This window comes from Virgibacillus dakarensis, assembly GCF_900155625.1.
In the GTDB taxonomy this organism is placed as follows: domain Bacteria; phylum Bacillota; class Bacilli; order Bacillales; family Amphibacillaceae; genus Lentibacillus_C; species Lentibacillus_C populi.
On the sequence record NZ_LT732554.1, the window covers coordinates 864,282 to 1,094,967 of the forward strand.

The 230,686-nt window shown below is 39.7% G+C and carries 239 protein-coding genes, 5 tRNA genes, 6 rRNA genes, 4 pseudogenes and 2 other annotated features (2 of these 256 only partly in view); of the genes and pseudogenes, 215 read left to right on the plus strand and 39 right to left on the minus strand.

The features are described from left to right. The 7 genes and pseudogenes from dusB to CZ382_RS13875 all read left to right on the plus strand — a co-directional run. Nucleotides 1-610: pseudogene (gene dusB / locus CZ382_RS13845) on the plus strand (tRNA dihydrouridine synthase DusB); it begins 376 nt to the left of the window's first position. 160 nt (nt 611-770) lie between these two features. Then, nucleotides 771-2,252, plus strand: coding sequence for a lysine--tRNA ligase (gene lysS, locus CZ382_RS13850; RefSeq protein ID WP_088051794.1), 1,482 nt, complete (start codon nt 771-773; stop codon nt 2,250-2,252). A gap of 439 nt (nt 2,253-2,691) precedes the next feature. Next, a 16S ribosomal RNA gene (locus tag CZ382_RS13855) occupies nt 2,692-4,254 on the plus strand. Nucleotides 4,255-4,484: 230 nt separating this feature from the next. Then, nucleotides 4,485-7,507 (plus strand): 23S ribosomal RNA (locus CZ382_RS13860). Between the two features lie 175 nt (nt 7,508-7,682). Next, nucleotides 7,683-7,798, plus strand: a 5S ribosomal RNA gene (gene rrf, locus CZ382_RS13865). The 16S, 23S and 5S rRNA genes sit together here, the layout of an rRNA operon. Before the next feature lie 379 nt (nt 7,799-8,177). Then, nucleotides 8,178-8,999 carry a DUF6597 domain-containing transcriptional factor gene (locus CZ382_RS13870; protein ID WP_088051795.1) on the plus strand — a complete coding sequence of 274 codons (822 nt, stop codon included), beginning with the start codon at nt 8,178-8,180 and terminating at the stop codon, nt 8,997-8,999. A gap of 127 nt (nt 9,000-9,126) precedes the next feature. Further along, the gene (locus tag CZ382_RS13875; protein WP_088051796.1) at nt 9,127-9,567 is read left to right on the plus strand and encodes a VOC family protein; all 441 of its coding nucleotides are present in this window, start codon (nt 9,127-9,129) and stop codon (nt 9,565-9,567) included. 392 nt (nt 9,568-9,959) lie between these two features. Here CZ382_RS13875 and CZ382_RS13880 read toward each other — a convergent pair whose 3' ends face one another. Beyond that, a complete protein-coding gene (locus CZ382_RS13880) occupies nt 9,960-10,577 on the minus strand; it encodes an NUDIX hydrolase (protein WP_088051797.1) in 618 nt (205 codons plus the stop codon). Between the two features lie 1,236 nt (nt 10,578-11,813). On the opposite strand from CZ382_RS13880, the gene ltrA reads away from it, so the two are divergent. The 67 genes from ltrA (at nt 11,814) to rpsI (ending at nt 67,349) form a co-directional block, all read left to right on the plus strand. After that, entirely contained in the window at nt 11,814-13,112 is a 1,299-nt protein-coding gene (gene ltrA, locus CZ382_RS13890) for a group II intron reverse transcriptase/maturase (protein WP_088049344.1), read from the plus strand. Between the two features lie 364 nt (nt 13,113-13,476). Continuing rightward, the gene (locus CZ382_RS13895; protein WP_088051798.1) at nt 13,477-14,175 is read left to right on the plus strand and encodes an MgtC/SapB family protein; all 699 of its coding nucleotides are present in this window, start codon (nt 13,477-13,479) and stop codon (nt 14,173-14,175) included. Between the two features lie 305 nt (nt 14,176-14,480). Beyond that, nucleotides 14,481-14,948, plus strand: a complete 468-nt coding sequence (locus CZ382_RS13900; RefSeq protein ID WP_088051799.1) for a CtsR family transcriptional regulator — start codon at nt 14,481-14,483, stop codon at nt 14,946-14,948. 29 nt (nt 14,949-14,977) lie between these two features. Beyond that, entirely contained in the window at nt 14,978-15,514 is a 537-nt protein-coding gene (locus CZ382_RS13905; RefSeq protein WP_088051800.1) for a UvrB/UvrC motif-containing protein, read from the plus strand. Beyond that, complete coding sequence (locus CZ382_RS13910; protein ID WP_088051801.1) at nt 15,511-16,575, plus strand: protein arginine kinase; 1,065 nt, start codon at nt 15,511-15,513, stop codon at nt 16,573-16,575. The genes CZ382_RS13905 and CZ382_RS13910 overlap by 4 nt, the downstream gene beginning before the upstream one ends. Nucleotides 16,576-16,595: 20 nt before the next feature. After that, complete coding sequence (clpC, locus tag CZ382_RS13915; RefSeq protein ID WP_088051802.1) at nt 16,596-19,022, plus strand: ATP-dependent protease ATP-binding subunit ClpC; 2,427 nt, start codon at nt 16,596-16,598, stop codon at nt 19,020-19,022. Between the two features lie 186 nt (nt 19,023-19,208). Beyond that, on the plus strand, nt 19,209-20,582 hold the full coding sequence (gene radA / locus CZ382_RS13920; RefSeq protein ID WP_088051803.1) for a DNA repair protein RadA: 1,374 nt from the start codon (nt 19,209-19,211) through the stop codon (nt 20,580-20,582). 196 nt (nt 20,583-20,778) lie between these two features. Further along, nucleotides 20,779-21,876, plus strand: a complete 1,098-nt coding sequence (locus CZ382_RS13925) for a PIN/TRAM domain-containing protein (RefSeq protein ID WP_088051804.1) — start codon at nt 20,779-20,781, stop codon at nt 21,874-21,876. Between the two features lie 176 nt (nt 21,877-22,052). After that, nucleotides 22,053-23,522: a glutamate--tRNA ligase gene (gltX, locus tag CZ382_RS13930; RefSeq protein WP_088051805.1), complete on the plus strand. Its 1,470-nt coding sequence runs from the start codon at nt 22,053-22,055 to the stop codon at nt 23,520-23,522. Between the two features lie 43 nt (nt 23,523-23,565). Beyond that, nucleotides 23,566-23,784: a binding site (T-box leader), on the plus strand. Between the two features lie 98 nt (nt 23,785-23,882). Continuing rightward, a complete protein-coding gene (cysE, locus tag CZ382_RS13935; RefSeq protein ID WP_188725420.1) occupies nt 23,883-24,551 on the plus strand; it encodes a serine O-acetyltransferase in 669 nt (222 codons plus the stop codon). Beyond that, nucleotides 24,532-25,944: a cysteine--tRNA ligase gene (cysS, locus tag CZ382_RS13940; RefSeq protein ID WP_088051806.1), complete on the plus strand. Its 1,413-nt coding sequence runs from the start codon at nt 24,532-24,534 to the stop codon at nt 25,942-25,944. Before cysE ends, cysS begins: the two co-directional genes overlap by 20 nt. After that, nucleotides 25,934-26,332 carry a Mini-ribonuclease 3 gene (locus CZ382_RS13945; protein WP_088051807.1) on the plus strand — a complete coding sequence of 133 codons (399 nt, stop codon included), beginning with the start codon at nt 25,934-25,936 and terminating at the stop codon, nt 26,330-26,332. The genes cysS and CZ382_RS13945 overlap by 11 nt, the downstream gene beginning before the upstream one ends. Before the next feature lies 1 nt (nt 26,333). Continuing rightward, on the plus strand, nt 26,334-27,077 hold the full coding sequence (gene rlmB, locus CZ382_RS13950) for a 23S rRNA (guanosine(2251)-2'-O)-methyltransferase RlmB (protein ID WP_088051808.1): 744 nt from the start codon (nt 26,334-26,336) through the stop codon (nt 27,075-27,077). Between the two features lie 3 nt (nt 27,078-27,080). Then, nucleotides 27,081-27,590, plus strand: coding sequence for an NYN domain-containing protein (locus CZ382_RS13955; RefSeq protein WP_088051809.1), 510 nt, complete (start codon nt 27,081-27,083; stop codon nt 27,588-27,590). Nucleotides 27,591-27,726: 136 nt separating this feature from the next. Then, nucleotides 27,727-28,377, plus strand: coding sequence for an RNA polymerase sporulation sigma factor SigH (gene sigH, locus CZ382_RS13960; RefSeq protein WP_200809531.1), 651 nt, complete (start codon nt 27,727-27,729; stop codon nt 28,375-28,377). Between the two features lie 223 nt (nt 28,378-28,600). Further along, on the plus strand, nt 28,601-28,750 hold the full coding sequence (gene rpmG / locus CZ382_RS13965) for a 50S ribosomal protein L33 (RefSeq protein WP_088053475.1): 150 nt from the start codon (nt 28,601-28,603) through the stop codon (nt 28,748-28,750). Between the two features lie 31 nt (nt 28,751-28,781). After that, nucleotides 28,782-28,955 carry a preprotein translocase subunit SecE gene (secE, locus tag CZ382_RS13970; protein ID WP_088051811.1) on the plus strand — a complete coding sequence of 58 codons (174 nt, stop codon included), beginning with the start codon at nt 28,782-28,784 and terminating at the stop codon, nt 28,953-28,955. Between the two features lie 206 nt (nt 28,956-29,161). Beyond that, a complete protein-coding gene (gene nusG, locus CZ382_RS13975) occupies nt 29,162-29,695 on the plus strand; it encodes a transcription termination/antitermination protein NusG (RefSeq protein WP_088051812.1) in 534 nt (177 codons plus the stop codon). Between the two features lie 227 nt (nt 29,696-29,922). Beyond that, entirely contained in the window at nt 29,923-30,348 is a 426-nt protein-coding gene (gene rplK, locus CZ382_RS13980) for a 50S ribosomal protein L11 (RefSeq protein ID WP_140392735.1), read from the plus strand. Between the two features lie 423 nt (nt 30,349-30,771). Next, nucleotides 30,772-31,464, plus strand: coding sequence for a 50S ribosomal protein L1 (gene rplA, locus CZ382_RS13985; protein WP_088051813.1), 693 nt, complete (start codon nt 30,772-30,774; stop codon nt 31,462-31,464). A 58-nt stretch (nt 31,465-31,522) separates the two neighbouring features. Beyond that, nucleotides 31,523-31,671: a sequence feature (ribosomal protein L10 leader region), on the plus strand. A gap of 27 nt (nt 31,672-31,698) precedes the next feature. Then, the gene (gene rplJ / locus CZ382_RS13990) at nt 31,699-32,205 is read left to right on the plus strand and encodes a 50S ribosomal protein L10 (protein ID WP_088051814.1); all 507 of its coding nucleotides are present in this window, start codon (nt 31,699-31,701) and stop codon (nt 32,203-32,205) included. 61 nt (nt 32,206-32,266) lie between these two features. Then, nucleotides 32,267-32,632, plus strand: coding sequence for a 50S ribosomal protein L7/L12 (gene rplL / locus CZ382_RS13995; RefSeq protein WP_088051815.1), 366 nt, complete (start codon nt 32,267-32,269; stop codon nt 32,630-32,632). A gap of 141 nt (nt 32,633-32,773) precedes the next feature. Then, nucleotides 32,774-33,373 carry a class I SAM-dependent methyltransferase gene (locus CZ382_RS14000; RefSeq protein ID WP_088051816.1) on the plus strand — a complete coding sequence of 200 codons (600 nt, stop codon included), beginning with the start codon at nt 32,774-32,776 and terminating at the stop codon, nt 33,371-33,373. A gap of 667 nt (nt 33,374-34,040) precedes the next feature. Then, entirely contained in the window at nt 34,041-37,577 is a 3,537-nt protein-coding gene (rpoB, locus tag CZ382_RS14005; protein WP_088051817.1) for a DNA-directed RNA polymerase subunit beta, read from the plus strand. A gap of 347 nt (nt 37,578-37,924) precedes the next feature. Further along, nucleotides 37,925-41,527 (plus strand): DNA-directed RNA polymerase subunit beta', encoded by a 3,603-nt coding sequence (gene rpoC, locus CZ382_RS14010; protein WP_088051818.1) that lies wholly within the window; start codon nt 37,925-37,927, stop codon nt 41,525-41,527. Nucleotides 41,528-41,664: 137 nt separating this feature from the next. Further along, the gene (locus tag CZ382_RS14015) at nt 41,665-41,919 is read left to right on the plus strand and encodes a 50S ribosomal protein L7ae-like protein (RefSeq protein WP_088051819.1); all 255 of its coding nucleotides are present in this window, start codon (nt 41,665-41,667) and stop codon (nt 41,917-41,919) included. Between the two features lie 143 nt (nt 41,920-42,062). Continuing rightward, entirely contained in the window at nt 42,063-42,476 is a 414-nt protein-coding gene (rpsL, locus tag CZ382_RS14020) for a 30S ribosomal protein S12 (RefSeq protein ID WP_088051820.1), read from the plus strand. A gap of 44 nt (nt 42,477-42,520) precedes the next feature. Continuing rightward, a complete protein-coding gene (gene rpsG, locus CZ382_RS14025) occupies nt 42,521-42,991 on the plus strand; it encodes a 30S ribosomal protein S7 (RefSeq protein ID WP_088051821.1) in 471 nt (156 codons plus the stop codon). 39 nt (nt 42,992-43,030) lie between these two features. After that, a complete protein-coding gene (gene fusA / locus CZ382_RS14030) occupies nt 43,031-45,109 on the plus strand; it encodes an elongation factor G (protein WP_088051822.1) in 2,079 nt (692 codons plus the stop codon). Nucleotides 45,110-45,228: 119 nt separating this feature from the next. Continuing rightward, a complete protein-coding gene (gene tuf / locus CZ382_RS14035; protein WP_088051823.1) occupies nt 45,229-46,419 on the plus strand; it encodes an elongation factor Tu in 1,191 nt (396 codons plus the stop codon). An 866-nt stretch (nt 46,420-47,285) separates the two neighbouring features. Beyond that, entirely contained in the window at nt 47,286-47,594 is a 309-nt protein-coding gene (gene rpsJ, locus CZ382_RS14040; RefSeq protein WP_088051824.1) for a 30S ribosomal protein S10, read from the plus strand. Between the two features lie 30 nt (nt 47,595-47,624). Next, nucleotides 47,625-48,254, plus strand: a complete 630-nt coding sequence (rplC, locus tag CZ382_RS14045; protein WP_088051825.1) for a 50S ribosomal protein L3 — start codon at nt 47,625-47,627, stop codon at nt 48,252-48,254. 26 nt (nt 48,255-48,280) lie between these two features. Further along, on the plus strand, nt 48,281-48,904 hold the full coding sequence (gene rplD / locus CZ382_RS14050; RefSeq protein WP_088051826.1) for a 50S ribosomal protein L4: 624 nt from the start codon (nt 48,281-48,283) through the stop codon (nt 48,902-48,904). After that, entirely contained in the window at nt 48,904-49,191 is a 288-nt protein-coding gene (gene rplW / locus CZ382_RS14055) for a 50S ribosomal protein L23 (RefSeq protein ID WP_088051827.1), read from the plus strand. Before rplD ends, rplW begins: the two co-directional genes overlap by 1 nt. Before the next feature lie 28 nt (nt 49,192-49,219). Beyond that, on the plus strand, nt 49,220-50,050 hold the full coding sequence (gene rplB, locus CZ382_RS14060; RefSeq protein ID WP_088051828.1) for a 50S ribosomal protein L2: 831 nt from the start codon (nt 49,220-49,222) through the stop codon (nt 50,048-50,050). A gap of 57 nt (nt 50,051-50,107) precedes the next feature. After that, the gene (gene rpsS / locus CZ382_RS14065; RefSeq protein ID WP_088051829.1) at nt 50,108-50,386 is read left to right on the plus strand and encodes a 30S ribosomal protein S19; all 279 of its coding nucleotides are present in this window, start codon (nt 50,108-50,110) and stop codon (nt 50,384-50,386) included. An 18-nt stretch (nt 50,387-50,404) separates the two neighbouring features. Continuing rightward, entirely contained in the window at nt 50,405-50,746 is a 342-nt protein-coding gene (rplV, locus tag CZ382_RS14070) for a 50S ribosomal protein L22 (RefSeq protein WP_088051830.1), read from the plus strand. A 3-nt stretch (nt 50,747-50,749) separates the two neighbouring features. Next, on the plus strand, nt 50,750-51,391 hold the full coding sequence (rpsC, locus tag CZ382_RS14075; protein ID WP_088051831.1) for a 30S ribosomal protein S3: 642 nt from the start codon (nt 50,750-50,752) through the stop codon (nt 51,389-51,391). 19 nt (nt 51,392-51,410) lie between these two features. Then, nucleotides 51,411-51,845, plus strand: coding sequence for a 50S ribosomal protein L16 (gene rplP / locus CZ382_RS14080; protein WP_088051832.1), 435 nt, complete (start codon nt 51,411-51,413; stop codon nt 51,843-51,845). Beyond that, the gene (gene rpmC / locus CZ382_RS14085) at nt 51,835-52,035 is read left to right on the plus strand and encodes a 50S ribosomal protein L29 (protein WP_088051833.1); all 201 of its coding nucleotides are present in this window, start codon (nt 51,835-51,837) and stop codon (nt 52,033-52,035) included. Before rplP ends, rpmC begins: the two co-directional genes overlap by 11 nt. 29 nt (nt 52,036-52,064) lie before the next feature. Beyond that, nucleotides 52,065-52,328, plus strand: coding sequence for a 30S ribosomal protein S17 (gene rpsQ, locus CZ382_RS14090; RefSeq protein ID WP_088051834.1), 264 nt, complete (start codon nt 52,065-52,067; stop codon nt 52,326-52,328). A gap of 45 nt (nt 52,329-52,373) precedes the next feature. Beyond that, nucleotides 52,374-52,742, plus strand: a complete 369-nt coding sequence (rplN, locus tag CZ382_RS14095) for a 50S ribosomal protein L14 (protein WP_088051835.1) — start codon at nt 52,374-52,376, stop codon at nt 52,740-52,742. A gap of 39 nt (nt 52,743-52,781) precedes the next feature. Further along, nucleotides 52,782-53,093 (plus strand): 50S ribosomal protein L24, encoded by a 312-nt coding sequence (gene rplX / locus CZ382_RS14100; protein ID WP_088051836.1) that lies wholly within the window; start codon nt 52,782-52,784, stop codon nt 53,091-53,093. 27 nt (nt 53,094-53,120) lie between these two features. Continuing rightward, nucleotides 53,121-53,660: a 50S ribosomal protein L5 gene (gene rplE / locus CZ382_RS14105; protein ID WP_088051837.1), complete on the plus strand. Its 540-nt coding sequence runs from the start codon at nt 53,121-53,123 to the stop codon at nt 53,658-53,660. A 31-nt stretch (nt 53,661-53,691) separates the two neighbouring features. Further along, nucleotides 53,692-53,877 (plus strand): type Z 30S ribosomal protein S14, encoded by a 186-nt coding sequence (locus CZ382_RS14110; RefSeq protein WP_019375521.1) that lies wholly within the window; start codon nt 53,692-53,694, stop codon nt 53,875-53,877. A 29-nt stretch (nt 53,878-53,906) separates the two neighbouring features. Then, entirely contained in the window at nt 53,907-54,305 is a 399-nt protein-coding gene (gene rpsH, locus CZ382_RS14115) for a 30S ribosomal protein S8 (protein ID WP_088051838.1), read from the plus strand. Nucleotides 54,306-54,336: 31 nt separating this feature from the next. Beyond that, on the plus strand, nt 54,337-54,873 hold the full coding sequence (gene rplF / locus CZ382_RS14120) for a 50S ribosomal protein L6 (RefSeq protein ID WP_088051839.1): 537 nt from the start codon (nt 54,337-54,339) through the stop codon (nt 54,871-54,873). A gap of 32 nt (nt 54,874-54,905) precedes the next feature. Next, the gene (gene rplR, locus CZ382_RS14125) at nt 54,906-55,268 is read left to right on the plus strand and encodes a 50S ribosomal protein L18 (protein ID WP_088051840.1); all 363 of its coding nucleotides are present in this window, start codon (nt 54,906-54,908) and stop codon (nt 55,266-55,268) included. A gap of 20 nt (nt 55,269-55,288) precedes the next feature. Further along, nucleotides 55,289-55,792 carry a 30S ribosomal protein S5 gene (rpsE, locus tag CZ382_RS14130; protein WP_088051841.1) on the plus strand — a complete coding sequence of 168 codons (504 nt, stop codon included), beginning with the start codon at nt 55,289-55,291 and terminating at the stop codon, nt 55,790-55,792. A gap of 13 nt (nt 55,793-55,805) precedes the next feature. After that, nucleotides 55,806-55,988 carry a 50S ribosomal protein L30 gene (rpmD, locus tag CZ382_RS14135; protein WP_088051842.1) on the plus strand — a complete coding sequence of 61 codons (183 nt, stop codon included), beginning with the start codon at nt 55,806-55,808 and terminating at the stop codon, nt 55,986-55,988. Between the two features lie 30 nt (nt 55,989-56,018). Next, nucleotides 56,019-56,459 carry a 50S ribosomal protein L15 gene (gene rplO, locus CZ382_RS14140; protein ID WP_088051843.1) on the plus strand — a complete coding sequence of 147 codons (441 nt, stop codon included), beginning with the start codon at nt 56,019-56,021 and terminating at the stop codon, nt 56,457-56,459. Next, nucleotides 56,459-57,748, plus strand: a complete 1,290-nt coding sequence (gene secY, locus CZ382_RS14145; RefSeq protein WP_088051844.1) for a preprotein translocase subunit SecY — start codon at nt 56,459-56,461, stop codon at nt 57,746-57,748. Before rplO ends, secY begins: the two co-directional genes overlap by 1 nt. Before the next feature lie 37 nt (nt 57,749-57,785). Beyond that, nucleotides 57,786-58,430 carry an adenylate kinase gene (locus tag CZ382_RS14150; RefSeq protein WP_088051845.1) on the plus strand — a complete coding sequence of 215 codons (645 nt, stop codon included), beginning with the start codon at nt 57,786-57,788 and terminating at the stop codon, nt 58,428-58,430. Between the two features lie 180 nt (nt 58,431-58,610). Continuing rightward, nucleotides 58,611-58,946: a KOW domain-containing RNA-binding protein gene (locus CZ382_RS14155; protein WP_088051846.1), complete on the plus strand. Its 336-nt coding sequence runs from the start codon at nt 58,611-58,613 to the stop codon at nt 58,944-58,946. Further along, nucleotides 58,924-59,142: a translation initiation factor IF-1 gene (gene infA / locus CZ382_RS14160; RefSeq protein WP_010095735.1), complete on the plus strand. Its 219-nt coding sequence runs from the start codon at nt 58,924-58,926 to the stop codon at nt 59,140-59,142. The genes CZ382_RS14155 and infA overlap by 23 nt, the downstream gene beginning before the upstream one ends. Before the next feature lie 33 nt (nt 59,143-59,175). After that, on the plus strand, nt 59,176-59,289 hold the full coding sequence (gene rpmJ / locus CZ382_RS14165) for a 50S ribosomal protein L36 (protein WP_010095733.1): 114 nt from the start codon (nt 59,176-59,178) through the stop codon (nt 59,287-59,289). A gap of 93 nt (nt 59,290-59,382) precedes the next feature. Further along, nucleotides 59,383-59,748, plus strand: coding sequence for a 30S ribosomal protein S13 (gene rpsM, locus CZ382_RS14170; RefSeq protein WP_088051847.1), 366 nt, complete (start codon nt 59,383-59,385; stop codon nt 59,746-59,748). 20 nt (nt 59,749-59,768) lie between these two features. After that, nucleotides 59,769-60,158: a 30S ribosomal protein S11 gene (gene rpsK, locus CZ382_RS14175; protein ID WP_077324021.1), complete on the plus strand. Its 390-nt coding sequence runs from the start codon at nt 59,769-59,771 to the stop codon at nt 60,156-60,158. A 325-nt stretch (nt 60,159-60,483) separates the two neighbouring features. Further along, a complete protein-coding gene (locus tag CZ382_RS14180; protein ID WP_088051848.1) occupies nt 60,484-61,428 on the plus strand; it encodes a DNA-directed RNA polymerase subunit alpha in 945 nt (314 codons plus the stop codon). Between the two features lie 116 nt (nt 61,429-61,544). Then, nucleotides 61,545-61,898: a 50S ribosomal protein L17 gene (gene rplQ / locus CZ382_RS14185; RefSeq protein WP_088051849.1), complete on the plus strand. Its 354-nt coding sequence runs from the start codon at nt 61,545-61,547 to the stop codon at nt 61,896-61,898. Nucleotides 61,899-62,136: 238 nt separating this feature from the next. Continuing rightward, nucleotides 62,137-62,823 carry a hypothetical protein gene (locus CZ382_RS14190; RefSeq protein ID WP_088051850.1) on the plus strand — a complete coding sequence of 229 codons (687 nt, stop codon included), beginning with the start codon at nt 62,137-62,139 and terminating at the stop codon, nt 62,821-62,823. A gap of 233 nt (nt 62,824-63,056) precedes the next feature. Next, complete coding sequence (locus tag CZ382_RS14195) at nt 63,057-63,896, plus strand: energy-coupling factor ABC transporter ATP-binding protein (protein ID WP_088051851.1); 840 nt, start codon at nt 63,057-63,059, stop codon at nt 63,894-63,896. After that, a complete protein-coding gene (locus CZ382_RS14200) occupies nt 63,872-64,744 on the plus strand; it encodes an energy-coupling factor ABC transporter ATP-binding protein (protein WP_088051852.1) in 873 nt (290 codons plus the stop codon). The genes CZ382_RS14195 and CZ382_RS14200 overlap by 25 nt, the downstream gene beginning before the upstream one ends. After that, entirely contained in the window at nt 64,737-65,537 is an 801-nt protein-coding gene (locus CZ382_RS14205) for an energy-coupling factor transporter transmembrane component T family protein (protein WP_088051853.1), read from the plus strand. The genes CZ382_RS14200 and CZ382_RS14205 overlap by 8 nt, the downstream gene beginning before the upstream one ends. A 17-nt stretch (nt 65,538-65,554) precedes the next feature. Beyond that, nucleotides 65,555-66,295, plus strand: coding sequence for a tRNA pseudouridine(38-40) synthase TruA (gene truA / locus CZ382_RS14210; RefSeq protein ID WP_088051854.1), 741 nt, complete (start codon nt 65,555-65,557; stop codon nt 66,293-66,295). A 204-nt stretch (nt 66,296-66,499) separates the two neighbouring features. After that, complete coding sequence (rplM, locus tag CZ382_RS14215; protein ID WP_088051855.1) at nt 66,500-66,937, plus strand: 50S ribosomal protein L13; 438 nt, start codon at nt 66,500-66,502, stop codon at nt 66,935-66,937. 19 nt (nt 66,938-66,956) lie between these two features. Then, nucleotides 66,957-67,349: a 30S ribosomal protein S9 gene (rpsI, locus tag CZ382_RS14220; RefSeq protein ID WP_088051856.1), complete on the plus strand. Its 393-nt coding sequence runs from the start codon at nt 66,957-66,959 to the stop codon at nt 67,347-67,349. A 147-nt stretch (nt 67,350-67,496) separates the two neighbouring features. Here the strand turns inward: rpsI and CZ382_RS14225 are convergent, their stop codons facing one another. From CZ382_RS14225 to CZ382_RS14235, 3 genes are all read right to left on the minus strand, one after another. Then, the gene (locus CZ382_RS14225; RefSeq protein WP_088051857.1) at nt 67,497-68,519 is read right to left on the minus strand and encodes a tyrosine-type recombinase/integrase; all 1,023 of its coding nucleotides are present in this window, start codon (nt 68,517-68,519) and stop codon (nt 67,497-67,499) included. 90 nt (nt 68,520-68,609) lie between these two features. Further along, the gene (locus CZ382_RS14230) at nt 68,610-69,059 is read right to left on the minus strand and encodes an ImmA/IrrE family metallo-endopeptidase (RefSeq protein ID WP_088051858.1); all 450 of its coding nucleotides are present in this window, start codon (nt 69,057-69,059) and stop codon (nt 68,610-68,612) included. Between the two features lie 8 nt (nt 69,060-69,067). Then, nucleotides 69,068-69,535, minus strand: coding sequence for a helix-turn-helix domain-containing protein (locus tag CZ382_RS14235; RefSeq protein ID WP_088051859.1), 468 nt, complete (start codon nt 69,533-69,535; stop codon nt 69,068-69,070). Nucleotides 69,536-69,702: 167 nt separating this feature from the next. Here CZ382_RS14235 and CZ382_RS14240 point away from each other — a divergent pair, with 167 nt between their 5' ends. From CZ382_RS14240 to CZ382_RS24820, 32 genes are all read left to right on the plus strand, one after another. Continuing rightward, entirely contained in the window at nt 69,703-69,942 is a 240-nt protein-coding gene (locus tag CZ382_RS14240; protein ID WP_088051860.1) for a helix-turn-helix transcriptional regulator, read from the plus strand. A 32-nt stretch (nt 69,943-69,974) separates the two neighbouring features. Continuing rightward, nucleotides 69,975-70,187: a hypothetical protein gene (locus CZ382_RS14245; RefSeq protein ID WP_088051861.1), complete on the plus strand. Its 213-nt coding sequence runs from the start codon at nt 69,975-69,977 to the stop codon at nt 70,185-70,187. A 10-nt stretch (nt 70,188-70,197) separates the two neighbouring features. Continuing rightward, nucleotides 70,198-70,989 (plus strand): phage replisome organizer N-terminal domain-containing protein, encoded by a 792-nt coding sequence (locus CZ382_RS23780; RefSeq protein WP_159457804.1) that lies wholly within the window; start codon nt 70,198-70,200, stop codon nt 70,987-70,989. A gap of 10 nt (nt 70,990-70,999) precedes the next feature. Continuing rightward, nucleotides 71,000-71,779 carry an ATP-binding protein gene (locus CZ382_RS14255; RefSeq protein WP_088051862.1) on the plus strand — a complete coding sequence of 260 codons (780 nt, stop codon included), beginning with the start codon at nt 71,000-71,002 and terminating at the stop codon, nt 71,777-71,779. A 1-nt stretch (nt 71,780) separates the two neighbouring features. Next, a complete protein-coding gene (locus CZ382_RS14260; protein ID WP_088051863.1) occupies nt 71,781-71,969 on the plus strand; it encodes a hypothetical protein in 189 nt (62 codons plus the stop codon). Then, a complete protein-coding gene (locus CZ382_RS14265; protein ID WP_088051864.1) occupies nt 71,956-72,159 on the plus strand; it encodes a hypothetical protein in 204 nt (67 codons plus the stop codon). Before CZ382_RS14260 ends, CZ382_RS14265 begins: the two co-directional genes overlap by 14 nt. A gap of 13 nt (nt 72,160-72,172) precedes the next feature. Then, nucleotides 72,173-72,445, plus strand: coding sequence for a hypothetical protein (locus tag CZ382_RS14270; RefSeq protein WP_235000432.1), 273 nt, complete (start codon nt 72,173-72,175; stop codon nt 72,443-72,445). 16 nt (nt 72,446-72,461) lie between these two features. Next, nucleotides 72,462-72,944 (plus strand): ArpU family phage packaging/lysis transcriptional regulator, encoded by a 483-nt coding sequence (locus tag CZ382_RS14275; protein WP_088051865.1) that lies wholly within the window; start codon nt 72,462-72,464, stop codon nt 72,942-72,944. A gap of 399 nt (nt 72,945-73,343) precedes the next feature. Beyond that, on the plus strand, nt 73,344-73,652 hold the full coding sequence (locus CZ382_RS14285; RefSeq protein ID WP_088051867.1) for a hypothetical protein: 309 nt from the start codon (nt 73,344-73,346) through the stop codon (nt 73,650-73,652). Between the two features lie 5 nt (nt 73,653-73,657). Further along, nucleotides 73,658-73,891 (plus strand): pilin, encoded by a 234-nt coding sequence (locus tag CZ382_RS14290; protein ID WP_088051868.1) that lies wholly within the window; start codon nt 73,658-73,660, stop codon nt 73,889-73,891. 11 nt (nt 73,892-73,902) lie between these two features. Continuing rightward, nucleotides 73,903-74,091, plus strand: a complete 189-nt coding sequence (locus CZ382_RS14295; RefSeq protein ID WP_235000433.1) for a hypothetical protein — start codon at nt 73,903-73,905, stop codon at nt 74,089-74,091. Between the two features lie 50 nt (nt 74,092-74,141). After that, nucleotides 74,142-74,477: a hypothetical protein gene (locus tag CZ382_RS14300; RefSeq protein WP_235000434.1), complete on the plus strand. Its 336-nt coding sequence runs from the start codon at nt 74,142-74,144 to the stop codon at nt 74,475-74,477. 26 nt (nt 74,478-74,503) lie between these two features. Next, complete coding sequence (locus tag CZ382_RS14305) at nt 74,504-75,223, plus strand: hypothetical protein (protein ID WP_088051869.1); 720 nt, start codon at nt 74,504-74,506, stop codon at nt 75,221-75,223. Continuing rightward, on the plus strand, nt 75,162-76,202 hold the full coding sequence (locus CZ382_RS14310) for a toprim domain-containing protein (protein ID WP_088051870.1): 1,041 nt from the start codon (nt 75,162-75,164) through the stop codon (nt 76,200-76,202). Before CZ382_RS14305 ends, CZ382_RS14310 begins: the two co-directional genes overlap by 62 nt. Then, nucleotides 76,186-78,468: a VirD4-like conjugal transfer protein, CD1115 family gene (locus tag CZ382_RS14315; RefSeq protein ID WP_088051871.1), complete on the plus strand. Its 2,283-nt coding sequence runs from the start codon at nt 76,186-76,188 to the stop codon at nt 78,466-78,468. The genes CZ382_RS14310 and CZ382_RS14315 overlap by 17 nt, the downstream gene beginning before the upstream one ends. A 20-nt stretch (nt 78,469-78,488) precedes the next feature. Then, nucleotides 78,489-78,743: a YdbC family protein gene (locus CZ382_RS14320; protein ID WP_088051872.1), complete on the plus strand. Its 255-nt coding sequence runs from the start codon at nt 78,489-78,491 to the stop codon at nt 78,741-78,743. Nucleotides 78,744-78,812: 69 nt separating this feature from the next. Beyond that, nucleotides 78,813-79,406, plus strand: coding sequence for a hypothetical protein (locus CZ382_RS14325; RefSeq protein ID WP_235000435.1), 594 nt, complete (start codon nt 78,813-78,815; stop codon nt 79,404-79,406). A gap of 78 nt (nt 79,407-79,484) precedes the next feature. Then, a complete protein-coding gene (locus CZ382_RS14330; RefSeq protein ID WP_088051874.1) occupies nt 79,485-81,431 on the plus strand; it encodes a pLS20_p028 family conjugation system transmembrane protein in 1,947 nt (648 codons plus the stop codon). Continuing rightward, on the plus strand, nt 81,403-81,768 hold the full coding sequence (locus tag CZ382_RS14335; protein WP_088051875.1) for a DUF5592 family protein: 366 nt from the start codon (nt 81,403-81,405) through the stop codon (nt 81,766-81,768). Before CZ382_RS14330 ends, CZ382_RS14335 begins: the two co-directional genes overlap by 29 nt. After that, nucleotides 81,740-82,390 (plus strand): hypothetical protein, encoded by a 651-nt coding sequence (locus CZ382_RS14340; RefSeq protein WP_088051876.1) that lies wholly within the window; start codon nt 81,740-81,742, stop codon nt 82,388-82,390. Before CZ382_RS14335 ends, CZ382_RS14340 begins: the two co-directional genes overlap by 29 nt. Before the next feature lie 14 nt (nt 82,391-82,404). Next, entirely contained in the window at nt 82,405-84,339 is a 1,935-nt protein-coding gene (locus CZ382_RS14345) for a VirB4 family type IV secretion system protein (RefSeq protein ID WP_088051877.1), read from the plus strand. Next, nucleotides 84,339-84,974: a hypothetical protein gene (locus tag CZ382_RS14350; RefSeq protein ID WP_088051878.1), complete on the plus strand. Its 636-nt coding sequence runs from the start codon at nt 84,339-84,341 to the stop codon at nt 84,972-84,974. The genes CZ382_RS14345 and CZ382_RS14350 overlap by 1 nt, the downstream gene beginning before the upstream one ends. Beyond that, nucleotides 84,971-86,098: a peptidoglycan DD-metalloendopeptidase family protein gene (locus CZ382_RS14355; protein WP_088051879.1), complete on the plus strand. Its 1,128-nt coding sequence runs from the start codon at nt 84,971-84,973 to the stop codon at nt 86,096-86,098. The genes CZ382_RS14350 and CZ382_RS14355 overlap by 4 nt, the downstream gene beginning before the upstream one ends. Before the next feature lie 25 nt (nt 86,099-86,123). After that, nucleotides 86,124-87,215, plus strand: a complete 1,092-nt coding sequence (locus CZ382_RS14360) for a hypothetical protein (RefSeq protein ID WP_088051880.1) — start codon at nt 86,124-86,126, stop codon at nt 87,213-87,215. Between the two features lie 233 nt (nt 87,216-87,448). Next, nucleotides 87,449-87,772 carry a hypothetical protein gene (locus tag CZ382_RS14365; RefSeq protein WP_235000436.1) on the plus strand — a complete coding sequence of 108 codons (324 nt, stop codon included), beginning with the start codon at nt 87,449-87,451 and terminating at the stop codon, nt 87,770-87,772. A 14-nt stretch (nt 87,773-87,786) separates the two neighbouring features. Continuing rightward, nucleotides 87,787-88,248, plus strand: coding sequence for a hypothetical protein (locus CZ382_RS14370; protein WP_088051882.1), 462 nt, complete (start codon nt 87,787-87,789; stop codon nt 88,246-88,248). Between the two features lie 3 nt (nt 88,249-88,251). Then, nucleotides 88,252-89,496, plus strand: coding sequence for a MobP2 family relaxase (gene mobP2, locus CZ382_RS14375; protein ID WP_088051883.1), 1,245 nt, complete (start codon nt 88,252-88,254; stop codon nt 89,494-89,496). A 78-nt stretch (nt 89,497-89,574) separates the two neighbouring features. Continuing rightward, nucleotides 89,575-90,036, plus strand: coding sequence for a restriction endonuclease (locus CZ382_RS14380; RefSeq protein ID WP_088053478.1), 462 nt, complete (start codon nt 89,575-89,577; stop codon nt 90,034-90,036). Nucleotides 90,037-90,190: 154 nt separating this feature from the next. After that, nucleotides 90,191-90,415, plus strand: a complete 225-nt coding sequence (locus tag CZ382_RS14385) for a hypothetical protein (protein WP_088051884.1) — start codon at nt 90,191-90,193, stop codon at nt 90,413-90,415. Nucleotides 90,416-90,595: 180 nt separating this feature from the next. Further along, nucleotides 90,596-91,135 carry a hypothetical protein gene (locus CZ382_RS14390; RefSeq protein WP_140392736.1) on the plus strand — a complete coding sequence of 180 codons (540 nt, stop codon included), beginning with the start codon at nt 90,596-90,598 and terminating at the stop codon, nt 91,133-91,135. Between the two features lie 52 nt (nt 91,136-91,187). Then, the gene (locus CZ382_RS14395; RefSeq protein ID WP_088051886.1) at nt 91,188-92,792 is read left to right on the plus strand and encodes an LPD25 domain-containing protein; all 1,605 of its coding nucleotides are present in this window, start codon (nt 91,188-91,190) and stop codon (nt 92,790-92,792) included. 88 nt (nt 92,793-92,880) lie between these two features. Then, complete coding sequence (locus CZ382_RS24820; RefSeq protein ID WP_373308339.1) at nt 92,881-92,961, plus strand: putative holin-like toxin; 81 nt, start codon at nt 92,881-92,883, stop codon at nt 92,959-92,961. Nucleotides 92,962-93,460: 499 nt separating this feature from the next. Here CZ382_RS24820 and qoxD read toward each other — a convergent pair whose 3' ends face one another. The 4 genes from qoxD to qoxA form a co-directional block, all read right to left on the minus strand. After that, nucleotides 93,461-93,742, minus strand: a complete 282-nt coding sequence (qoxD, locus tag CZ382_RS14400) for a cytochrome aa3 quinol oxidase subunit IV (protein WP_088051887.1) — start codon at nt 93,740-93,742, stop codon at nt 93,461-93,463. Nucleotides 93,743-93,745: 3 nt separating this feature from the next. Beyond that, a complete protein-coding gene (qoxC, locus tag CZ382_RS14405; RefSeq protein WP_088051888.1) occupies nt 93,746-94,342 on the minus strand; it encodes a cytochrome aa3 quinol oxidase subunit III in 597 nt (198 codons plus the stop codon). After that, nucleotides 94,339-96,288, minus strand: coding sequence for a cytochrome aa3 quinol oxidase subunit I (qoxB, locus tag CZ382_RS14410; protein ID WP_088051889.1), 1,950 nt, complete (start codon nt 96,286-96,288; stop codon nt 94,339-94,341). Before qoxB ends, qoxC begins: the two co-directional genes overlap by 4 nt. 92 nt (nt 96,289-96,380) lie before the next feature. Then, on the minus strand, nt 96,381-97,259 hold the full coding sequence (gene qoxA, locus CZ382_RS14415; protein WP_088051890.1) for a cytochrome aa3 quinol oxidase subunit II: 879 nt from the start codon (nt 97,257-97,259) through the stop codon (nt 96,381-96,383). Between the two features lie 630 nt (nt 97,260-97,889). Here qoxA and CZ382_RS14420 point away from each other — a divergent pair. The 5 genes from CZ382_RS14420 to CZ382_RS14440 all read left to right on the plus strand — a co-directional run bounded on the left by CZ382_RS14420 (nt 97,890) and on the right by CZ382_RS14440 (nt 102,191). Then, complete coding sequence (locus tag CZ382_RS14420) at nt 97,890-98,795, plus strand: F510_1955 family glycosylhydrolase (RefSeq protein ID WP_088051891.1); 906 nt, start codon at nt 97,890-97,892, stop codon at nt 98,793-98,795. 16 nt (nt 98,796-98,811) lie between these two features. Continuing rightward, nucleotides 98,812-99,543 carry a cytochrome c biogenesis CcdA family protein gene (locus CZ382_RS14425; RefSeq protein ID WP_088051892.1) on the plus strand — a complete coding sequence of 244 codons (732 nt, stop codon included), beginning with the start codon at nt 98,812-98,814 and terminating at the stop codon, nt 99,541-99,543. A gap of 11 nt (nt 99,544-99,554) precedes the next feature. Then, nucleotides 99,555-100,958: a sensor histidine kinase gene (locus tag CZ382_RS14430; RefSeq protein ID WP_088051893.1), complete on the plus strand. Its 1,404-nt coding sequence runs from the start codon at nt 99,555-99,557 to the stop codon at nt 100,956-100,958. After that, entirely contained in the window at nt 100,936-101,604 is a 669-nt protein-coding gene (locus CZ382_RS14435; protein ID WP_088051894.1) for a response regulator transcription factor, read from the plus strand. Before CZ382_RS14430 ends, CZ382_RS14435 begins: the two co-directional genes overlap by 23 nt. 353 nt (nt 101,605-101,957) lie before the next feature. Continuing rightward, on the plus strand, nt 101,958-102,191 hold the full coding sequence (locus CZ382_RS14440) for a DUF2933 domain-containing protein (RefSeq protein ID WP_140392737.1): 234 nt from the start codon (nt 101,958-101,960) through the stop codon (nt 102,189-102,191). A 119-nt stretch (nt 102,192-102,310) separates the two neighbouring features. On the opposite strand, the gene CZ382_RS14445 is transcribed toward CZ382_RS14440, so the two are convergent. Beyond that, nucleotides 102,311-102,427, minus strand: a complete 117-nt coding sequence (locus CZ382_RS14445) for a YjcZ family sporulation protein (protein ID WP_088051896.1) — start codon at nt 102,425-102,427, stop codon at nt 102,311-102,313. A gap of 359 nt (nt 102,428-102,786) precedes the next feature. Here CZ382_RS14445 and CZ382_RS14450 point away from each other — a divergent pair, with 359 nt between their 5' ends. After that, on the plus strand, nt 102,787-104,955 hold the full coding sequence (locus CZ382_RS14450) for a heavy metal translocating P-type ATPase (RefSeq protein WP_088051897.1): 2,169 nt from the start codon (nt 102,787-102,789) through the stop codon (nt 104,953-104,955). A 160-nt stretch (nt 104,956-105,115) separates the two neighbouring features. Here CZ382_RS14450 and CZ382_RS14455 read toward each other — a convergent pair whose 3' ends face one another. Further along, a complete protein-coding gene (locus CZ382_RS14455; protein WP_088051898.1) occupies nt 105,116-105,931 on the minus strand; it encodes a ZIP family metal transporter in 816 nt (271 codons plus the stop codon). A 258-nt stretch (nt 105,932-106,189) separates the two neighbouring features. On the opposite strand from CZ382_RS14455, the gene CZ382_RS14460 reads away from it, so the two are divergent. The 6 genes from CZ382_RS14460 to CZ382_RS14485 all read left to right on the plus strand — a co-directional run bounded on the left by CZ382_RS14460 (nt 106,190) and on the right by CZ382_RS14485 (nt 111,940). After that, the gene (locus tag CZ382_RS14460) at nt 106,190-106,900 is read left to right on the plus strand and encodes a cytochrome c biogenesis CcdA family protein (protein ID WP_088051899.1); all 711 of its coding nucleotides are present in this window, start codon (nt 106,190-106,192) and stop codon (nt 106,898-106,900) included. A gap of 106 nt (nt 106,901-107,006) precedes the next feature. Beyond that, complete coding sequence (locus tag CZ382_RS14465) at nt 107,007-107,708, plus strand: response regulator transcription factor (RefSeq protein WP_088051900.1); 702 nt, start codon at nt 107,007-107,009, stop codon at nt 107,706-107,708. A 1-nt stretch (nt 107,709) separates the two neighbouring features. Further along, a complete protein-coding gene (locus tag CZ382_RS14470) occupies nt 107,710-109,086 on the plus strand; it encodes a sensor histidine kinase (protein WP_088051901.1) in 1,377 nt (458 codons plus the stop codon). Between the two features lie 9 nt (nt 109,087-109,095). Next, nucleotides 109,096-109,302 (plus strand): hypothetical protein, encoded by a 207-nt coding sequence (locus tag CZ382_RS14475; RefSeq protein WP_088051902.1) that lies wholly within the window; start codon nt 109,096-109,098, stop codon nt 109,300-109,302. A gap of 369 nt (nt 109,303-109,671) precedes the next feature. Continuing rightward, nucleotides 109,672-110,256 carry a class I SAM-dependent methyltransferase gene (locus CZ382_RS14480; RefSeq protein WP_088051903.1) on the plus strand — a complete coding sequence of 195 codons (585 nt, stop codon included), beginning with the start codon at nt 109,672-109,674 and terminating at the stop codon, nt 110,254-110,256. Nucleotides 110,257-110,374: 118 nt separating this feature from the next. Beyond that, entirely contained in the window at nt 110,375-111,940 is a 1,566-nt protein-coding gene (locus tag CZ382_RS14485; RefSeq protein ID WP_088051904.1) for a multicopper oxidase family protein, read from the plus strand. A 42-nt stretch (nt 111,941-111,982) separates the two neighbouring features. On the opposite strand, the gene CZ382_RS14490 is transcribed toward CZ382_RS14485, so the two are convergent. Then, nucleotides 111,983-112,612, minus strand: coding sequence for a YdhK family protein (locus CZ382_RS14490; protein ID WP_088053479.1), 630 nt, complete (start codon nt 112,610-112,612; stop codon nt 111,983-111,985). Nucleotides 112,613-112,958: 346 nt separating this feature from the next. On the opposite strand from CZ382_RS14490, the gene CZ382_RS24265 reads away from it, so the two are divergent. The 18 genes and pseudogenes from CZ382_RS24265 (at nt 112,959) to CZ382_RS14580 (ending at nt 131,117) form a co-directional block, all read left to right on the plus strand. Continuing rightward, entirely contained in the window at nt 112,959-113,120 is a 162-nt protein-coding gene (locus tag CZ382_RS24265) for a four-helix bundle copper-binding protein (RefSeq protein WP_235000501.1), read from the plus strand. 112 nt (nt 113,121-113,232) lie between these two features. After that, entirely contained in the window at nt 113,233-114,672 is a 1,440-nt protein-coding gene (locus tag CZ382_RS14500; protein WP_088051906.1) for an MATE family efflux transporter, read from the plus strand. A 590-nt stretch (nt 114,673-115,262) separates the two neighbouring features. Then, a complete protein-coding gene (locus CZ382_RS14505) occupies nt 115,263-115,565 on the plus strand; it encodes a metal-sensing transcriptional repressor (RefSeq protein ID WP_088051907.1) in 303 nt (100 codons plus the stop codon). Between the two features lie 13 nt (nt 115,566-115,578). Further along, nucleotides 115,579-117,963, plus strand: coding sequence for a heavy metal translocating P-type ATPase (locus tag CZ382_RS14510; RefSeq protein WP_088051908.1), 2,385 nt, complete (start codon nt 115,579-115,581; stop codon nt 117,961-117,963). A 35-nt stretch (nt 117,964-117,998) separates the two neighbouring features. Then, nucleotides 117,999-118,202: a copper chaperone CopZ gene (gene copZ / locus CZ382_RS14515; RefSeq protein WP_088051909.1), complete on the plus strand. Its 204-nt coding sequence runs from the start codon at nt 117,999-118,001 to the stop codon at nt 118,200-118,202. A gap of 114 nt (nt 118,203-118,316) precedes the next feature. Then, entirely contained in the window at nt 118,317-119,846 is a 1,530-nt protein-coding gene (locus CZ382_RS14520; RefSeq protein ID WP_088051910.1) for a multicopper oxidase family protein, read from the plus strand. A gap of 512 nt (nt 119,847-120,358) precedes the next feature. Then, nucleotides 120,359-120,976: pseudogene (locus CZ382_RS14525) on the plus strand (HAD-IC family P-type ATPase); the annotation flags it as partial. Nucleotides 120,977-121,169: 193 nt separating this feature from the next. Then, the gene (locus CZ382_RS14530; RefSeq protein ID WP_200809533.1) at nt 121,170-121,595 is read left to right on the plus strand and encodes an OsmC family protein; all 426 of its coding nucleotides are present in this window, start codon (nt 121,170-121,172) and stop codon (nt 121,593-121,595) included. A gap of 1,174 nt (nt 121,596-122,769) precedes the next feature. Next, complete coding sequence (locus CZ382_RS14535; protein WP_088051911.1) at nt 122,770-124,203, plus strand: MATE family efflux transporter; 1,434 nt, start codon at nt 122,770-122,772, stop codon at nt 124,201-124,203. 301 nt (nt 124,204-124,504) lie between these two features. Beyond that, on the plus strand, nt 124,505-125,428 hold the full coding sequence (gene trxB, locus CZ382_RS14540; protein ID WP_088051912.1) for a thioredoxin-disulfide reductase: 924 nt from the start codon (nt 124,505-124,507) through the stop codon (nt 125,426-125,428). 40 nt (nt 125,429-125,468) lie between these two features. After that, nucleotides 125,469-125,780, plus strand: a complete 312-nt coding sequence (locus tag CZ382_RS14545; protein ID WP_088051913.1) for a thioredoxin family protein — start codon at nt 125,469-125,471, stop codon at nt 125,778-125,780. A gap of 163 nt (nt 125,781-125,943) precedes the next feature. After that, nucleotides 125,944-126,017: transfer RNA gene (locus CZ382_RS14550), tRNA-Cys, on the plus strand. 141 nt (nt 126,018-126,158) lie between these two features. Next, nucleotides 126,159-126,632 carry a CopY/TcrY family copper transport repressor gene (locus CZ382_RS14555; protein ID WP_088051914.1) on the plus strand — a complete coding sequence of 158 codons (474 nt, stop codon included), beginning with the start codon at nt 126,159-126,161 and terminating at the stop codon, nt 126,630-126,632. A 39-nt stretch (nt 126,633-126,671) separates the two neighbouring features. Beyond that, nucleotides 126,672-126,887 (plus strand): copper chaperone CopZ, encoded by a 216-nt coding sequence (gene copZ / locus CZ382_RS14560; protein ID WP_088051915.1) that lies wholly within the window; start codon nt 126,672-126,674, stop codon nt 126,885-126,887. A gap of 18 nt (nt 126,888-126,905) precedes the next feature. Continuing rightward, a complete protein-coding gene (locus tag CZ382_RS14565) occupies nt 126,906-129,353 on the plus strand; it encodes a heavy metal translocating P-type ATPase (protein WP_088051916.1) in 2,448 nt (815 codons plus the stop codon). A gap of 15 nt (nt 129,354-129,368) precedes the next feature. Then, nucleotides 129,369-129,650, plus strand: coding sequence for a glutaredoxin family protein (locus CZ382_RS14570; protein ID WP_088051917.1), 282 nt, complete (start codon nt 129,369-129,371; stop codon nt 129,648-129,650). 201 nt (nt 129,651-129,851) lie between these two features. Beyond that, entirely contained in the window at nt 129,852-130,103 is a 252-nt protein-coding gene (locus CZ382_RS14575) for a copper ion binding protein (protein WP_088051918.1), read from the plus strand. 339 nt (nt 130,104-130,442) lie between these two features. Beyond that, nucleotides 130,443-131,117, plus strand: coding sequence for a hypothetical protein (locus tag CZ382_RS14580; RefSeq protein WP_088051919.1), 675 nt, complete (start codon nt 130,443-130,445; stop codon nt 131,115-131,117). Nucleotides 131,118-131,531: 414 nt separating this feature from the next. On the opposite strand, the gene CZ382_RS14585 is transcribed toward CZ382_RS14580, so the two are convergent. From CZ382_RS14585 to CZ382_RS14595, 3 genes are all read right to left on the minus strand, one after another. Next, nucleotides 131,532-132,794, minus strand: coding sequence for a glycoside hydrolase family 18 protein (locus CZ382_RS14585; protein WP_088051920.1), 1,263 nt, complete (start codon nt 132,792-132,794; stop codon nt 131,532-131,534). A gap of 432 nt (nt 132,795-133,226) precedes the next feature. Further along, complete coding sequence (gene poxB, locus CZ382_RS14590) at nt 133,227-134,951, minus strand: ubiquinone-dependent pyruvate dehydrogenase (protein ID WP_088051921.1); 1,725 nt, start codon at nt 134,949-134,951, stop codon at nt 133,227-133,229. Between the two features lie 50 nt (nt 134,952-135,001). Further along, on the minus strand, nt 135,002-135,580 hold the full coding sequence (locus CZ382_RS14595; protein WP_088051922.1) for a DUF4396 domain-containing protein: 579 nt from the start codon (nt 135,578-135,580) through the stop codon (nt 135,002-135,004). Between the two features lie 627 nt (nt 135,581-136,207). Between CZ382_RS14595 and CZ382_RS14600 the strand changes: the two genes are divergently transcribed. Next, nucleotides 136,208-136,633 carry an OsmC family protein gene (locus CZ382_RS14600; RefSeq protein ID WP_200809534.1) on the plus strand — a complete coding sequence of 142 codons (426 nt, stop codon included), beginning with the start codon at nt 136,208-136,210 and terminating at the stop codon, nt 136,631-136,633. Between the two features lie 59 nt (nt 136,634-136,692). Here CZ382_RS14600 and CZ382_RS24270 read toward each other — a convergent pair whose 3' ends face one another. Further along, nucleotides 136,693-136,848 (minus strand): cupredoxin domain-containing protein, encoded by a 156-nt coding sequence (locus tag CZ382_RS24270; RefSeq protein ID WP_235000438.1) that lies wholly within the window; start codon nt 136,846-136,848, stop codon nt 136,693-136,695. A gap of 103 nt (nt 136,849-136,951) precedes the next feature. Next, nucleotides 136,952-137,131 carry a hypothetical protein gene (locus CZ382_RS24275; protein ID WP_088051923.1) on the minus strand — a complete coding sequence of 60 codons (180 nt, stop codon included), beginning with the start codon at nt 137,129-137,131 and terminating at the stop codon, nt 136,952-136,954. Nucleotides 137,132-137,473: 342 nt separating this feature from the next. Here CZ382_RS24275 and CZ382_RS14610 point away from each other — a divergent pair, with 342 nt between their 5' ends. Then, a complete protein-coding gene (locus tag CZ382_RS14610) occupies nt 137,474-138,160 on the plus strand; it encodes an urease accessory protein UreH domain-containing protein (protein WP_088051924.1) in 687 nt (228 codons plus the stop codon). Between the two features lie 178 nt (nt 138,161-138,338). Here CZ382_RS14610 and CZ382_RS14615 read toward each other — a convergent pair whose 3' ends face one another. Next, nucleotides 138,339-138,518, minus strand: coding sequence for a hypothetical protein (locus CZ382_RS14615; RefSeq protein WP_088051925.1), 180 nt, complete (start codon nt 138,516-138,518; stop codon nt 138,339-138,341). Nucleotides 138,519-138,746: 228 nt separating this feature from the next. Here CZ382_RS14615 and CZ382_RS24825 point away from each other — a divergent pair, with 228 nt between their 5' ends. The 8 genes from CZ382_RS24825 (at nt 138,747) to CZ382_RS14655 (ending at nt 145,983) form a co-directional block, all read left to right on the plus strand. Next, nucleotides 138,747-138,818 carry a hypothetical protein gene (locus CZ382_RS24825; protein ID WP_088053482.1) on the plus strand — a complete coding sequence of 24 codons (72 nt, stop codon included), beginning with the start codon at nt 138,747-138,749 and terminating at the stop codon, nt 138,816-138,818. Between the two features lie 74 nt (nt 138,819-138,892). Next, nucleotides 138,893-140,455, plus strand: coding sequence for a multicopper oxidase family protein (locus CZ382_RS14625; protein ID WP_088051926.1), 1,563 nt, complete (start codon nt 138,893-138,895; stop codon nt 140,453-140,455). A gap of 425 nt (nt 140,456-140,880) precedes the next feature. Continuing rightward, entirely contained in the window at nt 140,881-141,078 is a 198-nt protein-coding gene (locus tag CZ382_RS14630) for a thioredoxin family protein (RefSeq protein ID WP_407701324.1), read from the plus strand. Nucleotides 141,079-141,237: 159 nt separating this feature from the next. Beyond that, complete coding sequence (locus CZ382_RS14635; protein ID WP_200809535.1) at nt 141,238-141,663, plus strand: OsmC family protein; 426 nt, start codon at nt 141,238-141,240, stop codon at nt 141,661-141,663. 322 nt (nt 141,664-141,985) lie between these two features. Next, the gene (locus CZ382_RS14640; RefSeq protein WP_235000440.1) at nt 141,986-143,449 is read left to right on the plus strand and encodes a multicopper oxidase family protein; all 1,464 of its coding nucleotides are present in this window, start codon (nt 141,986-141,988) and stop codon (nt 143,447-143,449) included. A 107-nt stretch (nt 143,450-143,556) separates the two neighbouring features. Continuing rightward, the gene (locus CZ382_RS14645; protein WP_088051927.1) at nt 143,557-143,811 is read left to right on the plus strand and encodes an SHOCT domain-containing protein; all 255 of its coding nucleotides are present in this window, start codon (nt 143,557-143,559) and stop codon (nt 143,809-143,811) included. Nucleotides 143,812-143,905: 94 nt separating this feature from the next. Then, nucleotides 143,906-144,595 (plus strand): response regulator transcription factor, encoded by a 690-nt coding sequence (locus CZ382_RS14650; RefSeq protein WP_088051928.1) that lies wholly within the window; start codon nt 143,906-143,908, stop codon nt 144,593-144,595. Then, nucleotides 144,592-145,983, plus strand: a complete 1,392-nt coding sequence (locus tag CZ382_RS14655; protein ID WP_088051929.1) for a sensor histidine kinase — start codon at nt 144,592-144,594, stop codon at nt 145,981-145,983. Before CZ382_RS14650 ends, CZ382_RS14655 begins: the two co-directional genes overlap by 4 nt. Nucleotides 145,984-146,008: 25 nt before the next feature. Here CZ382_RS14655 and CZ382_RS14660 read toward each other — a convergent pair whose 3' ends face one another. Both CZ382_RS14660 and CZ382_RS14665 read right to left on the minus strand, forming a co-directional pair. Next, nucleotides 146,009-146,197: a hypothetical protein gene (locus CZ382_RS14660; protein WP_088051930.1), complete on the minus strand. Its 189-nt coding sequence runs from the start codon at nt 146,195-146,197 to the stop codon at nt 146,009-146,011. 234 nt (nt 146,198-146,431) lie between these two features. After that, on the minus strand, nt 146,432-146,857 hold the full coding sequence (locus CZ382_RS14665; protein WP_088051931.1) for a cupredoxin domain-containing protein: 426 nt from the start codon (nt 146,855-146,857) through the stop codon (nt 146,432-146,434). 201 nt (nt 146,858-147,058) lie between these two features. Between CZ382_RS14665 and lgt the strand changes: the two genes are divergently transcribed. The 3 genes from lgt to CZ382_RS14680 all read left to right on the plus strand — a co-directional run bounded on the left by lgt (nt 147,059) and on the right by CZ382_RS14680 (nt 149,383). After that, nucleotides 147,059-147,844: a prolipoprotein diacylglyceryl transferase gene (lgt, locus tag CZ382_RS14670; protein ID WP_088051932.1), complete on the plus strand. Its 786-nt coding sequence runs from the start codon at nt 147,059-147,061 to the stop codon at nt 147,842-147,844. 72 nt (nt 147,845-147,916) lie between these two features. Further along, entirely contained in the window at nt 147,917-148,699 is a 783-nt protein-coding gene (locus CZ382_RS14675) for a YwmB family TATA-box binding protein (protein ID WP_159457805.1), read from the plus strand. A gap of 117 nt (nt 148,700-148,816) precedes the next feature. Next, nucleotides 148,817-149,383, plus strand: a complete 567-nt coding sequence (locus CZ382_RS14680) for a hypothetical protein (protein ID WP_088051934.1) — start codon at nt 148,817-148,819, stop codon at nt 149,381-149,383. Between the two features lie 313 nt (nt 149,384-149,696). On the opposite strand, the gene CZ382_RS14685 is transcribed toward CZ382_RS14680, so the two are convergent. Next, entirely contained in the window at nt 149,697-151,160 is a 1,464-nt protein-coding gene (locus tag CZ382_RS14685; RefSeq protein WP_140392738.1) for a M1 family aminopeptidase, read from the minus strand. A gap of 104 nt (nt 151,161-151,264) precedes the next feature. Beyond that, complete coding sequence (locus tag CZ382_RS14690; RefSeq protein WP_088051936.1) at nt 151,265-151,567, minus strand: AbrB/MazE/SpoVT family DNA-binding domain-containing protein; 303 nt, start codon at nt 151,565-151,567, stop codon at nt 151,265-151,267. A gap of 174 nt (nt 151,568-151,741) precedes the next feature. Between CZ382_RS14690 and CZ382_RS14695 the strand changes: the two genes are divergently transcribed. Beyond that, the gene (locus CZ382_RS14695; RefSeq protein ID WP_088051937.1) at nt 151,742-152,422 is read left to right on the plus strand and encodes a hypothetical protein; all 681 of its coding nucleotides are present in this window, start codon (nt 151,742-151,744) and stop codon (nt 152,420-152,422) included. A 57-nt stretch (nt 152,423-152,479) separates the two neighbouring features. Here the strand turns inward: CZ382_RS14695 and CZ382_RS14700 are convergent, their stop codons facing one another. Continuing rightward, nucleotides 152,480-153,373, minus strand: a complete 894-nt coding sequence (locus tag CZ382_RS14700) for a cupredoxin domain-containing protein (protein WP_088051938.1) — start codon at nt 153,371-153,373, stop codon at nt 152,480-152,482. Between the two features lie 240 nt (nt 153,374-153,613). Here CZ382_RS14700 and resA (CZ382_RS14705) point away from each other — a divergent pair, with 240 nt between their 5' ends. The 7 genes from resA (CZ382_RS14705) (at nt 153,614) to CZ382_RS14725 (ending at nt 159,436) form a co-directional block, all read left to right on the plus strand. After that, nucleotides 153,614-154,177: a thiol-disulfide oxidoreductase ResA gene (resA, locus tag CZ382_RS14705; protein WP_088051939.1), complete on the plus strand. Its 564-nt coding sequence runs from the start codon at nt 153,614-153,616 to the stop codon at nt 154,175-154,177. A 30-nt stretch (nt 154,178-154,207) separates the two neighbouring features. Next, a complete protein-coding gene (locus CZ382_RS14710; RefSeq protein ID WP_088051940.1) occupies nt 154,208-155,845 on the plus strand; it encodes a cytochrome c biogenesis protein ResB in 1,638 nt (545 codons plus the stop codon). A 30-nt stretch (nt 155,846-155,875) separates the two neighbouring features. Further along, nucleotides 155,876-157,066, plus strand: coding sequence for a cytochrome c biogenesis protein CcsA (gene ccsA / locus CZ382_RS14715; protein ID WP_088051941.1), 1,191 nt, complete (start codon nt 155,876-155,878; stop codon nt 157,064-157,066). A gap of 329 nt (nt 157,067-157,395) precedes the next feature. Next, on the plus strand, nt 157,396-157,761 hold the full coding sequence (locus CZ382_RS24280) for a Mur ligase domain-containing protein (protein WP_235000441.1): 366 nt from the start codon (nt 157,396-157,398) through the stop codon (nt 157,759-157,761). Next, nucleotides 157,755-158,486 (plus strand): Mur ligase family protein, encoded by a 732-nt coding sequence (locus CZ382_RS24285; RefSeq protein ID WP_235000442.1) that lies wholly within the window; start codon nt 157,755-157,757, stop codon nt 158,484-158,486. The genes CZ382_RS24280 and CZ382_RS24285 overlap by 7 nt, the downstream gene beginning before the upstream one ends. 7 nt (nt 158,487-158,493) lie before the next feature. Further along, nucleotides 158,494-158,760: a hypothetical protein gene (locus CZ382_RS24830; protein WP_407701325.1), complete on the plus strand. Its 267-nt coding sequence runs from the start codon at nt 158,494-158,496 to the stop codon at nt 158,758-158,760. A gap of 163 nt (nt 158,761-158,923) precedes the next feature. Continuing rightward, nucleotides 158,924-159,436 (plus strand): GNAT family N-acetyltransferase, encoded by a 513-nt coding sequence (locus CZ382_RS14725; protein ID WP_088051942.1) that lies wholly within the window; start codon nt 158,924-158,926, stop codon nt 159,434-159,436. Between the two features lie 526 nt (nt 159,437-159,962). On the opposite strand, the gene CZ382_RS14730 is transcribed toward CZ382_RS14725, so the two are convergent. Next, complete coding sequence (locus CZ382_RS14730; protein ID WP_088051943.1) at nt 159,963-160,145, minus strand: hypothetical protein; 183 nt, start codon at nt 160,143-160,145, stop codon at nt 159,963-159,965. Between the two features lie 411 nt (nt 160,146-160,556). Here CZ382_RS14730 and CZ382_RS14735 point away from each other — a divergent pair, with 411 nt between their 5' ends. The 5 genes from CZ382_RS14735 (at nt 160,557) to CZ382_RS14755 (ending at nt 164,435) form a co-directional block, all read left to right on the plus strand. Beyond that, a complete protein-coding gene (locus CZ382_RS14735; RefSeq protein ID WP_088051944.1) occupies nt 160,557-160,964 on the plus strand; it encodes a MerR family transcriptional regulator in 408 nt (135 codons plus the stop codon). A 2-nt stretch (nt 160,965-160,966) separates the two neighbouring features. After that, a complete protein-coding gene (locus CZ382_RS14740) occupies nt 160,967-161,227 on the plus strand; it encodes a thioredoxin family protein (protein WP_088051945.1) in 261 nt (86 codons plus the stop codon). Nucleotides 161,228-161,287: 60 nt separating this feature from the next. Then, nucleotides 161,288-162,184: a hypothetical protein gene (locus CZ382_RS14745; protein ID WP_088051946.1), complete on the plus strand. Its 897-nt coding sequence runs from the start codon at nt 161,288-161,290 to the stop codon at nt 162,182-162,184. Between the two features lie 418 nt (nt 162,185-162,602). Next, complete coding sequence (locus CZ382_RS14750; protein WP_235000443.1) at nt 162,603-163,778, plus strand: D-alanyl-D-alanine carboxypeptidase family protein; 1,176 nt, start codon at nt 162,603-162,605, stop codon at nt 163,776-163,778. A gap of 297 nt (nt 163,779-164,075) precedes the next feature. Next, on the plus strand, nt 164,076-164,435 hold the full coding sequence (locus tag CZ382_RS14755; RefSeq protein ID WP_088051947.1) for a hypothetical protein: 360 nt from the start codon (nt 164,076-164,078) through the stop codon (nt 164,433-164,435). Between the two features lie 1,200 nt (nt 164,436-165,635). On the opposite strand, the gene CZ382_RS24290 is transcribed toward CZ382_RS14755, so the two are convergent. Beyond that, nucleotides 165,636-166,361: a ZIP family metal transporter gene (locus tag CZ382_RS24290; RefSeq protein WP_235000444.1), complete on the minus strand. Its 726-nt coding sequence runs from the start codon at nt 166,359-166,361 to the stop codon at nt 165,636-165,638. 222 nt (nt 166,362-166,583) lie between these two features. Between CZ382_RS24290 and CZ382_RS14770 the strand changes: the two genes are divergently transcribed. The 8 genes from CZ382_RS14770 to CZ382_RS14810 all read left to right on the plus strand — a co-directional run bounded on the left by CZ382_RS14770 (nt 166,584) and on the right by CZ382_RS14810 (nt 176,689). Further along, nucleotides 166,584-166,913 carry an ArsR/SmtB family transcription factor gene (locus CZ382_RS14770; RefSeq protein WP_088051949.1) on the plus strand — a complete coding sequence of 110 codons (330 nt, stop codon included), beginning with the start codon at nt 166,584-166,586 and terminating at the stop codon, nt 166,911-166,913. A gap of 85 nt (nt 166,914-166,998) precedes the next feature. Beyond that, nucleotides 166,999-167,952 (plus strand): cation diffusion facilitator family transporter, encoded by a 954-nt coding sequence (locus CZ382_RS14775; protein ID WP_088051950.1) that lies wholly within the window; start codon nt 166,999-167,001, stop codon nt 167,950-167,952. Between the two features lie 236 nt (nt 167,953-168,188). Then, entirely contained in the window at nt 168,189-170,105 is a 1,917-nt protein-coding gene (locus CZ382_RS14780; RefSeq protein WP_088051951.1) for an LTA synthase family protein, read from the plus strand. A gap of 292 nt (nt 170,106-170,397) precedes the next feature. Next, nucleotides 170,398-171,000, plus strand: a complete 603-nt coding sequence (locus tag CZ382_RS14785; RefSeq protein ID WP_159457807.1) for a copper resistance CopC family protein — start codon at nt 170,398-170,400, stop codon at nt 170,998-171,000. A gap of 17 nt (nt 171,001-171,017) precedes the next feature. Next, entirely contained in the window at nt 171,018-172,163 is a 1,146-nt protein-coding gene (locus tag CZ382_RS14790) for a copper resistance D family protein (RefSeq protein ID WP_088051953.1), read from the plus strand. Between the two features lie 107 nt (nt 172,164-172,270). Then, on the plus strand, nt 172,271-173,755 hold the full coding sequence (locus CZ382_RS14795; protein WP_088051954.1) for an alpha-amylase family glycosyl hydrolase: 1,485 nt from the start codon (nt 172,271-172,273) through the stop codon (nt 173,753-173,755). Between the two features lie 813 nt (nt 173,756-174,568). Further along, nucleotides 174,569-175,942 (plus strand): IS4 family transposase, encoded by a 1,374-nt coding sequence (locus CZ382_RS14800; protein ID WP_159457808.1) that lies wholly within the window; start codon nt 174,569-174,571, stop codon nt 175,940-175,942. Between the two features lie 480 nt (nt 175,943-176,422). Next, nucleotides 176,423-176,689: a hypothetical protein gene (locus CZ382_RS14810; protein WP_088051957.1), complete on the plus strand. Its 267-nt coding sequence runs from the start codon at nt 176,423-176,425 to the stop codon at nt 176,687-176,689. A 163-nt stretch (nt 176,690-176,852) separates the two neighbouring features. Here the strand turns inward: CZ382_RS14810 and CZ382_RS14815 are convergent, their stop codons facing one another. Continuing rightward, nucleotides 176,853-177,275, minus strand: coding sequence for a disulfide oxidoreductase (locus CZ382_RS14815; RefSeq protein WP_088051958.1), 423 nt, complete (start codon nt 177,273-177,275; stop codon nt 176,853-176,855). 3 nt (nt 177,276-177,278) lie between these two features. Beyond that, nucleotides 177,279-177,956, minus strand: coding sequence for a DsbA family protein (locus CZ382_RS14820; protein ID WP_088051959.1), 678 nt, complete (start codon nt 177,954-177,956; stop codon nt 177,279-177,281). A gap of 180 nt (nt 177,957-178,136) precedes the next feature. Here CZ382_RS14820 and CZ382_RS14825 point away from each other — a divergent pair, with 180 nt between their 5' ends. The 6 genes and pseudogenes from CZ382_RS14825 to CZ382_RS14850 all read left to right on the plus strand — a co-directional run bounded on the left by CZ382_RS14825 (nt 178,137) and on the right by CZ382_RS14850 (nt 186,175). Further along, complete coding sequence (locus CZ382_RS14825) at nt 178,137-178,457, plus strand: ArsR/SmtB family transcription factor (protein ID WP_088051960.1); 321 nt, start codon at nt 178,137-178,139, stop codon at nt 178,455-178,457. Nucleotides 178,458-178,470: 13 nt separating this feature from the next. Continuing rightward, complete coding sequence (locus CZ382_RS14830; RefSeq protein ID WP_088051961.1) at nt 178,471-181,131, plus strand: heavy metal translocating P-type ATPase; 2,661 nt, start codon at nt 178,471-178,473, stop codon at nt 181,129-181,131. A gap of 117 nt (nt 181,132-181,248) precedes the next feature. Continuing rightward, on the plus strand, nt 181,249-181,779 hold the full coding sequence (gene resA, locus CZ382_RS14835; RefSeq protein ID WP_088053486.1) for a thiol-disulfide oxidoreductase ResA: 531 nt from the start codon (nt 181,249-181,251) through the stop codon (nt 181,777-181,779). A 17-nt stretch (nt 181,780-181,796) separates the two neighbouring features. Continuing rightward, on the plus strand, nt 181,797-182,504 hold the full coding sequence (locus CZ382_RS14840) for a cytochrome c biogenesis CcdA family protein (protein WP_088051962.1): 708 nt from the start codon (nt 181,797-181,799) through the stop codon (nt 182,502-182,504). Nucleotides 182,505-182,522: 18 nt separating this feature from the next. Next, nucleotides 182,523-183,564 (plus strand): annotated as a pseudogene (locus CZ382_RS14845) (flavin-containing monooxygenase). Between the two features lie 118 nt (nt 183,565-183,682). Continuing rightward, entirely contained in the window at nt 183,683-186,175 is a 2,493-nt protein-coding gene (locus tag CZ382_RS14850) for a DEAD/DEAH box helicase family protein (RefSeq protein ID WP_088051963.1), read from the plus strand. Between the two features lie 798 nt (nt 186,176-186,973). Here the strand turns inward: CZ382_RS14850 and CZ382_RS14855 are convergent. Continuing rightward, a complete protein-coding gene (locus CZ382_RS14855; RefSeq protein WP_159457809.1) occupies nt 186,974-187,420 on the minus strand; it encodes a protease complex subunit PrcB family protein in 447 nt (148 codons plus the stop codon). A gap of 484 nt (nt 187,421-187,904) precedes the next feature. Then, nucleotides 187,905-188,705 carry a protein kinase domain-containing protein gene (locus CZ382_RS14860; RefSeq protein WP_088051965.1) on the minus strand — a complete coding sequence of 267 codons (801 nt, stop codon included), beginning with the start codon at nt 188,703-188,705 and terminating at the stop codon, nt 187,905-187,907. Nucleotides 188,706-189,065: 360 nt separating this feature from the next. On the opposite strand from CZ382_RS14860, the gene CZ382_RS14865 reads away from it, so the two are divergent. The 3 genes from CZ382_RS14865 (at nt 189,066) to cwlD (ending at nt 191,930) form a co-directional block, all read left to right on the plus strand. Further along, entirely contained in the window at nt 189,066-189,740 is a 675-nt protein-coding gene (locus CZ382_RS14865; protein ID WP_088051966.1) for a hypothetical protein, read from the plus strand. Next, entirely contained in the window at nt 189,737-190,972 is a 1,236-nt protein-coding gene (locus CZ382_RS14870) for an efflux RND transporter periplasmic adaptor subunit (RefSeq protein WP_088051967.1), read from the plus strand. The genes CZ382_RS14865 and CZ382_RS14870 overlap by 4 nt, the downstream gene beginning before the upstream one ends. Nucleotides 190,973-191,213: 241 nt before the next feature. Next, on the plus strand, nt 191,214-191,930 hold the full coding sequence (cwlD, locus tag CZ382_RS14875; RefSeq protein ID WP_088051968.1) for an N-acetylmuramoyl-L-alanine amidase CwlD: 717 nt from the start codon (nt 191,214-191,216) through the stop codon (nt 191,928-191,930). Nucleotides 191,931-192,894: 964 nt separating this feature from the next. Here the strand turns inward: cwlD and CZ382_RS14885 are convergent. Then, nucleotides 192,895-193,587 carry an aspartate/glutamate racemase family protein gene (locus CZ382_RS14885; RefSeq protein WP_088051970.1) on the minus strand — a complete coding sequence of 231 codons (693 nt, stop codon included), beginning with the start codon at nt 193,585-193,587 and terminating at the stop codon, nt 192,895-192,897. Between the two features lie 322 nt (nt 193,588-193,909). Here CZ382_RS14885 and CZ382_RS14890 point away from each other — a divergent pair, with 322 nt between their 5' ends. The 3 genes from CZ382_RS14890 to CZ382_RS14900 all read left to right on the plus strand — a co-directional run bounded on the left by CZ382_RS14890 (nt 193,910) and on the right by CZ382_RS14900 (nt 197,078). Continuing rightward, nucleotides 193,910-194,776 (plus strand): helix-turn-helix domain-containing protein, encoded by an 867-nt coding sequence (locus CZ382_RS14890; RefSeq protein WP_088051971.1) that lies wholly within the window; start codon nt 193,910-193,912, stop codon nt 194,774-194,776. A gap of 195 nt (nt 194,777-194,971) precedes the next feature. Further along, nucleotides 194,972-195,880, plus strand: coding sequence for an Rpn family recombination-promoting nuclease/putative transposase (locus tag CZ382_RS14895; protein WP_235000445.1), 909 nt, complete (start codon nt 194,972-194,974; stop codon nt 195,878-195,880). 127 nt (nt 195,881-196,007) lie between these two features. Then, complete coding sequence (locus CZ382_RS14900; RefSeq protein ID WP_250889888.1) at nt 196,008-197,078, plus strand: Mrp/NBP35 family ATP-binding protein; 1,071 nt, start codon at nt 196,008-196,010, stop codon at nt 197,076-197,078. A 71-nt stretch (nt 197,079-197,149) separates the two neighbouring features. Here the strand turns inward: CZ382_RS14900 and gerD are convergent, their stop codons facing one another. Beyond that, entirely contained in the window at nt 197,150-197,755 is a 606-nt protein-coding gene (gene gerD, locus CZ382_RS14905; protein WP_088051972.1) for a spore germination lipoprotein GerD, read from the minus strand. A gap of 167 nt (nt 197,756-197,922) precedes the next feature. Here gerD and CZ382_RS14910 point away from each other — a divergent pair, with 167 nt between their 5' ends. Continuing rightward, nucleotides 197,923-198,603 carry a KinB-signaling pathway activation protein gene (locus CZ382_RS14910; RefSeq protein ID WP_088051973.1) on the plus strand — a complete coding sequence of 227 codons (681 nt, stop codon included), beginning with the start codon at nt 197,923-197,925 and terminating at the stop codon, nt 198,601-198,603. A gap of 72 nt (nt 198,604-198,675) precedes the next feature. On the opposite strand, the gene pdaB is transcribed toward CZ382_RS14910, so the two are convergent. Continuing rightward, nucleotides 198,676-199,437, minus strand: coding sequence for a polysaccharide deacetylase family sporulation protein PdaB (pdaB, locus tag CZ382_RS14915; protein WP_088051974.1), 762 nt, complete (start codon nt 199,435-199,437; stop codon nt 198,676-198,678). A gap of 311 nt (nt 199,438-199,748) precedes the next feature. Between pdaB and CZ382_RS14920 the strand changes: the two genes are divergently transcribed. From CZ382_RS14920 to CZ382_RS14965, 9 genes are all read left to right on the plus strand, one after another. Beyond that, nucleotides 199,749-199,970, plus strand: coding sequence for a hypothetical protein (locus CZ382_RS14920; RefSeq protein ID WP_088051975.1), 222 nt, complete (start codon nt 199,749-199,751; stop codon nt 199,968-199,970). A 1,095-nt stretch (nt 199,971-201,065) separates the two neighbouring features. Then, a 16S ribosomal RNA gene (locus CZ382_RS14925) occupies nt 201,066-202,628 on the plus strand. A 105-nt stretch (nt 202,629-202,733) separates the two neighbouring features. Further along, nucleotides 202,734-202,810 (plus strand) — tRNA-Ile (locus tag CZ382_RS14930). Nucleotides 202,811-202,826: 16 nt separating this feature from the next. Continuing rightward, nucleotides 202,827-202,899 (plus strand) — tRNA-Ala (locus tag CZ382_RS14935). 79 nt (nt 202,900-202,978) lie between these two features. Continuing rightward, nucleotides 202,979-206,435, plus strand: a 23S ribosomal RNA gene (locus CZ382_RS14940). Nucleotides 206,436-206,518: 83 nt separating this feature from the next. After that, nucleotides 206,519-206,634, plus strand: a 5S ribosomal RNA gene (rrf, locus tag CZ382_RS14945). Between the two features lie 57 nt (nt 206,635-206,691). Further along, nucleotides 206,692-206,766 (plus strand) — tRNA-Asn (locus CZ382_RS14950). 7 nt (nt 206,767-206,773) lie between these two features. Continuing rightward, nucleotides 206,774-206,846: transfer RNA gene (locus tag CZ382_RS14955), tRNA-Thr, on the plus strand. Nucleotides 206,847-208,106: 1,260 nt separating this feature from the next. Further along, complete coding sequence (locus CZ382_RS14965) at nt 208,107-209,009, plus strand: endonuclease/exonuclease/phosphatase family protein (protein WP_230856193.1); 903 nt, start codon at nt 208,107-208,109, stop codon at nt 209,007-209,009. A 483-nt stretch (nt 209,010-209,492) separates the two neighbouring features. Here the strand turns inward: CZ382_RS14965 and CZ382_RS14975 are convergent, their stop codons facing one another. Both CZ382_RS14975 and CZ382_RS14980 read right to left on the minus strand, forming a co-directional pair. After that, nucleotides 209,493-210,446 carry a nucleoside hydrolase gene (locus CZ382_RS14975; protein ID WP_088051979.1) on the minus strand — a complete coding sequence of 318 codons (954 nt, stop codon included), beginning with the start codon at nt 210,444-210,446 and terminating at the stop codon, nt 209,493-209,495. Nucleotides 210,447-210,690: 244 nt separating this feature from the next. Continuing rightward, nucleotides 210,691-211,713 (minus strand): Gfo/Idh/MocA family protein, encoded by a 1,023-nt coding sequence (locus tag CZ382_RS14980; protein ID WP_088051980.1) that lies wholly within the window; start codon nt 211,711-211,713, stop codon nt 210,691-210,693. Nucleotides 211,714-211,958: 245 nt separating this feature from the next. Between CZ382_RS14980 and CZ382_RS14985 the strand changes: the two genes are divergently transcribed. From CZ382_RS14985 to CZ382_RS15000, 4 genes and pseudogenes are all read left to right on the plus strand, one after another. Continuing rightward, nucleotides 211,959-212,144 (plus strand): carbon storage regulator, encoded by a 186-nt coding sequence (locus tag CZ382_RS14985; RefSeq protein ID WP_088051981.1) that lies wholly within the window; start codon nt 211,959-211,961, stop codon nt 212,142-212,144. A gap of 81 nt (nt 212,145-212,225) precedes the next feature. Next, nucleotides 212,226-213,227 carry a flagellin N-terminal helical domain-containing protein gene (locus CZ382_RS14990; RefSeq protein ID WP_088051983.1) on the plus strand — a complete coding sequence of 334 codons (1,002 nt, stop codon included), beginning with the start codon at nt 212,226-212,228 and terminating at the stop codon, nt 213,225-213,227. Nucleotides 213,228-213,577: 350 nt separating this feature from the next. Further along, nucleotides 213,578-213,691, plus strand: a pseudogene (locus tag CZ382_RS14995) (flagellin); the annotation flags it as partial. A 269-nt stretch (nt 213,692-213,960) separates the two neighbouring features. Next, complete coding sequence (locus CZ382_RS15000; protein ID WP_088051986.1) at nt 213,961-214,236, plus strand: hypothetical protein; 276 nt, start codon at nt 213,961-213,963, stop codon at nt 214,234-214,236. Between the two features lie 703 nt (nt 214,237-214,939). Here the strand turns inward: CZ382_RS15000 and CZ382_RS15005 are convergent. The 5 genes from CZ382_RS15005 to CZ382_RS15025 all read right to left on the minus strand — a co-directional run bounded on the left by CZ382_RS15005 (nt 214,940) and on the right by CZ382_RS15025 (nt 219,036). Continuing rightward, a complete protein-coding gene (locus CZ382_RS15005) occupies nt 214,940-216,055 on the minus strand; it encodes an IS4 family transposase (protein WP_088049901.1) in 1,116 nt (371 codons plus the stop codon). 122 nt (nt 216,056-216,177) lie between these two features. Next, nucleotides 216,178-216,375 (minus strand): hypothetical protein, encoded by a 198-nt coding sequence (locus CZ382_RS15010; RefSeq protein WP_088051988.1) that lies wholly within the window; start codon nt 216,373-216,375, stop codon nt 216,178-216,180. Between the two features lie 171 nt (nt 216,376-216,546). After that, the gene (locus tag CZ382_RS15015) at nt 216,547-217,458 is read right to left on the minus strand and encodes an endonuclease (RefSeq protein WP_088051990.1); all 912 of its coding nucleotides are present in this window, start codon (nt 217,456-217,458) and stop codon (nt 216,547-216,549) included. 255 nt (nt 217,459-217,713) lie between these two features. Then, nucleotides 217,714-218,091, minus strand: a complete 378-nt coding sequence (locus tag CZ382_RS15020; RefSeq protein ID WP_088051991.1) for a PH domain-containing protein — start codon at nt 218,089-218,091, stop codon at nt 217,714-217,716. Between the two features lie 597 nt (nt 218,092-218,688). Further along, nucleotides 218,689-219,036 (minus strand): DUF4064 domain-containing protein, encoded by a 348-nt coding sequence (locus CZ382_RS15025; RefSeq protein WP_088051993.1) that lies wholly within the window; start codon nt 219,034-219,036, stop codon nt 218,689-218,691. A 413-nt stretch (nt 219,037-219,449) separates the two neighbouring features. On the opposite strand from CZ382_RS15025, the gene motA reads away from it, so the two are divergent. The 18 genes from motA (at nt 219,450) to gvpU (ending at nt 229,048) form a co-directional block, all read left to right on the plus strand. Beyond that, nucleotides 219,450-220,250 (plus strand): flagellar motor stator protein MotA, encoded by an 801-nt coding sequence (gene motA / locus CZ382_RS15030; protein WP_088051994.1) that lies wholly within the window; start codon nt 219,450-219,452, stop codon nt 220,248-220,250. Continuing rightward, a complete protein-coding gene (gene motB, locus CZ382_RS15035) occupies nt 220,228-221,004 on the plus strand; it encodes a flagellar motor protein MotB (protein WP_088051996.1) in 777 nt (258 codons plus the stop codon). The genes motA and motB overlap by 23 nt, the downstream gene beginning before the upstream one ends. Before the next feature lie 26 nt (nt 221,005-221,030). Beyond that, nucleotides 221,031-221,492 (plus strand): chemotaxis protein CheX, encoded by a 462-nt coding sequence (locus CZ382_RS15040; protein ID WP_230856194.1) that lies wholly within the window; start codon nt 221,031-221,033, stop codon nt 221,490-221,492. A gap of 138 nt (nt 221,493-221,630) precedes the next feature. Beyond that, a complete protein-coding gene (locus tag CZ382_RS15045) occupies nt 221,631-222,080 on the plus strand; it encodes a GNAT family N-acetyltransferase (RefSeq protein ID WP_088051997.1) in 450 nt (149 codons plus the stop codon). Nucleotides 222,081-222,733: 653 nt separating this feature from the next. Then, a complete protein-coding gene (gene gvpA / locus CZ382_RS15050) occupies nt 222,734-222,994 on the plus strand; it encodes a gas vesicle structural protein GvpA (protein WP_088051998.1) in 261 nt (86 codons plus the stop codon). Nucleotides 222,995-223,109: 115 nt separating this feature from the next. After that, entirely contained in the window at nt 223,110-223,673 is a 564-nt protein-coding gene (gene gvpQ / locus CZ382_RS15055) for a gas vesicle protein GvpQ (protein WP_088051999.1), read from the plus strand. A gap of 28 nt (nt 223,674-223,701) precedes the next feature. Continuing rightward, a complete protein-coding gene (gene gvpJ / locus CZ382_RS15060; RefSeq protein WP_088052001.1) occupies nt 223,702-223,962 on the plus strand; it encodes a gas vesicle protein GvpJ in 261 nt (86 codons plus the stop codon). A 58-nt stretch (nt 223,963-224,020) separates the two neighbouring features. Further along, complete coding sequence (gene gvpO, locus CZ382_RS15065) at nt 224,021-224,287, plus strand: gas vesicle protein GvpO (protein ID WP_088052002.1); 267 nt, start codon at nt 224,021-224,023, stop codon at nt 224,285-224,287. Between the two features lie 36 nt (nt 224,288-224,323). Then, nucleotides 224,324-225,250 carry a gas vesicle protein GvpN gene (gene gvpN / locus CZ382_RS15070; RefSeq protein WP_088052003.1) on the plus strand — a complete coding sequence of 309 codons (927 nt, stop codon included), beginning with the start codon at nt 224,324-224,326 and terminating at the stop codon, nt 225,248-225,250. A gap of 15 nt (nt 225,251-225,265) precedes the next feature. Beyond that, a complete protein-coding gene (locus tag CZ382_RS15075) occupies nt 225,266-226,033 on the plus strand; it encodes a GvpL/GvpF family gas vesicle protein (RefSeq protein ID WP_088052004.1) in 768 nt (255 codons plus the stop codon). Next, nucleotides 226,033-226,290 (plus strand): gas vesicle protein GvpG, encoded by a 258-nt coding sequence (locus CZ382_RS15080; protein WP_088052006.1) that lies wholly within the window; start codon nt 226,033-226,035, stop codon nt 226,288-226,290. The genes CZ382_RS15075 and CZ382_RS15080 overlap by 1 nt, the downstream gene beginning before the upstream one ends. A gap of 7 nt (nt 226,291-226,297) precedes the next feature. After that, entirely contained in the window at nt 226,298-227,104 is an 807-nt protein-coding gene (locus CZ382_RS15085) for a GvpL/GvpF family gas vesicle protein (RefSeq protein WP_088052007.1), read from the plus strand. Nucleotides 227,105-227,122: 18 nt separating this feature from the next. Beyond that, nucleotides 227,123-227,413 carry a gas vesicle protein gene (locus tag CZ382_RS15090; protein WP_088052009.1) on the plus strand — a complete coding sequence of 97 codons (291 nt, stop codon included), beginning with the start codon at nt 227,123-227,125 and terminating at the stop codon, nt 227,411-227,413. Continuing rightward, nucleotides 227,367-227,651, plus strand: coding sequence for a gas vesicle protein K (locus CZ382_RS15095; RefSeq protein ID WP_088052011.1), 285 nt, complete (start codon nt 227,367-227,369; stop codon nt 227,649-227,651). Before CZ382_RS15090 ends, CZ382_RS15095 begins: the two co-directional genes overlap by 47 nt. Before the next feature lie 31 nt (nt 227,652-227,682). After that, a complete protein-coding gene (gvpJ, locus tag CZ382_RS15100; protein ID WP_088052012.1) occupies nt 227,683-228,024 on the plus strand; it encodes a gas vesicle protein in 342 nt (113 codons plus the stop codon). A 23-nt stretch (nt 228,025-228,047) separates the two neighbouring features. Continuing rightward, nucleotides 228,048-228,200 (plus strand): periplasmic substrate-binding domain-containing protein, encoded by a 153-nt coding sequence (locus CZ382_RS23790; RefSeq protein WP_155555313.1) that lies wholly within the window; start codon nt 228,048-228,050, stop codon nt 228,198-228,200. A 75-nt stretch (nt 228,201-228,275) separates the two neighbouring features. Then, nucleotides 228,276-228,614 carry a hypothetical protein gene (locus tag CZ382_RS15105; RefSeq protein ID WP_088052013.1) on the plus strand — a complete coding sequence of 113 codons (339 nt, stop codon included), beginning with the start codon at nt 228,276-228,278 and terminating at the stop codon, nt 228,612-228,614. 26 nt (nt 228,615-228,640) lie between these two features. Then, complete coding sequence (gvpU, locus tag CZ382_RS15110) at nt 228,641-229,048, plus strand: gas vesicle accessory protein GvpU (protein ID WP_088052015.1); 408 nt, start codon at nt 228,641-228,643, stop codon at nt 229,046-229,048. Between the two features lie 458 nt (nt 229,049-229,506). Here gvpU and fabI read toward each other — a convergent pair whose 3' ends face one another. Then, a complete protein-coding gene (gene fabI / locus CZ382_RS15115) occupies nt 229,507-230,283 on the minus strand; it encodes an enoyl-ACP reductase FabI (protein ID WP_088052016.1) in 777 nt (258 codons plus the stop codon). A gap of 106 nt (nt 230,284-230,389) precedes the next feature. On the opposite strand from fabI, the gene CZ382_RS15120 reads away from it, so the two are divergent. After that, nucleotides 230,390-230,686 carry the 5' portion of a hypothetical protein gene (locus tag CZ382_RS15120; protein WP_088052017.1) on the plus strand. Its footprint extends 150 nt past the window's final position, so only the first 297 of its 447 coding nucleotides appear in the window; its start codon is at nt 230,390-230,392; its stop codon lies beyond the right edge, outside the window.

A 230,686-nucleotide genomic window follows, 5' to 3' on the forward strand; every position in this document is an offset into this window, starting at 1 on the left:
TGGTATCTGCTGTTGTTGCAAATGTTGCTAAGCCGGTTACGGTTAAGATGTGGACAGGATGGGATGAAGATCATATTTATGCAGTAGACAATGCCAAAGCGATTGAAGCCGCCGGAGCTAGTGCTGTCGCATTACACGGCCGGACGAGAAAGCAAATGTACGAGGGTTATGCGGATTGGGATATTATTAAGCAAGTAAAACAAGCTGTCAACATTCCTGTTATTGGGAATGGGGATATTGACAGTCCGCAGATTGCGAAACAACGTCTTGATGAAACAGGAGTTGATGCGGTCATGATTGGGCGTGCGGCTTTGGGAAACCCATGGATTGTTTACCAAACAGCTAAGTATTTGGAAACAGGAGAACTAATTGATAATCCGACACCGAAAGAAAAAATAGCAGTATGCTCGCTTCATATGGAACGATTAATCAAAAAGGTGAGCGTGTAGCAATTATGGAAATGCGTAAGCACGCTGCATGGTATTTAAAGGGACTAAAGGGCAATGGTAAGGTAAGGTCTCGCATCAATCAAGTGGAAACAAGGGAAGAATTATTGGAAATTTTATATACGTATGCCCAGGAGTTGGAAGCGGCTATAAAGGCATCGTAAATCTGTATGATTGACACTGCCTGCTGATTTTTCTATACTAATAACGATGAGAGACCCTGCCAGTGGCTTGCTGGCAGCTTTTTGTTTTATCGTAAAATGATCTATTTTTATATAATCTTGATTTATTAGCTACGACAGTAAAATAATTGGAGTGATGACGGTGACAGAGGAACTAAACGATCATATGCGGGTCAGACGGGAAAAGCTTGATGCTTATCGTGCACAGGGAATTGATCCATTTGGCGGTAAATTCAATCGGACTGATTTTGCCGAAAAGCTAATTGAAAAGTACGATCAATTTTCTAAAGAAGAGCTTGAGGAAAAGACGGACAAGGTTACAATTGCAGGACGAATGATGACAAAACGCGGAAAGGGAAAAGCAGGATTCGCACATTTACAGGATTTAAGTGGGCAGATTCAGATATATGTGCGGAAAGATTCCATTGGCGAAGAAGCTTATGAAATATTTAAATCGACTGACTTGGGTGATATTGTCGGTGTAACAGGCGTCATGTTTAAAACAAAAGTAGGTGAATTGTCCGTTAAAGCAACTGAATTTCAATTACTGACAAAATCATTACGTCCTTTGCCGGAAAAATATCATGGACTAAAGGATGTTGAACAACGTTACCGTCAGCGCTATTTAGATTTGATTACCAATTTAGATAGCCGCGAGACATTCGTATTGCGAAGTAAAATTATTCAATCCATGCGCCGTTATTTAGATGGCAATGGATTTTTAGAGGTTGAAACACCAATGATGCATGGAATACCGGGTGGCGCAGCAGCACGTCCGTTTGTCACCCATCATAATGCATTGGATATACCACTGTATATGCGTATTGCAATTGAATTGCATTTGAAGCGATTAATTGTTGGCGGTATGGAAAAAGTTTATGAAATTGGTCGTGTATTCCGTAATGAAGGTGTATCAACACGCCACAACCCGGAATTCACCATGATGGAATTGTATGAAGCATACGCTGACTTCCACGATATTATGACATTAACGGAAAATATGATTGCTCATATTGCGAAGGATGTATTAGGAAAAACAACAATAATTTATGGGGATGAAGAAGTTTCGCTGGAACCGCAATGGAAGAGACTGCACATGGTTGATGCAGTAAGAGAATACACTGGCGTAGACTTCTGGACGCAAATGAGTGATGAAGATGCCCGAAGCTTAGCAAAAGAACATGGGATCGAAATTAAAGAGACCATGACATTCGGTCATGTCGTAAACGAATTTTTCGAACAACGGGTCGAGGAAAAGTTAATTCAGCCAACATTTATTTATGGTCATCCGGTCGAAATTTCACCATTGGCAAAGAAGAATAAAGAAGATGACCGATTTACCGATCGTTTTGAATTGTTTATTGTTGGCCGCGAGCATGCGAATGCCTTTAGTGAACTAAATGATCCGATTGATCAGCGTGAGCGCTTTGAATCACAATTAAAAGAACGAGAACAAGGAAATGATGAAGCACACCTAATGGACGAGGACTTCTTGGAGGCATTAGAATATGGAATGCCGCCAACTGGTGGGCTTGGTATTGGAATGGACCGGCTTGTTATGCTGCTGACAAATTCACCGTCTATCCGTGACGTGCTCCTATTCCCACAAATGCGGAATAAGTAATATGGTTTTAGTGTATATTGCCAGATGACCTGCTGATAAGATGAGTTGCTCCATCTTATTTAGTAAGATCATCTGGTTTTTTGCTAGAGAGCCTTCTGTTTAGATTGGATTTATTTTTTCCATTCACTTCCTCTTGCGTTTAGGGAATAATCGTGGTAAATTAGTAAACGTTGCGCTGCTGATGCAGCAAAAACATATTTCCAAACCTAAAAAAAAGTTATTGACAAATGCTTGTTAGGTTGATATAATGATCAAGTCGCCAAAATTAGAGCGACAAAACATTTGCTCTTTGAAAACTGAACAAAACAACCAGTATGTGAACGGATGTCAGCAGTCAGAAGCCGGAGGTCAGATTCCGATGAAGTGCTTTTGACACTGAAATCAATTTTTGAAGCTAAGACATTTCATAAGATTAATTGGTGTTAGTCTTATACAAACTTTTTTGGAGAGTTTGATCTTGGCTCAGGACGAACGCTGGCGGCGTGCCTAATACATGCAAGTCGAGCGCGGGAAGCAAGCGGAATCCTTCGGGAGGACGCTAGTGGAACGAGCGGCGGACGGGTGAGTAACACGTGGGCAACCTGCCTGTAAGATCGGGATAACTCCGGGAAACCGGGGCTAATACCGGATAATACTTTTTCTCGCGTGGGGAGAAGTTGAAAGATGGCTTCGGCTATCGCTTACAGATGGGCCCGCGGCGCATTAGCTAGTTGGTAGGGTAACGGCCTACCAAGGCAACGATGCGTAGCCGACCTGAGAGGGTGATCGGCCACACTGGGACTGAGACACGGCCCAGACTCCTACGGGAGGCAGCAGTAGGGAATCTTCCGCAATGGACGAAAGTCTGACGGAGCAACGCCGCGTGAGTGATGAAGGTTTTCGGATCGTAAAACTCTGTTGTGAGGGAAGAACAAGTACCGTTCGAAGAGGGCGGTACCGTGACGGTACCTCACCAGAAAGCCCCGGCTAACTACGTGCCAGCAGCCGCGGTAATACGTAGGGGGCAAGCGTTGTCCGGAATTATTGGGCGTAAAGCGCGCGCAGGCGGTCTTTTAAGTCTGATGTGAAATCTCGCGGCTCAACCGCGAGCGGTCATTGGAAACTGGAGGACTTGAGTGCAGAAGAGGAGAGTGGAATTCCACGTGTAGCGGTGAAATGCGTAGAGATGTGGAGGAACACCAGTGGCGAAGGCGACTCTCTGGTCTGTAACTGACGCTGAGGTGCGAAAGCGTGGGGAGCGAACAGGATTAGATACCCTGGTAGTCCACGCCGTAAACGATGAGTGCTAGGTGTTAGGGGGTTTCCGCCCCTTAGTGCTGAAGTTAACGCATTAAGCACTCCGCCTGGGGAGTACGGCCGCAAGGCTGAAACTCAAAAGAATTGACGGGGGCCCGCACAAGCGGTGGAGCATGTGGTTTAATTCGAAGCAACGCGAAGAACCTTACCAGGTCTTGACATCCTCTGCTAGCGCTAGAGATAGGGTGTTCCCTTCGGGGACAGAGAGACAGGTGGTGCATGGTTGTCGTCAGCTCGTGTCGTGAGATGTTGGGTTAAGTCCCGCAACGAGCGCAACCCTTGATCTTAGTTGCCAGCATTCAGTTGGGCACTCTAAGGTGACTGCCGGTGACAAACCGGAGGAAGGTGGGGATGACGTCAAATCATCATGCCCCTTATGACCTGGGCTACACACGTGCTACAATGGATGGAACAAAGGGCAGCGAAGCCGCAAGGTGAAGCAAATCCCATAAAACCATTCCCAGTTCGGATTGCAGGCTGCAACTCGCCTGCATGAAGCCGGAATCGCTAGTAATCGCGGATCAGCATGCCGCGGTGAATACGTTCCCGGGCCTTGTACACACCGCCCGTCACACCACGAGAGTTGGCAACACCCGAAGTCGGTGAGGTAACCATTTGGAGCCAGCCGCCGAAGGTGGGGCCAATGATTGGGGTGAAGTCGTAACAAGGTAGCCGTATCGGAAGGTGCGGCTGGATCACCTCCTTTCTAAGGATAACTACGGAACGTGAAAGAGTCATCTTTCATAAGCCATACTGGGTTGTTTGGTTCAGTTTTGAGAGAGCGAATGCTCTCAAAGGAACTTCTGTTAAAAGCCGTCACGTCCTGTGACGAACACAGAAGTCACCACATCCTGTGGAACTTGTACCTTGAAAACTAAATAAGAGAAAGACAAACAACGACATCAAACGTAATAGCGTTTTTAGAGCTTAGAAAATAGTTAAGTGAAGAAGGGCGCACGGTGGATGCCTTGGCACTAGGAGCCGAAGAAGGACGGGACTAACACCGATATGCCTCGGGGAGTCGTAAGTAGACTGCGATCCGGGGATTTCCGAATGGGGGAACCCATTGCTCGTAATGGAGCAGTACCTGTATCTGAATACATAGGATACAGGAGGCAGACCCGGGGAACTGAAACATCTCAGTACCCGGAGGAAGAGAAAGCAAACGCGATTTCCTGAGTAGCGGCGAGCGAAACGGAATCAGCCCAAACCAAAAGGCTTGCCTTTTGGGGTTGTAGGACACTCCACCAGGAGTTATCAAGAAATGTGTTAGACGAATCGATCTGGAACGATCAGCCAAAGCAGGTAAGAGCCCTGTAGTTGAAAAGGCATTTCCTCCGGAGTGGATCCTGAGTACGGCGGAACACGTGGAATTCCGTCGGAATCCGGGAGGACCATCTCCCAAGGCTAAATACTCCCTAGTGACCGATAGTGAACCAGTACCGTGAGGGAAAGGTGAAAAGCACCCCGGGAGGGGAGTGAAAGAGAACCTGAAACCGTGCGCTTACAAGTAGTCGGAGCACATTGATGTGTGACGGCGTACCTTTTGTAGAATGGACCGGCGAGTTACGATCGTATGCAAGGTTAAGTGGAAGACACGGAGCCGCAGCGAAAGCGAGTCTGAACAGGGCGAATGAGTATGCGGTCGTAGACCCGAAACCGTGTGATCTACCCATGTCCAGGGTGAAGGTCAGGTAACACTGACTGGAGGCCCGAACCCACGTATGTTGAAAAATGCGGGGATGAGGTGTGGGTAGGGGTGAAATGCCAATCGAACACGGAGATAGCTGGTTCTCTCCGAAATAGCTTTAGGGCTAGCCTCAAGGATAGCGAGTACTGGAGGTAGAGCACTGATTGGACTAGGGGCCCTCACCGGGTTACCGAATTCAGTCAAACTCCGAATGCCAGCTACTTCCCCTTGGGAGTCAGACTATGGGTGATAAGGTTCATAGTCGAAAGGGAAACAGCCCAGACCGCCAGCTAAGGTCCCTAAGTATACGTTAAGTGGAAAAGGATGTGGCGTTGCCCAGACAACCAGGATGTTGGCTTAGAAGCAGCCATCATTTAAAGAGTGCGTAATAGCTCACTGGTCGAGTGACACTGCGCCGAAAATATACCGGGGCTAAACGTATCACCGAAGCTGCGGATTGTTCCGATGGAACAATGGTAGGAGAGCGTTCCAAGTGCTGCGAAGTCAGACCGTGAGGACTGGTGGAGCGCTTGGAAGTGAGAATGCCGGTATGAGTAGCGAAAAAAGAGTGAGAATCTCTTTCACCGAATGCCTAAGGTTTCCTGAGGAAGGCTCGTCCGCTCAGGGTTAGTCGGGACCTAAGCCGAGGCCGAAAGGCGTAGGCGATGGACAACAGGCAGATATTCCTGTACCACCTCATGACCGTTATGTAGCGATGGGGAGACGCAGTAGGATAAGGAAAGCGCACCGATGGATGTGTGCGCCCAAGCAGTAAGGGAGCTGGATAGGCAAATCCGTTCAGCAATCTCAAGCTGTGATGGGGAGTGAACATGAGTAGCGAAGTTCCTGATTTCACACTGCCAAGAAAACCCTCTAGCGAGGTCACAGGTGCCCGTACCGCAAACCGACACAGGTAGGCGAGGAGAGAATCCTAAGGTGATCGGGAGAACTCTCGTTAAGGAACTCGGCAAAATGACCCCGTAACTTCGGGAGAAGGGGTGCTTCATTTACATGGAGCCGCAGTGAATAGGCCCAAGCGACTGTTTAGCAAAAACACAGGTCTCTGCGAAGCCGAAAGGCGAAGTATAGGGGCTGACACCTGCCCGGTGCTGGAAGGTTAAGGGGAAGCGTTAGTACCTTCGGGTGCGAAGCGCAGAACCGAAGCCCCAGTAAACGGCGGCCGTAACTATAACGGTCCTAAGGTAGCGAAATTCCTTGTCGGGTAAGTTCCGACCCGCACGAAAGGTGCAACGACTTGGGCACTGTCTCAACGAGAGACCCGGTGAAATTATACGATGCGTGAAGATGCGCATTACCCGCGACAGGACGGAAAGACCCCGTGGAGCTTTACTGTAGCCTGATATTGCATGTTGGTACAGCTTGTACAGGATAGGTGGGAGCCTTAGAACCCGGAGCGCCAGCTTCGGTGGAGGCACCCGTGGGATACCACCCTGGCTGTACGGACATTCTAACCCAGGACCGTCATCCGGTTCGGAGACAGTGTCAGGCGGGCAGTTTGACTGGGGCGGTCGCCTCCTAAAAGGTAACGGAGGCGCCCAAAGGTTCCCTCAGAATGGTTGGAAATCATTCGTAGCGTGTAAAGGCAGAAGGGAGCTTGACTGCGAGACCTACAAGTCGAGCAGGGACGAAAGTCGGGCTTAGTGATCCGGTGGTTCCGCATGGAAGGGCCATCGCTCAACGGATAAAAGCTACCCCGGGGATAACAGGCTTATCTCCCCCAAGAGTTCACATCGACGGGGAGGTTTGGCACCTCGATGTCGGCTCATCGCATCCTGGGGCTGTAGTCGGTCCCAAGGGTTGGGCTGTTCGCCCATTAAAGCGGTACGCGAGCTGGGTTCAGAACGTCGTGAGACAGTTCGGTCCCTATCCGTCGTGGGCGCTGGAAGTTTGAGAGGAGCTGTCCTTAGTACGAGAGGACCGGGATGGACACACCGCTGGTGTACCAGTTGTTCCGCCAGGAGCATAGCTGGGTAGCTACGTGTGGCAAGGATAAGTGCTGAAAGCATCTAAGCATGAAGCCACCCTCAAGATGAGACTTCCCACTTCCAGAGGTCAGAGTTCAGAAGCCAGAAGTCAGAGAAAAAGCTTTGGCTGGGAAGGTTCAGGATGAATGAATCCGACCTCCGGTTTCTGACATCTGACCTCTGGAAGGTAAGATCCCTCAGAGACGATGAGGTAGATAGGTTCGAGGTGGAAGCGTGGTGACACGTGGAGCTGACGGATACTAATCGATCGAGGACTTAACTATAACCATCTAATCTGATTTCGTTGCTTGTGGATCTCTTATTTAGTTTCCAAGGTATAAAATATATGAAAAAGGACTTGCATTTTTCTAGAGAAGTGCATATAATATATCTTGTCCTTGATTTTAACCCATAAGGAAGTTCTGTTAAGCATATTGTGATCACGGAACACCCTATATGTCTGGTAGCAATAGCGGAGAGGTCACACCTGTTCCCATGCCGAACACAGTAGTTAAGCTCTCCAGCGCCGATGGTAGTTGGGGCTTTGCCCCTGCAAGAGTAGGACGCCGCCAGGCTAGAGAAAATAGCTGTAATGCAATTAGTGCATTACAGCTATTTTGTTTTGACAAAGGTATTTACAATTGCTCTTTATCTATTTGGAATATAGTAGCACTTCATCATGAAGATTATGCTAATTGATTTTTGCTAACTAAGAGTAAATCACACAGGATTTTCTCAACAAATAAGCCAAATTGCTGACTAGGAATGTTAAGCTAGCGGGAGTAGTATTTAATCATTCTATTTAATATTTGCACTTATTTTTTTCTGTAAAAATCCCTTTCATTAGTGTTTCGAAGGATAGCTCTGCAACGAACAGTTTAAAAAATTCATGTTTTGAAGTAAACTGTAAATAAGGTATGTGTTTTTTAGAATCAATTGAAGGTAGTGATCGCCGTGGCCCTTTTTCGTGTATACAAGCCTCAGCCACCCTTGTCAGCTTTTATACATATTTTTTGGTTATACAAAGGCTACCACCCGTCCCATGAAATGGAGCGTGTCCTACCGGATGGCTCTATGGAATTGGTTATTAATCTTGAAGATGACTTGATTAAGGTATACGATCAAGAGAATCATGACCGGTTCAAAAGTTTTCGTGGGAGCCTGATCTCCGGCCCGCATTCAGACTTTGCTGTTATCGACACAGCATGTCAAGCATCAACAATTGGGGTTCATTTTAAGCCTGGTGGTGCATTTCCATTTTTTAAATTGCCAGTTAATGAATTGCGCAATGAGCACGTGTCGTTGGATACACTTTGGGGGGCAAAAGCGACGGATATACGAGAACAATTACTTGAGGCAGAAACGCCGGTTGCCAAATTTAGAATTCTTGAACACTGCTTAGTGGAGATGATAACTAAAGACTCGGTACACCATCCCGCAGTTGTATTCGCACTAAAGAAATTTCAGGCTTTCCCTCATCAGCGGAAAATTGCTGATGTGACTGAACAAATCAGTTTGAGTTCACGGCGATTTATTCAGGTATTCAAGGAAGAAGTCGGATTGACACCTAAACAATTCACCCGTATTCAACGCTTTCAGAATGTGCTTCGGCTCATCAAAGGTGAAAAGCAAGTCGATTGGACAGATATTGCTTTTAACTGCGGTTATTATGACCAGGCACATTTTATCCGCGATTTCCAATCTTTTTCCGGTCTTAGTCCAACAACATACCATTCGCATCAAGGTAAACAACAAAATCATGTTCCGCTTGGTTAATGTTAATAGGGTCATTTTTTTACAATACAACGCCTTCCAACCTGACTTAGAATATATTTGATGCAATAGTTCCAGTAATACTTTTGGAATGAACGCATCTAAATTAACTATATTGGAGGAATGTTTCATGACACCTGACACAAAGGCCATTCCTAAAGGTCATCATGCTGTGACACCATACATGATTACCAAGGGGGCAGTCGATGCCATTACGTTTTACAAAAAGGCGTTCGGAGCCACTGAATTAATGCGTCTAACTGACGACAGTGGAAAGGTTCGGCATGCAGAGATCAAGATTGGAGATTCACCAATCATGATCGTTGACGAGTTTCCGGAATACCCTATTATGCAGAGCCCGCAGTCTCTTGGAGGAGCTACGATGCATATATTTCTTTATGTTGAGGACGTGGATGCAATTTTTGCCCAAGCTATTGATGCAGGCGCAAAGGAACTAGAGCCTGTGGAAGAACATTCTGAAGGTGATCGACGCGGAGGAATAATGGATCCTTTTGGACACATTTGGTGGATTGCGACACATGTAAAGGACGTACCACTTGAGGAACTGTAGCAACCTGATTCTGTTGTTGGTTTCTCCCTTCAAGGCCCAGCGACTTCCGCAATCGGGTGCTTTTCTGTAAAAGAAAGGCACCTATTTACATATTCGGATAGGTTTTGTGGAATAGGACCCATGTTGAAATTGATATTTTTTAATTATATGGCACGATTGTTAAAAAGTAGAACAATTTGGTCATAATTCCACACCTTTTCCGATTACCCACTAATAAAAAGTAATGTGAAACCTGAATAAATATAAAAGCAATTCTCCGTACACCTACGAGGAATTAAAGGTAAAGGATACGTTCGGAACATTTTTTAAGGTTGAAGGCCGCATTCTATTGCGACTTAACATGTAAAAGTGTTATGGAATATAGAAAAACGATGTTAGCCCTATAAAATGATTCAATCAAACACAGCGGCCTTATCGGGATTACGTAAAAATTCAAAAAGCATTTTTAGTTGATGTTCGGTATTTCTGCCGGTGGATAATGTCGGCAGATCGTGTTCCGGAAAAAAATTAATGTCCTTTGTTTCAATTCCAGTTTTAGCATTACCGCCGACTATCTTACACCGTATAAATAACTTATAATAGTGATATGGCTGTGGTGGATGGGCATGGTGATTCATGTCCAGAATCGCGAGTAACCTAGTTGCAGTCACATCAAAACCAGCTTCCTCTTTTATTTCCTTTACAGCATTTTCTGATGCAGATAGACCTATATCACAAAATCCACCGGGTAGTGACCATTTATCATCAATTTTTTCTTTTACCATCAAAATTCGGTCCTCTTTAAATACTACTCCACGCACATCTACTTTAGGTGTCTGATATCCTGTTTCATTGGAGAAAAGGTTCATTACCTTTTGAAAGTTGAGTTCTGTGTATTCTGCCATAATTTCGGCACTTATCTCATGTAATTCCAGATATCGCTCCACATCAAATTTATCTTTTGAAAAGGCTAATCCTGACTGAGAAAGGGCTTGTATCCGCTGTGCCCATTTGAGCCATTTATAACTCAACTTTACCCACCTGCTTCCCAATAGCGTTTTTCGCAAATTCCTTTTTAAAAAGATAAGAAACCAACATGGCTCCGCATTCGCGCAGCCACCGTCTATGATGAAAAAGAATTTCTAGCCTGGATAGGAGGTATATCACATTCATTTATTGCCAATACAGTTTAATAACAATACAACAAGGCCGAAAATACTCTGGTGGATCCTGAAAGGGGATACCCTGTATAAGAAACGGGTTGTGACAGTATAGAAGTACCATCTATTGTGACTAGAACACGTATACAAAAGTTTTTCAATAATACTACTGTCATTTGTATTGTTATATTGGTAATGTGGTCATCCTCCATTAACTATAATATAAAGGAGACCCTAACCAAAATTGCTAAATTTGTTCAAAGAAAGGACATAGTATTTTATCTTTAGATCACAAATAAAGCCCGTAGATAATTTAACCCCTTCAAAAAATTGAATGATGAAGGGTCTAGCTTTGTATTGGCTTTTCTCGATAAGTGTTTTCATACAAAAGTATATAAATTTAGGCTCTATTCTGATCTCGGCAGGGTAAGCCACGTCCGGCTCCAGTGCCCAGCGACTAGTGGACTTCCCTCACCTCCGTACGATAAGTCAACATCGGTTCGCTTTTAGCTCACCGTGTTTCCTTTATCTCCTACGGCTCAGTCCAGTCCATACGTCGCTAAACGGGCGCTTGCGCCTTTGGCGTGCCCAGCACGCTGTTAATTGCGAGTTGGTGAAAGTCCAACCCAAGTAAGTACCAAGACGCTTGGTAGCTGACAAGTGACTGGTGGAGAAATCCTAAGGTTGAAGCCTTGTGACAAAGCACACTCAGTAGTGCGAGCAACCTAACAGGTCGTAACATAAAAGTGAATCCTGCCGCCTCGTCAGCAGACCCACACGTGGACAAGGAGAAGTCGATCCTGGCAAAGGAAGGAGAAGACCATGGAAGGTGTCAAGAACTTGGAAGAGCAGCACTGAAGAATCTCTCGGGGTAAGGGGAGCGACATGTTAGGAAAGTAATTAACGGAACTGGGGATACCCTCCTCGGTCACTCTACGGAGTAAAACAGAAACCTATAAGCCGATGGTGAAGTGGTGGAAGGGCTGAGAGGGAGTCGGAGGGGGTCATAGTACCGATGATGACGATGACAACACAACATTGTCTAGGGAAGGACGGCATAAGCCAATACCCTACTTCGTTCACAAGTTTGAAAGGAGGTACGAGTAAGTGAATGCCGGAAAACTGGCTAACTACACCAATGGAAAAGCTCAACGACTCCGATCAACTTTATATCTTTGTGCCAAGGAAAGTCCTACGAGACGATTTCACGCACTATATGATAAGATCTATCGTCCTGATATACTGGCGGAAGCATGGAAAAGAGTCAAATCCAAGAATGGAAGTGGTGGAATCGACAGGCAAACAATCGATGAGATTGTATATGACTATGGGGAAAGGGAATTCTTAAATGAGTTATACCTTGAACTAAAGGAAAATCAATTCCGTCCAAATCCAGTCAGAAGAACCTATATTTCAAAAGGAAATGGGAAAACAAGACCACTGGGAATCCCAACCATTAAGGACAGAGTGGCACAGATGGCAACAAAACTGGTACTAGAACCCATATTCGAAACAGATTTTCAAGATTGCTCGTATGGATTCAGACCAAAACGCAATGCCCATCAAGCCATAGCGAAAATCAAGAAAGCCAGTAAGAAGTCTGCTTGGGTGGTAGATGCCGATATTAAAGGGTATTTTGATAACATCAACCAAGATAAACTGATGAGGCTAGTGAAAATGAGAATTAGCGATAGAAGAGTACTAAAACTCATTCGCAAATGGTTGCGAGCAGGAATCATGGAAGATGGCCATTTTCGTGATTCTGTAACCGGGGTTCCGCAGGGTGGTGTGATCTCGCCACTATTATCGAACATCTATCTAAATGTATTGGACTCACTCTGGAATAAGAAGTTTGCACACCTGGGGCAAATTGTTCGCTATGCAGACGACTTTGTTATTATGTGCTCTACGAAGCAACAAGCGTTGGAAAGTATTCAGGTATTAAGAGGTATCATGAAGAAACTGAACCTTACACTTAGTCCTGAGAAATCAAGGCTTGTCAATATATGGGATAATACAGATGGATTTGACTTCTTGGGACTTCATCACAGAAAATTCCCTATTCTTATTAAAGGCGGTTACAAAATACATGTGATGTCGCACATACCGAGTAAAAAGGCAATGAAGAAAATGCGAGAGAAGATCAAGGAATATGTGGGAAAGAACAATAAATTGTCCCTAGACATAGAAGATCTCATAATAGGGCTGAATCGAAAGCTGCAAGGGTTTAAGAACTACTATCTTACTTCCCCGATAGCTAAGAAATGGCTTAATCGTATCGACTGGTATGTACTTGAACGACTTACAATATTTTGGAACAGGAAACGAAATAAACGCCACAAACACAGTAAAATGGGCGAGGTAATAGAAATGACCAAATATAAATTAGTGAAATTGGCGAGTTAGACAAGTACGTAATGCCAAAGAAAGAAGAACGTCGGAAAGCCGTATGAGGGAAAACCTCATGTACGGTTTGATGAGGGGGAACAGGAAGAGGAATTGCCCTCAAGTCTGGCTTAGTAAGGTGGAAAACCCTGAAACCCGAGGACAAGAAGGCAATATCTAACTCCTGTTTTCTACTCTACTTCGTTCCATCTATATTGTAATTCGATAATACTGATAAAAATCCTTTTCCAATCTTATATTTTTTCTGGAACAATCATATATTTGTAAGCAATGTATGTTTGGAACTGGTGCGTTAACTGTCTATTTTACGAATTTTCCTGTAAAATAAAAGGTCCATCAACAAATTTTAAGGAGGTGCATGCTTATGACAGACTATTTTGACCAGATATTTGGGGACCATTTTCTTTTAATCATGCTGCGTGTTTTTGTTGCCTTGGTATTATCCGGGGTCATTGGCTTTGAACGGGAGCTTAAAAATCACTCAGCAGGCTTTCGCACTCATATATTGGTTGGAATCGGTTCCTGTTTAATGATGTTATTATCATTATATGGATTTGAAGCATACATAGATCGTTACGATAATATCCGTTTTGATCCGACGCGTATCCCTTCCTATGTTATTAGCGGTATTGGTTTTCTTGGAGCTGGAACAATCATTGTTTATGGAGGAACGGTTCGCGGACTAACAACAGCTGCTTCCATTTGGGCAGTAGCAGGTCTTGGGCTGGTTATCGGGATAGGTATGTATGGAACAGCTGTTTTTACAACACTCGTAATTTTGCTTAGTTTAATTTTCCTGAATAACTTTGAAAGGCTATTTCGAAAAGGACGTTCCTCTTCTTTGATTGAAATTGTAGCATTGCCCGATTTGCAAATAAGCAATATTGTATCCATTTTGGAATCGTATCATATAACCATTAAAAAAGTAGAAATTGTCCAAGTCGAAAATAATTTAAGAAGTATTTTTATTAAAGTGAATAAAGATACGGAATTAGATAAAATTTCTTTGTTTGAGGAAATGTCCAGGGTAGAGTTTGTAAAAAATATTAGCGAGAGAAGCTAACGAATAAAGCAAAACATCATTCAGTGGTGGTTTTCGACGCACAGGACGTGACGGTTTTCGCCTGCCCTTCCTCCTCCACCTTTACGTTTTGGTACTCATGCTAAAGGTGGAGGTATTGCAGACCGTTATACGTGATAAAATTTCCGGGATAGTGTGTTTTGATTCTGCTGACATTGTCTAAAATAAATAAGAACAATGTGTTTGCATCTCTGCCAATTTGTCGTATAATAAAAATAAAGTCAAAGATAGTCAAAGTCAAATGCAATAGACATTGGTTCGCATTGAAGGAGAAGGAGGCTTCGCTTATGAGCAACATCTCGGACGTGATTGAGCAATACTTAAAACAAATACTCAAGCAGGCTCAACAGGATGCGATTGAAATTAAGCGCAGTGAAATAGCCGATCAATTCCAATGTGTTCCATCACAAATAAATTATGTGATTAACACAAGATTTACGATTGAAAAGGGGTATATCGTAGAGAGTAAGCGTGGCGGCGGCGGGTATATTCGGATAATGCGTGTGAAACATCAGGAAAAATCTGAACTGATTGATGAAATCATTCAGCTGATTAATCCAACTGTAACGCAACAGGCTGCTCTTGATGTTTTGGATCGGCTATTAGAGGAAAAATTAATTACGGAACGAGAAGCAAAAATCATGTTAAGTGCAATTGGAAGAAATACGTTAGCATTTCAATTGCCGCTTCGTGATGAAGTTCGTGCACGTGTGTTAACAGCAATGCTGACAACATTAAAGTACTTAAACAAATAAAACGTCTCGTGCGTTGGGAGGGGAAATAGATGGAGTGTCAGGAATGTCAAAAACGGCCTGCAACGTTACACTTTACTCAGGTTGTCAACGGAAATAAAATAGAAGTCCATGTGTGTGAAGTTTGCGCCAAGGAAAAAGGATATATGACGTATCCTGAGGAAGGCTATTCATTTCATAATCTGTTAACCGGCTTATTTAATTTTGAACCATCACCAATGAGCAGTCACAGTAATTCTGCATTTACTCAACCAAAAGAATTGCAATGTCCGCAATGCGGAATGACATTTGCTGAATTTAAACGGGTTGGAAAATTTGGCTGTGCATCATGCTATCATACATTTTCTGAGCGATTGGATCCAATCCTGCGCCGGGTTCATAGTGGAAATACCAAACATTTTGGAAAAATCCCCAAACGTCAGGGTGGCGATTTACATGCTAAAAAACAGCTGGAAGATTATAAAGTACAGCTAAAGGCATTGATCGACAAAGAGGAGTTTGAAGAAGCGGCGGAAGTTCGGGATAAAATTAAAGATTTGGAAAAAGAAATGCGGGGTGACCAGTCATGACCTTAGAACACTTCGTCAATAATGCAATAAGTCCTTGGATGCATGATGAAGGGCCTGACAATGATATTGTGCTGAGCAGCCGAATTCGATTGGCACGTAATTTTGCAAAGGTTTCTTTTCCGCTTGCAGCAGAACAGGAAGAGCTTGAGGAAATTCTGCAATTTTTTAAGACAGAATATGCTCATCAGACATTTCAAGAGTATCAGGATTTGGAATTCATCTCAATACCAGAGCTGACACCGACAGAAAAGCGTGTTTTAGTTGAAAAACATCTCATTAGCCCGCATCTGGCAAAACATGCACAAACAGCAGCGGCAGTAATTTCAAAAAACGAGCAGGTCTCCGTCATGATCAATGAGGAGGATCATATTCGTATCCAGCTATATTTTCCTGGACTTCAACTGGATAAGGCCTTGGAAAAAGGGTTTGAATTTGATGATTGGCTGGAAGAAAAAATTAATTATGCGTTTGATGAATCAAGAGGCTATTTGACAAGCTGTCCAACAAACGTAGGAACAGGAATGCGAGCTTCGGTCATGATGCACTTACCGTCATTAACCATTACGAGGCAGATTAACCGGATGATCCCGGCAATTAATCAGCTTGGGCTTGTTGTCCGGGGGATTTACGGTGAGGGTAGTGAAGCGTTAGGTAACATTTTTCAAATTTCCAATCAGATAACACTTGGTAAGTCTGAGCAGGATATTGTCGGAGATTTGCAAGGTGTTGTTAAACAATTGATTGAGCAGGAACGAAATGCAAGAGCCCGATTAATGGAACAATCAGGAAAACGGCTCGAGGATCGGATTTATCGTTCGTATGGTGTTTTGAAATATAGCCGGATTATGGAATCAAAAGAAGCAGCAGGCTGTTTATCAAATGTCCGATTGGGAATTGATTTAGGCTTAATCAAAAATGTTTCCAGAAATATTCTGAACGAGCTAATAATCCTTACACAGCCAGGGTTCCTTCAACAATATGCAAAGAAGAATTTGACTGCTGACGAACGGGATGTACTGCGGGCATCACTTATTCGAGAACGCTTAAAATTGGAAAAATAATAGTGGGAGGAAACTTGCTTATGATGTTTGGACGTTTTACAGAACGAGCGCAAAAGGTTTTGGCGCTATCACAGGAGGAAGCGGTCAGACTTGGCCACAACAATATTGGAACAGAGCATATTTTATTAGGCCTCGTTCGCGAAGGCGATGGAATTGCAGCAAAGGCATTGCAATCATTAGGTCTTGAAGTTGAAAAAATTCAGCAGGAGGTAGAGCAGCTCATCGGGGTAGGGAAACAGGCCATGCAGACGATTCACTATACCCCTCGTGCTAAAAAAGTAGTGGAATTATCACAAGATGAGGCTAGAAAACTAGGGCACTCCTATGTTGGAACAGAACATATATTACTAGGATTAATCCGTGAAGGCGAGGGTGTTGCTGCCCGGGTGTTAAATAACCTTGGTGTCAGTTTGAATAAAGCGCGCCAGCAAGTATTACAGCTGCTTGGCAGTAACGAATCACAAGCTGGGCGGCAGGGAAGAGGTCAATCAGCAAGTGCAAATACACCAACACTGGATTCCTTGGCAAGGGATCTGACAGCGACTGCTAAAGAAGGAAATATTGACCCTGTTATTGGCAGAACGAAAGAAATCGAACGTGTTATTCAAGTATTAAGCCGCCGGACCAAAAATAACCCGGTATTAATCGGGGAGCCCGGTGTCGGAAAAACAGCTGTGGCAGAAGGGCTGGCACAGCAAATAATCAATAATGAGGTTCCGGAAACATTACGCGATAAACGGGTCATGACCCTTGATATGGGGACCGTTGTTGCCGGCACAAAATACCGTGGTGAATTTGAAGATCGTCTAAAAAAGGTGATGGAAGAAATCCGGCAAGCAGGCAATATTATTTTGTTCATCGATGAATTGCATACATTAATTGGGGCAGGTGGGGCTGAAGGTGCAATTGATGCCTCCAATATTTTAAAACCATCACTCTCTCGTGGTGAATTACAATGTATTGGTGCGACGACACTGGATGAATACCGTAAATACATTGAAAAAGACGCAGCGCTTGAGCGCAGGTTTCAGCCGATTCAGGTTGATGAACCGACACTCGAGGAAACCATTCAGATTCTAAAAGGGCTCCGGGATCGTTATGAGGCACATCATCGAGTAACCATTACCGATGAGGCGATCGATGCAGCAGCGAATTTATCCGACCGTTATATAACGGATCGCTTTTTACCCGACAAGGCAATTGATCTAATTGATGAAGCTGGTTCAAAGGTTCGCTTGCGTTCGTATACGGTGCCGCCTAATTTAAAGGAATTAGAGCAAAATCTGGAAGAGATACGCAAGGAAAAAGACGCTGCTGTACAAAGCCAGGAATTTGAAAAAGCTGCATCGTTACGCGATTCGGAACAACGACTAAGGGAAGAGTTGGAGACAACCAAAAATCAGTGGAAAGAAAAACAAGGTCAGGAAAGTTCAGAAGTGACAGTTGAGGATATTGCCAAAGTCGTCTCCACCTGGACTGGGGTACCTGTTTCGAAATTAACGAAGGATGAAAGTGAACGGTTATTGAACATGGAAGCGATTTTGCATAATCGTGTAATTGGTCAGGAAGAGGCGGTTAAAGCAGTGGCAAAAGCAATTCGCAGGGCTCGTGCAGGATTAAAAGATCCAAAACGCCCAATCGGCTCATTTATTTTCCTTGGGCCTACAGGAGTTGGCAAAACCGAACTTGCTCGTGCCTTAGCGGAAGTAATGTTTGCTGATGAAGATGCCATGATTCGGATTGACATGTCGGAGTATATGGAAAAACATGCTACCTCCCGGCTTGTTGGCTCTCCTCCTGGCTATGTCGGCTATGAAGAGGGCGGGCAGCTGACCGAGAAAGTACGCAGGAAGCCATATTCGGTTGTCTTGCTTGATGAAATAGAAAAAGCGCACCCCGAAGTCTTTAATATTTTATTGCAAGTATTAGAGGATGGACGGTTGACCGATTCAAAGGGCCGGGTTGTTGATTTTCGCAATACCGTATTAATTATGACGTCTAACGTTGGTGCAAGTGAACTTAAACGCAATAAATACGTTGGCTTTAACCTCGGTGAAGAAGGCCAGGAATATAAGGACATGAAGTCTAAAGTAATGGAAGAATTGAAAAAGGCATTTCGCCCAGAGTTTTTAAACCGGATTGATGAGACTATTGTATTCCACTCATTAGAGAAAAAACATATGAAAAATATTGTTACTTTAATGGTACAGCAATTGCAGCGCCGGTTAAAGGACCAGGAAATTGACTTTTCTCTTACCGATAAGGCGTTAGAGAAAATAGCAAATGAAGGGTTTGATCCGGAATATGGTGCACGTCCATTACGCCGATCCATTCAAAAAAATGTCGAGGATTTGCTTTCTGAAGAATTACTAAAAGAAACAATTGCGAAAGGCCAAAAAGTAAAAATCGGATTAAACAATAAAGGTGATTTTATCGTTTTAGCTTAGTAAAACAGCCAGCAGGACCCCTCCTTGCTGGCTTATTCTTTAACCTCTGACATCCGGCTTCCGACATCCGACCTCTGTTATGTGGCATAGTTATGAAAAAAAGTTTATAAAATTGATAGATTGCTGTAACTTTGATGTTACGCAATTCGTATATAATATAGGTTAAGCTGAAAGGAATGGATCCCAGTGGCAAAACGCAAGACGAAATTTGTATGCCAGGATTGCGGCTATGAATCGGCAAAATGGATGGGAAAATGCCCAGGCTGCAATCGATGGAACACGTTAGTTGAAGAAGTGGAAGCAACGGGTAACAGAAGTAGTCATGGACTAGCAAGGGATATAAGACAAGCTAGTAAACCGGAAAAGATAACAGCAATTGAGTCACAGAAGGAACCACGTATTACAACCACGATGAAGGAGTTTAACCGGGTGCTTGGCGGCGGAATTGTCCCAGGCTCGCTTGTATTAATTGGCGGTGATCCGGGTATTGGCAAATCTACATTACTGCTGCAAATCTCCTCACAGCTTGCTGAGAAACAACTGCAGGTACTTTATATTTCCGGAGAGGAATCCGGCAGACAAACGAAACTTCGGGCAGATCGTCTAGGAATAACCGCTGATTCATTGTATGTTTTGTCGGAAACAAATTTGTACGACATTGCCAATCACATTGAGAAGATTAACCCGTCGTTTGTTGTAATTGATTCTATCCAGACCATTTTTCGTGAAGAAGTTACGAGTGCACCTGGAAGTGTATCGCAGGTTCGGGAGTGTACAAGTGAGTTAATGAAAATTGCCAAAACAAACGGGGTTCCGATATTTATTGTTGGTCATGTGACCAAAGAAGGAGCGATAGCCGGACCAAGGATGCTTGAGCATATGGTTGACGCGGTTCTTTACTTTGAAGGGGAGAGGCATCATACGTATCGCATATTACGTGGAGTAAAAAACCGCTTCGGCAGTACAAATGAAATGGGAATTTTTGAAATGAAGGAAGCTGGTCTTCGCGAGGTATTAAACCCTTCTGAAATATTTCTGGAGGAACGGTCACATGGTGCTGCTGGCTCTACGGTTGTTGCGTCCATGGAAGGGACAAGACCTGTACTAGTGGAAATTCAGGCGTTAATTTCTCCTTCGAGCTTTGGAAACCCGCGCAGGATGGCCACAGGGGTTGATGCAAATCGTGTCCCTTTATTAATGGCTGTATTAGAAAAGCGTGTTGGATTAATGTTACAGAACCAAGATGCATATATTAAGGTTGCGGGTGGTGTTAAATTGGATGAACCTGCTATCGACTTGGCGATTGCTGTTGCCATTGCTTCCAGTTTCCGTGATCAGCCCACAAAACCGGATGATATTTTTATTGGAGAGGTCGGTTTAACTGGTGAAGTTAGACGTGTTTCCCGCATCGAACAACGTGTACAGGAGGCAGCTAAACTGGGATTTAAACGTGTCATCTGTCCGGAAAATAACTTGGATGGCTGGACGGTACCTAAATCAATTCAAGTTGTTGGCGTCAAAACAGTGCAGGAAGCATTAGAGGAGGGGATGGGGAGGTAGAATTTTCTGAAACTAAAGCAGAATTTAGTAAAATTAAATTGACACTGTCATTTTATTGTGATAAAATTTTATGTTTACCTAATTGACTAGATTTTACAGCTATGCTATTCTTTATTTATTGTTAGTAGCTATAATTCCATTTTTTAGACTAATTTTTTTAAAAGTAGGTAATACTGAGTGGTAGGAGGTGACAGTGGTGCTGAAAAAAATTGTACATTTATTCTTTCTGATTACAGGTGGTACCATTGGGTATTTATATATACCAGATATCATTAAATTATTAGATTTTACGCAAATGGAATGGGTTCTATCACCATACCTGGGGTTAATAACTGGGGCAATTATTTTGTTTCTATTTTCGTTCTTGGTTGCAGATTACATTGTTGACTTTCTAAGGTGGATTGAGGAAGCGCTGGTGAAGATTCCGGTTGATGATTTGTTTTTTGGCAGTCTGGGATTAATAGTTGGTCTGGTAATTGCGTTTTTAATTAATATTCCGTTGACTGATATTAAAATTGATATTGTGTCACAGGTGCTGCCGCTCTTTATAACCATTCTGTTAGGCTACTTTGGGTTTCAGGTTGGTTTTAGGCGCAGGGATGAATTAAAGAATTTATTTAACTATAATCGCAAAGAACGGGACAAAAAACGGGTTGCAGAAGGCGAAGGAACGGAGCAAAGCCAGCCAAAAGCTAAAATATTGGATACAAGTGTGATTATCGATGGACGGATTGCGGATATTTGTCAAACGAGCTTTTTAGAAGGAACGATTGTAATCCCACAGTTTGTTTTAGGTGAACTGCAGCATATTGCGGACTCATCTGATGCCTTGAAACGTAATCGGGGACGCCGTGGTTTAGACGTATTAAATCGTATTCAAAAGGAATTACCGGTAAAAGTTGAAATTTACGAAGGTGATTTTGAAGAAATTCAAGAGGTAGACAGCAAACTGATTAAACTGGCAAAAGTAATCAACGGAATTGTTGTTACGAATGATTTTAATTTAAATAAGGTATGTGATTTGCAAGGTGTTCACGTATTAAATATTAACGATTTGGCAAATGCAGTGAAGCCGGTTGTTCTTCCTGGTGAAGAATTAATGGTGCAAGTGATCAAGGATGGTAAGGAACAGAATCAAGGGATTGCCTATCTGGATGACGGAACAATGATTGTTGTGGAGGAAGGCCGTGATTATATCGGCAAAACGATTGAGGTACTGATCACAAGCGTTTTACAAACTTCCGCAGGCCGAATGATTTTTGCAAAACCAAAATTACTTGAAAAAGCATTATAAAAGAGGTATAACTTATTAAGAATGGAAAAGTGATAACAGTATATGTTATCGCTTTTTGCATTAAAGCGCGTGTTCAAAAAATCGTGTTTATCGTTTGGTGACTTTTTGAACATCCTCTTAAAGCGAAAGTGTTTCATTAAAATAGAATAATCGTAAAACAAGGAAGGGGTCACACTATGACTAATCAAGTTCGTGTTCGTTATGCGCCGAGCCCAACAGGCCATTTACATATTGGGAATGCTAGAACGGCATTATTTAATTATTTATATGCAAAACATTTTGATGGGAAGTTCATTCTTCGTACCGAGGATACAGATCAGAAGCGGAATGTAGCTGGCGGGGAGGAAAGTCAGTTTTATTATTTGAAATGGCTTGGGATCGAATGGGATGAAGGTGCGGATATTGGCGGAGAATACGGACCATACCGGCAAATGGAGCGGCTGGATATATATCAAAAATATATTGATGATTTGCTGGAAAGGGGATTGGCGTATAAATGCTATATGACGGAAGAAGAACTGGAAGCAGAGCGCGAAGAACAACGCGCGAAAGGCCAGGCACCGAAATATTCCGGTGCACATCGTCATTTAACAGCTGAACAGATGGCAGCTTTTGAACAAGCGGGTCGTAAGCCAAGCATTCGTTTTCGTGTTCCGGATAACACAACATATACCTTCCCGGACATGGTTCGCGGTAACATTACCTTTGAATCAAGCGATTTTGGCGATTGGGTTATTGTCAAGAAGAATGGTATCCCGACATACAATTTTGCCGTTGCAATCGATGACCATCTGATGGAAATCACCCATATTTTACGTGGCGAAGAGCATATTTCCAACACACCGAAACAAATGATGATTTATGAAGCATTTGGCTGGGAAGCCCCAAAGTTCGGGCATATGACGCTTATTTTAAATGAAGAGCGGAAAAAACTAAGCAAGCGTGATGAACACATTTTGCAATTTATTGAGCAGTATCGTAATTTAGGTTATTTACCAGAAACATTGTTCAATTTCATTACGTTGCTTGGCTGGTCTCCAGTTGGTGAGGAAGAAATTTTTTCGAAGGATAAGCTGATTGAGATATTTGATCCAGAACGATTGTCGACATCAGCAGCCATTTTTGATCCACAGAAGCTTAAGTGGATGAATAATGAGTATATTAAAGCGTTGGATCTGGAACAGGTTATTGCGTTAACGATGCCATACCTGATTGAGGCTGGCAAGCTGCCTGAAAATATGGATCAGGAAACGCGTATCTGGGCAGAAAAAGTAATTGCGCTATATAAAGAACAGCTTCGGTATGGTGCGGAAATCGTAGAATTGACAGAGCTATTTTTCAAAGAGCATATTGAATACGACGAAGCATCAATGGAAGTTTTACGTGAGGAACAGGTTCCGGAAGTGTTGCAGGTGTTTGCTGATAAGCTGATTCATTTGGATGAATTTAATAAAGACACGATTAAAGCTGAAATCAAGGCTACGCAAAAAGAAACAAAGCATCGCGGGAAAAAGCTGTTTATGCCAATTCGCGTGGCAACAACTGGTCAAATGCATGGCCCGGAGCTGCCAATGGCAATTGAACTGTTAGGAAAAGACGTTGTGTTGGCTCGTCTGGATAAAATTCTTACACAACTTGGAGCTTAATATGTTCACATTCCGCCCAAAATATAATATAGTAATAATACAATATTGAACGTTGATAAGGAGAAGTAAAAAACGTGCTTTTTACCCAGAGAGAATCACCACCGGCTGCGAGTGATTTTAAAAAGTGTTTTTGAAATGCACCTTGGAGTCCGTTATGGAATTAAATGTACATAACGGCGGTACCCTGCCGTTATCAGAAGCTGAAGTTGGGAGAATATATCTTCAAACAGGGTGGAACCGCGCAAGGTGATGCGTCTCTGTGTAATTCATACACAGAGACGCTTTTTTTAATTTGGCAAGGTGTAGGCGGTATTTAACCAGTTGGAAGTAAATTGATATGTCAATCAAGGAGGTGTTTGAATGGGGATATTCAAACGCATGAAAGAGGATATGGATGTCGTTTTTGAACAGGATCCTGCTGCACGGACTTATTTTGAAGTATTTTTAACTTATTCAGGTTTGCATGCAATATGGTCACACCGAATTGCGCATGTTTTTTATAAACGGAGGATGTTTTTTATTGCCCGGGTTATTTCGCAGGTCAGCCGTTTTTTTACGGGGATCGAAATTCACCCGGGAGCCAAAATTGGCCGGCGGTTCTTCATTGACCATGGGATGGGGGTCGTTATTGGAGAGACCTGTGAAATAGGAGATAATGTTACCGTCTTTCAAGGTGTAACGTTAGGTGGAACTGGAAAAGAGAAAGGGAAACGGCATCCGACGGTTAAGGATAATGCATTAATATCAACAGGCGCAAAAGTGTTAGGATCCATTACAATCGGTGAAAGTGCTAAAGTAGGTGGTGGATCTGTTGTGCTGCATGATGTCCCAGACCATTCGACGGTTGTTGGTATTCCGGGAAGGGTTGTTGTGCAAAATGGAGAGAGGGTCCGTCGTGATTTGGACCACCATAAGCTGCCTGACCCTGTCTTGGGACAATGTGAGCATTTGCAGGCGGAGATCGATTCATTGAGAGAAGAAATAGCCAGGTTGAAGGAAGGGAAGCAAAATGCCGATAACTCTTTATAATACGCTGACGCGAAAAAAGGAAGTCTTTAAACCGCTTCAAGCAGGAAAAGTAAGTATGTATGTTTGTGGCCCAACGGTTTATAACTATATTCATATTGGAAATGCAAGACCAGCCATTGTGTTTGACACGGTCAGAAGGTATTTTGAATATCGCGGATTCGATGTTGACTATGTTTTAAATTTCACGGATGTTGATGACAAAATTATTAAAGCAGCAAAAGAAGCTGGTGAAGATGTTCCTGAACTGGCGAATCGTTTTATTGCTGCCTATTTGGAGGATGTTGGTGCACTAGGTGTGAAGCAAGCAACATTAAATCCGCGGGTAACGGAAACAATGGATGATATAATCGATTTTATCGCAACTCTAATAGATAAAGGATACGCCTATAGTGTTGACGGGGATGTGTATTTTAAACCCCGGGCATTTGACGGATACGGGAAATTGTCTCATCAATCGATCGATGAGCTCAGGTCTGGTGCTCGTATTCAGATTGGCGAGAAAAAGACGGATCCACTTGATTTTGCCCTTTGGAAAAAAGCAAAGCCTGGTGAAATCGCCTGGGACGCACCATGGGGAGAAGGGCGCCCGGGCTGGCATATTGAATGCTCAGCAATGGTAAGAAAATACCTTGGGGATACGATCGATATTCATGCGGGTGGGCAAGATCTGGCGTTTCCGCATCACGAAAATGAAATTGCCCAATCAGAGGCGATGACAGGCGAAACATTTGCCAACTATTGGATGCATAATGGGTATATTAATATTAATAACGAAAAAATGTCCAAATCTCTTGGGAATTTTGTTTTAGCCAGGGAATTAATCGAGGCACATGATCCACAGGTTGTCCGGTTCTTTATGCTTAGTGTCCATTACCGCAATCCGATTAATTTTAGTGAAGAGCTTTTAAAAGGTGCGGAAAATAGTTTGGATCGTATTAGAACTGCCTATCTTAATTTAGGACACCGAAAACAAACAAGTATGAACCTGGAAAAAAATAATGATCAGTGGCTGACAAAAATCAGTGAGCTAAGAAAAAGCTTTGAAGCGGAAATGGATGATGATTTTAATACAGCAAATGCAATTTCCGTATTATTTGACTTAACGAAAGTGGCAAATCTCTATTTGGAATCGAACCACACGGCAACCAGTGTCATCGAAGCATTCCAAACATCGATTTGCGATTTACTCGGTATCCTTGGGTTGACAGTTGAGCAAGAAGAGGAACTATTGGACGAAGCTGTCGAGGCCTTAATTCAAGAACGGATTGAAGCAAGAAGAAACCGTAATTTCGAACGTGCTGATGAAATACGCGATACATTGAAGGAAAAGAAGATTATCCTGGAAGATACGCCGCAAGGGACGCGCTGGAAAAGGGGTAACAATGGAAATTGATGTAAAGCAGCTTAAGAGTTTAGCCCTTGCCTATATGGGGGACGCCGTTTATGAGCTGCATGTCAGGGAGCACCTGATTCGTTCAGGTCAGGTGCGGCCCAATCAGCTGCATCAGCTGGCGGTCACGTTTGTAGCGGCAAAGTCACAGGCTGATGTCATTTTACATTGGCTGGACAATACATTTTTAACGGAAACAGAAAAACAAGTAGTATCCCGGGGGCGAAATGCCAAATCAGCATCAGTCCCGAAAAACACAAGTGTACAAACGTATCGATACAGTACTGCATTTGAGGCGTTAATTGGGTATCATTATTTATTGGGAAACAACGAACGATTAACTGAATTACTTACAAAAGCCGTTTTGTTTGTAGAAGAAAGGGGCACTTAGGATGGATCAGGAAATGATTATTGGGAAAAACCCTGTTATCGAGGCATTAAAGTCTGGCCGATCCGTGAACAAACTATTGATTTCCGAGCAATTAAACCCAAATACACAGGGGAAATTACGGCAGCTTGCCAAACATGCAGATACCATTGTGCAAAAGGTCCCCAAAACAAAACTGGACAAGCTTGTAAACGGAAACCATCAAGGTGTTATAGCCTACGTTGCTTCCTACCAATATGCGACAATTGACGATTTGTTTACGGTAGCCAGTACGCGGGGGGAAGCCCCTTTTTTCATTATTTTGGACGAGTTGGAGGATCCGCATAACTTAGGGTCGATTTTACGAACAGCGGATGCTGCCGGTGCACATGGTGTCATTATTCCAAAGCGGCGCTCGGTTGGTCTAACTGCTACCGTTGCCAAAACGGCTGCAGGAGCTTTGGAACATATTCCAGTCGCCCGTGTAACCAATATTGCACAGGCAATGGATGGGTTAAAAGCAAAAAATATCTGGGTCGTTGGTACAGAAGCAGAAGGAACAGAGGACTATCGCTCGCTTGACGGTACGTCGCCAATCGCGGTGGTCATCGGCAACGAGGGGAAAGGGATGAGCCGGCTGGTAAAAGATAAATGTGACTGGACTGTCAGCCTGCCAATGAAAGGGTATGTCTCTTCTCTAAACGCCTCCGTTGCCTGCAGTTTGCTTCTATACGAGGTATTTCGGAAAAGGCATCCACTTGGAGAATGACAGATGGATGTAATCGTTGTTGATGGGTATAACATTATTGGTGCATGGGAAGAACTTCAGCGTCTAAAAGAAAGGGATATGGCGCAAGCGAGAGACCGTTTAATCGAACGGATGGCTGAATATAAAGCATTCACAGGAAACCGGGTTATTATTGTGTTTGATGCTTATTTTGTGAAAGGCATCGCCAGCAAGCTAAATGAATATCAGGTAGAGATCATCTATACAAAGGAAAAGGAAACCGCTGACGAATGTATTGAAAAACTTGTTAAAGATTTAAAAAATGTAGACAACCAGGTATATGTTGCAACCTCTGATTATGCGGAGCAGCAAACCATTTTCGGGCGTGGTGCCTTACGTAAATCAGCCAGGGAGTTGGCTATTGAATTAAAAAATATCGAGGTAGAGATTGAAGAGAGTATTGACCAATATGCAAACAACAAACCACAACTAAAAATACCACTCAAAAAGAATGTCCTGGAAACATTTGAAAAATGGCGGCGAGGGGATAAATAATAGGAATTTGCATATCGGTCGTAGCCCGCCCAGTCCAGCCGCTTCCGACTCCTGAAAATTCCCTGTTGATGTTTGCAAACGGTTGCGGTATACTGGTTCTATATATGGACTGTTCAGAGTCGGGGGGTCATACTTGGTGAGTGTCAAGCAGATAGAGACAGATCATAAAAGCTTGCAAATGCTTGATGATGATGCGATCATCCAATTGATCCAGAACGGTAATAGTCATGCGCTTGATTTTTTGATTAACAAATACCGAAGTTTTGTCCAAGCAAAGGCACGTACGTATTTTTTAATCGGTGCGGATAAAGAGGATATTGTTCAAGAAGGAATGATTGGTCTATACAAAGCAATACGGGATTTTGATGAGGACAAGCTATCATCATTCAAAGTATTTGCTGAGCTTTGCATAACTCGTCAAATTATCACAGCGATTAAAACAGCTACCAGGCAAAAGCATATCCCGCTCAATTCCTATGTTTCTTTGGACAAGCCAATCTATGACGAGGAATCAGATCGTACATTGCTGGATGTCATCGCGGGGTCGAAAGCGATCGACCCACAGGAACTGTTAGTAAACAGGGAACGGTTTGGTGATATGGAAGATAAGCTATCTGAATTATTGAGCGAATTGGAGAAGCAGGTATTGAATTTATATTTGGATGGACAAACGTACCAGGAAATTTCGGTGGAATTGAAACGTCACGTCAAGTCCATAGACAATGCGCTGCAGCGTGTGAAACGGAAACTCGAACAGCTGATTAATTCGAGCGAAGTCAGCTTTTAGAAGGCGTTGACATTGACTGGCAACAGTGCTACATTAAGTTAGTAACAAAAGCATGCTTCCTGATAGCAATGCTTTAACGTTATGCTTCACTGCTTTTAAATTTTATAAATGCCTAAGGAGAAAGGCGCTGGAGCCGGACGTGGCCTACTCTGACATGAGCAGAAAGAGTCAGGATTCTTATACTTTCTTACCTAACGAAAAAACCCGCCAATGGGGTGGTGAAATGAATAAAAAGGTAACATTAGCGTGTACAATATGTTCAAGTCGAAATTATACTACTACTAAAAATGTATCCACTCAACCTACACGCTTGGAAGTACGGAAATATTGCAAAACATGCGGAAAACATACACTGCACCGTGAAACGAAATGAGATAGACGGCAGGGAGTTTGGGGGTACAAGCATGAAAGTTATTACGTTTTTTAAAAATGTGTCTCGGGAAATGAAAAAGGTTAGCTGGCCAAAAGGTAAAGAGTTAACAAGTTATACGATAACGGTAATAACAACGGTCGTATTTGTTGCGATTTTTTTCACTTTGGTCGATCTTGGGATTACACAGATATTAGAATTGTTTTAACTGAATAATAATGCTATATTTATGCTATAATGAAAAATAAATAAAACTTTTTTTGAAAACCCGGGTTAACGGGTTTTTTAATATTGTTTTAATATAGGTTGCAAAAAATCCAGCCTGGTTTAGGGTAAGGAATCTATCCGAGCTCCTGCCTCTAACCTCTGGCATTTGAAAAGGGAGGGAAGGGCAAGCGGCTTTGTCCTGTTCTAATGGAGAAAAATTGGTATGTTGTTCATACGTATTCAGGGTATGAAAACAAGGTGAAAACAAATTTGGAGAAACGTGTTGAATCAATGGGCATGGAAGACAAGATTTTTCGTGTAATCGTCCCGGAAGATGAAGAAACAGAAATTAAAAATGGGAAGAAAAAAGTTTCCAAGAAGAAATTCTTCCCTGGCTATGTATTAACAGAAATGATTATGACCGATGATTCATGGTATGTGGTAAGGAATACCCCTGGCGTAACTGGTTTTGTGGGCTCGAGCGGCCATGGATCAAAGCCAACCCCTCTACTGGCTGATGAGGTGGACACTGTTTTGAAACGGATGGGTATGGCTGATCCGGTTACCCAGATTGACTTTGCATTAAAAGAAAATGTAACGGTTAAAGAAGGGCCTTTCGCAAATTTCACAGGAACCATTGAACACATTGACGTCGATAAACAAAAAGTGAAAGTGCATGTTAATATGTTTGGCCGGGAAACACCAGTCGAATTAGACTTCTCGCAAATTGAAAAACTATAACAGCGGCTTCGGGACCTAAGCTGGTGCTTTCAATTTCTGGTCGGCTTAACGTATTGGATTCCAGTGTACTCCAACAAAAAATATGAGACGAGACCTTGCATTATTTGTTGATTCATGCTAAAATTCTTTTGTTATTCATGTCCTTAAGATTTAGAGGGAAATGGCTAATTATGAGTGGGAGGGGCAACCCCTATTACCACATCACGGACTTTAAGGAGGTGTGTCTCGTGGCTAAAAAAGTAATCAAGTTAGTAAAATTGCAAATCCCGGCTGGAAAGGCAACCCCAGCACCGCCAGTAGGACCGGCATTAGGTCAAGCGCAAATTAACATTATGGGATTTTGTAAAGAATTTAATGCGCGTACGCAAGATCAAGCTGGTATGATTATTCCGGTTGAAATCTCGGTTTTTGAAGACCGTTCATTTACATTTATTACAAAAACTCCACCTGCAGCCGTTCTGTTGAAAAAAGCAGCTGGTATTGATACTGCATCAGGTGAGCCGAACCGTAATAAAGTTGCAACAGTAAAACGCGACAAAGTAAAAGAAATTGCGGAAACAAAAATGCCTGATTTAAATGCCGCTGATGTAGAAGCAGCGATGCGCATGGTTGAAGGAACAGCGAAAAGCATGGGTATTGCAATAGAGGACTAATCTTAAAGGCAGAAGTGGCCGTTTAGCAGCCGCTTTAGCCAGACTAATCTGAAAAGCGGAAGCGGCTGTTTAGCGACGTATGGACTGGACTGAGCCGTAGGAGATAAAGGAAACACGGTGAGCTGGAAGCGAGCCGATGTTGACTTATCGTACGGAGGTGAGGGAAGTCCACTAGTCGCTGGCCGCTGGAGCTAGACTAATGCTCATCCGTTTTTACGGTACAGGTTGCGATAATGGGCTTCCACCCTTCGCAGCCTTTTTCGTGAATGGGTGCTTGCGTTAGAATAAAAGTGAGGCAGAGTCAGATTGGTATTTTATGAGCAATCTGACCTCTAACCTCTGGCATCTGGAAAGACACATTCAGCTGTTTTTCCAAGTGGGAGGTCTAACCGCTATAAACCACAAACCATAGGAGGAAATAAAATGGCTAAAAAAGGTAAAAGATATCAAGAAGCAGCAAAGCTTGTTGATCGCTCAAAAGCGTATGAAGTTGATGAAGCTATTGCATTAGTAAAACAAACCGCTAAAGCGAAATTTGATGAAACAGTTGAAGCTGCATTTCGTTTGGGCGTGGATCCGAAAAAAGCGGACCAGCAAATCCGCGGTGCTATGGTGTTACCACATGGTACGGGTAAAACACAACGCGTTCTGGTTTTTGCTAAAGGCGACAAAGTTAAAGAGGCAGAAGCGGCCGGAGCAGATTATGTAGGTGACCAGGACTTGATTAATAAAATTAACCAAGGCTGGTTTGAATTTGATGTCATCGTGGCAACACCAGACATGATGGCTGAAGTTGGTAAACTCGGTCGAGTACTAGGACCTAAAGGGTTGATGCCAAATCCTAAAACGGGAACAGTTACATTTGAAGTGGAAAAAGCTGTTAACGAAATTAAGGCCGGGAAAGTGGAATATCGTGTCGATAAATCTGCTAACATTCATGTCCCTATTGGAAAAATTTCATTTGATAATGAAAAACTGGCTGAAAACTTTGTAGCAGTAATTGAACAGCTTGTAAAAGTAAAGCCTCAAGCAGCAAAAGGCGTTTATATGCGCAATGTATCGGTAACTTCAACAATGGGTCCTGGAATTAAAGTAGATGTTTCTAATTATCGTTAATTATAAAATGATAATTATTGACTTTTAAATTGTGATCAGCTATACTGAATACCGTTATAAAATTGAATACGTTGTACCGTAGACAGCAGGTGCGAGACATTCGCTTAATTTCCCGCCGAGGTCTTTAAGAACAAATACGATCATAATTGATAAAGATTTGTTATACAAAGCCTTCATGTCTGCATGAAGGCTTTTCTATGTCCGGTATGATGAATAATAACAGGAGGTGGAACAATGGCAAATAGCAATATTGTTGCGCAAAAACAACAGGTTGTACAAGATATCGCTGACAAATTTAATGCAAGTCAATCTACACTATTAGTGGATTACCGTGGTCTCGATGTTGCTGAAGTTACGGAATTGCGTAAACAGCTTCGTGAAGCAAATGTTGAATTCAAAGTTTATAAGAACTCCATGGCTCGACGTGCTGTCGATTCAGTTGAACTAGGTGAATTAGGTGAAAAATTGGTTGGCCCAACAGCAATTGCGTTCAGTAATGAGGATGTTATAGCACCGGCTAAAATTCTGAACAAATTCGCCAAAGATCATGATGCATTAGAAATTAAAGGCGGCGTAATTGAAGGGAAAATCGCAACACTTGACCAAATTAAAGAGCTTGCTGACCTGCCAAATTACGAAGGTATGGTTTCGATGCTGCTTAGTGTGCTACAAGCACCTATACGTAATCTTGCGTATGCTGCGAAACAGGTTGCGGAACAAAAAGAAGAACAAGGCGCATAATTTTGTGTCTATCGATAGGAAAATACAAATCAATTAAAATGAATTCAGGAGGAAATAAATCATGACGAAAGAGCAAATTATTGATGCTATTAAAGAAATGTCCGTTTTAGATTTAAACGATCTTGTTAAAGCGATTGAAGAAGAATTTGGCGTTACAGCTGCAGCACCAGTTGCAGTTGCAGGTGGAGCAGGTGGCGGAGAAGCTGCTGAAGAACAAACTGAATTTGATGTAGTACTTGAAGGTGCTGGAGCAGCAAAAATTAAAGTTGTTAAAGCAGTTCGTGAAATTACCGGGCTTGGTCTTAAAGATGCAAAAGACTTGGTTGATAACGCTCCAAAAGCTATTAAAGAAGGCGTATCAAAAGAGGAAGCCGAAGAAGTTAAAGGTAAACTTGAAGAAGCTGGAGCAACTGTTGAAGTTAAGTAATACGAAAAAAGGATGTTCAAAAAATCTCCAAATGATAAGCGGCGACTTTTGAACACGTACTGAAAGAAAGCTCGTCGAATTAGCGACGGGCTTTCCATGTATCTTCTCTGATCTATACATTAAAACAAAGTAGGTGCCCGGATGGCTGAGCATTACTTTACACAAAAACCTCAATCTAAAAGTTCACCCGAGACATGGAGTTATCAACTAAAAGGAAGATTATATACATTCACAAGCGACCATGGTGTATTTTCAAGAAATGAAGTCGACTTTGGTTCGCGTTTACTGATCGAGGAATTCGTTGAACCGGCTGTTAGTGGTGATTTTCTGGATCTTGGTTGTGGATATGGTCCGATCGGAATTGTCTTGGCAGATCATTTTAAGCGAAATGTTATGCTAGCTGACATCAATGAGCGTGCACTGAAGCTGGCGCAACAAAATGCAGCAATGAATCACGTTGAGAATGTCACGTTTATAGCAAGTGACCGGTTTGCCAATTTGACAACGTACAAGTTTGCGGCAATAATAACCAATCCACCAATCAGGGCTGGTAAGAAAATAGTTCATGCTATGTTTGAAGAAAGTAAACGTCAACTAATAGATCATGGTGAATTATGGGTTGTCATTCAAAAGAAACAAGGTGCGCCATCAGCTAAAGAGAAATTGCAAACGTTATTTGGCAATGTCGAGGTAGTAGCTCGATCCAAAGGGTATTTTATTTTGCGAGCTGAGAAGTTATAAAATCAAAGCGGAACAGGACTGGTTGGCAAGGTATGCCACGTCCAGCTCCAGTACCCAGCGACTAGTGGACTTCCTTCACCTCCGTACGATAAGTCAACATCGACTCCCTCTGGTCGTCGTGTTTCCTTTATCTCCTACGGTTCAGTCCAGTCCATACGTCGCTAAACGGGCACTTCCGCTTTTGGGTTGACCTTATAATTCCCTTATGTTATTATAATAAAATGCTAACATGGGACTTCCTTTGTCAAGGGAAATTTTCATGAAAAATGAAACGTATATTTCATCGGTAATCGGAGACAATGGTAAAATGTTTGGAAAATCTGCTCCATAACAGACTTTCTGTTAAATGAACATCCTGTATAAGGTTTTTTTATGAAAAGCCTTTTTTCTATTTTATAACTATAAATAATTGCTTTCCTGCCGATGAAAGAGATACAATATCATTCCATCTATACGAAGGAAGGTGTGTGTTTATCCTTTATGATTACCCTTGTGCGGTTTGTCCGGCATGTTTAGTAGTTGGATAATTTGGCAGGATTTATTCACAATTTATGATCCGAAAAACGGGACTGAAGAATAGTATTTGTTTCAGTTTGTGTTTTTCTAATATAAATAGTTATTTTTCAGGAACACTCATGAAAAATGCTTGATTTGAGAGGTGAAGCAGTTGACAGGTCAACTAGTTCAATATGGACGGCACCGCCAACGCAGGAGCTATGCGCGCATCAGTGAAGTATTGGAATTACCAAATCTGATTGAAATTCAAACCGCTTCTTATCAATGGTTTTTAGAAGAGGGGTTGCGTGAAATGTTTCAGGACATTTCACCGATTGAAGATTTCACAGGAAACCTATCATTGGAATTTGTTGACTACAGTTTAGGTGAGCCTAAATACCCTGTTGATGAATCGAAAGAAAGAGATGTGACGTATAATGCTCCGCTTCGTGTGAAGGTTCGTTTAATTAATAATGAAACCGGTGAAGTAAAAGAGCAGGAAGTATTTATGGGAGACTTTCCGTTGATGACGGACACAGGTACATTTATTATCAATGGGGCAGAGCGTGTTATTGTATCACAGCTTGTTCGTTCTCCTAGTGTCTATTATAACGAAAAAATTGATAAGAACGGAAAAAGAGGCATCACAGCAACAGTGATTCCGAACCGTGGCGCATGGCTTGAATTTGAAACAGATGCCAAAGATGTCGCTTATGTCCGAATTGACCGAACACGCAAATTGCCAATTACCGTGTTATTACGTGCGCTTGGATTTGGGACAGATCAGGAAATCGTGGATCTGATAGGTGAAAACGAATATCTTAAAAACACCTTGGATAAGGACAATACGGAAACAACGGAAAAAGCGTTACTGGAAATCTACGAGCGGTTGCGTCCAGGTGAACCACCTACCGTTGATAATGCGAAAAGTCTATTGGTCTCCCGTTTCTTTGACCCTAAGCGTTACGACTTGGCAAATGTTGGCCGGTATAAGATGAACAAAAAGCTGCACATCAAAAATCGTCTATTTAACCAAGTACTTGCCGAGACAGTTGTTGATCAAGAAACTGGTGAAGTTTTGGCACAAAAAGGCGATAGATTAGAACGCAAATTACTAAACAAGCTAATTCCCCATCTGGAAAAAGAAGAGGGAATGCTTGGTGAACAGACGCTGGAGCCGCATGATGGTGTGCTGGAGGATCCAATCCGTGTTCAATCAGTAAAAATTGTGGATCCGACAGACCCGAGTGGTGAACGGGAATTACATGTTATTGGGAATGCAGGAATTGAAAAAGCGGTAAAAAATATCATGCCAGCTGATATTTTATCAGCTGTCAGCTATTTCTTTAATTTATTGCATCAGGTAGGCGATACAGACGATATTGATCACTTGGGCAACCGCAGATTACGTTCTGTTGGTGAATTGCTGCAAAACCAATTCCGTATTGGTTTGTCACGGATGGAACGTGTTGTCCGGGAGCGGATGTCCATTCAGGACACATCAAGTATTACACCACAGCAATTAATTAATATACGCCCGGTTATTGCATCGATCAAGGAGTTTTTTGGCAGCTCGCAGCTATCACAATTTATGGATCAAACCAATCCGTTAGCTGAGCTGACACATAAGCGTCGTTTGTCAGCACTTGGTCCTGGTGGTTTAACCCGTGAACGTGCAGGCATGGAAGTGCGTGACGTGCATTATTCCCACTACGGCCGTATGTGCCCGATTGAAACGCCAGAAGGACCGAATATCGGGTTAATTAACTCGTTGTCAAGTTATGCAAGAGTAAATACATTTGGATTTATTGAGACACCATATCGCCGTGTTGATCCTGATACAGGGAGAGTAACGTCGCAAATTGATTATTTGACTGCAGATGAAGAGGATAACTATGTTGTTGCACAGGCAAACGCCCAGTTAACCGATAACGGAAGCTTTGCGGATGAGGAAGTTATTGCTCGTTTCCGCGGGGAAAACACTGCCGTACCAAGGGACCGTATCGATTATATGGACGTATCGCCAAAACAAGTAGTCTCAGCCGCAACAGCGTGCATTCCGTTTTTGGAAAATGATGATTCAAACCGTGCGCTAATGGGTGCTAACATGCAGCGACAAGCAGTACCATTGATGAATCCGGAAGCACCGATTGTCGGAACTGGAATGGAATATGTTTCAGGGAAGGACTCTGGCGCTGCGATCATCTGCCGCCATTCCGGAATTGTCGAACATGTGGAGGCGAAAGAGGTACATGTCCGCCGCGTATCAGACGTAGACGGGAAGGAAGTTAAAGGTGATTTAGACCGGTATAAACTACAGAAGTACATCCGTTCCAACCAGGGAACATGCTATAACCAGCGTCCGATTGTTCGTGCCGGAGACCGCGTGACAAAAGGCGAGATCCTGGCAGACGGTCCGTCAATGGAAGACGGGGAACTGGCTCTTGGTCGTAATCCGTTGGTTGCCTTTATGACGTGGGAAGGCTACAACTATGAAGATGCGATCATTATGAGTGAACGCCTTGTTAAAGATGATGTATATACATCCATCCATATTGAAGAATATGAATCGGAGGCTCGTGATACGAAGCTGGGACCGGAGGAGATCACCCGGGATATCCCCAATGTTGGGGAAGAAGCATTAAAGAACCTTAACGAACAAGGCATTATCCGAATCGGTGCAGAAGTCACTGACGGTGATATTTTGGTTGGGAAAGTAACACCAAAGGGCGTGACTGAATTATCCGCTGAGGAACGTTTGCTTCACGCAATTTTCGGAGAAAAAGCTCGAGAAGTCCGTGACACATCATTAAGAGTACCACATGGAGCCGGCGGAATTGTGCTGGATGTGAAGATTTTCAACCGTGAAGACGGTGATGAATTACCACCGGGCGTTAATCAGCTTGTTCGTGCCTATATTGTCCAAAAACGTAAAATTCACGAAGGCGACAAAATGGCTGGACGTCACGGTAATAAAGGGGTTATTTCCAAAATATTACCAGAAGAAGATATGCCATTTTTACCTGACGGAACTCCGGTTGACATCATGCTTAACCCATTAGGTGTCCCATCGCGAATGAATATTGGACAGGTGTTTGAATTGCATCTGGGTATTGCTGCCAGAAGATTAGGGATTCATGTAGCAACACCGGTATTTGATGGCGCGACAGAAGAGGATGTCTGGGAAACACTGGAAGAAGCAGGGATGCCCAAGGATGCCAAAACAGTTTTGTATGACGGAAGAACAGGCGAACCGTTTGATAATCGGGTTTCCGTCGGAGTCATGTATATGATTAAACTGGCACATATGGTTGACGACAAACTGCATGCCCGTTCAACAGGTCCATACTCGCTTGTTACGCAGCAGCCGCTTGGTGGAAAGGCGCAATTCGGTGGACAGCGTTTCGGTGAGATGGAGGTCTGGGCACTTGAAGCGTATGGTGCCGCATATACCCTTCAGGAAATTTTAACGGTTAAATCTGATGATGTTGTCGGGCGTGTGAAAACATACGAAGCGATTGTCAAAGGTGACAATGTGCCTGAGCCCGGTGTGCCTGAGTCATTCAAAGTACTAATTAAAGAACTTCAAAGTCTCGGGTTGGATGTCAAGATTCTCTCCAGTGACGAAAAGGAAATTGAAATGCGTGAAATTGAGGAAGAAGACACACAAGCAGCAAGCAAGCTTAACCTGGAAGTGGAACAAAATTAAAAACAGAACGGAGTGTTGGCTCCTGACTCGAGCCGGCATCTCCTGTTTTACTATAGAATGTGTTCAAAAAGAGAAAAAAATGGCCGGGACTGGCAACTGTCGTAATGTCAACAGCCATAGCCAACAGTAGCTCGTCCTGTCACGTTAAAGTTCGAGGCGGTGGGGTTTCGATTGTGGTGAAACAAGCCGACGAGCTTCCATAGGATGTGGTGACTTCAGCTCAGCGCTGACACAGGACATGTCGGTACTTAGTCGAAGATCCCCTATCCTGGTGTGTCATTTTTACCGGACTTTTTGAACATCCTCTATAAATGGCAAATTCGGACACGAAAAGGGAGGTAGACCCCTTGCTAGATGTAAATAACTTTGAGTATATGAAAATCGGTTTAGCTTCATCGGAGAAAATACGTTCTTGGTCATACGGTGAGGTCAAAAAGCCGGAGACAATTAACTACCGTACATTAAAGCCAGAAAAGGATGGGCTTTTTTGTGAGCGGATCTTCGGGCCAACAAAAGACTGGGAATGTCATTGTGGAAAATATAAGCGAGTACGCTATAAAGGTGTGGTCTGTGACCGTTGTGGTGTTGAAGTTACAAAAGCCAAGGTACGTCGTGAACGGATGGGGCACATAGAACTTGCTGCGCCGGTATCACATATTTGGTATTTCAAAGGAATTCCAAGCAGAATGGGACTTGTGCTGGATATGTCACCTCGTGCGCTGGAAGAAGTTATCTATTTTGCTGCGTATATTGTAACCGAACCAGGCAGTACACCGTTGGAAAAGAAACAACTATTGTCGGAGAAAGAATACCGTACTTATTACGATAAATATGGCAAATCTTTCAAGGCGCAAATGGGTGCTGAAGCAATTCGCAAGCTTCTTGAAGATATCGATCTTGAGAAGGAAGCAGATATGTTAAAAGAAGAGCTTAAAACTGCACACGGACAGCGACGGACGCGTGCAATCAAGCGTTTAGAAGTGATTGAGGCATTCCGTAATTCAGGTAATGAACCTTCATGGATGGTAATGGATGTATTACCTGTAATACCACCGGAAATCAGACCAATGGTTCAACTTGACGGAGGTCGTTTCGCCACCTCTGATCTAAATGATTTGTATCGTCGTGTCATTAATCGTAACAACCGGCTGAAACGGTTATTGGATCTGGGTGCTCCAAGCATTATTGTACAGAATGAAAAAAGAATGCTTCAGGAGGCAGTTGATGCATTAATCGATAACGGGCGCCGTGGTCGTCCGGTTACAGGCCCAGGTAACAGACCATTAAAATCGCTATCCCATATGTTAAAAGGAAAACAAGGACGTTTCCGTCAAAACCTGTTAGGAAAAAGGGTTGATTATTCCGGCCGTTCCGTTATCGTTGTTGGTCCGCATCTAAAAATGTATCAATGTGGTCTCCCTAAGGAGATGGCAGTGGAATTATTTAAGCCTTTCATCATGAAAGAGCTTGTTGAAAAAGGATTAGCACATAACATTAAATCAGCGAAGCGAAAAATTGAACGTGTCCATCCAGAAGTGTGGGATGTACTGGAAGATGTGATTAAAGAACATCCAGTATTGCTTAACCGTGCACCAACACTGCACCGTCTGGGTATTCAAGCATTTGAACCGACATTGGTCGAAGGGCGGGCTATTCGTTTACATCCGCTTGTATGTACAGCATACAATGCCGACTTTGACGGTGACCAGATGGCGGTACACGTACCATTATCTGCTGAAGCACAAGCAGAGGCACGTATTTTAATGCTCGCTGCACAGAATATTTTAAATCCAAAAGATGGGAAACCAGTCGTTACACCATCACAGGATATGGTTTTAGGTAACTATTATCTAACGCTTGAACGCGAAAATGCGATTGGTGAGGGTACTGTATTCCGAGACATTAATGAAGCACTGCTATCCTACCAAAATGGTTTTGTGCATTTGCATACGAGGATTGCTGTGCATGCATCAAGTGTAAACAATAAAACCTTTACAGAAAAACAACAAAATCAGTTGCTCCTAACAACAGTAGGCAAATTGATTTTTAATGAAATTTTATCCGATTCGTTTCCGTATATAAACGAACCAACCAAAACGAATTTGGAAATTCGTACTCCGGAGAAATATTTCGTGGAAAGCGGAACGGATATCAAGGAAGAGATTAAAAAACGTGATCTTATCAAACCATTTAAAAAAGGATTCCTTGGTGATATTATTGCGGAAGTATTTAAGAAATTTAAAATCAGTGAAACATCGAAAATGCTTGACCGCATGAAGGATCTTGGTTTCAGTTACTCCACAAAGGCAGGAATGACCGTTGGTGTATCGGATATTGTGGTGTTAAAAGAAAAAGAAGAAATTCTTGAAGAAGCACAGAATAAGGTAGATAACGTGTTAAAACAGTTCCGCAGAGGGTTAATTACGGAAGAGGAGCGGTATGATCGTGTTATCGCCATTTGGTCACAAGCGAAGGATAACATTCAGGATAGATTAATGGAGTCATTGGATAATCGAAACCCTATCTTCATGATGAGTGATTCCGGGGCTCGGGGTAATGCTTCCAACTTCACACAGCTTGCAGGTATGCGCGGTCTGATGGCTAACCCGGCCGGCCGTATTATCGAATTGCCGATCAAATCAAGCTTCCGTGAAGGACTAACGGTGCTGGAATACTTTATTTCGACGCACGGAGCAAGAAAAGGCTTGGCTGATACAGCATTGAAAACAGCCGACTCCGGATACCTGACACGCCGTCTTGTCGATGTAGCGCAAGATGTCATTGTCCGTGAAAATGACTGTGGAACCGATCGTGGCTTAACGGTAACAGCATTAATGGATGGTACCGAAATGATCGAGCCACTTATTGACCGCCTAATTGGCCGAACCGCATTCGAAACAGTTCGCCATCCGGAAACAAATGAGGTCATTGTTGAGTATGATACAGTGATGTCAGAGGATCAGGCCAAACAAATTTTGGAAGCGGGTATCGAGCAAGTAACGATACGAACAGCATTTACATGTAATACAAAGCATGGTGTATGTAAAAAATGCTACGGTCGTAACCTGGCAACCGGGGCTGAAGTTGAGGTTGGGGAAGCGGTAGGAATTATCGCTGCACAATCCATTGGTGAGCCTGGTACCCAGCTAACGATGCGTACATTCCATACTGGTGGGGTTGCCGGAGACGATATCACCCAAGGTCTTCCGCGTATCCAGGAACTTTTTGAAGCCCGTAATCCAAAAGGGCAGGCAGTCATTACAGAAATTTTTGGAACGGTTAAAGAAATTAAAGAAGTGAAAGACAAACAGGAAATTGTTATTCAAGGTGAAGTAGAAGAAAAGTCTTATGCAGTACCGTACAATGCGCGACTTAAAGTGTCTCTCGATGATGAAGTTATTGCCGGACAGGAGCTGACAGAAGGTTCTGTTGATCCGAAAGAGCTTCTTCGTGTTCAAGGAGTTGAAGGTGTACAGGATTATCTATTACGTGAAGTTCAACGCGTATACCGCATGCAAGGGGTAGAAATTGGTGATAAGCATGTAGAGGTAATGGTACGGCAAATGCTTCGTAAAATTCGTATTATGGATAATGGAGATACCGACGTATTGCCTGGTTCATTACTTGAATTCCATCAGTTTAAAGATGCGAACTATCAGGTCTTAAAAGAGGGCAAGCAACCTGCTGTAGGCAAACCTGTTTTACTCGGAATTACGAAAGCTTCATTAGAAACTGACTCGTTCCTATCTGCCGCGTCCTTCCAGGAAACAACTCGTGTCCTGACAGATGCTGCAATAAAAGGAAAACGTGATGAACTTCTGGGACTGAAGGAGAACGTCATTATTGGCAAACTTGTTCCAGCTGGGACAGGAATTGACCGGTACCGCAAAATTGAAGCGGCTCTGGATGAACCACAAGAGGAAGTACAAGAAGAGGAAGCAGTACAGTAAATATTAATGGATGAAGAACAAGTGATGGAGTAATCGGAAGCACAAAAGTTTGTTAATGTTGTTGACATTAAAAAAAGACAATGATAATATATTCAAGGTGCTTCCGATTATACTTGTTTGCTTTGGAGGATATGTGGATGTCTTATGAAAAAGTAACTCAGGTTCGATCACGCTTAATAATCGGTGTAAAGCAGACGCTTAAAGCCATGAGAAATGGCACCGTAAGTGAAGTGCTTATTGCAAATGATGCAGATCAGCACATGACACAAAATGTAGTGAATGTTGCTGAGGAACTTGGTATTCCCATCGAGCGTGTAGATTCGATGAAAAAACTTGGGACAGCTTGCGGAATAGATGTCGGTGCATCGACCGTAGCAATTAAACGAGATTAGTTTTGGTGAGGGGCCCCTCACGAAAGCTTTGTTTTTTGCTAAAAAATGAACCACCTGGATATGTGGTATTACAGAATATACGAACATTGGTGGTTTTCATGATCTATTTTTACTCAGATCGTACTTGGAAAGGAGGAAAAAATATGCCAACAATTAATCAGCTTGTACGCAAAGGCCGTGTGAGCAAGACAAAACAATCTGACTCACCAGCACTTAACAAAGGATATAACAGCTTTAAAAAATCTTTGACAGATCAATCATCTCCACAAAAACGTGGTGTATGCACTCGTGTTGGTACATTAACACCAAAGAAACCGAACTCGGCGCTTCGTAAATATGCACGTGTTCGTTTATCAAACAACATTGAAGTAACTGCATACATTCCAGGAATTGGGCACAACCTGCAAGAGCATAGTGTTGTACTAATTCGTGGTGGTCGTGTAAAAGACTTGCCAGGTGTTCGTTACCATATTGTTCGTGGTGCACTTGATACTGCAGGTGTTGAAGGACGTGCACAAGGACGTTCTAAATACGGCACGAAAAAACCTAAAAAATAAACAGCATGATAGAGAGATGCAGATTCAGGAAAGGAGGGGGACATATGCCACGTAAAGGACCAGTACCTAAACGCGATGTCTTGCCGGATCCACTATACAAATCAAAATTAGTAACTCGTTTAATCAATCAAATTATGGTTGATGGAAAACGGGGGAAAGCACAAAAGATTCTTTATAATGCATTTGAACTTGTTGGTGAACGAAGCGGGCAAAATGCAATGGAAGTATTTGAACAAGCGATGAAAAACGTTATGCCGGTACTTGAAGTACGTGCACGCCGTGTTGGTGGCTCAAACTACCAGGTACCAATGGAAGTACGTCCGGAGCGCCGTCAAGCATTGGGACTGCGTTATATCGTTAACTACTCACGCCTGCGCGGAGAGAAAACAATGGAAGAACGTCTTGCAAATGAAATTTTGGATGCATCAAACAATACTGGTGCATCTGTTAAGAAACGTGAAGAAATGCATAAGATGGCAGAAGCAAACAGAGCATTTGCTCACTATCGCTGGTAAAACCTTACTAAAAGTTTTAGACAGGAAGGAGAAGAATACATGGCAAGAGAGTTCTCCTTGGAAAAGACACGCAATATTGGTATTATGGCTCATATTGATGCAGGAAAAACCACAACGACAGAGCGTATTCTTTTCTATACAGGACGTATTCATAAAATTGGTGAAACACATGAAGGTGCTTCCCAAATGGACTGGATGGAACAGGAGCAGGAACGCGGAATTACCATTACTTCTGCGGCAACAACTGCCCAATGGAAAAACCATCGTATCAACATTATCGATACACCGGGGCACGTAGACTTTACAGTTGAAGTTGAGCGTTCATTGCGTGTACTTGATGGTGCAGTAACAGTTCTTGATGCACAATCAGGTGTTGAGCCACAAACAGAAACAGTGTGGCGCCAAGCTACAACATACGGCGTACCACGTATTGTGTTTATTAATAAAATGGATAAAATCGGTGCAGATTTCTTGTACTCTACAGGCACACTAAAGGACAGATTGGGTGCAAATGCCCATCCGGTTCAGCTGCCAATTGGTGCAGAGGACGATTTTGAAGGGATTATCGACCTTATTGCAATGGAAGCCTATTATTATGAAGATGATTTAGGTACACGTGCTGAGGCGCGTGAGATTCCTGCGGAGTATAAGGATAAGGCGGAAGAGCTTCGCGATTCATTAGTTGAGGCTGTATCAGAAATTGATGAAGACTTAATGATGAAATATCTTGAAGGCGAAGAAATCTCTAATGATGAATTAAAAACTGCAATTCGTAAAGCAACATTAGCTGTTGAATTTTACCCGGTATTCTGTGGTTCAGCATTTAAGAACAAAGGTGTTCAATTAATGCTTGATGGCGTGCTTGATTATCTGCCAGCACCAACAGATGTACCGCCGATTGAAGGGATCCTTCCAGATTCAGAGGAAAAAGTAACTCGTCCATCAGACGATAATGCGCCATTCTCAGCATTGGCATTTAAAGTCATGACAGATCCATACGTTGGTAAGTTAACATTCTTCCGCGTATACTCGGGTACATTGGATTCGGGCTCATATGTGAAAAACTCTGTAAAAGACAAACGTGAACGCGTGGGACGTATTCTACAAATGCACGCCAATTCACGTCAAGAGATCTCAACGGTCTATTCCGGTGAAATTGCTGCAGCAGTTGGTTTGAAAGATACTGGAACAGGGGATACGCTTTGTGACGAAAAAGATTTGGTAATCCTAGAATCAATGGAATTCCCGGAACCGGTTATCTCCGTCGCCATCGAACCTAAAACAAAGGCTGACCAGGATAAAATGGGAATTGCACTTGGAAAACTAGCTGAGGAAGATCCAACATTTAAAACGGAAACAAACGCTGAAACCGGTCAAACAATTATTTCCGGTATGGGTGAACTTCACCTTGATATCATCGTTGACCGTTTGAAACGGGAATTCAAGGTTGAAGCAAATGTTGGTGCTCCGCAAGTTGCGTACCGTGAAACTTTCCGTGCTGGCGCTGATGTTGAAGGCAAGTTCATTCGGCAATCAGGTGGTCGCGGACAATACGGACATGTTTGGATCAAATTTGAGCCAAATGAAGAAGGAGCAGGCTTTGAATTTGAAAATAAAATTGTTGGTGGGGTCGTTCCGCGTGAATACATTCCAGCCGTTGAGGCGGGAGTTAAAGAAGCGATGGAGAACGGCGTGCTGGCTGGCTATCCGTTAATTGATGTAAAAGCATCATTGTTTGACGGAAGCTATCATGATGTTGACTCTAACGAAATGGCATTTAAAATTGCTGCCTCAATGGCACTGAAAGCAGCAAAAAATAAATGTCAGCCAGTTCTTCTTGAGCCGATTGAGAAGGTTGAAATTACGATTCCTGAAGAATACATGGGTGACATCATGGGTGACGTTACATCCCGCCGTGGACGCGTGGAAGGTATGGAAGCACGTGGACCTGTCCAAATGATTAAAGCGTTTGTGCCACTTTCCGAAATGTTTGGTTATGCAACAGCATTACGTTCAAACACACAAGGCCGTGGACAATACACCATGCATTTTGATCATTATGAAGAGGTACCAAAAAGCATCTCGGAAGAAATTATCAAAAAAAATGCTGGTGAATAATTGATTTTTTGATAAATCTAAAGTATAACTTTAGTGAAGGCTAGGAAATAACGATACAATGTTATTTCCCGGCCGAAAAATACTTAAAAACGTTCACTTAATTAAAGGAGGAAATATAAATGGCTAAAGAAAAATTCGATCGCTCGAAAAGTCATGTAAACATTGGAACAATCGGTCACGTTGACCATGGTAAAACGACGTTAACTGCTGCAATCACTACTACATTGCACAAAAAATCTGGTAAAGGTACTGCAATGGCTTATGACCAAATCGACGGTGCGCCAGAAGAAAAAGAACGTGGAATTACAATCGCAACATCTCACGTTGAATATGAAACAGATACTCGTCACTATGCACACGTTGACTGCCCAGGCCACGCTGACTATGTTAAAAACATGATCACTGGTGCTGCACAAATGGACGGTGCTATTCTAGTAGTATCTGCTGCTGATGGCCCAATGCCACAAACTCGTGAACATATCCTATTGTCACGTAATGTTGGGGTACCTGCAATCGTAGTATTCCTTAACAAATGTGACATGGTAGACGATGAAGAACTATTAGAATTGGTTGAAATGGAAGTTCGTGATCTATTAACTGAATATGACTTCCCTGGTGACGATGTACCAGTAATTAAAGGTTCTGCACTAAAAGCGCTTGAAGGCGATGCAGACTATGAAGCAAAAATTTTCGAATTAATGGATGCTGTTGATGAATACATCCCAACACCAGAACGTGACAATGACAAACCATTCATGATGCCTGTTGAGGACGTATTCTCAATCACTGGACGTGGTACGGTTGCAACTGGTCGTGTAGAACGCGGTCAAGTTAAAGTCGGTGACGAAGTTGAAATTATCGGACTTAACGAAGCACCAGGAAAAACAACGGTAACTGGTGTAGAAATGTTCCGTAAGCTGCTTGACTATGCTGAAGCTGGTGACAACATTGGTGCACTTTTACGTGGTGTATCCCGTGAAGACATCAATCGTGGCCAAGTGTTAGCTAAACCAGGTTCGATTACACCGCATACTAACTTTAAAGCAGAAGTTTATGTATTATCAAAAGAAGAAGGTGGACGTCATACACCATTCTTCGCAAACTATCGTCCACAATTCTACTTCCGTACAACAGATGTAACTGGAGTAATCCAACTTCCAGAAGGAGTAGAAATGGTAATGCCTGGTGACAACATCGAAATGACTGTTGAGCTTATTTCACCAATCGCTATTGAAGACGGTACTCGTTTCTCTATCCGTGAAGGCGGACGTACTGTTGGATCAGGCGTAGTAACAACAATTGAAAAATAATCGTGTTAGTAAAATGCAGGTAGCGTGACGACGCTGCCTGCATTATTTTTTGCTGGAATTATCCTAAACATACAATATTTGATCTTTGGTTGTCCTCTAAAAGATTATTGCTTTTCTCAAGAAATGAATATTAATTTGTAGTTGATATAAACTGCGACGTAATGAAATTTTCGAGTGCCTCATACGGCCGCTCCGGAAAAACACTGCGCTTTCCGTGGGGGCTGATGAGCCTTGAGCCTCCTCGTGCTGACGCACTGCGGGGTCTCATCTAGGCCTCTGCTCCCACAGGAGTCTCCGTGTTTTTCCTCCGCTGGGATAGTATTTGTTCATCAATAATTAGCGATTGTAATAAATGAAATTCTTGTGTGAACAGCTAAAACAGTCCGGGTGAGCGGAGGGCGGTGACTCCTGCGGAAACAGCACGAGTCCGAAGACCCCGCAGAGTGGTTTTCTCTAGGAGGCTGAGGCCGTGCCCGCGGAAAGCATCCGCCCGGAGTGATCCCGGACGGCGGCAACAGCACATACCTAATCGGAAATCACCCTCCCTTACGTCGCAATATATCAATAACAACAAACTGCACCAAATGAGTCCTAATTTCCAATCGTCAAATTTCCCAACAAAAAAATCCTCTGATCCCTTGCAATCACTAGAAAAAGTTTGTATAATACATAAATGTGCAATCTGATAGTATATTACCAAAAAAGGTTGCATTGGCCGCGTTTTTTCTATATAATAAGAACGTTGGTCACAAAAGGCGATGATGTGAAAGGTTGTTGACACACCCGGCCCCTTTGCCATGGCGGGTGGGTTAAGAAATTTTCACGGAGAATGTCTATTATAAAATGGGCGTAAAGGAGGGAAAATAATGGCAAAAGAGAAGATAAGAATCCGTTTAAAGGCGTATGATCACCGTATTTTGGATCAGTCCGCAGAAAAAATTGTAGATACTGCGAAACGTTCTGGAGCAGCTGTTTCCGGTCCAGTTCCTTTACCTACAGAAAAATCTGTTTATACGGTGTTGCGTGCGGTGCATAAATACAAAGATTCACGTGAGCAATTTGAAATGCGCACACATAAACGGTTAATCGACATTGTTAATCCAACACCACAAACGGTTGATTCGTTAATGCGACTTGACTTACCATCCGGTGTGGATATTGAAATTAAACTATAATAAAGGATGTACAAATAGGAGGTGTAACGGATGGCGAAAGGAATCTTAGGTCGTAAAATCGGCATGACTCAGCTTTTTTCTGAGGACGGAGAATTGATCCCTGTAACAGTAATTCAGGCTGAGCCAAACGTAGTCTTACAAAAGAAAACATTAGAAAATGATGGATATAAAGCACTGCAGATCGGTTTTGCTGATGAAAAGGAATCACGTACAAATAAAGCGGAAAAAGGTCATGCTGAAAAAGCAAACACAACCCCTAAGCGCTACGTTCGTGAAATCCGTAACGCGGATCCTGATGAATATGAAGTAGGTCAGGAAATTAGCGTAGAAGTATTTCAGTCCGGCGATAAAATTGATGTAACTGGAACTTCAAAAGGGAAAGGGTTCCAAGGCGTAATTAAACGCCACAACCAACAACGCGGACCAATGAGCCACGGATCTCATTTCCATAGAGCCCCGGGTGCAATGGGTGATATTGATCCAATGCGAGTTTTTAAAGGAAAAAAACTGCCAGGCCAAATGGGTGGCGAACAAGTAACGATCCAAAACCTTGAAGTAGTTAAAGTAGATGCAGAACGCAATCTATTATTAATTAAAGGAAATGTTCCTGGTGCAAAAAAATCATTCGTAAAAGTCACGAGTGCAATAAAGGCTAACTAATCATAGATACGAAGGGAGGATATGTCATGCCTAAAGTAGCACTATTTAAACAAGACGGTACTCAAGCGGGAGATATGGAATTAAATGATTCTGTTTTTGGTATTGAACCAAACACTCACGTATTACACGAAGCCGTCGTCATGCAGCGTGCATCAATAAGACAAGGTACGCACGATGTGAAAAATCGGTCTGAAGTACGCGGCGGTGGTCGCAAACCGTGGCGTCAAAAAGGAACTGGCCGTGCCCGTCAAGGTTCGATTCGTTCACCACAATGGGTAGGCGGCGGAACAGTCTTTGGCCCGACACCACGCAGCTACAGTTATAAATTACCGAAAAAGGTTCGTCGCTTGGCACTTAAGTCTGCATTGTCTTCTAAAGTTAAAGAAGAAAATCTGGTAGTTCTGGACAGCATTGCAATCAATGCACCTAAAACAAAAGAAGTAGTTAAAATGTTAGATGCACTAAATGTTGGCACAAAAGCATTAATTGTTACTGCTGAAAAAGATGAAACAGTAATCCGTTCAGCTAATAATCTTCAGTCAGTAAAAGTAATTACTGTAGAAGAAGTGAATGTATTAGACTTGCTTATGCATGACAAGCTGATTCTGACGAAGGATGCGGCTGAAAAAGCAGGGGAGGTGCTTGCATAATGAAAGATCCACGTGATATTATTAAGCGCCCTGTCATTACGGAGAATTCTGCCGACTTAATGGCTGAGAAAAAATATACATTCGAGGTAAGCCCCAAAGCAAACAAAACAGAGATCAAAGATGCTGTTGAACTTGTTTTTGGAGTGAAGGTCGAAAAGGTAAATACAATGAATCAAAAAGGTAAATTCAAGCGAATGGGCAGATATGGCGGATACCGTCCGAATCGCAAAAAAGCTATCGTACAGCTTTCAGAGGATAGTAAAGAACTAGACTTCTTTGAAGGCTAAGAAAGTTAAGTGAAGGAGGGAAAACAAGATGGCGATTAAAAAATTCAGACCAACTTCAAATGGTCGACGTAATATGTCAGTATCGGATTTTGCCGAGATCACGACAGACAAACCAGAGAAATCCCTGTTAAGCCCGTTGTACAAACGTGGTGGCCGTAATAACCAAGGGAAATTGACTGTTCGTCATCAAGGCGGTGGTCACAAGCGTCAGTACCGGATTATTGACTTCAAACGTGATAAAGATGGAATACCAGGACGCGTTGCTACTGTTGAGTATGATCCAAACCGCACTGCAAATATTGCATTAATTCATTATGCTGATGGGGAAAAACGTTATATTTTAGCTCCGAAAGGACTTAAAGTAGGACAACAAGTGGAATCAGGTAAAAATGCTGATATTAAACTTGGAAATGCACTCGCATTACAAGATATTCCCGTTGGTACCGTAATTCACAATATTGAATTAAAGCCAGGAAACGGTGGGCAATTAGCTAGATCTGCTGGTGCTGAGGCACAAATTCTTGGTCGTGAGGGTAAGTATAGCCTGGTTCGTTTAGCTTCCGGAGAAGTTCGTTTAGTCCTTTCAACTTGCCGTGCAACAATTGGTCAAGTCGGCAACTTGGAACATGAGCTTATCCGTGTTGGTAAAGCAGGTCGTGCGCGCTGGTTAGGCAAGCGCCCAACTGTACGCGGATCTGTTATGAATCCAAACGATCACCCGCATGGTGGTGGTGAAGGACGCGCGCCAATCGGCCGTAAATCACCAATGTCACCTTGGGGTAAACCTACACTTGGATATAAAACGCGTAAACGCAATAAGCCGACAGATAAATTTATCGTTCGTAAGCGTAAAAAATAACGGAATAATGGACGGGAACTACAGCCCCGTCTCTTAATTGCGAAAGGAGGTTTATCCATGGGTCGCAGCTTAAAAAAAGGACCTTTTGCAGATGACCATCTAATGAAAAAGATTGAGAAGTTAAATGAGGATGACAAAAAACAAGTAATAAAAACTTGGTCTCGTCGTTCCACAATATTCCCTACTTTTGTTGGGCATACAGTTGCTGTTTATGACGGACGTAAACATGTTCCAGTTTATATAACAGAAGATATGGTCGGACATAAATTAGGTGAATTCGCGCCAACCCGTACGTATAAAGGGCACGCTGGCGATGATAAGAAAACAAAACGCTAATGAGAGGAGGCACTCTACATGCAAGCTAAAGCCGTTGCGAAATCCGTTCGTATTGCTCCTCGTAAAGTACGTTTAGTCATAGATTTAATTCGAGGAAAAAATGTTGGTGAGGCAATTGCAATTTTGCGTCACACCAGGCGCGGTGCTTCTCCAGTCGTAGAAAAGGTTCTTAACTCTGCAATTGCAAACGCAGAACACAACTACGAGATGGACACTGATAATTTAGTGGTATCGGAAGCATTTGTAAACGAAGGTGCTACATTGAAACGTTTCCGTCCACGTGCACAAGGACGCGCAAGCAAAATTAACAAACGCACAAGCCACATTACAGTGGTTCTAACAGAAAAGAAGGAGGGATAGTCAGTGGGTCAAAAAGTAAATCCAACCGGTCTTCGTGTCGGTATCATTCGTGACTGGGAGTCAAAATGGTATGCTGGCAAAGACTATGCAGACTTACTACATGAAGATATTAAAATCAGAGAATATCTTGAAAATCGATTGCGTACAGCTGCTGTTTCTTCTATCGAAATTGAACGTGCAGCAAACCGTGTAAATATTACAATTCATACTGGTAAACCTGGTATGGTAATTGGAAAAGGCGGTTCAGAAGTAGAAGCTCTGCGCAAATCATTAAACAGCTTGACTGGCAAACGTGTTCATATTAACATTGTTGAAATTAAAAAAGTCGATTTGAATGCAACATTGGTTGCTGAAAATATTGCTCGTCAATTAGAAAACCGTATCTCTTTCCGCCGTGCGCAAAAACAAGCAATTCAACGTGCGATACGTGGAGGAGCAAAGGGAATCAAAACTCAAGTTTCTGGACGTCTAGGCGGTGCAGATATCGCTCGTGCGGAACATTACAGTGAAGGAACCGTACCACTGCACACATTGCGTGCTGATATCGATTATGGTACAGCGGAAGCAGACACTACTTATGGAAAACTAGGTGTCAAAGTGTGGATTTATCGTGGAGAGGTCCTTCCAACAAAAACGAATAAATAAGGAAGGGGGCAGATGCATTATGTTAATGCCTAAACGTGTAAAATATCGCAGACAACATACCGGTCGTATGAAAGGCCGTGCAAAAGGTGGAACATCAGTAACTTTCGGTGAATATGGTTTGCAAGCACTTGATGCTTCTTGGATTACAAGCCGTCAAATCGAGGCAGCCCGTATTGCTATGACACGTTACATGAAACGTGGTGGTAAAGTTTGGATCAAAATTTTCCCAGACAAACCATACACGAAAAAGCCACTTGAAGTTAGAATGGGTTCCGGTAAAGGTGCTCCTGAAGGCTGGGTAGCTGTAGTGAAGCCAGGAAAGATCATGTTTGAAATCGCTGGTGTACCTGAAGAAGTGGCACGTGAAGCATTGCGTCTTGCTTCTCATAAACTGCCGGTTAGAACAAAATTCGTAAAACGTGAAGAAATTGGTGGTGAAATCAATGAAGGCTAACGAAATCAGAGAACTAACCACTGCCGAAATTGAACAAAAAGTGAAAGCTTTAAAAGAGGAATTATTTAATTTACGCTTTCAACTAGCAACCGGACAATTAGAAAACACTGCACGAATCCGTGAAGTTAAAAAGTCTATTGCGCGTATGAAAACAGTTGTACGCCAACGTGAAATCAGCGTAAATAACTAACTGAAACAAGAGAGGAGGCAGCCTAAAGCATGACAGAACGTAATAATCGTAAAGTATACACAGGCCGTGTTGTATCAGATAAGATGGATAAAACAATAACTGTATTAGTTGAAACGTATAAATTTCACAAATTATATGGTAAGCGTGTTAAATACTCGAAGAAATTCAAAACACATGATGAAAATAATCAGGCAAAAACGGGTGACATTGTTCGCATCATGGAAACTCGTCCGCTTTCAGCTACGAAACGTTTTCGTTTAGTTGAAGTCGTTGAAGAAGCGGTTATTATCTAATTAAAGTTCGCTCGGAAGGTATTCCGAAGGGAGGTCTAAAAGCGTATGATTCAACAAGAAACTCGCTTAAAGGTTGCAGATAACTCTGGTGCACGTGAAGTTTTAGCAATTAAAGTATTAGGCGGTTCAGGACGTAAAACGGCTAATATTGGTGATGTTATTGTTTGCTCGGTCAAACAAGCAACACCAGGAGGCGTTGTTAAAAAAGGCGAAGTGGTTAAAGCTGTTATTGTTCGCAGTAAATCAGGTATGCGCCGCAAAGATGGATCGTATATTCGTTTTGATGAAAATGCTGCCGTAATCATCCGTGATGACAAAAGTCCAAGAGGTACACGTATCTTCGGACCAGTTGCTCGTGAATTACGTGATGCAAAATTCATGAAAATCGTATCTCTAGCTCCAGAAGTTTTATAAAGCGAAAATGTTAAGCCTTGTCAAGGAGGTGCGTCAAGCATGCATGTAAAAAAAGGTGATAAAGTAAAAGTCATTTCCGGTAAAGACCGCGGAAAACAAGGTACTATATTAGAAGCATATCCGAAAAAAGAACGTGTACTTGTTGAAGGAATTAACATGATTAAAAAACACGCCAAGCCTTCTCAAGATAATCCACAAGGTGGGATCCTCAATCAGGAAGCACCAATTCATGTTTCTAATGTAATGCCAATCGACCCTAAATCCGGTGAACCAACTCGAGTTGGCTATGAAGAACGTGACGGCAAAAAGATCCGCATCGCTAAAAAATCCGGTGAAGCGTTAGATAAGTAATTTGCAGGCGAAAGGAGGGCGCTCGTGATGAATCAACTTAAACAAAAATATCAGGATGAAGTATTACCATCCTTGATGAATAAATTCAATTATGAATCCGTCATGCAAGTACCAGCAATCGAAAAAATCGTTATTAATATGGGTGTTGGTGATGCAGTTGCAAACTCAAAAGCATTGGATAGTGCAGTTGAAGAACTAGCTTTAATTTCTGGGCAAAAGCCGGTGGTAACCCGTGCCAAGAAATCAATCGCTGGCTTCCGTTTACGTGAAGGAATGCCAATCGGTACAAAAGTTACGCTTCGTGGTGAACGGATGTATGAATTCCTGCAAAAGCTTATTGCGGTTTCATTACCACGTGTACGTGACTTCCGAGGAATCTCAAAAAAAGCTTTTGATGGCCGCGGTAACTACACATTAGGTGTAAAAGAACAGCTGATTTTCCCAGAAATTAATTATGACAAAGTAAACAAAGTGCGTGGTATGGATATTGTTATCGTAACAACATCAAATACCGATGAAGAAGCGCGTGAACTGTTGGCTCAGCTAGGCATGCCTTTCCAAAAATAGTCTTTAAGAGCTAATAAAAGGAGGGAAAATGGTGGCTAAAAAATCAATGATTGCGAAACAAAAACGTCCACAAAAATATCAAGTACGTGAATACACACGTTGTGAGCGCTGTGGCCGTCCACATTCTGTAATTCGTAAATTTAAATTATGCCGTATTTGTTTCCGTGAACTTGCCTATAAAGGTCAAATTCCTGGTGTCAAAAAAGCAAGCTGGTAAACCCCGTTTCGGGAAGGAGGTAATGAGTAATGGTTATGACAGATCCAATCGCAGATATGCTAACTCGTATTCGTAATGCTAACATGGTAAAACATGAAAAGTTGGAGCTTCCAGCATCCAAAATAAAAAAAGAGATCGCTGATATCCTGAAACGTGAAGGATTCGTGCGTGATTATGAATTCATTGAAGATAACAAACAAGGTCTATTGCGTATTTTCCTTAAATACGGTGCAAATAGCGAACGAGTAATTACAGGTATCAAACGTATCAGTAAACCAGGGCTGCGTGTTTATGCAAAAGCAGACGAAGTGCCACGTGTACTAAACGGTTTAGGCATCGCAATCGTATCAACATCCAAAGGTGTGCTATCTGACAAAGAAGCACGCACGCAAGCTGTTGGTGGCGAAGTTATTGCCTATGTCTGGTAATGAACATTTTTGAATTAAGGAGGTGCATGGAATGTCTCGTATAGGACTGAAGCCAATACAAGTTCCAGATGGTGTGGAAGTTAAATTTGATGGAAATACCGTTACAGTAAAAGGTCCAAAAGGTGAACTAGCCAGAAGTTTCGATAGTGATATGAAAATTGTTATGGAGGATAACGTTATAACAATTGAACGACCAAGTGATCATAAGGATCACCGTGCATTACACGGAACAACCCGCAGCCTGATCGCCAACATGGTTGAAGGAGTTTCGAAAGGATTTGAAAAGAAACTCGAAATTATTGGGGTTGGATATCGTGCACAAAAACAAGGGAATAAAGTTGTGATTAGCGCAGGGTACTCCCATCCAGTAGAAATCGAACCCGAAGATGGTATTGAAATTGACGTTCCTAAAAACACTCAATTGACTGTTAAAGGGATTGATAAGGAATTGGTTGGTGCTGTTGCTTCAAACATCAGAGCCATTAGACCACCTGAACCGTATAAAGGGAAAGGTATTCGCTATGAAGGTGAATATGTACGTCGTAAAGAAGGTAAAACTGCTAAGTAAGGTTAGTTAGGGTAGAGAAAGGAGTGACCTAAATGATCACAAAGCCTGACAAAAATGTGGTACGCAAAAAAAGACATATGCGAGTTCGTAAAAAACTGTTTGGAACTGAACAGCGCCCGCGTCTAAACGTGTACCGTTCAAATAAACACATTTACGCACAATTAATTGATGATACAAAAGGTCTTACATTAGCAAGTGCTTCTACGAAAGACAAGGAATTAACACTAGAAGCTTCCGGCAATGTAGAAGCTGCTAAACAAATTGGTGAATTGATCGCAAAACGTGCTCAGGATAAAGGTTTCAAATCAGTTGTGTTTGATCGCGGAGGCTACCTTTATCATGGTCGTGTAAAAGCTTTGGCAGATGCTGCAAGAGATGCAGGTCTTGAATTTTAATCGATAAAGGAGGGACATACATGCATAATAGTATTGATCCGAACAAATTAGATCTTGAAGAACGTGTTGTTACAATCAACCGTGTTGCAAAAGTAGTGAAAGGTGGACGCCGTTTCCGTTTTGCTGCATTAGTAGTGGTTGGCGATAAAAACGGTCATGTAGGTTTTGGTACTGGTAAAGCACAGGAAGTACCAGAAGCGATTAAAAAAGCCGTTGACGATGCGAAGAAAAACTTGATTGAAGTACCTATTGTAGGCACAACAATCCCACACGAAATCAATGGACGTTTTGGTTCTGGCAATGTGCTAATGAAACCAGCCACTGAAGGTACTGGAGTTATTTCCGGCGGACCAGTTCGTGCTGTCTTAGAGCTTGCGGGTGTTGGTGACATCTTAACAAAATCACTAGGAGCAAATACACCAATTAATATGATTCGTGCTACTTTAAATGGACTAACAAACTTAAAACGCGCGGAAGAAGTTGCTAAACTGCGTGGAAAGTCTGTAGAAGAACTGTTAGGATAAGGAGGGAAACACTATGTCTAAAAAATTAGAAATCACCCTCAAGCGCAGTGTTATTGGTCGAACAGAAGGGCAAAAACAAACTGTTCAAGCATTAGGACTTAAAAAAATTCAGTCAACCGTTGTTCGGGAGGATACCCCATCCGTTCGTGGAATGATTAATAAGGTATCCCATCTTGTAACGGTTAAAGAGGTTTAATAAAACATTAGCGTAAAGGGAGGTGCTCGCATGAAACTTCATGAATTGAAAGCATCAGAAGGAACTCGCAAAAGCAGGAATCGTGTAGGACGCGGAACGTCTTCTGGTAACGGAAAAACTTCCGGCAGAGGGCAAAAAGGTCAAAAAGCACGTTCAGGCGGCGGTACACGTCCGGGTTTTGAAGGTGGCCAAATGCCATTATTCCAAAGCTTGCCGAAACGCGGCTTTACGAATATTAATCGTAAAGAATTTGCTATTGTAAATCTGGATGCATTAAATCGTTTTGAAGACGGCACAGAAGTTACACCTGAGCTATTACTTGAAGAAGGTGTCGTAAGCAAACTGAAAGCTGGCATTAAGGTGCTGGGTAAAGGTGCTATCGAAAAGAAACTGACAGTAAAAGCTCATAAGTTCTCTGCTTCAGCGAAAGAAGCTATTGAAGCAGCGGGCGGTCAAACCGAGGTGATTTAATGTTCCGTACAATCTCCAATTTTATGCGCGTGGGTGATATCAGACGGAAAATCGTTTTTACATTATTGATGTTAATCGTCTTCCGTCTCGGTACATTTATCCCTGTGCCATATACGAATAAAGAAGCAATTGATTTTATGAACCAGCAAAATGTTTTTGGGTTTCTAAATACATTTGGCGGCGGAGCACTGCAAAATTTCTCCATCTTTGCAATGGGAATTATGCCTTACATTACCGCCTCCATTATTATGCAATTACTTCAAATGGATGTTGTACCTAAATTTGCTGAATGGAAAAAGCAAGGGGAAATGGGACGCAAAAAGCTTGCCCAGATAACCCGTTATGGAACAGTTATCTTGGCATTCATTCAGGCGATTGCAATGTCAATTGGATTTAATGCGATGGCCGGCGGGCAGTTAATTTCCAACCCCGGAATCCTGACATTCCTTGTCATTGCAGTTGTGCTTACAAGCGGAACGACATTTTTAATGTGGCTTGGTGAACAGATTACGGCAAACGGTGTAGGAAATGGTATCTCCATCCTGATCTTTGCTGGTATCGTGGCCGCGGTTCCGAATGGCGTAAAACAACTGTATATCCAGTATTTCGATAACCCTGGTGATGAATTGTTTATTAATATCGTCATCGTTGTGTTAATTGCATTGGTTATCGTTGCAGTAACGGTTGGAGTTATTTTTATCCAGCAAGCATTGCGCAAAATCCCAATTCAATATGCAAAAAAACTTGTCAATCGTTCACCAGTAGGCGGACATTCCACACATTTACCACTTAAAGTAAATGCTGCGGGAGTTATTCCGGTAATATTTGCTATTGCATTTATTATGGCACCCCGAACCGTTGCCGGATTATTCGAGAATAAGTTCGCGACAACAGTTGAAAACATTTTTGATTACACCCAGCCAATTGGGATGATCATTTATGTTGTATTAATTATTGCGTTCACATATTTTTATTCGTTTGTGCAGGTCAATCCGGAACAAATGGCGGAGAACTTGCAGAAGCAGGGGGGATACATTCCAGGAATCAGACCTGGAAAGAAGACAGAAACGTATCTTACCCGTGTGTTGTATCGTCTTACGTTTGTAGGATCGATCTTCCTGGCAGCTGTTGCTGTTTTACCTATGATTCTAGGGAAAATTGGGAACCTGCCTACAGCAGTACAAATCGGCGGTACGAGTTTACTGATTGTTGTTGGTGTCGCACTGCAAACAATGAAGCAGCTGGAGAGTCAGCTGGTCAAACGACACTACAAAGGTTTTATCAAGTAAAAACTTGTTGCACAGCCCGAGAGCGAGGGGAAAACAGTTGAATTTACTTTTAATGGGTCTTCCTGGTGCTGGTAAGGGTACACAGGCAGAAAAAATTGTTGAAAAATACAACATCCCTCATATCTCAACAGGAGATATGTTCCGTTTAGCAATAAATGAAGGAACAGAGCTTGGCAAAAAAGCAAAGGAATTTATGGATCAAGGTGCACTTGTTCCGGATGATGTTACAATTGGTATTGTTGATGAGCGCTTGCGCAAAAACGATTGTGAAAATGGTTTTCTATTAGATGGGTTTCCACGAACAATTGCACAAGCCGAGGCACTGCAATCGCTGCTAACGAACATGAATAAGGCGATTGATCATGTCGTCCATGTTGATGTACCAGAAGAAAAATTAATGGAACGTTTAACTGGTCGCAGAATATGTCCGACATGTGGTGCAACTTATCATGTGCTTTTTAATCCTCCGAAACAAGCGGGAGTATGTGATAAGGATGGCTCTACCTTAATCCAGCGGGATGATGATAAAGCCGAAACGGTGAAAAATCGTTTAGATGTTAGTATCAACCAAACAATGCCACTTTTAGATTATTATCAGGATAAAGGAAACCTTGTAACGGTAAACGGGGATCAAGAAATTGATAAAGTTTTCCAGGATATTCAAGCGGCAATAGAAAATTAAGGATTCTGCCTTATATGGATGCAATTCTGTCTGTTAAAATGTATAATATAACAGTGTGTATTTTGGGTAGCACACTGATTACGTGATATAGAAGTGACACAGGAAGTTGATTCATGAGAACTTTAAAACCTTTAACCAAAAGGTATTCATTAAATATAAGCCTAAGTGAAGGTGATCGTTGTGGAGGAAGCTGACTCGGTTCCGCAGATGGGTCAAGTTGTTCGAATTGCGCAAGGACGTGAGGCTGGCCAATATGCGGTAGTCATAAAAATGGTTGACGAACGGTATGTCTTACTAGCGGATGGGGAAAAACGTAAATATGATCGACCAAAGAAAAAGAATTTACATCATATTGAAGTTATGGATTATATATCTCCAGAAGTCCAAAACAGCCTTCTAGAAACTGGTCGTGTCACAAATGGGAAATTACGGTTTGCCATAGCTAAATTTGTCAATGAGGTTGTGACTGATTTGAAGAAGGGAGATCAACACGATGGCGAAAGACGATGTAATTGAAGTGGAAGGTACCGTAACAGAAACATTGCCAAATGCGATGTTTAATGTCGAGCTTGAAAATGGCCATACAGTTTTGGCCCATGTGTCTGGTAAAATTCGTATGCATTTCATTCGTATCTTACCAGGTGATAAGGTAACGGTAGAACTCTCCCCATACGATTTAACAAGGGGACGAATTACGTACCGTTACAAGTAATAATGAGCTCCGATCTAAAAGGAGGTAAAGATGATGAAAGTAAGAGCATCTGTAAAACCAATTTGCGAAAAATGCAAAGTCATTAAACGCAAGGGTAAAGTAATGGTGATTTGTGAAAATCCGAAACACAAGCAAAAACAGGGCTAATCAGAGGTCAGAAGTCCAGAGGCCGGATTGGAACAAATCGGCGAGTGAGCCGATTTGTGGATATATTTAAAAATCAGGAGGTGCTAAAATTTTATGGCACGTATTGCAGGTATTGATATTCCACGTGATAAACGTGTGGTAATCTCATTAACCTATATTTATGGTATTGGGAAAAACACTGCACAAGAAATCCTTAAAGAAGCAGGCGTTTCAGAAGACACTCGTGTACGTGATCTTACAGAGGATGAATTGGGTAAGATTCGTAAAGCAGTTGACGGATACACAATCGAAGGTGACCTTCGCCGTGAAGTATCGCTTAACATTAAACGATTGATTGAGATTGGCTCATACAGAGGAATTCGTCATCGCCGGGGACTTCCCGTACGCGGACAAAAAACAAAAAATAATTCCCGTACTCGTAAAGGTCCACGTCGTACGATTGCAAACAAGAAAAAGTAATGTGAAGGAGGGTAAAATCAATGGCTCGTAAAACCAATACACGTAAGCGTCGTGTAAAAAAGAATATTGATACAGGTGTAGCACATATTCGTTCTACGTTTAACAATACGATTGTAACGATTACCGATGTTCAAGGTAATGCGATTGGCTGGAGCTCTGCAGGTGCATTAGGCTTTAAAGGTTCTCGTAAGTCAACACCATTTGCTGCACAAATGGCAGCTGAAACAGCAGCCAAATCGGCTGTGGAAAACGGCATGAAAACATTGGAAGTAACGGTAAAAGGCCCTGGTGCCGGTCGTGAAGCTGCTATCCGTTCGCTTCAGGCAGCTGGCTTAGAAGTTACAGCCATTCGTGACGTAACTCCAGTTCCTCACAATGGTTGTCGCCCACCAAAACGTCGTCGTGTATAAATTATACCGTATAGAATTTGTCACCCTGTCTATAATGGGTTATGATGGCTAAAAGTGTAAGGCTAAAGAGGAAGACTCTTTTTTGTACTTTAAGAAAGTATAAGTTTTTATACGATTAAAGTATGAGAAAAACTTCGGCACCCGCTATGATGGACGGGTAAAAACCTGAGTTTTTCTAAAAATACCTTAACCAACAGCATCTGAGTTGACAGAGAGTACAAAAGAAACCAATAGTGCAGAAACGCCAACTGCCTATTTGAGGAATTTCGGTTAGACCCCTTAAGTCTAACCGGGGTTTCGACGTTTTGAAGGAGGGTTTTATTGAATGATCGAAATTGAAAAACCAAGAATAGAAACGGTAGAGATCAGCGATGATGCCAAATTTGGAAAATTCGTCGTCGAACCGCTTGAACGTGGATATGGTACTACTCTAGGAAACTCCTTGCGTCGTATCCTATTATCCTCACTTCCAGGCGCTGCTGTAACGTCGGTTCAAATTGATGGTGCGTTGCACGAATTCTCAACAATTGATGGCGTTGTTGAAGATGTAACGACAATCATTTTGAATTTGAAGAAGCTTGCTCTAAAAATTTACTCTGACGATGAGAAAACATTAGAGATTGATGTGCAGGGAGAAGGAAAAGTAACGGCTGCAGATCTAACATATGATAGTGATGTAGAAGTATTGAATCCGGAACTGCCTATTGCTACGGTTAGCAGCAAAGGAAGCCTGCATATGAAAATTACCGCAGAACGCGGTCGTGGCTATCGTCCAGCAGAAGCAAACAAACGTGATGAACAGCCAATTGGTGTTGTTCCAATTGATTCAATCTTTACACCCGTATCACGTGTTACCTATCAAGTTGAAAATACCCGTGTAGGTCAAGTTGCAAACTACGATAAATTAACGATGGATGTATGGACAGATGGAAGCACTCGTCCAGAAGAAGCAGTTTCTTTAGGTGCCAAAATCTTTACCGAGCATCTTAATATTTTTGTAGGTTTAACAGACGAAGCGCAGAATGCGGAAATCATGGTCGAAAAAGAAGAAGATCAGAAAGAAAAAGTAATGGAAATGACAATCGAAGAACTTGATCTGTCTGTTCGATCATATAATTGTTTAAAACGTGCTGGAATTAATACAGTTCAGGAGCTTTCAAATAAATCGGAAGAAGATATGATGAAAGTACGTAATTTAGGCCGTAAATCACTGGAAGAAGTCAAGGTAAAACTGGATGATCTTGGCCTAGGCTTACGTAATGATGACTGATCTTTTATAGACACCTTTAGAATTGGAATAATACGCTGGAGCTTATCACAAGCACTAAGCAGGTGTTCAATTATCTATTATTAGTTCCCAGCAACAGGAAAAGGGAGGGATAGTCCATGGCTAGAAAACTAGGTCGCACAACAGACCATCGTATGGCATTACTTCGCAACCTTGCATCTGATTTGATTATTCATGAGCGGATTGAAACAACAGAAGCAAAAGCGAAGGAGTTGAAATCGGTAGTTGATAAAATGATTACGCTTGGAAAACGCGGTGATCTTCATGCACGCCGTCAAGCTGCAGCATTTTTATACAACCAGGAAGCAAATGAAGATGAAAGTGTTATTCAAAAACTTTTCGGTGACGTTGCCGAGCGCTACGAAGATCGACAAGGTGGATACACACGTGTTCTTAAGCTAGGTGAACGTCAAGGTGACGGAGCAAAAATGGCAATTATCGAACTAGTTTAATGAAACATGAGCGCGTTAAGGGCAGGACTGAATCTCTTCCACGAGGTGAATCCAAGCCCTTTTTTTGTGTATAATGGTGATAGAAAAGTGCAGCGGGGCCGTTTAGCGACGTATGGCATAAGCAAGGGACCGCAGAGCGCCCGCACTTTGGCGCTCGGAGTGTCCATTGCTTATGGCAGTAGTCGCTGGCCCCACGCGCAACTGAGTCAAGGAAAGGTGAAAGGTTGAGACGACTCGGATGATACAGGGCATCGAACCAAGGATGAGTATATCAACCGCAGGAGCGCAGAAACATCGGCCGGAGCGCAAAAACATCGACTGGAGCGAGGAAACATCGACCGGAGCGCAGAAACATCAGCCGGAGCGCAGGAACATCGGCCGGAGCGCAGGAACATCAGCTGGAGAACGGAAACATCAGCCGGAGCGAGGAAACATCGGCCGGAGCGCAGGAACATCAGCCGGAGAGCGGAAACATCGACCGGAGCGAGGAAACATCAGCCGGAGCGCAGGAACATCAGCCGGAGCGCAGGAACATCAGCCGGAGAGCGGAAACATCGACCGGAGCGCAGGAACATCAGCCGGAGCGCAGAAACATCGGCCGGAGCGCAGGAACATCAGCCGGAGAGCGGAAACATCGACCGGAGCGCAGGAACATCAGCCGGAGAGCGGAAACATCGGCCGGAGCGCAGAACATCAGCTGGAGCGAGGAAACATCAGCCGGAGCGCAGAAACATCGGCCGGAGCGCAGGAACATCAGCCGGAGAGCGGAAACATCGACCGGAGCGAGGAAACATCAGCCGGAGCGCAGGAACATCAGCCGGAGAGCGGAAACATCGACCGGAGCGAGGAAACATCAGCCGGAGAGCAGGAACATCAGCCGGAGCGCAGAAACATCGGCCGGAGCGAGGAAACATCAGCCGGATAGCAGGAACATCGGCCGGAGCGCAAAAACATCGACTGGAGCGAGGAAACATCGACCGGAGCGCAGAAACATCAGCCGGAGCGCAGAAACATCGGCCGGAGCGCAGGAACATCGACCGTAGAGCAAGAGCATCAACCAAAGCACGATAACTCATCCCGATGACGTAGACAAGACTGGAGAGCTGGATTATCAATTAATTCACACCCAGGCCATGAGCTAGAGGAGGAATTCACATTTTGAGAAAAAAATTGATTGAGTTTAGAAATGTATCGTTTCGATATGGAGATGAGGAGCCTTGGGTGTTAAAGAATTGTTCGTTTGAAGTCTATGAAAATGAGTGGCTTGCCATTATTGGCCATAATGGTTCCGGAAAATCGACTATTGCCAAGTTAATGAATGGCCTTTTGTTTCCGCAAGAGGGTGAGATTATCATCAATGGGCAACAGGTAACGGAGGAAACGATCTGGGACGTCCGAAAAGATGTCGGAATGGTTTTCCAGAATCCGGATAATCAATTTGTCGGGACAACGGTAAAGGATGACGTTGCATTTGGTATGGAAAATCGCGGTTTCCCGCGTGAAGAAATGATAAAGCGGATTGAACAGAATTTAGCAGCTGTCGGGATGCAGGATTACCGATTGACAGAACCGCACAGGCTTTCAGGTGGGCAAAAGCAGCGCGTGGCAATTGCTAGCGTTTTGGCAGTTTCGCCTAAGGTACTTATTTTGGACGAGGCTACCGCGATGCTTGATCCAAAAGGGCGCCAGGAAATTATGCGTACTGTTTCAAATGTTAGAGCGGAGCATGCACTTTCGTTAATAACGATCACCCATGATTTGCGTGAAGTTGTACAAGCAGAAAGGGTAATCGTGATGAACAGTGGTGAAATCTGGGATGAGGCAATACCACGGGAGATTTTTTCGAAAAAGGATGCATTAAGGGAAATTGGACTTGATGTGCCATTTGTCGCTATTTTAACGGATGAACTGAAGAAGACTGGAATGACGATAACAAATGAGCCACTAAATCAAGAGGAATTGCTGGAGGATCTATGGACATTACATTTGAGAACGTAAACTACATTTACCAACAGGGTACCCCATTTGCCCATAAAGCAATTAAGGACTTATCTTTTCATATACCATCGGGTTCATTTGTCGCTATAATTGGTCATACTGGTTCAGGTAAATCAACGTTAATTCAACACTTAAACGGTTTAGTACACCCGAGTGCGGGAACCGTCACAATCGGAAATTACCGTCTTACTAATGATGAAAAGCCAAAAAACATGAAAGAATTACGCAGCAAAGTTGGGGTCGTGTTCCAATATCCAGAGCATCAACTATTTGAAGAAACAGTAGAAAAGGACATCGCATTTGGTCCGGAAAACTTTGGTGTTTCCAAAGAGGAAATTGCTAAACGGATTCAGGAGATTATTCCGGCGGTTGGTTTATCCGGAGAGATGCTGAAACGCTCACCGTTTGATTTAAGTGGCGGCCAGATGCGCCGGGTGGCCATTGCAGGTGTATTAGCGATTAAACCGGATGTGCTTGTACTTGATGAGCCAACAGCCGGATTAGATCCACGCGGGCAAAAGGAAATCATGAACATGTTTAAGGAATTGCACAAAAAGGAAGGGTTAACCACCGTACTTGTGACACACAGTATGGAAGATGCCGTTCAATATGCCGACCATGTGATTATTTTAAATAAAGGGACGAAATACATGGAGGGAAGGCCTGAGGATGTATTAACACAGCAAGAAGCATTAAATAAGGTCCAGCTTGATGTTCCAGAAGCGGTTCAGTTCCTGTTAAATTTTGAAAAAAGGTTCGGCATAAAAATTCCTTTCCAACGTCAAACAACCGAAGAGATTGCACGGGATGTACATCGGTATTTACAAGGGGGCGGCGAGAATGAGTAACTCCCTTATTATTGGCCAATATGTTCCGGGGAATTCGATTATCCACCGGTTAGATCCCCGCACAAAAATTACGATCATTTTTTTCTTTGTTTTTGTCGTGTTTTTTGCAAATTCATTGCTTAGCTATGCTATTTTAACAGCTTTTGCCCTGGCTAGTGTGGCAACAACTCGAATTCCCATTAAGTTTATCGTGAAAGGGTTAACGCCTGTCTGGTTTTTAATTGTTTTCACATTTTTACTGCATTTATTTGTAACCAAGGAAGGAACGGTTGTAGCTGAAGTATTCTCCTTTAAAATATATTCTGGGGCACTTATCCAGGGAATTGCTATTTCGATGCGGTTTTTCCTGCTGATCTTAATTACATCGTTATTAACCTTAACAACAACACCGATCGAAATTACCGATGCGATTGAGGATATGCTTCATCCACTGAAAAAAATCAAATTTCCAGTGCATGAGCTGGCACTAATGATGTCAATATCATTACGGTTTATCCCGACGCTGATGCAGGAAACGGAAAAAATCTCACGGGCACAAGCATCGCGCGGAGTTGACTTTAAGACAGGACCAATTAAAGAACGCGCCAAAGCCGTTGTACCCTTATTGGTACCATTGTTCGTCAGTGCATTTAAACGGGCCGAGGAGCTGGCGATGGCGATGGAGGCACGTGGCTATCATGGCGGGGAAGGCCGAACAAAACTCCGGGAATTAAGGATAGAAAAACGGGATATAGCGATTTACGTATTATTTTTATTTGTAATTGCAGGGTTATTTTTAACGAGAAATTACTAGTAAGGGGCTGGGGCGAAATGGAAAAGATAAAGTGTGTGATCAGCTATGATGGTTCCGGTTTTGCCGGATTTCAAATCCAGCCCAAGAAGCGAACTGTTCAAGGGGAGTTAGAGAAGGCCCTTATGACAATACACAAGGGGGCGCATGTCCGAATTCAGGCCTCTGGACGTACGGATACGGGCGTGCATGCCAAGGGACAGACGATCCATTTTGAAACACCGTTTACCATACCGGAGGCGAATTGGAAGCGGGCGCTTAACACGCTTTTGCCGGGTGATCTTTATATAAATGAGGTAGAAAAGGTTCCGTCATCATTTCACGCGCGATATGATGTAATAGAGAAGGAATACCGCTATTATGTCTGGAATGAAAAAGAGACGGATGTTTTCAAGCGTAACTATGCATATCAATTCCCTTATGCATTGGATATAAAAGCGATACAGGACGCTTGCAGCTATTTGGAGGGGGAGCATGATTTCACTACATTTTCCTCGGCAAAAGCTACGACAAGAGGGAGCAAGGTAAGGACACTCTACCAGGCATCATGCGAGAAACGCGGAAGTGAAATTGAATTCATTTTCCGGGGAAGCGGCTTTTTATACAACATGGTACGGATAACCGTTGGCGTATTGCTTGATATTGGCCAAGGCAGACGTAGAGCAGGAGAAATTCCCTATCTTATCGAACAAAAGGATCGCCGGCTTGTTGGGGAAACGATACCACCTCAAGGGTTGTATTTGTGGAGGGTCAGGTATTGACTGAGTGTGATAGTATAATATGGTCAGAAAACAAGATGAGAATAAAGAAGCGGAAAAAGTCCCGCTAAGACTTGACATTTGGCCCCTAGTTGGTATACTATGATTTATGGCATTTTATTTCTAAACCATGATTAGCCCCGGAAACTAATTATGTTAAATATAGGAATAACAACGGAAACGAATGAAATATGGAGGGAAACCATCATGCGCACAACTTTCATGGCGAATGAAAATAATATCGAACGCAAATGGCTTGTTGTGGATGCTGAGGGCCAACGTCTTGGTCGTTTAGCAAGTGAGGTTGCTGCGATCCTTCGCGGAAAGCATAAACCAACTTACACACCACATGCTGACACAGGTGATAATGTCATCATTATCAACGCTGAAAAAATCGAACTTACAGGCAACAAAATAAATGACAAAAAATATTACCGTCATTCAGGCCATGTTGGCGGATTAAAGGAACGTAATGCATACGAAATGCGTACGAAATACCCTGAGCAAATGCTTGAGCTTGCCATCAAAGGTATGCTTCCAAAAGGTCCACTAGGCCGTAAAATGGGTAAAAAATTGCACGTATACAGAGGTTCTGAACACAATCATCAAGCACAAAAACCAGAAGAATATACGCTTCGTGGATAATTAAAAGGAGGTTACTCAATTGGCACAAGTACAATACTACGGCACAGGCCGTCGTAAAAAGTCAACTGCACGTGTACGCTTAGTTCCAGGAACAGGCCGTGTAGTGATTAATGACCGTGATGCAAAAGACTATTTTCCATATGAAACACAATTATTAATATTAAACCAACCACTTGCGGCAACAGAAACACAAGGCACATATGATGTCTTGGTAAAAGTTCATGGTGGAGGATTCACTGGCCAAGCTGGTGCTATCCGCCACGGAATCGCTCGCGCACTCCTTGAAGCCGATCCAGAATACCGTGCTTCATTGAAGAGCGAAGGATACTTGACTCGCGACGCACGCATGAAAGAACGTAAGAAATACGGTCTTAAAAAAGCCCGTCGTGCACCACAGTTCTCAAAACGGTAAGAAATCGAGTTTTACAAATCCCCCAACTGCCTATGGTTGGGGGATTTTACTGTATATGCGGAGCTTTAAAAACAGGTGAAAATTCACACGTAGCATACACACAACATACAAGTAGCATACAAATAATTTAAAGAAAATGCAGCCTTCTTATAGCTTGTCAATTGCCATAAGAAGCTGCTTGATATCTTTATGTGTATAGACTTTGTCGGTGATATCTTTAGCTGCATGCCCCATAATGCGTTTGATTGATAGTTTATTTGCGTCAGCATTATCCATAAGGGTTGCGAAGGTATGTCTGCAATCGTGTGGTCTATGATCTAATTCTAGTTGTTGCATAACCTTCTTAAATTTCTCGTGATAATAAACATAATAACTCAATTTGTTACCTTCAAAGTTTGTAATCAGATATTCATTATTGGGATTTATACGATTTTCAATTAATTTATGAATTTTTTTGTGAATAGGAATAACCCTATTCGTTCCAGCTTCCGTTTTGAAGCCACCCCGAAAATACCTTTTATCCAATTCTATATTTTGGTTTTTTACTTCCACTAGTTCCCCAGGGCGCAATCCAGTGTAGATCATAATTAAAATAGAATCTATATCAACGAAACGATTGATGTTTTGCCAAAGAATATTAATCTCTTCCTGAGTAAATGGTCTTCTTGAACTCTTTGTATCATTTTTTGGAAGCTCGACAAATTTAGCATAATCTTTGTGTGTTAAATCATTTTCCAAAGCATGTTTATACATTTGATTAAATAATACTTTTATTTTTTTCTTTGTACCCCATGATTTATCACAGTTATCAATCACAGATTGCAGATGAGCTTTCCTGACATCATTAAATTTCATATCGTGTAAAGGTTCTGACCTTCGAAAGGCCATTTCGTAGCCAAGTTGATTTGATTTTGAAATTTTGGGGAAGCGCTCTTTTATTAACCTTTCATATACTTCTTTAAATGTAAGCTTGCCAGCTGATAAATCATATGGGTTATTATTGTAATCAGCTAATGCTACCATTGCTTCTCTTCTACTTTTATAATAACCTAAATACTCCCGCCTTTGTTTTCCTTCATCATTCCATCCGGTGGTGATTATGACCGCGAACGGTTTTCTTCGTTTACCAGAAAGTTTGAAGACTGATCCGTATCCATTTGGGTTTTTCAAATACCTTACCACCTTTCATAACAGCAGGGTAGACACATAGGAATATATGTTCTATATATGTGTTAAAAAAAGAATGCAACATTTGCATACCTACTTTATATGATCAATTTTTTTCAGATCGCTCATTTTTTCTGGGACTCCATACTTTTGCGCCACTTCATTTATGGTAACGCTTGTATCTCTAAATTCATAAATACATTTATCTGGAATAAGCAATTCAACCGCAAATGTATTAGCCTCTACCTCATTTTTATTTGTAGAGAAGAAGGTGTTATTCTTTAAAAAAGGTGCATTTTCACTTTTATGCAATAACGAATGGCCTAATTCATGAGCACAGACAAATCTTTGCAATGTCTCATCTATATTATCATTAATATGGATAGATTGAATCCTTTTGTAGCAAGTGTAGTATCCGAAAGATCCCCCCAAAGATTCGAAAATAATCATGATACCTTTCCGTTTTGCAATTTCAAAAGGACAATTCGTTCCATATTTATCAATAAGTTTTATTGCTGTATTCCTAGGCATTAAATGCGCCATAGAATACCCTACTTTTTATATTTGTTGGGGGTAAACTTTTGTTTTGCCATTCGTTTAGCCATGCGAAGTGAATTTTCCAACGAAGCAATTAATAGTTCTCTATCTTCCTTATCCATTTCATCTATCGCCCTTCCATCGAATTGTGAGTATGCATCATCATTAGATAAGTTATTTATCATCTTTTCCAAATCCTTAGCTATATCACGCTCTTCCTTATCTGACAGCTTAGGAAGCTCTTTTTTTTGTTTGGTGTTGTTTGGTTTGTAATAACCAGCCACCCTCATTATTTCATCATAAGGAATGGATAGTGCTTCCGCAAGTTTTTGGATATTCTCGGCTTTTGGAATGCCTCTTTTTCCATTTTCGATTCTGGACAATTGAGCAGCACTAATACCTGAATACAAAGAAAGTTGATTGATGGTGTAACCTTTTTCATCCCTTTTTGCTTTTAGATACTCTCCAAATTGATTGGTCATAGTTTTCTCTCCTACACTGACACCCTTTATACTCTATATATTACTAAATTTTGTTACCAAAAGGAAACTTATTTAGAAAAAACATAAAAAAGTATTGCCATAAGGTAAAACAAATGTTAGTTTATTACCATAAGGTAATTACCAAAAGGTAGTAGGAGGGTTTATTTTTGAAAGAAGCAAATGTCATTTTAGTTAAGTTAGAGTTTTTGCAGCCGTATTTAAAAGACAAGGATATCTCCCAAAGTCAATTTGCTGATGCAGTAGGCGTTACGCAAAGTACTGTTAATCGAGTCATGAATGGCAAAAGAAATCCTGGAGGTAAATTTGTCTCAGGCGTCCTACAAAGCTTTAATGATTTAAGTTTTGATGAAGTGTTCACTTATGGCAAAGATTTATCAAATGAATGAACGATATATTAATTTCGATTGGAGGAACCCTTATGTTCACAGATGTTGATGGTCAAAAAAGAATGAATATAAAAGTATCAGAAGCAGCAAAAATATTGGGGAAGTCCGAGCAATTTGTTCGAATCGGTTTACAAAGAGATATTTTACCGATTGGTATAGCAGTTCAAATGTCTAGTAAATGGACATATCACATATCGCCAAAGCTCTTAGATGATTATGTAGGACATGAAAGGAATAGGTTATAGGAGTGTTTCTGTGGCTAATTACGAAAAGAATAAAAGGTTTTATTGGTTACAGCTGAAAGAGGATTTTTTTGAGGAAGATGCTATAGATTGGTTAGAGGAACAGCCGAATGGTAAGGAATACTCCTTATTTTATTTAAAACTGTGCCTAAAATCATTAAGGTCCAATGGGATTCTAATAAGGAAAGTTGGTCAAATGTTAATTCCTTATGACCACAAAAAGTTGGCGGAACTAACTAAAACCAATTCAGATACAGTCGTTGTTGCTATGAAATTATTAACAAAGATCGGTTTAGTGGAAATATTAGAGGATGGTGAAATATATCTGAAGCAGGTGGAGGAAATGATAGGCTCACAAAGTATCGGCGCCTTTAAGAAACAGCAACAAAGAATAACTAGAAATAAGCTAAAAAATGGTTCAAATTTACTGGGTGGACAACGAGTGGACAGATGTCCTCCAGATACAGAGAAAGAATTAGAGAAAAATAAAGATGAAGATAAAGAACAACATACCTCAGAGATAATTCAATTTTGGAATAAAAACGGATTCGGATTAAATAACATTCAGGGAAAAAACCAGTTGTTGTCGTGGTTGGACGATTCTTCATTTAAAAAACCTGAAAAAATCATACTCAAGGCTATGGAGATAGCATGTGCCAATAACAAAAGACGATTAAATTACGTTGAGGGCATTCTCCGAAATTGGCTAAATGAATCGTTATTGACGCTGGAAGAAATCGAAATCAGTAAAAAGGAACATAAGAAACACCCATTATCGAATTATGGCTACAATTATGGGTTTTAGGAGGGGTCTTATGGAAAATGCAACAAAATATGTGGCTGGCCCGGAACAAAAATTATTAAAGAGATTTGTTTGTCAGGGGTGTCATCAGCAAGTAGTGCAAAAACAATTAATTATCCCCTTTGGACCACGTGAAGGGGAACAAATTATAGCTAATTACGGCTGTATTTGTGATGATATTAAACTGGCTGAAGCAGCCGAAAGAAAATACAATCTGCTCAAGCATAGTAAGCTGAGGGATGGTTTTAATTATTATTCATTGACCAATAAGTCTTTACAAGAGGCTACCCTTGAAAATTACGATCCCACGAACAATAATTTAACAGTCGCCAAACAAAAGGTGGCTGAGTATATTCGTACATTTGATGGGGAGCAAAATCTTTTGTTATCAGGCAATTATGGATCGGGAAAAAGTCACCTTTCTATTTCTATAACCAAAAAGCTGATGGAGCAGGGATTTGAATGCTTATTTCTATCGTTCCCAAAACTGCTGACTAAAATTAAACGGACTTATAATATGAAGGATGTCTCAGAAGATGAGTTATTAGAAGTCATTCAACGTGCCGATTTATTAGTACTTGATGATATTGGAGCCGAGCAACAAACAGAATGGTCTGCTTCTAAACTTTTCGAAGTGCTGGATGACCGTGCCGGAAAAGCAACCGTTTATACCACCAATTTAGGTAGTGCCGAACTAAAGGAACATGTAAACGAACGGAATTTTTCAAGAATGATGGATAATACGCACGTCATTGTTATGAAAGGTTCAGATTATAGAAGGAGGGCGTTTTGATATGTGGCAAAGCATGAAAAGTGTCATGGTTTTTGACCCTAGGGATAGTAAAAAAGAGACAGATAGGAAGTGGCGGGTGTGGATGGAACAAAAAAGCTCCTGTGGTGACAAATATGTACCAACGGTTGCTGAAACAAGAAAGTATCTTCATGGATTGGGAAATAGCGAGGGATATTATGCACGCAATTAATAAAAGTGGTGAGAAGAAACTAGTGATGCGTATAAGTTATTCAGAAGCACACCTTATTCGTGAAGCGCTATCTTTATACAAGTTGCAGATGGAAAGTATGCACGGAAGAAATAGTGAGGAAGACAAGTATATAGGTGATTTGTTATATGAAATTATGAATCCTGCAGTTAAGGAGACAATTCCTGAATGAAAGGAGAAGAAATATGATGCGTAAACATATAACCCATCAAATGAATGTTTACGAATATCTGGATAAAGAAGAAGATCACTTGTTCGCCCTAATTTTCAATATCCAGCAAGGGAAGTCTCAATATATTCCTGAAATACAATTGACTCTCATGAAAAATCAACATGGATTGTATGAAATAGTATCTGGATCCCGACATGAATGTTATTCCAGTAAAGAAGCCTTGTATGATAGAGTCAATGAGATTATGGATTATATCATGCTAAAGGGAAGTAAGTTTGATATATAGGAAAGGATGTATTTTAATGCAATTTAGTTCAGAAGCCGAAAATATCTTTACACAATCTGAAATTGAGGAAATTCTTAAAGATGAACAGCAGTTTTATATAGAGCATGCAGAGAGAAATTGGTTATACCGGTATTTCAAAGTTAAAGCAATGGCAAATGAATCTCACGTGCCCAGCATTGTTTCTTCCATATCGGATATGCCCCCTGGTTCCGACAATTTCAAAAAGAGTAAAACGGAAATGTATGCCTTGAAAGCAATACAAGTTTCAGAATGGCTGGAAACGTTGCATTCAGCTATACGGTCATTAAGTCCAATCGAACAAAAGTTGATTGAGTTGAAATATCTACGAAAGCGGAATGATGGTTCAAGATATAGTGATGAAATTATTTATCCCCAATTATACATCGGGAGAAAGAAATACTATAAAATGAAGAAAGAAGCATTGGATATATTGGGGCGAAAATTGTATGGAATTTTTTCGGAAAAAGGATATTTTTGATGGTTGCTTTAGTTCATGCGGTTAAAAAGACGTTGTTAATTATGTTGCTTATCTTTGTGTTTATTGCTTTTTCGACCTTCTGTGGTATTGTGTTTTTGTCTCTCTTTCAATGGTTTATGCAAACTGACTTTTATTTAAACATGGTCAATTCAGTTGAATTTTGGTTGTGGGTACTGGGAATTCCATTTATTATTCTCTTTCTTGTTTTTTGCACAAGGATTTAGTATGAACCAAATAATTATGGATACGGAATAGGGAACAAAATGGATACAAGAAGGGGGAGAGGAATCCATAATATCAATGTTAAATTATTAGTATCAGGAAGTTTAGAACTTCCCATTAACTCTTTTCTTTCACAGAAAAGAGTTTTTATTTTGGTCAGATAAGGGAGGTGAAACCATGTCTAATAACGTATTTGGAAAAGCAACAGTGGCGGAAGAGAACCAAAACAAAAATGTTAAGAAGGAAGATAAGACCTTGATTAAAGATTCTACTGAAGCACCAAAGAAAGAATCATCGTCCAAAAAAAGACGCAGACCTGTTAAGCCTGAGGGATTCAAGGAATTTGAAGAACTAGCGAAAGAAATTATCGAAGCTGACGGGTCTTCATATTATGAGTGGCTTCATGAACGGCATCAAGAAATCATCTTGAACTTTAACGTATCGAACCAGAAACAGATTAAAGACGTAGCGAAGAAGGGAGAGTGAGATACGTGCAAGACGCTATTCAAACGGTTAAAAATATCACAGACGGCATCAAGCCTCTAGCACCAGTTCTAGCCGGACTGGTGCTAGTTTTGATTGGTTTATTGTGGACATTTGCCAAAGACCCACAGAAAAAGGAAATGTACACTGGATGGATGGTAAACGTCGGAATTGGGTTTGGTATCGTCTATTTGGCAGCAAGTTTTGTTAGCTGGTTAGGTGGTCGTGTTGTTGGGTTTTAAGGAGGTAATGAATGTTGACCGCAGAATACAAATATTTTATAAGCTATCTTTATGAAGATGGTGGCGGCAATGTTGATATAACATTGGAGGAACCTATACAGTCGATTGATGATATCCGTGGTATTGAAATGGCTATCGGTGATGAATTTAATCTGGGTGATTCCGTTACCATCCAAAACTTTATACAGTTGAACAATTAATCAAGCTGGCTTCCCGATGTATGGAAGCCTTTTTATAGAGGAGGATGAATATGTCGGTCACAAAATTTGAAAGAGAGTTGGCAAACAAGTACGCTGACTTGCTATCGGCAAGAGAAAAGGAAATGCTAAAGCCTGATAATGCAGGCTACAAATGGAAGCGACAAAAGTTGGAATCCCTGTATCAAAACACTGTTTTGAAATCGAAATATCCGAAGGAAAAGCTCAAAAACATTGAGGCTGAAGTGCAAAAAGAACATGATGATCAGGTGAATCAATCAGAACAGTTTAAACGAGTTTATAAACAAAATGTATTGGAAAAGTTACAACCTACGAAGGAAGAAAACAGCTACAAAAATGCATATAAACAACAGTGTTGGCATCCTTAGGGGGGCCTTTTTTGGAGGTGAAATAAATGAGAATGAAAGATAAACTTATTGCTAATGTAAAAGCTGTTAAGCCGGTGGATAAGTCGTTTGAGGCATTCAAAAAAAGATTCCATAACATTATGGGTGATAAACTTGATATAACTGACGAACAGTTAGGACAAATTTATGATGGCGTTTTACCTTATATTGAAACGAGTATTTATGCGGAAATGGAAGATGTCCTGTCAGCTATACGCAACACATATCGTGCAGTTGTTGGATGGATGACGGAAGATTTGGAGAAATATGCTGATACGGAAGCATATGAAAGTAAAGGTGACTTAATCAGGAATAACGATATTCAAGAATATATAAACCATGAAAACTCGTTTAATCGGTTTATAGCGCATGTCGTCACGAATTATCAATCTCTTCCAAAGCAGAGGATTGATATATTGATAGTAAAGCATGAAGGGTATCAGCGTATTGAATGTCAGTTATTCAATGAATCCTTTATCCAGCATAACGGATTCAGAAAGGCTTATTATCTTCATAACGAATTGATGAAAGCATTCTATACGACTTTTGATGACTTATTATGTAAGGGTACCGTCCTGAAAACAGATCAAGCAATTAACGAACAAGTCCTTGCACCCGTATTAGAGCGATTTGAGGCTAAAGTGGATACCAAAGAGGGTGACAAGTATGAGCAAGCTGTATCCTTACAAGGAACTTGTTTTTCAAAATATCGAAAATGCCTTAAGTGAGTTGAATGCCGAAGATAAAGGACGTTATTATATCTGCAATTGTCCGGAATGCAATCAACATGAAGCATTCATGTATAAAAATAACAAACATTTTATCCAGTGCAACCGGGAAAACCATTGTGGGTCACGAATGATGCTGGTATTTCATGAAAAAGTAGACATGTCAGCATATGAACAAAAAATGGAAAAACAATATCCTGACCTGACCACGGAACAACGGGAGTCCTTGGATTGGTCAAACCGTGTGTTTTCGTATGCAAGAAACTACTTTAAAAGTGAGCTATTAGACAACGGTTACCGTGGACTATCAAAACAGGTAACACGTCGTTTTGTAGCTGACTTACAACATGAAGATATTGTTCAGCATGTCTTTCAAAAAGCCGAACCGTTGCTTGGCAAGGATTATTCCAACAATAGCTGGATGTGCAAGCGAAATTTAATCTTTCCGTTATATGGCGAAGATAATACGTTGGATAGGGTTTTACTCCGCTCCAGCTTTGATGAAAATCTTGATCCTAAGGAAATACAGCTTATTTTCAATCCTTCAAAAGAAACGAGGGATTTTTTTATGGACATTCCTGAGGATGCCAGAAATGTGGTGGTTAGCGAATCCATTTTGGATGCCTTGTCCTTTCGTGAGGTGGATCAGAACGTTGGTATCATCGCTCTAACAGGATCAACAAAAACAAGACAGGTCAAAGAATATATGGCAGAATACAAGGGCCAGTTTGCAGACAAGTCCCTTTTAATTGCCATGGATGATGATCAGGCTGGATGGAAGGCAACCAGAGATATCATAAACACAATTGAGGATAAGAAAGTAGGTAAGGATTGGACAGTTTTTGATTACACTGCAGGAATGAAAGATGCGAACGAAAATTTGCAACGTAACCGCAAGGAATTCGCGAAAACATATGATCAGATGACAACGCATACGAAGGGGAAAGAAAGGGAGATGGCCATTGATTACGAACCGTAAGCCATTGACCGAACGATTAAGTAGCTGGAAATTTGTATTACCTTTTCTATTGTTTATCGTCGTCATAGGCTTCTTTCTTGCAAATTTTCTATTACATTTTATCCTTCAGGTACTGCATTTGATCGAAGGATTTGCCAAGAATCCGGAAAAAGTGAATTTAAATACGTTTTCCGTGGATTGGCACTATTTCTTTATTTTCCAGAAAGAATGGATAGAATTTTATCTGAGTTTCTATATTGTCATAGGGATTAGTCTCTTGAGACTCTTATACAACATTAAAATGAATTACCAATCTATTAATCGTGGACAGCATGGCACGAATGAATTTGAGACTGTGAGGAACATGAAGAAACAGTATCAGATTATACCAGCATCTAAAACGGAGTATGAAGGCAAAGGCGGCACGATTGTTGGGGGATTGCAGGAATCAGGAAAACCATATCGCCTCCTGCTTGATGATGCTCCTGTTCATACGATGGTGATTGGGATTACCCGTTCCGGGAAAGGTGAAACGTTTGTAGTACCAATGATTGATGTCCAAAGCAGGGCTAAAGAGAAGCCATCTATGGTGATTAATGATCCAAAAGGGGAGCTTGCCGGCGCATCCTACGACACCTTAAAAGTACGTGGCTATGCTGTGTATGTGTTTAATTTGATCGAACATGCGATGGGCATGGGATTCAATCCTTTGCAGTTAGTCATTGAATCATGGAAAAAGGACAATGTGAGTGACGCCCAGAAATATGCCAACAGTGTGGCATTCAGCTTGTATCATAACCCAAACGCCAAAGACCCATTCTGGTCAAACAGTGCAAAGTCCCTTGTGACCGCCATTATTTTGGCTTTAACTGAGGACATGGTAAAAATCGGTAAGGAGGAACGGGTGACGATGTACTCTGTTGCCAACTTCCTTTCCAGTAAGGGCAGTAAAACAGATGAAGATGGGAATAATGCATTAGATGAGTTCTTCCAGGCACGAGATGAGAACACTCCGGCACGTTTGATGTACGCGACCAGTAATTTTTCAACTGGCAATACAAGAGGCAGCATCTTCAGTGTTGCAATGGATAAACTTCAAATCTTCACCCTTGAGCCCAATGCTAAAGTGACCGGACATAACAGCTTGGATTTAACTGAAATCGGGTTTGGTGATAAACCGGTGGTTGTCTTTTTAGCAACACCTGATTCAGATAAATCAAACGATGTGCTGGCAAGTATCTTTGTCAGTCAGTTGTACCGCGTTAATTCGGAAAAAGCAACCAAAAGCAAGAATGGCAAAATGAAACGGAATGTCCAATTCATACTTGATGAGTTTGGGAATATGCCGGCGATAGATGGCATGGCAAGTATGGTAACGGTTGGTGCCGGGCGGGGCTTCAGGTATCACTTAATTGTTCAAGCCTATTCACAAGTGAAATCAGCTTATGGTGAGGAATCGGATACCATTATTGGAAACTGTTCCAACCAGATATATATTTTGACCGAAGATAAGAGTACAGCAGAACATTATTCGGGGATGTTAGGGACAAAAACGATTACCGATGTAAGCCGAAGTGGCGATTATCACTCCTTCGATAAGTCACATAGCGAATCAACAAAGGAAAGAGCTCTTTTAACGCCAGATGAATTGATGCGATTAAAAGAAGGGCAATCTGTATTGATACGAGCAAATAAACGCCAGGATAAAAAAAGGAGAAAGATAGAGCCCAAACCCATCTTCAATAAAGATGAAACTAGTCATAAATTTCGTTATCAATACTTGGCTGATGACTTTGATACAGATAATTCCATCATGATGCTCCCCCTTACGTCTGAAACGTATCATGATATGGACTTAAACAGTATGGTCTATTCTGCCAGGTCAAAAGAAGACTTATTTTTACGAATGGATAACGTCATGACGGATAAGGAATTTAAGCTATTTAAACGGAGTATATTACAGATCGAACAAAGCCACGGAAAACTGGATGAAGAAGGAACCAAAGCATTGTTACAGGAAGTCGATAATTGGTCATTCCTTCATTATATGAGTTTTATCGTCACCCATCCTAATTTTTCGCGAATACATTTAAAGGTGTTGGCAGCATTACAGGATTATTTACCTAATGACGTGACGCAAACGTGGCATGATAAAGCGACTAAACGAATTGAAGAGCAAGTTAATCAAAATGGTGGAGTCAGTCAGGCAGCCAAACAACGTCCATCAGATGAACAGTTCAATGAAGATCAAGAAATTGAAAAGTTACGTAAACAGGCACTATCTTAAAAAGGAAGGAGCAGGTAATCGTGAAAGAACCAAAATATAGTGTAGATTGGGATGTTATTGAAGAAATTGCCATTTTGCATGAAAGTCAGGCAGGATGGACAAAGGAACTCAACATTATTAGCTGGAATGGTGATGAACCGAAATATGATGTGAGGTGGTGGAACGCGGATAAATCGAGGCTGGGAAAAGGCTTTACGTTTACAGCTGAGGAATTGAGTAAATTGAAGGAGATCATTGATACGAAAATACCGAATCTACTAAATAGGAACAGATAATCATTTATTATGGGACGGAGGATTGATATACTGATACTAAAAGGATGAATGGGAGATGATGGTGACCTTATGCAAAAGAGAATGCTATTCACCTTGATAATGGTGTCTGCTTTACTAGCTTTAAGTGCTTGTGGCGGAAATGATAATGATGCAGAAGGAAATAATAACAACGATAAAACGGCTGATAAACCCAAAGTGGGATTAAATGAAATTACATTTGATGACATGATAGCAAAAAAGGATAATAACGAAGCTTTTTACTTGTTGATCTATGATGCCAAAAAGGATTATGTTAAAAACACCAAATTGCTTGAAGCTTATGACAAATCCCTGAAAGATGAGGATATGAAAGCATATTATATAAACATTAATGATCTCGACGATGATAAAAAGCAAAAGATAGACACTTTAAGTGAGGATTATAGTAATCGGACATCAGGTCATAACCCTTTTGAAGATGGAGGGATGGCTGTTGTCCATCGAGGACAGTTTAATTCGGCTTATGCGTATCAGGGAACGGCATGGATTTTAAATACAATGATTGGTAAAGCCAATACAGAAAATAAAACATTTCTGGATGATGATTTATATAGTGATGTGAAAAAGGAAATTCAATATAACATCGACTATATCAAAGAACAAGAATTAGAATTAACGTACTAATTAACCAACCATTAGGAGGAACTTACCTGCATTCAAGGTAAGTTCTTTTTTTATATCAAGGAAGGAGGGAGTGTGTTTATGGATGAATTGAAGAAGCTTTATGAAGACTTATCCGCCATTTTAGATATAAGCAGTGGATGGCTTTATGATGACCTCATACGTAACATTGGGTGGGGAATTATTAAGGCATTAGTTTGGATTAACGATTGGATAGAAGGTGTGGCAACGAGTGTTGTCACACTTGGCGGTGTGTATGATAATCCAGCCATGAATCGCTTTATCGAAACGATTCAGCCCTATGTGTTTGGCATGTTCGTTGTGACGCTTATAGTTGTGGGGTTTCAGTTTATGTTAAATAAAATCGAAAAACGAAATGAAGTGCTGATGAATGTTTTGATCGCAGTATGTGTCATTGTCATTCTGCCGAATATCATGAGTATGATGGATGATTTGTTGAACGAAGGTGTGTCGGGATTAGATGAACCCGGAACGCTTTCTGATAACGTTCTTAAAAGAAATATTGCGGATGTCATGTACTACGTCGAAAGTGACTTTAATTATGCAAATGGGCTCAATAAGGAGAATATGGCAGGGAATGAAAACCTACTTCCGCATCCACCACATCCTAAAACAAAAGATATCGGGACAACCGATTATACCTACGGGAATCAACTAGAAAATCCTGATTCAATTGAAATCAATGAAAAGTTGGATGTATTTGAAGATGAGGGATGGTTTAGCTGGACAACAAAACCATGGGTGAAGGAATTGAAAGAAAAACAAGATAATGGAGGGCTTGGGTATGATTTCTTAACTAAACGTCTTGTTTCAACAGGTGATGGAGGAACAAGGATAGTTGATTTAAATGAAAATACCGTACCAGCTACCAATCTAGGACAACAAAGTTATTACCGCTATCACGTCAATTGGGGCATTACAATAGCTACATTAGCGGTGACTGCCTTTGCATTAGTCATTACAACCATTAAAATCGGGCGCGCCATGTTTGACTTGGCATTTCATCAACTATTTGCAATGTTTACAGCAGCAACTGACTTAACGGGCGGACAGCGCTTGAAAAAGGTATTAGTGGAAATTGCAAGTACATTTGCTGTGATTTTCGTGATGATGGTGCTATTACGGATCTTCATTATCTATGCACAATGGGCGAATGACCTGGAACAACATATCGGCATTATTGGTACCATCCTACTTTTGATTGCCGGTGCCTGGGCGTTAATTGATGCGCCCGATATTGTGCAACGGTTGTTAGGCATTGATGCAGGACTGCGTTCTGGCTGGCAAGCCATGATGGGTGGTTATGCCGCTGGTCGAATGGTCGGAGCTGGTGGCAAAATGGCAGCCGAAGTAAGTGGGAAAACGCTTAAAACAGGTGGTAAGGTTGGTGGGAGTGCCATTGCTGGTGGTGCTGGCATGAGAAAGGCATTGAAAAACAATAGCCATGTAAAACCAATGCCTTCCCATCGAAATGTCGAATCATCGCCGCGTCAGGAAGGACAATTCTCAACCAACACCATGAAAGGCAATACGATTCCACGTTATGAAAACAACGCGGAAGGTACTGTTGGAAAAGGAAAATTGACACAGGAAACCCAACCACAATCTGTCAAACCAACGAAACAACAAGGTCATTCAGTCAGCGTTCATTCCGATCATTCAGGTGGCACAACATCTTCACCTGTACATGGCGGACATCAGCAAGTACCAGCTGGTCCAGTCAACATCCCAACGTCACCGAAGATGGAGAATCAGCCAAGTGTAGGGCGTTCAGAAGGGCATATTTATCCTAAACCAAAGCATACCTTGTTCGGTGGTAACCGGACGGTACAGCGTGCCAGTCATTTCCTGACACGGGCACATAATTCCGGTTATGATGCCGGTCAAAAAATGAATCAGATTCGCGGAAATATCAGACAAGGATTGGATAAAAAGGACGTAAAAAAACCAAAGGATACGCAAAAGGGGCTGAGAGACCATGAAATATCAGATTCCGAAAGAGATTAAGGCAAAACCGAAGATCTTAGGTTTAGAAATGCGAGAGCTAGTCATTTTGTTGATTAGCTCTCTTTTAGTTTTAACTATTTTACGGGACTTTGTTCATAGTGTTTTCATGATTCCGTATTTTGCGGCGGTGATTGGATTTATGATTTATTTATTCATGCCGTCCGGTCACAATCCGGAAAAAAGGCATTATGAGTCGTTTATTTTGTTTTTTCGCCATAAAAAGAGTGTCTACCATACCATAGATAGACATAAGCAGGCAAACATCAGATTGCGCCAAAAATGGTCAACGGAGGAGGTTGTCAAGCAGAATGAGTCAGGAGGAAAAAACTACTCATGAAGAATCAAACACTCAAAAGAAGCAACACGTGAAATGGCTAAACCAACTCATATCAAAACTAAAAGGGGTTGTTTTAAGCAAACAAGGTGACCAGGTAAAGTTAGGCAAGAAGAAAGAAAAAATGTTGAGGCAAACACCAGAGATCCTCCCGTTTGTTCAAATTCATGATGATTATATTCTTTTGAAGAACGGCGTGATGGATATTTTTCAAATCCAAACGAAAAACATTCATGCGTTGAATGACGCCGACTTAAATTACTTGTTGATGAATCGAACCCGTTTTTTACGAAGTTATTTCCGTTCGTATAAAGAAGTGATCTTGAACTTTCCGGCTAATACAGAAGCACAACGTACTTACTGGCTTAAAAAACGAAAACAAACAACAAACCCTATACGTTTAGAATATATTGACCAAAAATTAGTTGAGTTTGATTTTTTGGAGCGTGATCGTTCGAACCGGGAGTTTTTCATCTTTGTGTATGCGGATGATAAGCAGGAGCTTGCTGATCGGAAACATGATGCGAAACAGGGGATGCAACAGGCTTTCCCGTTAAAAGAACTCACACGGTCAAAAAAGAAACAAGTCCTGTTTCTGTTAAACAATCAAAATACCAAACTATAGGAAGGATGGATACCATGGCAAAACAGACCAAGCGTCAATGGTCAGGAAAACAGAAGCCACCTCAATTGGATAAGGATTTTTTAACAGCGATTCAACCGCAAGGTGGTATTCGTTTTAAAGATAAGTATATTAAAAAAGGGGATGGATATGAAGCGTGCATCCATGTTTGGGAATATCCTTCTAGTGTTAATATTTTATGGCTGGATAAAATGATGTCTATGTATGATGTAACAGTTGTAACAGACGTGGCAACCATGCACCAGGATGAGACAGTAAGTGCAATTAATAAAAGCATGGTAGAACAGGATGTACGATTCCGCAGTGCTAAACATGAATCTGAACGAATGGATGCCCAGCGCGGTTATCAGGAAATGGAACAATTATATCGACAAATCAGTGAAATGGGGGAAGTCATTAAGTTATTGCACATTCGTTTATTTGTTGCGTCACCAACTATTTGGGAACTGGAAAAGAAAGTCGATCGAACCATATCAAAACTACAGTCGTTCGGGTTTAAAGGACAAATATTCTTGAATGAAACCTATTGGGAATGGCAGTCTTTATTCCTCCCCTATGAACAACAATTGGCTTTTCCGAACAAACGGGAAGGAAAGGGAATGCCGGTCATGACGCTTGCTTCCGGTCTACCTTATCACTTTTCTGAATTGAATGATCGAACCGGCAGTTACCTTGGCACATCGTTTACCGGTGGCAATGTATTGTTTGATTTATTCCATCACGACAAATTAAGACGTTTTTATAATGCAGTGGTTGTCGGGAAGATGGGTGCCGGTAAGTCAACATCTCTTAAAAAGCTACTGATGGATAATGAATCACGCGGCAATTTTATTCGTGGTTTTGATGTTACTGGAGAGTTTGAGACACTCGTTAAAGCAGTGAACGGACACATGATCAGCCTTGATGGAAGTGATGGTGTCATCAATCCTTTACAAATATTTCGCACAGAAGATAATGGTAATCCGGAAAAAAATGAGGAAATTAGTTTTATGCAACATATATCGAAAGTCGCAACCTTTTACACGTTTGTTGCAGGAAGTCCTTTCCCTGAAGAAATTGAAGAATTCAAAAAGGTGCTACGACTTTTTTATGATTCACTTGGTTTCTCCGATAAAATACACACAACCGGCATTACGTCATTGGATAATGAGAATTACCCTATCTTTAGCGATTTTTTAACGTTCCTTCGTGAACAATTATATGAAAATAGTGACAAGCGCATCATTCGTTCTGAATTATCGACATCCAGAGTCCAACGACTCGAAAAAGTTGAATTGGTGATTGATAATTTGGTGAATAGTTTTTCTTATTTGTTTAACGGGCATACGAGTATACCCAATATTACCAATGAACAAGTTATTTTCTTGTCGATTCGTAACTTGACAGGGTTAGAAAAGAGTGTATTCAATGCGCAGATGTTTAATGCATTAAATTTAATTTGGGATAACTTGATTCAAATAGGCTCGTTGCAAAAGAAGCTCATGTATGAAGATGATTCGTTTGATGTCGATGAAGCAACACGTTTTCTTGTCATGATTGATGAGGCCCATCGACTCGTTAATGCTGAAAATATGCTGGCAGTTTCGTTTTTAACGGCTTTTGCACGAGAGGCACGGAAGTATTTTGGAGGACTCATCCTTGCCAGTCAATCCATTCGTGATTTTGTTCCAGACCATTCCGACACGGATACGGTCACAAAAATACGGACGTTATTTGAACTCACACAATATAAATTTGTGATGCAGCAGGATTCTAATTCGCTGGAAACATTACGTACGATTTTTGAAGGACAAATGACAGAAAGTGAATTGGAACATGTACCGCAATTACAGCAAGGGGAATGTTTATTAAGTATCAGTGGTGTTGGCAATTTGATGTTATCCGTTGAAGCATCAGATGAAGAATTGCATTTGTTTGAAGGGGGATTGTAATGGAAAAACGGATGCTTTACAAGTTTACATTCCTCATTATCGTAGCTTTATTAATCATTGCGATGTATGTATGGAAATGGGCAACGGATGAAAAGGAGCCACAAGATCCGGAGGATTTATTCGATGAATCACAGCATGAAACAGAACAACTACCAGAGCTCCAGGAAGAAAAGATTGATGAAGTACTAGAAGATAAGGAAAACCAACAAAACATGGAAGATCAACGCCATGAAACCATATATCAGGATCAATTTAGTGACAAAGCGGTCACCCATGCAAAAGAGCAAGCACAACAAGGGCTTGCTCTTTATTTATTGCAAATCTCAGAGTGGAGTAAATGGAAAGGTGTTGTGACATCTTCATTTTTAAGAGAGATCAAGCAAGATGGTCCAACCATAAAGGGAGCCAACGTTGAACGACGGATTGAATCTATTGAATTATTTGCTTCCGATGCACCCAAAAAAGATCATATGGTATTTGGTGCATTTGCCACATGGCATGTTACATCAAATGGGCATGTAACCAATCAACGAACGCAGCTTTTTTACATGACCATGGTGCAACAAGACAATCAATGGCTCGTTAACAACATAGTAACTCCTAATGAAGGCATGGAAGGGAAGAAAGATTCATGAGGAATATATGGGATGCCGTGAAAGCCATTGCCAAGAAAAAAGTTATGACATGGATTTTGGGTCTTGTTGCAGTGGGTCTCATTCCCATACTACTGATTGGATTGATTTTAATGACCATCATGTTTGCCATTATTGGCGCATTAGGTGGTAGTGTCGACGATCAACAAACGGAACAAAATAATCCATCTGCCGCTTATGTATGTTCGGCAACAGGTGAGGTAAATCAGAAAAAATGGGATGCTATTTTTGGAATTCAAAAGCGGTCGGGTGCACTAAAAGGGCATGGCGATGACATTATTCAGTTGTCGGAAGAAAAGGGCATTGATCCTATTTTATTTGCATCCATTGCGTTACATGAAACCGCATGGGGGGAATCAAATGCCATTCAACAAAAAAATAATCCCGGCGGATTAATGAATCCAGATGGCAGTGGACTTTATTCATTTCCAACTTTGGAAGAAGGTTTAGAATCCATGTCGCAAACGTTATATAACCGCATTATCGTCGATGGTTTGGTCACCATTGAACAATTGGGCAGTGTTTATGCACCAGTTGGTGCGGAAAATGACCCGAATAACTTAAACGAAAACTGGGTACCAATAACCAAAGATATTGCCAAAAAATTGGGTGGTTTAACTATGAATTGTGAGCCATCTGAACAACCGGACATGGAATTGATTGGCGATAAGGCGTGGATATCACCACATACGAAAAACATTACATCCGGTTTTGGGAATCGAAGTTGCAGTGGTTGTTCGTCATTTCATGGGGCAATCGATGTTGCATCTAGTGGTATTCGGGGAACGCCGATCACAGCGTTTGCAGACGGTGAAATTGTTATTAGTAAAGCGAATGGTACGACATTTCAATCAAGCAGCAGCAACATGGGAACAGGGTATGGCTGGTATGTCGAGATTAAACATGAAGATGGTACACGGACAAGATACGGTCACATGATGGAAAAAGGGAAGCCTGTGGGAACGAAAGTACAAGCAGGTGATGTAATTGGTAAAGTCGGTTCAACGGGAGCATCTACTGGACCGCATATGCACTTTGAAGTGATTATAAATGGTGAAAAAGTCGATCCGATGTCATATGTTAAACCGTTTTTAACCGGTGAATAATGAACAAGGAAGGAGTGATTGTAACGTGAAAAATAAATTGAATCGCGGACGTGAAAATAAATTATATATCAGCGTATTGATTGCCGCCGGACTCGCTTTTGGCGTTTTTTTTACGTCCAAAACATGGATGTATGATGATAGTGCAATTGCCCAAACCCCTTTTGATGAATCCATTGGGGGATTAAGTCAAACAGCATTAATCCTTCGAGACTGGGAGTATAATCCGAAAAATGAATTGATGGAAGTGACATTAGAACGTGTTCATACTGGTACAGACGCCGTTGAACCAACCTTTACATTTTATGCAAAAGAACAGAACGCTAGTCAAAAATACAATGCAGAATTGGTATATCAGTCAGACAATAACATGGTTGTTCAAATTGAAGATGTACCTGAATCCTTTCAAATAATTGGTTTATTTGTGACGGAACACCGTGATGAAAATATCTTGAAACAAGAGTACAAAAAGCAATTGCAGAATAAAGGTGATGAGGCAGCTATTACCGGTCAGGACATGGAGGAATCCGAGTTACCTGAACCGGAAGAAATAATTGTTGTCGGTGATTACAGAAAGATTGATATAAATAAATCATTAGTAACGAAGACGGATGAAGGATACAAGAAAGAAAATATTATCGCCGATATGGAACGTATTAAACAAGAAATCACAACCATTTTGGAAGAAGACATACCATTTCAGGAAGACCTGATTACAACCTTAATACAGGAAAAAGGTGACTTGAAAAAAGACATGGAATTTGAAACGGAGGAAGAACAAGCAGACACGAAAAGGGAGAGTGAACAGAAGGAAAAGGCCATCAAGGATGCCAAAGGCGAAATTGAAAAACTGAAAAAGAAAGTGAAAGAACTCCAGGAAAAATTCCAAAACCGTGAAGAAAAACTGAATGCACTGACACAACATAAGGAAGGGAATCGGCAGCAAGAGAAAGACAAAACGGATGTAGAGAATAAGAAAACAGCTCAACAAGGTGCGTTAAAAAGTAAACAAGAAAAGGAGAATGATGATTCTAAGCAGTCAGATAATAAGAAGTCATCCAAGGATAAGGAAAAGCCGGTTAATAAGAAAAAAGATAAGAATAAAAAAGATAAAAAATAAGACAATAAGTCTCTAACAAGGATGAGAGATAACGGCGCAAGTCCTATATAAAACATATATATTGACCTATATAAATGCTATATAATCGCTCAAAAAAATGACATGCACGGAAAAACTAGGCTCTGCCTAGTCCATCACGTTATGTGATGGCATTTTCCCCTTATCCTGTTCAACACTCTCTGCCATTTGCACAGAGAGTTTCCTAATGCCTTGTACCTTGAAAGGGGGTGCTAATGATGGATGCAAAAGTTCGTGATTTAGATGCAGGAGCCATGCAGGTACTAAAGGAAGTTGCCAAGAAACAAAAGATTTCACGAAATGAATTATTAAAACGACATATTGAGGATTTAGCAAAGTTTAATGGAATCAAGAGCACAGAAAAAGAATTAGATTCAACAATCGGTCGGGTCGGTGACGCATTGGAAATTACGTACAATAGACTTGATAAACTTGAAAAACAATCCAAAAAAATGTATTTGCTATTATCCATCGTTTTGGATGTTGACCCTGAGGAAGTGGATGATTATCTGGAGAAGATGTTCAAGCTAAACACATAAGGAGATGATTACGGATGGGGGACATCAATACAATAAAAAAGGGTTCATACTTTTTATTAAGTCAAGCAACCAAAGAAAAAATAAAAGCCATTGCAGCTGAAAAGCATGTATCACAAGCAGATGTCATTACGACTGCCATTGACCACTATTATGCAGACTGTGAGGAAGAATATGTTGTATCCAAAAACATGATCACGGATTTAATAGATGAAAAGTTGGAGACGATGCAGGAAAGGTTACATCGTATTCAAGTAACAGGAAATGTGATTGACCGGGATAACAAAATTCTTTTGGAGTTTATGAACCATTATTATTTGATGAATGGGTTTAAAGATTTAATTACGACCGAAAAATATAAAACGAATGGGATACAGCAAGCAGAAAACTTAATTCAAAAACGTATTCATAAACAACGTCAAAAGAAACTTGATTATGAAAAACGGAAGGAACAAAAGCAACAGGGAAGGCAGGCATAATTCATGAGTAGTCCAGCGGTTATCTTGCGGAGTAAATTTGTCACATCTCAATCCAATACGTTTAATAATTACATCAATTATATGGATCGGGAAGATGCCAAACGTCAACTTAATGTAAACCAATCATCCAATCATAAGGATGATTTTTTTATTTTTCATCATTTCATGGATTACATGGATGATGACAAAAAGCAAGGTGAATTATTTACAAACGATCACGATACATTGAGTCATCATGACAAGAAAATTTTGAAGCAACAATTTCAACTGGCACAAAAAGATAAATCTCCGATGTGGCAGGATGTCATTAGTTTTGATAATGCCTGGCTCACAAAACAAGGGTTATATCAACCAAAAACCCACACGTTGGATGAAACCAAAATGCGTGCGGTTGTCCGTGCATCCATGAACACGTTATTGAAAGCGGAGGGGATGGAACTTTCGGCAGTATGGGCAGCATCATTTCATTACAATACGGATAATATTCATGTCCATGTTGCAACCGTTGAGCCACACCCAACAAGAGAATTAATCAATGTGTTCGATAAAGAAGCGAATGAATGGAGAGAAGAATATCGTGGTAAACGTAAACCAAAGACACTGGATAAGATGAAATCCAAAGTCGCCAATTTGATTTTAGACCGATCTAATGAACGTAATAAAATTGATGAACTGGTCAAAGGAACGGTGCGGCAAAAAAGGGAAGATAGATTGTCCTTAGCAACGCATCAAAGAACGAAAGAATTGTTTCAGGAAGCGTTTAAGCACCTTCCCTCTGACAAAAAACAGTGGAAATATGGTTATCGATCTGTCAATAAAGCAAGACCTTATATAGATGACATGACGGAAATCTATTTACACGAATTTCATGCGGATGAGATGAAACAGTTGCATAAACAATTAGATGGGGAGGTAAACGTCATGAAAGAAATGTACGGGGAAGGAAGTGATTCTGAAAATTATAAACAAACCAAACTGGACGATTTAAAAAAACGGATGGGAAATGCGGTGTTGGCGGAGATGCGTGATTATGTTAAAGTGCAAAATGATTTATCGTTTCAGCCAAAACAATGGGGTGGATGGAAGTCATTCAACCCACAGCAGCCATTTTCTTATCGAAAACAGGCGGTTTACTCGTTCAATTTTTCCATAATGAAATTGCATAAAGCGATGCGTAAAACATTTCATGATTATCAAAAAGACAGAAACCTACAGGAATTTGATCGTATGATGGATGGGTATGAATAAAATTATAAAGGTGGTGTTTGTGTGGTCAGTCTATTATTTTTATTAATTAGCTTGTTGATTATTTTGTTTGTCTTTCCAATGATTATGAAATACATCAAAAGGAGGAAACGGTTTAATCTGTTGAAAAAGTCGGGGATAAGAGATATTGACCGATTGCAAGGTTATCAGTTTGAAGAATACCTAAAAGTCTTATTTAAAAAGTTAGGCTATCGTCCAGTTGTCACCAAAAAATCGGGTGACTATGGGGCGGATGTGGTGCTTAAAGGTAGAAATAAAATTGTGATACAAGCCAAACGATATGGTTATAAACATAATGTCAGCATGGATGCCGTACGTGAAGTATTGGCAGCCATGTTTTTTTATAAAGCAGATGAAGCATGGGTGATTACGAATTCCTTTTTCACCAAGCAGGCTAAAACGTTAGCAAAATCATGTGGCGTCAAATTATTAAATCGGTATGAGTTAGAGAAATTCATTGTGAAGATTAATCCAAAGCAACAACCAAAACAATTTGTGGGAAAAACGAGAGAGTTGAATTGAAAGTACTGTATTAAATGTTCCTGGAAAGATTTCAATTTCATTAGTCAATCGAACGAAAAATTACTAAAGGGCAAATAGGGGAAACCTTTTAATGCGTATTAACATTATATCAAACGGAAAATACTAAATTTAATTTCTCGAGAGGATGATGAAAATGGATATGTATGTAAATGGCAAATATAGGATGGTTGATTTAGGGTATGTAAAGGAAATAAAAGAAACCAGTGTTATTTTTATTGTCGATACCGGAGAAGTAGAAATTAATGTAGATGAGATCACAAAAGATGTGATTGAAACAATTTGTCAGGCTGATGGTGAAGCGTTGATTCCATTGGATGTAAAGGAGAGGGTTGTCGTGTTAGATGGCGAACCAGCATAAGAACAAAGGACCTCCAATGTTATTGAGGTCTTTTTCTTTTGCTTTTTAAAGGGGAAACCCTATGAAAGGGAAATTTTGTTTTTGGTGGATTGGAACAACAGGGAAAACAACACTATCGAAAAAATGAAAATGAAGGGGTTCCCAATGGGAGCCCTTTTAATTTTGGGAAGGAAGAGTGTAATGAATAACGACCTAGCGAAATCCAGAATTTATGTTGGGGAAAATGAGGTATACCTAATTGAAGGGGGAGAATTAGATGTTGAATTTGACTATTTGTCACCAAAGGAGCGAACAAAAGCGATTCTTGAATTAGAGGAATACATTCAAACAGAAGGGATACATCCGATCGAGAGTGAGGATGGATATATAGAAGTGAATGAAGATACGCTTATTTATGTTGTAGAGACGGGCGAGATTGATCACGCTATAGGACTTGAAATGGGAGAAAACCCATTCAAGGATGAACGAACAGAACGTGTTTTGGATAACTTTTATAAAGATTGTCTTTCTTTTTGGAACAGAGAAAAGGAGTATGGAACAGTTCTAGGCAAAAGCCCTGAACAACTAGCTATGCAAGATGTCTCTTCTATTAAATATGATCCAAGCGTACCAAACGGTGATTTGTTAGATAGGGATACAAAACAGATATGGCTAAAAGAAAAAAAGAAAAAATTACTGGATACCAAGTCTAAAGAACAAATTGTCGATATGGAAATGTAGTTGAGGGGCTTCCTAATGGGAGTCCTTTTTATTTTATGAAAGGATGATGTTTATGAAAAGAAAAACATTTGAACAAAAGCGACAAGAAGTGAAGCGATTAACAGAAACGATGAATCAGTCCATTGAATCCTATTTTGAAACACCTGAACAAATGGCTGAACACTTATCGTTTATGATGCAATTTTATCAATACTCATTACGAAATACTGCTCTTATTCAGAGTCAATTTAGAGGTGCTCGTGCGGTTGGAAGTTATAAGTTTTGGCAAGAGAAAGGTCTCCAGGTAAAAAAAGGAGAAAAGGCAATTAAAATTTTGGTACCAAACCAGACGCAATCGAAATTTAAGGATGCTAGCGGAAAATGGAAAAGTATTAAAAAGGCGACTGAACAGGAAAAAAAATTGATAAAAAAAGGTGATTTCGAGAAAAAGAAAAGTCAGTTGTATTTTGCTAGAGGAAGCGTTTTTGATGTATCACAAACAGATGCAAAGGCTAGCGATCTTCCTGATATTTTCCCGAATAGATGGCTGGAAGGTGACGTTGCAAACTATCAAGGCATGTTAGAAGCGATGAAAAAGGTAGGAAATAACCTGGATGTCACTGTTGGTAAGCCATGGGAAGAACTAGGGTCTGCAAAAGGTGTATTTTATCAAGGTATAGGCGATAGAAATAATCATATTGGTTTAAATCCACGTAATGGTGAATTGCAAAATGTGAAAACGTTGATACATGAATTGGCCCATGCTAAGTTGCATAGTACACCTGAGAAACATTTCACTCTTTCATCAGAGGAAAAGGAATTCCAAGCGGAAATGACGGCTTATGCAGTTGCATCGTACTTTGGTATTGATACGAGTGATTATTCTTTAAGCTATCTTGCGAACTGGACACAAGGAAAGGAATTAAAAGATAAAGCGAGGGTATTGGAGGAAGTAAGAGAAACAGCAGTTGAGTTTATTGAGATTATGGAGCCTGAATTGATGAAGGAACAGGTTAGACGTATGGAAAGCGAAAAAAGTATATTTTTGCAAGCTACTCAAAATAGGGAGGACGTAACAGAACTAATAGAAGTTAATAAAACAGCAAAGGAATATGTGATTGATAATAAGGAAGAAGAACATACAAAAGGCTTGTATTATCTTGTAGATGGTAATGCAGTTGTTGGAGTGAATAATTCAACGAAAGAAGCTTGGACAGAAGAATTCGATCACATTGTAAAGTGTAAGGCATGGTTAAAGCGATATGATTTAGATATTGAAAAACCACAAATATTTATTGAATTGTCGGAGGCACCAGAGTTAGACGCGGATTCAATGAGGGACTTTGCTAAAGGCAATGCAATGATGGAGGAGCTGGAAGAAAAGTATCGGGATGACAATAGAAACTACAAAACCCGTTATCATATTGTGTTTCCTGAAACCACTAATTCAGAGATGAGCGTTGTTAGTATGGATCGGCTCGACATTGGGGGTGGTGAATTTTTAAACCCTTATCATCAGATTCGCAGGGAAGGCAATCTTACAGAAGGACAACAAATGATTCTTGATGATGCTTTTTATGATTCGTTATTTGAAAATAAGAAAAAAGATATGGATAAATGGTTAAAAGGTAAACCCGAAAAAAGAAAATTACAAGAAGTAGACATGGAAATGATGTGAAAAATTTATTTATTTGTTATACTTACTGTAAGTGTAATAGGGCTTTCATGGGTGGTAGTTCACCCCTTTTTTGAAAGGGGGTGATAATATGACAGTATTCGAAGCATTGGTTCTGATGATCTCTTTCGCAACCTTAATTGTAGCCATACTGTCACAACAAAAAAAGTAACCGCCCATTGAACGCCTAGCAAGCATTTGGGTTGGTTACTTTTCTAACTCAAACATGTGAGCTGCCCCCTTGAAGGGCTGTTACACATAAGACCGTTCCATGTACCGTCATGGTCGGTCTTTTATTATAATATGACTTTCTATACATAGTATACCTCATTTTCCCCACAAAATAAACATTACAAGTTTATTTTGTTCACCATTGGACAAATATAAATAATTTAAATCAAAAGTTACCTGGTGTCCTTTTTATTTTCCAAGACAGTATAGGATTTACGAGCCTACGACTATAATGTATCCATCGCTACTGATTTTAATGGGCTAGGAAAGTTTAAAAGAAAATATTTTATAATATACTTGACCCTGTATATGATACATGGTTTATGCTTTTAATACATGACTTAAAACCATTTTAAACTCATATAAAAAAGCTTGCAGAGAAAAAACCACCTACTTTCTCTACAAGCCGAGAGAGTCCATAGACACTCTCTCCATTACATTTAGTAACCCCAAATTAATGTTAACATGGAACCAAAGATGATTGCCAGGGCAATAAATACCCCGTAGTATATGTTAATATAGATTGCCCTTTTATCCTTCGATTCACCTGCATGCATAAACACAACAAGTTGAACTGCTGCTTGTGTAAATGCTGTGATAATAAGAACAGTCATCCCTGCTTCATATGACATATCTACATAGTAAACGGAAAGTGCCACCACCGTAAGGAGCAATGAAAACACATAGCCCATTACTTGTTTGTAGGGAAATAATTCCTTCATAAACTACATCATTCCTTTCAAGTAAACGAAACTGAAAATGAAAATCCAAACGACGTCCAGGAAATGCCAGTAAAGAGAAAAAATAAATGATTTATTGGCTGTTTCTGGAGTAAGTCCACGTTTTTTGATTTGCAGAATGATATAGGATCCCCAGAATAAACCAAATGTTACGTGCGCACCGTGAGTTCCCAATAAAGTAAATAGGGCAGCTGAAAATCCACTTGTTTGAAGCGTGAGACCCTCATGGACATATTGGATGAATTCATAAATTTCCACTCCGACAAAACCGAGTCCAAGAGCTAAGGTCACTAGGAAAAAGTTAATCATCGCTTTTGATCTGCCTAGCCTCATCGCATGAATTCCTAGTCCAATGGTAAAACTACTGGTCAAAAGCAGGATTGTTTGTGTCATGAGTGTATCAACTACAAAAACCTCACCGCCGGCAGGGCCGGTTCCAGTACCATTTTTCAATATGAAATATGTTGCAAAAAGTGTTGCAAAAAGCGCGATCTCAGCGCCCAGGAAAATCCAGAAGCCGAGTATATTAGATTTGTTTTGTTCCGTGCTATATTCCAGAGGTTGCGAATGGTCTATCTTCATTTTTTAGCACCGCCTAATTTTTCTTCCGTTTTTTTAATTTCCCCGACAGATATGTGTCGCCCATGATCCCTTTCAAAAGAACGGTGAGTCATGCAAGCAAAGATACCGATTGCTGCAATAATAGCAACAACCCACATGCTGAAAACAAAGGCAAATCCGAATAAGAAAAAGAAACAGCACATGATAAAAGGTACACCACTATTATTCGGCATATGAATCTCTTTGAATTTTCCTTTAAATAATTCATGTCCTTTTTTCTTGGCATCCCAGAAAGCCTCTGATGAATTGACCTGTGGTGTAATTGCAAAGTTATATTCTGGAACAGGACTATGGGTAGCCCATTCCAGCGAGCGTGCATCCCATGGATCTGAACTGATATCTCTTGAGGCGTAGCGAATGCTGTAGTAGATGTTGTATACGATTAAAGCGAAACCTACTGCAAGCATGAGTGCCCCGATAAATGAAAGCATATTCCAAATACCGAATCCGGTTGCTTCTGAATATGTGTACATCCGACGTGCCTGCCCATCCAAACCGGAGATAAACATTGGGAAAAATGTAAGACAAACACCAATTGCAATAAACCAGAACGACCATTTCCCGAGTTTTTCGTTCAACATAAACCCAAACATTTTTGGCCACCAATAAAAGAGACCAGCAATCATTGCAAATACAACTCCTGGAATAATAACCAAGTGGAAATGTGCGACTAAAAACATTGTATTGGTATATTGATAGTCCGCACTTGCCATTCCCAGCATAACCCCGGTAACCCCACCAATGGTGAAAATTGGGATAAAGCCTACTGAATAAAGCATAGGAGTGGTAAATACAATTTTTCCTTTCCAAAGTGTCAGTAACCAGTTGAAAATCTTCACTCCGGTTGGTACGGCAATTGCCATTGTTGCAATCGAAAAGATACTGTTTACTAGTGCTCCTTGTCCCATTGCATAAAAATGGTGAACCCATACCAGAAAGGAGAGTGCAGAGATAGCTACAATCGAGACTACCATTGATTTGTAACCATAGAGATTACGACGTGCAAAAGTTGGAATAATCTCGCTATATATACCGAATGCCGGTAAAATTAAGATATACACTTCAGGGTGTCCCCAAACCCAGAAAAAGTTCGCCCAGAGCATATCCATACCACCGTTGGTTGTTGCGAAAAAGTGCGTTCCGAATAGCCGGTCCATTGTTCCCATTGCAAGTGCTACTGTTAGAACAGGAAACGCAAAAACGATGATCATGTTCGTTATTAACGCCGACCATGTGAACATGGGCATTTTCATCAGTTTCATGCCAGGTGCTCTAAATTTAAGAATGGTAACAATAAAGTTAATGCCAGTAATTAAAGTACCAAGACCAGCTATCTGAATCGCTAGCATATAATAATTTGTTCCGACAGATGGACTAAACTCATTAGCTGCGAGTGGAAAATAGGAAGACCACCCAGAACTAGGAGAACCACCAATGACGAACGAGATGTTAAATAACATTGCACCCATGAAATATAGCCAGAAGCTTAAAGCATTTAAACGCGGAAACGCCACATCGCGGGCACCAATTTGTAGTGGAACGACAAAGTTCATTAAGGCCATAATAAATGCCATTGCCATAAAGATGATCATAACAACCCCATGTGTAGTGAAAACTTCATTATATTCCTGAGCGTTTAAAAATGTGTTTTCAGGTATGGCAGTTTGTGCACGCATCATAATGGCATCTACTCCACCGCGAAATAGCATCAATATTGCGGATAGCAAATACATAATGCCGATCCGCTTATGATCAACTGTTGTTAGCCATTCACGCCATAGATAACCCCATTTTTTAAAATAGGTTAAGACTACAATTATTGCAATAACAGTTAGTGCAATAGCAACCATTGATGCGAAAATTGTAGGAGTAGGGTTAGGTATGGCAAATCTATCAAAAAAATCCATTTGTTTAACTCCTTTCAATTATATGAAACTATGGTTAAAAACTTTGAAAGCTATTAACTAATTAGTCATTTACTTTCCTGGCTCTCAAAGAACTAATTTGTTTCATTTTTTCCTTCGGACTTTTCATCAGGTGTGCTAGCTCCATGATGTTCACTAGGAGGAGGTGAAAAGCCCAAATGAGTTCCAGTAAACGTTAATTGTCCAAGATGAGCCGGTTCCAACAACTTGTTGAATTTTTCTTTTGTAAGCGGCTTTGCAGTAGCTTTAATTTCGTTTACCCATGTTTCATATTCATCCTGGGGAAGTGCCTTAACGTTGAATGTTTGTTCGGCAAAACCTTCACCAGTGAACATAGCGTTTCGGCCCATATATTCTCCTGGGTACGTAGCTGCCAAATTCAATGTGTTTATCATACCGGCCATTCCGTATTTCTGTCCGGCAAGTTGTGGAATCCAGAAGCTGGACATCGGACCGTAGGCATAAATTTTAAATTGAATTGGTCGGTTTGTTGGGATAAACACATAGTTTACTGTTTCAATATTTTCTTCAGGATAACTAAAATGCCACTTCCAGTTGGACGATGCTGCATAAATAACCAAAGGTTCCTGGTTCTCATATCCTTCTGGTACTGTTTCGACTTCATATGTACTTTTAACAGTGACAATTGAAAGGAAAATGACAATTAAAATAGGTATCCCTACACAAATGGTTTCAACAATTTTGTTCCCTTTAATATGCGGGGGTTCATAGTCTTTACTTTGTTTTGACTCACGGTATTTTGTCAGCATAACTATTAAAAGTACAAAAACCGCGACGACAATAATCATCATTGTCCAAATGGATATCATAATAACATCAGATAACGTGTTGGCTTGGGGTCCTTTAGGATCTAAAACTGTTAATGGTTCACACCCAGCTAGCACTGTTATTGCAATGATAACCATACTTAACAAGGTTAATTTCTTTTTCATGCAATATCTCCTTCCTTTTTGGATGAATTGTTTAAATGGTTGGTGTGAGATATATCACAACAGATACACATATGATGTTAAGGATCTATAATGTGAGTTTCAATATGATGTGATTTTTTTCACTTATTGTTCAAAAGAAATTAAAGAATTTATGACGACTTTATGTGTTTTCTGTGGAGTTTGTGAAGGTGAGAATCTCAAAGATTGACGATAGTATACAACTATTAAACATCGAAAATGTGTCTATTTTTGGATAAATGTGCCCGGTGTACAGGACTGCAAGGGAAAGCCGATCATAATAGGAGTATTACCAAAACAGAAGGGATGTACTTTATGAGTTTACCTTGGCAACATAGGCGTGGCTCTGCATTTCTGCGGGGAGTAGGTTATGATGCAAAGTATATAATGAAGCATATTCAAAAGAGAGAGAATTTAAGGGAAGCATAGATTTTATTGCCTTATTTAACTATTCATTTAAACACAACCCATCATTTCTCAAAAGTAAGATATATAATTTTTCATCCAAACAGATTCTGCACAAAAACTTGATATTTATCCTATATGCTAGTCGCAGCAACTTCTTTTAGCAACAGAAAGGGAACTTTAAAATTAACGGAGGACATAGTACAGATGATGAAAAAAGCAATGATTATTGTAACTCTTGTTGCAGGATTATTCGTAGCTGGTTGCAGCAGTAGTGAGAGCAAAGAATTTGAGGTTTCGTTTGATGGCAGCGTGGACCATGTTCATGGGATGGGCTATGCTGGTAGCGACAAAGGATTATATTTCGCTACACATACAGGCTTAAAAATATATCGTGATGGGGAATGGCTGGAAACAACGAAAAATTTAAATGACTACATGGGGTTTAATGCAGTTGATGAAGGATTTTATACATCTGGACATCCCGGTGAGGATTCCGATTTACCAAATCCGATTGGGATCCAGCGGAGTTTCGACGGTGGAAAGACATTAGAAAGCGTGAAATTTGAAGGAGAGACTGATTTTCACGGAATGGCTGTAGGGTACAAGAGTCATGATATCTTTTTAATGAATCCAGGGCAAAATTCGGAGCTGGAACAAGGCTTTTACAAGAGTACCGATGATGGAAAGTCATGGAAAAGTGTCGGCGCACAGGGTCTAGAAGGGGAATTGTTCGCTTTGTCCATCCATCCTTCTGATTCAAAATTGGTTGCAGCAGCTACAACAGCCGGTGTCTATTTGTCAAAAGATGGTGGGGAAAGTTTTCAACTGCTTACAGATGCAGCCCAAGGTACAGCGGTATTTTTTAATGAAGAAAGTTTATATTATGCCAGCTATAATAGTGGACCGTCTTTAGTAAAATATACGATTAAAAATGGTGAACAAGAAGAACTACTATTACCTGATTTGACAGAAGATGGGCCAGTATATATTGCTCAAAATCCCCAGGACAATCAACAGTTTGCGATATATACAACAAAGGGACAGGCATTTTTATCAAATGATAATATGAAATCTTGGGAGCAAATTTTAGTCGATGGAAAAGTAAAATAAGCGAGCTGATTTAAAAATGTTTGATTTGTTTAATCGAATTAGCAGTACATTGAGTGGTCCAATTATGGATATTGCATATGGATTGGAACAGCTGCCATTGTTGTTTGCCTTCTTTCTCGGTGTTGTTGGTGCAGTTGCACCATGTCAGCTTACCGGTAACATTAGTGCTATTACCATTTATGGAAATAAATCATTAGTCGAGAAAGTACCTTGGGTTCATGTATTCTGGTTTATTTTCGGCAAGATTGTCGTCTTTTCTGTATTGGGTCTCGTGGTATGGTTGCTGGGGCAGGGGATTTACAGTACGCTAGTGCAAATATTGCCGATATTGCGAAAAGCAATTGGGTCGCTCCTCCTGGTAATTGGGTTATTTATGCTTGGTTTGTTCCGCTGGAAACGGACATGGCGTATTTTTCAACTTCCGCAGCGGGCCTTTGGTAACAGTTGCCTGGGTAGTTTCCTGATGGGAGTTAGCTTTACACTTGCCTTTTGTCCAACTATGTTTGTACTATTTTTATTGACCCTAATGCCTATCGTTCTCGTATCATCATATGGAGTAATTCTGCCATCCGTATTTGGAATTGGCACATCTCTTCCATTACTAATTGTTATTTTTCTTATTTGGTATTTTGGCGCGAGTGGAGCGATACTAAAGAAAAGTAGAAAAATTGGCGCAATTACTCAGAAGGCAGCAGGGCTGCTGCTCATTGTGATAGGTATTTTTGATACATTAACTTATTGGGTGTAAAGAGGTAGGCTATGTTTAATAAACTTTCATTTAAAATCGGATTGCTATTTTTTGTGTTTATTCTTGTGTTTGAGTCATTCTTGTTTTTAGCATTATATACGAATCTGGCCAATGAACGAATTGATGAAGTGATGGAAAGCACGTTAGCCCGCGGGAATACACATCGAGACGTCTTAGAAGATAATTTTAATAGGTCAACATTGGAACATGTAGGCATTATGGAATCTGTTTCTGCTTTTGTAGTTATCGTAACGGACGAGAATGGTAATGTCATCGTTTCGTCTGATCCAATTAAACAGGAAATGATGAACGTGATGAAACGCACTAGAAATAATTCTATACCCACCGAGGGTAAAATTGTTGAAGACCGTTGGAAACAGAAACAATATATCGCAACTGAAAGTCCAATAACAATTAATGGTGAGCTTCAGGGAAACGTATTTATGTTTGCCAACACAAATACCGTAAAAAAGATTGTTGATCAGCTCGGGCTTCAGTTTGTGTTCATCGGTCTTATTACAATAGTGCTAACGATTATTGCCATCTTTTTTCTAACCAGGTTTATTACCCTACCGATCATCAAAATGAAGGAAGCAACGGAACAGCTTAGCAAGGGCAGAAACAAGGTTGAGCTGCATACGGAGCGTAAAGATGAACTGGGAGAATTAGCCGAATCGATCACCAAATTGTCAAATGATCTAGAACAGTTGAAAACCGCAAGAAATGAATTTTTGGCAAGCATCTCACACGAGCTCAGGACACCCTTAACCTATATAAAAGGCTATGCTGATATCATTAATCGGAAAAGTACGTCGAAAGCAGAAATTAAGGAGTATACGGCAATTATACGTGATGAAACAGATCAGTTGTCCGAGCTAGTTAAAAATTTATTTGAACTTGCTAAAATGGATCAAAATAAATTTTCCATTATTCGGGAAGATGTCAACCTATGTGACCTAATTAAATCTGTAGCAGACCGGATTCAACCGGTGTTTGCGGAAAAAAATATAATGTTCTCTGTCCATTGCCAGGAAGATATTATCGCTTTTGTTGACCCGGAACGATTTCAGCAGGTTCTGATCAATATTTTGGATAATGCCAAAAAACATTCTTCCATAGGTGACCGGATTCTTTTGGAAGTAAGAGAGACTACACATGAATTACATATCTTTATTTCCGATGAAGGGGAAGGAATACCGAAAGCTGACTTGCCATATATATTTGACCGTTTATTCCGTGTTGAGAAATCACGGTCAAGACAAAGTGGTGGAACAGGGTTAGGGTTGGCGATTGCCAAAGAAATTGTTGAATCTCATGGCGGAAGGATAGAAGTTCAAAGCAAACGGGGAAAAGGGACAACCTTTATCATTACGTTAAGAAGAGGTGAGCCTAATGAAGAAGGTACTGTTAGTTGATGATGAACAACGTATGCTTGATTTATTGGCATTGTATTTAGAGCCCCACCATTTCAATTGTACAAAAGCATTGGGCTCAGATATGGCATTGTCCTATATAGAAAAGGAAACGTTCGATATCGTGCTGCTGGATATTATGATGCCGGAAATGAATGGATGGGAGCTTTGCCAGGGAATTAGACATGTTTCAGATGTACCTATTATTATGGTAACTGCACGAGATCAGCGGGAAGATATCATAAAAGGATTGAGGCTCGGGGCTGATGATTATATTACAAAGCCTTTTGATGAAGATGAACTGGTTGCCAGAATGGAAGCTTTATTACGAAGAAGAATTCCCACGAATCGCATGGAAGTACACGGATTGTTGTGGGATGAGGACCGCTTTGAACTTACCTATAAACATCAGCCGATTAGGCTGACCCCAAAGGAATTTGCTATGATTGGTCTGTTAATGAAAAAACCGAACCAGGTATTTGCTAGGGAACAGCTGATTGAGCTGATATGGGGGTATCATTCCGATACCGACGGAAGGACAGTTGACTCGCATGTAAGGAACATAAGAGAAAAAATTAGACAAGCTGGTTTCCCAATTGATGATCATTTTAAAACGGTGTGGGGAGTTGGGTATAAGTGGGTGAATTAATCCCGGACCTCAAGCGTTTGTAACAAATTCTCGATAATTATTTGAAATCCTTCCTTTATGCTTTATATGAAGGGAGGAGTAAAACTATGAAAGCTTGTTTCTTTTGGATTGGCCACTATTTTGGTCACAGGGATTGGTAATGTTGGTTTTGCGCAAAGTGACTCGAAAGGATGAAGTTTTGATGAGATGTTTCCATCTATGCAAGAGATGCATCCAGAAATTGGTCAAAGGGTCAAGAAGAAATGAAACAGATGTATCAGAATTGCCATGGTTCCGATAGACCCGAACAATGACTCAATTGTAATATTAAATATAGGGGGGGTAAATCTTCAAATTCTTTATGGATTTGTATGATGGAGGTGTGTTCAACGGATTGGGGTTTTATATTACTTCTTCTAATCTGTCCACTCATGATGTTGTTTATGATGAAAGGGCTTATTCATGGCGGCCATCACAATCATGGGAAACATAATGATGCAACCGAACCGCTGCAGCCTTCCGATGAAGTTGACAGACTTGACAGCTATAAGGTTAAACAATTGCAGAAAGGAGTGGAGCTCTTAAAAAGCCAAAATGAATCATTTTAGGCAAACCCGCCGCCGTTATATCCAGCTCCAATAACAGGTGCGCCATATCGGTATCTTCCACAACAACATCCGAAAATCATATAAAATTCCTCCTTACCATTCAAATTTTTATTTTTATCTTAATATCCATACCCAACATAGGCTACTCCTACAATAATCAATAGGATAAACAGCACAATGATTAAGGCAAAACCACCACCATAACCTACACCTGCTCCAGCAACAGCCTCACTCATTCATCAACACCCCATGATCGTTTACAAACAATATATGTGAAGAATCAACGATTGTTAGGGACATTACCCCAAGTTTTTGATATTTCTGGCCATGGGTTTGTTTTATAAAACGGTTATCGTTTGGGAAACTTAATGGTGGGAAATATATTTATAATAAACTGGGTGTTGTTTCCAATTAACTTCATAAATCGTTAAATTTGCATTTAAATCGTAAAGCAATTATGATTAGGTTGTTTGTAAAATGCATTACGGGGGTATAGTATAATGAAGCACTGTTAAGAAGGGTCTACCAATTTAGGAAATAAATGTAAGGGAAATTAAAAAACTATTTTTCCGCGAAAAGAAAAGGAGAGATATAAATGACAAATCATGAAAAAAAATCACACAATCACAGTGCACACCACGAACATGACCACAATCATCATGAGCATAGTCATCACGATCATTACAGTCATGGCAATCATGAACAGCACAATCATGCTAATCATTCCCATGATCATCATGAGCATAGTGCACATGAAGGACATGGGAATGGAGGTCATGGTGGTGGTCACAGGCACGGGAGCCATGGTCATCACGGCCATCATGACCACGGGGATATGGTGAACGATTTCAAAAAAAGGTTTTATATTTCCCTGATTGTCACCATTCCAATCCTGGTTTTGTCACCAATGATACAAAGTTTTATCGGAGTTGATTGGCAAATCCCATACAATCAGTATATTTTATTTGTACTTGCTACTTTTATCTTTTTCTATGGCGGCTGGCCGTTTATTACTGGCGGGATTAGTGAGTTAAAAGACAAAAATCCCGGCATGATGACGCTGATAGGTCTTGCTATTCTAGTCGCGTATGTATACAGTTCCCTTACCGTATTTGGTTTGGAAGGAAAGGACTTTTTCTGGGAACTTGCTACATTAATCGACATTATGTTATTAGGACATTGGCTTGAAATGCGATCTGTCATGGGTGCATCTAATGCACTCGAAGAACTTGTTAAGCTCATGCCAAATGAAGCCCACAAATTAGATGAAAATGATGAGGTAAAGGATATCCCGGTATCTGAGTTGAAAAACAATGATAGGGTTCTTGTAAAACCAGGTGAAAAAATCCCTGTCGATGGAACAATCGTTGATGGTAAATCAGCAATAGACGAATCTATGCTTACCGGAGAATCCGTACCCGTGGAAAAAAATAAAGGCGATGAGGTAATTGGTGGTTCGGTAAATAAGGAAGGATCGCTGACAATACAGGTTGAAAAAACAGGCGAGGATTCATACCTTTCTCAAGTGATAACACTAGTTAAGGAAGCACAAGAGTCAAAATCGAGAACGCAAGATATTACAAACCGAGCAGCTAAATGGTTATTCTATGTTGCCTTAGCAGCAGGTTTTATCACATTGTTCGTTTGGTTACTATTAGGGTATCCATTTGATGTTGCCCTTGAGCGCATGGTCACAGTAATGGTTATTACCTGTCCACATGCCCTTGGTTTAGCCGCACCACTGGTTATAGCAGTTTCGACATCAATTTCTGCTAAACATGGCCTGCTAATCCGTAATCGTACCAATTTTGAAGGGGCAAGAAACTTGAATGCAGTTGTTTTTGATAAAACAGGAACACTGACAAAAGGAGAATTTGGTGTTACAAACATTGTACCAAATGAAGGCAATCAGGAAGAAGAAGTTCTGAATTGGGCAGCAAGTTTGGAACAAAATTCTGAGCATCCAATCGCAACTGGTATCGTAAAATCGGCAAAGGAAAAAGAAATCAAACTTAAAAAAATAACCGATTTTGAATCGATTACCGGTAAAGGAATTCAGGGAACAATCGGTGGTAAAAAAGTAAATGTGGTTAGTCCCGGCTATGTTACTAGCCAAAACATGGCATATGATGAGAAATTATTTAACGAAATGTCAGAAGAAGGGAAAACAGTTGTATTTGTTTTACTGGACGATGAATTGGTTGGCATGATTGCCCTAGCTGATATCGTTCGGGAAACGGCGAAAGAAGCTATTGCTGCCCTTAAGGAAAATGGTATCCATTCGATCATGTTAACGGGTGACAATAAAAAGGTTGCAAACTGGGTTGCCAAACAACTGGATATTGATGAAGTATATGCAGAAGTTTTACCAGATAAAAAGGCAGATCAGGTGAAGAAGATTAAAGAAAAAGGCTGGAAAGTTGCAATGACCGGTGACGGAGTAAATGATGCACCAGCACTGGCAACAGCTGATTTAGGTATCGCAATCGGCGCTGGTACTGACGTGGCTATGGAAACAGCCGACGTTGTTTTGGTCAAAAGCAACCCGAAAGATGTTGTCTCGTTAATCGATCTATCGAAAAAAACATACCGGAAAATGATTCAGAATCTATGGTGGGCAACGGGGTATAATATTTTGGCAATACCACTTGCGGCCGGTGTATTAGCCCCACTTGGCATTGTGTTGAGCCCAGCCGTTGGTGCTGTATTAATGAGTTTAAGTACGGTAATTGTTGCAATAAATGCGAAGTTGTTAAAAGCATAAATTCAATGTATTTACACCTGAAAGAATTAACAAAAGAAGCGGACCCGGGATGTTGGGTTCGCTTCCTTTTTATGGTTACATTCTTGATTCAAACCCGAATTTGGATGGAGATTATCATGTAGATTCCAGATAAAAACAAATGCTATCGTTTTTGTTGGCGTTATCCAAGCGCTACATCCAAAATCATCATCACAGTGAAACCGACCATTAATAACATGGAGGCTAAATCTTTATTCCCCTCCTCCTGAGAGCCAGGAATTACCTCTTCGGTAATGACAAAAATCATCGCCCCTGCTGCAAAGCTTAGGGCGTATGGTAAAAGTGGTTGGACAAAGGTGACCGCTAACACCCCTATAATAGCTGCAATTGGTTCCACCATACCTGAGAACTGTCCATAGAGGAAACTTTTTCTGCGAGACATACCATCTCTAAGGAGTGGCATCGAAACCGCAACACCTTCCGGAAAGTTTTGAATGCCTATCCCTATTGCAAGAGCTATGGCCCCAGCTAATGATGATGAGGGAAAATCAGCTGCTACAGCCCCAAAAGCAACCCCGACTGCTAAACCCTCGGGTATGTTGTGTAATGTGATAGCAAGGACTAGCAATGTACTGCGTTTTTTCTTTTTCGGTTGAATCCCCTCCGCTTTTTCCATAGGTGAATTCGGGTGTAAGTGGGGAAGTATTTTGTCAACTCCCCATAGAAAGCACCCACCTAACATAAAACCTATCGCCGCTGGAATCCATGCGGGTGTCTCATTTCCTTCTGCCATCTCAAGCGCCGGTGAAAGAAGGGACCAAAAACTTGCTGCAATCATGACACCACCGGCGAAACCCAACATACCATCCAAAAGTTTTTGATTGAATGTTTTTGTTGTGAATACCAAAGCAGCGCCAAGTGCAGTCATCCCCCATGTAAATAACGTGGCGATGGTCGCCTGAACAACTGGGTCAAGCGTTTGAAAAAAACTTATCACCTGTTTCGTCTCCTTCCATAGAAGATGTTTATTTATATGCCTAACTAAAATATGCGCAAATGCCAAAATGTTTCATTGATAAAATATTTTAATAGTGAGGAAAATAAAAGTCAACTGTTGTATGTAGGTAAATATCGACCTGAACGAAAATTTAAATAGATTAAACCCTCACAGTTTCTCCATAATTAACTAATAAAATGGATAGACAGTGGAAACTGACATAAGGCATTAACAAATATAACACTTTGGGGGATAAAAATGGAGGACGTAACTATATTATTGGCATTTGCTGCAGGGGTGTTATCCTTTATATCACCCTGCTGCTTACCGTTATACCCGGCATTTCTATCATACATAACAGGCATGTCTGTTGATGAATTGGAAAATGGAAAAGGTTTAATGCAAAAGCGGGCACTTTTGCATACCACCTTCTTTCTGATTGGATTTTCTATTATTTTTATTGCATTGGGATTCTCCACGTCATTTTTCGGTGAACTATTTGTCTCCTATGGTGATTTAATTCGACAAATAGGCGCTGTACTCATCATCGTATTTAGTTTGGTTATCTTAGGCGTTTTTACACCGAAATTTATGATGAAAGAAAAGAGAATGAAATTTAAAGACCGGCCTACTGGATATCTAGGTTCAGGTATCATTGGTTTTGCCTATGCTGCCGGATGGACACCGTGCATGGGACCGATATTGGCGGCGGTTATTGCCTTAGGCGTTTCCGATCCGGATCGGGCTTTATTTTATATGATTTCGTATGTACTTGGATTTTCTATCCCGTTTTTCCTGATGTCATTTTTCTTGGGTAAAATGCGGTGGATAAAAAGACATAATCGCTTGTTTATGAAAATTGGTGGGATTACGATGATTGCAATGGGTGTTTTCTTGTTTTTTGATTTATTGACAAAGTTAACCTCTTATATATCGGGCAACTTCTTTAATGGATTTACTGGTTTTTAATTTTTAAAAGAACATGCATATCCAAAATAAAGAAACAGAAACTTCACAGATAATGCAAATATTTAATCTAAAATAATACTATTCCATTCAAAAATGGGGGTTGCCTATGAGAGAGAATATTCTGATCGTTGATGATGAACGGAATATGAGAAACTTAATCAAGATTCACCTATTCAGGGAGAATTTTCAAATTGACGAAGCATGCAGCGGGAAAGAGGCTTTGAAGATGGCTAATCAAAAAACATATGATTTGATGATTTTGGATATCATGTTACCAGACATCGATGGATGGGAAGTTTGTACTGCAATTAGACAAACGAAACAAATACCAATTATGATGCTGACTGCCCGAATTGATGTTGAAGATCGAGTACATGGTCTGAACCTAGGTGCGGATGATTATTTGATCAAACCATTTGCACCCGAGGAATTAATTGCCCGGGTTTATGCGCTGCTTCGCCGTAAAAGAGTAGAGCAGGAAGCAAGCTCCCACATGGCACTACACTTTAAAGACTTAGCTATTAATAGTGAAAGCAGAGAAATCATGGTTCAAGAAGTACAGGTCGAATTAACTCCAAAAGAATTCGATATTCTTTTTTTAGTAGCTAGTCAGTCTAAAAGAGTTTTTACCCGTGAAATAATCTTGGATAACATCTGGCGTCCAAGCGAATTCCGTGATTTAAGAGCTGTAGATACACATGTGAAAAATATCCGGGAAAAACTTCGTAAATCGGGGCTGTCCTACAATCCAATCAAGACAGTTTGGGGCGTGGGATACAAGTTTAATTCACCAAAGGATCAAGCATGAGATGAGCAAGTTAGTTCTAAAGCTTGGTGGGATAATCATGATTTCGTTATTGGTTGTATTATTACCGCTAGGGTATGTTGCGAATAAAATTTTTACTAATTTTTATTATAGTGAAGTTCAAAGTGAGATTGGAGAACTTTCTCAAAAGTATGCACATACAATTACTTCACTTGATGATCAAGAAATGATTAACATGTTTAAAAATCTTGCTGATTTGACCAATAAAGAAATATATATCGTAGATAATATGGGCAAAGTTATTGCAGACTCTGGTGAGCACAAAACGGATCTAACGAAAGAAGATATGAACGAGCTATCAAGCGGGCAATCTATTCAAAAAAGATTTCATGGATCGAATAAAGAAAGTACCCACCTTGGGTTAGGATATCCGATTATGAATTCTGGTACATTTCAAGGAGCTTTTTTTGTTCTTGCTTCCATAAATGATATCCAGGAACCTATTGAGAAAATAAAAGATTTGCTGCTATTGTCTGCGGTAGGGGCGTTATTCCTGGCACTTGGCATCACGTTTGTTGTCGCAAAGAAAATGTCAGACCCGCTTTTGGAAATGGAACGGGCGACAAGGGAAATTGCCAAGGGGAACCTGGACATACGTGTAGATATTTCATCTAGGGATGAAGTAGGTTCATTGGCTAAAGCAATTAACGATCTGGCATTAGAAACAAATCGATATCGCACAAACCGTAGAGAATTTTTAGCCAATATTTCACATGAATTGCGTACACCTATGTCGTATCTGAAGGGTTACGCTGAGGTACTCAAAAAGGGCCTTTATCAAACGGAAGAAGAAAAACAAGATTATTTAACGATTATTGAAGATGAAACGGATCGGTTAGTCTTGTTAATTAGTGACCTGTTTGACTTATCAAAAATGGAAGAAGGTAAAATAGATCTTCAGTTGGAAAGACTTGACCTTACGGAGGTTTTAGACACTACTCTTTTTAAGCATAAAATAGAATTGGAAAAGAAAGGATTATCGTTGCAAAAACAAATCGGTAACCATATTCCTTTTATTGAGGCCGACGGAATGCGTCTCGAACAAATCTTCACAAACTTATTAGGAAATGCAATACGATACACAAACAAAGGATATATCCATGTTAAGGTATGGAGTGCTAAGAACAATGTATATGTAAGTATTGAGGATACGGGTGTTGGCATTTCAGATGAAGAACTTGCTCTTATATTTGAACGTTTTCACCGAGTTGAGAAATCACGCTCAAGGGAGCTTGGAGGAACAGGATTAGGATTAGCTATTGTAAAAAATTTGGTTGAACTCCAGCACGGCACGATTTCGGCAAGCAGCCAAGTTGATAAGGGAACGAGGTTTCAGCTGAGTTTCCCAATAGCTGAGTAAGGAGGGAGCATGAAAAAGATAGAATGGCTTATAGCCGCACTGCTAATCGCTGCGGGTTTAATCTGCCTCACTGTTTCTGCTACAACGATTTGGGGAACCGAATCAATTGTTTCTTATTTTAAAACGTTTGTCCAGCTTTGCTTATGGACAGGGTTACCATTTTTAATTATTGGGATTGTCTATTTCATTCTCCTGCTAAAAAGAAAGGATAAATGATAATACTATACTGGTAAAAGAATGACGCAAAAGTAAGAATGATGATGTTGATGATGGGTGGTGACATGATTACAAACATAATAGTTGGCGAGGTTAAAAAATCGAGATCAAAAACCAAAAAAGTATTGTAACTCCACACTTTCAACACATTTATTCGCTATACTAGAATTGTCCTGGTAATGATGTGTATGAAGGCAACCGAAGGACAGAACTGAAGTAGCCTATACTAACTGCTTAAACCCCTTAAGCAAAAAGACCTCTTTTCTAAGGGGTCTTTTGCGTCTATTAAGGCTACAAAGGAATACAAAAATACTTTTAACAAGATGATTGCATTAATGTATAAACTAAATTTCTGAGGTGATTTACGTAATGGGGAATTTGTTTCCGAGGGTTTACGATATGGCAATGCTGCCCCTTGAACGAACTAAATTTAACAAAATTAGAAAAGCACTTGTAAGTAAAGCGTCAGGAAGGGTACTAGAAATCGGTTCGGGTACAGGAATAAATTTCCCTTACTATAGGAATGCATCACAAGTGGATGCAATTGAACCTAATCCTGTGATGAACAAACGATCGAACAAGCGTATAGAAAGTTCACGGATCCCAATTCAACCTTATTTAATGAAGGCAGAGAAACTCCCATTTGCTGACAGTACATTTGATTCCGTAGTAGCGACCCTTGTGTTTTGTACTATTCCAGAACCTGTGAAAGCAATTCAAGAAATTCAACGGGTTGGTAAGCCAGGAGCCAAAATATTGTTATTTGAACACGTAAGAATGAATCAGAAACTGTTGGGAAAAGCACAGGATTTATTGACACCAACATGGAAGAAAATATGCCACCTCAATCGTAACACATTGGAATTGCTTACGCAGGCAAATGTATCGATTAAAAAAATAGACAGACATTTTAAAGGCTTGTTTTTAACGATTGAATGCCTCAATGAAAAATAGGAGTCTAGCATTAAAGATTGAAGATAATCTGTAGGTCTATTTAGGTGATTTATGGTATCTCCATAAATTCTCAACATTTTCTTTATATACTATTCGACGGAATAGGAGGTTTAAAGAGATGAAAAAATTTTTTATGTTCATCATCGTTATCGGAATTGCGTTTTTAGCCGCATGTTCACAGCAGTCTTCGCAGACAGATGATAAGGGAGAAAAAGCGGAAAAAAATGCTTCCGAAGAAACAGTACAGGTCAAATCTATTGATACAGAAGGAAAGAAAATAAATGAAATTAACCTAACTGCAAAGGAAGTAGAATGGACATTAAGTCCTGATAAAACAATTACAGCCTGGACCTATAATGGAACAGTTCCGGGAGAACAGATTCGTGTTAAGGAAGGCGAAGTTGTCAAAGTCAACCTGAAAAATGAGCTGGATAAGCCTGTGTCCATTCATTGGCATGGCGTCCCAGTTCCAAATACGGAGGACGGCATTCCTGGTGTAACGCAGGATGCTGTTGTACCTGGGAAGACATATACGTATGAATTTGTCGCAGACGTATCTGGCACTTACTGGTATCACTCCCATCAAAATGGCGTCGAACAATTAGATAAAGGCTTATATGGTACATTGATTGTGGAACCAAAAGATGGTATTGATGCTGACCGCGATTACACGCTTGTTTTAGATGAATGGGAATCCGGTGATCACGGTGAGATGGACATGGGAAACATGGATGGCATGGAAGATATGGGAGATATGGAAGGCATGGAGGATCAATCAGGATCCGAAGAGGGCGGCATGATGGGGCACGATATGAGCTCTTACGATATTTTCACCATTAACGGAAAGACATATGAAGAAAATAAGCCGTTAAAGGTAAAAAAGGGAGAAAAAGTGAAGCTCCGTTTTGTAAATGCTGGTTACATGGCGCATAAGATTCACATACCTGTTGACTATAAAGTGACTCATGTTGATGGACAAAAAGTGAACGAGCCTGAGGTTCAGCAGTCGTCCATCTTGGAAATTGCTCCAGGAGAACGTTATGATATTGAATTTGTTGCCGATGGAAGTGGCGATTTTACCATTGACACACACGGGGAAATGGAAGGCGCAAAGGATATGAAAATGGATGTCGTCTATGAAGATGGAAATGGCAAGAAACTTGACCACGGGGAATCCGCTGATAAGGTCGATCTCACTAAGCTGGGTGAATCAGCAGAAGCACCATTTTCGCTTGACGATGAATTTGATGTCGAGTACACGATGGATCTTGGTGCAACAATGGATATGAGTAACGAAGAAATGGGAATGGCGTGGACCATAAATGATAAAACGTATCCAGATGTCCCACCGTTGAAAATAGATAAAGGGGATAAGGTCAAAGTTACGTTAACAAATAATAGTAAGGATGATTCAACACATCCCATGCATTTACATGGTCATTTCTTCCAGGTGTTGAGTAAGAATGGCAAGCCACTCGAAGGTTCACCAATTATTAAGGATACACTTAATGTGAAACCTGGTGAAACGTATGAGGTTGCATTCCTTGCCGATAACCCAGGAAACTGGTTATTCCACTGTCATGACCTGCACCATGCATCAAATGGTATGGTAATGCTAGTGAAGTATAATAACTTTGAAGGATTCTATAAAGATACAGGAAAAGTGGATAACAAACCAGAATAAAAGGTATGCGGGGATTCGCCTCGCATACCTTTATTTAAATCCTTATTCAACGGGAGATAACTCATTCTCTGTTACCCATTTGTGATTGGTAACCTTCTCTCCACCAGTGGTAGGCATATAATCAACCATGTACACTGTTGTTTCCTTAGCGGAGTCTATTGTAGCTGTTACACCTTCCATACCCTTCATGTGCGAAGCTTGAATGGTGACCTCCGTGCCTGATTCCAATGGTTTGTCACCCTTAGCTTCCTTTATTTCCTCCTGAATGACCCATTTATGATTTGTTACTCGTTCTCCGCCCGTTGTCGGGGTATAGGAAATAGTGTAGGCAATCGTGTCATAGGCACCAACAATCGTTGCTTCAGCACCTTTCATTCCTTTCATGTGATCCGACTGGATAATCGCTTTACTTCCAACCTCAAATTTTGGATTTTCCGCTTTTTCTAATCCTTCGGGAACCTCACCTGATCCGGAATGATTCATGTCCATGTCTTCATCCATTTCTTCGTCACCCATTTCATCTTCATTCATTTGTTCTTCTGAATTTGATTGGGAATCCGAATTTTTGTTATCATTTGGCGCTGTATCATCATTGTCGCCTCCACACGCCGCAAGGAGAAACATTGCCACTAGCAAAACCATTCCTATTATTATTTTTTTTGAATTTAGCATCATACTGGTTTTCCTCCTTTTATGTCTCTTTGATATATCTTTCCAACAAATGTGCAGATTGTATGCAGATTCTATGACAATTTTATGGTTGTCACTTTATCGGGTATAACGGCCAAAGCAATGTACAAACTGTTATGGAAAATGATAGAAAGGAGGTTGAGAAATGGGTGTTTTATCAACGTCACCAACAAACATGGATGCTTGTATTGAGTCATGCCTGAAATGTCTACGCGCATGTGAGGAATGTTTGACGGCTTGTTTACAGGAACCTGATGTACAAGCAAGGGTGAAATGTATTCAAACCTTAAATGATTGTGCTGATAGTTGCAATCTGACCGTGAAATACATGTCACGCAATAGTGCCTCTTCAGCTGAACTATGCGGTGTTTGTGCCAATCTATGTGAGCAATGTGCGACACATTGTGAACAATTGAAGGACACACATTGTCAGGAATGTGCTGCAATTTGCCGTCAGTGTGCGGAGGAATGTCGTAAAATGGCAGGGTAATGTAGTTTTGGGAGTATCTGGGGTGCAGGAAGGACTAGGTATATCCTGCACCTCTTTTGTCTTTAATTAGCTGATTGATGAATTTTAGAAAGGATGGAAATAAGAATTTATTATGACCACGCATATGGAAGATGACAAAATTAAACTGGCTGACACAGATGGTAAGAAAATGAAAATAATTTTGTTGTTAGCATTTCCCGCAGTGATTGAGAATCTTTTTCAGACAATTTTAGGATTTGTTGATACATATTTTGTATCAAAATTAGGGTTGGTTGAGGTTTCTGCTGTTGGTGTAACGAATGCTGTATTAGCCATTTATTTCGCGTTATTTATGGCCCTAGGTGTAGCAGCAAATGTATACATAGCCAATTTTTTAGGTGCCAATAAGGTGGAAAAAGCCAGACATATTGCCCAGCAATCAATTGTTTTAGCCGGTATATTTGGAATTGTTACCGGCATTATAACACTGTTTTTTGCTGAGCAACTATTGCAACTAATGGGAATCGAAGCAAATGTGTTAGCGGCTGGCACCATGTATTTCAGAATTGTTGCTATTCCTTCTATTTTTATGTCGCTCATGTTTGTAGCAAGTGCAGTCTTACGCGGGGCAGGTGATACGAAATCCCCAATGAAAATGAGCATTATCGTAAACATTATAAATGGTGTACTGGACTACCTTTTCATATTTGGATTCTGGATTATACCAGAGATGGGTATTGCAGGAGCAGCAATTGCCACAGTAATTGCCCGCATGATCGGTGCGACAGGTTTGTTATTATACATTCAACGATCCAAACTGATTAAGTTTAAAAAGGAATACTGGAGTCTCGACAAAATGCATATTAGAGAGTTATTTGTTCTTGGCTCTCCAGCAGCGGGTGAAAGATTAATTATGAGAGCTGGACAAATTGTATACTTTGGCTTTGTTGTTGCATTGGGAACAAATATCTTCGCGGCACATCAAATAGCCGGTAATATTGAAGTGTTTTCCTATATGATTGGATATGGTTTTTCTACTGCAGCAACCATTTTGGTAGGTCAGCAAATAGGGGCGGGAGACCGAAAAACGGCCGGGAGGTATGCAAAACTCTCTGCATTACTTGCTGTTGGCTTTATGTCCTTGTTTGGTCTGTTACTGTTTTTCTTTGGGGAAAGGGCAGGAGGATTCTTTTCCGAAAATCATCAGGTAACAGAAAATATTGGAACAGCATTAAAAGTTTCGGGAGTATTTCAGCCTTTCTTGGCGGTTGTGTTAACGCTAACCGGAGCCTTTCAAGGAGCCAATAATACAAAATTCCCAATGTATTTGACCGGCATTGGAATGTGGGCTATACGTACACTATTTGTCTATGTTTTGGGTATACAACTTGGTTGGGGATTGTTAGGAGTCTGGATAACGATTGGCTTGGACATTAGCTTTAAAGCGATCGTGCTTATTGTGCTGCGAGATAAATGGATTGTTGAAAAGGTCGAACCCGAAGAAGATCCGCAGTCTGAATGTCATCCGCAAACATCAAAAGAAAATATGTCTTCCTGTGTGAACAATTATTAGGGGTAAGGTAATTTTAAAACCCTGGACCAAGCGATATTATCAGGTGAAGGTATCCTAAATCGTAAAAGGGCCCACAGGACTAAACATTAACCTGAATACCTTTTATTAAAAAGAACCTTGAATGCTTCATACTTTATGATGCGATTTAAGGGTCATGATGATAAAAACCTTTTCTTGTAAATACATAACAGGGGTATGGTAAATTAGAAATGGATTAAAAATTAGGGGGTATTTAACAATAACGGAAAAATTTTAACTAAATTGGAAGATGAAAACGGAACTCCACCTGAACTTGCCATACAACATGAAAAAGGAAGCGCATTTCATCATCTTCTAAAGAAACGGGAAATAGAATCGTACCAGCACTTGTATTTTCACATTCATCCCTTTTAGGGTTGGTGAAAAAATCAAAAGCATGATCTTGGTTACCGGGTTGTTTTATAACTAATTTATAGATTATTGTTGTTGTAACAAATTAAGTCTGTGCTTTCAGTTTAGATCGCCAAGATATTTTACAAAGGATGAAGTTTTCTGTTGACATATACTATTCAGGGGTATAGTATGATAATAAAGAAAAGGAAGTGATTCATTTGGATAAATTTTTACGTGATCACCCAAGTAAACCAAGAACACAAGATGAAATAGAAAAAATCACTAACCGTTTAAAACGTATAGAAGGTCAAGTCCGCGGAATACAGAAAATGGTGGAAGATGATCGATATTGTGTCGATATTTTAGTACAAATCAGCGCCATTCAATCCGCATTAAAGAATGTAGGTTTCGCTGTTACAGAACGGCATATTAACCATTGTGTCAGTGATGCGATCAGGCAAGGTGAAGGGAAAGAAACGATTGAGGAATTAATGAGTGTACTGAAGCAATTTTCCAAGTAGGGGAGGAACTATTGTGAGTGAAACAAATCATGCAACACTTGGAATAACAGGAATGACCTGTGCCGCTTGTTCCAGTCGTATTGAAAAAACGTTAAATAAAATGGAGGGTGTGGAAGCACAAGTTAATTTGACGACAGAAAAGGCAACGGTAGACTATGATTCAGAAAAAACTTCCATAGAAGATATTACGAAGAAAATTGAAAATGTAGGCTACGGTGTTTTAATGGAAAAAGCAGAATTAGATGTTTTTGGAATGACCTGTGCTGCATGTTCATCCCGTATTGAAAAGGTATTGAATAAGCAAGAAGGGGTTCAATTTGCAACTGTAAACTTAACAACGGAAACTGCATCTATCGAATATAACCCTGGACTAGTAGATATGAAAGGTATCATTGAGAAAATTAAAAATGTGGGTTATGATGCGAAACCGAAAGCGGAAGCGGCGGAAAAGCAAACACATAAAGAAAAAGAATTACAACACAAGCTGACAAAGTTAATCATTTCAGCTATGCTATCCGCACCGCTCTTATTAACCATGCTCGTTCATTTAGTTGGTATGAGTGTACCGGATATATTCATGAATCCGTGGTTCCAATTTGCTTTAGCAACACCTGTTCAATTTATCATCGGATGGCAATTTTATGTTGGTGCCTATAAGAACCTTCGCAATGGTGGAGCGAACATGGATGTGCTTGTTGCATTAGGTACGAGTGCTGCTTATTTCTATAGTTTATACGAAGCAATAAAGACCATCGGTAATCCTGAATATATGCCGCATTTATACTTTGAAACAAGTGCTGTATTAATCACATTGATTTTATTTGGTAAGTATTTGGAGGCAAGAGCAAAAAGCCAGACAACGAATGCACTATCCTCATTGCTTAATTTGCAAGCAAAAGAAGCTCGCGTTATCAGAAATGGCAAGGAAAGCATGATTCCGATGGAGGAAGTTGTTGTTGGTGATCGATTAGTTGTAAAACCAGGGGAGAAAATACCTGTAGATGGTAGGCTTGTCAAGGGGAAAACATCTGTTGATGAATCGATGATTACAGGTGAATCCATTCCAATTGAAAAGGACATAGACGCTAGCTTAATCGGCTCGACGATAAACAAAAACGGTTCTATTGAAATGGAAGCGACAAAAGTAGGGAAAGATACTGCCCTTGCAGCGATTGTTAAAGTCGTGGAAGAAGCACAAGGATCGAAAGCGCCAATTCAACGTTTAGCGGATGTCATTTCTGGCTATTTCGTACCGATCGTTGTAGGGATTGCCATTCTAACGTTTCTCGTTTGGATAGCATTTGTTCAGCCTGGTCAATTTGAGCCTGCGTTAGTTGCAGCAATTGCTGTACTTGTTATTGCATGTCCATGTGCGCTAGGCCTTGCAACACCAACTTCTATCATGGTAGGAACAGGAAGAGCTGCTGAAAGTGGAATCTTGTTTAAAGGTGGAGAACACCTAGAAAGAACGCATCAGTTAAATGCCATTGTTCTTGATAAAACAGGAACCATCACAAAAGGAAAACCGGAAGTGACGGATTTTACTGGTGATGAAGAAGCATTACAATTATTGGCTAGTGCAGAAAAAGGATCGGAACATCCACTTGCAGAAGCGATTGTGGCATACGCAACAGAGCATGATATTCATTTTGCAGATGTAGATGAATTTAACGCAATACCTGGTCATGGTATTGAAGTTAAAATTTCTGGAAAACAGGTTCTTGTTGGAAATCGAAAATTAATGCAAGAACACCAAGTTGATGTTGGGGCTGCAGAACATGAAATGATTGATTACGAAGTTGCAGGAAAAACAGCAATGTTGATTGCCATTGATGGAAAGTACCGCGGAATTGTCGCGGCTGCAGATACCATGAAAGAAACTGCACCACAAGCAATTAAAGAATTACAAGAACAAGGCTTAGAAGTGATCATGTTAACAGGAGATAATGAAAGAACAGCGCAAGCTATTGCCAAACAGGTAGGAATTGACCAAGTGATTGCGCAAGTGTTACCTGAAGAAAAAGCAGATAAAGTCAAAGAAATTCAAGCACAAGGTAAAAAGGTAGCAATGGTAGGTGACGGTGTGAATGATGCACCTGCATTGGTTACTGCGGATATTGGAATTGCCATTGGAACTGGTACAGAGGTTGCAATTGAAGCAGCTGACCTTACCATTCTTGGCGGAGAGCTATTGCTCATACCGAAAGCAATCAAAATTAGCCATGCCACGATTAAAAATATCCGTCAAAACCTCTTCTGGGCATTCGGCTACAATACAGCAGGAATACCGGTTGCGGCAATCGGATTACTGGCACCATGGGTTGCTGGTGCGGCGATGGCACTAAGTTCCGTCAGTGTTGTTTCTAACTCCCTTCGCTTAAAGAGAGTTAAGATATAATTTTTTTCTACAACTTAAAAGGAGGTGAAAATGTCATGGAGAAAACGTTAAATGTACAAGGTATGTCATGTGGTCATTGCAAAATGTCAGTTGAAGGTGCATTAAATAAATTAGATGGTGTATCTGCAGCAGAAGTTAACTTAGAAGCTGGCAAAGTCGATGTTACTTTTGATGAATCAAAAGTAAATGTTGATGCCATGAAAGAAGCTATCGAAGAACAAGGCTATGATGTTGCCTAAATATACGAATGAAAAGCTGGTTTTCCTTTTAGGGATCAGCTTTTCATTTTTAAAGGAATAACAGCTAGGTGTGAAAGCAGAAAACAGAAATTCACTTAATGGGAGTTAGGGTTTATGAAAAGAAAAATATTATTAATCGGTTTAATCTTTTTATTGTCGGCACTTGTTTTATCGGCTTGTGCAGGGAATGATGAAACAACATCTGGAGCAAACGCAGATACGGAAGAGTCAAGTAAAAATATGAACAAGAATGAAGAAAAGTCTGATTCCATGGAGGGTATGGAAGGCATGGAGGGGCATATGAGTCATGATGAAGTAGTAAGTTTAAATGACTCAACAGGGGAAAATGAATTGAAAATGCCTCCCGTGCTTGAAAGTGATAGTGAGGAAGAAGTTGTATACACTGTTCGAGCACAAAAAGGAGAGACTGAAATATTCGATGGTGTTAAAACCAAAACGTATGGATACAACGGATCGTTTTTAGGACCAGTGCTTCGTTTTGAAAAAGGTGAAACAGTAAAAATTAGAACGATAAATGAGCTGGATGAAGAAACAACTTTTCATTGGCACGGGCTGGAAGTACCGGGTAAAGTAGATGGTGGACCACATAGTATTATAGAACCGGGAGAAGAAAAGTTAATCGAATTTGAAGTGACGCAAGAGGCGTCAACGCTATGGTTCCATCCTCATCCAGATGGAAAAACGTCCGAACAGGTATACAATGGACTTGCGGGATTGATTTATATCGAAGATGAAAATTCAAAGCGTCTCGGATTACCCGATGAGTATGGAGTGAATGATATTCCTTTGATATTTCAAGATAAAACATTTGATGATAAGAAACAATTGAATTACAGTGCTGCAAGGAATGAGGATGGAACAATCGGTGATACGTCATTGATTAATGGGACGTTAAATCCGAAATTGACTGTAAATAAAGAAAAGGTTCGTCTTCGCCTATTAAATGGGTCCAATGCAAGGAATTACACATTTAAATTGAATACGGGGGATTCCTTTGTGCAAGTTGCAACGGATGGTGGTTTCTTAAATGAACCGGTAAAATTAGATGAAATTACCCTGACACCATCTGAACGGGCTGAAATAGTTATCGATTTTTCACAGCTTAACACAGAAGATGAGTTGGCGTTAATCAATGAGGAGGATGGATCCATCCTATTACCATTTGAGGTCTCTGATCAAAATGGAGAGGACAGCAGCATTCCCGAAGAGATGAATGATTTTTCAATTACAGAAGAAGAGAAGAACCTGCCAGTTACAAAGAAGGTGGAACTATATGGGATGATGGATAAAGTAACAATAAATGGAAAGAAATTTGATCCGGAAAGAATTGATTTCACGCAGGAGCAAGGGGAAACAGAAGTATGGGAAATTTACAATAAACCAGATGAGATGGGGGGAATGATCCATCCATTCCACATTCATGGAGCCCAATATAAAATACTTTCCAGGGACGGAGAAAAACCACCAGAAAATGAACGGGGATGGCAAGATACTATTTCCGTAAAACCAGATGAGACAGTTAAAGTAGCTGTACAATTTGATCATAAGGGCGTGTATATGTTCCATTGCCATATTCTTGAACATGAAGACAACGGCATGATGGGGCAGATAAAAGTCGAATAAACTACAATCCGAAAGTATTTGGCGGTCCATATAACGCTGAACATGTAAAAAAGAATTATTAAAATAGCCAGTGTGATTAGTGAGATTCACATTGGCTTTTTTAATATTTGCAATTAAAATCATATAAATAAGGGTATTGGACATCGACTCTCCCTAACGTCAAAAATGTTTGGATGGCATCTTCCATTAATAGTAATTTATTTTTTGTACAACGGCTGCTAATTATTTTTTGGAATTTTGGAATCATTATTGTGGCTGTGGATTTGAAATAAAGTCATACCGTTTGTAAAAAAGATGTACCGTTTAAAATAAAGTTATACCGTTTATAAAAAAGTTGCACCGTTTTACCCCTTTGAATATGATTATCTAAAGGGGTGTTTTTGTGTCGAAAAGAAAAAGAACATCTAAAGTTGATAAGTGGATTAAAGAAGGTCGAGGAACTGGAACCGGTGTTAACTATCAGCCGTGGTTAAAGATTCAAGATGTTTCCTCATTAGGTAGATCTATAAGACATGTCGGAGGAAGGAAAAACAGTGGTGTTCGTCTTATTGGATGATGAACTAGCCGGCATGATTGCCTTAGCAGACATCGTAAGAGAAACAGCGAAGGAAGCCATTTCCCAACTGAAGGAAAAGGGCATCCATTCCATTATGCTCACTGGCGACAACAAGAAAGTTGCGAACTGGGTGGCAAAGCAACTGGATATTGATGAGGTTTACGCAGAAGTATTACCCGATGAAAAATCAGATCAAGTGAAGAAAATCATGAAAGATAAGGGATGGAAAGTCGCCATGACTGGCGATGGAATCAATGATGCCCCAGCGCTCGCGATCGCCGATTTAGGAATTGCAATTGGTGCGGGTACCGACGTAGCAATGGAAACAGCTGATGTGGTTCTTGTAAAAAGTAACCCGAAAGATGTTGTTTCCTTAATTGACTTATCAAAGAAGACTTATCGGAAAATGGTTCAGAATCTGTGGTGGGCAGCAGGATACAACATCTTTGCTATTCCGCTTGCAGCAGGTGTTTTAGCTCCAATTGGCATCGTATTAAGCCCAGCTGTTGGTGCAGTGTTAATGAGTTTAAGTACGATTGTTGTCGCAATCAACGCGAAGTTGTTGAAAGCATGAAGAAGGAGGAACGGTTCATAAAATGGATAAACAGCTCTAAGAAACAAGAATCGTTTCCTGGCCTCTGTTTCTTGACAGAAAGATATAAGACTCATTTTTACTTTATAGGAAAGAAAGAAAAATAACTTATTCGATGGAATAAAGTGTTCTACTATAACAAAAACAAGGATGAATAAAAAGGAGTTAGATACACGTGGAATTTCCGGTGAAGTGGGATGGAAAAATGACGTTTTCCAGTGTGACACCTTCAGGACATAACATGAAAATGGATGCAGCTGAGACGGTAGGTGGAGAAAATGGTGGGGCGAGGCCAACAGAAGTCTTACTGAATGCTGTGGCTGGGTGTACGGGAATGGATATTATCTCCATCCTGCGAAAAATGCGTTTCCTGCCTAACAAATTCGAAATGCATGTGAAAGGTTGGAACGCTGAAGATCACCCTAAACGATTTACGACGATTCACATTCATTATGCACTGGAAGGGGCATTGCAGGAAGATAAGGTGGCCCGGGCTATTCAATTGTCAAAAGATAAATATTGCTCTGTTGCCCATTCTTTGAGTGCAGAAATAACAGTTGGTTATTCAATTAACGGTGTTGAGGGAAAAAAATATATTTAATACGATTGAATTTAATTCTGCTGGTTTTCGATTGCTACGTAATTGGATTGTTGGCATTATGAGGAAGCGTTACGATGTTCTAAGTGTGGTATCGCATCAACAATAAACAGGAAGAAAATGATCAATTCTCAAATAATGAATCCATTTTGATCAAATAACTTTTTCAATACAGATTTACGGTAAAGTGCGTGTTTACGATGATTTTGTGTAACCTTTAATTTAAAGAAAGCTTTGCGGATAGAGTGGTGGTTTTTGTTGTATCAGAAGAGCTAATCCCGGGATCACAAGAAAATGTAAATAAAAATCCCGCATCTGTGTATTTAGTGATCAGTTTTGCTGTTATAATGATTTTTGGACTCACCCTTTCGGTACGCTGTCCTTGCTCTCTATAAATATCAACTATTACAAACGCTTGGTAATAAAAAACCGGGCGTTTTTTGTATTTAATTTTTGTTCAGTGACATCTTTCTAGAGAAAAACTAATAATGAAAATGTATTTATAGATAAAAAAATCATTTTTTTCAAGATAAGAATCATGAATTATGAAAAATGGACTTGACAAACCAGATTACAAATGCAAACTAAAAACAATTACATTTGTAGACACTGAAAGGAGTGAGAACATGAACACTGAAATAAATTACAAAAATTACGGATGGCCTCTTGAGACCTGTACCCCAGGAGACTAAGGTCGTTTAATAGTAGTTAAAGCATAAAAGTGTTCAGTGGGGAAAGAATATTGGAATGAAAATTTAAATTAAATATTTTAATTTTGTATCTGCAAATTAAAAAAGGTAAGGTATCAATACCATAATTTAAACCAAATATTAGGTGAAATTGAATAAACCAAAGATTTTGACGCATCAAATAACGGGACGGGGGGTGCCGGAACCTAGGGCACTAGGTCATGTCGTTATTATTGAAAGAATTTTAAACTTGGAGAGCAGGTAAATATTTATCCTTTTGTTATCCAAGTGAATCAAATGAATTTTGTGAAGCTATATCTACGGAAAAATCCTTTAATTCAAGTTTCGTGGGTAGTGTTTCTAATCGAAATATACCTAACAAATTTAGTGTTTAATGGGGAATATTTCTTGTTGCTACAAGCATCCGATGTGGGGGTGACCACGCTTCGCTTGGATTTCACATTTCTTTATACGAGGGAGGTTAAAGGATGAAGCATACACATGGGGATATTAATATGCCACAAACAAATAAAGAGCGTCTGAAAATCATTATGGTGCTGGCAATTCCAGCGGTCATCGAGAACTTTTTTCAGACATTTGTCGGCTTTGTTGATACGTACTTTGTGTCAAAAATCGGTCTTGTTGAAGTATCTGCAGTTGGAGTGACCAATGCGGTATTAGCCATATATTTTGCTTTATTTATGGCGATTGGGGTAGCAGCCAATGTTAGGATCGCAAACTTTCTTGGTGCAAAACAACCAGAGAAAGCAAGGCATATATCGCAGCAATCTATTGTGCTTGCTGCGGTATTTGGCATTTTAATGGGCATACTTACATTGATTTTTGCTGAACCACTACTAAAATTAATGGGGATAGATGCTGAAGTTCTTGAGGCGGGGTCACTTTATTTCAGGATCGTAGGGATCCCGTCGATTCTAATGAGTTTCATGTTTGTGTTAAGTGCTATCTTACGTGGGGCAGGGGATACTAAAACACCAATGAAGATCAGTATTGTAATCAATATTGTCAATGCGGTTTTAGATTACGTCCTTATTTTCGGATTTTTATTCATACCTGAAATGGGTATAGTAGGGGCAGCACTAGCAACGGTCATCGCACGATTGATTGGTAGCATTGCATTATTCTACTATGTTAACCGGGTTAAGATACTCTCCTTCCGAAAGGATTACTGGAGTATAGACAAGACTCATTTGATGGAACTTGTGACGCTTGGTTCCCCGGCTGCTGGTGAAAGGCTGATTATGCGTGCTGGGCAGATTGTCTACTTCGGTTTTGTCGTTGCCCTAGGAACTAATGCCTTTGCAGCCCACCAAATTGCTGGTAATGTTGAGATATTTTCTTATATGATTGGATATGGTTTTGCCACAGCCGCGACCATATTGGTTGGCCAGCAAATCGGTGCAGGTAATGTCAAGGAGGCCAAGCATTATGCAAAATTATCGACTTATATCACGGTCGGCGCGATGACTATTCTTGGTGCCACACTTTTCTTTCTTGGGGATTGGGCCGGCAGCTTTTTTACAGAAGACCAGCAGGTTATTGGAGATATAGGCATCGCATTGAAAATCTCAGGTATCTTCCAGCCGTTCCTTGCAGTTCTGTTAGTGCTGACGGGTGCATTTCAAGGGGCAAACAATACGAAATTCCCTATGTATCTCACTGGTTTCGGGATGTGGGCTGTAAGGACTGTATTAGTTTACCTCCTTGGAATTAAACTTGGCTGGGGTCTAGCGGGAGTTTGGATAGCGATTGGGGCTGACATCGCATTTCGTGCGATGGTGCTGACAATCCAATTCCGGCGTGGAAAATGGATAGCCCTTGAAAAAGCGCCAGAGCCTGAATCACATTGCGATCCACAAACGACAAAGGAAAACATGTCGTGCTGCGCAAACAATTATTAGCCACAAGCATACAGTTTCATGGCTGTAAGCTCGTTTTGGTCTAATGGAAGATATTTTAAGATGAAATATAAAAAAATACTTGACAACAATTGTTTACGGATGTAAACTATGGGTGTAAATGATTACATTTGTAAACAATTAAAGAGGTGAAGTCATATGTATTCTCTCAAGCAGCCCATTTATGGTCGGACTTCTGCGGAAGAAAGATATAACTTCCCATTATAAAGGGAGCCTATACTGGTTGCTACAGATTCAACAACAGCAAAAACAGTAAAAGTAAAACATGTTTGGAGGGTTGACAATGTATAAAGTTGTCGTTTTAGGAACAGGTCCAGCAGGATTGACATCAGCCATTTATTTGGCCAGGGCCAACCTGGAGCCACTTGTTCTCGAAGGTCCTGAATCAGGGGGGCAATTATCATTAACAACAGAGGTGGAAAACTTTCCGGGGTTTTCGGATCCCATCATGGGCCCCGAACTAATAGAAACGATGCGTAGTCAGGCAAAACGTTTTGGAGTCCAATTCGAAAGGGGTTTGGTGAAAAGAGTGGACTTTTCCAAGCGCCCATTTCAACTAAATGTCGATAGTCTTGGTGAAATCCTTGCCGAATCTGTGATCATTTCTACAGGTGCTTCTGCCAGAATGTTGCAGATCCCCGGTGAAAGAGAAAATCTCGGTCGTGGTGTCAGCACATGCGCAACCTGTGATGGATTCTTTTTCCGGGATAAAAAGGTGATTGTTATCGGTGGAGGAGACTCCGCAATGGAAGAGTCGACTTTTCTTACGAAATTTGCAAGTGAAGTTAGAGTAGTTCATAGAAGAAACGAACTTCGTGCTTCTAAAATCATGCAAGAACGTGCGAAAGGAAACCAAAAAATTTCCTGGAGTTTCAATTATACACCCGTCGAAATTGTGTCAGACGGTAAAAAAGTAACTGGCCTTAAGGTAAGAAATAATGATACGGGAGAAAAGGAGATTCTGGAGGCGGATGGGATATTCCTGGCTATTGGGCACATTCCGAATACGGAGTTTCTCCAAGGTGTAATAGATATTGATAAGGATGGTTATATCACAGTTGAGCCAGGAACAACGAATACGAATATACCTGGTGTCTTTGCTGCGGGTGATGTTCAGGATAGGAAATACCGGCAAGCAGTAACAGCCGCAGGAACTGGTAGCATGGCAGCAATAGATGCTGAAAAATTTATTGAAGCAAACAAATAAATAAGTTATTAAAAATTGAACTGATTGGGAGGGGTAAAAGATGTTAAAGGAATTGAAATCAAGCGAGTTTGAGACATTGGTCAAGGAGGAAGGCAAGCCGGTTGTGTTGAAGTTCACTGCCGGCTGGTGCCGAGGATGCCAGCAACTGGCTCCAGTTGTCGAAGATGTTGCAGAGAAAATGGTAGATGTCGTATTTTATGATATTGATGTTGATAATTCCGCGGAATTTGCACAGCAATACGGTATCATGAGTATTCCTACTTTAATTCTCCTTAAAAAAGGAGAAGAAGTTTCCAGGCTTACGGCACCTGAACCAACTGAGGATACAGTTATATCATTTGCTAAACAATAAACCAGAAATGGCAATCTGATCAAAAGGATTTGTGCAAGAATGAAAACAGATTAGTCGATTCCATTTAAAAGAGTCGACTAATCCGTTGATATCTGTATCTATATAACACAATGTTAAACAAGTCAGTTTTAATGGATAAAGTGTTTCTAACAACAAAATATACGGCGATATAGCCAAGTGGTAAGGCAAAGGTCTGCAAAACCTTTATCACCGGTTCGAATCCGGTTATCGCCTCCATTATTTATGCTAATATGGAAGAATTACCAATATATGATGGTTATAACAATAATGAAAAAGGGCTTGACAAATTTGGATTACAAATGTAAACTCAGGTTAAACAAGTCAATTACATTTGTAAACAAAGGAGGTGTGAGATCCATGAATACTGAAATAGACAATAAAATTACCGATTCCGAATGGGAAATTATGCGTGTGATTTGGGCACAAGATAATGCTACTAGTAAAGAAGTTATAGAAGTGTTGCAACAAAAGATGGATTGGAAACCAGCGACTACTAAAACCTTTATTGGAAGGCTTGTAAAAAAGGGGATGCTCCATACCGAATCAGAAGGAAATAGGTATATTTATTCCGCCAATATAAATGAAAGTGAGTTTATCAAAAGTACCCTTAATGATACTTTTGAAAATATATGTAATAAAGAAGTAGGTAACACAATAGTGGACCTAATTTCAAAGGCAACGTTAAGTTTTAAGGATATAGAAAAAATGGAAAAGGCACTCAAAATGAAGAAAAAAGATGCTGTTGAAGAAGTCCCTTGCACTTGTGTTCCTGGACAGTGTAATTGTAATAACCATTATATCCATCAAGACACCTGTTCAACTGAACACTGAAATATCAGGCGGATCAAATGATGAAAAGGAGCGCGAATCATGATTAAAACAACCTTAAAAATAACAGGAATGAGCTGTGCTCATTGTGTTAAAAAAATTGAAACAGCGTTACTAGGTCTTCAAGGCGTGGAAAAGGCAAAGGTCAATTTGAAAAAAGAGATCGCCAAAGTCAAATATGATGAATCGATTCAAAAGTTAGAAAACTTAACGGCAGCTGTAAAGGAAGCTGGCTATGAGGCCAAACCGGTTCATTAGAAAAGGAGATGAAATTAATTGGCTACAAAAACATTAAATATAGAAGGTATGACTTGTGCATCATGTGTCCAGACGGTTGAAAAGGCAACCAGAAAATTGTCCGGTGTACAAGAGGCTAATGTAAACCTAGCTACCGAAAAATTGAATATCAGTTTTGATGAGAACGCAATATCTGTACCAGAGATTCAGGCTGCTGTAGATAAAGCTGGATATAAGGCTTTGACAGATACCCAGCAGAAAACATTTGCGATCACGGGTATGACTTGTGCATCGTGTGTGCAAACCATCGAAAAAGCAACAAGGAAATTGGATGGTGTCATGGAATCGAATGTAAATCTGGCTACGGAAAAGTTGGCAGTCCAGTATGATCCAACAGTCGTTTCTGTGTCAGATATTACCCAGGCAGTATCAAATGCGGGATATGAGGCACATGAAGACGCGGAAGCAAACGATTCCGCGGATAAAAAACAAAAGAACATTAAATCCATGTGGACACGTTTCCTGGGTTCAGCAATTTTCACTATTCCCTTACTCTATATTTCGATGGGACACCTAGTTGGCATGCCACTGCCGGGGATACTTGATCCAGGGGTAAACCCTGAATGGTTTTCACTCGTGCAACTCATTTTAACGTTACCAGTTATCTTTTATGGCTGGAAATTTTACGCGGTTGGATATAAGACGTTGTTTAAGGGGCATCCCAACATGGACTCTTTAGTTGCCTTGGGAACCAGTGCCGCGTTCGTCTACAGTGTGGGCGCAACAATCGCGATTTGGTTTGGCTATTCCAGTTATGCAGAAAATCTGTATTATGAGGCTGCAGTGGTAATCCTTACCCTTATTACATTGGGCAAATATCTTGAAGTGCGTTCCATGGGCAAAACATCAGAAGCCATTGAAAAATTAATGGGATTGGCTCCCAAGAAAGCCATTGTTATAAGAGATGGAAAGGAAACAGAAATTTCCGTTGAGGAAGTAGTTGTAGGTGATACCATTATCGTTAAGCCTGGTGAAAAAATACCGGTTGATGGTACTGTAATAGAAGGGAAAACAGCTGTTGATGAATCCATGTTGACAGGGGAAAGTATTCCAGTAGAAAAGAATGCAGGTGCGAATGTTATAGGTGCAAGTATCAATAAGAATGGTACGATCCAATATCAAGCAACCAAAGTAGGGAAAGATACGGCCTTATCCCAAATCATTAAATTGGTGGAAGATGCACAAGGATCAAAGGCACCAATTGCCAAAATGGCTGATATAATTTCCGGATATTTTGTACCGATTGTTATAGGAATTGCCATTATTTCCGGATTGGCATGGTATTTTGGCGGCCAGACCGGACTCTTCGCCTTAACAATCACCATTTCCGTTTTAGTTATTGCTTGCCCATGTGCCCTTGGCCTGGCAACTCCGACCGCGATTATGGTTGGTACTGGCAAGGGGGCAGAAAATGGCGTATTGATTAAGAGCGGTGGAGCACTCGAAACAACCCATAAGGTGCAAACAATTGTATTTGACAAAACAGGTACGATTACAGTGGGCAAACCTAAAGTTACGGATATTTTCACAGAAAATGGGGTCTCCAAAACAGAACTGTTACAATTAACAGCCTCGGCTGAAAAAGGTTCTGAGCACCCGTTAGGTGAAGCAATTGTTAATGAAGCAGAAGATAAAGGACTAGACCTGATAAAGTTGGAAAACTTCGATGCTATTGCTGGACATGGAATTAAAGTAACCATAGATGGCAAAACATTGTTGGCAGGCAACAGAAAATTAATGGATGATCGTAACATTTCTTTAAATAAATTGGCAAGCACATCGGATGAGTTGGCTAATCAAGGGAAAACGCCTATGTACATTGCCATTAATAACAAAATTGCCGGTATTATTGCGGTTGCCGATACCGTCAAGAAAAACAGTCTAAAAGCAATTGAAAAACTTCACGGCATGGGAATTGAAGTAGCGATGATCACAGGAGACAATAAAGGTACAGCGGAGGCCATCGCCAAGCAAGTCGGAATTGACCGTGTATTAAGTGAAGTATTACCGGAAGACAAGGCAAATGAAGTGAAAAAACTGCAGGCGGAAGGCAAGAAAGTGGCCATGGTTGGAGATGGTATCAACGATGCACCGGCACTTGCACAAGCAGACATAGGAATAGCCATTGGTTCGGGTACGGATGTTGCCATGGAATCTGCAGACATTGTATTAATGAGAAGTGATTTAATGGATGTTCCGACAGCTGTAGAATTAAGCAAGTCTACAATTCGAAACATCAAACAAAACTTATTCTGGGCATTTGCCTATAACGTAATGGGCATACCGTTTGCCATGGGAATTCTCTACCTTCTTGGCGGACCATTATTAAATCCAATGGTTGCCGGGGCTGCAATGAGCTTAAGTTCTGTTTCCGTATTAGTAAATGCTTTACGTTTAAAACGATTTAAACCATCAGTTGTCAGGTAAAGGAGAGAAGTTAAAATGGAAGATAAACTGGAACTTGAATTATATACAAGGCCAACATGTTCCGATTGCCAGGATGCCAAAAAATATCTTGCCTCCAACAGTTTCCATTATGCCGATAAAGATGTAGGCAAAAATCCTGCGTTGGAACAAGATTTAAAGAAGATATCTGGCACCCGAATCGTTCCAATGTTTGCCTTTTATAAAAAAGGATTATTTGGCAAAAGGAAGCTAGTCAAACATTTTATTGGTTTTGAAAATAATAAGGATGAAATAATAAGTATGTTAAAAAGTAAATAAAGGAAATCGGTATTTCTTTTCAACTTAAATGATAATCAACTTATCCCCCAAAAAGAAATGGAATCGACTTTAAGGAGGTGGTATGAAAAGGATGGCAAAGAGCTCTATGTCAAATAATAGATAGCTTTTTTAAACAAACCACGGTACCTTACGGGGGTAAGGGATACTAGTTGAAAAACAAAAATTTGAGGAGGAATTTATATGCAACAAGTAACACTTAATGTACAAGGAATGTCATGTGGATCTTGCGTGAATAAAGTTGAAGGAAATGTAGGCAAACTAGATGGAGTCGAATCTGCAAAGGTCCATCTTTCTGAAGGAAAAGTAGGTGTAACTTTTAATGAGAGTACAATTGATTTAGAAGAAATTAAAGGTGCTATTAAAGATACAGGATACGAGGTTATAGAGGAACCTACTGAAGGAGAAGGCAGCAAGTGCTCATGCTGCGGTTAACTAGTAAAAGATCGTGCTGATTTTTAGCACGGTCTTTTACCTAAATTAAGAAAGCATTTTAACAGGGTATTCACAGGGATATTTGGTAATTATAGTGGCAGAATCTTCACTTCCCTCTACAATGGGTACCAGATCGTGTATTATTAGATTCAATTAATGTAAAGCTAGTGATAATACATATACCAAATGCTAAGAACTAAACCTGCTGCATCAATAATCTTAACAGGAGGGACTTTAAACCCCTTAGCGGTTATTGAAAGTGTATAATTAATCATTCTTTTAGAGAAAAATTAGGGCATAATTAAAATGTAACTTCAGAATTTAAAGGAGGAAAAAACAGTGGATTATAGTAAACATAACCATCATAATGGGCACCATGCCAAATCAGCGGTTAAAACTAGTGTGTCTTACGACAATGGAAAAATTTTAATAAAGGTGGAAGATAATATTGGAACCCCGCCTGTCCTTGCTGCACAACACGAAAAAGAAATGCATTTTATCATTGTCTCTAATGATTTAGAGAAATACTATCACTTGCATCCTACGAAGGAACAACCAGGATTTTATGTAGCAAACAAGGATCTGAGTGAGGGCACCTATCAAGCATTTGTTGATATAGAACCGGAAAATAAGGCGTACCAGGTTACACCAAACACTTTACAGGTTGGTACAAATGAAACAAGTAAGACAAATCTTGAAGGAATGGACAATTGGACGAAAGAGCGTGATGGGAAGACAGTCACTTTAGGTGATGTGGATGCGACGGTGGGGGAGGAGGTTCAATTGGTCTTTGACACGCATGGAGAAAAATTGAATCTACATTTAGGTGCCTTAGGTCATGTTGTGATTATTGATGAAGATGTTGAACAGTATATTCATGTCCACCCAGCCGCAGACGATATAACTACTTTTATTGCGCATTTTACAGATCCTGGTATGTACAAAGTATGGGCTGAATTTAAGTTTGGTGATAACGTACACGTCTATCCTTTTATTATAGAAGTGAAAGAATAAGATTATTATTATAAACTAAAGTAAATAAGGTTAAAAATGGAAAAACCTCACTTAAGTCTACACTAGACTTCTTTTAAGTAGATTTAAATACCGAAAAAGTTGACGTTTATTTTAATGACGCCGGGGTTACAACTGCAGATATGCTAAAGTCTTAAACAAAGGGGCGAAATTAAGGTCGACAGTATAAAATGATCAAACTTTTTTATAAAAATTGTATAATACTTCACGTAGAATAAACCCGTTTTGATCAATCTTTTTTCAAAACGGGTTATTTAAATGTAACATAAAATGCGGTTTTGCGAGCGATTTTTGATTAAACTTTATTTCAAGGCTACAGTGGCAGGATCGCAACATGCGGGCATTAGAGAAACGCCATAAACTTCTAATTGTCAGCGTCACAAATAATCTTGTAGGCTAGGTAACCTTTCGAATATTAAAAAATTTTGTCAAAAGCCATACCCCTTCAGGAAAACCGAGTCCAATCTGCCATGCCCCAATTCCGAGAAGCTGGTATTCCGTTATTAGTTGCATCTTTTTCGCCATACTGCGGGAATCTTCAAACCACACAACATGCCTTTGTCCATGTTGGTCAACATAATAGAAATAGGGTGACTGATCTTCTTCTGAATAATTGATTACGGAGCCTTTGCTCATCGCGAGTTGGACTGCATTTTGATTGGATATTGCAGTGGCTAGGGTATCTGGGTTATATGGCAATTGCCAGTCATAACCATAAAGTGGTACGCCAAGCATAATTTTAGTACTATCCATCCTTTCCAAAGCAAACTCGATTGTTCGTTTTACTTCATCAATCGGGGCAGTTGGTCCGGGTTCGCTTCCCATGTGGTGCCAATCGTAGGCCATAATGAACATAAAATCTACCGAGGCGCCGATAGCCCCGTAGTCATACCCCCTTAACCATGGAATGTTTTCGCTCGTTTTCGGTGGAACGGCAATCGTAAGTAAAAAATTTTCTTGACTGAGCCGGTCGTGGAGGTTGCTTAAAAAAGTAGAAAACATATCACGGTCTTCTGCTTTGATTCTTTCAAAGTCGATATTTACACCCGCGTATCCTTTTGTCGAAACCAGCTTATAAATGTTATGAATCAGATTTTGCCTCGCGGAAGGGCTGTTTAACATTTGACTGGTTAATTCAGAACTAAAGTCGCTAGCTGTCAAGTTGGTAATTGTCGCAAGCGGGGCTGTATCACGAGTCCAGGCTGTTTCAATAGCTTTAAGTTCGTTTAATCCACTGAGAGAACCATCGCTTGAAATATGATATTCAAAAAATGAATAGTAAGTGGAATACGGAGCAAAATCGTTGATTAATGAAATGTCGACATCAGTCCCCGTAATGTAGATATAACTTAAGGTGGAGGCCACGTAATCTGGTAGTTTCGGAATAACCACTTCCCTACCGGGTTGCAAATCGCTCGGGCTTAATCCCGGATTGACATTAATTAACCTGTTTAAAGGGACATATGCCATTTGTGCGATTTCATATAAGCTGTCCCCCGGTTGGACGGTGTAAGTCACTTTATTAATTAGTAAAGCCTGGCCAGGAACGATATTTTGTGAGATTAACCCGTTGACGAGTCGAATCATATCAACTGAAATCCTATATTTTTGACTAATGGTATACAGTGAATCCCCCGGTCTAACTGTATAAACAAACAATCTTATCTTTCCCTTCTTTAAAAATGCAGATCCTTCTATACATCAAAATATTATTAAAATCGCTATACAATATATGATCACCTAGGTATTTGTGTTACACCAATGTGCTCCAGCGTTATTAAAATGAAGGAATTTTCATTAAGGGAAATATAGCATGTTCCATTTTTATATTGTATGATTTGTCATCATTAAATTAAAAAAATAATGTTTCGGAATACAATGTTCCTTTTACCGGAGAAAATGAACGTGGATTAAATGAATTGTAAAGCTTTGAGTGAATAAATGGCCCTTTTTATATAGAAAATAAAATACAGACGTAAACATGGAAGGTATTTTTGAACAAGTCAAAAAACTAAACGATTTCCACCAATTTTCTCCTTTGCGGATATAAGTATATATTCAAAAATAACCGGGCTTGGCCCGGTTATTTCTTCATCGAAATAAATTTGTTTTGGCAAGATCAAGTAGGGAATCGCCCCGTCCGTTTAAGACGGCCTTAAGCATCCAAAGACTGAAACCATTTGCCTGCTCCAGTGTAATCTTCGGCGGAAGCGACAATTCTTGACGGTTGACGACTACATCTAGAAGAACGGGTCCATCATGTTGAAAAGCCCTTTTGACATCCCTTTCAAGGTTGGCAGAATCTTCTATTCGAATTCCCTTAATCCCCATAGCCATTGCAACGTCTGCAAAGTTAGGATTATCAAGTTCTGTCCCGGTTTCTAAAGAACCGGCAGCCTTCATCTCTAGCTCTACAAAGCTTAGTGAACTGTTGTTAAACACCACAACTTTTACAGGCAATTGATGCTGCCTTAGTGTTAAAAGATCACCCATCAGCATGGTCAAACCGCCATCACCAGCCAAGGCAACCACTTGTTGATTCGGCATAGCAACTTGCGATCCAATAGCTTGCGGCATCGCGTTTGCCATTGACCCATGATTAAATGAGCCCAGAAGCCGCCGCTTACCGTTCATTTTTAAATAGCGTGCAGCCCATAATGTTGGCGTACCAACGTCACAGGTGAAAACAGCATCCTCGCTTGCAAGATCACTAACGATCTTTGTCAGATACTGCGGATGAATCAGTTTTTTACCCGGTTTACCTACCGCTAAGGAGTCAAGGTCCTCTCTAACATGCTTATAATTCTTCGCTGATTTTTTCAAGTGACTTGAGTCGTGATCATCAGTTAAATAGGGCAAGAGTGCCCTAACTGTATCCCCTACATCACCGCATACGCCATAAGTTAAAGGCTTCCTGCGGCCAAGATGTTGCGGGTCAATGTCTACTTGAAGGACAACAGCGTCATCCGGGTAAAACTGTCTATAAGGAAAATCGGTACCAAGCATCAAAAGAACATCACAATCCATCATGGCATGATAACCTGACGAATAACCAATAAGACCGTTCAACCCAGCAAAATAAGGGTTGTCATATTCAAGATATTCCTTCCCCCGAAGCGCGACAACCATTGGTGACTGCAATTTTTCACAAAGTGTCATAAGTGACTCATGCGCTCCAGCACACCCCGCCCCGCAAAGCAATGAAATCCGCTTTCCTTTATTCAGATAATCTGCCAGATGCTTCAGTTCTTCATCTGAAGGGTATACAACGGGTTTCGTATCATAGACAACATGTTCTGGAACATCGTTTTCGGTAATTAGTGCTGCAACATCCCCGGGGAGAACAAGGACAGACACCCCCTTTTCCGCAACTGCTGTCTGCATCGCCATTGTTAAGGCACGCGGCATTTGCTGCGAACTAGTTATAACTTCACAATAATGACTACAATCCTCAAAGATTTTTTCGGGATCCGTCTCTTGGAAGTAGCTGCTTCCAATTTCATCACTTGGAATATGAGCCGCAATTGCGAGTACCGGAATTCTGCTGCGTTCGCAATCATACAAGCCGTTAATAAGATGGAGATTTCCTGGGCCGCTACTCCCCGCACAGACAGCAATACTGCCGCTCACTCCTGCATCGGCACCAGCTGCAAACGCTGCGACTTCCTCATGCCGAACGTGAATCCATTCAATTTTCCCTGAACGGCGTATCGCATCTAGAATAGCGTTAAGAGAATCCCCTACAATGCCATAAATCCGTGTAATACCGGCATTCAGTAGTGCTTCAATAAGTGAATCTGATATTGTTTTCCGCATTTTTTCTCTCCTTCCATGTCTATTTTGCCAAACACTTATGTTAGGATCTATTACATTGCGTGTTTAATACCTTTTTTCACCAATATCCAATTAGCAGGATAGCTTGTAAGGAATCCGGGCATCATGGCGATTTGCATCATGAACCGGAAGATCACGGTGTTAGGTTCGGGCATTTCAACAAAAAATACAAAATAGGCAAGAGCCATCCACCCAAACATGCCGATTTCAAAAGCAATCAGCGACCATGTATCAGCAGCTTTTAGGGCATCTTTGATTGCCTTTCCGGGTTGATCATGTTTTTGAAATCCCATCCCGTAATATTGAAAGGCAATGCCAAAAAGAAAAGCCAGAATAAATTCCACTACGTAATCGGTTAACAGCATCGAACCTGCGATGAGAAAGCCTGAATAAAACACCAGAGGAGCGCCGATCATGTCACCGAGGGAACAGCCGCTGCTGCAATGCGTGGTAGAAACGAAAACGCTCTGCCAAAAGGGTTTTTTGCTGTGTCCATGATGGTGTATATCCCCATGATCGTGATGGTTCATGTCGCTGTGTTCATGGTGATCCATATGTTCTTCATGTTTCATGCTCATATCTATGCCGGATTCCATATTCATGTGATTCATAAGAAATAACTTCTAACCAGGTCATGTCATCATTCCTTTCATAAAATGTATAATGCTATCCGTATATTTTGACCTAGATAAACTTATCCTTCCCCCAGCCCTCCATTTTATTTAAAAAATGGTTTTCTCCAACACTCTCACTGATTGCCACCTTGAATATTGTTGGATGACTTCAAGCAGGTCACTTTCGACTGATTTTTTTATTTTATTAACCGCGCTTCTTTCGGATGTTAAATAACAGTAAATAACCTTATATTCAGTCTCTCAATGATTTGAGGGATAATTCTTTACATACATTACCTAGTATTATGAGAAGAATAAACAAGGGAAAGGAGTTGCATTTAAAATGAAATTCTTTAAAATTGTTGTCACAGCACTAGAACCAACAAAGATACGATTAGGGATACAATTATAGCGTTTTCCAAACAATAAAGCAGAAAGTTCCAATCTAATCTGGTAAATAGATTTTTCTTGTGTAGGAATTAAATGGATTAGTCGATTCCATTTTTTAAAGGAATGACTAATCTTATGATAGATCAGTCCATGGTAACACTGTTATAAACAGACAGGTATTTTAAATGGAATAAAAACAAAACATAGTAAAAAATTAAAAAGGAGAATGATACAGTGGGATTTTCGGTGAAATGGGATGGTAAGATGGCTTTTTCTAGTATTACACCATCTGGGCACGACATTAAAATGGATGCAGCCGAGAAGGTTGGAGGAGAGAATGGTGGAGCGCGGCCAACAGAATTACTACTAAATTCCGTTGCCGGATGTACGGGAATTGATATTATTTCGATCTTGCAAAAAATGCGTTTACAGCCTTCAAAATTCGAAATGAACGTTAAAGGCCGGAATGCTGAAGATCATCCAAAACGTTTTGTTGCGATTCACATTCATTATGCATTGGAAGGAGAGTTGCCAGAAGATAAGGTCATCCGGGCGATTCAGCTCTCCAAAAATAAATATTGCTCTGTTGCTCATTCATTAAGTGCGGAAATTACCGTTAGCTATTCAATTAACGGTACAAAGGGGAAAGAATCTATTTAGCGCCAAGAGCTAATAACATTGAAAAGAGCTGTTCATAATTGAACAACTCTTTTTTTAAATTATTTAACGACCAATGTTGATGTCATATCACTATGTCCCTGCCCACATGGAATACTGCAATAAATTGTATACTCTCCCGGTTTATCCGGTGTAAATGTTGCGTTACCGTCTCCTTCAATGTTGACATCAAAATCATCAATAGCAAGTCCGTGCATACCCTCATCACTAGCGAACGATATGCTACTTCCTCACCAGCTTTTACGGTGTATTCAGCCTGGTCAAATTCCCAGTTTGTTGCTTTAATGTCAAGCTCATTACTTACAGCAGTCTCTTCCGAAGTCCCATTGTTTCCGCTTGTCCGGTAGCACCATCATTTTCTGCCTGTTCGGTAGTATTACTATCGTCAGCATTTTCCGTATCACTACTATCAGTTCCACCACAAGCCGCAAGTACAAAGATGAAACCGAGGGCGATTATCACCAACAATCCTTTCTTCATGTAAACTCCGCCCTCGTTATTAAAATGGTGCAACCCTTTTCAGCCATTATGCTAGTTCATAAATGTCTGCTTTTTGTGTAGAAAGTGAGACATCTTTATGAACGAAGTATAAAGTATACGTTTCAGCAAACCAACAAGCATATTTTTTTTCAAGCAATGAATATAATATTTGCAGATGGAATGTAGGATGGTGTATATATGAAAAAAGAACCACCGGAGAATTAGAGAGCTATTACACTTCTTTTTTTAGGGGATGTGCAAAACACCAAAATGGAAATTTTTCGCTACTGACAGATGTATGGTACTGATTCAAAATTATTAAACTTTGTAGGGGGTATTTTAATGGAAGGAAGTTTATTAACTATTCTATCTCTAGGTTTTGTCCTTGGAATAAAACATGCAATTGAACCTGACCATGTCATAGCAGTTTCTACAATTGCCAGTAGAAGCAAGAAATTATGGAGGTCATCATTATCCGGTGCATTTTGGGGTATCGGTCATACGGCAACGTTATTTATTTTTGGAATTATACTTATTATTATGAAGGGGGAAATACCAGAAAAATGGGCAATGTCTCTAGAATTTTTGGTCGGAATTATGCTTGTGTTCCTTGGGATTTCCAGTATTCTTTCATTGAAGAAAATCCATGCCCATAAGCATTTTCATTCGCATAAAGGTATTACGGATCAAGATCACGTTCACCAACATAATAACCTGTCTTACATAAAATCAATGTTAATTGGCGTTGTACATGGATTGGCGGGAAGTGCTGCCATGGTTCTATTAACGATGAGTACAGTAGAAAGTGTTTGGGAAGGAGCACTTTATATTCTGATATTTGGTTTTGGAACAGTTGTGGGTATGCTAATTGCCACAACGATTATTGGGGTCCCCTTTGTATTTAGTGCTAACAAAAAAGGAGTCAATAGATTTCTCGCTCAGATCACAGGGGTAATCAGTATTGTATTTGGGATTTATTACATGTACACATTGGGAGTAACAGAAGGTTTGTTTAAATTTTGGATTTAAATACCAACATGCGTTTGTCAATTACTTGTTGCAATAGTGGTAAATATGTTATCTGGTTGATTTCATTCCTGACGCCAGTATGACTTTCTATTCTTCCCATTCCCCTTAGTGCTTTAGCAACTTTGTATCGTCAGGTATATAAGCAAACCAGAAACTTTCCCCTCTCGAATAGAATGTGCTAAGCCATTGCTATAATGCCTGAAAGTGCGATTGCTTTTTCCTCTGCTTCAGGTGAATGATTTGTTAAGGCATAGATAAATTGTTCATTAAACCCTGTCGAAGTTGCTACTTCTAAAAAATCTATCAGCTTTATTAGTGGTAGCACTTTACCAGAACGTCTTTTCCAGTCGATGGACATCTAACCTTCTTTTTCAGTGTTAACATATTCAAGTTCATTGATGTTTTCACTTACCCAAACGAAACGATGTAAATCAGTAATCGGTGCTTCGAAACATTAAGAATTAATTAAAATGATGCCAAAAGAAGTACATAAAATAGATGCCAATGGAAATAGTATCTGTAGAAGATTTGAATAGCACAGACCAAAATCATTGTTAAATCGGGGAAAAAGGTCCCTCTCGACGGTATGATTTTTAAAGGAGAGTCCACAGTTGATGAATCCATGTTAACGGAAGGGTCTCATCTTGTTGAAAGATAAACGGGTTGTTCAATTAAGGAAAAATTATCAAAGATTGATTAATATTCAAATAAACCTAATGGAGGATATGAAGTATGAAGAATGGGAAATTCACAGTATTTCTAATTTGTTTAATTACTGCTTTTGTTTTATCAGCTTGTGCTGGAAATAATGAAACAATACCTAAAGATAACGCAGACACGAAGAATGAGTCACATGAAAACATGGATAGGAATGAAGAAGAGTCTGATTCTATGGAAGAAGGAATGGATCATTCCAAGATGGATAATGACACGATGGAGGGGCATATGAGTCATGATGAAGTGGTGAGTTTAAACGACTCAACAGGGGAAAATGAATTGAAAATACCTCCTTTACTTGAAGACGAGAATGAAAAAGAAAGAGAAGTTGCATACACGGTTCGAGCCCAAAAAGGAGAGACTGAAATATTCGATGGTACTAAAACAAAAACGTATGGATACAACGGGGCATTTTTAGGGCCAGTGCTGCGTTTTAGTAAAGGTGATACGGTTAAAATCAGATTGATAAACGAGCTGGATGAGGACACAACTTTTCATTGGCACGGACTAGAAGTACCGGGGGCGGTAGATGGTGGACCGCATGCCAAGTTGAAACCAGGAGAAGAAGACATGGTCGAATTTAAAGTGATACAAGAGGCTGCAACATTATGGTTCCATCCCCATCCCGAGGGCTCAACTGCAGAACAAGTTTACAACGGACTTGCAGATTTAATATATATCGAGGATGACAATTCGAAAAATCTTGGCTTACCAAATGAGTATGGACAGAATGATATTCCCTTGATTTTTCAAGATAAAACATTTGATGATAAGAAACAACTGAATTACGATGCTGCAATGAATGAGGATGGAACAATCGGTGATACATTATTGATCAATGGGACGTTGAATCCGAAGTTGACTGTCAGGAAAGAAAAGGTTCGTCTTCGTCTATTAAATGGATCTAATGCGAGAAACTTTACTTTTAAATTGAATACTGGGGATTCCTTTGAGCAAATCGCAACAGGTGGGGGTCTATTGAATAAGCCAGTGACAATGAAAGAGATCACACTGACACCTTCTGAACGGGCGGAAATCGTTATTGATTTTTCAAAACTTACTGCAGAAGATGAGTTGGCGTTAATAAACAAGGAGGATGGATCTACCCTTTTACCGTTTGAGGTTTCCGATCAAAGTGGAAAGGATAGCAATATTCCCGAAAAAATGAATGATTTTTCAATTACAGAAGAAGAGATGAACTTGCCAGTTACAAAGAAAGTGGAATTCTTTGGAATGATGGACAAGGTAACGATAAATGGAAAGAAATTTGATAAGGATAGAATTGATTTCACGCAAAAACAAGGTGTCACTGAAGTGTGGGAGTTTTACAATAAACCGGATAAGATGGGAGGAATGATCCATCCAGTCCACATGCATGGAACCCAATTAAAAATACTTTCCAGAAACGGAGAAAAGCCACCAAAAAATGAGCGGGGATGGAAGGACAGTTTCTCACTAAAGCCGGATGAGACAGTGAAAGTGGCTGTGCAATTTAAGAATAAAGGCGTGTATATGCTTCATTGTCATATTCTTGAACATGAGGACAACGGCATGATGGCTCAGATAAAGGTGGAATAAATTTCAATCCAAAAATATGTGGTGATCGAATATAACACTAAAGATGGAAAAAGAAATATTAAAATAGCCAGTGTGATTAGTGGTCACGGTTCAACAATCAACAAAAGTATTCGATAAACCTGTTACTGGTACTTGTTTATAGCGACAGAGTACCGATTGCTGCGATCGGGTTATTAGCGCCCTGGTTAGCGGGAGCAGAAATTGACTTTAGCATCGCATCGGTTGTTTTAAAGGCATTACGCCGCTTACAACGTGTAAAATTACAAGCTTAAAAAGGGAATCCCTTTATTTACCAGTATTTGAGAAGGGGTAAAAATTTAAAGAAATTGAAACCAAGCAAGTTTGAAACGTTGGTAAAAGGCGAAGACAAACTGTAGTCTTGAAATTCACCGCAGGCTAGAGCCCGGGTTGCGGGACTGGCTCCAATTGTCGAAAATGTTGCAGACGAACTTGAAAACGTGTTATTTTATGATGTTGATGTCGACAACTCTTTGGAGTTTATGCAGCAATATTGCATGATGAGCATTCCGACTTTGATCCTCTTTAAAAATGGGGAAGAAGTTGATCGGATCACAGTACCTGAGCCAACTGAAGATACAATTATTACATTTGCCAAACAATAAACTAGCAAGGTCCAATTTGGTAAATGGAATTTTTGAACAAGAATGAAACAGATGAGTCAATTCCATTTTAAAGGAATTGACTTGTCTGTTGATTTGTATAGATTAAAGTGTTGCTTTATAACAAAACATAAGTTCAAATTAAAAAGGAGGCTGATATAAGTGGAATTTTCGGTCAGGTGGGACGGCAAGATGGCTTTCTCCAGTATTACACCATCCGGTCATGATATTAAAATGGATGCAGCTGAGGAGGTTGGTGGAGAGAACAGTGGAGCACGGCCAACAGAATTACTGCTGAATGCCGTTGCTGGGTGTACAGGAATTGATATTATTTCGATTGTGCAAAAAATGCGTTTGCAGCCTACAAGATTTGAAATGAATGTTAAAGGCTTGAGAGCAGAAGATCATCCGAAACGATTTACTACAATTCACATTCACTATGTATTGGAAGGAAATTTGCCGGAAGATAAGGTGGTTCGGGCAATTCAGCTGTCTAAAAATAAATATTGCTCCGTTGCTCATTCATTGAGTGCAGAAATTACCGTAAGCTATTCGATAAACGGTGCTGAGGGAAAAAAATCTATATAGCATTAATAGCTGAGGATTATTGTATAGTTATCCGTGTCTAAATTTATATTGCCTATATTACCTGAAACCGTTTTCGGACATAGGGGAAATAAAGGCATTTTTTTATTTAACGTGTCATTTCGCTCTGAAGGTTTGTTAATTTCACCCATATTTAATGTATATTGTTAATCTTAACAAGTTCTTAACATTCTCTCGACAAGTTCTGAAGATTAATTGTTTATATTATTATTAGCGATGAGCAATTCAAGTGATAAGGTCAACAATCGTTTTCTTAAATCATGATTAATTTTTTTCTCAAGCATCTAAGGGAGGTGAGACGTGTATGGAGAAATACAGCAGAAGAAAATTCATCTCAAATTCTTTAAAAGTAACGGCTGGTTTAGCAGTTGTTTCTATGGTCCCTATTGGAGTAACCCAATTTTTTAATCAAGATAGACTGGATACCGGAAATGTCTGGAAAGGTCTTATGAATTCAGGTCAAACTCCTTTACCTATACCTCCATTATTAGAAAATAAAAGCTCGATGCCAAATGTAGCAGAGTTTCATCTAAATGCTCAAATGTCAAAAAAAGAATTTATAAAAGGAAAAGAAACAAACACGCTAGGATATAATGGTGACTACCTAGGTCCTGTCATAAGAGTCAGGAATGGGGAAAAGGTTTCTGTAAAGGTAAAAAATAATCTTGATGAAGAGACTACTGTTCACTGGCATGGGCTTGAGATAAATGGGGAAAATGATGGCGGTCCACATAATATTATCAGGTCTGGTGAAACTTGGAATCCAACGTTCACCATTAACCAGCCAGCTTCTACCTTGTGGTACCATCCTCATGTGCTGCACAAAACAGGAGAACAGGTATACAAGGGGCTTGCTGGATTATTTTATATTGATGATGAAGTCACAGACAGCCTTAATATTCCGAAAGAGTATGGGGTTAACGATATCCCCCTCGTTATTCAGGATAAGAGGTTAGATTCCAGTGGTAAGCTTGAATATAACCTGGGAATGCATGATGTGATGATGGGCTTTAAAGGTGATACAACCCTCGTCAATGGTGCAATCAATCCTTACCTTGAGGTTCCAAGAGGAAAAATGCGCTTGAGATTATTAAATGGATCAAATGCAAGAATCTATGAATTTGTTTTTCGTAACAACCAAAAGTTTTATCAAATTGCTAGTGATGGTGGATTGCTCGAAAAGCCCGTAGAAATGACAAAATTAGTATTGAGTCCGGCAGAACGAGCTGAGATTATTGTTGATTTCTCGAAATATAAAAAAGGCGATGTAGTAGAGTTTACGAATCAGGGAACTGAATTGATGAAATTTGTTATAAAGGAAGAAAAACAAAAAGCCTCCAATATTCCAGGAAGGTTAGCTCAAATAGAAAGAATTGATCCCTCTCAATCAGTCAAAACCAGAAAATTTGTTTTTCAAGGTATGGGGTCTATGGTTAACATCAACGGAAAACAGATGGATATGAACAGAATTGATGAAGAAGTCAACCTAAACGCAACCGAAATTTGGGAGATATCCAATCCTTCTATGGGGATGATGAGGGGAATGGCTCATCCGTTTCACGCTCATGGGGTACAATTTCAAATTCTGGATCGTGACGGAAATCCTCCACCAGCTAATGAAGCCGGTTGGAAAGATACTATCCTGGTTAATCCCGGGGAAAAAGTCAGGGCAATTGCTACATTCAACCATTCTGGATTGTTCATGTATCACTGTCACATTCTCGAACACGAAGATGCTGGGATGATGGGCCAATTTAAGGTAAAGTAAAATACAAAACAAGAAAATGGTGGCAAATATTCCAGGGATGTTTGCCTATAAATAGCCGTTCGATATGTCGGTCTAGGTAAAATGATTACACGAGGGAGGTTGCAAGTATGATGTGGAATGATGGTGCAGATTGTTTTGGAGGTGGTTTCCCAATGATGTTTGGCGGGGTATTTATGTTCATATTCTGGGGGTTAGTCATCTGGCTAATTGTTGTGGCGATACGAAAACTGTCATCAAAAGATAAATCGAGCGAAGCTGACAATGCAGTTGAACTGCTCAGACAGCGCTACTCTCGGGGAGAAATTGATACAGAGGAGTACAGACAACGATTGCAAGAGCTGACAGATACAGATAAAATTTGATTATGGAGAACAAACCTTGATAAACTTTTATCAAGGTTTTATGTTTATTCCGCAAAAACAGTAATACAGGTGAATAAGAAAGGAAACTATTCCGATGATAAAAACAGTGATGATTGTAGATGATGAAAGCGAATTAAGAAAATCAATTTCCACATTCCTGCAAAATGAAGGCTATTTGACGTTGAATGCACATAATGGTATTGAGGCGTTACGTCTTATTGAGGAGAATAAAAATATAGATATCATTTTACTCGATGTCATGATGCCAGAGAAAGATGGATATGAAACATTACGCGATTTAAGAATGGCCCAAAATAGAATCCCTGTGATTCTGTTAACTGCAAAAACGGATGAGGTCGACAAGCTGTTAGGGCTTGAAATAGGTGCTGATGATTATATTACGAAACCGTTTAGTCTACGTGAGGTGGTTGCACGAATGAAGGCGGTGCTTAGGAGGACCTCTGAAGAACAGGCTGACGATGAGTGGATTCAACAAGAAGATATCAAAATTAACCTTTCCACATACGAGGTCTATATCAACGGAACAAAGGCCAACCTAACCCCTACAGAGTTTATAATTTTAATGACGCTTGCAGAGAAACCGGGAAGGGTTTATAGCAGATTACAACTAATGAACATAGCAATTGGAGAAGCATTTGTAAACTATGAACGTTCGATTGATACGCATGTGAGTAATTTAAGAAGAAAGCTATCAGAGCTTGGGTCGTCTGCTTCTATCCAAACGGTTTACGGAATAGGTTATCGTTTCGGGGTGGACGCATGAAGCTAAAACACAAGTTACTTATTTCATTGACCACTGTGATTATAATCATGGGGTTATTTCAATCTTTATTTTTTCAAACACGTGTAGAAAAGATATTTGAGAATTATCTTTCGGAAAGTGATCAAATGAGGATTGAAATGATGAAGCAGATGGTAATTTCATACTATAATTCAACAGGTTCACTAAAAGGTGTAGACAAAGTTCTTGAAAACGCAAACCGAATGCATATGAATATGGGAGAAATGATGGGTATGATGGGGGGATCTATTCAAATTATCGTGTTAGATTCCTCAGGGGAAATAGTGGCAGATACAACACCTAAAAACATGGAAAATAAGAATTCTTCTGTCAAAGAACCACTTGCCATCAATGGGAAAAACATTGGAACCCTTATTGCGTATCCAGTTAAAAGTGCCTCCGTTTCTCGTCTTGAACAACAATTTGTCCAATCAGTTAACGTTACCATTCTTTTTGGCTTTCTTGTCGCTGTACTGCTTTCTTTAGTCATTGGGCTTTTTTTATCGAAAAAAATCACCAAACCACTTACACAGCTTGTTGCAGGGATTGAACGTGTTTCAAAAGGGAAAACAAATTTTCGGCTTTCGATTGATTCAAAAGATGAATTTAGCCAGCTAGGCGATTCTTTTAATAAAATGACCGAAACACTAGAACGTACAGAACATATACGTAAATCCCTTGTAGCCGATGTTGCACATGAGCTAAGAACACCGCTTGCTATTATTCAAGCAAAATTAGAGTCAATCCAGGCCGGTGCACTTGAGGCAACAGAAGAAGTAATCCTACATGTAAGTGATGAAGTATATCGTCTATCAAGACTGGTTAATGACCTGCAGCAGCTCAGTCTGGCAGAATCCAACACGTTGCCACTTCATAAGAAACGAACGGAAATAAACGGTTTTGTGCAAGCCATTCTCTCTCAGTTCCAATGGTTTGCAGACGAAAAAGATATTAGACTTCAGTTTTCTGAAGGTTCTGCTGATATATTTATCGAAATTGATCGTGATCGTATGACCCAAGTTGTAGTCAATCTGCTCGGAAATGCACTGCGTTATACCCCTGACAATGGTATAGTTATGGTTGATGTAAAGGCGGAAGATAAATCGGTTGTGATCAGTTTTAAAGATACAGGACCTGGTATTGATGAGCAAAAACTTCCCTTTATTTTTGAGCGCTTTTATCGCTTGGATGAATCGCGCAAACGCGATGAGGGTGGGGCGGGACTTGGCCTTTCAATTGCAAAAGGCTTTGTTGAGGTACATGGCGGAACTATAAATGTAACAAGTATTAAAGGAGAAGGGACACGGTTTGAAGTATCATTACCAACACAAAGCGAATCGGTAAGCAATGTTGAGTGGGATGAAGAATAAGAAGAAAAAATACGGTAGTTATTCACTACCGCATCATTTTTTCTTCCATTTTTCTTAGCCGTTCATCTATCATATCAACCTTTTGTTTTATTTGTTGCGTCATCCTCATATGTTCCATCATCATTTGTTTCATTTCATCCATTTCCATCATGGACATACCAGTTTCCGCTCTTCCTGTGTAATTTGGGTAATAATATGGGTATTGATAGTACAATTTTTCTCACTCCTTCATGACATTTCCCTAATATCTTATGAACGCCCTCAATATATGTGTACAGTTAACAGCTAAACAACTTTTTATGAATAAAAGGTGCTGAGGAAGACAAAAAATGATTGGGATCGGAAAGAGGCGAGGAGGATAACAAAACCATTTACACAGCGAAACCTTTGTTAAAGGCGCGAACAGTGAAAAGAGCTGTTCATTCTTGAACAGCTCTTTTTATCCGATTTATTTAACGATCAATGTTGATGTCATGTCACTATGTCCCTGTCCACAAGGAATACTGCAATAGATTTTATATTCTCCCGGTTTATCCGGGGTGAATGATGTTTCACCATCTCCCTCAATATTCACGTCAAACTCATCAATGGCAAGTCCATGCATTCCTTCATCACTTGCAAATGATATGTTAACTTCCTCGCCAGCTTTCACGGTGTACTCGGCCTGGTCAAACTCCCAATTTGTTGCTTTTATACTGAGTTCATTACTGGTAGCGGTTTCTTCCGTCCCCTGTTCCGCAGTACCATTATTTTCTGACTGCTCGGTTGTATCATCTGCATTGGTATTATCCGTGTCACTATTGTCGGTTCCACCACACGCTGCAAGAACGAAGATAAAACCGAGGGCAATTATTGCCAGTATGCCTTTTTTCATGAAAATCCCTCCTCGTATATTTGAGCCTTTTCAAACACCATTCTAGTTCATAATTGTCTACTTTTTGTGTGGAAAGTAAGACTTTTATTTGAACAATCAACGTTCATCAAAAGACAAGCATTCCATATACATCAAAAAACCCATAAATTCTACATATTTGCTTGCTAAACTTTAAAGGTGATCCAATGAGGAGGTAACTGCATGAGAGTTGTATTATTTGAGATTGGTGACTTTCCCATCCGATCGTATGGTCTTGTAGTCGCACTTGCGATGCTATTGGGTATGGGGGTTGCCTATTATTTAGCAAGAGGAACAAAATATCAAAAACATGTAGTTGACATGACAGTTTTTGTAATTATTGGGGCAATAATCGGAGCGCGCTTTTGGCATGTGTTTTTCTTCCAATGGGAAAGCTACCGGGATAATCTTGGTCAGATTTTTGCCATCTGGAACGGTGGCTTGGCAATTCAGGGTGGTCTAGTTGGTGGCTTTATCACTGGGGCCATCTATACGTGGCGTCACAAATTAAACTTCTGGGAGTTTGCTGACATTATGGCGCCGGCGATTATATTTGGACAAGCGATTGGCAGAATTGCCTGTTTATTAAATGGTGATGCCTTTGGTTCTCCAACTGGTTCAAATTTTGGGCTTGTTTATCCCGAAGGAACAATTGCATATAGTGAGTACGGATCACAACCGCTTTGGCCTGCGGAAGTTTGGGAAGGGCAGTGGGACTTTTTTGTATTTGGATTATTACTTATTATGAAGAACAGAACGTGGCCGACAGGTTTCATTTTCCTTGCGTATAACATTTTATATTCAATCGGTCGATTTTCACTTGGCTTTTTGCGTGGCGACTCGCCAAGATATTTGCTTGACTTAACTGCAGGGCAATGGACAAGCATAATTGTCACCATTGTTTCGCTGATTTTAATCGGCTATTTCTATTTAAAATCAGACACGCGAATCAAAAAAGCAAATGGATAATTAAACGGGGTGTAGGTCTGAACGACTGAATTCTCTTCCATTATGGAAGTAAGATTCATAAGGGGTAGTTATATGTTTTTTAAATCCAAAATTAACTTGCTGTTTGTTGTATTACTTATCGCTATAGCCTTTGTCATTATTGTTCCGGTAAATGGCACTACTTATATAAAAGACCGTGAAGCAGACGGTCTTTTGCTTATGCGCACCTTTAGCAGGGCTGACATTCAGACGGAAAAGCTAACGTTAAGTTATAGTGGAATTGTCGAATCTTATCATGAATCGGATGAAATAAAAATCTTTAAAGAAGAATTAGAGAAGACCTTTTCACTAAACCTTTCTTTAGCATCAGATTCAGGGGATCAAAGGCTAATCAAGTATCAAGGTCAAACAAAAATCCCTTCATTACCTAACACTGAAATCCAAGTTGCGTTAGCAGGAGTGTTGCATGAAGATGAAGACACGTACAAAGCGCATTTAATGATATCCCTGTCAAGTACAGCACCGGATGAGAAGGATTTTCTTCAGGACTATGCCCATCTAAGGGAATTGCTAGAGCGTATCCATTTGAGACCGGAAATCATAATAAATGTTCAGGGTAGTATCGACGGAAAATTGGAGCAGGACGTTCAGCAACAAATGGTGATGGACTTGTTTAAAAATTTAGATGCAACCGTCTATAAAGGGATGGACGAAAAAGCGTTAATAAGCTTTACCGGATTATCTGAGAAGCTTAGTTATATGGAAGAAAACAACGAAAGACAGATAAATGTTCAAATCGCTAGTCGCTACAGTCCGGTTGACAAGAAAACCAGTTTTACTATTGGAACACCTTTTATTACCGTAGGGTATAATTAACTCACTGTATGGTTGGCCAGAAGGAGGAACAAAAGTTTCCCCCCCAAATTCACCATTTTCATATTTTACGTTCCATTGGACATCCTATGAAACATAAAGGCTTATAAGGAGGTATTAATGTTGTTAAAGACAGTTGATGTAGGTCTAATGGCCAATCATCTATCGGCACATAAGGCGATTATAAAGCGACTGAATCTGTATTCAAGGGCTGTTCAAAATAAGCAGCTCGCCACCATTTTAGAACAACAAGTTATGATTATGAGGAATCATGTACAAACAATGAATCAATTGCTTGATCCCAATCAGCAAAAGGTGAGCTTGCCTCCTATTCCCAATGGAGCTACAAAAATGCAAAACCAAATAGTTGAGAATGATTTCGGGATTGATGATCACGACATCGCGATCGATGCTCATTTTACTGCCAGTTCCATGGCGAAGGAGAATTTCAATTCATCCGAAAATATGAAAAATCAGCAGGTAAAACAAATCCATTCACAAATGGCTATGCAACAATCACAGATTGCTGAAAGACATGAAATGTTAGCTCAGCAAATGGGATGGGCAAGCCATCCAAACGCATCCATTGCAGAGCAAACAGCTGTAGTTACACCGTTAGAGACGATGCCAAATCAAGCGGGTATAATTCCACCGCAGCAAATGGATAACCAAAACCAGATGCATTAATTCACAACAAGAAAAGCGATAGATGTTCAAATCGCTTTTCTTGTTCGTCAAGGAAATTATAGAATTTGGGGGCTGTGGACAACTTAATAACCGGATAAGCCACGTCCGGCTCCAGCGCCCAGCGGCTAGTGTGCTTCCTTCACCTCCGTACGATAAGTCAACATCGACTCCCTCCGGTCGTCGTGTTTCCTTTATCTCCTACGGTTCAGTCCAGCACATACGCCGCTAACCGGGCGCTTGCGCCTTTGTTCTTAAACAAGCTTTTTTAGCCATATGTTACGACTTTATTAACTATCGCTAAAATTGTGGAAGACTAGTTAATCTTTATATCCCATCTCGTTAACTGATAAGGATCATGAATCCAGTTTTGAAATAAATCGGTTTCGATGGATACGGATTTCTTTAAGGCTTTGGCGATACTATCTTCATTTATCGTTTCCCCGACATTTGTTTGATATAAGGTTTTTAAGAAATGGTTGAAGGCCTTCTCACCTATTTCATCACGTAAAGTTAAAAACATGTCCGCAGAACGGGCATACCAGGAATCATATAATTCTTGTCTATTCCCATAACGATATAACCCCGCATCCAGAGTTTGATAAGGCGATGTATTGATAAGCAATTGATTCCGTTTCCGATAGGTATCCCTTAATTGTTTTCCCTCTGATTTTGAATAACGATTTTCTAAGTATAATACGACTCCCATTTCAGCTAATCCTTCATCAATCCAGCCATTTTTAACCTCGTTTATACCCACCGCATTATACCACCATATATGTCCGATTTCATGTGGCAACCAGTGTTCAATTTTGTTATCAACGTACATGTCTTTTGAAAATACTGCCAAATTAGGGTATTCCAATGCAAAATTGGTATCATTCCCGGTTTCAATAATTGCCAAATTAGAATATGGCAGTTGACCATAATGTGCTTTATATGTTGAAAAAGCTGCATTTGTAATATTACGTATCCGGTCAAAATTTTCTTCAGAGGTTAAGGCAATTGAAATGGTTGTGTTTTCGTCAGGTTTTATTTCTTTTATCTTATATTTTGTGCTTCCCGCTAAAGCAAAGTTTCGAACACCATCCACTTTCCAGGTCATTTTCCGTTCGTTACCAACCATTGTTTCGGATAAGAGGGTTCCAGAACTTAGCCACTTAATGGACGGCGAACTTGTCCATTCTACGACGTAATTTGCAAAATTGAATAGATACGGATCACCCATTCCAATGGGGTCAGGCCGATCAACCCAATTTTGATTATTGTCTAGTACACCAAGCATTGGATACCAAGTGGTAACAAGCCATACATTATCCTTATATCCAAACCGGGTTCCTCTGCGGGGGACAGGAGTTTGAAATTCAATCTGAATAGAAAGTTCTTTTTTCTTATAAGGATTTTTTATAGTCAATTGGCGCCGATCATATGCAAAATTAGCGATTTCATCATTCAAAAACACTTTTTTAATGTTCATAGAGGACCACGAATAGGGGTAGGTATAAAAAACAATTGTGTCTGTGCCCGGGTTATTAATGGTTAAATTGACCTGACCATTGATTTGGAAACTTTTGTCGTCTAATAAGGCTGTAATATAATATGTAGGAATATCCTTTGCTGTCACCTCAATTGTATCTTTGTTTTTTATAACTGTCTGATCTTTATCATTACGTGCGACGGTGGGGGACCAGCTCACTTTTATCTTATTGATCATACTTGTTATCTGGTTAAGGGCTATTTTCGACTGTGAACCGGGAATTATAAAAAAAATTACTGCCATATAAATTATCGTCATTACACACATTGTCACTATCAATTTTTTCCGCTGTGATTTCATAGACCTTTGTTACCTCGCCAAACTATAATTGTTTCACTATCACAAAACTAGAACTCAGGTTTTATGATTATTTCCTTCATTTCTTCATTAATGTGTACATGAAAAGCACTGATCCCTTTGCGATAAAAATAATCCCGTACTTCTTTCGGGATATAAATACCCCCTCCACGTCCTACTGTACTGATAATATCAATTGAATTTTTCTTGGAGGGCAGGACAAAGATGTGATTATTTTCTATGGTGAATTTCACTAAATTACCTTCTTCAATTTGCAGCATTCTTCTCCATTTAACAGGTATTAAGAACTTGCTGCTGCAATCCATGTTGATCCTTTTTCCAGTTGCTATCATGTTTGAAACCTCCATTTTAGATAGAATGATTCCTTACATTATAAAAATTAAATGTGTAGAATCTATGAATTTTTACACTAGAAACAAAATGACGTCTTGCTTTCATGTTTAATTCAGCTCTGACAGGTTAAGGTAAAGTATAGATAATGAAGTTTTAAAAAGGGAGCAATGAAAATGGAACATGAACATCACCACCAATCTAAACCAGGGTATTCTGAAGTCAAAGTGCAAGCAGATTATCACGATGGACATATTATCATTAGAGTTAGGGATGACAAGGGTGAGGGAGTAGAACTTGAAGATACCCACGAAAAAAAAATGCACCTGATCGTCGTTAGCAACGATCTGCAAACATTCCTCCATGTTCATCCAATCGAGAAAGAAGCCAGTCTCTTTGAAGTCTGGGTTGAATTGGAACCAGGAGGGTACTTTGCATTTGTTGACATTAATCCAAAGGCCAAAAGCTATTCAATTGAGCCTCTACTAATCACAGTTGGAAGTGGCAGTTCACGTCATATCCATGGTATGAATAAACTACTAGAGGATGTAAAACTGACGAAAGTGGTAAATGGGAAAAAGGCCACACTGTCCCATACGGAATTAAATTCAGGCGAGCCAGTATCATTATCATTTAATTTAAATGGAGAAACCCCGCTTCCATACCTAGGGGCTTTGGGACATGTGGTAGTCATCGATGAACAAATCGAAAAATTTATTCATGTTCATCCATTATCAGATGATGTTACGGATTTTAAAGCGCATTTCCCCGTACCAGGAGCATACAAACTATGGGCCGAATTTAACTTTGCTGATCAGGGTGTAATCGCATTTCCGTATGTTTTGGAAGTAAACTGAAAAAGTGCACTGACTCAACTTTGGGCTCAGTGCACTTTTTCTATTTTTATTTTATTTTTACAAAACCTTCATTGTACCAAACATTCCTGATTCTTCGTGACCCGGTATTGTACAAACAAAACGATACACACCTTGTTCCGCGGGTGTAAAGGAAACGGTTTGTTTCTCCCCAGGCTTCGCATGTAGATGAACAGTATTTTCAGCTTGACCATGTTGATAAGAGCCATTTTGCTGGACGTTATCTGGATTAAAATCAATAATTTCCAGATCGTGTTCGATTGTACCAGTGTTCTTAATGGACAATGTTATTGTTTCCCCGACTTGGACATTAATATCATTGGGTAGAAAATCATATTCTTCGGCCTTGATCAACAAACTATTATCACCTTCATTATGTTCGGAATGATTTTGTTCAGCAGAATTCGTTCCGGTAAAAATAGGCCCGGTTTGATTGAATAGCAGAAATAGAAATCCAAAAAGGGCAACGGGAACAAGCGGATTCCGGTAAAAAGCTGTTTCCTTTCCGTTTACCTCCTTTTGAATCATATAAACCAGGATCAGCACTGTAGCCAGGAATAAAAAGAACATTATTTTAACAATTGCTTCACGATACTCTGTCGTAATCATTACCCCAAGCATTGCACCCATCATTCCTCCCATAAGACCGGACAGGAGACCATCCAATACCGCCATAACGCTAACAGGAACTCCTGCCAAAAACCCTGCAGCCATCCCTGCAACCATTCCCAATAAGGTGGCAATAAATAAATTATCTGGAAATAAAACCCCAAAAATTAAACCGAGTATTAAACCAGCACTCATCCCCAATGTCATGGCAATCATCATACCAGTCATGCAGGGTATTTTTTTTCTATTGGAAACTGTCTTCCCAATAATAAAAACGGAGAGCAGGATGATGGTTAGAAATATCAAATTTAAAGTCATTCCCATTATGTTCAAACCCCTTTCTGTCTTGTCCAATTAGTTAACTATATGTACTTCCTAACTGAAAATATTCTAATAATATGTTTTTTTGTATGAGTGCAAAATGACAGGCTTTTTTTAACTGGAGGAGTTGAATTTGAACAATTTATGAACATTTATCATCTTTATATTTCTACACAGTTTCTAGACAAATTTAATTTAGGCTAAAGGTTAATGTTCATTAATAAGTTTGGAGGATATATGTGTATGAGCTTTGTGAAAAACAAAAAGAACAAGAAAAGGCGCCGCTTTATTTTTAGAATAACGATTCTGCTTGTATTATTGGCAGCTGTACTTTTTGCCCTTATTTCAAATTTCCAAAAAGATAAAAGTGTATATGGTGTAGGAGACAAAGCACCTGATTTCCAACTAAAACAAATCAGTAAAAACAATGATACGGAAACGATCCGTCTTAGCGATTTACAGGGAAAGGGTGTCATGCTGAATTTTTGGGCTACCTATTGTAAACCATGTGAAGCAGAAATGCCTTATATGGAAAAATTGTATCCAAAATATAAAGAAAAAGGGGTAGAGATTGTTGCGGTTAGTTTAGATGCATCAGAACTAGTTATTCATAGATTTATAGATAAGTATGATTTGACATTCCCGGTCGTCCATGACACGAAAAATCAAGTGATGGACCTGTATAAAGTTGGACCAATTCCTAGTACATTCTTTATTGATCAAAATGGGGTAATTGTGGAAAAGGTGGATGGTGCTTTAACACTCGACCGTTTAGAAGGGTATCTCCAGCAAATTCAACCAAAATAGTAAAAATCAATTGTTAAAGTGGTGGGTTAGATGAACAAAATTAAATGTGAATGCGGACATGTGAATCCGGAAGGGACAGTCCTTTGTGAGGCATGTGGAAAACCGATTGAAGAAAATCAGCATATTGATGGCAATGATAAAAACAAGCTGTTAAATATGCGTTATGAAGGGAGTGCACGAAGGTCACAAACGCACAAAAAATCCATGGTAGATAAAATATGGGCGTTCTTTTCATCGGTCAAGGTAGGGGTATGGCTGATTGTTATCGCACTTGTTGCATCTGCTGCAGGAACTATTTTTCCACAGGAAATGTACATACCAGCCAATGCAGTTTCGCGTGATCCTACTATTTATTACGAAGATCAGTTTGGTATTTTTGGCAAAATATATTATCAGCTAGGTTTTCATAATTTGTATAGTTCCTGGTGGTATATGCTTTTAATTGCGTTAATTGGCGTATCATTAGTAATTTGCAGTATTGATAGATTTGTTCCTTTGTATAAAGCACTGAAAAAGCAGAAGCCGAAGCGAAATGAAACATTTGTCAAAAGACAACGGCTTTATGGTGAATCATTGAGTGTTACAAAAGATGAAATGGATAACTTTATTCAAGCTTTAAAAAAGCGACGTTATAAAATAAGGCAGGATAATGGCCATACATTAGCAGAAAAAGGCAGGTTTTCCCGCTGGGGACCATATGTAAATCATATTGGATTGATTATTATACTACTGGCTGCACTTTTACGTATGTCCCCTTTTTTATATTTGGATGAGTATGTCTGGGTCAGGGAAGGGCAAAAAACGGTTATTCCGGGGACGGACGGGGAGTATTACGTTGAAAACAAAAAATTTATTTTAGAAACGTACGACCAGGATAATGAGCGTTTTAAAGATGCAATCGCTAAACAGGGAGGATTGATCCCCAAAAACTTCCAAACGAATGTGATTATATACAAAGTAGATCAACCGTCCCTTGCCGGTACAGACCCGAAGCTGGAAAAATTTATAGAAGACAAGATATACATGAATAACCCATTAAAGTTTGATGGGTATACGTTATATCAGGCGGGGTACCAACTGAATGAGTTTGAGAAAATGACGTTTAACGTGCATGAAACAGATGACCCGGATGAAAAGTCTTTAGGCAGCTTTATGGTTGATCTAACCTCCCCAAAAATGGACTATGAGCTTGAAAATGGCTTTCGCGTTAAGATTGACCAATATTACCCGGACTATGAGCTGGATAATGGTAAACCTAGATCCAAAACCAAATATCCGAGAAACCCGGCATTTGTATTTTTTGTCTATCCACCTGAAAGCAAAGAACCAGAAGTAAGCTTTGTCGGGATTGGCAAAAACATTGATGCATCAGGAACGAATCAATATAAATTGGGATTTGCTGATATCAAGCTGCGGGATGCCAGCGGGCTGACAGTTCGCAGGGATTATACGTTACCTTTATTTGCTGTTGGAGCAATTATTTTCATGATTGGTGTTATTCAGGGAATGTATTGGCAGCACCGAAGAATCTGGATTCATCCTAAGGGGAATGGAATTTTAATGGCTGCACATACAAATAAAAATTGGTATGGCATAAAACAAGAAATTGAAAAGTCTATATCTGGAACGAATATAAACATGGTGGAAGATCAGCTAAACAATAAATAATAAAATCTAAATGGGAAGGAGTATGTGTACATGGATATTCTGCTAGACATCAGTAATACAGCTCTGTATCTTGCTTTTGTTCTTTATTTGATTGCTACCTTTTTCTTTGGCGGAACGATAAAAACTAAGAAACCAAGGAATAAAAAGGGCATTGCGGGCAAGATTGGGATTAGCTTAACAATTGTAGGGTTTATTTCCCAATTAACCTATTTCATCACAAGATGGTTGTATAGTGGTCATGCACCATTAGGTAATATGTTTGAGTTTGTTACCTTTTTTGGGATGACACTTGTATTTGCATTTATCATCATCTACTTAATTTATAAAATAGGCGTTTTGGGATTGTTTGCACTGCCCATTGCCTTAATTGTAATTGCGTATGCAAGTATGTTTCCTACAGAAGTGTCACCTCTTGTGCCTTCGTTACAAAGCCATTGGCTATACATACATGTTACGACAGTGGCCTTGGGGGAAGGGATTCTTGCTCTAAGTTTTGTTGCGGGACTTATATACCTCATTAGGCAAGTTGATCAATCTGCTAAAAGTATCCGGACATTTTTTCTGGAGACAATTCTATTTTTAATGCTCGTAGTAGTAGGATTCGTCATTGTTTCTACTACATTTAGTTCGTTCGGATACAATGTAACATTTGAATATCCAGAAGGTGAAACGATATATAAAACAGAATATGATCTTCCCGCTATTGTGGGGCCGGAAAATGGAACATTGACAACTGAAGGTGTAATGAAGCCATGGTTTGAAGCACCAGATTGGATGCAAGGAACAAATGCAGCAAAGAAGTTTAATACGTTAATTTGGTCGTTTTTTGGCGGTTTTATCTTGTATTGGCTAATACGCCTTGTTTTAAGGAAAAGAATTGGTGCCGCAATTCAACCGTTGCTTGCGAGAATTAAACCAGATTTAGCAGATGAAGTTTCCTATCGTGCAGTGGCGATTGGATTTCCAGTCTTTACCTTGGGAGGCTTGATTTTTGCATCGATTTGGGCACAAGCTGCTTGGGATCGGTTTTGGGGTTGGGATCCAAAGGAAGTATGGGCATTGGTTACTTGGTTCTTCTATGCAGCGTTCTTGCATTTACGATTATCACGTGGCTGGCATGGCGAAAAGTCTGCATGGTTAGCGGTCGTAGGATTTGCCATTATCATGTTTAATCTTGTGGCGGTTAACTTAGTAATTGCTGGGTTACACTCTTATGCATAAAAGAAACTGCAGTTCTAAGTATTGATTATTCGGTTGTGCTCAAATGGACTATGGTTTTTGGAGTTTAGTAATAGATATTCCACCTATCAATGCATTTATAGAGCCGATATACTTTGTCACTCTGGAATAATAGATGCAAAGTCATATTGGTTCTAATTTTTTTATATAGGTATCCACTTAAATGTCGTCAAAACCATCAAAATAATGTTACAGGGAAATAACAACATTAATTATTCTTTACAAATTATTAAACCACACATTTTCTGCAAAAAATGAATTTAAAGTAAGGAGGAATTCACATTCTAAAAAAAGAGGGGTTAAATACATAAATGAAATTGCTACATCTATTGAATGGTCTGGAGATAGAATATGAAACGATAGAGAAACTAGGTGACATATCAATCCAAGGGATAGCGGACAGTTCTTTGGATGTTGAAAAAGACTTTGTGTTCGTTGCTATAAAAGGCTTTAATATAAACGGTCACAAATTTATTAAAGATTCTGCTAGAAATGGTGCATCTGTGATAGTAGGGGAAGAGGATGTTTTTGATTTACCCGCCCCATATTTAAAAGTAAAAATAGCAGAAGGGCCTTGGGGATTATCGCCAAAAACTTTTATGGTGACCCCTCTAAAAATAAATGCATTGTTGGTGTTACCGGAACAAATGGTAAAACGACGACAAGTTACATGTTGAAACATATTTTAGAAACAAACGGGATATCCTGCTCGCTAATTGGGACGATACAATCCGTTATTAACGGAAAGAATGCAGAGAGTGTCAATACCACCCCTAATCCCCTCATTCTGCAAAATCTTCTTGCGGCTAGTGAGGATGATGTCATCATTATGGAGGTATCATCCCATGCCTTAACCCAATATCGCGTAGAAGGAGTGGTATTTGATTTTTGTTTATTTACAAATTTGGGACATGACCATCTTGATTATCATGAATCGATGGAAAAATATTTTCGAGCCAAAACATTGTTGTTTGATAAGTTGAAGGATAATGGACAAGCAATTGTAAATATTGATGACTTTTGGGGTGAAAAACTTGCTGTATTGTTAAAGGATAAAGGAAAGGTTCCTTATACAATAGGACAGTCCAAAAATAGCTATTTAAGGATACTTGATTTTGAAGGATCGATTACAAAGATCAAAGAAAACAATGAATTGACCCATATTCACTCTCCTATGTTCGGGGTTCACAATATGTATAATGTTGTCATGGCTTTTGCAACTGCCAAACTATTAAACGTGGATAAAGACCTCATTTCTTCATCAATCCCCGAGTTTACAGGTGTGGAAGGCAGATTTGAACTTTCACAGCTGGATAATGGGGGTACCGCTGTGATTGATTACGCCCACACACCAGATGCTATTTTTCATTGCCTAATGACAGCAAGGACAATATGGTGCTAAAAGAATTATTCATGTTCTTGGTTTCAGGGGGGACCGGGATCAAAGCAAAAGACAGGAAATGCTGTCTATAACGTCTGAACTAAGTGATCACTATATATTGACATTTGATGATTTGAACTCTGTATCCCACATGGATATGGTTGAAACGCTTGAACGATTAAACAAATCTTTTGGAAATGAAAAAGGGACCGTTATTTTGGATCGAACCTTGGCTATAAAAGCGGGAACAGAGTGTTCAAGGGGATTGGGTCATTATAACAGGGAAAGGGCATGAGAAATATCAGCAAACTTATCGTCTGGCAACTGAATCTGACAAAGACACAATTGCCTACCTTTTGAATTTAGAGGGTAAGACAAAAGAGAGAGGATAATGTGAAAAAGCTACAACAATAACCTGTTTTTCAAAAATGTTTATAGAAGGGGAAGTGGTTTATTACATGTTGAAAATTCGTAAGGCATTAGGTAATGAGGTAGAATTGATTAGAGAACAAAGAGCAAACGCATATGAAGAGTATAAACAAAAGATTCCCAAAGAACATTGGGGCGCTCTGAAGAAATCTATCCTATCGGACACAGATAAACAGGCAGGTGTCGAACTTCTTGTTGCTGAGTTGGATGGAGAAGTGGCGGGGAGTGTTGTTTTATACCCTGCCAAATCGGATGCTTACGAAGGATTGGTTGGTTCGTTAGACTACCCCGAAATAAGAATGCTTGCAGTCGCACCGGAGTTGCGAAGTAAAGGTATTGGTGAATCATTAATAATTGAATGTATTCGTCGCGCAAAGGAAAAAGGGTCCCAGTACATAGGTTTACACACCGCAGATTTTATGAAGAGTGCTATGCGGTTATACGAGCGTATGGGATTTGTGAGACTACCACAATTTGATTTTAAACCTGCCGACGATGGAATTATAGTAAAAGCATATCGATTAACAGTGAATGAATTTTAGTATACGGGTTTCCGTCGTTTGAGATATCCGATCCTTGGCTTTTTAAAAAGGTTCATCAGTAATAGAAATACGGTTCAGGTGGGGGATTCGTGTAAAGGTTGTGTTCCCAAAAACCGTATTATGGGCTGGTGATATCTATCATTTAGTAAGAAATAATCCTGTTGGATTGCACACTAAAGAAATGAACTCAGCGCAGTGATCAAATAGAAGAATGGTTGTAATGAATCTCGGAAATACAAAGAAATCGAAAAAATAGGACTACCAGAAAAAATGATAACACGTTAACATCGGATGTGCAAAGAGGGGACAATTCGGGTAAAGGTAGGGCACTCATTACACTTTTTATATAAACAAAGATGCTTAACACTATTCGTCTAGAAATGTCGGTAAAAATCGCAACTAAATAATAGATGGCCACTCATTAATTGTCCAATTTATGAGAGGCCTATTTGTTTAATCCTTTAATATGAAGATATATTTCTTGTTGCATCGACACTCTAATGCCAAGGTCGGTTATGTTTAAAAGTCAGATTGTTCTGTCTCTTAATAAATGACCAATAGCCTCCGTTAATTCATCTTCCGGTATCCCGCCGAATCCTAAAACTATTATTGGCTGGGTTTCATATTGATTTTTCATTAGGTAAGAAGATAACGGATAGATTTTAATGTTAGTTTCCAGGGCCCTGTTTACCAGTTCTTTCTCACGCATATTATTTTTATCTTTAGGACAACATGAAACCCGGATAAATTACCGACAACTTCTACAATTTCCTTGTAAGGTTTCAATAATTCCAATGTTTTTTCCATTTTATTTCGATTTACCTTTCGGATTCGGTTAAGGTGCTTTTCAAACTTCTTTCATGAATTGTGCGAGAATATGCTGATCCATTCGGGACACAAAGCAGTGAAAAAAAGATAATTCATCTTTATAAAACACCAGAAACAGAGGCTCGTATTATTTTAAAATAATATGAGTCTTCATCTTGTTTAGTGAAAATCAAGATAGTTCATCCCGTAAAAAAGGCCATTTAATGAATAGGGATTTTTGAAAAAAAGATAAATTTACTATTGACTCTGTACCATAGTCCAGGGTACATACTAATAACCAAGGGGGGATGAAATGGAAGGATTAACAATAAGCCAAGTAGCAAAAGAAGCAAACGTCAATATTGAAACCATTCGATATTATGAAAGGCGTGAATTGATTTTTGAGCCTCCACGAACGAAATCGGGTTATAGGAAGTTTCCCAAAGAAGTTGTTGAAGATATTAAATTCATCAAGAGAACGCAGGATATAGGGTTTACTCTTGAAGAAATTAAAAATCTTTTAGCTGCTTCAAATGGTGACAATTTTCGTTCAGAGGAGATGCGCAACTTTGCAACAAGTAAAATGAAAGAGATTGAAACGAGAATTCTTGATTTGCGCCAAATGAAAACATTGCTTGACGACTTGGTGGAAAAGTGTCCGGGTCCTGGAGTTTCAAAAGGAGAATGTCCAATTATTAATAACTTTAAAGGAGTGAATTAGAAGTGGCTAAACGATTAGTAGAAGTATTTACAGCGGGTTGTAGTGTTTGTGAAGGTGCTGTGCAACAAGTAAAAGATTTAGCTTGTGATAATTGTGAAGTGGTGGTTTATGATCTAAATAAAAAGTGTGACACACTTGAATGCGAAGCAAAAGTGAAGGAGTATGGCATAAAGTCTGTTCCAGCCGTTGCAATCAATGGGAAATTGGTCGGCAACAACGGCATCGACACCGAGGCATTAATAGCAGCAGGATTAGGTCAATAAATAACGAATAGCGAGGGTAAGATTCTTACCCTCGCTTTTGTATGCAAAAAGGAGTTGTATATGAACACGTTGGTTTCAAAGAATGTAACAATTATTTCATATATCGTTGCCATTATATTTATTATTTCCATGATAACCACTGCGGTTATATTGGATAATCACCAAATTATTTTGCCGGAACTTGCTGCAATGGCGATTGCCATGTGGGTATACCGAGAAGCAGGATGGATCAGACAACCATCGAGGATTCTTTTTGCCCCATCCCTCACCGCCATAATTGGATTTATGGTTAATCTATTACCAATTTTTTATGTAGGAAAAATTGGTATCACACTTGTACTTTCTATGTTCTTATTGCGTCTCATTCAATCGAACCTGGCACCATCTATTGCAACAGGGTTACTACCAGTGGTGATAGATGTAGACGGATGGTCATTTATTATATCAACTTTCATTCTTACTTTTATATTGATGCTTGGGGTTCTTATATTTAGATTGAATGATGGGCTTCAGAAGGAAGTGTTGATACAGTATAAGTACACAGTAGTATTTTTAGTGTTGAATTTTGTCTGGGTTAGTTTAACCTGGGCTGTCGGTTATCCCCGACTAGTAGCTATCCCGCCTATTCTTGTAGTTGTTTATGAATCACTTCACAAGCCTGTGTACAATGGGAAAGTAGCCTTTAAGCAGAGTCTTGTATTGACAATCTCTGCGACTGTCGGCACTCTATTGTACTTCGCCATTGATTCATGGATATTGGTAACGCTGATAGATATGATATCAATGTACTTTTTGTTGCGTATCGTTGGCGTCCGTATTCCAGCAGTGTACGCTTTTCCACTGCTCCCGTTTATCTTTCCAGATAAAATTGTAGCGATGTTGCCGTTAGGTTCATTAATTACATGTCTATTTTTGTTTGGTTCGGTTTTAGCGTATAAAAAGGTAGAAATGAAGTAAAGTCTAAAGTCTAAAGGTAATCCAAATTTAAAAGATAGGATTTAGTTAATAAGGCAAGGACGAACCCACCCTTGCATCATAAATTAATGATCTTTTCCTATATTTTTTAAAAATACCATTGCTTACTTCCAACTAATTTAATAGTGACTTCAATCAATTTTTTTAAATGAATTTTATGATTATCCGGCGGTATGGTTTTTTTAACTTGATTGTGAGGTTAAGGTAATGTTGCGAACAAGTACAAATTTTTGTTACAAACTATTTACAATATTAATAATCCGTTACAAATCATAAAACCACACACTTTCTGCAAAAACAGGTTTTAAATTGAATAGGAATCTTTTTTCGACAAAAAGTGCTATTTATTTACCTATATATGGAACTAAACCAGAACCTAAGGTAGGAAAGAGTGGTTAATTTGAAAAAGTTACTTTTAATAATATTGACTATTATCGTATTGAACCCGTTATTAGGAATGAAGACTTTTGCTGATTCTGATAAATCCACCCCGACTTTGCTAAGTGAAGCAGCAATTATGATTGATGCAAAAACAGGCTCCGTTCTCTATCAGAAGAATGCTGATGCTAAAGTGTATCCAGCTAGTTTAACAAAAATTGCAACTGCAATTTATGCGATTGAAACAGGTAATCTGGAAGATGTTGTTACTGTAAGTAAAAAGGCGAGGAATACGGAAGGGACAAGAGTCTACCTTGAAAAGGGGGAGCAAGTCACATTAAAGAAACTTCTTCAAGGCTTACTTATCAATTCGGGAAATGATGCTGGTGTAGCAATTGCGGAACATCTAAGTGGAAGCGTGGAGCAGTTCGCTAATGATATTAATGTCTATTTAAAGAATGTAATTGGCATACAAAACACTCACTATGAAAATCCGCATGGTTTGTTTGATCCCGAACATGTAACGACAGCAGAAGATTTGGCAAAAATAACCCAATATGCAATGAAAAATAAAGTATTCCGGGAAATATTCGGAACAAAAAAACTGAAATGGTATGGTGAATCTTGGGATACCACCCTTTATACACATCATAAACTAATGAGGGAGCGGCCATACAAGGGAGTTACAGGAGGAAAGACTGGTTTTGTAGACCAATCTGGTTTTACTTTGGCTACAACGGCAGAGAGAAAAGATTTGAGTTTAATTGTGATTACATTAAACAGCAATTTTCAATCCGAGGCTTACGATGATACTGTGAATCTACTAAACTATGGATTCAATAATTTTGAAACATCCACTATTTCTGAAGGAACAATATTTACAGTTAACGATCAGAGGTTTAGTGTACCAGAGAAGCTATCTTATACTAACCGTATCAATGGAAAAATCAGTAAAAAAATGAAAAAGAACGGGGAACTGGATATTGTTAATCAATCTGGTGATGTTATTACCACGTTTATGTTAGACAAAATGGAAAAAGAAGGGAAGAGCACTAAGATGACTACCTCTCGTAATGAGGTAAAGGGTAGTTCCATGCTTGGAAGTTACTTTCCAGATCTTATTACTTTGTTTCTAACTGTCCTTATTGTTGTTTTGTTAATTCGATTCTTTTGGAGGAAATTTAAATTAATGAATTAAACTTTAACATTCAAAAATCCATATCTTTTAGTGCAGCAGATGGAAAGTCAGGATACCTATTTGCTGTCTACATAATATTTAGGTAGAAAAGAAATTAATAGGCCTATTTGTATAAGGACTTTGCTGATTCGGATACTCATCCCCCAGCTAATCATGATAGATTTAAAACCGGAAAAGTTTTATACTGACTTCACTTAATTGTAGAAGCATAAATCCAGATTACGTTACAGGTTTATTTTATTTAGTCATAACCCATCCGTATTATGTAATATATTTTACAAATGGGGGTGAATACGGTTGAAAAGGAAAATTGGAAATTCATTTAAATTAGCTATTGTTCTGTTCGTATTCGTTTTTCTTGTTATTCCATTCATTATAAGTGTCTCCTATGGGAATATCCCTTTTCTTAACAATAATTCCTTATTTTCCTATGACATTATAGTTTCGAATAATCAACAATTAAATAATAACAATATCCCGCTTCTCAATTATAAAACATATACTTGGTCAGAAGTAAAAAGCTACATTATTAATAAGGAAATGGGATTTTCTCATGTTTTTCGGGATACTGTTGTCCTATTTTTAACTGCGGTCATAGCTATTTTTATCGATCGTACATTTGGGCGCAATTTACTAAACTTTTTACGAAGAAAATAAGCCGGCCAAGAAAAAATCTCATATTGTGAATTTACTGTGACAATAGTTTACAGGGAATTGCAATTCAGTTGAAATATTGTTATTTTAATAAAAGTTAAATATGAACATGTAATCATGTATTGGATTATCTTTTTGATCGTTATCTTTAAAAAGTAATTCGGGTATATCATATTTAATCCTATTACTAAAACAAATTCTACCAATAAAAGGGGACTATAATTTTGCCAAAAAAAATACCACTAATACAACTATATTTACTGTTTGCGATTTATGTTCTCTTGTTTTTTGGAGCAAGTTATCTTACAAGTTTAATTACAACCGATGATTTTCCAACCATGATTATTTTTACGATTACCGTAACTATTTATTGGTTTATAGCCATTGCAATGTCGGGTTTGCATAAAAGGTCAGCTAACATAAAACAGGTTCATCTTAAGACTGTCATAAGCATTATAATAATTATGGTCGTTTCGACTATCCAACAGCTTATGTTTATAAATATTCCTTTTGACGCAAGCTTCACATTCTTTGGTATTAGTTTAGTCCTGCTATTACTGCTACATTCCTTGTTTTTTAAATCGAAATTCATCAGGTAGATTGTTGTGCTTGGAATATGTCTCTGTTGTTACTCAAATCAAAAAAGATGGGTTACAAACCTTTTTCAGCACCCCGGAACCACCTGTATTGGAACTTTAATAAACGTTGTCAGCAACATTTAGCCAGGTAGGCATGCCAAGTCCGGTTAAAAAATAAAGATGTGAATCCTTTGTTACAGATGTTGACCGATTCATGTCGGAAGATGACTCATTTTGAACTAGTCAAATGACTTTTCATACGTAATGGGATTGTTGTTAAAAAATACGATAAAATCAAAATGAGAATTGTCTTAAGTGACGATTCTTTTTTTATGTTTAGTTGTGCAAAAACATTTTCTAGAGCGTCCAAGGCGATGGAATTTCGTAAAATCAGCCAAAAGCAATTTAAGATTAAAAGCCGATCAGATTTAGAAAAAAGAAAAACCCCAAAATTGGTTTATGGGCACTTTTGTTTATATTCATCTTGATTTCTACCCTTACCAGATAGGTTCCGCACTTTATTTACGGAGAATCTTTTCCTCGTGGAGGAATAAAATTAGAAGACTGTCTCCCAAAGCAAAATGTGATCCACTTGGGGAGATAGACACAACAAATCTTTAGTATTTTAGTTCAAAAAGGTCAAATATAAGTAAATAATCCCAAATCCTAGTAATCCATTTATGGAGCAATGTACGCCGGAAGCATTCTTAACCGCTTCCCCAAATATTTCCTTTATCGCAACCATAAAAATCACCGCAATAGCAACATTTATCATGAACGCAAGCAAAAATGGCATTCCAATTTCAAAGAATTGTCCTAGCAATGAACCGGCCGCAATAGGAATGGTGATAAGTGTTGTTAAAAAAATCCAAGTAAGAAAACCAAATCCAGCCAAAAATAATGGCGTAAATATAATGATTCCCTCAGGTATATTATGTAAGACTAGTGTTGTTAACATGATACTTCCAATATCTGTACCTATCGTTGGACCAAGCGCAATTCCAACAGGAAAATTATGAACAGCAATGCTCAGTGCTAAAAGTACACCGGAGCGAATGAAGATATCTTTTTGATGGCTGTCCGTAATGATGGTAATTTGATCCATAGTACGATGGATATACATAAAGAGCAACAATCCGACTGCGAAACCAAATGCTAAAACGACCCATCCACCCAACGCAATACTTTCAGGAATCATTTCAAGGAATAAAAGTCCTATTATTAGCCCTGCACACACGGAGTAAATAAAATTATACCCACGTTGAAACCTCTTCATAATCCAGGCTAGTCCACCACCAACGCCAATCCCAATAGCTGAAGCGAACGCTCCGACCATCCATGCTGCACTCATCAAATCGCTCCTCGTTAAAAATGTAACCCCAATAATAGGGAGTATAAAAAACGGATAAACCTACAATCATGTGAATGTTGACAATAACATTTGAAGTATTTATAATATGAGCATATGTTAATATATGCAACTATATAATGATTATTATACAACTTCTTTTCTAAATATTGTACGTTATATGTGGCAAGCTATACATTAAAATTTAAAAGTGGGGGAAATATAATGGATAAACATGAAGAAATAGTGGAACAAGAAACGTATCATGACTTGGACGAAGAAACATTATTTGTCGTGTCACAAACATTTAAGGCATTATGTGACCCAACAAGAATTCGCATTCTTAATTTACTTTTTCATAAGGAATATTCGGTAAATGAAATTGCTGAAAATTTGCATCTGAGACAATCAACTGTTTCGCATCAATTGCGTTTTTTAAAGAATTTACGGTTGGTAAAATATCGCCGTGCTGGAACAACGATGTTCTATTCGCATGATGATGAGCATGTCATGAATATGTTAAGGCAAACGATAGACCATGCTTGCCATAGTTAATACTGTTAAAACAATGTATTATAATTTACCTTTTTATTAATATTATATGAGTATATACAAATACGTGCATATTGGAGGAATTAAAATGGGACATGATCATGGCCATGACCATACACATGGAGCAAACAAAAAAACACTAATGATCAGTTTTTTCATTATTACCGGCTACATGATTGTTGAAGCAGTCGGAGGTTTCTTGACGAACAGTCTCGCACTCCTGTCAGATGCAGGACATATGTTAAGTGATTCCATATCACTGGGGGTAGGAGTATTAGCCTTTGCACTGGGAGAAAAGGTAGCAAACTATAGCAAGACGTATGGCTATAAACGGTTTGAAATATTGGCTGCTGTTTTTAACGGGGTAACGCTCATATTAATTGCACTCTATATTTTTTATGAAGCTTACCAACGGTTTTCCAACCCACCTGAAGTAGCCTCAACCGGAATGTTAATCATTGCTATTATTGGTTTATTGATAAACATTCTTGTTGCCTGGAACTTAATGCGCGGTGGGGATACAAAAGAAAATTTAAATATACGGGCAGCTTTTCTTCACGTAATAGGTGATCTGCTTGGTTCGGTTGGTGCGATTATTGCAGCACTGCTAATTATGTTTTTTAACTGGGGCTGGGCCGATCCATTAGCAAGTGTTATTGTGGCTGTTCTCGTGCTGATAAGCGGATGGCGTGTTACCAAAGATGCTGTCAACGTATTAATGGAAGGAACCCCCAAAAACATTGACTTGGAAGATATTATAAATACGATGGAAAATGTGACGGGAATTTTACGTATTCATGACTTGCACGTATGGAGTATCACGAGTGGGCAAAACGCCCTTTCCTGTCATGCGGTTGTCGACGGGGCCTTATCGGTAAATGAGAGCCAGCAATTATTGAGGAAGATTGAGCACGAATTGGAACACAAAGATATTGGTCATGTAACGATTCAACTGGAAAATAATGACCATCCACATGATGATTCATTGTTGTGTCAAAATGATCAGGAAAACATTACCGAGGGCCATGATCATCAACATTGAGGGATACGCATAATATGGGGAACATGCCTTCATTGGTGGAGGCATGTTCTAGCGTTTTCTGTAAAATTGTGATAAGTTTATGACAGTTATTGATTTTGCGATACTCTTGGTTCGAGTAATGCTATGATATAGTGTAGCGTTTTATATCTCCTTTTTCTTATAGTAAATGGGCTTGGGATATTTGAAAAAAAACATGTACTATATAAACATCTGTATTTGTAGGGAGGAACTAAACCATGAATTCCAAACGAACCAAATTACCTTTATATATCATTGCCACACTTCTGTTTGGCATTAAAACATATATTATTTATCGCTTTATGTTTAGCATTGAACTTGATAATTCCATGCAAGAACTTATCTTATTTATTAATCCGTTTGTTTCGGCATTTTTAGTTTTCGGATTAAGTGTCTGGTTTCAAAAGCAATCACGGCAAATGAAATTTTTGCGATACACTGCATTGATTGGAACATTAATTTTGTACTTCAATCTTGTATTCTATCGTTCGTTTTCCGACTTTATTACGATTCCACAGTTATTCCAGGGAAGCAATATGGGAGATTTGGGATCTAGTATTCTAACATTAATGAAGGTTTATGATATCTTGCTATTTGCTGATGTGGCTATCATTTGGTATTTAAGCAAGAAAAAGCAGGATGTAATGGCTGTACGCTATCCAAAAAGTGGCAAAGTGTTCGCTTTGGCAATGTCATTTTTACTGGTGGCAGGGAACTTTTTCCTGGCTGAAATGGAAAGACCACAGCTTTTTACACGCGCTTTTGATCGGGAATATTTGGTGAAAAATATTGGTATATTCAACTACCACATATACGATGCTGTTATGCAATCCAAAGTCAAAACAAAACGTGTTTTTGCAGATGAAAACGAGCTTACAGAAATAAAGGAATATGTGAATAATAGTAAAAGTAAGGATAAGTCAAACATGTTTCGTGCAGCGGAAGGTAAAAACTTGATTTTTATTTCTGTTGAATCATTGCAGAGCTTTGTCATAAATAATAAAGTTAATGGGGAAGAGATTACACCATTTTTAAATAGTTTGGTAGGAGATGAAGATACATTCTACTTTAACAATTTCTATCAACAAACCATGCAAGGAAGAACATCAGATTCTGAGTTTTTGGTCGAGAACTCTCTTTACCCACTGCCAAGGGGAGCTGTATTCTTTACCCACGGCCGGAATGAATACAATGCAATGCCGGAATTGCTGAAAAATAAGGGCTACTACACTTCTGTATTTCATGCAAACAATAAAAGTTTCTGGAATCGGGATCAAATGTATAATAGCCTAGGTTATGATCAGTTTTACGGGGAAGATTCTTTTGAAGAAACAGCCGAAAACACGATAGGATGGGGGCTAAAGGATAAAGCCTTTTTTGAGCAGTCTATTAAATATTTGCAGTCCATGGAACAACCTTTTTACACGAAATTCATTACGCTGACAAATCATTTTCCTTTCAACTTGGAGGAAGAGGATAGAACGATTGAGCCGTATGATTCAGGTTCGGCTACACTTAATAATTACTTCCCAACTGTACGATATACCGACGAAGCTTTAAAACAATTTTTTAAGCAATTAAAAGATGCCGGTATTTATGAGGACTCCATCATTGTTATAATGGGAGATCACTATGGGATTAGTGAAAATCATTATAAAGCAATGAGTCAATACCTGGGTAAAGAAGAAATCACACCGTATGATCATATACAATTGCAACGCGTTCCATTGTTTATTCATATCCCCGGAAGTGGAAAAGGAAAGGTAATGTCCAAGGTTGCCGGTCAAATTGATGTAAAACCAACCCTAATGAAACTGCTAGGTGTTGATATCAAAAACGACATCTACTTTGGCAACGATTTGTTTTCAGAAGATCGTAAAGGTTATGTTGCATTAAGGAATGGTGATTTCATTAGTGATAACTATATTTCGACTGAAGGTGTTTGCTATAATCGTCAAACCGGTGATCCGATTGAGAAAGCAAATGATTCTGTTGTAAAGGAAACGACGGAGAGCCCATGCAACCCAATTAAAGACAAGGTTTTAAAAGAGCTTGGGTATTCAGATGCTATTATTTACGGTGATTTATTCCGGTTTGAGGATTTTGAACCGGAAACCAATGATAGTGATAGCTGATTAAAAGATATTTGACAACAATTTAATGATAAAAAGGTGCATTCATTTAACGATGCACCTTTTTTTATTTGGATAGATCCATTATTTAAATGGTAAAGACTGTTTTTCTAAAAGTCTTTAAACCTGTTGAATTGTCACATATCGTTCACATTAATTTTATTGAGTATTTGTTCATTTGCAGATATGATGATGTTGGATGATGTGTAAGATTGTTTGGATTAAACCGATTTTATTCAGGAAACATTGTGTACAGTGAAGAATGATCAATGAATTCACTAGAGGGGAAGATTTAATGCTAAAAGCAAAACAAGCAGTGATACTGTTAAGTGCAATTTTATTGACCTTTTTAATTCCGGATAATATTGCCAACGCACATTCCGTATTGGAAAAAGCAATACCTGAAAACGAGGAGCAACTACAGGGTACAATAAATAGTATAAAATTGACTTTTAATACCAAAATTGAAAATGGAAGTACCCTTTCTGTTACTAGTGATAAGGGGGAAAAAATAGAGCCAGCATCTGTTAAAATAACCAACGATGTTTTAGATGCTACGTTTAAAGACCCACTTGAACCTGGTACCTACCAAGTGAATTGGAAAATTGTCGGCGCCGATGGTCACCCGATCGAAAATCAATATTCTTTTTCCATTGTAGCGGCCGAGGGTAATACGGAACAAACGGACGATGGGCAAAACAGTACTGTTGAGGAAAATAAATCGAAAAATGATGGTGAAACGACAGCTAAACGGAATAACCAGAATAAAAAGCAACAACAGAATTCTGCTGAACAAGAAAATGAGCAACCTTCATTAACAAGCTGGGTTATTATCGTTTTGATCATCGTAGGAATTGTATTGCTGGCCTGGATGATGTTTAGTAAACGTAAAAAGTAGGCAGGAGGTACATTAATTTGCTTTTCGTATCATTATCTGAATTAATCTTGTATATTTGTTTTTCTATACTGTTTGGATCATTAATACTATTCATGGTCCCGGAGGATAAAAAACCCCCAATATACATACCTAAAAAAATTCTTTATTTCGCAGCAATACTGATTCCTGTTGCTGCTTTTATGCCGGTTTTCCAGACTGCCAACATATTGGCAGCCGATAGGGATTTAGGATTCATTTTAAAAAATGTTGTACTTACGTTCGAAATTGGTAAAGCATGGCTGTTTGTTGTTTTTGTTTCTATTATTCTTATCTGTGTATTATTGGCTAAAAATTTAATTACTAAGAAACATTTAATGATGTGGGCGCTTGTGCTAACCTTACTGATGCTTTTTGGCTATACTACATCAAGCCATGCAGCAACTATTACTGATGGGAAAGGCTTTATTTTTCATACACTTCATTTTCTTGCAGTTACGATATGGATTGGAATTCTTTTTGTTGTTAGTTGGTTTTCTAAAACAAAGGATAATTGGTTAACTTTCTTGAAATGGTTCACTCCAGTCGCTCTAATATGTCTTGCCATCACGATTGTAGCCGGATATTTTACTATGGAGATTGATATTAATTCCTATGACGATCCAAATGCTTCCATTTTCCAGGAATATCAAAATAGCCTGATTGTGAATTATGGACAAGCGCTGGTTTTAAAGCATATTTTTATTATTTCATTAGTCGTATTCGCTTTTCTAAATGGAGTATTGTTCAGGAGGAAGAATAATCAGGAATTATTTAACCCGTTTAAATGGGCACGGCTGGAGAGTGTTTATGCCCTCATTGTATTTGGGATAACCGCATTCATGGGACAATCATGGCCACCACATCAAATTTACAGTTTAATAAAGACAGAGGGGGCTTCACCATTATTTAACGCTTTATACGATGGAGATATTATAGATACCATTCAAAATGCTGACAGTACGGGTATTTTTAACGTTACGATGTCTTTTGAATTTGAAAGTTATTTATTATTTGGACTAGGTTTGTTATTTATGTTGTTAACTATTTTCGGAGCCGTAAGGAAGAGGTCTGTTTATGTTTCCACATTCTCTTCACTATTAATGATTATATCTTTATATTTCGGAATAATTACAGGAATTCAGTAAGTTGAAAATTAAAGATAAAGAAAGGCAATCGATGCTTGCTCCTTTGCTCCAAATGGAGATAAAAGGAATAATGGGCTTAGGTGAATAAAATTCGGGGGAAATTGCTTATGAAAAAGTTTGTATCACTACTATTCATGTTATCGATCCCTTTTGGTTGGCTAAATCCTGTTCATGCCGAAGAAGAGGGTTCGATAAATGAGGAAATAATTTATAATATTTTTGTTGATCGTTTTAATAATGGAGATCCGATGCTTAGCGCTCAAGTTAATGTGGATGATCCAACGGCATACCACGGCGGGGATATCCAGGGAATTACGAACAAATTGGATTACATAAAAGAATTAGGTATGACAACGATAAGACTATCATCCATTATGGAAAATGCACCAAATGGCTATCATGGATACTGGATTGAGGATTTTTTCAAAGTAGATGATCAGTTTGGTACATTAGAAGATGTGCAGACGTTGGTGAAAGAAGCACATAAACGGGGTATAAAGGTAATGTTAGAGTTTGTACCGAATTATGTTGCACCGACCCATCCGTTTGCTAATGATTCAAATAAAACCATTCCTACCACGGTGGCCAATACGATGTGGTTAGACAAAGCAGTAACATTAAATCTGCGTAATCCACAGGTGAAGGCAACGATATTTAAAGCTGCAGATTATTGGCTTAAAGAAACAAATATTGATGGCTATAATATACATGCAATTGAGCAAACGCCAATCCCATTTTTGAATGAATTTGTTAAGCATGTGAAAAACGTTAAACCTGATATCCATTTGACAGGTAGTGTTTTAAACTCAGACGATTTAACCGAAGCGTATTTGAATACAGGTGTTTCATTAATTGATAACGACGTAATGCAAAAGGCAATGGTAAATGTATTCGCTAATGCGGGGACCCCCGTCAAAAACCTTTATAGCAAATGGGAAGCAATTGATAAAAGGTCAGGCCTATTGTATATCGATAATAAATTTACGACGCGCTTCACACGTGAAATCGTAAAGAATGGTCAAAACCCATTAACAACGTGGAAACTCGCTCTTACATACATGTATATGTCTCCGGGAGTCCCAATGATCTATCAGGGATCGGCAATTCCGATGGATGGCAATACACCCGAAGAAATACAACGATTAGTACAATTCAATAATAGTGATCCGGATTTACAAGAATTTTTTAATAAATTGTCATCGATTGGTACACAATTTCCAGTATTAGCAGACGGGGATTTTGAATTGTCTGGTTCAAATGGTGCAATGAGCATATTTAAGCGTTCAAATGAGGACACGACTTTATTTGTAGCAATTAACAATGGTAAAAAAACGGAGGATGTTTCCATTACCGATGTGCCGGATGGAATGCAGCTGACAGATTTATTAAGTGGTGATATTGTTCGTGAAAATGATGATGGCAAATATAGAGTTGGGCTCGATCGCGAAACAGTGGCAATTTTTGCTGTTGAGCAGGATAAAGGTCTAAATTGGGTATTTATCGGCATGATTATTAGTGTTTTCGTTGTATTTGCTTTTGTAATTGCTCTTTTGAGTAGAAAGCAAAAAACGCCGTCTGAATCAATTTTATAGTTAGTTTTATGATCGGTCTAGAACTAACTAACATGGGTTAGGTTTAAAAAATAGCTTAATTGGAAAGAGGTGCAATTCATATTTTAGAATTGCACCTCTATTACATTATTGGTTCGTTTCCGATTTAATTAAGTAGCATTAATATTGCGATAGGGTGAATGCGACTAATGGCAAAATTAGGATTGTCGTAAATCCTAGCCAATCTAGTATATTCCGCACTACATGTAACATCATTGGGCATGGTTTGATTTCTGAATTGTTTTCAAGTGGTTTTTAATTTATCCGTTCACACTAAGAGGGCATCAGACTAACCTAAAGTTAATTGCCCGTCCCCCCGTCCATTAATGATTTCCTACTCTACAAGCTAACAATTGGAATTTGTTTAAGTTTGGCCTCATCTTCGTCTCATAATATTTTTTTAATGCCGGTGAATAATAAGATAAGCTAAACCAAAAAGTGGGTAACCTCCTTCAAAAAAAGTCGATGGCAGAATGATCTTTTTCTGTGTATAGAATTAACAAAAGTAAAAGCAATAGTGATTACAGCCATCAAATTGATCCAGTTGTGCCATCTTTTTGATCCAACAGTGACAAGGAAATGATCCAGTCGTGACAAAGGTGATCCAATCCACAATTATAGCCTCTTCTTAACCACAGCTTTAGCTGCTTGCCCTTGACCGCCGTGCTACTTCTTAGTGATCGCTGGAAGGGGTCGGGGGCCCATAGCCATCAAGTTAAGCACAATATTTGGTATATAAGCCAATTTTTTCTTATGATCCTCTTAAGAGATAAAAAACCTGAGAGGAGCATTTTGATGTCTACCAAAGTAAATGTAGAAAACGAATTCGAACTGTTTGCTCGGGAGATGGAGCGTAAACTATCTAGTGAGCAAATTCGTCAATTGGCAAAAGAAGTGGATTTCATGCAAAGGAGTACAAAGTTGAAACCAGAATATTTTTGTCAACTGTGTTCTATTTTGGGTGAATCGTTTGGGAATAAGAGTCTCACTCAGCTTTGTGCGCAGCTTTGTTCATATTTTAATTTAGAAATTTCAGCAGAAGGGTTAAATCAGCGCTTCAATGAGGAATCAGTAGAATTCATGAGACGAATCTTCCAATCTTTATGGTTGAATCAGGTATCCGGATCCCTCCCTTTTGTGGAAAGGCATCTGTTTAAGCGGATTCGAATTTTGGATTCCTCCTCATTTGATTTGCCTTCCGATTATACAGGATACGATGGGCCAAATGGTACGGGAGTGAAGATTCAACTTGAGTATGAATTATATGAAGGAGTGTTCCGTCACCTTCAGATACAAAACGGAAAAGAAAGTGACATTAGCTATGCAAAAAGCATTCAAGATGATATTCAACCAGGAGATTTATGCTTACGTGATTTAGGCTATTTTTCTCAAGATAATTTATTGGCCATTGACAAAAAAGGCGGTTATTACGTTTCTAGAATAAGGAATCAAACGAACCTTTATCAAAAAAACGATGATGGACAATGGCAAAAGATAAATGTAACCAAAATGATGGAACCATTACAACCGGGAGAGGTAATCGAGTTAACCCAGGTACGAGTTGGTGCGAAAACCAAGGATCCACTTTTGGCACGGATAGTTGTTACAAAACTAACCGAAGAACAAAAAGAAAAGCGGCAGGAGCATTTAAACCAAAAAAAGAAGAGAAGGAAAAAATCCCTCTCTGCTCAGAAAAATATATCTGTAAATATATTTGCCACCAATATACCACAGGAACAGGTGAAAAAGGAAGAAATATACCCACTTTATTCCTTAAGGTGGCAAATTGAAATTCTTTTTAAGACATGGAAATCATTATTCGAGATACAAAAAGTAAAGAAAATGAAAAAAGAACGTTTCGAATGCCATTTATACGGCACACTCATCCAACTGCTTATATGTTCAACCGTAGCCTTCCAGTGTCGTAGGATGCTTTATCAGCAGTACCATATGGAGGTAAGTGAATACAAATCTATTGATATCGCAAAGGAGAGCCTGACTGTATCACAGCAAGGAATGATCGACAAGGGCAGGAGTCTTGTCGAGGTGCTCAAACGAATATACAAAAGTATACGCATGAACGGAAGGAAGTGTCATAAAAAACAAAAGAAAACCGTGTTTGACATTCTTCATATTGCATATAAACAAAGTATATCCCCTACAGCATAAAGTTATGAAACTAAAACCTTGCAAATATTTCTAAAACTAAGCCCTTTTTATAGGGCTTAGTTTGGCATGCGTTATTTTAGAGACACACTATGAAGCTTGTACGGAAAGCTGCAAAAGAAGGGTCTTTGCACGGTTTCATTTTTATTAACTTGATGGCTATGGGTCGGGGGCCCCACCAGCGGAACTTAGAAGTGATTGTCCGTGGTACGCTATTGATGCGAATGAGCCTCAAAGGATTTATTTTTGCCATTCGCCATCAAGACCACCACCACGGACACAAACAAGGTCAAGGGTGGTGGCGGTTGTTGCTAAACACGGAAGTATGTATACTGGTCCTCACTTGGCAGTGGTGGATCAAAATTGTGTCCTAAGTGGGTCAAAAACATGGCAGAGGTGGAGCTAAACAATATCTTTCTTCAAGCAATAGTAAGTAAGAACTCTTTCGGATTAACAAAAACATTATAAAGTAAGGATGATTATATGTTAAAAACAAGAAAGTCCTTTTTATTATTAATCGCTTTATTGTTAATCGGCTTAATTCCAATTAACACTTCGGAAGCACATTCTATTTTGGTAGAGACCGAGGATAATTCAGAAAAAATGGACAAACAGCAAAATGACACTGTAGAAGGAAGTAAAGATGAAACGGCAGATGAACAAAAAAATGAGCAATCTTCATTAACTACCTGGATTATTATCGCTTTCATCATTGCAGGAATTGTGTTGCTAGACTGGAATGATTTTTAGCAAACGTAAGAACGGTAGGAGGCACATTAATTTGCTTTTATGGCATTATCTGTATTTTTTCTACATTGTTTTGATCATTGATGCTATTTATCCCGGTAAAAACCCGAAATGTACATAAGGTAAAAAGAGATGCATTTGTTATGAACTACACCTCTTTTATTGGCTATTTCTTTTTCGGCTTGATAAAGAGCATGAATAGGATAATCAAGGTGAACGCAACTAATGCCAAAAATGGGATTGTAACAAATCCTAACCAATTAATATATTCCGCACTGCATGGAACACCGTTTGCGCATGGCCTGATTTCGGCAAACCCCGGTACTTTTTGCTCTAAATAATGAAAAAGTGAAATAGACCAGCCGATGATGGCTATTGGCAGCACATATTTCTTAACAGCCAGATCATTTTGAAATGTTGCTATTCCAAGGATCAATGTTAAGGGATACATTAGGATACGCTGATACCAACAAAGTTCACACGGAATAAAACCTCGTATTTCACTAAAGTAAAGACTCCCAAGTGTTGCAACAACTGTAACTAACCATGCCACATAAAGTGAAAACTGCTTAATATCTATTCTATTCATATTCTAATTTTCCTCTAGTGCATCTTCTATAGCCTTTTGAATTGCATCATAATCATATGGGTCTTCCATCACTTTTCCATTAACCATGATAGTAGGGGTGACTTCTACATTAAATTCTGTTACCAATTCCGAATCCTTATTTACCTCATTGATTTCTGAATTGTTTTCAATAGCTGCTTTTAATTTATCCGTGTTAATCTCTGGCACAGTACTGGCTACTTCAAGAATCTTTTCTGTTGTAATCCAACTGCTATCATGATTTTCACTGGGCTGCTCCTTGAAGAGCGCTTTGTGAAAATCCCAGTAAGCATTAGGGTTTTGTTTATAAACTGTTTCAGCTGCCAATGAACCCAACTTTGATTCTTGTCCGTGAAACAACACATTTATAAATGAAAATTTAACCTTTCCTGTATCGACATAATCACTTACTAATTGAGGAAAAATATCTGTTCCCCAAACCTTACAAGCAGGACACTTAAAGTCTCCAAATTCTACAACAGTTACCGGAGCATTAGTATCACCTAATGTCGGTTGTCCCTCAGTAGATGGCTGTTTCTCAAATGTCATTCCTTGATCCGATTCAGAGTTATTGTTGCTAATAACAACCAAAGCAATGATTAGTGCAACAATAACTAATGTAACAACTACAACAATTTTGAATGGAGAATTTTTTCTTTTCATGAAAACACCTCTCAATATTTTATGGATTCAATTTTAACATCAAATTTTTCCGAACATGGGTTAATCAGGTATTGTTCAAATACTTTTCACAAATAAAGATTTGACACACATATTAGTCGTTGTTAATATGATGATAACAAAACATATTATTACTGTCTAATATAATAGGGGGGGTAACACATGTTAAAGGCTGATATTGATACAAAGATGAAGTTTTTGCACGGCTTTTCACATAAAACAAGAATTCAAATATTAGAATGCATAAAAGAGGAGGAAAAAACAGTTTCGCAAATTGTTGATGATCTGAATGGTAATCAATCTAACATATCACAGCATTTGGCGTGTTTAAAAGGATGCGGGCTTGTTGTAGGGAGACAAGAAGGAAAATATGTTTATTACCGTGTACGTAATCAACTCGTACGAGATTTATTAACCATGTTTGATGTGGTGCTTGAGGACGTTCAAAATGATGTTACTTGTTGTAAAAATCATATCGATTAATGGGGTGGTATGAATGGCGGATAAATGCTGCGGTTCAAAAGATGAACTTATAACAATAAGGGATAGTAAAGGGTGTTGCAACAGTCACGCTGAAACATCGGCTACAGCGGCAAAAGCAGGGGACAGTTGTTGCAATGACCAAGGAGTAGCAGCAACTACTACTAATACATCTTGTTGCGGTAGTCAATCAGAAAGTGTAAATAATGAAGCTGTTGCTGATAGCTGTTGTAGCCAGGAATCAATCAAAGAATCAGACATACGGTCTTGTTGCAGCGGGATAGAGGATGAGACCACGACGGAGACATCAAATTGTTGCAGCAATAAAGATGAGATAATACCTAATATTAACACTACAGCTGTTACAGGGGAAAAGTTTGAATATCGGATACATGGGATGGATTGTCCTTCTTGTGCAGTGACGATAGAAAAAGGGTTGAATGGGTTAAATGACATTCAGGAAGCAAAGGTAATATACAATACTGCCAAATTGCAGGTTATTGGCAGCAATGCTCTATCGCTGGATAGTTTAGAAAGTGAGGTTCAAAAACTTGGTTATACGGTTGAACCTTTGTTGCAAAACAAAAACATAAGAACCTACGATGTAGTAGGAATGGATTGCGGCAGTTGCGCCAAAAGTATTGAAAAACATTTAAATACGATTTCGTCAGTTAACAGTGTGAGTGTCAGTTTCTCAACTGGAAAAATGAAAATAGACCATGCAAATAGTGTAGATGATATTGTTTCTGAGGTATCGAAACTTGGTTATAAAGCATCACTTATTACGAATAGCAATAAAACCACAGAAACATCGAAAAACAAAGAGGGATATAGCTTAATTACTTTCTCCGGAATTTTAATTGCGCTTGGGTTTATTGGTTCATACAATGGTATCCCAGCTTTAATGTCGATCCTCTTATATGCCACCGCTATCGCTATAAGTGGGTATAAACCAGTAAAGAGCGCTTATTTTGCGATAAAAAGCCGTTCACTTGATATGAATGTTCTCATGTCAGCAGCCGCAATTGGAGCCGCATTAATAGGAGAATGGTTTGAGGGTGCAACCGTCGTGTGGTTGTTTGCATTGGGTAATGCCCTGCAAAATAGGTCGATTGAGCAAACTAGGAAATCCATCAGCAATCTAATGGATTTGGCTCCGTCAGAGGCATGGATTAAAGTTGGAACAGAATTAATTAAAAAGCCGGTTGAAGAAATTTCAGTTGGTCAGGTTCTTGTTATTAAACCGGGTGATCGAATTCCGTTAGATGGGGAAATTATTCAAGGTGAGACTAGCGTTAATCAGGCGCCTATAACTGGAGAGTCCATTCCAGTGGATAAATTAATTGGAGACACTGTATATGCAGGAACAATTAACGAAAGTGGTTCCATTGAAATCAAGGTAACCAAGTTAGTCGAAGATACAACAATTTCAAAAATCATTCATCTGGTGGAAGAAGCCCAGGAACAAAAGGCTCCTACCCAAGCATTTATTGATAAGTTTGCCAGTATTTACACGCCGATCGTCTTTGTAACGGCCATAGCTGTTATTATATTTCCGCCACTTCTTGGTTTTGGTACATGGGGAGAATGGGTTTATAAAGGCCTTGCGCTATTAGTGGTTGCCTGTCCATGTGCATTAGTGATATCTACCCCTGTAGCAATTGTATCTGCTATTGGAAACGCTGCGAGGAATGGTGTCTTAATAAAAGGTGGAACGTTTCTGGAGAAGGCAGGTGCTATTGATGCGATAGCGTTTGATAAAACAGGTACATTAACGGAAGGAAAGCCGAAAGTCTCGGAAGTTATCGCACCAGCTGCATCGAAAGAAGAGCTAATTTCAATTGCATTCACATTAGAAGGTTACTCCACACATCCAATAGCTAAAACAATTGTTGATTATGCCAAAGACAAGGGAATTCAGTCTAAAAATGGGGAGTTATTTAAAACAATTGTTGGTAAGGGCGTTGAAGCGACAATCGATGGAAAAGTTTATTATGCTGGCAATCTCAAACTGTTTGAACAAATGGATGTACCTTTAGATGATATAAAAACGAAAGTTGATAAGATACAAAGTCAAGGAAAAACGGTAGTGATTATCGGTACACAAGAAGAAATAAAGGGTGTAATAGCTGTTGCTGATACGATTCGTACAACTACTGTTAAAGCGTTGAATGGATTAAAACAAGTCGGTGTTAAGCAGCTTGTTATGCTGACTGGTGATAATAAAGGTACAGCAAAAATGATTTCAAATGAAACGAATGTAAATCGTTACTTTGCAGAACTGTTGCCTGAGGACAAGGTAAATGCGATTAAACAATTGCAAAGTGAAGGTCATAAAGTCGCAATGGTTGGAGATGGTATCAATGATGCACCAGCACTTGCCACAGCGGATTTAGGAATTGCGATGGGTGGCGCCGGTACAGATACAGCAATGGAAACTGCCGATATCGTGCTAATGGCAGATAACCTTGAAAAACTACCACATACGGTTAAGTTAAGCAGGAAGGCATTGGCAATTATTAAACAAAATATCTGGTTTTCGCTAATTGTAAAATTTGCAGCACTAGTTCTTATATTCCCTGGGGTACTCACGCTATGGTTGGCAGTGTTAAGTGATACGGGGGCGGCGATTATTGTGATATTAAATGCTTTACGTCTTTTAAAGGTTAAAGGGTAATTAGAATAAGGGCTGTTCAATTCCCTGATTGAACAGCCTATTATATTATTCCAATCAAATACATAAATGGCAATTATATTAGTTTCAAAGAGGTGAAGGTTATTGAATAAAGAAAGAATTAGAAAAAGAAGATTAAGAAAATATTTCAGGGTATTTGTATTACTCTTACTGCTGTCAGCTGTGGTTTACGCACTTTATTTAAATGTAAACAAGGATAACACTGTTGTATCGGTGGGGGATTATGCACCAAACTTTTCCTTGGAAACACTTCAAGGTGAGCGTGTTGAACTAAAGGATTATAGAGGAAAAGGTGTATTTTTAAATTTTTGGGGAACATGGTGTAAGCCTTGTAAAGTAGAAATGCCATATATGGAGGAGGAGTATAAGAAATTTAAAGAGCAGGGTGTTGAGATCCTCGCTGTTAACATTGAAGAGTCTGATTTAATTGTACAAAATTTTGTCGATAGGTATGGTCTCACTTTTCCTATATTAATGGATAGAGGTGGCGCGGTAACCGGACAATATAAAATTGGTCCAATTCCGACCACTTACTTAATTGATGAGAATGGTAAGGTGCTAAAAATAATTACCGGTAATATGAATCAGGAAAGCGTTAGGGAATACATGAAATTAATTAAACCATCGTAACAAAAGGGGACAATCATATGCAGGATTTAACTATTTTCTTTGCCTTTGGAGCGGGATTGTTATCCTTTCTTTCACCATGTACCTTACCTGTTTATCCGGCTTTCTTGTCTTACATAACTGGTATGTCTGTGGAAGATCTGAGTAACAAAAAAAGGGCGCGAAAGGTTACATTATTACATTCCGTTTTCTTTCTGGCTGGGTTTTCAATCATTTTTCTAGCTTTAGGATTATCCGGATCTTTCATAGGTTCATTCTTTGTTCAAAATAAGGAATTACTGCGACAAATAGGTGCCATTCTAATTTTCTTTTTCGGACTAGTCATTACGGGCATTCTGAAGCTGGATTTTCTAATGAAGGATAAAAGGGTAAGGTTTAAGAGAAAACCTTCAGGATATTTAGGAACCGTTTTGATCGGCATGGGGTTTGCGGCTGGTTGGACACCTTGTACAGGGCCAATTTTAGCTGCAGTAATAGCACTAGGGATAACAAATCCAAGTGCAGGATTGTTTTATATGATCTGGTATGTAATAGGGTTTTCTATTCCATTTTTTCTTTTAACCTTCTTTGTTGGGAAGTTGAAATGGATTAACAAGTATAGTCGACTGATAATGAAAATTGGTGGCTATATTATGATTATAATGGGAATAGTGCTTTATTTTAATTGGATGACGAAAATAATATCATTTTTGACAAATTATCTTTTCGGTGGATTCACCGGATTTTAAAAAAGGGTGTGATATACTATGTACCATACCATCATAATCGGTGCTGGACAAGCCGGACTGGCAATGGGGTATTACTTAAAACAATCAAGTCATTCTTTCCTCGTGTTGGATGAAAATGAAGAGGTAGGGAAAGTATGGGAAAGGCGATATGATTCTTTGGTTTTGTTTACCCCTAGGTCATACAGTTCCTTACCCGGACTAGAACTTATAGGGAATGCACAAGGCTTTCCTACAAAAGATGAAATATCGCGATATTTAAAAGTCTATGCGGAATCTTTTAAGCTACCGATTAAGCATAACTCTAGGGTAATTAATGTTCGAAAAGAGAATAATATATTTCATATTACGACAGAGCATATGGTGTATAAAACCCAGAATGTGATAATCGCTACAGGTCCTTTTCAGAAGCCAAGAATTCCTGCTTTTGCAAATAGGTTGTCAAAGGGGATCGTTCAACTACATTCTTCTGAATATCATAACCTTTCTCAATTAAAAGAAGGGAATGCGTTAGTTGTGGGTGGAGGAAATAGTGGAGCACAAATAGCTGTAGAAATTTCACAAGAAAAGAAGACCTATCTATCTACTAGTCATAGATTGAATTTTCTGCCGTTATTAATTAAAAATAAAAGTATATTTTGGTGGTTTGATAAGGTTGGATTATTAAATGCAACTTCTAACTCGTTCAAAGGAAAACTAATTCAGAAAAAGGGGGACCCAATCTTCGGGCATCAATTGAAGGATGCTATTCGAAATGGCGATGTTACAAAAAAATAAATCTATTAGTGGTGACAATAATAAAGTTATATTCCAAGACAACACGTTTCTTGAAATACATAATATTATATGGGCCACTGGTTTCTTATCTGACTATTCCTGGTTAAATGTATCAGGCGTGTTGGATGAAAAAGGGAAACCAGTACATAAACGGGGTATCACAAATGTAGATGGATTATACTTTTTGGGCTTACCTTGGCAATATAGACGGGGGTCTGCACTTTTGCAAGGTGTAGGGTATGATGCGGAATATATAATGAAACATATTCAGAAAAATCTAGTTTAGGGTATATTAAAATGAAAAATAAAACAAATAGATCCCCATTTCACTACAATTTTATTGATAATTACAGTAAAATTAATAGTAGGAGAATTTGCCTATAAGGGTAAAGGGAGGTTTTACTATGTTAAATTTTAATAAACTATTGGAAGATACCCTGAGTAGTGAAGTAATAAATCCAATTGAAATTTTTGACTTGCTACCAGAAAAACATGAAAAATATGAAGAGTTACTAAGATCAGCTCAACAAAGAGTATTAGAGTCATGGTTTAATGATTTTAGAGATGATTCAAATTCCGTAATTAAAATGAATACAGGTAGTGGAAAAACCGTTGTTGGATTACTTATATTACAATCTTATTTGAATGAAGGTAAAGGTCCAGCGATATACATTGTTCCAGATAACTATTTAATTGAACAAATCATTAAAGAAGCTGATGATCTAGGAATAAGTATAACTAGAGATAGTAAATCAAATGAATTTTTAAACGGCGAATGTATCCTAGTGACCAATATGCACAAAATTATTAATGGAAGAACTGTTTTTGGTGTTGGTGAAATAAAAAAAGAAATAGGATGTATTGTTATTGACGATGCACATGCGTGTATGAAAGTCGCGAAGTCCCAATTTTCAATAAATATACCAAGAGAAAATAATATTTATGAAAAGTTTTTAAATATATTTAGTGATTGTATGAAAGAGCAATCTGAAAGTAAATACTTAGAGATTAGAGATGGGGATAAAAAGTCACAGCAACTAATTCCATTTTGGGAATGGAAAAATAATTACTCTAAAATTTTAAGTATACTTCATGAGCAACGTAATAATGATAGTGAGGAAAATAAAAGTTTATTTTTCAATTGGTCGTTGTTAAAAGATAACTTGGAACTTGCAGAATGTATTATTACTGGTCAAGAATTAGTTATTAAACTTGATTTTTTACCAATAGATGTAATTCAAAGTTTTGATGAGTGTACTCACAGGGTTTTCATGAGTGCTACAATTGAAGACGATTCAATTTTAGTCTCCCATTTTGATATTGATAGTAATCAAATAGAAAATGCTATCACCCCCGGCCAAGCCAATGATATTGGGGAAAGAATGATTCTAATACCTCAAGAATTGAACCCGAAAATTAAAGAGGATGATTTAAAACAGTACTATAAGAGCCTTTCGAATAAAGTAAATGTTGTAATATTAGTTCCATCTACATATAGATCTTATTACTGGAGAGATGTAGCGGATATAATAGTATCAAATCAAAATGAAATGCTTAGGACTGTAGATAAATTAAAGAACCAACATGTTGGTCTTATAGTGTTAATTAACAAATATGATGGGATTGATTTGCCTAAAAAAGCCTGTGAAGTTTTAGTCATTGATGGGATGCCGGATGTTAGAAGTGAATTTGAAAAGTACGAACAAATTGCATTAAGAGGTAGTAAGGAAGTTTTAAAAGATAATATACAAAGAATAGAACAAGGAATGGGACGTGGAATTAGATCAAAGGAAGATTATTGTGTAGTTTTTTTAATGGGAAGTTCATTGGTACAATCTCTTTATTCAAATGAAGCAAAAAAAATGTTTACGGAAGCAACACAAATGCAACTTAAGCTTTCTAAAAGCCTAGATAAGCAATTAAAAGGTGCTTCAATTAATGATATTGATAATGCAATTTCAAGCTGTCTATCTAGAAATCCAGATTGGGTTAAATTAAATAAAGCTACACTTCTAAAATTAAAATATAATCCTAAAAATTCTTTTGATCAAGATATTATAAAACAAAGAAAAGCTTTCAATGATGCTAAAAACAGAGATTATAATAGTGCAATGGATAAGATTCAGGAGATAATTAATTCTACAACAAATAATAATAAAAAAGGTTTCTTAAAGTATAAATTTGCTAAGTATCAAAACTTTGTAAGTCATGTTTCAGCACAACAGACCTTAATGTCTGCCAAAAAGATTAATAGTCAGTTACTTCACCCAGTAAATGGAATAGTATATAAAAAAATGCAATTTGATAATATACCTCAGGTCAATAAGTTATGTCAATTTAATATTGATAATTACAAAGATACCAATGAGTATTTACTGAGCTTTAACGCATTAATAGATAAACTTCATTTTGAAGATTTCTCTTCTAATGTTTTTGAACAAGCAATTAAAGATTTGGGTAAGCATTTAGGTTTTAATTCCCAAAGACCAGAAAATGATTTTAGGAAAGGTCCTGATAATTTATGGGCAAGTATTAACAATAATTGTTTTGTAATAGAATGTAAAAATGAAGCTACTGCTAGGACAATCTGTAAAGACTATTGTAACCAACTCAACGGGTCAATTGTTTGGTTTGAGAAAACATATCCAGCCGTTAATACATTTACACCTGTAATGATTCACCCAAATACCAAATTTGAATATGCAGCTACCCCTGACCCTAGAATTAGAATTATCAATAAAGAGAAACTAGAATTATTAAGAGGGAGATTAAGAGAGTTTGCAAGCCAAGTAGCACAATCAAATTATGATTTAAGTACTGTTGCTGGTTTATTGCAAACATTTAAACTAGAGGTAGAAAAATTTATTCAGGAATATACTGTTCATTTTGATAGATGAAAATTCAATATATGTAATTTGAACAACGGGCTCAAATATATAAACAAGGTACTCCTCGTTTTTTAGTTTTATACCTATGTTTGACAATCTAATAAGGAGTGAAAACTATGACCGCAGGGGCTCCGTGTAAAGAACCCAGGCCTAAATAGCAAGGTAACATAAATAGTTAATAATCTCTAATTACTTGGATGAGTTTGGTTTATAGATCCATTGAAAAGGTGGCTCGGAAACATGATATGGGTGGTCCTATCTCATGTTTTATTCAGTGCAGTGCAATTTACCACGAATCTAAATAACTGTCAGGGAATTATTATTCCTTGTAGGAATCAACTGACCATTTTTTTATAAAGCAACAAATTGATATTCTATATATTTTTCTTATAAAGTGACATTTGGGTGACGAATGTCTGAAATAGCCATGATTTCAAAGCTTATTAATGATATTGGATGAAAATACAACATGAGACAAAGCCTGAAATTGCGGGGATTAGAGAAACAAAGGAATTAATTGATAGTAAAGCCCATAACTATGGTAAGGAAGTGGTCATTTATTGAATAGGCGAGTTGTAACAATCGAACTTCAAATACAAGCTGGAGATAAAAAGTATGTCCAATTTCATTTTTGACTGCTTTTAAAACCTGTGTATAAGTACACGTAACATACAAGTAGCATACAAAAGTGCCTGCAAGCGTTGATTTTACTACCTCCCTCAGTTCTCAAAACGTTAAGCAAATTAGAAAAAACTATATCAAAAAACCCTTTCTCCATTGGTTCCGAGGAAGGGTTTTTTGTTTTACTTACTTCTCCGCTTTATCATCAGATACCCTTGGCTTCTTCACTTTCCCTGACTCCGTCTCTGTCAATTTTCCTTCGTCAATTGACGACTTAAATTGAAATGAATCATCATCCAGTTCATCATCTATCTCCGCAATCACAAGTGGATAGGTGAGCACTTGGATGTTCATGCTGCCCTTTTTTGGTTTGGTCTCTTCATAGCTGACAGTAATTTTATGATTACCTGCTTTCGATTCTGGTGAGGTTACTTGCAGTATTTGCCCAATTTTCACATCAAATCCGCCAGATGACTTTCGTCCAAGCATAACAATTACATACGTCTTACCGTTTACTTGGAAAACTTTATTCGCTTTTTCCGAACGATTTTTCGCAATCCATTTTTGAACCTTGTCTGGTGCATCCTCAACATTGATTGTCTTAAATGGAATTTCCGTAACATCCTTTTTCATTGGTATCTCCTCCTCAGTGTTTGAATTGTCCTTTTTTGCATCCGATCCGCACCCGGATAGGGATATACTTAGAAATATAACGATCATCAAACAATGCACAAGACTCCGCCTCATTTTAAGAATACCCCTTTCTGTTACATACCCTTTTTCCTATCACCGACCTGTCTTAGCTCCATCATACTTGACATTTGAACATATGTATAGTGCAGTATTTTTTACCAGCATTAAATTATTTCGCTGAAACTTTTATCCATGTTAGACTGTATAATAATTAAAAAGAAAGGAGGAAAAAGATGTTTAGAAAAATACTAAAACAGCTTAATCGTGGCAGCAGCGAGCGCAGACATCGCCGCTATCATGGCAGCAGCAGTAGTAAGCGACGACACCACTATTATCACAGTGGCAGTGGCAGCAGTGGGCGCCATCGACACCATCCAATGAGTGGTAGTAAGCGTTACAAACGAAGAAGCTGGGGAAGCAGCAGCTAGTATCCCCCACTTGCTTTAATGGCAGCATGCAGATCTGCCTGAATTTCACGAGGATTTGAATAAGGACGAAGCAGCCGGAGTAACCTTTTCAGCAAATGAACCGTTTCATCCGCCAAAGAAAGTTCTTCTGTCCAAGGAAGAGCTTTTTTACTTTTGGAAGAATATGTCGTGTAAAGCAAATATAAAAGGATATCACCTAGATCATAATAATCCTGCAGTTTCATCTCCATAATAGCTTTATGAGAATAGACCGGATCATTTGAAGCGGCATGTTTTGCCAATCCAAAATCGATTAAAAAAGGTTCGTCATTTTTCAGCAAAATATTTGGAATCCGTAAATCCAGATGATAAATATCCCTTTTATGCAGATAATCAATTAATACGAGTAAATGGGCAAGGAAGAGCAGTGATTCTTGCTCGTTAAACGTTTTTTTCTTTAAAAAAATCTGCTTATCCAAATTATCCCCTTCCATGTAGCTCATAACATAAAAGAAATTACCGTTATGCGAAAAGGATTCATACAACGTTGGCATATTTTTATGTTCCAGCATACGTAATACAGCAATTTCCTTGTTAAAGATGTCAACCTCATTACGTTTACGCTGCTTGCTTGGCCGAAGCTGTTTAAGCCCTTTATTCTCCATGGTTTTCAAATCTTTGCAAAGATAAACAATACCATAGCTTCCAGTTCCGATAAGATCCAGAACCTGATAACTATCCTGTAAAACTGTCCCTGTTTGGAGTGGTTTGTCAACAAAATACTGATAGGTTTTTCTTATAAAACGTAAGATATGCACGACAATCACCTCGATCCAGAATCAGTCATTACTTTAATGACATATTTTGAATACTATTATACATGAAAATGGGACAGGCGAGCTTGGAATAATAAAAACAAACATTCTCCCTAAATCAAATGCCATTTTAGACTAGGGCAACGAATGGTTACCACACAAACACACCCATCCAAAATTCGACTTAACCAAAGACGATTTCTACCGTTAAGTGAGGGTAGTTTTCTTCTTTATAGCTAAAACATAGTCATTTTTCCCTAATATTTTCAAAACGCGTAAAAGTTGTAGAATTTTGTTATAGCTTGCGTTAAAATTGAAGTAATATAACGTTTAGAAAAGTCACTCAAAAAAGGAATGTAGCTTATGACCTACCACATCAACCTAATAAAACTCCTTTTTTCTATGGATGACCATTTATATCGAATTAATAAGGCAGAAAAAATCCAAGCTTTATGGAAATGGTGTTCACTTCTTTGCCTATTCAGTATCATTATATATGGCTGGATGGCGTTACTTGGGATTGGTTCCGATTTTATATCAAGTCATGCAACTGCATTAAACCCAACGGAATATGAGTTAAGCAAATTAGGCTTTGTTATTGGCCGGGGTTTGTACGCTATTTTGCTAACTGCTATTATCTTATTTCTTTCGGCACTTATCTTTTATTCCATAACCGGTATACCTTTTCGTAAACTGATCATTATGCAGCAGGTTGTGCTGTTAATGATGCTTGTCGAACGGGTTTTATGGATACCGCTGATGCTTTACTGGGGCCTGGATTGGTATGTTTCCCCATTGTCATTTGGCATTATCGCCTCTTATTTTACCGAATATCAGTGGATCATCTATTTTTTTGGTGCAATATCATTATTTCAATTATGGATTATCGGCTTTCAGGTCAAATTTTTACGTTACCTGTCTCCAATCAAACGACGGTGGATTTGGCTTACTGTCATTCTTTTACATATATTCTATTGGGCTGCAGCTGCTTCCTTGGCCTTGATTGATAATCATTTGGTAAGGGGGTGGTTTGGTTGAACCGGAGAAAAGTGATCCTTTTATGTGTAACTCTATTCGTTGGAATCAATAGTATATTACTAGTCATGGATGATAAAAAAGTAGAAAGAAAATCGTATGTGAGGGAATGGTCGAGAATAATAACTGCGGATATGTATGAAAAAATGCATAAACCAGGTGTCTTGACTCCAGTGGAAGAAAACAATGTCTACTTCAATGAAAAGATGGGGACCTTCGGGGAATTTTTACTGGAAGAAGGGGCAAAGGTAAACGTGGGCGATGCATTGTACACCTATCAGGTTCCAGACTATTATGCAACGAAAGCACAGCTAGAAAGTGAAGTGGATACGATTAACGGGGAAATTGCGGCAATCGAGCAGGCAATGTCGTCCATTTCAAATTACCAGATTCCCAAGATTGAGATGGTATTTGGGGATGGCAACGAAAAGGAAAATAGGGAAGGTAGAAAAACAACCATTCCGTCTGCCGATGCAGAATATATGAAGGAGCAATATGTAACCGAAAAGGAAAATGAACTGGCGCAAAAAAATGCTCAGTTGAAAAGTGTGCAAGCACAGTTAACCGAATTGGAAATGAGTGGGGATACCATTACGGTAGAAAGTCCGTTTCAAGGGAATGTAACGAATGTTTCAGATTCGCTGGATGATCCAATCATAACAATTGAATCGACCCAATTACATGTAACGGGTGAATTGACAGAAAAAGAGCGAATGGTGCTGGAGCAGGGGATGCCTGCAGAAATAAGCCTTTCGGAAAATGATACGGTTTTACAGGGGACTGTTCAGGAGGTAAGTGATTCCCCTAAAACGGTTGCCTTACAAGGAACAAGTTTGTACCCATTTTATGTGGCTTTTACGGATGAAGCTAAAGATGAAAATGATACGGAACAATTATTACCTGGCTATCATATCGATATGGCAATTACAACAAATGAATCGGCAAATGCTACGGTTGCACGGGAGGACGCCGTTTTTGGCAAAACGCTGTGGAAGATGACAAGTGAAGGTAATCTAGTCAAGCAAAAGATAACAACCGGTATTCATATGAATGAACAAATCGAGATTACAAAGGGCGCCAAACCTGGAGAGTGGGTGGCCAAAGATCAAAAGCGTCAATTCCGCTCCAACGTTACGTTTATTACACCATTGAAAATCAACCATATTCACTGGAAGCAATTTTTTAAGCAAGGGAACTGGAAGAAGGATGTTGTGACTGGGTTGTTGACGAGGTAAAGGGGAATATTTTCGAAAACGAAACAAGATAAGCCTTTTAAAATTGTAAGGGTTTATTTTGTTTGGTTTTTTATTCAATGGAATGGGAATATAGTAAAGAGTAAATAGGGAGGTTTATACGATCTGACGTATTCATAGCCACGGCTCCATAAACGATAATCCAGTTATCCAATTCCAGTCATAAACGCGAGCCTTGTCCCATAAAATAGTTCAAGCAGAGTGAATAAGGAGCGAATGAGATATGGGACGTGCTGGCAAAGTTGTGAGCTGGGGGGCAGGTTTAGTACTTTTAGCATTTTTAATTAATGTTCCAATTCAAATGTCGGAACAAACATGGGAAACATGGTCACTCCCGCTTGCAGGCAAAACAATCGTAATTGACCCGGGACATGGCGGACCGGATGGTGGAGCAGAAGGAAGAGATGACACACAGGAAAAAGACGTTGCGCTTGCCGTTTCTAAAAAACTGCAAGACTATTTGCAGCAATCAGGTGCACTTGTATATTTAACAAGGGAAAAGGATACGGATTTAGCGGAAAGTGGGACGAAGGGATTGTCACGGAGAAAATCGGAGGATATCCGCAAACGCCTTGCATTTATCCATGAAAAGAAAGCTGATTTTTATGTAACGGTTCATTTAAATGCTATCCCTTCAGCCAGATGGAGTGGTGCACAAACATTTTATTATCCAAAGTTTGAAGAAAGCAAACATTTGGCAAAAATGATTCAGTCGGAAATCATACGTAATCTTGAAAACACGAAACGAACCCCTTTAGCCATTAATGGGATTTATCTTCTAAAACACGCTGAAGTTCCCGGGGCTTTAGTAGAGATTGGCTTTTTATCGAACGAGCATGAACGGGAGTTGCTAAAACAGGATGAATACCAGCTGAAAATGGCTGGCAGTATATATGAGGGTATTTTGCGGTATGTGACGGAGGATGTGGAAGAGGAATGAGGCAGGCTATATAGGAAATTTGTTAATGAATGAAGAATGGCTCCAATGCGTGAAAAATAGGTGGGGATAGCGGTTGGATAACTAAAAACCGCCTTTCCAAAAATAACATCAAGCTTTTAAAGAATAACTCATCAACGGCATTTCATTTGACTATGAATATTCATTTAATACAATGTTTGTATTATTCATTATTATTTTAGGGTAATCGGAAGAATAAATAATCAAGGCTTATACATGAAATTCCGAATACCCAAAAATTATTCACTGTGTACCAGTGGAGGAGCTTTTCTTACTTTGCCAGATAGTGTAGGAAAAAGAGATGAGCCCATCTATTATTAATACAATTCCAATTCCCCAGAATACAGTTATCCAGTTAAACTGTTCAATCTTATATATCTGAACCCACCCTCCAAGGTGGTTTAAAAAGTTGCCTTTTACCCATTCTCCAAGAGGATTTAGGTTAAATAAATGCCAGTCTGGATAATGATCAAAAATGAAGAATGCAACCTGTGCACTTACAAAAATCAAAAGATGGATATACCAACTACAGAGTTTTTTTTGCATGCATACGATTCTTTTTATTCTTTACTTTCGTCATTACATTTCCTCCTTATGTAATAAAATCGATATTTTCGTAGATAGATCATCCTAAAGTTCAAAACTCTTTATGCTTATATATATGATTGGATATGACATATGAAACTGTTATGAGGAAAATAGGCAAAAGCAAGAAGCTTATAGAGAAAATTTCATCAAATTCATCTAGCTTTCCAATAATCACTGTCATTAAAAAAAACATCATACCATACATCCCCAAAGAAAAACCAATACTACATATCTAAATTACATGAAATCTAAGATAGATAATAACTATAAAAAACTAATCTGAATCTCTGAAATCTTAATCCTTTGTCTGGTCTGACTTTTAATTATTAGGTTGTCTTAAAAAAGAAAGGACTTTTTGTTATTTTGCTAATGCCGTGTTTACCGCTTCAATTGCATGAATAACAGTTGTGTCGAATAAAGGGACTTCTGAATCTTCCTGCTTTACCAATAATCCAATTTCAGTACAACCCAATATAATTCCCTCTGCTCCATTATCAATTAAATTTTTAATCACTTCTTTATAGTAATCCTTCGATGATTGACGAATTTGTCCTAAACATAACTCTTCATAAATTATTTTATTTACAATGTTTCCTATTTCTTTTTTTGGAACAACAACTTTAATCTCATTAGACTCTATTCGTGATTTATAAAATTCTTGTTCCATCGTATATTTTGTACCAAGCAAGCCTACTGTTTTTATATTAGCGTTTTGAATTTGATTTGCTGTTGCATCAGCAATATGTAAGACAGGTATTTGTATTTTTTCTTCGATATAATCAATTACTTTGTGCATAGTATTTGTACAGATAACAATAAATTCTGCCCCTGCTTTTTCTAAAGATAATGCTACCTCTCCTAACATTTTACCCGCTCTTTCCCAGTTACTTTGTGATTGATAGCGTTCAACCTCGTTAAAATCCACACTATATAACAGACATTTCGCAGAGTGAAGTCCGCCTAATTTGTTTTTTATTTCTTCGTTTATTATCCGATAATATTCAGCCGAAGATTCCCAACTCATTCCACCTATTAGTCCAATGGTTTTCATAAATATCTCCCCTACAAAGTTAATTTTTCCAATACCCAAAGTTTAAGCTAGTTTAGTTTAAGAACATTCCGGTGTAATCTTCATTTTAATCAAATTTTGAATTACCTTTAAATTAATCCCTCCTCTCAATCTAGCCAGTTTGTAGGATAACTTTAACTGGGTCATTTTGAACTGAGTAATTTTAATTCTGTTACTTGATTTTAATACCAGAAGGACCGTGAATTTTTTGATAAAATATAATTGTCTAATATAAATTATAATACGTATGTATTGTTTTTGTATATGCATCTTTGCATAGTTCTTTTGAAGGGGGACAATATAAATGGGGACTGTTGGTGAAAATATTCTTCAATACCGCTTAAAAAGGGGGCTTTCCCGGAACGAGCTTGTTGATGGTATTTGCAATGAATCCACTTTGTTTCGAATAGAGAAGGGAAATGTTCTCCCAAGTATGTATACCGTGGAGCAGCTATGCATAAGATTAAATATTCCGATGTCAGTGCTTTTTGATGAACAAAAAGATGATGAACGTATATCAATTATTTCATTAAAACAACGTTGCAGAAAACATGTATATGACAAAAATTATGACAAACTCTCCGAAGATCTGAGGAAACTTAAGGAAGAGACCAGTAATATGAATAATTATCTAGACCACTTATTTATTGTCTGGCATGAAGCGATTATTCTTCACAAGTTAAATCGTTGTTCAAAACAAGCAAAAGAAATACTGTTAAAATCTTTACCAGATAAATATGTACTAGAAACTGAAATCGCAATGGCAAATACTTTAGGTTTAATTTGTGCGTCATCAGAAGAAACTGACGAAGCACTTCATTATTTTAAGAAAGCATATATGGAGATCAAAAATATTACAGATCTTGACGATCAAACACTATATGTTCGTGTGGTTTATAATTATGCTTCCCAACTCTTTTATTTGAAAGATTATGAGCAGGTTATAATCCTCGCCAATCAATTAATCAGCTATCTTAAAAATAATCATTTATTTTATATGAGGGGTCGAACTTTTCACATGCTGGGAAAGACTTATGAAAAAATGAGTGATTTTGTTTTGGCCGAGAAATACATGTTACAGGCGATTTCTGTCTTTACGATTGAAGAGTTAGCAGACTATCTCAAAAAAGCGGAGGAGGATTTGACAGTTATTCGTTCACACCTAGTTTGAGCAACATCCTTGGTTTGTGCTTCGGGTCATTCCTTCTCAGTTGCTAAAGTGTTAAAGACCAATTATGGGGAGGTTTGTCCGATAAGGATGTGTTAAGATGCAGGATCCGACTGAACCATATCCATTGCCGTTAAACAACATCACTGGTAAAATGGAACTATATGAAATACCAAAATTCAGAAAGGTTGTGCCCAGTTGGAAGCATCCACAATAGTCCTCGAAAGAAAAGCCGCTTACGTTGATCATGATCGCTTGTTCAAGGAATTAATTCAGGCTTTTTTCAAAGAATTCATGGAAGTATTTTTTCCAAAAGAGCATGCGTACATTAACTATTCGACTGTAAAATTTCTAGAACAGGAAGTATTCACAGATATCGTAAAAGGTGAAAAACGCAGAATTGATATCCTGGCTGAGGTGAATTTAAAAGGTGAGGATAAAATAGTTCTCATTCACATTGAGCCACAATCCTATTATCAAGAAGAATTCCATGAACGAATGTTTATCTATTGTTCTCGCCTCTATGAAAAACATCGTAAACCCATTCTCCCCATTGGTGTTTTCAGTTATAATAATTCCAAAGAAGTATCAACCGAATTTAACATGCATTTTCCTACATTGATTGTACTTCAATTCCAATACTTACAACTTCATTTGATAAAACTAAATTGGCGAGAATATATCAGAAGTGACAATCCCGTGGCAGCAGCACTTCTTAGTAAAATGGGTTATCAAGAACATGAACGTGTCCAGATAAAAATGGAATTTCTGCGTATGTTAAGCCGGATGGAGCTAAATCCAGCAAAAATGGAACTCATTTATGGCTTTTTTGAAACATATCTGAAATTAAGCAGAGAGGAAGAAGAAAAAATGCGAAAGGAAATTGAAAAACTGCCTGAAGAAGAAGCGGATCGCATACTGGAATTGCCTAATTCCTATAGAGAAGAAGGAAGAGAGGAAGGAATGGAAATAGGGATTCAACGGGGAAAAGAACAAATGGTAATGCAAATGTTGAAAAAACGATTAGCAGACGACCTTATTGCTGATATAGCAGGCTTAAGTGTGATGAAAGTAAGGGAAATGAGGAAGAGGCTGGACGAAGGTTAATGAATGTCCTTACTAATTCACCAGTCCATGATTCAAATCACTTAGATTTTACCTGATTTATGTTATACTAGCTGTGGATGATGGATTTGTGCAGGCGCTTGCAAATCCTGTCGATGCTAGAAAAGGGATGGTGATTTACGTGCTTTCAAAGGATGAAGTTATTCAATTACTTAACCCAGTTAAGGATCCTTTTTTACATAAAACACTGGAAGAAACAGCTGGTGTAAAAGAGGTTACGATAAAGGAAGATAAAAAACATGTCAGTGTTAAAGTTGCGATCGGCAAAACAAATACTGCTGAACAAATGCAACTACAGCAGCAAATTGTTGGTATTTTAAAGAAAAACGGCGCGACAACAGTTGGATTGCGCTTTGAAAAATTACCTGATGAAGTTATTCAAAAGTATCAGCCAGCCGTGGAAAAAGAACAAGAAGCATCACTTATGGGCGGAAATACGAATACGAAATTTATCGCTGTTTCCAGTGGTAAAGGTGGCGTAGGAAAGTCAACTGTTACGGTTAACCTTGCTATTGCTTTAATGCGCCTTGGGAAAAAGGTTGGCATAATCGACGCCGATATTTATGGGTTCAGTATACCAGATATGATGGGTGTGGAAACACGTCCGGTTGTACGCAATGAAAAAATTTATCCTGTTGAACGGATGGGGGTTAAAGTCATTTCGATGGGCTTTTTTGTTGAGGATAACTCCCCAATCATTTGGCGTGGCCCAATGCTCGGCAAAATGTTAAACAGCTTTTTCAAGGAAGTGGAATGGGGCGAGCTTGACTATTTACTGCTTGACCTGCCACCAGGTACTGGTGATATTGCAATGGATGTTCATGAATTGCTCCCAACCTGTAAAGAAGTCATTGTTACGACTCCACATCCAACAGCTGCGTTTGTAGCGGCTCGGGCTGGACAAATGGCCGTGAAAACAAACCATGAAATTTTAGGTGTAGTGGAAAATATGGCTTATTTTGAAAGTGAGAAAACAGGTGAGAAAGAGTATGTCTTTGGCCGGGGCGGCGGTAAAAAATTGGCAGAAGTACTGAAAACACAAGTACTTGGTCAGCTGCCACTGCAACAACCGTATGAGGAAGAGGATGTTTTCGCCCCATCTGTATATCAGGAAGATCATCCAATTGGAAAAGAATATCATAAGATCGCTGCGAAAGTTATTGCAAAAATAGAAGGTTAAAATAAGAGGTGGCTGCTGTCACCTCTTTTACGTTAAAATGGTAAAACTCATTTAGCTTACTCTTTGTTACTTTAGGATTCTCCGCCCCCGGAACCACCTTTATCCTTTGATTTATCTCCTTGTTTCTGTTTCCCTTGCTCCTCAGCAGCTTTTAATAGGGTTTCTGCCATTTTTGCTTGGAATGTTGGTGTTTGTAAGGTTTCATTGATGGTGTCTTCTAAATGGGAACGAAATTGCTGGCTTTTCATTACTTCCAGCATTTGCTTAGATACTTCCGGATTATTTAGAAGTTCCAGAAGTTGCTTTTGAAAACCTGGATCGTTCATTAAATCCTTAACAAGCTTTTTTTGTTCTTCGCCGATGGATTTTGTAAAGCTTTGAACAAATTCCGGATCCTGAAATAATTTCGTCCAAACCTCTTTTCCCTGTTCAGAGACAAGTGCTTGATTTACTGCCTTTTTCACAGCATCATCCTGCATGATCAGCTGCTGCTTCATCTTTTCGTCGGCCATTATTTCAGTAAGTGCCTTTTTTCCATCTTCGGTCTGTAATATATCAACAACCATCTTTTTCGTTGTATCATAATCGGCTTGGTCAGCTGTTGCGTTTTGATTACCACATGCGGACATCATCATGAATGTTAGCCCAGTAAAGGAAATAAAAATTGCCCGAAGCATTTTTTTAATCCTCCTTCCCTTACATATATTTAATATGAGGAAGAAAAGAGAGAAATATGCACCTTATGAAGGAAAAAAGCATTGGTTCGTGATAAAATACCATTGAATGTTAATTTCATGAAAAATATGCTTGAAATACATAGCACGAATGGCAGGAGGATTTTGGATTGAATAGTCGTAAATGGGTAAGACTGTTTTTTACAACATTGGCACTTGGTGGTGCTGCAGGACTTGTTACGAGCTTTTTTGTAAAAACAGCTTCCTATACAAAATGGTTAAACCCGTTTGATTTCTATGATTTGTTAGGTGTGCTAGTCTTTTTTATCGGCCTTGGCTTTGTGTTTAGTCTTGTCAGTCAAACCGGCTTTTTTGCCTATTTGTTTATTAACCGGTTTGGATTGGGGATATTCCGGTCATTTTGGCCAACAGTCCAGGTGTTGTTAATTGCATTTGTTATTTTTGATTTGGTCTATTTTCCATATAGTGCATCAGATGGCGAGGGGTCACTTCTTGTATCTATGTTGATAGCCGCAGGAATACTTATATATGGCTGGATTATTGCAAAAATAAAGGCGAGAGAAACGAACCAGCGGGCATTTATTCCGGCATTGTTTCTCATGGTAGTCATGACAACAGTCGAATGGGTACCAGGTCTCAGGACAAGTGGAACGGAGTATGCGTGGTTAATGATTGTGCCATTATTAGTTTGTAACACGTACCAGTTGCTTATTCTGCATCGGATTAATAAGCCAGATCCAGGACAAGCAGCAAAACCTGCACAACGCAAAAAAGGTTCCTCCGCAGTAAGCAAAAATAAGGGTACTAAAAAGCATAACTATTGGATGTGATTGCAAGGACATAAAAAACGAAGGCCGATGCGGGAAATGGCAGGCCTTCGTTTTTTATTCCAGGCGAATGAATCATTCGACCAGTTCAGACTTTGCATGGGCTTGATTAATGAGCTCGGAAATGGTAACGAATTGGAAGCCCTTATTTTTCAACCCGGGTAGAATAGTCTTTAAAGCTTCGTTTGTTTGCTTAATGGAATCGGATGCGTGCATTAAAATAATGTCGCCGTTTGATGTTTCTTTCATCACGAAATCTGTAATGGCGTCTGTTCCAGGGTTTTTCCAGTCATTTGGGTTTACATTCCAATGAATCACGTGAAGGCCGAGGTTCTCTGCTAATGTGATGATTTCTTCGTTGAACTGTCCGCTTGGTGGCCGGACAAGGTTGATATCTTTGTAACCGAGCTTGCCAAACACCTCTTTCGCATGCAGCAAGTCCTTTTTTACTTGGTCCGTTTCCTGCTCCAAATAGCTCTTATAACGGTATCCAAGCATGCCAAGTTCATGTTCACCATCGGTAATTTTTTCGACTATTTCCGGATGCCGCTCCGCCCATTCACCACTTACAAAGAAGGTTGCTTGTACATTTTCTTGTTTCAGGCGCTTCAAAATATCAAATACCTTTTCTTCCCCCCAGCTAATATTAAAGGTTAATGCAATATTAGCCTCGTCCTTATTACCTTTCGTTAAAGCTGTAGGCTCTTCTTCAGCGGAAAAAACAGAAAATGCACCGTCGCGTTCAAACCACAAAATTAATGCGGTAAACAAGGCAAGTAAGATAACGACCATCCAACGTTTACCTTTATTTAATCGTAATGTGTAAAAGTGCTCCATCTCCATCCTCCTAAAATTTCTTTATTCTAAGTTTATGAATGGGATGGACCAATATAGAACAAGCTATTGGATGGATAAAACACAGCTAACGGGACATGCTAGAGCATAAAAGGCAGTGAAAAAGAAGGTGTAGTCGATTAGGGAGAGACCAATCATGTACATAAAATAAAAGCAGAACAACCGACAAAATTCGATATTGTTTACGAATGAATGTGGTACTGTACGTTTACTTAAAAGCGATGAAATACAAATAGGCAATACTAAAACGAGTTAGTTAACAGATTAGCAGATGAAGGTTTGAGGTGGAAGCAATGTTAGGATTATTAATTAATGATATAGAACAAAAAGAAGTGGAATATTTACTGAAACGGGAATTGGAAGAGTTATTAATGGATTTGGAGGATCATCGGATTGATCATTTAGTGAAGCGGGCAATGCGGGAACGGTACCGAATCCTTTTTCAATTGTTCCGGCGTGTAGCAAGTGAACAGGAATGCCTAAAGTACATGCCGAAGCGAACAAAGAATGAATAAAGTGACGTTCAAAAGCCGCAAAATTAGCAGGCCGACTAAGGACACCACGCTAATAGTTAACCTCGACATTAACACCTCTTGTACGTTCTAAGAAGGTTAAGACAGCTTAGTTAGAGTACAAAGGGAAACTCCCCCGAGTATGTATCGTACACTGGGTAAGTGGGAATATTCGCCAAGCAGCGGTCTGCTGTTGACTACTGAAGATTTATGTGGGGGGTCTCCTGGATACGTGAGCACAAAGGAAAAGGAAAGCTTCCCCGAGTTCACATCGTACGCAGGAAAAGAGCTAATATTCGCGAAGGAGCGGAGAAACAAGTAATCGTCCGGGGTCGCTGCTTATCATTTGGTTGGCTTTTTTGAACATCCTCTTAAAGGAAATACGTGAAATTTTTCTTCTTTAATGAATTAGGAATAACTGTATCGACAGCTAGTGCCGCATGTCTGAAATATATAACACATTGTTCACAGTTTCTTGAGAACGTATAGGATGGTTAATTCAGCTAAGTGGTACTAACTCATTTTCTTTGGAGGGTGAGGAGGCAGTTTTACCTGCCTCATGCAGATGTTAGTTAAACCAATGGGATTTCAGAGACAGGCCTTGAATATTGAAGTGGGAATCTTGGTTTCTTTAAAACTTGATAAACAAGATTGGTTGAGGCAATAGTGAAGTATGCTATTGTCCGTTTTATTTTATAATCCGTAGTCGATTAAAAAAAAGACTTGACACCTTTGTGGGGTGATTAAGAAAGATCTTATAAATTTTTCTCGTAATTTGTTGAAATAAAGTAAAATATATGCTATATTATTTCTTGTTGTCAGGTCGTTCATTATGGAGTCTTTAGTCTTTATAAAAATTATTTTTAAAAAACCTATTGACTTTTTTGAATAACCCTGATAGACTATATCTTGTCGCTAAAAACGACATAAGAAAAATTGCTCTTTGAAAACTGAACAAAACAACCAGTATGTAACGGATGTCAGAGGTTAGGTCAGAAGTCGGATCATTTGATTTGGATGGAGGACTAGAGCCCTGAAATCAATTTTTGAAGCTAAGACATTTCATAAGATTAATTGGTGTTAATCTTATTGCAAACTTTTTTGGAGAGTTTGATCTTGGCTCAGGACGAACGCTGGCGGCGTGCCTAATACATGCAAGTCGAGCGCGGGAAGCAAGCTGAATCCTTCGGGAGGACGCTAGTGGAACGAGCGGCGGACGGGTGAGTAACACGTGGGCAACCTGCCTGTAAGATCGGGATAACTCCGGGAAACCGGGGCTAATACCGGATAATACTTTTTCTCGCGTGGGGAGAAGTTGAAAGATGGCTTCGGCTATCGCTTACAGATGGGCCCGCGGCGCATTAGCTAGTTGGTAGGGTAACGGCCTACCAAGGCAACGATGCGTAGCCGACCTGAGAGGGTGATCGGCCACACTGGGACTGAGACACGGCCCAGACTCCTACGGGAGGCAGCAGTAGGGAATCTTCCGCAATGGACGAAAGTCTGACGGAGCAACGCCGCGTGAGTGATGAAGGTTTTCGGATCGTAAAACTCTGTTGTGAGGGAAGAACAAGTACCGTTCGAAGAGGGCGGTACCGTGACGGTACCTCACCAGAAAGCCCCGGCTAACTACGTGCCAGCAGCCGCGGTAATACGTAGGGGGCAAGCGTTGTCCGGAATTATTGGGCGTAAAGCGCGCGCAGGCGGTCTTTTAAGTCTGATGTGAAATCTCGCGGCTCAACCGCGAGCGGTCATTGGAAACTGGAGGACTTGAGTGCAGAAGAGGAGAGTGGAATTCCACGTGTAGCGGTGAAATGCGTAGAGATGTGGAGGAACACCAGTGGCGAAGGCGACTCTCTGGTCTGTAACTGACGCTGAGGTGCGAAAGCGTGGGGAGCGAACAGGATTAGATACCCTGGTAGTCCACGCCGTAAACGATGAGTGCTAGGTGTTAGGGGGTTTCCGCCCCTTAGTGCTGAAGTTAACGCATTAAGCACTCCGCCTGGGGAGTACGGCCGCAAGGCTGAAACTCAAAAGAATTGACGGGGGCCCGCACAAGCGGTGGAGCATGTGGTTTAATTCGAAGCAACGCGAAGAACCTTACCAGGTCTTGACATCCTCTGCTAGCGCTAGAGATAGCGTGTTCCCTTCGGGGACAGAGAGACAGGTGGTGCATGGTTGTCGTCAGCTCGTGTCGTGAGATGTTGGGTTAAGTCCCGCAACGAGCGCAACCCTTGATCTTAGTTGCCAGCATTCAGTTGGGCACTCTAAGGTGACTGCCGGTGACAAACCGGAGGAAGGTGGGGATGACGTCAAATCATCATGCCCCTTATGACCTGGGCTACACACGTGCTACAATGGATGGAACAAAGGGCAGCGAAGCCGCAAGGTGAAGCAAATCCCATAAAACCATTCCCAGTTCGGATTGCAGGCTGCAACTCGCCTGCATGAAGCCGGAATCGCTAGTAATCGCGGATCAGCATGCCGCGGTGAATACGTTCCCGGGCCTTGTACACACCGCCCGTCACACCACGAGAGTTGGCAACACCCGAAGTCGGTGAGGTAACCATTTGGAGCCAGCCGCCGAAGGTGGGGCCAATGATTGGGGTGAAGTCGTAACAAGGTAGCCGTATCGGAAGGTGCGGCTGGATCACCTCCTTTCTAAGGATAACTACGGAACGTGAAAGAGTCATCTTTCATAAGCCATACTGGGTTGTTTAGTTCAGTTTTGAGAGAGTAATTTCTCTTTCTATATAACATATGGATGGGCCTGTAGCTCAGCTGGTTAGAGCGCACGCCTGATAAGCGTGAGGTCGGTGGTTCGAGTCCACTCAGGCCCACCATCTATAAGAGAGTCACGGGGCCTTAGCTCAGCTGGGAGAGCGCCTGCTTTGCACGCAGGAGGTCAGCGGTTCGATCCCGCTAGGCTCCATTTTTGTACCTTGAAAACTAAATAAGAGAAAGACAAACAACGACATCAAACGTAATAGCGTTTTTAGAGCTTAGAAAATAGTTAAGTGAAGAAGGGCGCACGGTGGATGCCTTGGCACTAGGAGCCGAAGAAGGACGGGACTAACACCGATATGCCTCGGGGAGTCGTAAGTAGACTGCGATCCGGGGATTTCCGAATGGGGGAACCCACTGCTCGTAATGGAGCAGTACCTGTATCTGAATACATAGGATACAGGAGGCAGACCCGGGGAACTGAAACATCTCAGTACCCGGAGGAAGAGAAAGCAAACGCGATTTCCTGAGTAGCGGCGAGCGAAACGGAAACAGCCCAAACCAAAAGGCTTGCCTTTTGGGGTTGTAGGACACTCCACCAGGAGTTATCAAGAAATGTGTTAGACGAATCGATCTGGAACGATCAGCCAAAGCAGGTAAGAGCCCTGTAGTTGAAAAGGCATTTCCTCCGGAGTGGATCCTGAGTACGGCGGAACACGTGGAATTCCGTCGGAATCCGGGAGGACCATCTCCCAAGGCTAAATACTCCCTAGTGACCGATAGTGAACCAGTACCGTGAGGGAAAGGTGAAAAGCACCCCGGGAGGGGAGTGAAAGAGAACCTGAAACCGTGCGCTTACAAGTAGTCGGAGCACATTGATGTGTGACGGCGTACCTTTTGTAGAATGGACCGGCGAGTTACGATCGTATGCAAGGTTAAGTGGAAGACACGGAGCCGCAGCGAAAGCGAGTCTGAACAGGGCGAATGAGTATGCGGTCGTAGACCCGAAACCGTGTGATCTACCCATGTCCAGGGTGAAGGTCAGGTAACACTGACTGGAGGCCCGAACCCACGTATGTTGAAAAATGCGGGGATGAGGTGTGGGTAGGGGTGAAATGCCAATCGAACACGGAGATAGCTGGTTCTCTCCGAAATAGCTTTAGGGCTAGCCTCAAGGATAGCGAGTACTGGAGGTAGAGCACTGATTGGACTAGGGGCCCTCACCGGGTTACCGAATTCAGTCAAACTCCGAATGCCAGCTACTTCCCCTTGGGAGTCAGACTATGGGTGATAAGGTTCATAGTCGAAAGGGAAACAGCCCAGACCGCCAGCTAAGGTCCCCAAGTATACGTTAAGTGGAAAAGGATGTGGCGTTGCCCAGACAACCAGGATGTTGGCTTAGAAGCAGCCATCATTTAAAGAGTGCGTAATAGCTCACTGGTCGAGTGACACTGCGCCGAAAATATACCGGGGCTAAACGTATCACCGAAGCTGCGGATCCAGAGGTCAGATATCAGAGGCCGGAAGTCGGAAAAAGAGAGTGAATAGAAGATGATAAAAAGTTACCAAGAATTAAGAGTTTATAAAATCTCTTATCGGCTTGCGTTACAAGTTCATCAAATCACCCTAGAATTTCCAGACTTCGAAAAGTATGAACTTGGAAGTCAATTAAGAAGAGCAGCTACTTCCATACCCGTAAATATTGCTGAAGGGTATGGTAAGAAAAGTACGATTGCTGATTTTAAAAGGTTTTTGTTGATAGCACAGGGGTCTAAAGATGAGGTAAAGGTTTTATTAGAATTATCTAAGGATCTTCAATATATCAACAATGAGACTTTCGAGGAATTGTTTAACCAGTATGATGATTTAGGAAAGCAACTTTATTCAATGATCCAAAAATGGGTTTAAAGTAAATCTGACATCTGGTTTCTGATATCTGACTTCTGTGATGGTAGGAGAGCGTTCCAAGTGCTGCGAAGTCAGACCGTGAGGACTGGTGGAGCGCTTGGAAGTGAGAATGCCGGTATGAGTAGCGAAAAAAGAGTGAGAATCTCTTTCACCGAATGCCTAAGGTTTCCTGAGGAAGGCTCGTCCGCTCAGGGTTAGTCGGGACCTAAGCCGAGGCCGAAAGGCGTAGGCGATGGACAACAGGCAGATATTCCTGTACCACCTCATGACCGTTATGTAGCGATGGGGAGACGCAGTAGGATAAGGAAAGCGCACCGATGGATGTGTGCGCCCAAGCAGTAAGAGAGCTGGATAGGCAAATCCGTTCAGCAATCTCAAGCTGTGATGGGGAGTGAACATGAGTAGCGAAGTTCCTGATTTCACACTGCCAAGAAAACCCTCTAGCGAGGTCACAGGTGCCCGTACCGCAAACCGACACAGGTAGGCGAGGAGAGAATCCTAAGGTGATCGGGAGAACTCTCGTTAAGGAACTCGGCAAAATGACCCCGTAACTTCGGGAGAAGGGGTGCTTCATTTACATGGAGCCGCAGTGAATAGGCCCAAGCGACTGTTTAGCAAAAACACAGGTCTCTGCGAAGCCGAAAGGCGAAGTATAGGGGCTGACACCTGCCCGGTGCTGGAAGGTTAAGGGGAAGCGTTAGTACCTTCGGGTGCGAAGCGCAGAACCGAAGCCCCAGTAAACGGCGGCCGTAACTATAACGGTCCTAAGGTAGCGAAATTCCTTGTCGGGTAAGTTCCGACCCGCACGAAAGGTGCAACGACTTGGGCACTGTCTCAACGAGAGACCCGGTGAAATTATACGATGCGTGAAGATGCGCATTACCCGCGACAGGACGGAAAGACCCCGTGGAGCTTTACTGTAGCCTGATATTGCATGTTGGTACAGCTTGTACAGGATAGGTGGGAGCCTTAGAACCCGGAGCGCCAGCTTCGGTGGAGGCACCCGTGGGATACCACCCTGGCTGTACGGACATTCTAACCCAGGACCGTCATCCGGTTCGGAGACAGTGTCAGGCGGGCAGTTTGACTGGGGCGGTCGCCTCCTAAAAGGTAACGGAGGCGCCCAAAGGTTCCCTCAGAATGGTTGGAAATCATTCGTAGCGTGTAAAGGCAGAAGGGAGCTTGACTGCGAGACCTACAAGTCGAGCAGGGACGAAAGTCGGGCTTAGTGATCCGGTGGTTCCGCATGGAAGGGCCATCGCTCAACGGATAAAAGCTACCCCGGGGATAACAGGCTTATCTCCCCCAAGAGTTCACATCGACGGGGAGGTTTGGCACCTCGATGTCGGCTCATCGCATCCTGGGGCTGTAGTCGGTCCCAAGGGTTGGGCTGTTCGCCCATTAAAGCGGTACGCGAGCTGGGTTCAGAACGTCGTGAGACAGTTCGGTCCCTATCCGTCGTGGGCGCTGGAAGTTTGAGAGGAGCTGTCCTTAGTACGAGAGGACCGGGATGGACACACCGCTGGTGTACCAGTTGTTCCGCCAGGAGCATAGCTGGGTAGCTACGTGTGGCAAGGATAAGTGCTGAAAGCATCTAAGCATGAAGCCACCCTCAAGATGAGACTTCCCACTTCCAGAGGTCAGAGTTCAGAAGCCAGAAGTCAGAGAAAAAGCTTTGGCTGGGAAGGTTCAGGATGAATGAATCCGACCTCCGGTTTCTGACATCTGACCTCTGGAAGGTAAGATCCCTCAGAGACGATGAGGTAGATAGGTCCGAGGTGGAAGCGTGGTGACACGTGGAGCTGACGGATACTAATCGATCGAGGACTTAACTATAACCCATCTAATCTGATTTCGTTGTTTGTGGATCTCTTATTTAGTTTTTAAGGTATAAAAAAAGTTATACCACAAATAATATGTCTGGTAGCAATAGCGGAGAGGTCACACCTGTTCCCATGCCGAACACAGCAGTTAAGCTCTCCAGCGCCGATGGTAGTTGGGGCATTGCCCCTGCAAGAGTAGGACGCCGCCAGGCAAATTTTTTGTATAATATTCTGTTAGTTGTTAAACTAAAATAAATATTTCTGATTGTTCCACAGTAGCTCAGTGGTAGAGCTATCGGCTGTTAACCGATCGGTCGTAGGTTCGAATCCTACCTGTGGAGCCATTTTTATGCTTCCATAGCTCAGCAGGTAGAGCACTTCCATGGTAAGGAAGGGGTCAGCAGTTCGAGTCTGCTTGGAAGCTTTGCCTTTAAACCTTGATGTAAAGAGATTCCCCTGATGATTCCGGGAGTCGCTTTATTCTTCGATTTTTACTAATTCGCCGACATTCTAACGGCAGAAGCTTGTTTTTCATTGATTTTTTGATGGTTCATCTTGCTTTGTAATTTTTCTATTTTAAAACCTGACTTTTGCAGTTAAAATGAAGTAAAAACAGCCTTGAACCCCTATGATTACTGGTTCTTTGGCTGTTTTTGTTTGTCAAAAAGTTGTAGTGTAAATCACCCTTTGGCCGCTCCTAAAATTTTTTATTTCTCCTAAAAAGTTTGACCAACACAGATGGTAAGAAGGTATTGATTATGCTATAACTCTTATAAGCGGTGTAATTCCGGGGTTTGGTCTAGTAAAAGATATTGACAATCACATTCAGCAAGATCGAATCGTTAAGGTATTACAAATGTTAAACGATAAAGATATTGATTTAGAACAATAGTTTAAAAAGATACAAAATGAACAAAATGATGAAAAGCCTTTTTATCTCCTTACTAAACTATGACAAAATGTGTAAAAAGTGGTGCTATATAAATCAAAAACAGAAATTCATCTTTCACTTCAGATTGGAAACAAAACTTTTAGGAGAACCGACTACATATACCCAAAAGAAAACGTTTGCTTTTTGGTTGTTTATGACTGAATTTGATGTTATTATCTTGACTTCTGCAGTAAAGTGAGTAAAAGAACGGCTGTACCCCTTGTTATGATTGGGATTATGGCCGTTTCACTTTGTCAAAAAGTTGTAGTGTAGAATCATCCATTTTTGGTGCATCCTAAATTTTTTTACTTATCCTTGTAAAATGCACTTATGACAAGGGTTATACATCATTATTTTTAAATATTGAAGAAGTTCATCTTTTTAAAATTCATCATATATTTCTTTAGAATCTAATGTAAGTGCTATACCACGATTAACCATAAAAACCAGATTAATACTGCTTTAACCGCCAATAATATGACAAAAATAAAATGAAAAACACCAGGCAATATCATAGCGACAATGCTTCAGACTTACCTATTTGGAAAATGTGCTGCAAAACTAGGACTACATACATCCTCAAGAAAACGTTTGCTTTTTTGATTGATTTTGACTGAATTTGATGGCATAACCCGATTAAATATCTTTGCTTATGCTGCTTTACGAAAATTAAACATACCCTTAATAACTTGTTAACAGAGTTCTGCTATACTTATTTGTAATACATACAAGGAGGGAATTATCTTGCGCAAAGTGTATAAACCTGTTTTAATTCTTGTAATTGTAACAATGGTGATAGGAAGTTTTTCTGCAAAGGCATCAACTGTTTCAGCTTCAGGGAAAACATCTGGGGCAGATTTAGATGTCGGTTTAAAGGTGATGACATATAATTTGCGATATTTAAATGACAGCGACCCTTCCCCACATACTTGGGCTGAAAGACTTCCTGCCATAAAAAAGCTCATACGTAAAGAAAAACCGGGCATTTTTGGGACGCAGGAAGTTCTATATCAACAGTTGAAAGATTTGGAAGGTAGTTTACCAAAATATGAATGGATTGGTTTAGGGCGTGAAGGCGGAAGCAAGGGTGAATACTCGGCAATTTTTTATAACGAAAAACGTTATACCCCTTTAGAATATGATCACTTTTGGTTATCAGATACACCAAATGTGGTAGGTTCCAAAACATGGGGAAATTCAATAACACGTATGGTTACATGGGCAAAATTCGTCGATAAAAAAAGTAAGCAAAAATTCTATGTGGTGAACACTCATTTTGACCATGAATCTGCAAATGCTAGAGAAAAGAGTGCGGAATTAATTTTAGAAAAAGTAAATGAGTTTGATTCGGGACTTCCAATAGTATTAACGGGGGATTTCAATGCGGGTCCTGAAAGTGTTCCACACCAAACCTTAACAAGTGAGGGAGCATTTGATGATTTGTGGGAAGCTGCCGAGGTTAAAATAAATGCTGACCTTGGAACTGCCAATGGTTTTGAAGATCCGAATGGCGGTGGTCCGGAAAACCGAATTGATTGGATTCTTGCCAAAGGTGGTATTTCCGGACACTCAATTGAAATCTTAAATTATCGTAAAAATGGTCAATTCCCAAGCGATCATTATCCGGTTATAGCGAATATGACAATGTCACACTAGATACATATAATAGTAAAGTCTCCAATTAACGGAAGAAACAGGTGCTCTTAAGATTGGTACAGGTGGACTAGCTTGTACCGGTCTTTTTTGACTTCATGTCGGAATTCTACCATTTCTTTATCAGTTCAGTTGTAAAGGTTAATGGCCTAGATAATATGAGTGTATCGAAAGAACATTTTCACGAATTTTATGACCTTGTAAGGGCATCTGGTGTGACAGAGTTTGAAAAAATCAAATGGACGCTGCAGAACGGGCAGAAAGAAATCATGAACAGTTTTGGATTTGATCTAAACAATTGAAGGTATTAATAATCAAACAAAGATCTTAAAACAAAATCCATTTAGCCTTAAACGATTTGATCGATTTCGGCCGTGGGTATTATTACATCGCCAATATAAACAATTAGATGTCCGGGTTTAATAAGGAGTGAGCAAGGCGCTCACCCCAGCATTTAATTCTTTAAGTTCACTCACAGAAGCCAGTTCACCTATTATTTGTTAAGATTTCAAGAACGTTCGAGACAAAGATATCTTGATCAATTTCCAGGGCAATACGTGCACAATTTGGTCCAAAACAATTACTCGACTCTGGCCGGAAGTCAGCGATACTTTCCCCGTACGCAATGTCACCTTTGTGCCTCACTCTAACCTCTCGCTTTTTGTACCCATACAAACCATTGATGTCGAGAGCTGCCATCAAAGCGGCCAAATCGTGTTGTGGTGTTCCGGTTATACTTGGATCTCGTTGTTGATAATATTCATAATAGAAATCTAAGATCGGTTTGATTATCTTTTCTAAAGGTGAATCTGCACGAGTATCGATGAGATTGACAATCCCTGGGGTCAATATAGCATTCTTTGTCACGTTTAAAGGAACGATCGTTAGGTTAACTAGATTTTGACAAACGTAATCAGCGGCAATTGGATCACCGAAAAAGTTTGCTTCTGCTACTTCAGACGCATTGCCAGGTTCGAGGAATGCCCCACCCATTACATAGGTTGCTTTTACATCTTCCATCACTTCGGGACTTAAATAATGGGCGATGGCCAGAGAGGTACATCGTCCGACATTAACGATTATTACCTCATTCCGGTTTTCCTTGATCAACTGGAACAATTTACTGAAATTCGTCCGATTTGCATAGCGTTCCTCTGGAATTGGCGGATCGATCGGCCCCAGTCCTTCTATTCCATGAACTTCAGGAAAAAAGACAGGTTCTTCACCACTCAGGGGACGAGTGGCACCAGCAATAACAGGAATATCTGTACGGCCTGCCAGTTCCAATAAGTACTCGACATTCCTAAACGTTTTTTCCCGATCGACGTTACCGTAGCCACTTACAACACCAATCAGATCTATCTCAGGATTCTTCAGCGCGTAAGTCAATGCAATGGTATCGTCTATACCTGTATCGGCAAATAAGATTATTTTTGTCATTTTTTTCACCCCAACTTAGCTTATGAAAAAAAGACAGGCATGCTTGTATGTTTGTCCGAAGAACGTCTTCAAAAGAGCGGAAAATGGTTAAATGTAGTTGTCTCGCTAATGTGTTCCAGAACCAGAACCTAAAACGATAAATCTTTTTTATACAAACTAAACAGAACCCTTTCCATTTGTCGTACGGTCTTATCAATGTATTTAAAAGAATAGCTATGGATTTCAGCGGCGAATTTTGAAGTTTTTACATTGCCAATACCTTGTCTAACAACCGTTGATTTTCATGTCCATCCTCAATTAATGGCAGGTCTGGATCCAAATTGTGATAAGCAATGTATTCATAAACCTTGTCAATGAACGGAAAAAACGCGGGATAATAAGCACTGGCCTCTGTTGATAAATGCGATGGTATTTCATTAGCTGCTGGTGCGTCGACTACAATCAATTGTTCATTGGCTTTTCCATAGCATAATTGTTTATCACCAGTTAGCGTGATTGTTCCGGCACTGCCATATATTCGTAAAGAAGTGCCAAACCCATGTGTTATGCCGGATAATAATTGAATAGAGAAAGTGGCATGACGAGTTGTTTTTCCATGGATGAAAAATGCATCATCTGCGTTCCTTGTCTCTCCTGCACCTTGTGGGACATGGGTATGGACAAATCCGTTCATTTCCGTCATTTCATCGCCTGACAGCCATCTGATGCAATCAATCATGTGAGACCCAAGAGCTCCTAGCATCCCGCCGAAATTTTCCTTGCGCCCCATCCAGCCAATTATGTTGGAAGAGAGTCTTACATATTGCGGACTGGTTATATGATATTCATAATGAAGGGGCTCGCCAATTTTGTTTTCCTGGATCAGCTTTTTTATCTTTTGACGAACAGGCAAGTATCTCCATTCAAAATCAACGAATACCTCGGTCTGACATTCTTTGGAGAGCTCCACTAATGCCTGAGATTCCCGGCTATTCATGGTAAAGGGCTTCTCGCATACAACATGTATCCTTTTTAACAATGCATAGCGCACCATCTCATAATGGTGGATTGGTAGGGAGCTGACGAAACAAATATCCAGCTCTTCCCGAGCCAGCATTTCCTTCCAATCTTTGTAATGTTTCGGAGGGTTATTCCAGTTGTTTAATTCCTTTGGAAGCTGATGACGTGTAATAGTGCTGACAGCAGTTACCTCTATAGCTGGGTGTGTTTCGATAATTTGGGCTTGTACCCTTAGCCCAAATCCGCCTCCAATAATTCCGATTTTCACATGTATCACACTTTCGTTTTAGTTAGTACTTCTCCATCACCGGATGACCTAATTAAATCTGCACAATTAAAAATCCCATATATAATATTCGCTATATCAGTCACGAATCCTTTTTGTTTCAATTTGTTTATGTCATAATCAGGAACATTTCAATTAAATAAACAAAAAAATCTCATCATATACATTTAAACATTTTTCTATTATGCCGATATAAGTAATGTATCATCAGGGAGGATGATTGTGCCATGGCATTAACGTTAGGAAGAAAAGCCGGTGAAAAAGTGTTTATCATAGATGAACACGGCAGGGAAATTGAGATTGAAGTGATGAAAGCAGAGGGGAACATTAAAAATGCTCTCAGACTGCGAATCACAGCTCCACAGGAATTTAAAGTTGTTCGTGGAGAGGTTTATGACGGTAGTAGCTCCTAATCTAGGGGATATTATAAACTCTAGCAAGTCACAAGGATAGGTCTTGCTAGTAAAACAATTAAACAAGGAGGTAGATTGATTATGATTATCAATCACAACATTGCGGCACTTAACACACATCGTCAATTAAGTGCAAACAATGGTGCAGTACAAAATTCTTTGGAGAAGCTTTCTTCAGGTCTTAAGATCAACAAAGCTGGCGACGATGCAGCAGGTTTGGCAATCTCTGAAAAAATGCGTGGGCAGATTCGCGGGTTGGAAATGGCGTCTAAAAACGCTCAAGACGGTATTTCTCTGATTCAAACTGCTGAAGGTGCTTTGAATGAAACACATTCTATCTTACAAAGAATGCGTGAATTAGCAGTACAGTCTTCAAACGACACGAATACAGATACAGACCGTGCTGAGCTTCAAAAAGAAGCAAATCAATTGGCTGAAGAGTTGACTCGGATTGCTGACAATACAGAATTTAATACGCAAAAATTATTAGATGGTAATTTTAAAGCAACTTTTCATATTGGTGCAAACGAAGGTCAAAACTTAAAAATTGATGTTGCTGCAATGGGGGCTAATGCTTTAGGTGTTGAAGGTAAACTAACAGAAGATACTATTGAGGCTGCTGGCGATGGCGAAAAGCCTGAACTAGTTATAGGTGGCGAGGAGTTTACTGGAAAAGTACTTAAAAATGGTGAATCCGTAGTTGCTGTTGAGGTAGAGGGTAAATATTATTCGATTTCTGATGTGGAAGTTGATAAGCCAGGGACTCCCGGAGGAGAAGACACCGATGGAAATCCTGTGGCAGCAGAGCCTGCAACATTTAAATTTAAAGACGGTGCAGTTGAATTAAAATTAGCAGATGGTGATGCTTATGGAAGCATCGATATTTCAACTCAAGAAACAGCAGATGCTGCAATCACTAAGTTTCAAACAGCGATTGATACGGTCTCAGCAGAACGATCTAAACTTGGTGCAGTACAAAACCGCCTAGAACATACAATTAACAACCTAGGCGCATCTGCAGAAAACCTAACTGCTGCAGAATCACGTATTCGTGACGTTGATTATGACTTAGCTGCCGCTTAGCAGCGACAGTCACAGTCGTCCTAACTGGTAACGGTTAGTGATTATGATCGGGTGAATTGCTGGAAAACCCTATAGAACTTTCTTCCCCACAACGCAGCTGGAAACAGCAAACGTGAAGGGTCGAAAAGAAGAAAGATTTGGGCAATCAGCAGCCAAGCGCCTGTGGCGAAAGCCTGGCGAAGGTCCAACGACTAGGATAGACCACCTAACCCCCAAGAAGATATGGTGATGAAATCCGTAGGGATCTGACAGCGCCGCAAAATCTGTCAGCAACCGAAGTGCCCGACCCCTACTAGATGCTAGAGGGTGAAGATATAGTCTAGTCATTTATGAAAGTAAATGTTCGCACGATGGCGAAAGAGATGATGGAGTTCACAAAGAACAACATCCTAACTCAGGCGGCACAAGCAATGTTGGCTCAAGCAAACCAGCAGCCACAGGGCGTTTTACAATTGCTTCGCTAATTGTTGTTTATACAATAGACTCTGGCTATTTGGAAGCTGGAGTCTTTTTGCATTTCTAAAAATCTTAAAATAGTAAAGTGGAGGAAGTACAATAAAGACAGCAGAAACGAAAGGCAATCTATGAATTTATTAATACCTACTGGTAGAGCTGATTTAGATTAAAGCATAGCTTGTTATAGCGACTAAAATGATGATGGATGAAAAAGAGGTCAATCTTTATAATACATAGTATAGGGATTAAAGGATTAAACTTTCCAGGAGGTGAGTTAATGTTAATAACTCTTGAGGAATTGAAAGATAGTAAAGATCATTGGTTTGAAATTGAACTTTTGAATTGGAATGGTGCACAATACCAACGAATAAAAAGTGAGGAGTGTAATTCATTTCAAGAAGTTCTTAGGTTCATCAATAATTTAGAAAGTGAAGGGAAAATGGCCTATTATGAATTAACTTTAGATTTTAATAACAAAAGGGTTAGAAATGTTCGTAATCTGAATGATTTATTGTCATCTATAACGAAAACCAGATCTATGATGATGAATTAACTTGTTAGGGAATAAAGGTGTTTTGAAGCTACTTAGTTGATATGGAAGGACATCTAATTTGGTAATGGATTGGAGCATAACTGAGTGAATTGCTGGAACTTCCTAAAGTGTTTTGCACTGCAACATATCCGGAAACGGTGACGAAAGTCTGTTGAAGGTCCTACAACTAGAATGTACTGCCTAAAGCTAAGCTTTAGCCATTGCAATGAGATTCGTAGGGTGATAACAAAATCATTCGAGGTGCCCAGCCCCTTTGAAACCAAAGGGTGAAGATATAGTCTATTCTATGATTGAAAGGGATAGCGGCAAAGCAAGCCAACCAACAACCACAAGAAGTTTTGCAACTTCTTCGATAAAATAGTAAAAATAAAGAAGCCCTCGGCAAATGCCGAGGGCTGTTACGTTAAAGAATTTATAATGTGTTTTTGCATCAGCACATTCTCATTCCATTCATCTACATTTATTTCCTGGCCCACACGCAGACTGTCAAAGAAATCATGACTTTCCATTATGTTGTTATACAATAATTGGTTTATTTTTCGGTTTAAGTCACTAGCATTGCATAAATATAGTCAAAATGTTCAGTAACTACTATTCCCGTAATTTTTGCCAAAAAGTCAAAGTCCAATCAAAGGTGGCACCGTCCATTTGGTAAAATTATACAATTAATACGAATTGATACGACCTACAACACTGTTACTTATTACGGAACTGTTTTGTTTTCAAATCTGTGAAGCCAAATGTAAGCTGGCTTCCATAGTGCAGCCTTTAACCAACGGGTAATTCGAAGCAACGATTTCTTGCTTTTCGTTTCCAGTTGGATAAGCACATGTAAACAATAGGTGATGAGTGCTATATAGATTTGATTTTGTAAAGCTGTTTCACTCATTCCGTAAAAATGTTTGATTTCCACGTGCTGCTTTAACCATTTGAAAAACAGTTCAATTGCCCAGCGTGATCGATAAATATCACTAATTTCTTGTGGTTCCAAGTCAAATCGATTGGTAATCAATCGAAGGATATTTCCTTTCGTATCCATCACTTCGAGAAGACGAAAAACGTTTTCACAACGTTTTTGTGTGGAGCCTATGTAAACCATTCTATCGGTTAAAACCATTGATTCAGCTGGAACCGAGAATGAACATACTTCACGAATGACGGCATTTTTCTTTAGTCTGGATACGAAGAAGTATCCATCATCCGTCATCCGATCAAAACGTTCGTAGTCCATATAGCCGCGATCAAAGACATACATGGCTTCCTTGTCATCAACAAGGACTTCAAGTTGATTACGATCATGTTCTTTCGCTACTGTAATGACAGCCTTTTCAGGATAAACCGTTTCTTTATCCATGAAAACAAGGCGCAAATGTAACTTGACACCAGCCTTTGTTTTGCGGAATTTCGCCCACTTATAATTGGTTAAATTAAGAGGCAATGTACTCGAATCAATGATTTTTAACGGCATATGCTTGTAGGCTTTATTGTGATATCCGCGTATCTGGTAAACAAGATCTAAAAATAGGGTTGCTAATATGGATGGATCTATTTCTCTATTCTTGCGTGAGAGCTGAGATGCGCTAATCGATTCAAAACCAACAGCTCTCTGAAAGTCCGCATCCAATAAAGCATCACTTAGTGCTTGAAGCCCTTCCGTTTCATGTACTTGTGCATAAAGCATCAGTTTAATATAGGCTTCAGTCGTAAGTTTTTTGGTATAGCTATCTTGTTTTAGATTTTTAACTTGGTCAAAAAGCTTTTTAGAATTTATAGGTGCAATCCATTTACCAAATGCTGATTTTAGTGTATTCTTGTCCATGATATGGTCCTTTATATTGGATTTGGACAGGAAACCACCTGACCTATTCATTATAAAGGATTTTTTGTTGTCTAGACAGTTAAAAATTGAACATTACCAACATTTTTTATTATTAGTTATAATTAATGCAACGCTAGTGGGTTTAAGTACAACTCAAAAAGATTCTGGGTCAGACCATAACCAGTAGAAAATTTATGCAATAATTTATGCTGTTGGCTTTTAGCAAGTGTTTTCATTAATATTTCTTTAACATATTTATTTGCGGATAGAATATCCATGTTATTGACCTTATGGGATACCATTGACTCACCTTCTTTCATGGTCTTATTCTACCTTGATTGTACTATCAATTGCAAAGTCGCTTTGGAACACTGTCATTTGAAGTATAATGGTCTTATTATACAGGTTGTTGAATACAGACAGATAACTCTAACCTTTTAGATATTTTGTAGCATCCTTCAATAATTCCAAGGATATCTAAATGAAGACTACTATATCCCAAATGTCAATTCAGTTAACTTACTAGATGTTAATTCAGTTACTTCCTTTAAAAATAATAGTTTTTCCAGATTTTCTTTGGTAATAATGACTTGATAGGGTCTAGTAAAGTGTTGTTGTGGTACATTAGGATAATTCAAATAAAAAGTGCCCGTTTTATATTCTTTAATTAAAGCATCTAATTTGCGGAGGGCAAGATTAATATCTAATGTCGGTCTTTCTAGATGAATATTCTCTGATAAATACAATGTTGTTCGTTTGGATTTTACTGCGAAAGTAATATGAAATTGGTTAATTGTTTTTCTAAACATGCTGTTATGTATATAGGGATGTACCAAATGCAAAAAATAATAAATCTGGAATTGATCATACAAGATTATTCGATTTTGTTTGTCAGTTTTGAAAGCCAATGAATATTTTCTTAAAAGAAGATTTGCAAGGAACTTATTCTCGTTTTCGGTAAAACTCTCAGTTGACAATATAATTTTTTGGGGGTTATTGTTCTTTTGGTTTAAATGTCCATCATCCATATACCACCATGCTAGGCTCTCTGTTGAGAGGTATTCCTCAAGTAATTGAAAAGGGATTTGTTTTGTTAAATTTGGATACCAAGACTTCCACAAATATGTAATTAGGTCTGAAGTTCTTGACTGAGTATAATAGGACGTACTGAATCCAGTCTCTAGTCTTGAATCATATACTTTTTTATATTTCGGAGGATTTAATGGAATATAGTTTTTCAACTTTTTATAGCAATAGAGATTCCACTCGTAATCCTTATCGCAATGGGTATACTGGAAACGTGGTTTTCTCCCCTTTTGTTGTGTTATGCTACCATCTCCAAGTAGCTTGCCGATAATCCTTGCTTTAAAGGAATGGGATGTGTCTTCCCAGGAGTATTTCATGAAAACAACTCCGATATAAGAATATTTTTTCGATTATATCATAAAAGTAGTAATAGGGTTAGTTATTCTTTTATTGGAATTTACAGGTTCTTTATTTTAACTTTTTAATTTTGTTAGTTTAAAACCCAACAAAAAATATTCCAAGGAAAGGATGCCAATTAGTTTCTTGAATAAATGGTGGGAAATTGATTGGGAGGCCTTATTTTATATGGAAGAAATGTGGGGTGAAGGGGCCGATAGTCAGCCCCACTCTCATCAAGAACATACCGCAGCCAGCACCTTCTGCATCGTATAAACACTATCATCATTCTTAAATTCCTTATCAATCACTGGCTGCTCAGCACCAGAAATCCATATTTTCAATTCAGCGTCCAAGTCGAAATGACCAGCTGTTTCGACACTAAAATGGGAAATGCTCCGGTATGGGATGGAATGGTATTCTGTCCTTTTGCCGGTGACTCCCTGCTTGTCAATCAGGATAAGCCGTTTGTCTGTGAAAACGATCAAATCCCGAATCAGCTTGAAAGCCACATCAATTTCTTCATTATCCGCGAGTAATTTGCCGATATCTTTTCGTACAGCTTCCTTATTTGCTGTCGATGCATTCCCGATAATACCGCTTAAAAAGCCCATCATAACCCCTCCGAGTCTTATAGATTAAAAAATTCTAATATTATCGTACCATTTGTTTACGAATAGGAAAGCTGTGACCTTCATATCCATCATCATAAGGTCCAAGATTATCCTCTATTAATTTCACTGTCCTTCCGTTCCGATCCTGTAAAGCACCAATGAATAAGCGGCAAATCCTAATTAATCCCACCCGAATAAAATAGTTTTCTCCGCAGCGTCACATCAAGATGCTTCAACGTTTCTCCCTTAAAGCGAATCCAAGTTTCATCGTCGCAAACGTTTTGCGAACAATTACCCATCCATTGTAGCTTGTTAATCCAAGCGCTGTTAACTGTACAGATTCGATGAGGAATTTAACTGTCTCACTCTAATTAATAGTAACGTAAAGAGGACGAGATCGTTTAGATACTAAATTCAGCGGCGACTATAACAACGGAAAATAAAACTCAACAGCAATATGTGCACTATAGAAAAAGAACTTGAAAAAATAGATAATGATAAAAGTCTGAGCCACGGTATGAAAGAAGCTTTAAAAGCAACAGTCAAAAGAACAGAAGGGATTAAATAGGGGGAGAGCTCGCCCCCCCTGATTACCTTTTAAGCAGCAGCTTGTTTCTCTTTTTCTTTTTTAAAGATTCCCATGAATCCTGCAATACCGATAAGCACTGCCGAAATAAGGTAAAACATTGAAATACTTATAAGTCCGCCTACTGCTGATATTAGTAAAAGTATTCCTCCAGCTTTTGCTTTTGATTTGACTACTACTGAACCTACTATAGCTAACGCGGAGAATAAAAATGCTGCCCAACCCAATCCAGTTACTTCACTTGTGCCGTCACTACTGAAGGCAGCATCAACACCTCCAATGAATAATGCTAAAATAGCAGCAAAGAATCCAATTATGCCGCCAATAAGTCCTAAAACGAATTCTGTAGTTCTATTCATGTTACCCCTCCTTTCCTGATACAATTTTACTATATAAACGAAAAGTAGCGCTACCCTTTCGACATAATTAGACAATTAATTTACCCTATTCAGATAATCCGGGCGATACCAAGGCAACTAGTCTCGTACCAATAACATTTGTGATGAAGTGAATACAGAAAAACGTTGAATTTACATTCTCTGCTGTTCAAATAAAAACAAATATTTCTGATTTCGTTTTTGCTATTTATAAAAAATCAAGATAAACCGATATATTTAATTATAGGTCTATAGAACTGGATGTTTTGTGAAAAATCATAAAAACAGCAAATGAGATGTAGGTTTTAAGACCTTTATACGTGGAATGCCAAAAAGCTTTTATTTTGATGGCGAAAAATATTAACTGAAAATTTAAATGGAGGGCTAAGAGTAAAGTGGATAAGACATCAATAATTGGGGTCATATTAGGGATTATTGCAATTGGAACAGGAATGGTATTAAAAGGTGTCAGCCCCATCGCCTTATTAAACCCAGCAGCTTTATTGATAATCTTTTTAGGGACAGCTGCATCTGTATGCGTCGCATTTCCAATGAGTACCATTAAAAAGGTGCCTTCCTATTTTAAAATACTGTTTAAGGAAGCGGATCGTACGGATATGAAAGAAGTTATTGAAATGTTTTCAAACTGGGCAGACCTTACCCGAAGAGAAGGCATATTGTCATTGGAAAAACAGATGGATAGCGTAAAAGACCCTTTTCTATTATCAGGACTACAATTTATTGTAGATGGAAAATCACCTGATTTTATCCGAGAGGTGATGTTGGAGAAAATCAGTGCAATGGAGGAAAGACATCAAAGAGGGATAACCGTGTTTTCACAAGCTGGTACATACGCACCTACCCTGGGAGTGCTCGGAGCGGTCATTGGTTTAATTGCAGCTCTTAGCAATCTAAATGATATAGAGGCTTTAGGTCATGCTATTTCCGCGGCTTTCATCGCAACGTTATTTGGTATTTTTTCAGGCTATGTTCTCTGGCATCCTTTTGCAAATAAATTAAAGGAAAAATCTAAAGATGAGGCTGAAGTGAAACTAATTATGATAGAGGGAATTTTAGCGATAACCAACGGCGAATCAAAACAAGTAGTAAACGATAAGCTTGGTTCTTACTTATCACAAAAAGAGTTAGCGAAGATAGATCTGGAGGAAGCCGATGCAGCAGAAGAAACGGAGTAAAAATAGGGAACATAAAGTTGATGAATCATGGCTGTTACCCTATTCCGATTTATTAACACTTCTATTGGCGCTATTTATTGTCCTATTTGCCATGAGTGAGATAGACGCTGAAAAATATGAACAGCTTACCAGGGTTTTTAAAAGTGAATTTTCCGGCGGTACAGGGTTCCTTGACGATAGTGGTGCTCCAGCAGAGGTTCCAGGTGAAGCGGATAAGGATGCAAAAGAAACGAAAACGAAAGGGAATAGCAAAAATGAATGGACTCAATTAAAGGAGCTCCAAACAAAAGTTGATGACTATACTGCAAATAATAATTTGGAAAAAGTATTGGAGACGCAATTAACAGGGGGAGGGCTCTTAATCACGATACGAAACGATGTTACATTCGATTCGGGAAGTGCCATTGTTAAAAAAGATGGAAGGAAAATTGCAGCAGAAGTATCAAAGCTTTTGATTGCCGATCCGCCTCGTGAAGTTGTGATCAGTGGCCATGCAGATGATCGTCCCATTAACAATAGTGAATTCAGATCCAATTGGGAATTAAGTGTTATGCGTGCAGTCAATTTCATGAGCCTTATTCTGAAGAACAACAGCCTTGACCCAACTATGTTTAGTGCAAAGGGATTTGGTGAGCATCAACCGATTGTACCTAATTCAAGCGAAGAAAATCGGGCAAAAAATAGAAGGGTAGAAGTTCTTGTATTACCTAATACTGAAATTGATGTAAAGGACAGTGAAAAAGCTGATGAATAAAAAACTGGAGGTTAAAGGAGGGGATCGTGTTGTCAGTAACAATGGAGAAAAACTTAGCCATAACAGAGCTGCTTAATAGTTCTTTTTTGTCCATAAAAAATGTCGTTCCTGTAGATCACGAGATAAAGAAGCCGCGGCGATTGGAACATCCCTTACGGCTGCAATTTGGTGTACTGATCGGTATTACTGGTGATGTAAAGGGCAAATTAGTAATGGCAGGGGATTCAGGTCTTTTTAGCATGATCGGAGAAAAAATGTTTGGTATGCCACTAGAAGGTGAAATGCTTTCCTCCTTCAGTGGGGAATTAGGGAATATGATTGCCGGCGGGATGGCTACGATTGTCGTTGAGAAGGGGCTTCAGATTGATATTACCTCCCCAACAATCCTGCAAGGCGACACTATGTTAACCGGATATAAATTGGCCCTTCAAGTAACCACCGCATTTGACAAGATGGGGGAATTGGATATTAACCTATTACTGGATTGATGAACGAACTTTTACAAAGTGATCTTGCCGCTGCTATGTTACGATAAAGGCTGAAGAAGCTAATACAGAGGGAATATATATTCACCAATTAGGTTCGAAATCTTCTAACTGAGCATAAGAGCGGAAAGGGAAATCGAATTGATTAAAAAAATGGATATTACCAACCCTGATTTGGCAGAAAAGGTATTAAACGTTCAATTACCTTCCTACAGGGTAGAAGCAGAACTAATTGATTATGATGATATACCTCCATTAAAAGATACAGTTACTACGTTACAACAATGCGGAGAAACTTTTTATGGGTACTATTTGGATGGGGAATTAGCCGGGGTTATAGCCATAAAGATTGAACAAGGTGTAATGGATATACATCGGTTAATCGTACACCCTAACCATTTTAGAAAGGGAATTGCCAAGAGGCTGCTGCATTTCATTGAAGGTAAGGACGGGGTTGAAATAATAAAGGTTACGACTGGGTCCAGAAATTCCCCCGCAATAAATTTTTATGAAAAAAATGGGTTTTACAGTGTTGGCGTAATCAGAGTAAATCAGTATCTATCCCTCGCTTCCTTTGAAAAGAGAATTTAATTTTCACTTCAGTAAATTGGATTGATCCAGGTATAGGTTATAAGTAGAGTCCCTTTAGATGGGACTTCACTTTTAAAACCTCTGCGTTTCGAAAGTGTAAATACGACCTACGTCTTTCGTACTTTTTTGCACCAAAAATTTCCTATTCAAAAAATAGCCCCATGTGCGATAATGAATCGCTCTAACCTCCGTTCAAAACTTGATTTTAAGTTTCTCCATGCTTCAAAAGAGAGGACTTATTCCATAGTAGATAGTCCAAATCAATATTTTTACCAAATAAATACTCACCTTCATAATACCTTTTTAAACTTTCCTGTTTCCGCTGAAATAAACTTTTAAAGTTGAAACCAATGCAACACCAACATGGCAGTATTAATTGTGATCGAAAAAAGTCCAGTACAATAATTGGGTTTTTGTTTATAAATTGGACGCAATGAATGGATTGTCAAGTAAACGTAACACGCTTGTCATGTTTTTAAATAAACGATTCAAATCTTCTATAAATAGGTTTAGGTCAACCTTTCATTATTACAAAACCATTTCATAATTAGAAAACCACGAAAAATATTGGAAACTTTGCCTATCTGGTTGTTTTAAGAATGTGTCCAGATGGGTACATTCAAAAAAACACCTAAAGAAAGGAGAATGATGGCGTGGCTGTGCAAAAAAGTACGGATAGTTGCAGTCTTGCCGAGGTTATTGACCGAATCCTTGACAAAGGTATTGTTATTGATGCATTTGCAAGAGTCTCTCTGGTAGGTATTGAAATTATTACTGTGGAAGCCCGCGTAGTTATTGCCAGTGTCGATACCTGGCTAGGATATGCAAATGCCGTTGGGCTGCTTCGTGACGATGTGGAGGAGGAATCCCTTCCGCAACAACAGAATGAAAGGACACCACAATTTAGTGTTTAGCATGGATGGTAGAAATACGGGTTCATGATGTTTTCTATAAAGTGGAGAGACATACTTCAATTACCGGCAAAAGAAATGAAATGAGTAAGTAAGCCACATTTGAAAGGGTGATTTGTTGGCGGAAACAAATTCTGATAATCAAAGGTTAAAAAGAGCAACCATTGTCGGGGGATTAGCTGCCGGTACCGCTTCATTTATGATTCCCGTGATTCGGGAGAAAGCAAAGGAAGGGGTGAAAAAGGCAGCGTTTAATACCGCCAAAACAGTCATCAAACATGCCCCTTCTGAATTAAGAGAGAAGGTCAAGGATGAGGCAAAAGAGAAGGTGGCTGAGAAATTTCAGGACAGAGTCAAGCAACAGGCTCGATTCAAGATGAACGAAGCTTCTGGAAAACTGGCCGAAGCGAAGGAAAAGAACGCCAACAAGGTGCACGAAAAGGCTAAGAAGGCAAGTTATAAGTTACAAGACGTTTTGTTAGGTATTCGTGAAAAGGTGAAAAAAGCAAAGGAAACCGGCGAAGCATTCCAGGCAAATATATCATCCAATGATAAAAATGGTAGCAAAACGATTAAAGGGATTAACGACATCAAGAGTGTGAATCAAATTAACAGCTATACGGACGTAAAGACTTCAGAGAATATTAAAACATTAAAAGATAGGGAGACAATGAGTTCTTAACCGAATAATCAAAAGGAGGTTATTTTAAATGGCTGTGCAAAAGAGTACCGATAGTTCCAGTCTAGCAGAGGTGATTGATCGTATCTTGGACAAAGGAATCGTCATTGATGCGTTTGCGAGGGTCTCCGTTGTAGGTATTGAAATATTAACGGTAGAAGCAAGAGTAGTGATCGCCAGTGTCGATACATGGTTGCGTTACGCAGAAGCTGTCGGATTGTTACGGGATGAGGTGGAGGAACAAGGTTTGCCATCCCAATCCAACGAAAGAGACAAAGCATTCAGCATTTAGCTTTACGAACTTTAAGTTTAAAAATGACCATGACTACCTTTATACATGGAGGAAGACGATGGAAATCAAGGAAATCATGAATGTTGTGAAGAACTTTTTTACTGAAAATGTTGCCCCTCCACATAAGATTACTTCCCTGGAGAAAACCGACGATGAAGGGTGGAGGGTCATCATTGAAGTTATTGAGGAAAGGGAGTACATGAAGAAATATGCCAAAGACGAGATGCTAGGCATTTATGACGTACTAGTAAACAAGGAAAAAGAAGTGACTTCCTTTACAAGAAAGAATATTCGTTATCGTAGTGCCATCCAACAAGAAGAATAGGAATAGGGAGGTGACCGCCAGGAGGGATATTGAAAAATGACTTTTTTAAAGGAAAACATTATCCGGGAAACGACAGCTTTTTTTCAGGATGACGGCTTGGAGAACTTAATGTCACGCTCGTTAGATTACCTTGTTGCTGGTTATCCGGTTCATTTTACAGGTCCATCTGGAGCCGGAAAGACATCACTCGCGCTTGCTGTTGCCAAAAAACGAAAACGCCCTGTCATGTTGATGCATGGCAATCATGTATTATCAAATGAAGATCTAATTGGTGCGTTTACAGGTTATTCGAGCAAGAAGGTTGTCGATAATTATATTCATTCTGTTTACAAGAAAGAGGAGAATGTCAAAGAATTATGGCGTAATGGCAGATTACTTGAAGCCGTGAAAAAAGGTTATACATTAATTTACGACGAATTTACCCGTTCCAGGCCGTCAACCAATAATTTGTTTCTTTCTATACTGGAGGAAGGCGTTCTTCCATTATACGGAACGAAATATGCAGAACCCTTTGTACGTGTCCATCCAGAATTTAACGTCATATTCACTAGTAATCCAGCTGAATATGCGGGAGTCTATCCGACACAGGATGCTTTATTGGATCGGCTGATAACTATTCCGCTCGGTTATAAAGATAATGAAACAGAAGCTGCTATTGTTCAGCGTAAAACAGGAGTTTCCGAAAACGAAGCGAAGGCTATTACTGCATTTGTTTCTCAACTTAGGAAGATTTGCAGTGGGGACGACAGCACTGGGCCAAGTCTCAGGGCTTCCATGATGATTGCACGGCTTGTCGAGGAAGCGGACATTTCAGTGGATGGCAGCGACAAGGAATTCCAACAGTTATGCAGAGATATTTTATGGTATCCCGTTAGCCGTTGCCTCGCTCAAAAGGGTTTTGACGAAAAAGCGGATGACCTGATTATTAAGGAATGCAGGAAAGTGTCCGTTAAAGAAGAATAGCAAGGAGGGAGAATGGTGAGTCAATCACATGAAATGGGAATTTATATTTTTTGCGGTGTGCAAACGGAAGAAGATGAATGGTTTGGTGAAGTGGTTATTGAAGGAGAAAAACACCCCACGTTCACCATTCACTATAAGGATGCAGCCATAGTCGCGGCGAAAGTTCCCATGAAAATCTATCATCCGAATAAAGAAAACTTGCTGATGCATCAAGAGATTATTTCCTCTGTGATGGAGCAAAAGGATACCGTCATTCCGATTAGTTTTGGCAATGTATTTAAGACAGAAAAGGACGTAGAAGCATTGCTTAAGAATCTTTATCCGCAGTTTGAAAAATTGTTTCCGGAAATTAAAGGGAAGTTCGAGCTCGGCTTAAAAGTCATCGGGAAAAGAGAATGGCTTGAGACGGAAATTAACAAGCATCCTGAAGTAGAAGGGATGTCCAAAAAGGTACGTGGGAAATCGGAGGCTGCTGGATTTTATGATCGTATCAGGCTTGGCGGGATGGCCCAGAAGTTCTTTTCAAAGATACAGGATGACATACGGACTGATATCCTTGAGCCGTTGGAAACCGATGCTGAAGCGGCCAGGCAAAATGAGCCGACAAGTGAGCGAATGCTTTTGAATGCATCCTTTTTAGTTGATAAAGACAATGAGGAACCATTCGACAGAAAAGTGAATGAACTGCACGAAAAATGGAAGGACAGGGTAGAGTTTAACTATTCGGGTCCGTGGCCTGCCTATAACTTTATTAATCTTAGGTTGAAGGTGGAGGAGACCTAATGCTGCATAAATTGGCTACTGCACCGATAAATATTGTCATTAAAGTTGCCGAGAAAGTGCAAGAAGAGGCAGACAAGGAACTTTATAATCTCCCCGCGATTCAGCAAAAGCTGATTCAACTGCAAATGATGTATGAATTAAATGATATTTCTGAAGCGGTTTACAAAGAGCAGGAAGATGAGTTGATAGCCCGATATGAGATTGCTAAGCAACGGGAGATGGAACAATGGGAGAATTTAACGAAGCAGCAGAGGTGAAGGAAAAATGGCTGAACTCGTTTATTTATACGGGGTTATCCCCGCTAAAGAGTTAAAGAAAGAAGCGTTTCCAGTCGTTAAGGGACTGGATCAACAACATAAGGTGTACCCGTTAGCAGTAAACAATACGCTGGCAGTTGTTTGCCATCTTGATGATCAGGACTATTCAGAGGAATCCATCAAGGAAAAGATGAACAATGATATGGAATGGCTGCGGGAAAAGGCCTTTCATCACCATGAAATGCTGATTGCACTCAATGAACGATATAATGTCATTCCAATGAAATTCTGTACCATCTTTGCTAATGAAGAAAATTTGCGGGAAACTATTGAAAAAAACGAGGAGAAACTTTTACGCTCATTTTCATTAATTGATGGAAGCGAAGAATGGAATCTGAAAATTTACTGTGATGATACTGTGTTGAAAAGCTACATCAGTGCGAACAATGCAAATATAGAAGCAAAAAAAGAAGAAATCAGCCAGTTCCCTCCAGGGAAGCAGTACTTTGCGAAAAGGAAGATAGAGCAAATGGTAGATAAAGAGCTGGAAAAGGAAAAAGATAAGGTTTGTGAAAATGCTCATGCACAACTTCGTCAATTTTCTCTGCACGAGACAATAAAGAAAAATTGGAACAAGGACGTAACGGGCAGGGAAGATAATATGAGTTGGAATAGTGTTTACCTTGTCCCGGTTTCACATGTTACAGGTTTTTTGCAGAAAATCAATGAATTAAAAGATACGTGGGCTAATCTAGGTTGGAAATTCGAAGCAACCGGTCCATGGCCTGCTTATCATTTTGCTGGTTTATCTTGAAAGTGAGGGGGACAGCTGATGTCTACTCAGAGGGAAGGCCACGCCAACAAGGATATTTCACTGATTGATATTTTGGATGTCATTCTTGATAAAGGGGTGGCAATTAAGGGAGATTTAATGATTTCAATTGCCGGGATTGATTTGGTCTATCTTGATTTACGTGTCCTGATCGCTTCCGTTGAAACTCTTGTAAAAGCACAGGCTAATGAGCGGAAGGAGCTTTCATCCGAGCAATTTGATAAAGAAAGGGAGGAATTGGTTTATGCAACCGGCCAACCAGACAAATGGACGAATCAATTTGGATCCTGATAATGCAGAACATGGGTTAGCTCAACTTGTCATGACAGTTATCGAATTGTTAAGGCAAATTGTTGAGCGGCATGCGATACGCCGTGTCGATGGTGGGACGCTGACTGATGAACAAATTGAAGATCTCGGTGTGGCCCTCATGAATTTGGAGTCGAAGATGCATGAGTTGAAGGAGGTCTTCAACCTTGATGATGAAGATTTAAATATTGATCTTGGCCCGTTAGGAAGTTTGCTTTAGGCAAGTATTACCGATAAGAGGTGTGATAAACATGACAGTAGAACATCCGGTGAAAACAGACACGATTGTTGATGTTTTAGAGAAAATATTAGATAAGGGCGTTGTTATTGCCGGAGATATTACAGTTGGAATCGCTGATGTGGAGCTGCTGACGATAAAGATTCGCCTGATCGTTGCTTCCGTGGATAAGGCAAAGGAAATCGGGCTGGATTGGTGGGAGGCCGATCCCTATTTAAGCTCCAAGGCCTCGGAAACAAACAACAAAGCTTTGGAAGAGGAAAACAAGAAACTGAATGATCGGCTTCAGCGACTGGAACAAAAGCTGGATGTAAAAGAAAGCTTACCAGATAAGGCAACAACAGAAAATTATTAAAAAATGAAACGGAGGAATTGAAGATGATTGACAAAAAGAAGCAAGTAAAAAACCTAGTTACTGGCGGGTCTGTGAAAAGAACAATTGCAGGCGGGGTTCTCGGTGCAACGGCTGGATACTTTGCTAATCCTGAAAGAGCGAAAAAGCTATTGTCACGCCTTGACAAGGAAAATTAAAAAGAAAAGGGAGCTAATGTAGGGAAAGCTACAAAAGAAAAACTTACAGAATTTAAAGATACTGGAACAGTCAAAATGCAAGAGGCGAGATCCCATCTGCTGAAAAAGGATAAAGCTAACAATAGCGATGAAAGTGAGTCGAGGGAAAAACAAAAAACAAGTGAGGTTACGGACGAAGGAGAGGTGACCCTTGACGATTACCATGCTCTAGCTGCAGAAAACCAGAAATTAAATGAACGGCTTGGCAAGCTGGAGGAAAAGATGCAGAGTTTAAGCAAGGAGAATGAAGAAAAGCAAGAGGAAGACAACAAAACAATAAAAGGCAGCAAAAAGAAAACAAAAGGTTCAAAAAAGATGGATGATAGGGAAGAGGACACGGCTGTTGCAAGAGAGGATGATACGGTTGCAAGTTAAATCATGGCGTGAAGGGGATGGTACTAATGAGTTCTGCAACCCAACCAAAAGATAATATACTGGAGTTTTTTGTAGAGGCTTCCAATAAATATGGTTTATCACTAGATATCACCTTGAATCTCAAGGGATTAGTCGTTACGGGGACAACAATCTCAGCTAAAGAATATTTCGAAAGCCTGAGCGAAAAATTCGAAGGCGGAAAGGATATTGCCCAAGAATTAAGCCAACAACTTGCTAAGGCGGGAGAAACGGCTGGCGAGAGTAATAACGAAGGGGCTAATTTCATCCATTTAAAGAACGCACGAATCTATTGCGGGGACAGTCATTCTACGCCATCAAAAGGAAAAATCATCTGGAGAGGGAAATTAGCTGAAGTCGATGGTTTTTTCCTCGGCAAAATACAAGAGACGAAAAGCAAAGGTGAAAAGAAATAAGCTTATTAACTTACCGGAAGCTAAAAAAGAGGGTTTGTCAAATAAAGTGTGTAAGTTAGAATTTACTCAAGAAGGTACCTGTTGTGTAGCAGGTGTCTTATTTTTTCCCGTCCAAATTCGTTACCATGTCTTTATGTAACATCCAAAGACCGTAACTAAAGGCTAATCTGTTGATCTAGGCAGCTATAAACCGGAATCACCCTCGGAAAAACGGGGAAATTACGGAAGATAGCAACCAAGTGGGGTTTCTTATTGGTCACTCTGCTCTTTCAAAACTACATATTAAGAAGTTAGACCAATAGTCTATTTAAATAGATTAGGAACATGATAAATGGTTCGCCTGTCTATGCTTCTGCTTCCAAACCATCCTCCTACAATTTACCACCCAATGGAACCCGGACTCAAAAGCTAAAATATACGTACTAAAATAGACGCTTGAAGGCAAGCGTCTATTTCATTTAGCCACCAATGATGTGATATCCCGAATCAACATGAAGAACTTCGCCGGTAATTCCTCTTGATAGTTCACTCATGAAGAATAATGTTGCATCGCCCACTTGATCTTGATCAATGTTACGGCGTAAAGGCGCTTTTTCCGTAATTACAGAGGTTTTTTCATTGAACCCGGATACACCTTTAGCGGATAATGTTCGAATTGGACCCGCAGAAACGGCATTTACCCGGATGCCATATTTTCCAACGTCCTCCGCCAAATACCGTACACTAGCCTCTAAGGATGCCTTTGCAACACCCATGACATTGTAGTTTTTAATAACTCGTTCTGCACCAAGGTAGGTTTGGGTAACAATACTGCCGCCCTCTGTCATGAGTTCTTTGGCAGCTTTTGTGACAGCTACAAGTGAATAAGCACTTATCTCCTGTGCCAATAAGAAGCCATCACGGGAAGTATCGGCATATTCGCCTTTTAATTCTTCTTTATTGGCAAAAGCAACAGAATGAACCAATCCATGAATAACGCCAACTTTATCCTTAATTTCACTGAAGGCAGATTGAATACTTTCGTCACTAGCAACATCACATGTGACAATTAATTTGGCTTCTATTCCGTTTTCCTCGAGCAGCTTGACTAATTTTTTATAGGAGCGTTCTTGTCTATTAGTGAAAATCAAATTTGCTCCCGCATTATGTAACGATTTGGTAATTCCCCAAGCAATGCTTCGCTGGTTTGCTACTCCCATTACAACGATATTTTTTCCTTTTAATAAATCGGACATTTGTTTACCTCCAATATATGAATACTGTACATATTATACCCCAAACCTTTCCGTTAAAGAAACCATAGTGTAAATGATGCTTAGCTGTTGATTAAATCAGGGGGCATTGCTGGAAGATGAGGAAATAACAACTTGGAAAGTGTGGATTTCGACCGGAAAAACAAGAACATCGACCGGAGAGCAGAAACATCGACCGGAAAGCGGAAACATCGGCGGAGGAGGAGAACATCGGCCGGAGAGCAGAAACATCAACCGGAGAGCAGAAACATCGGCCGGAAAGCGGAAACATCGACCGGAGAGCAGAAACATCGGCCGGAAAGCGGAAACATCGACCGGAGAGCAGAAACATCGGCCGGAAAGCGGAAACATCGACCGGAGAGCAGAAACATCGGCCGGAGATCGG

Excerpts from the sequence above, each read along its gene's own strand:
- CZ382_RS13875 (WP_088051796.1), top strand. The coding sequence starts at position 9,127 with ATGACACCTGACACAAAGGCCATTCCTAAAGGTCATCATGCTGTGACA.
- CZ382_RS13895 (WP_088051798.1), top strand. The coding sequence starts at position 13,477 with ATGACAGACTATTTTGACCAGATATTTGGGGACCATTTTCTTTTAATC.
- CZ382_RS13900 (WP_088051799.1), top strand. The coding sequence starts at position 14,481 with ATGAGCAACATCTCGGACGTGATTGAGCAATACTTAAAACAAATACTC.
- CZ382_RS13905 (WP_088051800.1), top strand. The coding sequence starts at position 14,978 with ATGGAGTGTCAGGAATGTCAAAAACGGCCTGCAACGTTACACTTTACT.
- CZ382_RS13910 (WP_088051801.1), top strand. The coding sequence starts at position 15,511 with ATGACCTTAGAACACTTCGTCAATAATGCAATAAGTCCTTGGATGCAT.
- clpC (WP_088051802.1), top strand. The coding sequence starts at position 16,596 with ATGATGTTTGGACGTTTTACAGAACGAGCGCAAAAGGTTTTGGCGCTA.
- gltX (WP_088051805.1), top strand. The coding sequence starts at position 22,053 with ATGACTAATCAAGTTCGTGTTCGTTATGCGCCGAGCCCAACAGGCCAT.
- cysE (WP_188725420.1), top strand. The coding sequence starts at position 23,883 with ATGGGGATATTCAAACGCATGAAAGAGGATATGGATGTCGTTTTTGAA.
- cysS (WP_088051806.1), top strand. The coding sequence starts at position 24,532 with ATGCCGATAACTCTTTATAATACGCTGACGCGAAAAAAGGAAGTCTTT.
- CZ382_RS13945 (WP_088051807.1), top strand. The coding sequence starts at position 25,934 with ATGGAAATTGATGTAAAGCAGCTTAAGAGTTTAGCCCTTGCCTATATG.
- rlmB (WP_088051808.1), top strand. The coding sequence starts at position 26,334 with ATGGATCAGGAAATGATTATTGGGAAAAACCCTGTTATCGAGGCATTA.
- CZ382_RS13955 (WP_088051809.1), top strand. The coding sequence starts at position 27,081 with ATGGATGTAATCGTTGTTGATGGGTATAACATTATTGGTGCATGGGAA.
- rpmG (WP_088053475.1), top strand. The coding sequence starts at position 28,601 with ATGAATAAAAAGGTAACATTAGCGTGTACAATATGTTCAAGTCGAAAT.
- secE (WP_088051811.1), top strand. The coding sequence starts at position 28,782 with ATGAAAGTTATTACGTTTTTTAAAAATGTGTCTCGGGAAATGAAAAAG.
- nusG (WP_088051812.1), top strand. The coding sequence starts at position 29,162 with ATGGAGAAAAATTGGTATGTTGTTCATACGTATTCAGGGTATGAAAAC.
- rplA (WP_088051813.1), top strand. The coding sequence starts at position 30,772 with ATGGCTAAAAAAGGTAAAAGATATCAAGAAGCAGCAAAGCTTGTTGAT.
- rplJ (WP_088051814.1), top strand. The coding sequence starts at position 31,699 with ATGGCAAATAGCAATATTGTTGCGCAAAAACAACAGGTTGTACAAGAT.
- rplL (WP_088051815.1), top strand. The coding sequence starts at position 32,267 with ATGACGAAAGAGCAAATTATTGATGCTATTAAAGAAATGTCCGTTTTA.
- CZ382_RS14000 (WP_088051816.1), top strand. The coding sequence starts at position 32,774 with ATGGCTGAGCATTACTTTACACAAAAACCTCAATCTAAAAGTTCACCC.
- CZ382_RS14015 (WP_088051819.1), top strand. The coding sequence starts at position 41,665 with ATGTCTTATGAAAAAGTAACTCAGGTTCGATCACGCTTAATAATCGGT.
- rpsL (WP_088051820.1), top strand. The coding sequence starts at position 42,063 with ATGCCAACAATTAATCAGCTTGTACGCAAAGGCCGTGTGAGCAAGACA.
- rpsG (WP_088051821.1), top strand. The coding sequence starts at position 42,521 with ATGCCACGTAAAGGACCAGTACCTAAACGCGATGTCTTGCCGGATCCA.
- fusA (WP_088051822.1), top strand. The coding sequence starts at position 43,031 with ATGGCAAGAGAGTTCTCCTTGGAAAAGACACGCAATATTGGTATTATG.
- tuf (WP_088051823.1), top strand. The coding sequence starts at position 45,229 with ATGGCTAAAGAAAAATTCGATCGCTCGAAAAGTCATGTAAACATTGGA.
- rpsJ (WP_088051824.1), top strand. The coding sequence starts at position 47,286 with ATGGCAAAAGAGAAGATAAGAATCCGTTTAAAGGCGTATGATCACCGT.
- rplC (WP_088051825.1), top strand. The coding sequence starts at position 47,625 with ATGGCGAAAGGAATCTTAGGTCGTAAAATCGGCATGACTCAGCTTTTT.
- rplD (WP_088051826.1), top strand. The coding sequence starts at position 48,281 with ATGCCTAAAGTAGCACTATTTAAACAAGACGGTACTCAAGCGGGAGAT.
- rplW (WP_088051827.1), top strand. The coding sequence starts at position 48,904 with ATGAAAGATCCACGTGATATTATTAAGCGCCCTGTCATTACGGAGAAT.
- rplB (WP_088051828.1), top strand. The coding sequence starts at position 49,220 with ATGGCGATTAAAAAATTCAGACCAACTTCAAATGGTCGACGTAATATG.
- rpsS (WP_088051829.1), top strand. The coding sequence starts at position 50,108 with ATGGGTCGCAGCTTAAAAAAAGGACCTTTTGCAGATGACCATCTAATG.
- rplV (WP_088051830.1), top strand. The coding sequence starts at position 50,405 with ATGCAAGCTAAAGCCGTTGCGAAATCCGTTCGTATTGCTCCTCGTAAA.
- rplP (WP_088051832.1), top strand. The coding sequence starts at position 51,411 with ATGTTAATGCCTAAACGTGTAAAATATCGCAGACAACATACCGGTCGT.
- rpmC (WP_088051833.1), top strand. The coding sequence starts at position 51,835 with ATGAAGGCTAACGAAATCAGAGAACTAACCACTGCCGAAATTGAACAA.
- rpsQ (WP_088051834.1), top strand. The coding sequence starts at position 52,065 with ATGACAGAACGTAATAATCGTAAAGTATACACAGGCCGTGTTGTATCA.
- rplN (WP_088051835.1), top strand. The coding sequence starts at position 52,374 with ATGATTCAACAAGAAACTCGCTTAAAGGTTGCAGATAACTCTGGTGCA.
- rplX (WP_088051836.1), top strand. The coding sequence starts at position 52,782 with ATGCATGTAAAAAAAGGTGATAAAGTAAAAGTCATTTCCGGTAAAGAC.
- rplE (WP_088051837.1), top strand. The coding sequence starts at position 53,121 with ATGAATCAACTTAAACAAAAATATCAGGATGAAGTATTACCATCCTTG.
- rpsH (WP_088051838.1), top strand. The coding sequence starts at position 53,907 with ATGGTTATGACAGATCCAATCGCAGATATGCTAACTCGTATTCGTAAT.
- rplF (WP_088051839.1), top strand. The coding sequence starts at position 54,337 with ATGTCTCGTATAGGACTGAAGCCAATACAAGTTCCAGATGGTGTGGAA.
- rplR (WP_088051840.1), top strand. The coding sequence starts at position 54,906 with ATGATCACAAAGCCTGACAAAAATGTGGTACGCAAAAAAAGACATATG.
- rpsE (WP_088051841.1), top strand. The coding sequence starts at position 55,289 with ATGCATAATAGTATTGATCCGAACAAATTAGATCTTGAAGAACGTGTT.
- rpmD (WP_088051842.1), top strand. The coding sequence starts at position 55,806 with ATGTCTAAAAAATTAGAAATCACCCTCAAGCGCAGTGTTATTGGTCGA.
- rplO (WP_088051843.1), top strand. The coding sequence starts at position 56,019 with ATGAAACTTCATGAATTGAAAGCATCAGAAGGAACTCGCAAAAGCAGG.
- secY (WP_088051844.1), top strand. The coding sequence starts at position 56,459 with ATGTTCCGTACAATCTCCAATTTTATGCGCGTGGGTGATATCAGACGG.
- infA (WP_010095735.1), top strand. The coding sequence starts at position 58,924 with ATGGCGAAAGACGATGTAATTGAAGTGGAAGGTACCGTAACAGAAACA.
- rpmJ (WP_010095733.1), top strand. The coding sequence starts at position 59,176 with ATGAAAGTAAGAGCATCTGTAAAACCAATTTGCGAAAAATGCAAAGTC.
- rpsM (WP_088051847.1), top strand. The coding sequence starts at position 59,383 with ATGGCACGTATTGCAGGTATTGATATTCCACGTGATAAACGTGTGGTA.
- rpsK (WP_077324021.1), top strand. The coding sequence starts at position 59,769 with ATGGCTCGTAAAACCAATACACGTAAGCGTCGTGTAAAAAAGAATATT.
- CZ382_RS14180 (WP_088051848.1), top strand. The coding sequence starts at position 60,484 with ATGATCGAAATTGAAAAACCAAGAATAGAAACGGTAGAGATCAGCGAT.
- rplQ (WP_088051849.1), top strand. The coding sequence starts at position 61,545 with ATGGCTAGAAAACTAGGTCGCACAACAGACCATCGTATGGCATTACTT.
- CZ382_RS14190 (WP_088051850.1), top strand. The coding sequence starts at position 62,137 with ATGATACAGGGCATCGAACCAAGGATGAGTATATCAACCGCAGGAGCG.
- CZ382_RS14200 (WP_088051852.1), top strand. The coding sequence starts at position 63,872 with ATGGACATTACATTTGAGAACGTAAACTACATTTACCAACAGGGTACC.
- CZ382_RS14205 (WP_088051853.1), top strand. The coding sequence starts at position 64,737 with ATGAGTAACTCCCTTATTATTGGCCAATATGTTCCGGGGAATTCGATT.
- truA (WP_088051854.1), top strand. The coding sequence starts at position 65,555 with ATGGAAAAGATAAAGTGTGTGATCAGCTATGATGGTTCCGGTTTTGCC.
- rplM (WP_088051855.1), top strand. The coding sequence starts at position 66,500 with ATGCGCACAACTTTCATGGCGAATGAAAATAATATCGAACGCAAATGG.
- CZ382_RS14230 (WP_088051858.1), bottom strand. The coding sequence starts at position 69,059 with ATGGCGCATTTAATGCCTAGGAATACAGCAATAAAACTTATTGATAAA.
- CZ382_RS14235 (WP_088051859.1), bottom strand. The coding sequence starts at position 69,535 with ATGACCAATCAATTTGGAGAGTATCTAAAAGCAAAAAGGGATGAAAAA.
- CZ382_RS14245 (WP_088051861.1), top strand. The coding sequence starts at position 69,975 with ATGTTCACAGATGTTGATGGTCAAAAAAGAATGAATATAAAAGTATCA.
- CZ382_RS14255 (WP_088051862.1), top strand. The coding sequence starts at position 71,000 with ATGGAAAATGCAACAAAATATGTGGCTGGCCCGGAACAAAAATTATTA.
- CZ382_RS14260 (WP_088051863.1), top strand. The coding sequence starts at position 71,781 with ATGTGGCAAAGCATGAAAAGTGTCATGGTTTTTGACCCTAGGGATAGT.
- CZ382_RS14265 (WP_088051864.1), top strand. The coding sequence starts at position 71,956 with ATGCACGCAATTAATAAAAGTGGTGAGAAGAAACTAGTGATGCGTATA.
- CZ382_RS14270 (WP_235000432.1), top strand. The coding sequence starts at position 72,173 with ATGATGCGTAAACATATAACCCATCAAATGAATGTTTACGAATATCTG.
- CZ382_RS14275 (WP_088051865.1), top strand. The coding sequence starts at position 72,462 with ATGCAATTTAGTTCAGAAGCCGAAAATATCTTTACACAATCTGAAATT.
- CZ382_RS14285 (WP_088051867.1), top strand. The coding sequence starts at position 73,344 with ATGTCTAATAACGTATTTGGAAAAGCAACAGTGGCGGAAGAGAACCAA.
- CZ382_RS14295 (WP_235000433.1), top strand. The coding sequence starts at position 73,903 with ATGTTGACCGCAGAATACAAATATTTTATAAGCTATCTTTATGAAGAT.
- CZ382_RS14300 (WP_235000434.1), top strand. The coding sequence starts at position 74,142 with ATGTCGGTCACAAAATTTGAAAGAGAGTTGGCAAACAAGTACGCTGAC.
- CZ382_RS14305 (WP_088051869.1), top strand. The coding sequence starts at position 74,504 with ATGAGAATGAAAGATAAACTTATTGCTAATGTAAAAGCTGTTAAGCCG.
- CZ382_RS14310 (WP_088051870.1), top strand. The coding sequence starts at position 75,162 with ATGAGCAAGCTGTATCCTTACAAGGAACTTGTTTTTCAAAATATCGAA.
- CZ382_RS14325 (WP_235000435.1), top strand. The coding sequence starts at position 78,813 with ATGCAAAAGAGAATGCTATTCACCTTGATAATGGTGTCTGCTTTACTA.
- CZ382_RS14330 (WP_088051874.1), top strand. The coding sequence starts at position 79,485 with ATGGATGAATTGAAGAAGCTTTATGAAGACTTATCCGCCATTTTAGAT.
- CZ382_RS14335 (WP_088051875.1), top strand. The coding sequence starts at position 81,403 with ATGAAATATCAGATTCCGAAAGAGATTAAGGCAAAACCGAAGATCTTA.
- CZ382_RS14340 (WP_088051876.1), top strand. The coding sequence starts at position 81,740 with ATGAGTCAGGAGGAAAAAACTACTCATGAAGAATCAAACACTCAAAAG.
- CZ382_RS14345 (WP_088051877.1), top strand. The coding sequence starts at position 82,405 with ATGGCAAAACAGACCAAGCGTCAATGGTCAGGAAAACAGAAGCCACCT.
- CZ382_RS14350 (WP_088051878.1), top strand. The coding sequence starts at position 84,339 with ATGGAAAAACGGATGCTTTACAAGTTTACATTCCTCATTATCGTAGCT.
- CZ382_RS14355 (WP_088051879.1), top strand. The coding sequence starts at position 84,971 with ATGAGGAATATATGGGATGCCGTGAAAGCCATTGCCAAGAAAAAAGTT.
- CZ382_RS14365 (WP_235000436.1), top strand. The coding sequence starts at position 87,449 with ATGATGGATGCAAAAGTTCGTGATTTAGATGCAGGAGCCATGCAGGTA.
- CZ382_RS14370 (WP_088051882.1), top strand. The coding sequence starts at position 87,787 with ATGGGGGACATCAATACAATAAAAAAGGGTTCATACTTTTTATTAAGT.
- mobP2 (WP_088051883.1), top strand. The coding sequence starts at position 88,252 with ATGAGTAGTCCAGCGGTTATCTTGCGGAGTAAATTTGTCACATCTCAA.
- CZ382_RS14380 (WP_088053478.1), top strand. The coding sequence starts at position 89,575 with ATGATTATGAAATACATCAAAAGGAGGAAACGGTTTAATCTGTTGAAA.
- CZ382_RS14385 (WP_088051884.1), top strand. The coding sequence starts at position 90,191 with ATGGATATGTATGTAAATGGCAAATATAGGATGGTTGATTTAGGGTAT.
- CZ382_RS14390 (WP_140392736.1), top strand. The coding sequence starts at position 90,596 with ATGAATAACGACCTAGCGAAATCCAGAATTTATGTTGGGGAAAATGAG.
- CZ382_RS14395 (WP_088051886.1), top strand. The coding sequence starts at position 91,188 with ATGAAAAGAAAAACATTTGAACAAAAGCGACAAGAAGTGAAGCGATTA.
- CZ382_RS24820 (WP_373308339.1), top strand. The coding sequence starts at position 92,881 with ATGACAGTATTCGAAGCATTGGTTCTGATGATCTCTTTCGCAACCTTA.
- qoxD (WP_088051887.1), bottom strand. The coding sequence starts at position 93,742 with ATGAAGGAATTATTTCCCTACAAACAAGTAATGGGCTATGTGTTTTCA.
- qoxC (WP_088051888.1), bottom strand. The coding sequence starts at position 94,342 with ATGAAGATAGACCATTCGCAACCTCTGGAATATAGCACGGAACAAAAC.
- qoxB (WP_088051889.1), bottom strand. The coding sequence starts at position 96,288 with ATGGATTTTTTTGATAGATTTGCCATACCTAACCCTACTCCTACAATT.
- qoxA (WP_088051890.1), bottom strand. The coding sequence starts at position 97,259 with ATGAAAAAGAAATTAACCTTGTTAAGTATGGTTATCATTGCAATAACA.
- CZ382_RS14420 (WP_088051891.1), top strand. The coding sequence starts at position 97,890 with ATGATGAAAAAAGCAATGATTATTGTAACTCTTGTTGCAGGATTATTC.
- CZ382_RS14425 (WP_088051892.1), top strand. The coding sequence starts at position 98,812 with ATGTTTGATTTGTTTAATCGAATTAGCAGTACATTGAGTGGTCCAATT.
- CZ382_RS14430 (WP_088051893.1), top strand. The coding sequence starts at position 99,555 with ATGTTTAATAAACTTTCATTTAAAATCGGATTGCTATTTTTTGTGTTT.
- CZ382_RS14435 (WP_088051894.1), top strand. The coding sequence starts at position 100,936 with ATGAAGAAGGTACTGTTAGTTGATGATGAACAACGTATGCTTGATTTA.
- CZ382_RS14440 (WP_140392737.1), top strand. The coding sequence starts at position 101,958 with ATGGAGGTGTGTTCAACGGATTGGGGTTTTATATTACTTCTTCTAATC.
- CZ382_RS14445 (WP_088051896.1), bottom strand. The coding sequence starts at position 102,427 with ATGAGTGAGGCTGTTGCTGGAGCAGGTGTAGGTTATGGTGGTGGTTTT.
- CZ382_RS14450 (WP_088051897.1), top strand. The coding sequence starts at position 102,787 with ATGACAAATCATGAAAAAAAATCACACAATCACAGTGCACACCACGAA.
- CZ382_RS14460 (WP_088051899.1), top strand. The coding sequence starts at position 106,190 with ATGGAGGACGTAACTATATTATTGGCATTTGCTGCAGGGGTGTTATCC.
- CZ382_RS14465 (WP_088051900.1), top strand. The coding sequence starts at position 107,007 with ATGAGAGAGAATATTCTGATCGTTGATGATGAACGGAATATGAGAAAC.
- CZ382_RS14470 (WP_088051901.1), top strand. The coding sequence starts at position 107,710 with ATGAGCAAGTTAGTTCTAAAGCTTGGTGGGATAATCATGATTTCGTTA.
- CZ382_RS14475 (WP_088051902.1), top strand. The coding sequence starts at position 109,096 with ATGAAAAAGATAGAATGGCTTATAGCCGCACTGCTAATCGCTGCGGGT.
- CZ382_RS14480 (WP_088051903.1), top strand. The coding sequence starts at position 109,672 with ATGGGGAATTTGTTTCCGAGGGTTTACGATATGGCAATGCTGCCCCTT.
- CZ382_RS14485 (WP_088051904.1), top strand. The coding sequence starts at position 110,375 with ATGAAAAAATTTTTTATGTTCATCATCGTTATCGGAATTGCGTTTTTA.
- CZ382_RS14490 (WP_088053479.1), bottom strand. The coding sequence starts at position 112,612 with ATGCTAAATTCAAAAAAAATAATAATAGGAATGGTTTTGCTAGTGGCA.
- CZ382_RS24265 (WP_235000501.1), top strand. The coding sequence starts at position 112,959 with ATGTCACGCAATAGTGCCTCTTCAGCTGAACTATGCGGTGTTTGTGCC.
- CZ382_RS14500 (WP_088051906.1), top strand. The coding sequence starts at position 113,233 with ATGACCACGCATATGGAAGATGACAAAATTAAACTGGCTGACACAGAT.
- copZ (WP_088051909.1), top strand. The coding sequence starts at position 117,999 with ATGGAGAAAACGTTAAATGTACAAGGTATGTCATGTGGTCATTGCAAA.
- CZ382_RS14520 (WP_088051910.1), top strand. The coding sequence starts at position 118,317 with ATGAAAAGAAAAATATTATTAATCGGTTTAATCTTTTTATTGTCGGCA.
- CZ382_RS14535 (WP_088051911.1), top strand. The coding sequence starts at position 122,770 with ATGAAGCATACACATGGGGATATTAATATGCCACAAACAAATAAAGAG.
- trxB (WP_088051912.1), top strand. The coding sequence starts at position 124,505 with ATGTATAAAGTTGTCGTTTTAGGAACAGGTCCAGCAGGATTGACATCA.
- CZ382_RS14545 (WP_088051913.1), top strand. The coding sequence starts at position 125,469 with ATGTTAAAGGAATTGAAATCAAGCGAGTTTGAGACATTGGTCAAGGAG.
- CZ382_RS14555 (WP_088051914.1), top strand. The coding sequence starts at position 126,159 with ATGAATACTGAAATAGACAATAAAATTACCGATTCCGAATGGGAAATT.
- copZ (WP_088051915.1), top strand. The coding sequence starts at position 126,672 with ATGATTAAAACAACCTTAAAAATAACAGGAATGAGCTGTGCTCATTGT.
- CZ382_RS14570 (WP_088051917.1), top strand. The coding sequence starts at position 129,369 with ATGGAAGATAAACTGGAACTTGAATTATATACAAGGCCAACATGTTCC.
- CZ382_RS14575 (WP_088051918.1), top strand. The coding sequence starts at position 129,852 with ATGCAACAAGTAACACTTAATGTACAAGGAATGTCATGTGGATCTTGC.
- poxB (WP_088051921.1), bottom strand. The coding sequence starts at position 134,951 with ATGCGGAAAACAATATCAGATTCACTTATTGAAGCACTACTGAATGCC.
- CZ382_RS14595 (WP_088051922.1), bottom strand. The coding sequence starts at position 135,580 with ATGAATCACATGAATATGGAATCCGGCATAGATATGAGCATGAAACAT.
- CZ382_RS24270 (WP_235000438.1), bottom strand. The coding sequence starts at position 136,848 with ATGCACGGACTTGCTATTGATGATTTTGATGTCAACATTGAAGGAGAC.
- CZ382_RS24275 (WP_088051923.1), bottom strand. The coding sequence starts at position 137,131 with ATGAAGAAAGGATTGTTGGTGATAATCGCCCTCGGTTTCATCTTTGTA.
- CZ382_RS14610 (WP_088051924.1), top strand. The coding sequence starts at position 137,474 with ATGGAAGGAAGTTTATTAACTATTCTATCTCTAGGTTTTGTCCTTGGA.
- CZ382_RS14615 (WP_088051925.1), bottom strand. The coding sequence starts at position 138,518 with ATGTCCATCGACTGGAAAAGACGTTCTGGTAAAGTGCTACCACTAATA.
- CZ382_RS14625 (WP_088051926.1), top strand. The coding sequence starts at position 138,893 with ATGAAGAATGGGAAATTCACAGTATTTCTAATTTGTTTAATTACTGCT.
- CZ382_RS14640 (WP_235000440.1), top strand. The coding sequence starts at position 141,986 with ATGGAGAAATACAGCAGAAGAAAATTCATCTCAAATTCTTTAAAAGTA.
- CZ382_RS14645 (WP_088051927.1), top strand. The coding sequence starts at position 143,557 with ATGATGTGGAATGATGGTGCAGATTGTTTTGGAGGTGGTTTCCCAATG.
- CZ382_RS14650 (WP_088051928.1), top strand. The coding sequence starts at position 143,906 with ATGATAAAAACAGTGATGATTGTAGATGATGAAAGCGAATTAAGAAAA.
- CZ382_RS14655 (WP_088051929.1), top strand. The coding sequence starts at position 144,592 with ATGAAGCTAAAACACAAGTTACTTATTTCATTGACCACTGTGATTATA.
- CZ382_RS14665 (WP_088051931.1), bottom strand. The coding sequence starts at position 146,857 with ATGAAAAAAGGCATACTGGCAATAATTGCCCTCGGTTTTATCTTCGTT.
- lgt (WP_088051932.1), top strand. The coding sequence starts at position 147,059 with ATGAGAGTTGTATTATTTGAGATTGGTGACTTTCCCATCCGATCGTAT.
- CZ382_RS14675 (WP_159457805.1), top strand. The coding sequence starts at position 147,917 with ATGTTTTTTAAATCCAAAATTAACTTGCTGTTTGTTGTATTACTTATC.
- CZ382_RS14680 (WP_088051934.1), top strand. The coding sequence starts at position 148,817 with ATGTTGTTAAAGACAGTTGATGTAGGTCTAATGGCCAATCATCTATCG.
- CZ382_RS14685 (WP_140392738.1), bottom strand. The coding sequence starts at position 151,160 with ATGGCAGTAATTTTTTTTATAATTCCCGGTTCACAGTCGAAAATAGCC.
- CZ382_RS14690 (WP_088051936.1), bottom strand. The coding sequence starts at position 151,567 with ATGATAGCAACTGGAAAAAGGATCAACATGGATTGCAGCAGCAAGTTC.
- CZ382_RS14695 (WP_088051937.1), top strand. The coding sequence starts at position 151,742 with ATGGAACATGAACATCACCACCAATCTAAACCAGGGTATTCTGAAGTC.
- CZ382_RS14700 (WP_088051938.1), bottom strand. The coding sequence starts at position 153,373 with ATGGGAATGACTTTAAATTTGATATTTCTAACCATCATCCTGCTCTCC.
- resA (WP_088051939.1), top strand. The coding sequence starts at position 153,614 with ATGAGCTTTGTGAAAAACAAAAAGAACAAGAAAAGGCGCCGCTTTATT.
- CZ382_RS14710 (WP_088051940.1), top strand. The coding sequence starts at position 154,208 with ATGAACAAAATTAAATGTGAATGCGGACATGTGAATCCGGAAGGGACA.
- ccsA (WP_088051941.1), top strand. The coding sequence starts at position 155,876 with ATGGATATTCTGCTAGACATCAGTAATACAGCTCTGTATCTTGCTTTT.
- CZ382_RS24280 (WP_235000441.1), top strand. The coding sequence starts at position 157,396 with ATGAAATTGCTACATCTATTGAATGGTCTGGAGATAGAATATGAAACG.
- CZ382_RS24285 (WP_235000442.1), top strand. The coding sequence starts at position 157,755 with ATGTTGAAACATATTTTAGAAACAAACGGGATATCCTGCTCGCTAATT.
- CZ382_RS14725 (WP_088051942.1), top strand. The coding sequence starts at position 158,924 with ATGTTGAAAATTCGTAAGGCATTAGGTAATGAGGTAGAATTGATTAGA.
- CZ382_RS14730 (WP_088051943.1), bottom strand. The coding sequence starts at position 160,145 with ATGCGTGAGAAAGAACTGGTAAACAGGGCCCTGGAAACTAACATTAAA.
- CZ382_RS14735 (WP_088051944.1), top strand. The coding sequence starts at position 160,557 with ATGGAAGGATTAACAATAAGCCAAGTAGCAAAAGAAGCAAACGTCAAT.
- CZ382_RS14745 (WP_088051946.1), top strand. The coding sequence starts at position 161,288 with ATGAACACGTTGGTTTCAAAGAATGTAACAATTATTTCATATATCGTT.
- CZ382_RS24290 (WP_235000444.1), bottom strand. The coding sequence starts at position 166,361 with ATGAGTGCAGCATGGATGGTCGGAGCGTTCGCTTCAGCTATTGGGATT.
- CZ382_RS14770 (WP_088051949.1), top strand. The coding sequence starts at position 166,584 with ATGGATAAACATGAAGAAATAGTGGAACAAGAAACGTATCATGACTTG.
- CZ382_RS14775 (WP_088051950.1), top strand. The coding sequence starts at position 166,999 with ATGGGACATGATCATGGCCATGACCATACACATGGAGCAAACAAAAAA.
- CZ382_RS14780 (WP_088051951.1), top strand. The coding sequence starts at position 168,189 with ATGAATTCCAAACGAACCAAATTACCTTTATATATCATTGCCACACTT.
- CZ382_RS14785 (WP_159457807.1), top strand. The coding sequence starts at position 170,398 with ATGCTAAAAGCAAAACAAGCAGTGATACTGTTAAGTGCAATTTTATTG.
- CZ382_RS14795 (WP_088051954.1), top strand. The coding sequence starts at position 172,271 with ATGAAAAAGTTTGTATCACTACTATTCATGTTATCGATCCCTTTTGGT.
- CZ382_RS14800 (WP_159457808.1), top strand. The coding sequence starts at position 174,569 with ATGTCTACCAAAGTAAATGTAGAAAACGAATTCGAACTGTTTGCTCGG.
- CZ382_RS14810 (WP_088051957.1), top strand. The coding sequence starts at position 176,423 with ATGTTAAAAACAAGAAAGTCCTTTTTATTATTAATCGCTTTATTGTTA.
- CZ382_RS14815 (WP_088051958.1), bottom strand. The coding sequence starts at position 177,275 with ATGAATAGAATAGATATTAAGCAGTTTTCACTTTATGTGGCATGGTTA.
- CZ382_RS14820 (WP_088051959.1), bottom strand. The coding sequence starts at position 177,956 with ATGAAAAGAAAAAATTCTCCATTCAAAATTGTTGTAGTTGTTACATTA.
- CZ382_RS14825 (WP_088051960.1), top strand. The coding sequence starts at position 178,137 with ATGTTAAAGGCTGATATTGATACAAAGATGAAGTTTTTGCACGGCTTT.
- CZ382_RS14830 (WP_088051961.1), top strand. The coding sequence starts at position 178,471 with ATGGCGGATAAATGCTGCGGTTCAAAAGATGAACTTATAACAATAAGG.
- CZ382_RS14840 (WP_088051962.1), top strand. The coding sequence starts at position 181,797 with ATGCAGGATTTAACTATTTTCTTTGCCTTTGGAGCGGGATTGTTATCC.
- CZ382_RS14850 (WP_088051963.1), top strand. The coding sequence starts at position 183,683 with ATGTTAAATTTTAATAAACTATTGGAAGATACCCTGAGTAGTGAAGTA.
- CZ382_RS14855 (WP_159457809.1), bottom strand. The coding sequence starts at position 187,420 with ATGAAAAAGGATGTTACGGAAATTCCATTTAAGACAATCAATGTTGAG.
- CZ382_RS14865 (WP_088051966.1), top strand. The coding sequence starts at position 189,066 with ATGACCTACCACATCAACCTAATAAAACTCCTTTTTTCTATGGATGAC.
- cwlD (WP_088051968.1), top strand. The coding sequence starts at position 191,214 with ATGGGACGTGCTGGCAAAGTTGTGAGCTGGGGGGCAGGTTTAGTACTT.
- CZ382_RS14885 (WP_088051970.1), bottom strand. The coding sequence starts at position 193,587 with ATGAAAACCATTGGACTAATAGGTGGAATGAGTTGGGAATCTTCGGCT.
- CZ382_RS14890 (WP_088051971.1), top strand. The coding sequence starts at position 193,910 with ATGGGGACTGTTGGTGAAAATATTCTTCAATACCGCTTAAAAAGGGGG.
- CZ382_RS14900 (WP_250889888.1), top strand. The coding sequence starts at position 196,008 with ATGGTGATTTACGTGCTTTCAAAGGATGAAGTTATTCAATTACTTAAC.
- gerD (WP_088051972.1), bottom strand. The coding sequence starts at position 197,755 with ATGCTTCGGGCAATTTTTATTTCCTTTACTGGGCTAACATTCATGATG.
- pdaB (WP_088051974.1), bottom strand. The coding sequence starts at position 199,437 with ATGGAGCACTTTTACACATTACGATTAAATAAAGGTAAACGTTGGATG.
- CZ382_RS14920 (WP_088051975.1), top strand. The coding sequence starts at position 199,749 with ATGTTAGGATTATTAATTAATGATATAGAACAAAAAGAAGTGGAATAT.
- CZ382_RS14975 (WP_088051979.1), bottom strand. The coding sequence starts at position 210,446 with ATGACAAAAATAATCTTATTTGCCGATACAGGTATAGACGATACCATT.
- CZ382_RS14985 (WP_088051981.1), top strand. The coding sequence starts at position 211,959 with ATGGCATTAACGTTAGGAAGAAAAGCCGGTGAAAAAGTGTTTATCATA.
- CZ382_RS14990 (WP_088051983.1), top strand. The coding sequence starts at position 212,226 with ATGATTATCAATCACAACATTGCGGCACTTAACACACATCGTCAATTA.
- CZ382_RS15000 (WP_088051986.1), top strand. The coding sequence starts at position 213,961 with ATGTTAATAACTCTTGAGGAATTGAAAGATAGTAAAGATCATTGGTTT.
- CZ382_RS15005 (WP_088049901.1), bottom strand. The coding sequence starts at position 216,055 with ATGGACAAGAATACACTAAAATCAGCATTTGGTAAATGGATTGCACCT.
- CZ382_RS15010 (WP_088051988.1), bottom strand. The coding sequence starts at position 216,375 with ATGAAAGAAGGTGAGTCAATGGTATCCCATAAGGTCAATAACATGGAT.
- CZ382_RS15015 (WP_088051990.1), bottom strand. The coding sequence starts at position 217,458 with ATGAAATACTCCTGGGAAGACACATCCCATTCCTTTAAAGCAAGGATT.
- CZ382_RS15020 (WP_088051991.1), bottom strand. The coding sequence starts at position 218,091 with ATGGGCTTTTTAAGCGGTATTATCGGGAATGCATCGACAGCAAATAAG.
- CZ382_RS15025 (WP_088051993.1), bottom strand. The coding sequence starts at position 219,036 with ATGAATAGAACTACAGAATTCGTTTTAGGACTTATTGGCGGCATAATT.
- motB (WP_088051996.1), top strand. The coding sequence starts at position 220,228 with ATGCAGCAGAAGAAACGGAGTAAAAATAGGGAACATAAAGTTGATGAA.
- gvpJ (WP_088052001.1), top strand. The coding sequence starts at position 223,702 with ATGGCTGTGCAAAAGAGTACCGATAGTTCCAGTCTAGCAGAGGTGATT.
- gvpO (WP_088052002.1), top strand. The coding sequence starts at position 224,021 with ATGGAAATCAAGGAAATCATGAATGTTGTGAAGAACTTTTTTACTGAA.
- gvpN (WP_088052003.1), top strand. The coding sequence starts at position 224,324 with ATGACTTTTTTAAAGGAAAACATTATCCGGGAAACGACAGCTTTTTTT.
- CZ382_RS15080 (WP_088052006.1), top strand. The coding sequence starts at position 226,033 with ATGCTGCATAAATTGGCTACTGCACCGATAAATATTGTCATTAAAGTT.
- CZ382_RS15085 (WP_088052007.1), top strand. The coding sequence starts at position 226,298 with ATGGCTGAACTCGTTTATTTATACGGGGTTATCCCCGCTAAAGAGTTA.
- CZ382_RS15090 (WP_088052009.1), top strand. The coding sequence starts at position 227,123 with ATGTCTACTCAGAGGGAAGGCCACGCCAACAAGGATATTTCACTGATT.
- CZ382_RS15095 (WP_088052011.1), top strand. The coding sequence starts at position 227,367 with ATGCAACCGGCCAACCAGACAAATGGACGAATCAATTTGGATCCTGAT.
- gvpJ (WP_088052012.1), top strand. The coding sequence starts at position 227,683 with ATGACAGTAGAACATCCGGTGAAAACAGACACGATTGTTGATGTTTTA.
- CZ382_RS23790 (WP_155555313.1), top strand. The coding sequence starts at position 228,048 with ATGATTGACAAAAAGAAGCAAGTAAAAAACCTAGTTACTGGCGGGTCT.
- CZ382_RS15105 (WP_088052013.1), top strand. The coding sequence starts at position 228,276 with ATGCAAGAGGCGAGATCCCATCTGCTGAAAAAGGATAAAGCTAACAAT.
- gvpU (WP_088052015.1), top strand. The coding sequence starts at position 228,641 with ATGAGTTCTGCAACCCAACCAAAAGATAATATACTGGAGTTTTTTGTA.
- fabI (WP_088052016.1), bottom strand. The coding sequence starts at position 230,283 with ATGTCCGATTTATTAAAAGGAAAAAATATCGTTGTAATGGGAGTAGCA.